General features: G+C 53.6%; 226 protein-coding genes, 3 tRNA genes and 1 pseudogene (1 of these 230 cut by a window edge). 84 read left to right on the forward strand and 146 right to left on the reverse strand.

What is annotated here, in order from left to right; genetic code table 11:
• The 19 genes from tssF to PUP35_RS12825 all read right to left on the reverse strand — a co-directional run.
• Nucleotides 1–834, reverse strand: the 5' end (the start) of a protein-coding gene (gene tssF, locus PUP35_RS12735) for a type VI secretion system baseplate subunit TssF (RefSeq protein ID WP_274239926.1). The gene continues 1,038 nt to the left of window position 1, outside the view; 834 of the gene's 1,872 nt are visible here — the first part of the coding sequence; the start codon lies at nt 832–834; the stop codon falls past the left edge of the window.
• A gap of 2 nt (nt 835–836) precedes the next feature.
• Nucleotides 837–1,400 carry a type VI secretion system baseplate subunit TssE gene (tssE, locus tag PUP35_RS12740; protein ID WP_274239929.1) on the reverse strand — a complete coding sequence of 188 codons (564 nt, stop codon included), beginning with the start codon at nt 1,398–1,400 and terminating at the stop codon, nt 837–839.
• Complete coding sequence (locus PUP35_RS12745) at nt 1,393–2,205, reverse strand: type VI secretion system accessory protein TagJ (RefSeq protein WP_111964761.1); 813 nt, start codon at nt 2,203–2,205, stop codon at nt 1,393–1,395. Before PUP35_RS12745 ends, tssE begins: the two co-directional genes overlap by 8 nt.
• A 9-nt stretch (nt 2,206–2,214) precedes the next feature.
• Entirely contained in the window at nt 2,215–3,213 is a 999-nt protein-coding gene (locus tag PUP35_RS12750) for a hypothetical protein (RefSeq protein WP_274239933.1), read from the reverse strand.
• Between the two features lie 16 nt (nt 3,214–3,229).
• Complete coding sequence (locus PUP35_RS12755; protein WP_014884226.1) at nt 3,230–4,027, reverse strand: PP2C family protein-serine/threonine phosphatase; 798 nt, start codon at nt 4,025–4,027, stop codon at nt 3,230–3,232.
• The gene (gene tagH / locus PUP35_RS12760; RefSeq protein ID WP_274239937.1) at nt 4,024–5,787 is read right to left on the reverse strand and encodes a type VI secretion system-associated FHA domain protein TagH; all 1,764 of its coding nucleotides are present in this window, start codon (nt 5,785–5,787) and stop codon (nt 4,024–4,026) included. The genes PUP35_RS12755 and tagH overlap by 4 nt, the downstream gene beginning before the upstream one ends.
• A gap of 86 nt (nt 5,788–5,873) precedes the next feature.
• Nucleotides 5,874–6,227: a T6SS amidase immunity protein Tai4 family protein gene (locus PUP35_RS12765; protein ID WP_045908268.1), complete on the reverse strand. Its 354-nt coding sequence runs from the start codon at nt 6,225–6,227 to the stop codon at nt 5,874–5,876.
• Complete coding sequence (locus PUP35_RS12770) at nt 6,224–6,715, reverse strand: type VI secretion system amidase effector protein Tae4 (RefSeq protein WP_274239961.1); 492 nt, start codon at nt 6,713–6,715, stop codon at nt 6,224–6,226. The genes PUP35_RS12765 and PUP35_RS12770 overlap by 4 nt, the downstream gene beginning before the upstream one ends.
• Before the next feature lie 80 nt (nt 6,716–6,795).
• Nucleotides 6,796–7,203: a putative T6SS immunity periplasmic lipoprotein gene (locus tag PUP35_RS12775; RefSeq protein ID WP_115875523.1), complete on the reverse strand. Its 408-nt coding sequence runs from the start codon at nt 7,201–7,203 to the stop codon at nt 6,796–6,798.
• 67 nt (nt 7,204–7,270) lie between these two features.
• Nucleotides 7,271–7,753, reverse strand: a complete 483-nt coding sequence (locus PUP35_RS12780) for an Hcp family type VI secretion system effector (RefSeq protein ID WP_008502640.1) — start codon at nt 7,751–7,753, stop codon at nt 7,271–7,273.
• Between the two features lie 360 nt (nt 7,754–8,113).
• On the reverse strand, nt 8,114–9,613 hold the full coding sequence (gene tssC / locus PUP35_RS12785) for a type VI secretion system contractile sheath large subunit (RefSeq protein ID WP_014884232.1): 1,500 nt from the start codon (nt 9,611–9,613) through the stop codon (nt 8,114–8,116).
• A 3-nt stretch (nt 9,614–9,616) separates the two neighbouring features.
• On the reverse strand, nt 9,617–10,141 hold the full coding sequence (tssB, locus tag PUP35_RS12790; RefSeq protein WP_008502644.1) for a type VI secretion system contractile sheath small subunit: 525 nt from the start codon (nt 10,139–10,141) through the stop codon (nt 9,617–9,619).
• A gap of 75 nt (nt 10,142–10,216) precedes the next feature.
• Nucleotides 10,217–11,233, reverse strand: a complete 1,017-nt coding sequence (tssA, locus tag PUP35_RS12795) for a type VI secretion system protein TssA (RefSeq protein WP_274239963.1) — start codon at nt 11,231–11,233, stop codon at nt 10,217–10,219.
• 11 nt (nt 11,234–11,244) lie between these two features.
• Nucleotides 11,245–11,961 carry a type VI secretion system-associated protein TagF gene (gene tagF, locus PUP35_RS12800; RefSeq protein ID WP_047173194.1) on the reverse strand — a complete coding sequence of 239 codons (717 nt, stop codon included), beginning with the start codon at nt 11,959–11,961 and terminating at the stop codon, nt 11,245–11,247.
• Nucleotides 11,962–11,977: 16 nt separating this feature from the next.
• Nucleotides 11,978–15,598: a type VI secretion system membrane subunit TssM gene (tssM, locus tag PUP35_RS12805; RefSeq protein WP_274239966.1), complete on the reverse strand. Its 3,621-nt coding sequence runs from the start codon at nt 15,596–15,598 to the stop codon at nt 11,978–11,980.
• Nucleotides 15,599–15,601: 3 nt separating this feature from the next.
• Nucleotides 15,602–16,840 carry a DotU family type VI secretion system protein gene (locus tag PUP35_RS12810; protein ID WP_045404313.1) on the reverse strand — a complete coding sequence of 413 codons (1,239 nt, stop codon included), beginning with the start codon at nt 16,838–16,840 and terminating at the stop codon, nt 15,602–15,604.
• A gap of 17 nt (nt 16,841–16,857) precedes the next feature.
• A complete protein-coding gene (gene tssK / locus PUP35_RS12815; RefSeq protein ID WP_133294655.1) occupies nt 16,858–18,201 on the reverse strand; it encodes a type VI secretion system baseplate subunit TssK in 1,344 nt (447 codons plus the stop codon).
• A 28-nt stretch (nt 18,202–18,229) separates the two neighbouring features.
• Complete coding sequence (gene tssJ / locus PUP35_RS12820) at nt 18,230–18,733, reverse strand: type VI secretion system lipoprotein TssJ (protein WP_047652274.1); 504 nt, start codon at nt 18,731–18,733, stop codon at nt 18,230–18,232.
• A gap of 23 nt (nt 18,734–18,756) precedes the next feature.
• Entirely contained in the window at nt 18,757–19,251 is a 495-nt protein-coding gene (locus PUP35_RS12825) for an SH3 domain-containing protein (RefSeq protein ID WP_111964770.1), read from the reverse strand.
• A 1,000-nt stretch (nt 19,252–20,251) separates the two neighbouring features.
• Between PUP35_RS12825 and PUP35_RS12830 the strand changes: the two genes are divergently transcribed.
• The gene (locus PUP35_RS12830) at nt 20,252–22,540 is read left to right on the forward strand and encodes an FdhF/YdeP family oxidoreductase (RefSeq protein WP_274239977.1); all 2,289 of its coding nucleotides are present in this window, start codon (nt 20,252–20,254) and stop codon (nt 22,538–22,540) included.
• A gap of 21 nt (nt 22,541–22,561) precedes the next feature.
• On the forward strand, nt 22,562–23,458 hold the full coding sequence (locus PUP35_RS12835; protein WP_143345245.1) for a LysR family transcriptional regulator: 897 nt from the start codon (nt 22,562–22,564) through the stop codon (nt 23,456–23,458).
• Here PUP35_RS12835 and PUP35_RS12840 read toward each other — a convergent pair.
• Entirely contained in the window at nt 23,437–24,195 is a 759-nt protein-coding gene (locus PUP35_RS12840) for a phosphate/phosphite/phosphonate ABC transporter substrate-binding protein (RefSeq protein ID WP_274239980.1), read from the reverse strand. The genes PUP35_RS12835 and PUP35_RS12840 overlap by 22 nt on opposite strands.
• The gene (locus tag PUP35_RS12845; RefSeq protein WP_115876079.1) at nt 24,188–25,159 is read right to left on the reverse strand and encodes a fatty acid desaturase; all 972 of its coding nucleotides are present in this window, start codon (nt 25,157–25,159) and stop codon (nt 24,188–24,190) included. Before PUP35_RS12845 ends, PUP35_RS12840 begins: the two co-directional genes overlap by 8 nt.
• Nucleotides 25,160–25,308: 149 nt before the next feature.
• Here PUP35_RS12845 and PUP35_RS12850 point away from each other — a divergent pair, with 149 nt between their 5' ends.
• Both PUP35_RS12850 and gap read left to right on the forward strand, forming a co-directional pair.
• Nucleotides 25,309–26,289, forward strand: a complete 981-nt coding sequence (locus tag PUP35_RS12850; protein WP_274239983.1) for a GlxA family transcriptional regulator — start codon at nt 25,309–25,311, stop codon at nt 26,287–26,289.
• Between the two features lie 78 nt (nt 26,290–26,367).
• Complete coding sequence (gap, locus tag PUP35_RS12855; protein ID WP_274239985.1) at nt 26,368–27,378, forward strand: type I glyceraldehyde-3-phosphate dehydrogenase; 1,011 nt, start codon at nt 26,368–26,370, stop codon at nt 27,376–27,378.
• Nucleotides 27,379–27,419: 41 nt separating this feature from the next.
• Here the strand turns inward: gap and PUP35_RS12860 are convergent, their stop codons facing one another.
• Nucleotides 27,420–28,607 carry an MFS transporter gene (locus PUP35_RS12860; protein ID WP_274239988.1) on the reverse strand — a complete coding sequence of 396 codons (1,188 nt, stop codon included), beginning with the start codon at nt 28,605–28,607 and terminating at the stop codon, nt 27,420–27,422.
• A 115-nt stretch (nt 28,608–28,722) separates the two neighbouring features.
• On the opposite strand from PUP35_RS12860, the gene PUP35_RS12865 reads away from it, so the two are divergent.
• Entirely contained in the window at nt 28,723–29,679 is a 957-nt protein-coding gene (locus PUP35_RS12865) for an AraC family transcriptional regulator (RefSeq protein WP_111964777.1), read from the forward strand.
• Between the two features lie 102 nt (nt 29,680–29,781).
• Nucleotides 29,782–31,467 (forward strand): alpha,alpha-trehalase, encoded by a 1,686-nt coding sequence (locus tag PUP35_RS12870; RefSeq protein ID WP_274239990.1) that lies wholly within the window; start codon nt 29,782–29,784, stop codon nt 31,465–31,467.
• Between the two features lie 63 nt (nt 31,468–31,530).
• Here PUP35_RS12870 and PUP35_RS12875 read toward each other — a convergent pair whose 3' ends face one another.
• Entirely contained in the window at nt 31,531–33,633 is a 2,103-nt protein-coding gene (locus tag PUP35_RS12875; protein ID WP_274239992.1) for a TonB-dependent siderophore receptor, read from the reverse strand.
• Between the two features lie 112 nt (nt 33,634–33,745).
• Nucleotides 33,746–34,000, reverse strand: a complete 255-nt coding sequence (locus PUP35_RS12880) for a GlsB/YeaQ/YmgE family stress response membrane protein (RefSeq protein ID WP_008502662.1) — start codon at nt 33,998–34,000, stop codon at nt 33,746–33,748.
• 208 nt (nt 34,001–34,208) lie between these two features.
• Between PUP35_RS12880 and ycgR the strand changes: the two genes are divergently transcribed.
• A complete protein-coding gene (ycgR, locus tag PUP35_RS12885; protein ID WP_023312174.1) occupies nt 34,209–34,940 on the forward strand; it encodes a flagellar brake protein YcgR in 732 nt (243 codons plus the stop codon).
• A 37-nt stretch (nt 34,941–34,977) separates the two neighbouring features.
• Here the strand turns inward: ycgR and emtA are convergent, their stop codons facing one another.
• Nucleotides 34,978–35,589: a membrane-bound lytic murein transglycosylase EmtA gene (gene emtA / locus PUP35_RS12890; protein WP_024909815.1), complete on the reverse strand. Its 612-nt coding sequence runs from the start codon at nt 35,587–35,589 to the stop codon at nt 34,978–34,980.
• Between the two features lie 106 nt (nt 35,590–35,695).
• On the opposite strand from emtA, the gene ldcA reads away from it, so the two are divergent.
• Together ldcA and PUP35_RS12900 are read left to right on the forward strand one after the other, a co-directional pair.
• Complete coding sequence (ldcA, locus tag PUP35_RS12895; RefSeq protein WP_274239997.1) at nt 35,696–36,610, forward strand: muramoyltetrapeptide carboxypeptidase; 915 nt, start codon at nt 35,696–35,698, stop codon at nt 36,608–36,610.
• Between the two features lie 97 nt (nt 36,611–36,707).
• The gene (locus tag PUP35_RS12900; protein ID WP_111964781.1) at nt 36,708–38,441 is read left to right on the forward strand and encodes a potassium/proton antiporter; all 1,734 of its coding nucleotides are present in this window, start codon (nt 36,708–36,710) and stop codon (nt 38,439–38,441) included.
• Between the two features lie 47 nt (nt 38,442–38,488).
• On the opposite strand, the gene dadX is transcribed toward PUP35_RS12900, so the two are convergent.
• Nucleotides 38,489–39,559 carry a catabolic alanine racemase DadX gene (gene dadX, locus PUP35_RS12905; protein WP_127731402.1) on the reverse strand — a complete coding sequence of 357 codons (1,071 nt, stop codon included), beginning with the start codon at nt 39,557–39,559 and terminating at the stop codon, nt 38,489–38,491.
• A 9-nt stretch (nt 39,560–39,568) separates the two neighbouring features.
• A complete protein-coding gene (locus tag PUP35_RS12910; RefSeq protein WP_023312179.1) occupies nt 39,569–40,867 on the reverse strand; it encodes a D-amino acid dehydrogenase in 1,299 nt (432 codons plus the stop codon).
• A 321-nt stretch (nt 40,868–41,188) separates the two neighbouring features.
• Between PUP35_RS12910 and PUP35_RS12915 the strand changes: the two genes are divergently transcribed.
• Nucleotides 41,189–42,721, forward strand: a complete 1,533-nt coding sequence (locus PUP35_RS12915) for a SpoVR family protein (protein WP_023293929.1) — start codon at nt 41,189–41,191, stop codon at nt 42,719–42,721.
• Nucleotides 42,722–42,765: 44 nt separating this feature from the next.
• Here the strand turns inward: PUP35_RS12915 and fadR are convergent, their stop codons facing one another.
• Nucleotides 42,766–43,485 carry a fatty acid metabolism transcriptional regulator FadR gene (gene fadR, locus PUP35_RS12920; protein WP_023336056.1) on the reverse strand — a complete coding sequence of 240 codons (720 nt, stop codon included), beginning with the start codon at nt 43,483–43,485 and terminating at the stop codon, nt 42,766–42,768.
• 200 nt (nt 43,486–43,685) lie between these two features.
• Between fadR and nhaB the strand changes: the two genes are divergently transcribed.
• Complete coding sequence (gene nhaB, locus PUP35_RS12925) at nt 43,686–45,224, forward strand: Na(+)/H(+) antiporter NhaB (RefSeq protein ID WP_111964783.1); 1,539 nt, start codon at nt 43,686–43,688, stop codon at nt 45,222–45,224.
• A gap of 143 nt (nt 45,225–45,367) precedes the next feature.
• On the forward strand, nt 45,368–45,898 hold the full coding sequence (gene dsbB, locus PUP35_RS12930; protein ID WP_063408593.1) for a disulfide bond formation protein DsbB: 531 nt from the start codon (nt 45,368–45,370) through the stop codon (nt 45,896–45,898).
• A 115-nt stretch (nt 45,899–46,013) separates the two neighbouring features.
• Here dsbB and PUP35_RS12935 read toward each other — a convergent pair whose 3' ends face one another.
• The 3 genes from PUP35_RS12935 to PUP35_RS12945 form a co-directional block, all read right to left on the reverse strand.
• Nucleotides 46,014–46,454: a YcgN family cysteine cluster protein gene (locus PUP35_RS12935; RefSeq protein WP_024909872.1), complete on the reverse strand. Its 441-nt coding sequence runs from the start codon at nt 46,452–46,454 to the stop codon at nt 46,014–46,016.
• 93 nt (nt 46,455–46,547) lie between these two features.
• Complete coding sequence (locus tag PUP35_RS12940) at nt 46,548–47,207, reverse strand: fumarylacetoacetate hydrolase family protein (RefSeq protein ID WP_024909871.1); 660 nt, start codon at nt 47,205–47,207, stop codon at nt 46,548–46,550.
• Nucleotides 47,208–47,254: 47 nt separating this feature from the next.
• Complete coding sequence (locus PUP35_RS12945) at nt 47,255–47,530, reverse strand: YcgL domain-containing protein (RefSeq protein ID WP_029742143.1); 276 nt, start codon at nt 47,528–47,530, stop codon at nt 47,255–47,257.
• Nucleotides 47,531–47,653: 123 nt separating this feature from the next.
• On the opposite strand from PUP35_RS12945, the gene minC reads away from it, so the two are divergent.
• The 3 genes from minC to minE are packed head-to-tail and all read left to right on the forward strand — an operon-like array spanning nt 47,654 to nt 49,470.
• Nucleotides 47,654–48,361, forward strand: coding sequence for a septum site-determining protein MinC (gene minC, locus PUP35_RS12950; RefSeq protein ID WP_248174908.1), 708 nt, complete (start codon nt 47,654–47,656; stop codon nt 48,359–48,361).
• Nucleotides 48,362–48,384: 23 nt separating this feature from the next.
• Nucleotides 48,385–49,197: a septum site-determining protein MinD gene (gene minD, locus PUP35_RS12955; RefSeq protein WP_023312187.1), complete on the forward strand. Its 813-nt coding sequence runs from the start codon at nt 48,385–48,387 to the stop codon at nt 49,195–49,197.
• 3 nt (nt 49,198–49,200) lie between these two features.
• Nucleotides 49,201–49,470, forward strand: coding sequence for a cell division topological specificity factor MinE (gene minE, locus PUP35_RS12960; RefSeq protein WP_008500504.1), 270 nt, complete (start codon nt 49,201–49,203; stop codon nt 49,468–49,470).
• A 74-nt stretch (nt 49,471–49,544) separates the two neighbouring features.
• Here the strand turns inward: minE and rnd are convergent, their stop codons facing one another.
• The 5 genes from rnd to PUP35_RS12985 form a co-directional block, all read right to left on the reverse strand.
• On the reverse strand, nt 49,545–50,672 hold the full coding sequence (gene rnd / locus PUP35_RS12965) for a ribonuclease D (protein WP_274243273.1): 1,128 nt from the start codon (nt 50,670–50,672) through the stop codon (nt 49,545–49,547).
• A gap of 71 nt (nt 50,673–50,743) precedes the next feature.
• Nucleotides 50,744–52,429, reverse strand: coding sequence for a long-chain-fatty-acid--CoA ligase FadD (gene fadD, locus PUP35_RS12970; protein ID WP_072253790.1), 1,686 nt, complete (start codon nt 52,427–52,429; stop codon nt 50,744–50,746).
• A gap of 203 nt (nt 52,430–52,632) precedes the next feature.
• Nucleotides 52,633–53,214: a Slp family lipoprotein gene (locus PUP35_RS12975; protein WP_111964786.1), complete on the reverse strand. Its 582-nt coding sequence runs from the start codon at nt 53,212–53,214 to the stop codon at nt 52,633–52,635.
• Nucleotides 53,215–53,251: 37 nt separating this feature from the next.
• Nucleotides 53,252–53,947: a tRNA (adenosine(37)-N6)-threonylcarbamoyltransferase complex dimerization subunit type 1 TsaB gene (gene tsaB / locus PUP35_RS12980; RefSeq protein WP_271369286.1), complete on the reverse strand. Its 696-nt coding sequence runs from the start codon at nt 53,945–53,947 to the stop codon at nt 53,252–53,254.
• A gap of 66 nt (nt 53,948–54,013) precedes the next feature.
• Nucleotides 54,014–55,924: an ATP-dependent DNA helicase gene (locus PUP35_RS12985; protein ID WP_023293935.1), complete on the reverse strand. Its 1,911-nt coding sequence runs from the start codon at nt 55,922–55,924 to the stop codon at nt 54,014–54,016.
• A 133-nt stretch (nt 55,925–56,057) separates the two neighbouring features.
• On the opposite strand from PUP35_RS12985, the gene PUP35_RS12990 reads away from it, so the two are divergent.
• Nucleotides 56,058–56,402 (forward strand): RidA family protein, encoded by a 345-nt coding sequence (locus tag PUP35_RS12990; RefSeq protein ID WP_008500498.1) that lies wholly within the window; start codon nt 56,058–56,060, stop codon nt 56,400–56,402.
• A 6-nt stretch (nt 56,403–56,408) separates the two neighbouring features.
• Here the strand turns inward: PUP35_RS12990 and PUP35_RS12995 are convergent, their stop codons facing one another.
• Complete coding sequence (locus PUP35_RS12995) at nt 56,409–56,591, reverse strand: YoaH family protein (RefSeq protein WP_008500497.1); 183 nt, start codon at nt 56,589–56,591, stop codon at nt 56,409–56,411.
• A 61-nt stretch (nt 56,592–56,652) separates the two neighbouring features.
• Between PUP35_RS12995 and pabB the strand changes: the two genes are divergently transcribed.
• The 4 genes from pabB (at nt 56,653) to PUP35_RS13015 (ending at nt 61,841) form a co-directional block, all read left to right on the forward strand.
• The gene (gene pabB / locus PUP35_RS13000; RefSeq protein ID WP_274243275.1) at nt 56,653–57,978 is read left to right on the forward strand and encodes an aminodeoxychorismate synthase component 1; all 1,326 of its coding nucleotides are present in this window, start codon (nt 56,653–56,655) and stop codon (nt 57,976–57,978) included.
• 6 nt (nt 57,979–57,984) lie between these two features.
• Nucleotides 57,985–58,563 (forward strand): CoA pyrophosphatase, encoded by a 579-nt coding sequence (locus tag PUP35_RS13005; RefSeq protein ID WP_111964789.1) that lies wholly within the window; start codon nt 57,985–57,987, stop codon nt 58,561–58,563.
• Nucleotides 58,564–58,747: 184 nt separating this feature from the next.
• Nucleotides 58,748–60,112: an L-serine ammonia-lyase gene (sdaA, locus tag PUP35_RS13010; protein WP_023312197.1), complete on the forward strand. Its 1,365-nt coding sequence runs from the start codon at nt 58,748–58,750 to the stop codon at nt 60,110–60,112.
• Between the two features lie 130 nt (nt 60,113–60,242).
• Nucleotides 60,243–61,841, forward strand: a complete 1,599-nt coding sequence (locus tag PUP35_RS13015; RefSeq protein WP_248174486.1) for an EAL domain-containing protein — start codon at nt 60,243–60,245, stop codon at nt 61,839–61,841.
• Nucleotides 61,842–61,847: 6 nt separating this feature from the next.
• On the opposite strand, the gene yoaE is transcribed toward PUP35_RS13015, so the two are convergent.
• Both yoaE and PUP35_RS22015 read right to left on the reverse strand, forming a co-directional pair.
• Complete coding sequence (gene yoaE, locus PUP35_RS13020) at nt 61,848–63,407, reverse strand: CNNM family cation transport protein YoaE (RefSeq protein WP_111964792.1); 1,560 nt, start codon at nt 63,405–63,407, stop codon at nt 61,848–61,850.
• Nucleotides 63,395–63,604 (reverse strand): protein YoaL, encoded by a 210-nt coding sequence (locus tag PUP35_RS22015; RefSeq protein ID WP_072015543.1) that lies wholly within the window; start codon nt 63,602–63,604, stop codon nt 63,395–63,397. The genes yoaE and PUP35_RS22015 overlap by 13 nt, the downstream gene beginning before the upstream one ends.
• A 266-nt stretch (nt 63,605–63,870) precedes the next feature.
• Here PUP35_RS22015 and manX point away from each other — a divergent pair, with 266 nt between their 5' ends.
• The 5 genes from manX to mntP all read left to right on the forward strand — a co-directional run bounded on the left by manX (nt 63,871) and on the right by mntP (nt 68,027).
• Entirely contained in the window at nt 63,871–64,836 is a 966-nt protein-coding gene (gene manX, locus PUP35_RS13025) for a PTS mannose transporter subunit IIAB (RefSeq protein ID WP_271369288.1), read from the forward strand.
• Between the two features lie 47 nt (nt 64,837–64,883).
• On the forward strand, nt 64,884–65,684 hold the full coding sequence (gene manY, locus PUP35_RS13030) for a PTS mannose transporter subunit IIC (RefSeq protein ID WP_008500490.1): 801 nt from the start codon (nt 64,884–64,886) through the stop codon (nt 65,682–65,684).
• 12 nt (nt 65,685–65,696) lie between these two features.
• Complete coding sequence (locus PUP35_RS13035; protein ID WP_028018668.1) at nt 65,697–66,548, forward strand: PTS mannose transporter subunit IID; 852 nt, start codon at nt 65,697–65,699, stop codon at nt 66,546–66,548.
• A gap of 55 nt (nt 66,549–66,603) precedes the next feature.
• Entirely contained in the window at nt 66,604–67,062 is a 459-nt protein-coding gene (locus tag PUP35_RS13040) for a DUF986 family protein (protein ID WP_274240031.1), read from the forward strand.
• A gap of 398 nt (nt 67,063–67,460) precedes the next feature.
• Nucleotides 67,461–68,027, forward strand: coding sequence for a manganese efflux pump MntP (gene mntP, locus PUP35_RS13045; protein ID WP_127731419.1), 567 nt, complete (start codon nt 67,461–67,463; stop codon nt 68,025–68,027).
• On the opposite strand, the gene rlmA is transcribed toward mntP, so the two are convergent.
• From rlmA to mgrB, 7 genes and pseudogenes are all read right to left on the reverse strand, one after another.
• Nucleotides 68,024–68,839 (reverse strand): 23S rRNA (guanine(745)-N(1))-methyltransferase, encoded by an 816-nt coding sequence (gene rlmA / locus PUP35_RS13050; protein WP_127731421.1) that lies wholly within the window; start codon nt 68,837–68,839, stop codon nt 68,024–68,026. The genes mntP and rlmA overlap by 4 nt on opposite strands.
• A 65-nt stretch (nt 68,840–68,904) precedes the next feature.
• Nucleotides 68,905–70,611 carry a peptidoglycan glycosyltransferase FtsI gene (gene ftsI / locus PUP35_RS13055; RefSeq protein WP_115875570.1) on the reverse strand — a complete coding sequence of 569 codons (1,707 nt, stop codon included), beginning with the start codon at nt 70,609–70,611 and terminating at the stop codon, nt 68,905–68,907.
• Between the two features lie 231 nt (nt 70,612–70,842).
• Nucleotides 70,843–71,052 (reverse strand): transcription antiterminator/RNA stability regulator CspE, encoded by a 210-nt coding sequence (gene cspE, locus PUP35_RS13060; RefSeq protein ID WP_001062678.1) that lies wholly within the window; start codon nt 71,050–71,052, stop codon nt 70,843–70,845.
• Nucleotides 71,053–71,065: 13 nt separating this feature from the next.
• Nucleotides 71,066–71,210: pseudogene (locus PUP35_RS13065) on the reverse strand (DUF2627 domain-containing protein).
• 525 nt (nt 71,211–71,735) lie between these two features.
• Entirely contained in the window at nt 71,736–72,725 is a 990-nt protein-coding gene (locus tag PUP35_RS13070) for an MBL fold metallo-hydrolase (protein WP_274240036.1), read from the reverse strand.
• A 23-nt stretch (nt 72,726–72,748) separates the two neighbouring features.
• Nucleotides 72,749–73,039, reverse strand: a complete 291-nt coding sequence (locus PUP35_RS13075; protein ID WP_111964798.1) for a YebO family protein — start codon at nt 73,037–73,039, stop codon at nt 72,749–72,751.
• A 74-nt stretch (nt 73,040–73,113) separates the two neighbouring features.
• A complete protein-coding gene (gene mgrB / locus PUP35_RS13080) occupies nt 73,114–73,257 on the reverse strand; it encodes a PhoP/PhoQ regulator MgrB (RefSeq protein WP_013096124.1) in 144 nt (47 codons plus the stop codon).
• A 161-nt stretch (nt 73,258–73,418) separates the two neighbouring features.
• Here mgrB and PUP35_RS13085 point away from each other — a divergent pair, with 161 nt between their 5' ends.
• Nucleotides 73,419–73,658 carry a YobH family protein gene (locus tag PUP35_RS13085; protein ID WP_111964799.1) on the forward strand — a complete coding sequence of 80 codons (240 nt, stop codon included), beginning with the start codon at nt 73,419–73,421 and terminating at the stop codon, nt 73,656–73,658.
• Nucleotides 73,659–73,719: 61 nt separating this feature from the next.
• On the opposite strand, the gene kdgR is transcribed toward PUP35_RS13085, so the two are convergent.
• Nucleotides 73,720–74,511, reverse strand: a complete 792-nt coding sequence (kdgR, locus tag PUP35_RS13090) for a DNA-binding transcriptional regulator KdgR (RefSeq protein WP_115875575.1) — start codon at nt 74,509–74,511, stop codon at nt 73,720–73,722.
• 179 nt (nt 74,512–74,690) lie between these two features.
• Here kdgR and PUP35_RS13095 point away from each other — a divergent pair, with 179 nt between their 5' ends.
• The gene (locus PUP35_RS13095; protein WP_274240040.1) at nt 74,691–76,064 is read left to right on the forward strand and encodes an MFS transporter; all 1,374 of its coding nucleotides are present in this window, start codon (nt 74,691–74,693) and stop codon (nt 76,062–76,064) included.
• Between the two features lie 50 nt (nt 76,065–76,114).
• On the opposite strand, the gene htpX is transcribed toward PUP35_RS13095, so the two are convergent.
• From htpX to PUP35_RS13115, 4 genes are all read right to left on the reverse strand, one after another.
• On the reverse strand, nt 76,115–76,996 hold the full coding sequence (htpX, locus tag PUP35_RS13100; protein ID WP_014884290.1) for a protease HtpX: 882 nt from the start codon (nt 76,994–76,996) through the stop codon (nt 76,115–76,117).
• 193 nt (nt 76,997–77,189) lie between these two features.
• Complete coding sequence (gene prc / locus PUP35_RS13105; RefSeq protein ID WP_025910096.1) at nt 77,190–79,238, reverse strand: carboxy terminal-processing peptidase; 2,049 nt, start codon at nt 79,236–79,238, stop codon at nt 77,190–77,192.
• 19 nt (nt 79,239–79,257) lie between these two features.
• Complete coding sequence (proQ, locus tag PUP35_RS13110; protein WP_028018656.1) at nt 79,258–79,944, reverse strand: RNA chaperone ProQ; 687 nt, start codon at nt 79,942–79,944, stop codon at nt 79,258–79,260.
• A 96-nt stretch (nt 79,945–80,040) separates the two neighbouring features.
• A complete protein-coding gene (locus PUP35_RS13115; RefSeq protein ID WP_008500476.1) occupies nt 80,041–80,538 on the reverse strand; it encodes a GAF domain-containing protein in 498 nt (165 codons plus the stop codon).
• A gap of 132 nt (nt 80,539–80,670) precedes the next feature.
• On the opposite strand from PUP35_RS13115, the gene yebS reads away from it, so the two are divergent.
• The 4 genes from yebS to PUP35_RS13135 all read left to right on the forward strand — a co-directional run bounded on the left by yebS (nt 80,671) and on the right by PUP35_RS13135 (nt 86,423).
• Nucleotides 80,671–81,954 carry a membrane integrity lipid transport subunit YebS gene (yebS, locus tag PUP35_RS13120; protein ID WP_045908227.1) on the forward strand — a complete coding sequence of 428 codons (1,284 nt, stop codon included), beginning with the start codon at nt 80,671–80,673 and terminating at the stop codon, nt 81,952–81,954.
• Entirely contained in the window at nt 81,923–84,556 is a 2,634-nt protein-coding gene (locus PUP35_RS13125) for a PqiB family protein (protein ID WP_164850633.1), read from the forward strand. Before yebS ends, PUP35_RS13125 begins: the two co-directional genes overlap by 32 nt.
• 122 nt (nt 84,557–84,678) lie before the next feature.
• A complete protein-coding gene (gene rsmF, locus PUP35_RS13130; RefSeq protein WP_443112695.1) occupies nt 84,679–86,076 on the forward strand; it encodes a 16S rRNA (cytosine(1407)-C(5))-methyltransferase RsmF in 1,398 nt (465 codons plus the stop codon).
• A 107-nt stretch (nt 86,077–86,183) separates the two neighbouring features.
• Nucleotides 86,184–86,423: a YebV family protein gene (locus PUP35_RS13135; protein WP_008500472.1), complete on the forward strand. Its 240-nt coding sequence runs from the start codon at nt 86,184–86,186 to the stop codon at nt 86,421–86,423.
• 34 nt (nt 86,424–86,457) lie between these two features.
• Here the strand turns inward: PUP35_RS13135 and pphA are convergent, their stop codons facing one another.
• The gene (gene pphA / locus PUP35_RS13140; RefSeq protein WP_115875581.1) at nt 86,458–87,102 is read right to left on the reverse strand and encodes a protein-serine/threonine phosphatase; all 645 of its coding nucleotides are present in this window, start codon (nt 87,100–87,102) and stop codon (nt 86,458–86,460) included.
• Between the two features lie 167 nt (nt 87,103–87,269).
• Here pphA and PUP35_RS13145 point away from each other — a divergent pair, with 167 nt between their 5' ends.
• The gene (locus PUP35_RS13145; RefSeq protein WP_274240059.1) at nt 87,270–88,211 is read left to right on the forward strand and encodes a VirK/YbjX family protein; all 942 of its coding nucleotides are present in this window, start codon (nt 87,270–87,272) and stop codon (nt 88,209–88,211) included.
• 173 nt (nt 88,212–88,384) lie between these two features.
• On the forward strand, nt 88,385–89,281 hold the full coding sequence (locus PUP35_RS13150) for a benzoate transporter (RefSeq protein WP_274240061.1): 897 nt from the start codon (nt 88,385–88,387) through the stop codon (nt 89,279–89,281).
• 558 nt (nt 89,282–89,839) lie between these two features.
• On the opposite strand, the gene PUP35_RS13155 is transcribed toward PUP35_RS13150, so the two are convergent.
• The 5 genes from PUP35_RS13155 to PUP35_RS13175 form a co-directional block, all read right to left on the reverse strand.
• Nucleotides 89,840–91,075: a hypothetical protein gene (locus PUP35_RS13155; protein ID WP_274240062.1), complete on the reverse strand. Its 1,236-nt coding sequence runs from the start codon at nt 91,073–91,075 to the stop codon at nt 89,840–89,842.
• A gap of 63 nt (nt 91,076–91,138) precedes the next feature.
• A complete protein-coding gene (locus PUP35_RS13160) occupies nt 91,139–93,610 on the reverse strand; it encodes a CS1-pili formation C-terminal domain-containing protein (RefSeq protein WP_274240064.1) in 2,472 nt (823 codons plus the stop codon).
• Between the two features lie 71 nt (nt 93,611–93,681).
• Nucleotides 93,682–94,188 (reverse strand): CS1 type fimbrial major subunit, encoded by a 507-nt coding sequence (locus tag PUP35_RS13165; protein ID WP_274240066.1) that lies wholly within the window; start codon nt 94,186–94,188, stop codon nt 93,682–93,684.
• 40 nt (nt 94,189–94,228) lie between these two features.
• Nucleotides 94,229–94,969, reverse strand: a complete 741-nt coding sequence (locus tag PUP35_RS13170; RefSeq protein ID WP_274240068.1) for a hypothetical protein — start codon at nt 94,967–94,969, stop codon at nt 94,229–94,231.
• Between the two features lie 110 nt (nt 94,970–95,079).
• Nucleotides 95,080–95,781 (reverse strand): response regulator transcription factor, encoded by a 702-nt coding sequence (locus PUP35_RS13175; RefSeq protein WP_274240070.1) that lies wholly within the window; start codon nt 95,779–95,781, stop codon nt 95,080–95,082.
• A gap of 317 nt (nt 95,782–96,098) precedes the next feature.
• Between PUP35_RS13175 and PUP35_RS13180 the strand changes: the two genes are divergently transcribed.
• From PUP35_RS13180 to PUP35_RS13190, 3 genes are all read left to right on the forward strand, one after another.
• Nucleotides 96,099–96,914 carry a winged helix-turn-helix domain-containing protein gene (locus PUP35_RS13180; RefSeq protein WP_274240072.1) on the forward strand — a complete coding sequence of 272 codons (816 nt, stop codon included), beginning with the start codon at nt 96,099–96,101 and terminating at the stop codon, nt 96,912–96,914.
• Entirely contained in the window at nt 96,911–97,378 is a 468-nt protein-coding gene (locus PUP35_RS13185; protein WP_274240074.1) for a hypothetical protein, read from the forward strand. Before PUP35_RS13180 ends, PUP35_RS13185 begins: the two co-directional genes overlap by 4 nt.
• A gap of 735 nt (nt 97,379–98,113) precedes the next feature.
• Nucleotides 98,114–98,416, forward strand: coding sequence for a hypothetical protein (locus PUP35_RS13190; protein WP_274240076.1), 303 nt, complete (start codon nt 98,114–98,116; stop codon nt 98,414–98,416).
• Nucleotides 98,417–98,731: 315 nt separating this feature from the next.
• On the opposite strand, the gene PUP35_RS13195 is transcribed toward PUP35_RS13190, so the two are convergent.
• The 6 genes from PUP35_RS13195 to PUP35_RS13220 form a co-directional block, all read right to left on the reverse strand.
• Nucleotides 98,732–100,051 carry a tail fiber domain-containing protein gene (locus tag PUP35_RS13195; RefSeq protein WP_274240078.1) on the reverse strand — a complete coding sequence of 440 codons (1,320 nt, stop codon included), beginning with the start codon at nt 100,049–100,051 and terminating at the stop codon, nt 98,732–98,734.
• A gap of 100 nt (nt 100,052–100,151) precedes the next feature.
• Nucleotides 100,152–103,685 (reverse strand): host specificity protein J, encoded by a 3,534-nt coding sequence (locus PUP35_RS13200; RefSeq protein ID WP_274240080.1) that lies wholly within the window; start codon nt 103,683–103,685, stop codon nt 100,152–100,154.
• A gap of 51 nt (nt 103,686–103,736) precedes the next feature.
• Nucleotides 103,737–104,360: a tail assembly protein gene (locus PUP35_RS13205; RefSeq protein ID WP_274240082.1), complete on the reverse strand. Its 624-nt coding sequence runs from the start codon at nt 104,358–104,360 to the stop codon at nt 103,737–103,739.
• Nucleotides 104,338–105,072 (reverse strand): C40 family peptidase, encoded by a 735-nt coding sequence (locus tag PUP35_RS13210; RefSeq protein ID WP_274240084.1) that lies wholly within the window; start codon nt 105,070–105,072, stop codon nt 104,338–104,340. Before PUP35_RS13210 ends, PUP35_RS13205 begins: the two co-directional genes overlap by 23 nt.
• A gap of 1 nt (nt 105,073) precedes the next feature.
• Nucleotides 105,074–105,811: a phage minor tail protein L gene (locus PUP35_RS13215; RefSeq protein ID WP_274240086.1), complete on the reverse strand. Its 738-nt coding sequence runs from the start codon at nt 105,809–105,811 to the stop codon at nt 105,074–105,076.
• Between the two features lie 53 nt (nt 105,812–105,864).
• Entirely contained in the window at nt 105,865–106,221 is a 357-nt protein-coding gene (locus tag PUP35_RS13220; protein WP_274240088.1) for a phage tail protein, read from the reverse strand.
• 171 nt (nt 106,222–106,392) lie between these two features.
• Here PUP35_RS13220 and PUP35_RS13225 point away from each other — a divergent pair, with 171 nt between their 5' ends.
• A complete protein-coding gene (locus PUP35_RS13225) occupies nt 106,393–107,517 on the forward strand; it encodes an HNH endonuclease (RefSeq protein WP_274240089.1) in 1,125 nt (374 codons plus the stop codon).
• A 17-nt stretch (nt 107,518–107,534) separates the two neighbouring features.
• Here the strand turns inward: PUP35_RS13225 and PUP35_RS13230 are convergent, their stop codons facing one another.
• The 15 genes from PUP35_RS13230 to PUP35_RS13295 form a co-directional block, all read right to left on the reverse strand.
• On the reverse strand, nt 107,535–110,318 hold the full coding sequence (locus PUP35_RS13230; protein WP_274240092.1) for a phage tail tape measure protein: 2,784 nt from the start codon (nt 110,316–110,318) through the stop codon (nt 107,535–107,537).
• Nucleotides 110,318–110,581: a DUF1799 domain-containing protein gene (locus PUP35_RS13235; protein WP_048994953.1), complete on the reverse strand. Its 264-nt coding sequence runs from the start codon at nt 110,579–110,581 to the stop codon at nt 110,318–110,320. Before PUP35_RS13235 ends, PUP35_RS13230 begins: the two co-directional genes overlap by 1 nt.
• 47 nt (nt 110,582–110,628) lie before the next feature.
• Nucleotides 110,629–110,940 (reverse strand): phage tail assembly chaperone, encoded by a 312-nt coding sequence (locus PUP35_RS13240; RefSeq protein ID WP_274240096.1) that lies wholly within the window; start codon nt 110,938–110,940, stop codon nt 110,629–110,631.
• Between the two features lie 58 nt (nt 110,941–110,998).
• Nucleotides 110,999–111,931 (reverse strand): phage tail tube protein, encoded by a 933-nt coding sequence (locus tag PUP35_RS13245; RefSeq protein ID WP_274240098.1) that lies wholly within the window; start codon nt 111,929–111,931, stop codon nt 110,999–111,001.
• 43 nt (nt 111,932–111,974) lie between these two features.
• The gene (locus PUP35_RS13250) at nt 111,975–112,391 is read right to left on the reverse strand and encodes a phage tail terminator-like protein (RefSeq protein ID WP_274240101.1); all 417 of its coding nucleotides are present in this window, start codon (nt 112,389–112,391) and stop codon (nt 111,975–111,977) included.
• Complete coding sequence (locus tag PUP35_RS13255) at nt 112,391–112,972, reverse strand: hypothetical protein (RefSeq protein WP_274240102.1); 582 nt, start codon at nt 112,970–112,972, stop codon at nt 112,391–112,393. The genes PUP35_RS13250 and PUP35_RS13255 overlap by 1 nt, the downstream gene beginning before the upstream one ends.
• A 1-nt stretch (nt 112,973) precedes the next feature.
• Nucleotides 112,974–113,324: a hypothetical protein gene (locus PUP35_RS13260; protein ID WP_274240105.1), complete on the reverse strand. Its 351-nt coding sequence runs from the start codon at nt 113,322–113,324 to the stop codon at nt 112,974–112,976.
• Nucleotides 113,324–113,806 carry a DnaT-like ssDNA-binding protein gene (locus PUP35_RS13265; RefSeq protein WP_274240106.1) on the reverse strand — a complete coding sequence of 161 codons (483 nt, stop codon included), beginning with the start codon at nt 113,804–113,806 and terminating at the stop codon, nt 113,324–113,326. The genes PUP35_RS13260 and PUP35_RS13265 overlap by 1 nt, the downstream gene beginning before the upstream one ends.
• Before the next feature lie 39 nt (nt 113,807–113,845).
• Nucleotides 113,846–114,214, reverse strand: coding sequence for an Ig-like domain-containing protein (locus PUP35_RS22020; RefSeq protein ID WP_368077508.1), 369 nt, complete (start codon nt 114,212–114,214; stop codon nt 113,846–113,848).
• Nucleotides 114,124–115,095 carry a major capsid protein gene (locus PUP35_RS13270; RefSeq protein WP_274240108.1) on the reverse strand — a complete coding sequence of 324 codons (972 nt, stop codon included), beginning with the start codon at nt 115,093–115,095 and terminating at the stop codon, nt 114,124–114,126. Before PUP35_RS13270 ends, PUP35_RS22020 begins: the two co-directional genes overlap by 91 nt.
• 12 nt (nt 115,096–115,107) lie before the next feature.
• The gene (locus PUP35_RS13275) at nt 115,108–115,887 is read right to left on the reverse strand and encodes a hypothetical protein (RefSeq protein ID WP_274240110.1); all 780 of its coding nucleotides are present in this window, start codon (nt 115,885–115,887) and stop codon (nt 115,108–115,110) included.
• Between the two features lie 65 nt (nt 115,888–115,952).
• Nucleotides 115,953–117,065 carry a hypothetical protein gene (locus PUP35_RS13280; protein ID WP_274240112.1) on the reverse strand — a complete coding sequence of 371 codons (1,113 nt, stop codon included), beginning with the start codon at nt 117,063–117,065 and terminating at the stop codon, nt 115,953–115,955.
• Between the two features lies 1 nt (nt 117,066).
• A complete protein-coding gene (locus PUP35_RS13285) occupies nt 117,067–118,455 on the reverse strand; it encodes a DUF4055 domain-containing protein (protein ID WP_063417858.1) in 1,389 nt (462 codons plus the stop codon).
• The gene (locus PUP35_RS13290; RefSeq protein ID WP_274240116.1) at nt 118,455–119,780 is read right to left on the reverse strand and encodes a phage terminase large subunit family protein; all 1,326 of its coding nucleotides are present in this window, start codon (nt 119,778–119,780) and stop codon (nt 118,455–118,457) included. Before PUP35_RS13290 ends, PUP35_RS13285 begins: the two co-directional genes overlap by 1 nt.
• The gene (locus PUP35_RS13295) at nt 119,749–120,795 is read right to left on the reverse strand and encodes a terminase small subunit (RefSeq protein ID WP_274240117.1); all 1,047 of its coding nucleotides are present in this window, start codon (nt 120,793–120,795) and stop codon (nt 119,749–119,751) included. Before PUP35_RS13295 ends, PUP35_RS13290 begins: the two co-directional genes overlap by 32 nt.
• Before the next feature lie 116 nt (nt 120,796–120,911).
• Between PUP35_RS13295 and PUP35_RS13300 the strand changes: the two genes are divergently transcribed.
• Together PUP35_RS13300 and PUP35_RS13305 are read left to right on the forward strand one after the other, a co-directional pair.
• Nucleotides 120,912–121,040 carry a hypothetical protein gene (locus PUP35_RS13300; protein ID WP_274240119.1) on the forward strand — a complete coding sequence of 43 codons (129 nt, stop codon included), beginning with the start codon at nt 120,912–120,914 and terminating at the stop codon, nt 121,038–121,040.
• 391 nt (nt 121,041–121,431) lie between these two features.
• Complete coding sequence (locus PUP35_RS13305) at nt 121,432–122,499, forward strand: beta family protein (protein WP_274240122.1); 1,068 nt, start codon at nt 121,432–121,434, stop codon at nt 122,497–122,499.
• Here the strand turns inward: PUP35_RS13305 and PUP35_RS13310 are convergent.
• From PUP35_RS13310 to PUP35_RS13345, 8 genes are all read right to left on the reverse strand, one after another.
• On the reverse strand, nt 122,489–123,061 hold the full coding sequence (locus tag PUP35_RS13310; protein WP_262810727.1) for a sce7726 family protein: 573 nt from the start codon (nt 123,059–123,061) through the stop codon (nt 122,489–122,491). The genes PUP35_RS13305 and PUP35_RS13310 overlap by 11 nt on opposite strands.
• A 153-nt stretch (nt 123,062–123,214) precedes the next feature.
• Nucleotides 123,215–123,592 carry a M15 family metallopeptidase gene (locus PUP35_RS13315; protein ID WP_274240125.1) on the reverse strand — a complete coding sequence of 126 codons (378 nt, stop codon included), beginning with the start codon at nt 123,590–123,592 and terminating at the stop codon, nt 123,215–123,217.
• Nucleotides 123,576–123,923: a phage holin family protein gene (locus PUP35_RS13320; protein ID WP_274240126.1), complete on the reverse strand. Its 348-nt coding sequence runs from the start codon at nt 123,921–123,923 to the stop codon at nt 123,576–123,578. Before PUP35_RS13320 ends, PUP35_RS13315 begins: the two co-directional genes overlap by 17 nt.
• A 63-nt stretch (nt 123,924–123,986) precedes the next feature.
• Nucleotides 123,987–124,574: a hypothetical protein gene (locus PUP35_RS13325; RefSeq protein ID WP_274240128.1), complete on the reverse strand. Its 588-nt coding sequence runs from the start codon at nt 124,572–124,574 to the stop codon at nt 123,987–123,989.
• A gap of 410 nt (nt 124,575–124,984) precedes the next feature.
• A complete protein-coding gene (locus PUP35_RS13330) occupies nt 124,985–125,530 on the reverse strand; it encodes a hypothetical protein (RefSeq protein ID WP_274240129.1) in 546 nt (181 codons plus the stop codon).
• A 105-nt stretch (nt 125,531–125,635) separates the two neighbouring features.
• On the reverse strand, nt 125,636–126,325 hold the full coding sequence (locus tag PUP35_RS13335; protein WP_274240131.1) for a bacteriophage antitermination protein Q: 690 nt from the start codon (nt 126,323–126,325) through the stop codon (nt 125,636–125,638).
• Complete coding sequence (locus tag PUP35_RS13340; protein WP_274240133.1) at nt 126,322–126,621, reverse strand: DUF1364 domain-containing protein; 300 nt, start codon at nt 126,619–126,621, stop codon at nt 126,322–126,324. Before PUP35_RS13340 ends, PUP35_RS13335 begins: the two co-directional genes overlap by 4 nt.
• Nucleotides 126,618–127,214: a DUF1367 family protein gene (locus PUP35_RS13345; protein ID WP_274240135.1), complete on the reverse strand. Its 597-nt coding sequence runs from the start codon at nt 127,212–127,214 to the stop codon at nt 126,618–126,620. Before PUP35_RS13345 ends, PUP35_RS13340 begins: the two co-directional genes overlap by 4 nt.
• 809 nt (nt 127,215–128,023) lie before the next feature.
• Here PUP35_RS13345 and PUP35_RS13350 point away from each other — a divergent pair.
• Nucleotides 128,024–128,833 carry a DUF6602 domain-containing protein gene (locus tag PUP35_RS13350; protein ID WP_274240137.1) on the forward strand — a complete coding sequence of 270 codons (810 nt, stop codon included), beginning with the start codon at nt 128,024–128,026 and terminating at the stop codon, nt 128,831–128,833.
• A 97-nt stretch (nt 128,834–128,930) separates the two neighbouring features.
• On the opposite strand, the gene PUP35_RS13355 is transcribed toward PUP35_RS13350, so the two are convergent.
• The 4 genes from PUP35_RS13355 to PUP35_RS13370 are packed head-to-tail and all read right to left on the reverse strand — an operon-like array spanning nt 128,931 to nt 131,178.
• Nucleotides 128,931–129,668 carry an ATP-binding protein gene (locus PUP35_RS13355; protein ID WP_274240139.1) on the reverse strand — a complete coding sequence of 246 codons (738 nt, stop codon included), beginning with the start codon at nt 129,666–129,668 and terminating at the stop codon, nt 128,931–128,933.
• A 2-nt stretch (nt 129,669–129,670) separates the two neighbouring features.
• Nucleotides 129,671–130,480 carry a helix-turn-helix domain-containing protein gene (locus PUP35_RS13360; RefSeq protein WP_274240141.1) on the reverse strand — a complete coding sequence of 270 codons (810 nt, stop codon included), beginning with the start codon at nt 130,478–130,480 and terminating at the stop codon, nt 129,671–129,673.
• A gap of 40 nt (nt 130,481–130,520) precedes the next feature.
• On the reverse strand, nt 130,521–130,967 hold the full coding sequence (locus PUP35_RS13365; protein ID WP_274240143.1) for a hypothetical protein: 447 nt from the start codon (nt 130,965–130,967) through the stop codon (nt 130,521–130,523).
• Nucleotides 130,945–131,178, reverse strand: coding sequence for a Cro/CI family transcriptional regulator (locus tag PUP35_RS13370; RefSeq protein WP_274240145.1), 234 nt, complete (start codon nt 131,176–131,178; stop codon nt 130,945–130,947). Before PUP35_RS13370 ends, PUP35_RS13365 begins: the two co-directional genes overlap by 23 nt.
• Nucleotides 131,179–131,266: 88 nt before the next feature.
• Between PUP35_RS13370 and PUP35_RS13375 the strand changes: the two genes are divergently transcribed.
• From PUP35_RS13375 to PUP35_RS13435, 13 genes are all read left to right on the forward strand, one after another.
• The gene (locus tag PUP35_RS13375; protein ID WP_269836123.1) at nt 131,267–131,668 is read left to right on the forward strand and encodes a helix-turn-helix domain-containing protein; all 402 of its coding nucleotides are present in this window, start codon (nt 131,267–131,269) and stop codon (nt 131,666–131,668) included.
• 173 nt (nt 131,669–131,841) lie between these two features.
• Nucleotides 131,842–132,885, forward strand: a complete 1,044-nt coding sequence (locus tag PUP35_RS13380) for a hypothetical protein (protein WP_274240148.1) — start codon at nt 131,842–131,844, stop codon at nt 132,883–132,885.
• Nucleotides 132,886–132,888: 3 nt separating this feature from the next.
• Nucleotides 132,889–133,035, forward strand: a complete 147-nt coding sequence (locus PUP35_RS13385; protein WP_262810745.1) for a ubiquitin-associated-like domain-containing protein — start codon at nt 132,889–132,891, stop codon at nt 133,033–133,035.
• 408 nt (nt 133,036–133,443) lie between these two features.
• Entirely contained in the window at nt 133,444–133,791 is a 348-nt protein-coding gene (locus tag PUP35_RS13390) for a hypothetical protein (protein WP_274240151.1), read from the forward strand.
• Nucleotides 133,792–133,871: 80 nt separating this feature from the next.
• The gene (locus PUP35_RS13395; RefSeq protein WP_267589599.1) at nt 133,872–134,135 is read left to right on the forward strand and encodes a hypothetical protein; all 264 of its coding nucleotides are present in this window, start codon (nt 133,872–133,874) and stop codon (nt 134,133–134,135) included.
• Nucleotides 134,128–136,518 (forward strand): exodeoxyribonuclease VIII, encoded by a 2,391-nt coding sequence (locus tag PUP35_RS13400; RefSeq protein ID WP_274240156.1) that lies wholly within the window; start codon nt 134,128–134,130, stop codon nt 136,516–136,518. Before PUP35_RS13395 ends, PUP35_RS13400 begins: the two co-directional genes overlap by 8 nt.
• The gene (locus PUP35_RS13405; protein ID WP_274240159.1) at nt 136,515–137,075 is read left to right on the forward strand and encodes a siphovirus Gp157 family protein; all 561 of its coding nucleotides are present in this window, start codon (nt 136,515–136,517) and stop codon (nt 137,073–137,075) included. The genes PUP35_RS13400 and PUP35_RS13405 overlap by 4 nt, the downstream gene beginning before the upstream one ends.
• 316 nt (nt 137,076–137,391) lie before the next feature.
• Complete coding sequence (locus PUP35_RS13410; protein ID WP_274240160.1) at nt 137,392–137,664, forward strand: hypothetical protein; 273 nt, start codon at nt 137,392–137,394, stop codon at nt 137,662–137,664.
• A gap of 1 nt (nt 137,665) precedes the next feature.
• Complete coding sequence (locus PUP35_RS13415) at nt 137,666–138,493, forward strand: ParB/RepB/Spo0J family partition protein (RefSeq protein WP_274240162.1); 828 nt, start codon at nt 137,666–137,668, stop codon at nt 138,491–138,493.
• Nucleotides 138,490–138,777, forward strand: coding sequence for a hypothetical protein (locus PUP35_RS13420; RefSeq protein WP_274240163.1), 288 nt, complete (start codon nt 138,490–138,492; stop codon nt 138,775–138,777). Before PUP35_RS13415 ends, PUP35_RS13420 begins: the two co-directional genes overlap by 4 nt.
• The gene (locus tag PUP35_RS13425) at nt 138,740–139,132 is read left to right on the forward strand and encodes a DUF551 domain-containing protein (RefSeq protein WP_274240164.1); all 393 of its coding nucleotides are present in this window, start codon (nt 138,740–138,742) and stop codon (nt 139,130–139,132) included. The genes PUP35_RS13420 and PUP35_RS13425 overlap by 38 nt, the downstream gene beginning before the upstream one ends.
• 63 nt (nt 139,133–139,195) lie before the next feature.
• The gene (locus PUP35_RS13430) at nt 139,196–139,483 is read left to right on the forward strand and encodes an excisionase (protein WP_274240165.1); all 288 of its coding nucleotides are present in this window, start codon (nt 139,196–139,198) and stop codon (nt 139,481–139,483) included.
• Nucleotides 139,437–140,504: a tyrosine-type recombinase/integrase gene (locus tag PUP35_RS13435; RefSeq protein WP_274240166.1), complete on the forward strand. Its 1,068-nt coding sequence runs from the start codon at nt 139,437–139,439 to the stop codon at nt 140,502–140,504. The genes PUP35_RS13430 and PUP35_RS13435 overlap by 47 nt, the downstream gene beginning before the upstream one ends.
• 34 nt (nt 140,505–140,538) lie before the next feature.
• Here PUP35_RS13435 and PUP35_RS13440 read toward each other — a convergent pair whose 3' ends face one another.
• From PUP35_RS13440 to yobA, 6 genes are all read right to left on the reverse strand, one after another.
• The gene (locus tag PUP35_RS13440) at nt 140,539–141,426 is read right to left on the reverse strand and encodes a hypothetical protein (RefSeq protein WP_274240167.1); all 888 of its coding nucleotides are present in this window, start codon (nt 141,424–141,426) and stop codon (nt 140,539–140,541) included.
• A complete protein-coding gene (locus PUP35_RS13445) occupies nt 141,426–141,848 on the reverse strand; it encodes a hypothetical protein (RefSeq protein WP_274240168.1) in 423 nt (140 codons plus the stop codon). Before PUP35_RS13445 ends, PUP35_RS13440 begins: the two co-directional genes overlap by 1 nt.
• A 1-nt stretch (nt 141,849) precedes the next feature.
• A complete protein-coding gene (locus tag PUP35_RS13450; RefSeq protein WP_274240170.1) occupies nt 141,850–142,929 on the reverse strand; it encodes a hypothetical protein in 1,080 nt (359 codons plus the stop codon).
• A 499-nt stretch (nt 142,930–143,428) separates the two neighbouring features.
• Nucleotides 143,429–143,767, reverse strand: coding sequence for a YebY family protein (locus PUP35_RS13455; protein ID WP_111964807.1), 339 nt, complete (start codon nt 143,765–143,767; stop codon nt 143,429–143,431).
• 16 nt (nt 143,768–143,783) lie between these two features.
• Nucleotides 143,784–144,653 (reverse strand): copper homeostasis membrane protein CopD, encoded by an 870-nt coding sequence (copD, locus tag PUP35_RS13460; protein WP_274240172.1) that lies wholly within the window; start codon nt 144,651–144,653, stop codon nt 143,784–143,786.
• A 1-nt stretch (nt 144,654) separates the two neighbouring features.
• Nucleotides 144,655–145,026 (reverse strand): CopC domain-containing protein YobA, encoded by a 372-nt coding sequence (yobA, locus tag PUP35_RS13465; RefSeq protein ID WP_274240174.1) that lies wholly within the window; start codon nt 145,024–145,026, stop codon nt 144,655–144,657.
• 137 nt (nt 145,027–145,163) lie between these two features.
• Here yobA and PUP35_RS13470 point away from each other — a divergent pair, with 137 nt between their 5' ends.
• The 3 genes from PUP35_RS13470 (at nt 145,164) to exoX (ending at nt 146,842) form a co-directional block, all read left to right on the forward strand.
• Entirely contained in the window at nt 145,164–145,394 is a 231-nt protein-coding gene (locus PUP35_RS13470) for a DNA polymerase III subunit theta (protein WP_008500465.1), read from the forward strand.
• A gap of 110 nt (nt 145,395–145,504) precedes the next feature.
• Entirely contained in the window at nt 145,505–146,155 is a 651-nt protein-coding gene (locus PUP35_RS13475; protein WP_274240177.1) for a carbon-nitrogen hydrolase family protein, read from the forward strand.
• A gap of 24 nt (nt 146,156–146,179) precedes the next feature.
• The gene (gene exoX, locus PUP35_RS13480) at nt 146,180–146,842 is read left to right on the forward strand and encodes an exodeoxyribonuclease X (RefSeq protein ID WP_115875682.1); all 663 of its coding nucleotides are present in this window, start codon (nt 146,180–146,182) and stop codon (nt 146,840–146,842) included.
• On the opposite strand, the gene ptrB is transcribed toward exoX, so the two are convergent.
• A complete protein-coding gene (gene ptrB, locus PUP35_RS13485) occupies nt 146,839–148,899 on the reverse strand; it encodes an oligopeptidase B (RefSeq protein WP_274240179.1) in 2,061 nt (686 codons plus the stop codon). The two genes, exoX and ptrB, sit on opposite strands and share 4 nt — an antisense overlap.
• An 85-nt stretch (nt 148,900–148,984) precedes the next feature.
• A complete protein-coding gene (locus tag PUP35_RS13490) occupies nt 148,985–149,632 on the reverse strand; it encodes a tellurite resistance TerB family protein (protein WP_274240182.1) in 648 nt (215 codons plus the stop codon).
• Between the two features lie 171 nt (nt 149,633–149,803).
• Here PUP35_RS13490 and purT point away from each other — a divergent pair, with 171 nt between their 5' ends.
• A complete protein-coding gene (purT, locus tag PUP35_RS13495) occupies nt 149,804–150,982 on the forward strand; it encodes a formate-dependent phosphoribosylglycinamide formyltransferase (protein WP_274240183.1) in 1,179 nt (392 codons plus the stop codon).
• A 41-nt stretch (nt 150,983–151,023) separates the two neighbouring features.
• Here purT and kdgA read toward each other — a convergent pair whose 3' ends face one another.
• From kdgA to zwf, 3 genes are all read right to left on the reverse strand, one after another.
• The gene (kdgA, locus tag PUP35_RS13500) at nt 151,024–151,665 is read right to left on the reverse strand and encodes a bifunctional 4-hydroxy-2-oxoglutarate aldolase/2-dehydro-3-deoxy-phosphogluconate aldolase (protein ID WP_063409039.1); all 642 of its coding nucleotides are present in this window, start codon (nt 151,663–151,665) and stop codon (nt 151,024–151,026) included.
• Between the two features lie 39 nt (nt 151,666–151,704).
• Nucleotides 151,705–153,516, reverse strand: a complete 1,812-nt coding sequence (gene edd, locus PUP35_RS13505) for a phosphogluconate dehydratase (protein ID WP_115875686.1) — start codon at nt 153,514–153,516, stop codon at nt 151,705–151,707.
• A gap of 233 nt (nt 153,517–153,749) precedes the next feature.
• Complete coding sequence (zwf, locus tag PUP35_RS13510) at nt 153,750–155,225, reverse strand: glucose-6-phosphate dehydrogenase (RefSeq protein ID WP_008500457.1); 1,476 nt, start codon at nt 155,223–155,225, stop codon at nt 153,750–153,752.
• Nucleotides 155,226–155,581: 356 nt separating this feature from the next.
• On the opposite strand from zwf, the gene PUP35_RS13515 reads away from it, so the two are divergent.
• Both PUP35_RS13515 and pyk read left to right on the forward strand, forming a co-directional pair.
• Nucleotides 155,582–156,451: a MurR/RpiR family transcriptional regulator gene (locus PUP35_RS13515; protein ID WP_115875687.1), complete on the forward strand. Its 870-nt coding sequence runs from the start codon at nt 155,582–155,584 to the stop codon at nt 156,449–156,451.
• 140 nt (nt 156,452–156,591) lie between these two features.
• A complete protein-coding gene (gene pyk / locus PUP35_RS13520) occupies nt 156,592–158,034 on the forward strand; it encodes a pyruvate kinase (protein WP_008500455.1) in 1,443 nt (480 codons plus the stop codon).
• Between the two features lie 45 nt (nt 158,035–158,079).
• Here the strand turns inward: pyk and lpxM are convergent, their stop codons facing one another.
• From lpxM to znuA, 3 genes are all read right to left on the reverse strand, one after another.
• Complete coding sequence (gene lpxM / locus PUP35_RS13525; RefSeq protein WP_274240192.1) at nt 158,080–159,051, reverse strand: lauroyl-Kdo(2)-lipid IV(A) myristoyltransferase; 972 nt, start codon at nt 159,049–159,051, stop codon at nt 158,080–158,082.
• A 121-nt stretch (nt 159,052–159,172) separates the two neighbouring features.
• Entirely contained in the window at nt 159,173–160,492 is a 1,320-nt protein-coding gene (gene mepM / locus PUP35_RS13530; protein WP_045326742.1) for a murein DD-endopeptidase MepM, read from the reverse strand.
• Between the two features lie 15 nt (nt 160,493–160,507).
• Nucleotides 160,508–161,452 (reverse strand): zinc ABC transporter substrate-binding protein ZnuA, encoded by a 945-nt coding sequence (znuA, locus tag PUP35_RS13535; protein WP_127732807.1) that lies wholly within the window; start codon nt 161,450–161,452, stop codon nt 160,508–160,510.
• A gap of 77 nt (nt 161,453–161,529) precedes the next feature.
• On the opposite strand from znuA, the gene znuC reads away from it, so the two are divergent.
• Both znuC and znuB read left to right on the forward strand, forming a co-directional pair.
• Nucleotides 161,530–162,285, forward strand: coding sequence for a zinc ABC transporter ATP-binding protein ZnuC (znuC, locus tag PUP35_RS13540; RefSeq protein WP_023312233.1), 756 nt, complete (start codon nt 161,530–161,532; stop codon nt 162,283–162,285).
• Entirely contained in the window at nt 162,282–163,067 is a 786-nt protein-coding gene (gene znuB / locus PUP35_RS13545; RefSeq protein WP_249576225.1) for a zinc ABC transporter permease subunit ZnuB, read from the forward strand. The genes znuC and znuB overlap by 4 nt, the downstream gene beginning before the upstream one ends.
• A gap of 59 nt (nt 163,068–163,126) precedes the next feature.
• Here the strand turns inward: znuB and ruvB are convergent, their stop codons facing one another.
• The 6 genes from ruvB to aspS form a co-directional block, all read right to left on the reverse strand.
• Nucleotides 163,127–164,137: a Holliday junction branch migration DNA helicase RuvB gene (gene ruvB, locus PUP35_RS13550; protein WP_008500449.1), complete on the reverse strand. Its 1,011-nt coding sequence runs from the start codon at nt 164,135–164,137 to the stop codon at nt 163,127–163,129.
• Between the two features lie 8 nt (nt 164,138–164,145).
• Entirely contained in the window at nt 164,146–164,760 is a 615-nt protein-coding gene (gene ruvA / locus PUP35_RS13555; RefSeq protein ID WP_274240202.1) for a Holliday junction branch migration protein RuvA, read from the reverse strand.
• An 80-nt stretch (nt 164,761–164,840) separates the two neighbouring features.
• Nucleotides 164,841–165,362, reverse strand: coding sequence for a crossover junction endodeoxyribonuclease RuvC (gene ruvC / locus PUP35_RS13560; RefSeq protein ID WP_003859749.1), 522 nt, complete (start codon nt 165,360–165,362; stop codon nt 164,841–164,843).
• Nucleotides 165,363–165,396: 34 nt separating this feature from the next.
• On the reverse strand, nt 165,397–166,137 hold the full coding sequence (locus PUP35_RS13565; RefSeq protein WP_008500447.1) for a YebC/PmpR family DNA-binding transcriptional regulator: 741 nt from the start codon (nt 166,135–166,137) through the stop codon (nt 165,397–165,399).
• A gap of 27 nt (nt 166,138–166,164) precedes the next feature.
• Nucleotides 166,165–166,608: a dihydroneopterin triphosphate diphosphatase gene (gene nudB / locus PUP35_RS13570; RefSeq protein ID WP_008500446.1), complete on the reverse strand. Its 444-nt coding sequence runs from the start codon at nt 166,606–166,608 to the stop codon at nt 166,165–166,167.
• 1 nt (nt 166,609) lies between these two features.
• On the reverse strand, nt 166,610–168,382 hold the full coding sequence (aspS, locus tag PUP35_RS13575; protein ID WP_274240211.1) for an aspartate--tRNA ligase: 1,773 nt from the start codon (nt 168,380–168,382) through the stop codon (nt 166,610–166,612).
• 263 nt (nt 168,383–168,645) lie between these two features.
• On the opposite strand from aspS, the gene PUP35_RS13580 reads away from it, so the two are divergent.
• From PUP35_RS13580 to cmoB, 5 genes are read left to right on the forward strand one after another with little or no spacing between them, the layout of a single operon-like run.
• Nucleotides 168,646–169,212: a hydrolase gene (locus tag PUP35_RS13580; protein WP_271369328.1), complete on the forward strand. Its 567-nt coding sequence runs from the start codon at nt 168,646–168,648 to the stop codon at nt 169,210–169,212.
• Nucleotides 169,209–170,027: a DUF72 domain-containing protein gene (locus PUP35_RS13585; RefSeq protein WP_274240216.1), complete on the forward strand. Its 819-nt coding sequence runs from the start codon at nt 169,209–169,211 to the stop codon at nt 170,025–170,027. Before PUP35_RS13580 ends, PUP35_RS13585 begins: the two co-directional genes overlap by 4 nt.
• Nucleotides 170,028–170,078: 51 nt before the next feature.
• Nucleotides 170,079–170,474: an MAPEG family protein gene (locus tag PUP35_RS13590; RefSeq protein WP_021240443.1), complete on the forward strand. Its 396-nt coding sequence runs from the start codon at nt 170,079–170,081 to the stop codon at nt 170,472–170,474.
• Nucleotides 170,475–170,514: 40 nt separating this feature from the next.
• On the forward strand, nt 170,515–171,258 hold the full coding sequence (gene cmoA / locus PUP35_RS13595) for a carboxy-S-adenosyl-L-methionine synthase CmoA (RefSeq protein ID WP_111964821.1): 744 nt from the start codon (nt 170,515–170,517) through the stop codon (nt 171,256–171,258).
• On the forward strand, nt 171,255–172,226 hold the full coding sequence (gene cmoB / locus PUP35_RS13600; RefSeq protein ID WP_111964822.1) for a tRNA 5-methoxyuridine(34)/uridine 5-oxyacetic acid(34) synthase CmoB: 972 nt from the start codon (nt 171,255–171,257) through the stop codon (nt 172,224–172,226). Before cmoA ends, cmoB begins: the two co-directional genes overlap by 4 nt.
• A 205-nt stretch (nt 172,227–172,431) precedes the next feature.
• Here cmoB and cutC read toward each other — a convergent pair whose 3' ends face one another.
• Together cutC and PUP35_RS13610 are read right to left on the reverse strand one after the other, a co-directional pair.
• Complete coding sequence (gene cutC / locus PUP35_RS13605; RefSeq protein WP_133294693.1) at nt 172,432–173,175, reverse strand: copper homeostasis protein CutC; 744 nt, start codon at nt 173,173–173,175, stop codon at nt 172,432–172,434.
• Between the two features lie 78 nt (nt 173,176–173,253).
• On the reverse strand, nt 173,254–173,814 hold the full coding sequence (locus PUP35_RS13610; protein ID WP_127731458.1) for a VOC family protein: 561 nt from the start codon (nt 173,812–173,814) through the stop codon (nt 173,254–173,256).
• Nucleotides 173,815–174,053: 239 nt separating this feature from the next.
• Between PUP35_RS13610 and argS the strand changes: the two genes are divergently transcribed.
• Nucleotides 174,054–175,787: an arginine--tRNA ligase gene (argS, locus tag PUP35_RS13615; RefSeq protein WP_136195782.1), complete on the forward strand. Its 1,734-nt coding sequence runs from the start codon at nt 174,054–174,056 to the stop codon at nt 175,785–175,787.
• A 56-nt stretch (nt 175,788–175,843) separates the two neighbouring features.
• On the opposite strand, the gene flhE is transcribed toward argS, so the two are convergent.
• Genes flhE through flhB form a run of 3 tightly spaced genes read right to left on the reverse strand, consistent with a single transcriptional unit; the run spans nt 175,844 to nt 179,455 of the window.
• Nucleotides 175,844–176,236 (reverse strand): flagellar protein FlhE, encoded by a 393-nt coding sequence (gene flhE, locus PUP35_RS13620; RefSeq protein ID WP_111964826.1) that lies wholly within the window; start codon nt 176,234–176,236, stop codon nt 175,844–175,846.
• Nucleotides 176,236–178,314, reverse strand: a complete 2,079-nt coding sequence (flhA, locus tag PUP35_RS13625) for a flagellar biosynthesis protein FlhA (protein WP_111964827.1) — start codon at nt 178,312–178,314, stop codon at nt 176,236–176,238. The genes flhE and flhA overlap by 1 nt, the downstream gene beginning before the upstream one ends.
• Nucleotides 178,307–179,455 carry a flagellar biosynthesis protein FlhB gene (gene flhB, locus PUP35_RS13630; protein WP_048992249.1) on the reverse strand — a complete coding sequence of 383 codons (1,149 nt, stop codon included), beginning with the start codon at nt 179,453–179,455 and terminating at the stop codon, nt 178,307–178,309. Before flhB ends, flhA begins: the two co-directional genes overlap by 8 nt.
• Before the next feature lie 506 nt (nt 179,456–179,961).
• Here flhB and PUP35_RS13635 point away from each other — a divergent pair.
• The 4 genes from PUP35_RS13635 (at nt 179,962) to PUP35_RS13650 (ending at nt 185,086) form a co-directional block, all read left to right on the forward strand.
• Nucleotides 179,962–180,537, forward strand: a complete 576-nt coding sequence (locus tag PUP35_RS13635; RefSeq protein ID WP_274240230.1) for a fimbrial protein — start codon at nt 179,962–179,964, stop codon at nt 180,535–180,537.
• 135 nt (nt 180,538–180,672) lie between these two features.
• Nucleotides 180,673–181,365: a fimbrial biogenesis chaperone gene (locus tag PUP35_RS13640; protein WP_271369343.1), complete on the forward strand. Its 693-nt coding sequence runs from the start codon at nt 180,673–180,675 to the stop codon at nt 181,363–181,365.
• Between the two features lie 9 nt (nt 181,366–181,374).
• The gene (locus PUP35_RS13645; RefSeq protein WP_274240234.1) at nt 181,375–183,915 is read left to right on the forward strand and encodes a fimbria/pilus outer membrane usher protein; all 2,541 of its coding nucleotides are present in this window, start codon (nt 181,375–181,377) and stop codon (nt 183,913–183,915) included.
• A 91-nt stretch (nt 183,916–184,006) separates the two neighbouring features.
• Entirely contained in the window at nt 184,007–185,086 is a 1,080-nt protein-coding gene (locus PUP35_RS13650; RefSeq protein ID WP_274240237.1) for a fimbrial protein, read from the forward strand.
• 48 nt (nt 185,087–185,134) lie between these two features.
• Here the strand turns inward: PUP35_RS13650 and cheZ are convergent, their stop codons facing one another.
• From cheZ to PUP35_RS13705, 11 genes are all read right to left on the reverse strand, one after another.
• Nucleotides 185,135–185,779, reverse strand: a complete 645-nt coding sequence (cheZ, locus tag PUP35_RS13655; RefSeq protein WP_111964828.1) for a protein phosphatase CheZ — start codon at nt 185,777–185,779, stop codon at nt 185,135–185,137.
• Between the two features lie 10 nt (nt 185,780–185,789).
• A complete protein-coding gene (gene cheY, locus PUP35_RS13660; RefSeq protein ID WP_008500431.1) occupies nt 185,790–186,179 on the reverse strand; it encodes a chemotaxis response regulator CheY in 390 nt (129 codons plus the stop codon).
• A gap of 17 nt (nt 186,180–186,196) precedes the next feature.
• Nucleotides 186,197–187,246, reverse strand: coding sequence for a protein-glutamate methylesterase/protein-glutamine glutaminase (locus PUP35_RS13665; RefSeq protein WP_008500430.1), 1,050 nt, complete (start codon nt 187,244–187,246; stop codon nt 186,197–186,199).
• The gene (cheR, locus tag PUP35_RS13670; protein ID WP_008500429.1) at nt 187,243–188,109 is read right to left on the reverse strand and encodes a protein-glutamate O-methyltransferase CheR; all 867 of its coding nucleotides are present in this window, start codon (nt 188,107–188,109) and stop codon (nt 187,243–187,245) included. Before cheR ends, PUP35_RS13665 begins: the two co-directional genes overlap by 4 nt.
• A gap of 19 nt (nt 188,110–188,128) precedes the next feature.
• A complete protein-coding gene (tap, locus tag PUP35_RS13675) occupies nt 188,129–189,730 on the reverse strand; it encodes a methyl-accepting chemotaxis protein IV (protein WP_033145869.1) in 1,602 nt (533 codons plus the stop codon).
• 44 nt (nt 189,731–189,774) lie between these two features.
• A complete protein-coding gene (gene tar, locus PUP35_RS13680) occupies nt 189,775–191,442 on the reverse strand; it encodes a methyl-accepting chemotaxis protein II (protein ID WP_274240242.1) in 1,668 nt (555 codons plus the stop codon).
• Nucleotides 191,443–191,526: 84 nt separating this feature from the next.
• A complete protein-coding gene (locus PUP35_RS13685) occupies nt 191,527–192,489 on the reverse strand; it encodes a Csu type fimbrial protein (protein ID WP_274240243.1) in 963 nt (320 codons plus the stop codon).
• Nucleotides 192,486–194,870, reverse strand: a complete 2,385-nt coding sequence (locus PUP35_RS13690; protein ID WP_274240244.1) for a fimbria/pilus outer membrane usher protein — start codon at nt 194,868–194,870, stop codon at nt 192,486–192,488. The genes PUP35_RS13685 and PUP35_RS13690 overlap by 4 nt, the downstream gene beginning before the upstream one ends.
• On the reverse strand, nt 194,846–195,601 hold the full coding sequence (locus PUP35_RS13695) for a fimbrial biogenesis chaperone (RefSeq protein ID WP_111964833.1): 756 nt from the start codon (nt 195,599–195,601) through the stop codon (nt 194,846–194,848). Before PUP35_RS13695 ends, PUP35_RS13690 begins: the two co-directional genes overlap by 25 nt.
• 16 nt (nt 195,602–195,617) lie before the next feature.
• Complete coding sequence (locus PUP35_RS13700; protein ID WP_111964834.1) at nt 195,618–196,166, reverse strand: Csu type fimbrial protein; 549 nt, start codon at nt 196,164–196,166, stop codon at nt 195,618–195,620.
• Nucleotides 196,167–196,178: 12 nt separating this feature from the next.
• Nucleotides 196,179–196,751 carry a Csu type fimbrial protein gene (locus tag PUP35_RS13705; RefSeq protein ID WP_111964835.1) on the reverse strand — a complete coding sequence of 191 codons (573 nt, stop codon included), beginning with the start codon at nt 196,749–196,751 and terminating at the stop codon, nt 196,179–196,181.
• A 430-nt stretch (nt 196,752–197,181) separates the two neighbouring features.
• Between PUP35_RS13705 and PUP35_RS13710 the strand changes: the two genes are divergently transcribed.
• Entirely contained in the window at nt 197,182–198,447 is a 1,266-nt protein-coding gene (locus PUP35_RS13710) for a dicarboxylate/amino acid:cation symporter (RefSeq protein WP_111964836.1), read from the forward strand.
• 92 nt (nt 198,448–198,539) lie between these two features.
• Here PUP35_RS13710 and cheW read toward each other — a convergent pair whose 3' ends face one another.
• The 6 genes from cheW to flhD all read right to left on the reverse strand — a co-directional run bounded on the left by cheW (nt 198,540) and on the right by flhD (nt 203,975).
• Nucleotides 198,540–199,043, reverse strand: a complete 504-nt coding sequence (gene cheW, locus PUP35_RS13715; protein ID WP_023312262.1) for a chemotaxis protein CheW — start codon at nt 199,041–199,043, stop codon at nt 198,540–198,542.
• Between the two features lie 19 nt (nt 199,044–199,062).
• Nucleotides 199,063–201,102 carry a chemotaxis protein CheA gene (gene cheA / locus PUP35_RS13720; RefSeq protein WP_271369366.1) on the reverse strand — a complete coding sequence of 680 codons (2,040 nt, stop codon included), beginning with the start codon at nt 201,100–201,102 and terminating at the stop codon, nt 199,063–199,065.
• A gap of 4 nt (nt 201,103–201,106) precedes the next feature.
• Nucleotides 201,107–202,036 (reverse strand): flagellar motor protein MotB, encoded by a 930-nt coding sequence (gene motB / locus PUP35_RS13725; RefSeq protein ID WP_109845187.1) that lies wholly within the window; start codon nt 202,034–202,036, stop codon nt 201,107–201,109.
• Entirely contained in the window at nt 202,033–202,920 is an 888-nt protein-coding gene (gene motA, locus PUP35_RS13730) for a flagellar motor stator protein MotA (RefSeq protein ID WP_008500417.1), read from the reverse strand. The genes motB and motA overlap by 4 nt, the downstream gene beginning before the upstream one ends.
• A gap of 123 nt (nt 202,921–203,043) precedes the next feature.
• Nucleotides 203,044–203,622 carry a flagellar transcriptional regulator FlhC gene (gene flhC, locus PUP35_RS13735; RefSeq protein WP_013096051.1) on the reverse strand — a complete coding sequence of 193 codons (579 nt, stop codon included), beginning with the start codon at nt 203,620–203,622 and terminating at the stop codon, nt 203,044–203,046.
• A gap of 2 nt (nt 203,623–203,624) precedes the next feature.
• Entirely contained in the window at nt 203,625–203,975 is a 351-nt protein-coding gene (flhD, locus tag PUP35_RS13740; protein ID WP_008500415.1) for a flagellar transcriptional regulator FlhD, read from the reverse strand.
• Nucleotides 203,976–204,769: 794 nt separating this feature from the next.
• Here flhD and uspC point away from each other — a divergent pair.
• Entirely contained in the window at nt 204,770–205,198 is a 429-nt protein-coding gene (uspC, locus tag PUP35_RS13745) for a universal stress protein UspC (RefSeq protein WP_274240245.1), read from the forward strand.
• A gap of 15 nt (nt 205,199–205,213) precedes the next feature.
• Here uspC and otsA read toward each other — a convergent pair whose 3' ends face one another.
• The 5 genes from otsA to araF all read right to left on the reverse strand — a co-directional run bounded on the left by otsA (nt 205,214) and on the right by araF (nt 211,169).
• Entirely contained in the window at nt 205,214–206,638 is a 1,425-nt protein-coding gene (otsA, locus tag PUP35_RS13750; protein ID WP_274240246.1) for an alpha,alpha-trehalose-phosphate synthase, read from the reverse strand.
• A complete protein-coding gene (otsB, locus tag PUP35_RS13755) occupies nt 206,613–207,416 on the reverse strand; it encodes a trehalose-phosphatase (protein WP_274240247.1) in 804 nt (267 codons plus the stop codon). Before otsB ends, otsA begins: the two co-directional genes overlap by 26 nt.
• Before the next feature lie 176 nt (nt 207,417–207,592).
• The gene (gene araH / locus PUP35_RS13760) at nt 207,593–208,579 is read right to left on the reverse strand and encodes an L-arabinose ABC transporter permease AraH (protein WP_023312268.1); all 987 of its coding nucleotides are present in this window, start codon (nt 208,577–208,579) and stop codon (nt 207,593–207,595) included.
• A gap of 14 nt (nt 208,580–208,593) precedes the next feature.
• Nucleotides 208,594–210,108, reverse strand: coding sequence for an L-arabinose ABC transporter ATP-binding protein AraG (araG, locus tag PUP35_RS13765; RefSeq protein WP_274240248.1), 1,515 nt, complete (start codon nt 210,106–210,108; stop codon nt 208,594–208,596).
• 71 nt (nt 210,109–210,179) lie between these two features.
• Nucleotides 210,180–211,169 carry an arabinose ABC transporter substrate-binding protein AraF gene (araF, locus tag PUP35_RS13770; protein WP_003859687.1) on the reverse strand — a complete coding sequence of 330 codons (990 nt, stop codon included), beginning with the start codon at nt 211,167–211,169 and terminating at the stop codon, nt 210,180–210,182.
• Nucleotides 211,170–211,957: 788 nt separating this feature from the next.
• On the opposite strand from araF, the gene PUP35_RS13775 reads away from it, so the two are divergent.
• Both PUP35_RS13775 and PUP35_RS13780 read left to right on the forward strand, forming a co-directional pair.
• Nucleotides 211,958–212,461, forward strand: coding sequence for a non-heme ferritin-like protein (locus PUP35_RS13775; protein WP_111964842.1), 504 nt, complete (start codon nt 211,958–211,960; stop codon nt 212,459–212,461).
• Between the two features lie 157 nt (nt 212,462–212,618).
• Nucleotides 212,619–213,962: an anaerobic C4-dicarboxylate transporter gene (locus tag PUP35_RS13780; protein ID WP_274240249.1), complete on the forward strand. Its 1,344-nt coding sequence runs from the start codon at nt 212,619–212,621 to the stop codon at nt 213,960–213,962.
• A 42-nt stretch (nt 213,963–214,004) separates the two neighbouring features.
• Here PUP35_RS13780 and PUP35_RS13785 read toward each other — a convergent pair whose 3' ends face one another.
• Together PUP35_RS13785 and azuC are read right to left on the reverse strand one after the other, a co-directional pair.
• On the reverse strand, nt 214,005–214,256 hold the full coding sequence (locus PUP35_RS13785; protein ID WP_008500405.1) for a DUF2766 family protein: 252 nt from the start codon (nt 214,254–214,256) through the stop codon (nt 214,005–214,007).
• A gap of 108 nt (nt 214,257–214,364) precedes the next feature.
• Nucleotides 214,365–214,448: a stress response protein AzuC gene (azuC, locus tag PUP35_RS13790; RefSeq protein ID WP_014884364.1), complete on the reverse strand. Its 84-nt coding sequence runs from the start codon at nt 214,446–214,448 to the stop codon at nt 214,365–214,367.
• 234 nt (nt 214,449–214,682) lie between these two features.
• Between azuC and yecR the strand changes: the two genes are divergently transcribed.
• Both yecR and ftnA read left to right on the forward strand, forming a co-directional pair.
• Nucleotides 214,683–215,021, forward strand: a complete 339-nt coding sequence (gene yecR, locus PUP35_RS13795) for a YecR family lipoprotein (RefSeq protein WP_271369388.1) — start codon at nt 214,683–214,685, stop codon at nt 215,019–215,021.
• Nucleotides 215,022–215,225: 204 nt separating this feature from the next.
• Nucleotides 215,226–215,723, forward strand: coding sequence for a non-heme ferritin (gene ftnA / locus PUP35_RS13800; RefSeq protein ID WP_014884366.1), 498 nt, complete (start codon nt 215,226–215,228; stop codon nt 215,721–215,723).
• A 36-nt stretch (nt 215,724–215,759) separates the two neighbouring features.
• Here the strand turns inward: ftnA and PUP35_RS13805 are convergent, their stop codons facing one another.
• The gene (locus PUP35_RS13805; protein ID WP_127731490.1) at nt 215,760–216,101 is read right to left on the reverse strand and encodes a hypothetical protein; all 342 of its coding nucleotides are present in this window, start codon (nt 216,099–216,101) and stop codon (nt 215,760–215,762) included.
• A gap of 229 nt (nt 216,102–216,330) precedes the next feature.
• On the opposite strand from PUP35_RS13805, the gene tyrP reads away from it, so the two are divergent.
• Nucleotides 216,331–217,542 carry a tyrosine transporter TyrP gene (gene tyrP, locus PUP35_RS13810; RefSeq protein WP_032658623.1) on the forward strand — a complete coding sequence of 404 codons (1,212 nt, stop codon included), beginning with the start codon at nt 216,331–216,333 and terminating at the stop codon, nt 217,540–217,542.
• A 614-nt stretch (nt 217,543–218,156) separates the two neighbouring features.
• Here the strand turns inward: tyrP and PUP35_RS13815 are convergent.
• The gene (locus PUP35_RS13815) at nt 218,157–218,825 is read right to left on the reverse strand and encodes a YecA/YgfB family protein (RefSeq protein WP_274240257.1); all 669 of its coding nucleotides are present in this window, start codon (nt 218,823–218,825) and stop codon (nt 218,157–218,159) included.
• Nucleotides 218,826–219,250: 425 nt separating this feature from the next.
• Between PUP35_RS13815 and PUP35_RS13820 the strand changes: the two genes are divergently transcribed.
• From PUP35_RS13820 to PUP35_RS13840, 5 genes are all read left to right on the forward strand, one after another.
• A complete protein-coding gene (locus PUP35_RS13820; RefSeq protein ID WP_023312277.1) occupies nt 219,251–220,372 on the forward strand; it encodes a branched-chain amino acid ABC transporter substrate-binding protein in 1,122 nt (373 codons plus the stop codon).
• 99 nt (nt 220,373–220,471) lie between these two features.
• Nucleotides 220,472–221,386: an ABC transporter permease subunit gene (locus tag PUP35_RS13825; RefSeq protein ID WP_115875715.1), complete on the forward strand. Its 915-nt coding sequence runs from the start codon at nt 220,472–220,474 to the stop codon at nt 221,384–221,386.
• A gap of 11 nt (nt 221,387–221,397) precedes the next feature.
• A complete protein-coding gene (gene livM, locus PUP35_RS13830) occupies nt 221,398–222,672 on the forward strand; it encodes a high-affinity branched-chain amino acid ABC transporter permease LivM (RefSeq protein WP_133295441.1) in 1,275 nt (424 codons plus the stop codon).
• Nucleotides 222,669–223,544, forward strand: coding sequence for an ATP-binding cassette domain-containing protein (locus PUP35_RS13835; protein ID WP_133294714.1), 876 nt, complete (start codon nt 222,669–222,671; stop codon nt 223,542–223,544). The genes livM and PUP35_RS13835 overlap by 4 nt, the downstream gene beginning before the upstream one ends.
• A complete protein-coding gene (locus PUP35_RS13840; RefSeq protein ID WP_111964853.1) occupies nt 223,541–224,257 on the forward strand; it encodes an ABC transporter ATP-binding protein in 717 nt (238 codons plus the stop codon). Before PUP35_RS13835 ends, PUP35_RS13840 begins: the two co-directional genes overlap by 4 nt.
• A gap of 280 nt (nt 224,258–224,537) precedes the next feature.
• On the opposite strand, the gene PUP35_RS13845 is transcribed toward PUP35_RS13840, so the two are convergent.
• Nucleotides 224,538–225,215 carry a DUF2076 domain-containing protein gene (locus PUP35_RS13845; RefSeq protein ID WP_274240262.1) on the reverse strand — a complete coding sequence of 226 codons (678 nt, stop codon included), beginning with the start codon at nt 225,213–225,215 and terminating at the stop codon, nt 224,538–224,540.
• 669 nt (nt 225,216–225,884) lie between these two features.
• Here PUP35_RS13845 and PUP35_RS13850 point away from each other — a divergent pair.
• Nucleotides 225,885–226,526 carry a hypothetical protein gene (locus PUP35_RS13850; protein ID WP_271369404.1) on the forward strand — a complete coding sequence of 214 codons (642 nt, stop codon included), beginning with the start codon at nt 225,885–225,887 and terminating at the stop codon, nt 226,524–226,526.
• 493 nt (nt 226,527–227,019) lie between these two features.
• Here PUP35_RS13850 and PUP35_RS13855 read toward each other — a convergent pair.
• From PUP35_RS13855 to pgsA, 4 genes are all read right to left on the reverse strand, one after another.
• Nucleotides 227,020–227,106 (reverse strand) — tRNA-Leu (locus tag PUP35_RS13855).
• 11 nt (nt 227,107–227,117) lie between these two features.
• Nucleotides 227,118–227,191, reverse strand: a tRNA-Cys gene (locus PUP35_RS13860).
• Nucleotides 227,192–227,237: 46 nt separating this feature from the next.
• Nucleotides 227,238–227,313, reverse strand: a tRNA-Gly gene (locus PUP35_RS13865).
• Nucleotides 227,314–227,465: 152 nt separating this feature from the next.
• Nucleotides 227,466–228,014 (reverse strand): CDP-diacylglycerol--glycerol-3-phosphate 3-phosphatidyltransferase, encoded by a 549-nt coding sequence (gene pgsA / locus PUP35_RS13870; protein ID WP_008500348.1) that lies wholly within the window; start codon nt 228,012–228,014, stop codon nt 227,466–227,468.
• Nucleotides 228,015–228,044 lie beyond the last annotated feature (30 nt).

Genomic DNA, 228,044 nt, shown 5'->3' on the forward strand with positions numbered 1-228,044 from the left:
CAGACCGCTCAGGCTGATGAAGCGGAAGCGGGCCGGAAACGCAAAGTACTCCTGAAGCAGGCGATAGCCGTCAAAGTTGCGCAGATCGTCCGGCAGCAGCGCCTGTTCAGGCTCAAAGCCCTCCTGGCGCAGCGCATCTGACGCCAGCAGCTGCCGCTGCGGCTGCGGGCTGACCGTCTGACAGACGATCCCGGCGTGGTGCTCCATCACCAGCTCCAGCAGCTTCAGCGCTTCAATATCCGGACCGCCGAGGAAAAATTCCAGGCGGTCGAAATCCAGGTGCCCGAGGTTTTGCGGGCCGTCGCAGGCAATGCGGATCCGCAGGGCGCTGCCGATCCCCCGCTGGCTCAGTCCCAGCTGCGCCAGCGGCAGATCGGCGGGGACGCCGCCCAGTTCGACCTTGTCGATTTTCAGCGGCAGCAGATTGACCTCGTGCGCCGTGGTATAGCTGCAGGTCACGCCGGTTTTTTTCAGCGCCAGGCTGTCCATCATGGTGCCACGCGGGACAATAAAGCCTTTGCTCAGGTCGCCCCGGCTGCTGTCGGGCTCAATCTCCGCAATCGCCATCGACGGCGTGGGCGCGAGATAGTTAGGCGCGATCATCTCCAGCAGACGCTGGGAGAAGCGCGGAAACTCCGCGTCCATTTTCATCTGCACGCGGGAAGTCAGGAAGGCGAAGCCCTCCATCAGACGTTCGGTATACGGGTCCGCCACTTCGATGCCGCGCATGCCCAGCCGTCCGGCGACTTTTGGGTAGCGTTCGGCAAACTCGGCCCCCATTTCGCGCAGATAGGCCAGCTCGCGGTTGTAATATTCGAGCAGTTTACTTTCCATGATTACCCCGCATCCTTCAGTTCAAAATGGCCGTTTTCCAGATCGACATCGGTACGAAACAGAAACTCCAGCGGGTACGGCACGCACCATAAACGCCCTTTGATCTCGATGGAGAGCACGTTGTGCAGATCCAGCGAGGAGGTATCCGACACGCAGCGGACCTGCAGCCCCTGCGGCAAAATGCGTGGTTCAAAATTAATGATGGCCTCGGTGAGCTTGCGCTGAATGTCGTGCCATTCGATGTCCGACATTCTTTTCCCGGCCAGCGGCGCGACGCCGAAGTTAACCACCGAGCGGCTCACGTGCGGTAACGCGCTCAAATCGCCGGAGGCATCGTGGTTGATGGTATTAAACAGCCACTGCAGATCCCGCAGCACATTGCGACGCAGGGCGGCGTGGGTGATCAGATTGCTGTTGGCCGACTCGCGCTTTTTTTCCGGGTCGTCATCGGTGAGGCGATCGAGCAGCGAGGGCTGCATTTTGTCGCGCGCCCCCACCTTCTCCTGCTTGCTGCGGGCTTGCCAGCCGCTGCGCAGCAGATCGCCTTCGCCAGCGGGATTACTCATCGGCTCCATCCGTCGCAAACGTCACGAGGCTCAAGGACAGCAGCGGGCTTTCGCTTTGCTCGCTCAGCCAGGCTTTCTGGCCCCTGCCTTCGTAAAGGGTACCGTCTTCGTCGAGCGCCTGCCATTCGGTGGTGCGGCCTAATTTGACCGCATCAGCGGCATCGGCAGCAAAAGGATAACGCGCCGGGATCTGACACACCTGCTCCGTACCGTCGGTCAAGCGCACAAGCGCGTGACGCCAGACCAGATCGGTGACGCTGGCAGGCGCCTGGAAACGGATCTCCGCGATAGCGTTAAACGGCAGCCAGAAATAGCGGCCGTTCACTATGGTTTCGCAGACCGGGCCGAGACGGGCATCGCCGTCCATCAGCCAGTCAAAAGCCTGCGTCTCCTCGTTTTCGAGGGTGATGTGACCCGCAGTGGCCTGCGCCTGTTCGAGGGCTTCAAGACGCAGCGCATGCGCGCGCTCGCCGTCCTCGCTCAGCGCCGCGGCAAGGGTAGTCAGCCACGGCCACTGGGTTTCAGGCATGGCCGGTCGCGCCTGTCCCGCCATTACCTGCGCGCGCTGCAGCTCGCCCTGAATGGACTGCTCCAGCAGCGTGACGGTAGGTTTCGCCTGAGGCTTCAGCGCCAGCCAGCTTTTCAGCTGGGTAAGAGCCCGCGTCCAGTTGCCGCTGAGGGTTAAAAACTGCACAAACGCAGCGCGAAGGTCGGCATCCGCCGGACGAGCTTTGATTTCAGCTTCCAGACGCGCCAGCGCATCGTTGAGCGACTCGCCCGCCAGGTGTTGATAAAGCGTATTCATAGCCATTCCTTAATTCGCCGCGCGCCATGCGCCGACGGCCGGATCGCGCAGCTGAGGACGCAGGGTGTCAATCAGAACGATATTCAGCGGAGTACCCGGCGCGACCCAGGCGCTCCACGTTTTTTTCACCGCCGCGATGCGCGCCTGCAGTTTTGCGTCATCGCTGGCGATTTCACGGGAAATCTCCACCGCTACGGTGCCGTTGCTCTTCCAGCTGTTCAGGCTGTTATCGTAAGGCAGGATCATCCAGCTCTGGTCGCTGTTTCGGGTGCTGAATACCATGCGCTCTTTGTTGACGGAGGTGATCAGCGCGTTTTCCGGGTCGGCGCTTTGATTTAGTCCGGTCACCGGGAAACCGTGGATGTACGTCACCGCCATCTCTTTCTGTCCGCCGTTGCGGGACTGCGAAACTACGGTGTGTCCGCTCAGCCAGCTGCCGTTGCCGCAGCGGGTGGTGTCAGAATCCGGAATAAAGAGCGCCGGAGCAGAGGCGCCCCCTTCCCAGAAGGTGCGCAGGTGGCAGCCGTCCTGAAGCGTAAACTCCTGCCACGGCGTACGGTCGGCGGCAACGGTGCGGGAAGCCACATTTTGATCTGGCGGCATTAACGTGCCGCTGGCTGTGGCAGCTGTGACGGTTGCGGCAGGCGTGGCCTGCTCCTGTTTCACCACCAGCGCCCAGTCCTGCGCTTTGCCTGCGGTACCCTGCGCCAGCGTGGTACCCGCCGGATCGTTGAGCGTCCAGCTGAGTTTATTCACTTTGCTGCACTGGTGCTCCAGCAGTGAGCCAAGACGCGGCACAAAGTTCTCCAGCACGGAGACGTCTTTCTTGCCGTTCGCCACAATGCGCAGCGCCACCTCAGGCTTACACCAGCTTTGCGGCGTGTTGTCTTTAATGTTGTCGATCCAGATATCCAGCTTCTGTGCAGGAGACTGCACGATGCGGAAATTCTCAGCCTGCGCGGTGGAGGTGACCGCCAGAAGTGCCAAACCCGATAGCCAAAGTTTCATATCGTTCCTTGTGTGTCTAATCAGTTCCGCAGGGAAGAAATTGTGCTGCGTCAGAGAGGGTGTGCAGCAAAGTGGTGTCCTGAGGGTTGCCCATCCATACCGCCAGGGCAGTATAGTTATCCTGAGCATTCCCTTCCTGTTCACCATTCTTTTGAATGATTTGGTTCATTAAGGTCAGCCACTCCTGCGGCGTATTGACCATATGCAGCGACTGCTTCATTTGCTCTTCGCTGACGCCGTGCCAGAACCCGTCGGTGCAGAGTAAGAATGCATCGCCGTCTTCAACCTGCACCACGTCGCTGTAGCTCGCTTCCGGCCCGCCGTTTTCAATCCCGAGCGCCAGATAGAGCAGGTTGCTGTTCAGGTTGTCGGTCTGGTGTCCGGCATCTTTCATCTGCTGCACCAGGCTGTGGTCGGTGGTCACATGCCACAGCCATCCCCGGCGGAACAGGTACAGGCGGCTGTCTCCGGCATGCGCCCAGTAGGCCAGGCCGTAATCACGGTCAATGAACAGACTGACCAGCGTCGTGCCCATCCGGCGATAGTCCTGAACGGCCTGCTGCTCGCTGAGGATGGTGCGGTTCGCCGTCTGCACGTAGTCGCGGATGTGCTGCGCATTAAGATGTTTGTCGCCATCGAAGCGTGAGATAATGCTGTTGCGTGCCAGCTCTGCAGCTACCTCACCGCCCGGCAGGCCCGCGATGCCGTCGCAGACGACAAAGCAGGCTGAACGTTCCCCTATGGTTTCTCCCGTCTGATCCTGGTTGCTGGCGCGCGTCCCCTGGCGGGAGAGAGAAGCCGTTGCGATATTCATTTGTCTTCCGATCCGCTCTGTGAGTCTTTGTACTGATTCACCTCCATGTCGTACGCATGAAGGAAGGCCTCGCCGAACAGGGTGTGGAAGTCATCCTCAATCTCGCCCGCCGTCTCGCCATAGCTGCGAACAAAATAGTCCCACAGGGCGGCTTTGCGGCTGCCCGGCAGCGCCAGACGTGAGGTCATGCCGTTCTGCTTCGCCTGCTCTTCCAGCTGCTCCGGGTTAAAGGACTGCAGCATCGCGGCAATGATGGCGCGGATGCCGGAGATCATACCCAGCTGGTGCGCCTGCAGATCGATCAGCGCGTCGCGCACGGATTTGGTCGGCGGCATAAAGCCCGGCATCGGGGTGCCGAACATCTGGATCAGCACGGTTTTGCCGGTCGGCAACAGCTTGAACGGGTTGTTGGCATCGTCCAGCACCATGGTCATATCGGCTTTTACGCCGCGCTTGAGGATAGAGCGCGAGGAGAGCAGCGCCACGGTCCCCTGAGAGAACATACCGAGGATCTGTCCCAGCTGACGCATATTTTCACGGTCAAACTGCGGAACGGGCTGCATTTCGCTCAGCCCCATGCCTTCCAGCAGCGCCTCCAGAAGCTCGCCCTGCAGCACTTCGCCCTTCTCACCGCTGTTTGCCGTGGCGGCTGGCGAGGCGGCGTTATTGACCGGGTCGATGCGCAGACGGCCCTTAGGGGCCTGGGCACTGCTGCGCGCAACGGCCTGCGGCGTAGGCATGGTGAAGCCTGCGTAATCCGGTCGCGCGGGCTCTTCTTCAGCGCGCGGTTCTTCCTGCGGCTCAGGGGCGAACAGCGGAGAATCGGCCAGCACGTCCTCTTCCTGCTCAGGCTCCGGCACTGGCGCAGGCTTTTCGTCGACTATGTCATCCGGATGGGTTAACGGCGCGCCGCCCATCAGCCCGAGCGGGTCGTCATTACGCGCGGCTGGCGCGCTGGCCTTGCCGCCAAACAGGGCCAGCGGATCGAGCTCATCCGTCGCCTCGTCTTCTGGCTTAGCGGGGCTCGTCTCTCCCGGCGGCACCAGCGTTGACGGGGTGACGTCGTCAAAAATACTCTCTTTCTTGAACAACGCTTCGTCGCTGAACAGCGTGTCCGGGTCAACGTTCTTACGCTCAAGTTTTGGATCGCTGTCGTTGAACATCGCCAGCGGATCTTCGGCGTTACGCTCCGGGGCTGCAGGCTGGGAGAACGGATCGTGCGATGCAGCAGGCTGCAGTTTTGTACGGTTGCTGGAGATGCTGTCGGAGATGGAAAACTCCTGCATCAGGCTATCCCAGATCTCCGTTGGCACGGCGGTCGGCTCGGCCTTCCCGCGCGGTGCGGTGCTCGCCGGCTTCGGTTGCGGAGCGGGCGCGGACGCGGCTGCCGGACGCGCCTGCTGATGCATGCTGGCGGCCATACGGCTCACGGGCTGCGTATCGTGGATCAGTTCGGTGACTTCGATACGGTAGTCATCAATACCGAGAATGTCGCCATCCTGCAGCTCAACCTGACGCCCTCGCTCCAGCGGAATGTCATTTAATACCACGCGGGTGACGCTGCCACGGTTGGTCACGCGGCATTCGCCCTGGGCGTCAACGTGAACAATGGCCTGCAGACGAGAGATGGTGCGGTCATTGTCCGGCAACACCAGATTGTTATCCGTACCGCGCCCAATGGTGCCGCCCGGGGCGTAAAAATCACAGCTGCTTTGCGGCGGCTGATGACCGGGTTTTGTAGAAATAATCGTGAATCGCATGGCGTATTCCTGCTGGTATGATTAGCGCTCAAACGCTGCCGCTCTCGGGGCGAGAACGGCGGCGTTTGGGGGCGATTCCATTGCTTCTATTTTGCGGTTTTGAGCGGACGAATCGCGTCGCTGTTGGCGATTAAGCTGCACTTTAAAACCTGATATTGACCCGGTTCGGTACCGCCTACTTTCTCTTTCAGTAAAGAAACAATCACCTTGTCAGCTTTTTCAAAATTCTCAGCAGGGAGATTGCTTGCTTCCAGCCATGCGGCTGCACTGGCCTCTGCATCATCTTTGAGACTTTTACTGTCCGCAATCTTACTGATGCATCGATTTTGCACCCAGTTTTCAAAGATTTGTTGCTGAGAAAAAGCGCTAACATCAGGCAGGGTTTGGGCATAAACAGCAGGGGCATTTATAGCCAGGATCAACAGTAATAAACGTTTCATTTCAGGCTCCAGAATGTTGCGTTGGTCGGAATAAATGAACCATTACCCGGTGAGCCCAGAAAATGGCAATCATCAGAGCAAATATTTCCATTCCAGAGTGTGACATGCCCGGTAGCGTCGCTCCAGCCGTGCCCGGTGAAGATGATAATGCCCTGTTTGCCTGCAAATTGCGCAGGAGTGGGAGAAGAGACAGACATATCGGCATTGCCCAGTACCGTGGGTAGAAATGCAATCATATCTTTAACGCGGAACATATAGCGCTTTTTGTCGTTTCCGGTCACTGTCCCATATTTACTGTTAGAAGGAATCGGAATGCCACAGTAATTTAAAACGTAGCTCATACGAATTGGGCAGGCATTTTTAAAAATACCGGCGTCGATATTATGCTGAACTTTTCCACCCAACAATTTGCCAACCTGTTCTACGCTTATGTTCACTTCTCTGAATCTGTTCCAGGCGGCACCAAAAGCAGGACGCATTTGAGACATCTTGTTTCTCCTTGATAAGAAGCTCAGGATGGGGCTGTCGCTCTCGGGGCGAGAACGGCGACGTTTGGGGTTAAAACATTCTATTCAGTCTGCGTAAGCTTAAACTGGCCTGAAGGACCTTCTTGTAAGGTGAAACGGGCCGCATAGCGAATAGAATCGTTTTTTTCTGACACTTTCAAGGCAACATCATATTCTCCGGCTTGCCACGCAATCCCCTTCCACTGGTGACACTGCTGGGTCGTTAACGTCACCTCGGGGCTAAACGTTGACGGCGGCGATATCGCTTTCCATTCATTTCCCGCGCGTATCATTATGGTGGGCGAATGGCTGGTGATAGGCGCGTCTAACCCGGAATTAGCAGGGATAGCAAAGCAGGGTTCATTATTTTTCAGCGTAACCGAAAGCGACTGATATTGTCCTGGATGAGACAAACAGGCGTTGACCATCAACGTGACTGCAAACACACCGAATAACTTTTGCATAATCATGCCCGCCAATCCTGAGGGCTCTTGAGGTTGATAATGACCGGGGAAAACTCCCCGGCCACATACGCAATTACGCTTCTTTGTTTTCTTTGATGTTCCAGCCAGCGCTGCTTTCAGCACCCTTACCACCAGACGTGGTCTGCTCCCAGTACTGCTGTTTCACTTTCGCAGCCTGGAACGCATAGGTCACACCAACGGTATCGCCGTTGTCTGCACCGGTGTACTGAACAGAGGTGACCAGCACATCTTCCAGCGTGATGCGGGAGTATTCCACCTGCTGGCCGCCGGCTTTACAGACGGACAGCTCAACTTTGGTCAGGTGTTTACCGCTGGCGCAGTGTTTCAGGATAGCGGTGGTGGATTTGTCGATCAGCGCGTTAACGTGCAGGTCGTTAAAGTTAACTTTACCGGCACCGCCGCCACCGCCAACGCTCATATTACCTGGCTGGGAAGCACCCCAGGAGAAGGAGGTAATATCAGTCCAGCCGGTGTGGTTAGAATCTTTAGATTCGCCCGTAACACCCTCGACCTTCAGAAACATATCAATAGCCATAATATCTACTCTTCGTGGATGAACAATATTGCTTTCGAAAAAGCACTTATATGGCAAACAGGAAAGCATGGGGCTGAATAAAACCGTCCATATTTTACCTCTGCCTCATATCAAATGACCCGTGTCATTTGACAGTCTTACATTCCCCCGCAATAACGGAACGAATGTGAAGTCATTATTACCGTGCGTTATTCTGGAACTTGTTAAGGACGGCATTAACAACTTAGCCGTCTTTCTTGCCGGGTGGCGCTGTGCTTACCCGGCCTACATTGAGAAAAAATATCAATGGGTTGCACGTTTCATCGTAGGCCCGTGCAAGCGTGGCGCCGCCGGGCGAAACTCACAAAACGCATGTTGCTCTTACGCGTCTTTCGTCTTCAGCGACGGCAGTTTAGATACCAGACGCAGAGAAACGGTCAGACCTTCCAGCTGGTAGTGTGGGCGCAGGAAGAACTTCGCGGCGTAGTATCCCGGGTTGTCCTCAATCTCCTGCACCTGCACTTCCGCAGCCGCCAGCGGTTTACGGGACTTGGTCTCCTGGGAGGAGTTAGCCGGGTCACCGTCGACGTAGTTCATCACCCAGTCGTTCAGCCAGCGCTCCATCTCTTCGCGCTCGCGGAAGGAGCCGATTTTGTCGCGGACAATGCACTTCAGGTAGTGGGCAAAGCGGCAGCAGGCGAACAGGTACGGCAGACGAGAGGCCAGGCGCGCGTTGGCGGTGGCATCCGGGTCGTGGTACTCCGCCGGTTTCTGCAGGGACTGCGCGCCGATGAAGGCGGCAAAGTCGGAGTTTTTGCGGTGAACCAGCGGCATAAAGCCGTTTTTCGCAAGCTCAGCTTCACGACGATCGCTGATGGCGATCTCGGTCGGGCATTTCATGTCCACGCCGCCGTCATCGCTCGGGAAGGTGTGGCACGGCAGATTTTCCACCGCCCCGCCGGACTCCACGCCGCGAATCGAGGTGCACCAGCCGTACTCTTTGAAGGAACGGTTGATGTTGGCGGCCATCGCGTACGCGGCGTTCGCCCAGGAGTAGCTGTTGTGGTTCGCGCCGTCGGTCTGCTCTTCAAAGTCAAAGCTGTCCACCGGGTTGGTGCGAATGCCGTACGGCAGACGCGACAGGAAGCGCGGCATCACCAGCCCCAGATAGCGGGCATCTTCGGATTCACGCAGCGAACGCCAGGCGGCGTATTCAGTGTTCTGGAAGATCTTGGTCAGGTCGCGCGGGTTGGCCAGCTCCTGCCAGGACTCCATCTGCATCACGCCCGGTGCGGTGCCGGTGATAAACGGACAGTGCGCCGCAGAGCCGATGCGCGCCATTTCCCCCAGCAGCTCAACGTCCTGCGGGCTGTGGTCGAAGTAGTAGTCGCCGACGATGCAGCCAAACGGCTCGCCGCCGAACTGACCGTACTCCTGCTCGTAGATTTTTTTGAAGATCGGGCTCTGGTCCCAGCCCACGCCCTTGAAGCGCTTCAGGGTACGGCCCAGCTCCTGCTTGGAGATGCTCATAAAGCGGATCTTCAGCATCTCGTCAGTTTCAGTGTTGTTCACCAGATAGCTCAGACCGCGCCAGGCGCTCTCCAGCTTCTGAAACTCTTCGTGGTGAATGATCTGGTTTACCTGCTGCGACAGCTGCTCGTCGATACCGGCGATCAGGTTCTGAATGGTACGGTAGGTGTCGTTCGAGAAGGTGACGGTATTTTCCAGCGCCTGCTGCGCCAGGGTTTTGACCGCGCTTTCTACGGCGGAACGCGCCTGGTCGGTTTTCGGGCGGAACTCTTTGTTCAGCAGCGCGCTGAATTCATCCTGGCTGAACGCCTGACCCGCCTGCTGCTCGTGTTGTTGAGTCTGGTTGCTCATCGATTATTCCTCGCTACCTTTCGCGCTTTCGTCATTTTTCGGCAACTGGCTCAGGGATTTGAGCAGCGTCGGATCCTGCAGAATTTTAGCGATCAGCTCTTCCGCACCGTTTTTGCCGTCCATATAGGTCAGCAGGTTGGAAAGCTGGGTACGCGCTTCCAGCAGCTTGTTCAGCGGCTCAACCTTGCGGGCCACCGCATCCGGCAGGAAGTCGTCCATGCTGTCGAAGGTCAGATCTACGTTGAGCTTACCTTCGCCGGTCAGGGTGTTATCCACCTGGAACGCCACGCGCGGCTTAAGCGCCTTCATGCGTTCGTCAAAGTTATCGATGTCGATTTCGAGGAATTTACGCTCGTCGACGGCCGGCAGGTTTTCAACCGGTTTACCGACCAGATCGGCCATGACGCCCATCACAAACGGCAGCTGAATCTTACGTTCTGCACCGTAGATCTCTACGTCGTACTCGATCTGCACGCGGGGGGCACGGTTACGTGCGATGAATTTCTGCCCACTGTTACTCATTGCCATGATGTTCTCCATCAAAGATGCGCGGTGAAGGTGAAACGGCAGGCTCCATGCCTGTCGTCATAATGCCTGGACGCGTTATTCGCGGCGCCCAAAGATGTTTTCAAGTTGGTTAACGCCGTCTGGCGCCAGGTCGCGAATAATGTCCATAAAGTTGAGTTCTGACAGCCGCTGCACCCGTTCAATCATCAGCGGTGCGGGGTGGCTCGGTTCGTACTGCGCAAAATACTGTTTTGCTTTTTCCAGCATCAGCTGCGCGTCGGCGCGGCTGGTGACCTGCACGCTGCGCCAGTCGGTGACCGGCTGAGCGGGCTGCGCTGCCGACGACGGCTGCTCTGCCTGTGGTTCTGCATGCGCCTCACGGTTCGGCAGCAGCTTGCTGATGTCGGTTACCTGACACGCGCTTGCTACCAGTCCGACGGTTTTAAGCAGCTGCTCCATCTCGGGCACGCCGCTTTCACCGAGATGCCCGGTGAGCAGCTCGCGAATGGCCAGCAGCCGTTCGTTGACGACGATAACCGCTGCGGTCCCCGGCTGGTCGCCGCGGGCCAGCTCGTCAATCAGCCGTGGACGCCCGCCGGGATAGTCCGGGCATTCGGTTTTACTGCCGTCCAGCAGGGCCTGAGCATCCCGGAGCGAAATTTCATCGCCGTTTGAACGCAGCAGCGAGGCGTTACGCACGGCGATGGTGAGGTCGGACTTATCGCTCAGCCCTGCCAGGGCGTTAATGCGGTAGAACGGGTCGGTTTCGCCATACTCTTCCAGCAGCGGATAGAGCGGCTCCCAGTAGCGGGCGATCGCCTCCTGCACCAGCAGCAATCCGTCCGCGTAGCCCGCCAGCCCGCGACGGCGGGTCCAGGCATGGGTTAACGCCAGCAGGACGCGAAGATCTTTGGTGCGGGTCAGCAGGCTGATGGCGTATTTTTCCACCGTGTTCCAGTCAGCTGGTTCTGCCGGAATAATGGTGTCGCCAAACTGCTGTTCCGCTTTCCCAAGACTTGCCTGATTCATGCTCTGGAATTCGGCGTCGTACTCCAGGTTTTCGCCACAGGGTTTTTCGGGACTTATTGGCGCGAGAAATTCTTCGATATTCATGAGATCCCTGCTTATTCAAACATAGGCGGATAGAGACCGTGACGGCCCGGACGAGCGCCCCCTGCCGGGTCGAACAGCAGGGTGAAAAGCTGCCCGGTAAAGTTACCGCTGTGCACGTGGGTGTACAGCGGGTAGCCGTCGCAGCGGTTGGTCCACCAGTAGCTGGTCTGACGCAGAGGATCAAAACATTCAGCCGCCTGAGGCCAGCCCAGCGTGCTCTGCCCGTCCTCGTCATAGCCAATCACATCAAGTATGTCGGAACGCTTTTGCGGCTCGACGGGCTGCGGGGCCGGAATGGACATCAGCATCTCATCAAGCTGCGAGGCGGAAAAACTGTTGCGCACCGCGTGCAGCCCCAGGCGCCCAATCTGCTGATACCAGCTTTCGGCCTGGCTGAGCAGGCTGGTCGACCATTCGGACGGCGCGAAGCTCAGCTGAAGGCAAACAGGATACTGTCGGCCAACGCTGTCGCGGCCGGGCAGCAGACAGCCCATCTGGATCATCTGGCTGCCCAGCATGGGCGGTACCACAAAATTCCAGACTGGCGCTTTTTGAAACTGGCGCTCGCCGCTGCGCTGCTCTTCCTGCTGCCAGGCCAGCAGACCGACCTGGAACCAGTGTGACCACTGGCGCTGTAAAGTGTCAGGAAAGCGACGCTGCAAAAAATCTCCGGCGCTGGGTAACTTGCCATACCAGCTGTAGCGGTTCATCGCAGGGGTATTCGTCATACGGCTGTCCTTGCGGTTATGGGCATGAGAAACGGGGAAGCTGGAACGGGTTACGAATGCTGTTTGGCGCAAACTCCAGCGTGACCTGATGTCCGTCGACGTTGAAGGTGGCCTGACGGCTGAGGCTACCCGCCCCCGGGCTGGTGCTCGCTTTATCAAAGAAGCGGTTCAGCGCCCAGGAACCGTTGGTCACCAGCGTCGCCGTGCTGCCGTTAGCCAGACCCAGCTGCATGCGCACCTGGTTGGTGCCGCCCGGCCCCGGCCAGTTCATGATCTGCACGGCCTGCGGGCCGTGGCTGTAGCGCAGCAGCTGGCCGTCAACGTCCAGCGTCAGGTTCAGAATGGAGTTATCCATTCGCACGGTGCGAACCGTCACCTTAAAGGACGGCGTGGTTGCGCCGTTAGCAAAGAAGGCGTCGCGAATCGACTGGGCCTGCTGGAACGGTCTCAGCAACCCTTCACTGCCCGGCAGCGTCTTACCGTCGATGCCCGGCATAAAGCGCCAGTTTGCCTGGGTGGTGTCCACTTTGCTGGTCAGGTTATCGCGAAAGAAGGTATCCATCAGCCCGGTCCCCGGCGCAAACATGCGCGCGAGATCGTCAGGGGTGACCTCGGTGCTGGCGCTGCGCACCAGCGGGTAGCGACCGGCAATTGCCTGGCGGCAAAAACCGCCCACTTCAACGTTAATCCGCTTCCGTACGTTTTCCAGGTCACGACGCTGGGTATCGCTGCTGGCGCCCACAGCCATGTTGCTGAACATGGTTTGCAGCCCGCCCGGCAGACGACCGGCGCTGGCCTGCAGGCGGCTGATCGCCTCCCCGCCCGGCGCCGGCATGCCGCTGTTGGCCGCATCCTGAACGGCGGTCAGGTAGCGATACAGCTCATCCACCTGCTTGAGAAAATCGTCAAACACGATGGTCTTCCCGCCCTTCTCCAGCGGCTGGGCCAGCTCAATCATCGGCGCGTAGTGGTCGGTCACCAGCTGTTCCGGCGCCTGGGTAACCGCGGCGGCCTGCGTCGGCGCATTGTCATTATTACTGAACAGCGCTTCCAGCGTGCGGGTGGCGCGGTTGCTTTGCGCCTGTGCTTTACCTGCATCTTCCGGCGCTGGCGTATCGCGGGAGAGCGTCAGGACCTGGCTCAGGTTCTGCACCAGACGGCGCAGCGGCGAGTTGGCTCCGGAGAGCAGGCGCGCGGTGTTGATGCGCTGGGAAAGATCGGCGCTGTTATTGAGCTGAATGTCGGCGAGGAAGCGATCCCAGTTTGCGATAAAGTCGCGCATGTAGAGCTGGCGCACGGCGTTGTCGATCTGCTGTTTATCCTCCTGCGCCGTCGCGGCCCCCAGCACCCAGGCGTCGTCCTCGTGCAGAGCGGTGGTTACGCTGTCAATCTGGCCGTTAAAGCTTTTCCAGTAGCCGTCCGGCGTATAGAGCCCCGGTACGCCTTCGCTGACCGGCTTGCCGCTTTTACGGGAAAATACCAGCTCGCTCTGCGGCCCGCCCAGGTCGGAAAGGGAGACCGGCTTCAGGTTTTCATCATGCTCCAGCAGGCGCTTGAGGCGACCGTACACCCGCGTGGAGAGCGGCTGCTGGCCGATCATCGCCCTTTCGCGGGCAACCAGCGATTCGTCCTGCGCGTACGGCGAGGCCTGAATTTTCGGCTCCAGCAGCTGCGTCAGGTGCCATTCAAGCTGCTGCAGCTGCGCCTTCGTGACGTTCTGCGGCAGATTCCGCTGCAGGTTGAGCATTACCCACGAATGCAGGAATTTGCCGTCGTAGTGCTTCGGCTGATAGAGCATCTGATAGGCTTTCAGCGCCTCGTAGCTGTATTCCACATCGCTGCCATTGTCGTTACGAAGCCAGGTGGTGATGTGCATGGCAACGGCAGGCAGCAGCATCTGATCCAGCGCTTTCTGGTACAGCGACTGCGAGGCGTCGCTGACGTCATCCCCGCGATAGAGTCCCATACGGCGGGATACGGGCGGATCGTTGACATCAAACGCGTCGCTTTTCGGCAGATCCACCAGGCTATTCAGCAGCGGCAGCAGATCGAACAGGTCACGCTGGGTCTGGTTCTGCAATACTTTGCTCTGCTGGTCCAGCAGCGGCACCTTCGCATCCACCTCTTCCAGATAGGCCTTGTTTTTGGCATAGCTGGTCAGCCACAGACCGCCCAGGATCACCAGCAGGGCCAGCAGCGCCGCGTAGCCGGACCAGATCACCGCCCGGTTGCGCAGCTCCCACCAGCGGTTTTCCCCGGCGATCCCGGCTTCCTGGAAGATGACGTTTTGCAGCAGGTTCTTGATGAAGAAACTCTGGCCTTTTGCGCCCGGGATTGGCGCTTCTTTGCTGACCGAATCCCAGTTATCCGCCTCTCCCCCTTCCGGCAGCGACAGCGCGCGGTTCAGTTCGCCCATCACGCGGTCGAACGGCATGCCTTCCTGCGTCCCGCTGGCGAAGTAGATCCCGCGCGGAGAGAACTCGATTTCAAAGTTGGAGCGGGCGAATACCGTGCTCAGGTAGTCCGCCAGCAGCGGACGCAGCGCGGCGAACTCCTGCGGGAAGAGATACGCTTCCGCGCGGGTCTTCGCGTCATGCTCTTTCAGCATGGTTTCCGGCAGCCCGGCATCGAGGCGCTGCTGGAGCAGAGAAAACTCCTGCTGGAAGTTGCCCATCAGGTCGTAATCGGCGTGTTTGGTTTGCTCCCACGGCAGCGTAAAGCCCCAGATCTGGTCGCGCTGCGCTTTATCGTAGTCGGCAAACCAGGCGCGAAAGCCTTTAAGCAGGTCGGCCTTGGTCACCATCACGTAGACCGGGAAGCGGATACCCAGCTGTTCATGCAGCTCGGACAGGCGCTGGCGCAGGTTCACCGCCTGCTGGCGGGACGCCTCGGCAGACTGGGTCAGCAGGTCCGAAATGCTGATCGTGACGATGACGCCGTTAATCGGCTGGCGGCGGCGGTACTTGCGCAGTAACCCCATGAACTGCAGCCACTCACCGGCATCCTGCGCCTGCTCGCTCTCCTGGGTGGTATAACGACCCGCGGTGTCCAGCAGCACGGCCTCGTTGGTGAACCACCAGTCGCAGTTACGCGTGCCGCCAATACCCCGCAGCGCGGTCTTACCGAAGCGGTCGGCCAGCGGGAACTGCAGCCCGGAGTTGACCAGCGCCGTGGTTTTACCGGATCCCGGCGCGCCGATAATGACGTACCACGGCAGCTGATAGAGATATTGCGTGCTGAAGCGCTGCGTCCACTGGGCGCCCTGGCCCGCTTTGCTGAAGTGCGCTTTTTTAAGCATCTGCGCGGCTTCATCAAAACGGCTGGCGAGGATCTGCTCCTCGCTGTTCAGCCGCTTCTGCGGATCCGCGGCTTCCGGGCTGGCGGTATTCTCCTTGAGCTTGTCCATCAGCTTGCGGTTCAGCCAGGCATTGTACAGGCGCGGCAGAATGTGGCCCTGTGCCCAGAGTAGATAGACCACGGCAATGCTGATAATACGGTTCTGTTCTGATTCAAGCGGTCGGGTGTCCACGATGGACAACAGAGGACCAATCATCCAGATCACCGCCGCAAGCGCCGTTACGCCGAGGAAGCTCCACAGAATGCGGTTGGTCAAAATGGAAAGAAGTGTAGTCAGCATTCCTTAGTTTCCTTGCGGCAATCCGTTCAGCTCGGCCTGAGTGTTTTCAGGCGACACCAGCAGAGTAATTTCCACACGGCGGTTACGGGCGCGGTTTTCAGGCGTCGTGTTCGGCGCTACCGGGTTAATCTCGCCCCGCCCTTCCGCTTTCACGCGGCCAGGCTGAGAGAGGCTTCCCTGCAGCATTTTTTGTACCGAGCGGGCGCGTTCCAGAGAGAGTTCATAGTTGGAGGCAAAGCGCGCGCTGCGGATCGGCACGTTGTCGCTGTAGCCCACCACCAGAATTTTGCCGCTGACGTTATTCATCGCCTGCGCAATGCGGTTGATGACCGGTTCATAGCGGTCGCGCACGACGGTCGAGGCAGAGGCAAACAGCCCGTCGCCTTTCAGGATAACGACGCTGCGATCCGCTTCGTCTTTCACCGCCACCAGGCCAGCCTCGATTTCAGGCTTCAGGAAACCGCGAAGGTTAAGCACCGCCGGTAGCTGACGGGCCGGTTGCTGAATAGTGGTTTCCGGCAGCTGGGACTGGTAAATCTTCGCCAGCACCGGGTTGGTGCTGTCGCCAAGACGCCAGTTAAGCACGATATAGAAGAGACAGGCGATAAACCCGGCCAGCGCCACGCAGGCCCACAGGGGAACCATCGGCCGCCAGAGCTTACGCAGCACGGGACGATCTTCCGGATGGGGAGAAAGCGGCGGCGGATAGCTGCCGCGCACGCCGCGGATCATCTGCCACAGCCGCTGCTTGATGGTCTCAAGCTGGGTGCGGCCGTTATCCAGAACCCGATAGCGTCCCTCGAAGCCCAGCAGCAGGCAGTAGTTGATCATCTCCAGCAGCAGAATGTGCTCGCGCGGGTTCTGCGACAGGCGCGCCAGCAGCTGGAAGAACTTCTCGCCGCCCCAGGTTTCGTTATGGAACGTCACCAGCAGACCGTTGCTGGACCAGACGCCGCTGCTGCCCCAGGGGGTGAGCGCGGCGGCCTCGTCGAGCGCCGTACACAGGCAGTAACGTGCCCCGACGATCACTTCGTAGGGCAGCCCTGCCTGCTGGCAGCGGACTTCAAAACGGCGAATTTCATCGATCAGGCGCTGGCGTAACGCCACCTGATCGTCATGGGAGACCGAATGACGGATCTGCGGAATCGCATTGAGCAGCGGATTGGCGGCCGCCACCAGCTGATTGTTGCTACTGGCCCCGGTAAACGCGGCATCACTGCCGGTGTCCTGTCGTTCCTGCATATTAAGCGCTCGCTTTATTATTCTGTCGGGCTACGGATGGCCCAAAACTCCATATCCAGCCCCGGGAACTCCCCTGCAAGGTGCAGGGCGAATGCGCCGGACTTATCCATCTCGTGCCACAGCTCGCTGCCCTTCTCGAGCTCGAAGTAGCTGTAGCCGGCATGCCACGGGATTTGCGGCGGCGCGACCGGCATGGCCCGCAGCATAATGCCCGGCAGCTGAAGCTGAACCAGATCGCGGATTTTCGACACCGGTGCGACCTTCATCTGCGCCGGGAAATGGGTTTGCAGGTGTTCGCCCGGCACGTTGGCTTTTACCGCCAGCACGAAGCCGAACTCACGCACCATGCTGGTTTCAGGCACCGTGGCGATGTTGAGGCCGTGAGAGCGCTCGTTAAGCGGGATCTGAATCGCGTGGTCTTCCATCACCAGCGACAGCCCCTGACGCAGCATCAGCATCAGCTTGCTGAAGCAGTTTGCCAGATCGTCATGATCGTAAATCGGCAGCACGCTTTCGGCGGTCCGCTGCGACGTCCAGGTGGCAAGTTCGGTCGCAAACGGCAGCCAGCTGCGCCAGAGCGTTTCCGGATGCAGCAGCGGGAGGGTTTTTAAATGAGACACCTCGCCCAGATGACGGTTAACCAGCGACAGCAGCGTGAACTCAATCAGTTCAGAGGTATTAAAGCGACCGGGCTGGCGCAAACGACCGCCAATTTGCTGGCTGCGCTGTACCAGCAAGCCGTGCAGATCGTTGATCATGCTGTAGATCTGCGGGCTGTTGTTGGCATTGAGCATCGGCGGGATGTAGCTGTTGTCGAGCCGCACGTGGTTGTCGTTTCGTTTCTCCGTCACAAACGCCACGCCGATGGCGGTCCATTCTGCCGTGAGGTCTTTTTCCAGCATCAGGGTCAGACGCAGGCGGCCAAACTGAACGGTGGCATCTCCCACCGACATGGCGTTGTCGTCTTCCACCTCTTGCTCGAAAGCGATAAAGCGCGCCAGCGAGGCAGGCTCTTCGCTGAAAATCACCTCTTCTCTTTCGCCACGACGAACCGGCAGCGCGAGCACCACCTTTTCGTTAGTGAGATTGTCAGGAATTTTCAGCGGTACAGGGCCGTTGCGCCCGTTACGGACCTGGAAAAAGGTGCCGTCCGGCAGCAACCCACTGCAGTAGCTCAGGGCTATGCATCCCTGACGAAGCATCGCTTCATCCAGTTCAACGTCAAGAAAGCCCCAGAGATACGATCGCTGCAGCGCGCCCCATTCACGAACATGGTTGAGCAGATAGCTTTCAGTCCGCTGAAAATGGTGTGGACGCAGGAACATGCCTTCGGTCCAGACGACCTTTTCTGCTTTCGTCATGATGATGTATTTCCTGTTTTGAAGCGCGTTACTGGCTGATGACCCGAATGCCGTTCACGTCGAGAAAAACGTTGGCCTGGAGTTCATCTGCGGACCATTTCCAGAACTGGTAGATATGATTTTCGCCAGGCACGGGCAGAGGAAGTGAAACGCGCCATTTTTTGCCATCCAGCACCTGATACTCCGCCATCACGCCGATGTAGCGGGCCTCCGGAGAGCTTTGCCCGCTGAGGGTTTTGGACAGCTGTCCCGGCATCAGGAAAAACACGTCGCTGTTCAGCAGATTCGCGCCAAGCGTGGCTGACGCGTTGTTCTGCAGGGAGTAAAAGTCGCTGGACATGAAATCCGCATCGGATTTCAGCAACAGCACCCGGACCTTAAGCGGAGCAGATTCATTGATTTGTGGATGAGCCTGAAACTGCAGATTGTAGCGGGAGGGGTCGCTGTGTGAAGACGACGTACAACCACTGACCAGGGCGAAAATCACCGCGTAAAAGAATAACCACAGCTTATGAAAATTTTTATTATTCATAAAAATGCGCTCATGAAAGCCGTTTAGTTCAGGATCCAGGTACCGTTAGCGCTGTCTTTGCAGGCTTTGCTGTTACCATCGACATCGACACAGGTCGCTTTTTTACGCGTCTTCGGACGAATAGCCTGTTTACGCACGGCGGCGTCGTACAGGTCGGCCTTGATCACGGCGCGCATCGGGACGTAACCAATCAGCTGCTCGTTACCTTCATCGGCAAGCGCCATCCAGTAGTGTTCAACCTGACCCAGCACCACGTACGTTTTTCCGGTATCAAGAGTGCGGATAACTTTACCGCCGAAGTCAGGGCGGCTCATCAGAGAGGCCGGATACATAGCACGATACGGCTCGTTGACCGGCGTGAACTCCGCCGGCGGGGTAACAGCGTGACGGTGGGTTAAGGTGACGCCGTTGACCTGACTGGTCTCGATAGTATCGTCGTTGATCACAGGTTTCTGCGGCGCTTTACAGCCCGCCACCGCCATTACAAACAGAAGTGAAAACAGTACGCGCATTTTCATATGCTTTTCCGTAGCGATATTTCGATGATGAAGATAAGGGGGTGAAGTTTGACTTAAGTGCTATTGTTAAAATAGCCAGGATATTTTCGGGGCGTTACTATTTTAAGGGCATAGCTACCGCACGAGCCCTTCAGAATAAGGCCCAGCGTCTTCCTGACATATTTTGACAAACGGTAAGCAAGTTTACATGAGCTTTGCCTCAATTCAATATTTACCGTTGCGTAACTGTTGCTAAATGAAGCAGTCGGAAAATTATAGGATTAATCCTATGAAAAAACCCGACATAGCCAAAACTCTCTTATTTCTCTACCAAAATACACTGCAACTTAATGTTTTATATAGCAAAAACACAAAAGAGAAATACTTTCATTAACGCAATACTGCTATTATCGCCACTACCATAATTAGTAGAATTTGCGTATTGATGAGGTCAGCAGAATATATCAACGATGAATTATTTGTTGCACTAACAGAGTATCTTTAATATCGATCGGACTCTAAGAGTCGAATGTAACTATTTCACTTATGTTGCAGGGCGTTAATTTCACGCCTAAAAATAACTTTATATTTCTCGTTATGGCAATTATCCCGTCAGGCCTAAATTTTATCTTTTAATCATTAAGCCTGAGTTAACCTTCCTGACCTTATCGCAGCCGAAAATGCTCGCGATAGCCCGCCAGCTGTGAATGTTTTTTATTGTCACCGCTCAAAGACTTCATTCGAAACTTTATTGGTGCTACATCTTCTCCTGCTTGCCCCATCTATCTTGCTTACCGTGCGATAGATAAGATTTATTATTAAAATGATAAAAAATCGTTATAATTTCTTTAAATGTTTCAACATCAGACCCTATAAACAACTGTAATAAAAAGAATTTAAGTTAAAGCATCTTTCGTACCGCATGCGCGTCGCCATCCGGTCGTCATTGCTTTCGCTTATCGTTCTTTGCAGCGCTTTTAGGGGTTCAGACGTTGTGTGGCCGAACAAATCTGGAGTGGGTATGAACAAGAAAAGACGCTCGGTGCCGGGTATCAGACACTATGACGGTCCTGCCGGCGGCTGGGGCGCATTGAAAGCGACGGCCATTGCGGTACGAACCCAAATGGATACCCTTGATGCCCCCGCGACGCTGCTGCGCACCAACCAGCCTGACGGCTTTGACTGCCCGGGCTGCGCGTGGCCGGATAAAGAACACAAATCGACCTTCCAGTTCTGCGAGAACGGCGCCAAAGCGGTGACCTGGGAAGCCACCAGCAAACGCGTTACCCCCGCGTTTCTGGCCGAAAACAGCGTCTCCTCGCTGCTGGCAAAATCGGACTTTGAGCTGGAAGGTTACGGTCGACTCACGCATCCCCTGCGCTATGACCGGGCAAGCGATACCTTCCGGCCCGTCGCCTGGGACGAGGCGTTTGAACGCATCGGCGAAGTGCTGCGCGGGCTTGAACCGGACCAGGTTGAGTTCTATACCTCCGGGCGGGCCTCTAATGAAGCGGCGTATCTGTTTCAGCTGTTCGCTCGCGAATACGGCACCAATAACTTCCCCGACTGCTCTAATATGTGTCACGAGGCCACCAGCGTCGGTTTGCCGCGTTCGATTGGCATCGGGAAAGGCACCGTCTCGCTGGATGATTTCGACAAGACCGAGTTGGTTATCTCCATCGGTCACAACCCCGGCACGAACCATCCGCGAATGATGGGCACCCTCCACGAGCTGGCCCGCCGCAACGTGCCGATTATCGTCTTTAACCCGCTGCGCGAGCGCGCCCTCGAACGTTTCGCCGATCCGCAAAGCGTGATTGAAATGGCAACTTACGGCTCTACGGATATTGCCTCAACCTATTTCCAGGTGAAGGCCGGAGGCGATGCCGCCGCGCTGAAAGGCATTGCCAAACACCTTCTCGAAATGGAGGCCGAGCGCGGTGGCATGCTGGATCATGCATTTATTGCCGAACACACCCAGGGCATTGAGGACTTCGCCGCCGATATCGCACAGACCCGCTGGGACGAGATCGAACGCGAGTCAGGTCTCAGTCAGGCGGCCCTCAAAACGGTAGCCGACGCCTATGCGAAATCAAATGCCACCATCATTACCTACGGGATGGGCATTACCCAGCACAATAAAGGCACGGCGAACGTCCGCCTGATCGCCGACCTGCTGCTGCTGCGCGGGAATATTGGCAAGCCCGGTGCGGGAATATGCCCCCTGCGCGGTCATTCAAACGTTCAGGGGAACCGTACCGTCGGGATTAGCGAGAGACCCACGCCGGCCTTCCTGAACCGTCTGAAGGACGTGTTCGGCTTTGAGCCGCCGTCTCACCATGGACACGATGCGGTGCAGGCCACGCAGGCGATGATCGACGGCCGCGCGAAGGCGCTCATCTGCCTCGGGGGTAATTTTGCGGTGGCGATGCCCGATCACGAACGTGGTTTTCCAGCGATGGGTAACCTGGATTTGAGCGTGCACGTCGGCACCAAGCTGAACCGCACCCATCTGCTGGTGGGCAAAGAGACCTTTATTTTCCCGTGTCTTGGCCGTACCGAGCTGGATGTTCAGGCTACCGGTCGTCAGTCCATTACCGTCGAAGACTCGATGTCGATGGTCCATGCCTCATCCGGCAAGCTGAAACCCGCCTCACCGTTACTCCGTTCGGAACCGGCTATCGTCGCCGGCATGGCGAAAGCCACACTGCCGGAAACCCGCGTGGACTGGCTGATGCTGGTTGAGGATTACGACCGCATCCGCGATCTGATCGAGCAGACCATCCCGGGCTTTGAGAACTACAATGCGCGGATCCGCGTTCCCGGCGGCTTCCGCATGCCGCTGCCGCCCACGCAACGCATCTGGCCAACGGCGACGGGAAAAGCGATGTTCTCGGTGTTCGACGGCGTTCACGAGAACGCCAGCGGCGAAGGTGAGCACGTTCTGCGCCTGATCACGCTGCGCAGCCACGACCAGTACAACACCACCATTTACGCTCTGGACGACCGCTACCGCGGCGTGTTTGGCCGCCGCGACGTGTTGTTCATGAACGAGGACGACATGGCGCTGTCAGGCCTGGAACACGGCGACCGCGTGGATATCGAAACCGCCCTCCCCGGCAGCGTTCAGCGTCTGAAAGATATTACCGTGGTGGCGTACAACATCGCGCCGGGCACCGTCGGCGCCTATTATCCGGAGGCCAACGTGCTGGTACCGCTGGATTATCTGGATAAGGACAGCGGTACGCCGTCGTATAAATCCGTTCCGGTTCGCATCACCCTGCGCTCTAAAGAGATCCGCATGCTGTAAGCCGATCGCGCAGAGAAAAAGATGGATATTAAACAGTTAAAATATTTAATCGCGCTCGACGAGACCCGCCATTTTGGCAAGGCGGCCTCGCAGTGCAACATCACCCAGCCGACCCTCTCCATGCGCATCCGCAGCCTGGAAGAGGAGCTGGGGCTGGTGCTGATTGTTCGAGGACAGCGCTTTGAAGGGTTGACGCCGGAGGGTGAACGCATCCTCGCGTGGGCCCGAGCGCTGCTGGCCGCGCACGACGGGCTGCAGGCGGAAGCGGCGCTGTGCAAAGGCCAGGTGGTGGGCGAATTACGTCTCGGGATGGTGCCGCTGGCGAGCGTGGATCCGATGATCTTTATTCGCCTGCTGACCCAAAAATATCCGGAGCTGACCTACAGCCTCTATTCCATGTCCTCCGCGCAGATTGCCGACGGCGTCAGCCGCAATCAGCTTGAGCTGGGAATTTGCTACCTCAACAGCATCGACACCAGCCTGTTCGATATTATCCAGCTACCCAAAACCAAGATGGGCCTGCTGCACGACGTCCGCCATTTCCAGCTCGGCCAGGAGACGTTGACCTGGCGCGATCTGACAGATTTTCCGCTGGGGTTTCTGACTAAAGGGATGCATTACCGGGCGCATATGGAGGCCAGCTTTAAGTCTGCAGGCATCGAACCGGCGTCCGTTTTCGAGAGCGACTCCACGTTTCAGATCATCCAGGCGGTGCAAAGCGGCGTATGCTGCGCCGTGATGCCGCTGAATAACGGTCTGGAAGATCTGAACAGTAATTTCAGGATTGTCCCCATCGCCGACGCGAATATTGAGGCCCCTGTCGGCCTGATTATGCGCAGGCAGAAGCCCGTCTCCTCGCTGGCGCTGCGCTGTTTTACCGACGCGCAGGAGATTTATCACGCCAACAATGAGGCGTAGGCCTGGCGCGTCACCACGCTAAAACCGTCAATCAGCACCGCGCCGCGCACGGCCCGATATTCCGGCAAACTCACCAGCGCGCGGAGCGCATCGCGAAGGGCGTTCAGGGTCTCAGGCGAGGCGTGGGGCGAGGTAATGAGCGGCAGCCCCGGCGTCAGAGGGGTATGGTCAATCACCGCCAGCCCCGTCAGTCTTTCCGGCTCGTGACGCTGCAGTAACGCCCATGTCACGCAGTCGATGGCCGCGATATCCCCTGCCCCGCGTTTGACATCGATCAGCGACTGGCGATGGCTGCCGCTGAAGGACGTTTGCGCGAAAAATGGACTGTTGCTCACCAGGGGAGCGACTATTTTTCGCAGCGCATTGTAGCCGGACTGCGAATCCGGAGAATTACAGACCGCACGACGTCCGCGAAAATCCGCCAGCGTGAGGTGGCGATCCTCCTCGCGCACCACCAGAAAGCTGCGGTACTGGATCCCTTCGCAGCCAGGTGCCACGTAGTGAAAACAGCCGACCACCTGCACGTCCGGAAGCTGGGTAACCAGCGGATAACCGCAGGTCTGGCTGAGGACAAGCGCAGGCTGTCGCCAGTGGGTCAGCAGATCGGACTCCGGCCAGCCGGGATCGCGATCAACGGACACACCGCGCGCAGCCAGCAGCCCTTTTACCGCCAGCCAGATCGCAAGGGTGTCGGCGCGATCCACAGCATACATGGGAAACGCCAGCAGGTTACTCATACCCTTCCCCCTGTTGTTTTCCTGGGTGAACGGTGACGTCAACGGGCCTGCCCCAGAACTGACGCAGCCATTCACCATAGCCCCTGACGAGAAAACCGTGGTTTCGCTGCCGGTACGCCTCCCGGTTTTGCTGGTAGATCGCCTTCAGCCCGTACCAGGGCACGCCCGGCAGATCGTGATGTACTGAATGGTAGTTGAGATTCAAAAACAGTACCCGCCAGAACAGCCCGGCCTCGTTAATGACGGAGCGCGCCAGCGGATCGTCCGCCGCGCGATGCTCGAAAAACGATCGGACCTTGGTCAGCGCCAGCGCCGGATAGCTGACCGCCAGCACGAACCAGAAGGGAGAAAAACCGACGTGCGTCATCCAGGCGAAGAGTGCCACCAGCAGCAAAAGGTGAACCAGCCACATCGTCATTGCGCGCAGGTGAAGGTGACGAAATGCCGCCGCGGCGCTGCCCAGCGTCTGAAGGATATCCAGCAGCGGTGCCAGCATCAGCCGTCCGGCAAAGGTATTCCGGGCCCTGATAAGCCGTTTCTGCCAGGGAGAAAAGCGCGCCCAGCTCTCGTCGGTAAAATAGTACGACTCCGGGTCATCCACCGGATGGGTCAGGCTATGGTGCCGATGATGGGCGAGATGGGAGTCCCGGTACAGGCCGTACGGATACCAGACCGCCAGCGGGAGCGTGCCAAACAGCTGGTTCAGCCAGGCAAAACGGGTGGGATGCCCGTGGATCAGCTCATGCTGCAGCGACATGTACCAGGCGGTAAACCCGATGAGCAGCAGCGTGGCGGGCAGCAGGCCCAGCGTTTGCCAGAACGCCAGCGTGGTAAACCAGCCTGCATAAATAGTGATAATCAGCAGCCACGTGGGCAGCTCGCTTCGCCATAAAAAACCCGATGCGTGGTGGCGGATTTGTTCGCGTTGTTGCGGATGTAAATAGAGGGAGCTTCGTTGACTCATTCCTTCAGACGCCGTTTCGCCAGAGATAATTCTCTGACGATCGGGGAAAACGCCTGAAATAACAAAGAACATTAATCGCTTTACTTTGCCAGAAACGTGGGGGTCATGCGCTCCTTGACTTATTCTGCAATAAAGGTACTTTTCAGGACATGAAAAAGATCCTGATTATTGTTCCCGACGGCGGCATGCTGTTTGAAGCCGCCGGTATCGCCGACATTCTGATGCAGGCCAACCGGCTGCATCCGGAAGGGCTTGCGCAGCCCCGCTACCGGATTATCATCGCCACCACGCAGCCTCACCAGGTGATCCACGGCCAGTCCGGCCTGAATTTGCTGGCGGACTATCGCCTGCCGGAACTGGATCCACGTGAACCGCTGGATACCATTATCATCACCGGACGCGGCATGAACGAGCAGGAGAGCACGGCGGTGGTTGACTGGCTGCACCTCGCTGCGCCGCACGCCCGGCGGGTAGCCTCTATCTGCGGCGGCGCGATGCTGCTGGCCCAGACCGGCCTGCTGGACGGTCGCCGCGCGACCACCCACTGGCGGCTGCTGGAGACAATGCAGACACAGTACCCGTCAATCCGGGTCGAAGGCGGCCCGCTGTACATTCAGGACGGCCCCATCTGGACCTCCGGCGGCGTGAGTTCCGGGTTCGATCTGACCCTGGCGCTTGTCGAGGACGATTACGGATTTACCCTCGCCCGCGACGTCGCGCAGGATATGGTGATGTACCTGCGCCGTCCCGGCGGGCAGCTGCAGTTCAGCCGCTACAGCCTTCAGCAGCCCGGCACATCCGGTCCGATAAGCGAACTGCAAACCTGGATCCTGCAGAACCTCACCGCCGATCTGTGCGTGGAGAACCTGGCCGAGAAAGCGGCGATGAGCCCGCGTAACTTCACCCGCGTGTTTACCCGCGAGGCCGGGGTCTCTCCTGCCCGCTACGTGACCGAAGCGCGTCTGGCCGCCGCCCGGCAGCTGCTTGAACAAACCCGCGATCCCCTTGAGCACATTGCCGAGCAAAGCGGCTTTGGTACCAGCATTAACTTGCGCCGCATCTTTGAGAAACAGCTTCACCTCACGCCCGGCGAATACCGCCAGCGATTCCACTGCCGCAAGATGGCGTAATCTGATCCTTTTTTGTCGTTTACGCCAACCTGCCCGACGCCTACAGTGACTCCAGACAACAGAGATAAGGAGTGCACCATGGTTAAGGTCGGTATTAACGGTTTCGGCCGTATCGGACGTAATTTCCTGCGCGCGGCGCTGGGCAACCCGGATCTGCAGATTGTAGCCATTAACGATCTGACGGACAGCAAAACCCTCGCCCACCTGCTGAAACATGATTCCCTTCTGGGCACGCTGCCCGCGCCCGTTGAAGCAGCTGACGGCGCGCTGCAGGTAGACGGCCAGCGGATCGCCGTATTTAGCGAACGCGATCCGGCGAATATCCCGTGGCGTGAAGCTGGGGTAGACGTGGTGATTGAGGCCACCGGCTTCTTCACTGAACGGGAGAAAGCGGCGGTGCATATCACCCACGGCGGCGCTAAGCGCGTCATCATTTCCGCTCCCGCGAAAAACGATGATCTGACGATTGTGATGGGCGTCAACCATGAGCAGTACGATCCCGCCAAACACGCGGTGGTAAGCAACGGGAGTTGCACCACGAACGGTCTGGCGCCGGCCGCTCAGGTGCTGCACCAGCAGTTCGGGATTGAGCATGGCCTGATGAACACGACGCACGCCTACACCAACAGCCAGGCGCTGCACGATCAGCCGGAAAAAGATCTGCGCGGCGCTCGCGCGGCGGCGCTGTCGATTGTGCCTTATTCAAGCGGTGCGGCGAAAGCGCTGGGGAAAGTGATCCCTTCCCTTGACGGCAAACTGACCGGGTACTCCCTGCGCGTGCCGGTGCCGGTGGTGTCGATTGTGGATTTAACGGTAACGCTGAGCCGTAACGTAACCGCCGAAGAGGTGAATGACGCGTTCCGTATCGCGGCCGCCAGCGGGCCTCTTAAAGGCATTCTGGGCTATAGCGATGAACCGCTAGTTTCCAGCGACTACCAGGGCGACCCACGTTCCTCAATTATCGACGGGCTTTCCACGCTGGTGATTGGCGGGAACATGGTGAAGATCCTGGCGTGGTATGACAACGAGTGGGGCTTCTCTAACCGCCTGGTGGATCTGGCGGTGCTGATGGATAAGAAAGGGCTGTAAGCCTGATGCCGGGTGGCGCATGCGCCCACCCGGCAAATAATTCAATCCGCTTTCACTTTCACGCCCATAAACACAATCACCATCGCCGTTACTAACAGGAAACCGCTTCCCGCGAACACGCCGCTGGCACCGTTGAGGTCAAAGACCGCCCCGCCCCCGGCCGCACCGGCACTGATTGCCAGTTGAATTGAGGCCACCAGCAGCCCTCCTGCACTTTCGGCTTCATCCGGAACGGTAGTGGCAAGCCAGGTTGACCAGCCCACCGGAACCAGACCAAATGCAAAGCCCCACAGCGCGACCAGCAGCCCGTCCAGCATCGCCAGATGACCAAAGGCGACCATCATGAGCGCGAGAATTCCCATCGCAAACGGTACCAGCGCCAGCGTCAGGCGCAGATTGCGTGCCAGCAGATGCCCTGCAACAGAAGTGCCCACAAAGTTGGCGATACCAAAGCCCAGCAGGATCAGCGAAATGGTCTCCACGCTCGCCTGCCCCACCGTCTCCAGGAACGGACGCAGGTAGGTAAAGAAGGCGAAATGGCCGCTGAAGATCAGAATGGTCGCCAGCATGCCGCCGATCATTCCCGGACGACGCAGCACGCGGAACAGCGTACTCAGGCTGCCGCTGCTCTCCGGCTTCATGGACGGCAGCACCCAGAGCTGCCACAGCAGCGCCAGCATGCTCGGCAGAATGCAGAGTATAAAGACGTTGCGCCAGCCGATCAGGCTGCCCAGATAGCTGCCGAGCGGCGCCGCGACCACCGTGGCAATTGATACGCTGGAGAAGATCACCGCCAGCGCTTTCGGCACTTTATCTGCCGGAACCAGACGCATCGTGGTCGCCGTCGACATCGCCCAGAATCCCCCGATGGCTACCCCCAGCAGCAGACGCCCCATCAGCAGGACGTGCAGGTTGGGCGCAAAGGCCACCAGCAGGCTGGAGATAATTTGCAGCACCGAGAAAAACATCAGCACCCAGCGGCGGTCGATACTTTTGGTGGCTGGCGTAATCAGCAGCCCGGTGACCAGCGCCACCAGCGCGGTGGCGGTGATGGCCTGTCCGGCCATTCCCTCGGTTACGCCCAGGCTCGCGGCCATGGGCGTTAACAAACTCGCCGGCAGAAATTCTGCCGTAATCAAACCAAATACCCCCAGCCCCAGTGAATAGACGGCCCGCCAGGCGGGTTTTGCAGGCGCTACCGCCTCGCTCGCCGTGACACATGAACTCATCTGTTGATCTCCCGTTATAAAAATGTGACTAGTGTCGCAAAAGAATAGAAGGTTCACCCTGGACGATCTATGACATATAATCTCCACTTATTGATTATTCGTCCGGAGTTGTGCCATGACCGTACAGTCACCCGATCTGATCAGCGAACTTTTACGCGGCATGCGTCTTTCAGGCGTGAAATACCGGCGGATCCAGGCCAGCGCGCCGTTTGGCGTCGCGTTTCATCAGGCGCCCGGCCGGGCACAGTTCCATTTTGTGAGCCACGGTAGCGCCCTGCTGCGCATGGAGAGCGGTGCAACGTTCGAACTGAGCGGTGGCGACGCCCTCTTTATTCCCGGTGGGAATTCCCATGCCCTGCTCTCTGACGAGCAGGCCACCATTACGCCCATCAACGCCTTCCCGAGCGAGCCTATCTGCAGCTCGGTGTGTGCTATCACCTGCGAGCCCTGCCCGGAAAGCGAGAACACCCTCATCTTCAGCGGGTGCATGGATTTTGAACTGGGTGGGATGCAGCCGCTGATCAAAGCGATGCCGGAAGTGATGATGGTCAGCCGGCTGATGTCCACCTGGCCGGAAATTCATCCGCTGCTGGCGGCGATGGAGCGGGAATCCGCGGCGCGTCAGGCCGGGTATGCCGGGATCCTTGCGCGCCTTGCCGACGTGGTGGCGGCATTAATCGTGCGCGGCTGGGTTGAAGGCGGCTGCGGTAAAGCCACCGGCTGGGTGCAGGTTCTGCGCGACCCGCGCCTGAGCCGGGCCATTTACGCCATGCACCAGCAGCCAGGCCTGAACTGGAGCGTCGCGGATCTGGCAAAAGAAGCGGGCACGTCCCGCTCCGTGTTCGCCGAACGGTTTCTGGCCGCGACGGGAACCACTCCGGCAAAATATCTCAGCGAGCTGAGAATGCGGCTGGCGATTCAGTACATTCGGCATGAAAATCAACCCATTGAAACCGTCGCGCTGCGGCTGGGATACGGCTCTCTGGCAGCCTTCAGCCGGGCATTCAAGCGCATTATTGGACATGCGCCGGGCACGCTGCGGGAAGCCAGCCAGACCGCGGAAGAGGTCTGAAAGACCGGCAATATTTAACGCGAAGCGGGCAATATTCGTCTAAGGTTTTCAGGTGATTGACAACAGCGGTCACGCTGTTTAGTGAAGACAGGAGACGAACTGATGATAAGACCTCGTACACTACGCCCCGCGTTTTTGCCCCTTGCGTTAGGCGGCGCGCTGCTCGGCGTAACGACACTGGGATATGCCGACGATAGCCCCGCAGCCCAGACAACCTCACCCGATATTTTGCTGGGCCCTCTGTTTAACGATGTGCAAAGCGCCAAACTGTTTCCCGATCAGAAAACCTTTGCTGATGCCGTCCCCAAAAGCGACCCGCTGATGATTCTGGCGGACTACCGGATGCAGCACACGCAGTCCAGCTTTGACTTACGCCACTTTGTCGAGATGAACTTTACGCTCCCTGCGGAAGGGGAAAAATATGTTCCGCCTGCTGGACAAAGTTTACGTGAGCACATTGACGATCTCTGGCCCGTGCTGACGCGCACCACCGATAAAGCCAGCAACAAATGGGATTCCCTTCTGCCGTTACCGAAACCTTACGTTGTGCCTGGCGGACGTTTCCGCGAGGTCTACTACTGGGACAGCTATTTCACCATGCTGGGCCTGGCAGAAAGCGATCACTGGGACAAAATCAGCGACATGGTGGATAACTTTGCCTATGAGATTGACACCTTCGGCCACATTCCCAACGGCAACCGCAGCTATTACCTGAGCCGCTCCCAGCCGCCGTTTTTCTCAATGATGGTTGAACTGCTGGCGACCCACGACAGCGATGCGCTGAAGAAGTATCGTCCGCAGATGGAAAAAGAGTATGCCTACTGGATGGACGGCGTTAATGCCCTTCAGCCGGGCCAGGCCAACAAGCGCGTGGTGAAGCTGGACGACGGCGCTACCCTCAACCGCTACTGGGATGACCGCGACACTCCGCGCCCGGAGTCCTGGCTTGACGATGTAAATACCGCCAAAAGTAACCCTAACCGACCCGCGACCGAGATCTATCGTGATTTACGTTCCGCCGCGGCCTCGGGCTGGGACTTTAGCTCCCGCTGGATGGACGACCCGCAAAAGCTCGGCACCATCCGGACCACCAGCATTGTTCCCGTGGATCTGAACGCCCTGATGTTTAAGATGGAGAAACTGCTGGCGCGGGCTAGCCAGGAGAGCGGCGACGCCGCCAGCGCAAGTAAATACGAAGCGCTGGCTACGGCGCGTCAGAAAGCCATCGAGAGCCACCTGTGGAATGATAAAGAGGGCTGGTACGCGGATTACGATCTGAAGAGCAAGAAGGTACGCAATCAGCTCACCGCCGCAGCCCTGTTCCCGCTTTACGTGAAGGCGGCGGCGCAGGATCGTGCCGATAAAGTCGCCGCGGCAACCTCGTCGCGCCTGTTGAAACCGGGCGGGATAGCGACAACCACCGTAAACAGCGGCCAGCAGTGGGATGCGCCAAACGGCTGGGCTCCCCTGCAATGGGTGGCTGCGGAAGGGCTGCAGAATTACGGGCAAGAGAAGGTCTCGATGGACGTGACCTGGCGCTTTCTGAAGAACGTTCAGCATACTTACGACCGGGAAAAGAAACTGGTTGAAAAGTATGACGTGTCGACCACCGGTACGGGCGGCGGCGGCGGCGAGTATCCGCTGCAGGACGGCTTCGGCTGGAGCAACGGCGTGACGCTGAAAATGCTGGATCGGGTCTGCCCGAAAGAGAAACCTTGCGACAGCGTGCCGGAGAATCGGCCTGCGGCGAATGATGAAGCTGCGCCGGTGAAAGCGACGGCGCAGTAAGAGAGTAATGCCGGGTGCGGCTACGCCTTACCCGGCCTATATTTTGAACTCACAGGCAGTTACCTAGAAGCTGTAACTCGCCCCTAGCTGATACGTCCTGTCACGCCCAATCCAGCAGTTGGTCGCATCGTAGCAGGTCAGCGTCTCTTTGTTGGTGATGTTCTGCGCGCTGGCCTTAAGCGTCAGCCCTGCCAGCGAAGGCAGGATCTCGCCCATCCGATATGAAGCCGCCAGATCGTACTGGGTGGAGCCGCCCAGCTTACCCGCGTCGTTTGCCGGAGAGATTTCCATCGGCCCGGTGTAGCGGGCGCCTGCGCCCAGCATCAGCCCTTTCAGCGCGGTGCTCTCAAAGGTGTAATCCCCCCAGAGGTTAAAGGCATTCTCCGGCACCTGCGTCGGACGTTTACCTTTGTACTTGTCATCTTCCCTGTTGATCGCGTGGGTGTACGCGTAGTTGGCAATCAGCGTCAGGTTGTCCGTCGGACGGCTAATGGCGGAGAGCTCTGCCCCTTTAGATTCCACTTCCCCGGTCTGACGATAGTTCAGGAAGCCCGGATCGGAGGTGACGACATTTTTCTGACGGATGTTAAACACCGAGGCGGTAAAGGTGGTGGCGTAGTCGGCCAGCAGATATTTCACCCCACCCTCCACCTGCCTGCTGGTGGTCGGCTTAACGTCTTTCGCCACGAGCGTGCCCTGCGGCGACACCGGCGCAAAACCTTCGGAATAGCTGATAAACGGCGAAATTCCGCTATCGAAGGCGTAAAGCGCGCCCAGGCGCTTGGTGACGCGATCCTGCGACACCCAGGCTTTATCACCATTTTGCAGGTAGTTGGTGGTGACGGAGCGGTAATCGTCGTAGCGCAGGCTGCCCAGCAGGTTGAGACCGCCAAACTCCACCTGATCCTGCAGGTAATAGCCGTTCTGCTGATAGCTCAGACGGTTTTTCTGGGCGGTATAAAGCCCCAGCGCGCTATCGTCGATCTGCGAATAGTCCGGATTACGCATATCAATGCCCGGCGTGGCAGATGCGTAACGGTAGTGGAAGTGGGAGTTCAGCTTCTGGTAGTCAAACCCGGCCAGCAGGTGGTGTTTCCACTCGCCCAGAGCAACGGTTTTGGTCACCTGGTTGTCAATGTTGAAGCTCTGCAGATCTTCATCCGTGGTGTAGGCAAAGCGGTTGAGCTGATAGACCTCGCTTCCCGTCCCCGTTGCATAGACGCTGCGCTGATGGGTATCGACATCAAAATAGCGAGCCTTCTGATTAAAGCCCCAGCCGCTGTCAAATTCATGTTCAAAGCTGTAGCCCAGCATCCACTGACGCTGCTTAAAACCGCTCCACTCATCACCGGCGTAGTCGCGCTTGCCCGCGTATTTCGAGCGCAGGTAGGCGAGCGGCAGCGGGTTAGACGGCGTCAGGCTCGGGGTGTTTTGCGCCAGCGCGTCCAGGGTGAGGCGGGTTTTGCTGTCCGGTTGCCAGGTGACGGACGGCGCAACCAGGTAGTTTTCATACCGGGTGGTGTGCGGCTGATCGTCGTTTTCCGTGGCTTTGCCCAGCAGACGGTAGTTCCAGTTGCTGTCGGCAACCTGCCCGGTTGAATCGAGATAGCCCTCTTTCAGATTACGGTTTCCGGTGTTAACGCCGATTTCGGTTCGGGCTTCACGCTGCGGTTTTTTGCTTTGAATATTCACCAGCCCGCCCGGTGAACCGCCGCCGTAAAGTACCGATGAGGGGCCTTTCAGGATATCAACGCTGTCAATCAACAGCGGATCGATTCGCGCTTTGGTATTGCCGGTAACGTTATAGGGCAGCTGCAGCCCGTTGTAGAACTCCTGGTCGACGGTAAAGCCACGAATTTTGTATTCGCTCATGTATGACGTATTCCCCCGCACCTCGGTTGAGACGCCCGGAGCATAGCGCAGGATTTCATTCACGGAATTCGCATGACGCTTTTCTATTTCCGGCGCAGAGACGGTCGTGATGACCTGCGGCGTTTTACTTTCGGCAACGGCCGATTTCGTGGCGCTGTTCGTCCAGGCCGGCAGCGCGCTGCCCTGCTCTGAGCCGGTGACGACGATAGTGGATTCTTCGGCGAATGCCGGAACATGCAGTGCGAGCGTGACGGCGCCTGCCAGGGCGCATAGCGTAAAACGTGAGGTATTCATAATGTCGTCTTGTTGTTAGATGCAATACGGAACGACAATTATTATCATTTAGATTAACAAATCAATACGCAGGCAAAAAAACGGCCCTCCTCAGAGAGCCGTTTATGTGAATTTATGCTCGTCGCAGTAACCTGAATATGCCCAGCACCACAATGGCACCCACGACAGCGACCAGAAAACTGTGCAGGTCGAAACCACTTATGTTGCCTCCAAAACCAAACATCGTCGCCAGCCAGCCGCCCACAACCGCACCAACGACCCCGAGTACACAGGTCAAAATAAAACCGCCGCCATCGTTTCCCGGCATGATCAGTTTAGCGATAGCGCCAGCAATAAGACCAAAGATAATCCAGGCGATGATACCCATAGCGATGCCCTCTTGCAGGTTTAACGCGTGCGCAGAAAACCTTCTGCACAGCTAACTTAAGTATAGGTCATCGCCGGAAAACCATTTTCATCTCACCGACTTATCTTTGGTTAAACAGGCAAAAAAAACTCACCGGTTTGTATTAAGTTTCATTGCAGATTGCCGATAACGCTAAGACAGTCTGTCATCAATCAAGGAGCCATCCGGCGTGAGTCATTACAGTGAGCAGTTCCTCAAGCAAAATCCGCTGGCTGTATTAGGGGTATTACGCGACCTGCAAAAAGGTGAAGTGCCGCTGCGCATCAGCTGGTCGAATAATCAGTTCATCAGCAAGATCCTTGACGCCTCGCAGGATCGGCTGGTGATTGATTTAGGCAGTCAGGAGTACGAAAACCGCGCGGCGCTGAAAGCGGAGAACATCGCGGTGATGGCCGAAACGCAGGGGGCCAAAGTGGAGTTTGTCCTGTCGCGACTGGAACTAAGCGAATACCAGGGACTTCCGGCTTTTGTGACCCCCCTTCCGACCAATCTCTGGTTTGTTCAGCGTCGTGAATATTTCCGCATCAGCGCCCCGCTCCATCCCGCCTATTTTTGTAAGGCCAAAATGCCGGACAAAAAAGAGATCCGCTTTCGCCTCTTCGATCTGTCGCTTGGCGGCATGGGCGCACTGATGGATACGCCGAAACCCGACGGGCTGGTAGAGGGCATGCGGTTTACGCAAATTGAACTGGATATGGGTGGCTGGGGTCGCTTCTATTTCGATGCGCAGCTGATTGCCATCAGCGACCGCACCGTCGTGGACAGCAAAAACGAAACCATCACCACGCCGCGTCTGAGCTTCCGCTTCCTGAACGTCGGGCCAGGCGCAGAGCGTGAGCTTCAGCGTATTATCTATTCCCTGGAGCGGGAGGCGCGGGAACGCGCAAATAAAGTCCTGTGAAGAAATCGGGCAGCGTGACCGCCGCCCGTCTGCGGCATTACATGGCATCCATCGCTTTCTGTACCTTCCAGATATAACGAGGCGCCTGTGGTGCCGGATGATTTTTCGCCACATGTTCAAAGAATTCGTCTTTGTCCATGCCGTTAATCTCTTCAATCGCCTCTTTTCGGTCAGAAGAGAAGGTTCTGAGCAACGCGCCGGCACCGTTAACGTAAGACACCACCAGCGCGTACTGCATCACCTCCGGATCCTTAATGCCCTTCAGCACGCCATGCTCCATGATGCTCAGATAGGCCGTGCCCATTGAAATGTTGCGTTCCGGGTTCTTCAGCTCGCTGGTCGACGGCTGGCCGCTCCAGCCCATATAGCGGTAAACTTCTTTCCCCGCCGTTGACGCTTTAAGCTGCATCAGGCCCACCGCGTTGGATTTGCTGACGAGCGTGGGATTACCGCCTGACTCCACCGCAATGATCGCCGTGATGAGACGCGGACTGACGCCCCAGGCCTTCCCGGCTTGCTCACTGATCGGCATCCACTGCATGGCCCGCTTCACCGGCACTTCCGGGTTCCAGGGCGGGTTTTGATAATCATGTTTTGAACTACAGCCAGCGAGCAACACAATCAAAAAAGCAAACCATCTCAGTTTCACGTCATCTATCCTTATAGCCGGTCATTGCGGTGCGCCGCTCTTGAAGCAGGCGGCGAATAAGCGGCATGATATAGACAATTAGTTTCTCATTCAGCAAGGATTTGCCATGTCTCAGTTTCATCTCATCGCGCCGTCGGGCTACTGCATTAACCAGGATGCGGCGCAGCGGGGCGTTCAGCGTTTACTGGAGTCGGGCCACCAGGTAGAAAATCAGACAATTATCCCCCGCCGCCAGCAGCGTTTTGCCGGTACCGAAGCGCAGCGGCTGAATGATATCAATAGTCTGGTGAGCCTGACGGGCGAAAACCGGATTGTGCTGGCGGTGCGCGGCGGATATGGTGCGAGCCGGTTACTGGAGAGCATTGACTGGCAGGGGCTGGCACAGCGTCAGCAGCAGGATCCGCTGCTGATCTGCGGCCACAGCGATTTCACCGTCATCCAGCTTGGGCTGCTGGCGCTGTATGACATTATCACCTTCAGCGGCCCAATGCTGGCCGGTAACTTCGGCGCACCGGAGCTGGATGCGTTTACCGTGGAACACTTCTGGCGTGCGCTGCGCAATTCCACCTACAGCGTGGAGTGGCAAGGCAATGGACCGCACTGGGAATGTGAAGGTCAGCTCTGGGGCGGTAACCTGGCCATGCTGGTCTCGCTTATCGGCACGCCGTGGATGCCGCAAATCGAGGACGGCATTCTGGTGCTGGAAGATATCAACGAACATCCGTTCCGCGTCGAGCGCATGCTGTTGCAGCTCTATCATGCCGGTATTCTTGAGCGCCAGTCCGCAATTGTGCTGGGCAGCTTCAGCGGCTCAGCCCCGAATGACTATGACGCGGGTTACTCCCTGGAAACCATGGTTGAGTTCATTCGCTCGCGGCTGGATGTTCCGGTCATCACCGGTCTGGATTTTGGTCATGAGCAGCAAACCGTGACCCTGGCGCTGGGGGCGCATGCCTCCCTGATCCACAATGATTCAGGCAGTCGGCTGACCATCAGCGGCCATCCTGTCATAAAGGCATAAAAAAGCCGTTATACCCCCTTAATAAAACGCTGTTGCCGTCGTTAATATGTTAGGGTTTTAGTAACAGCGTTAACATTGAGGTGGGAGTAAGAGAACATTGGATGCCGCAGCGATAATCAGCCTTTTCATTCTGGGTTCGGTCCTTGTAACCAGCAGTATTTTATTAAGTTCATTTTCATCGCGTCTCGGCATACCTATTCTTGTCATTTTCCTCGCCATCGGCATGCTGGCCGGCATTGATGGTATTGGCGGTATCCCATTCGATAACTACCCTTTCGCCTACATGGTGAGTAACCTTGCGCTGGCGGTGATCCTGCTGGACGGCGGGATGCGCACCCAGGCAAGCTCCTTCCGCGTGGCCTTAGGGCCCGCGCTGTCGCTCGCGACGGTTGGCGTGTTGATAACCTCCGGCCTCACCGGAATGATGGCCGCATGGCTTTTCCATCTCAACATCATGGAAGGTTTGCTGATTGGCGCGATTGTTGGCTCAACCGATGCGGCAGCGGTGTTTTCCCTGCTCGGCGGAAAAGGGCTTAACGAACGCGTTGGCTCCACGCTTGAAATTGAATCCGGCAGTAACGATCCGATGGCGGTGTTTCTCACCATCACGCTGATTGAGATGATCCAGCAGCACGAGACGGGCCTGAGCTGGATGTTCGTCTGGCATATCCTGCAGCAGTTCGGGCTGGGGATTGTTATTGGCCTGGCGGGGGGATACCTCTTACAGCAGATGATCAACCGCATCTCCCTGCCCGCGGGGCTTTACCCCCTGCTGGCGCTGAGCGGCGGCATTCTTATTTTTGCCGTTACCACCGCGCTGGACGGCAGCGGCATTCTCGCCGTCTATCTCTGCGGTTTCCTGATGGGCAACCGACCGATCCGTAACCGTCATGCCATTTTGCAGAACTTCGACGGCCTGGCCTGGCTGGCACAAATTGGCATGTTCCTGGTGCTGGGCCTGCTGGTTACGCCTTCGGACCTGCTGCCGATCGCCGTTCCGGCGCTGCTGCTGTCCGCGTGGATGATCTTCTTCGCCCGTCCGCTGTCGGTATTTGCAGGCCTGCTGCCGTTTCGCGGCTTCAACCTGCGCGAGCGGGTCTTTATCAGCTGGGTGGGCCTGCGCGGCGCGGTACCGATTATTCTTGCGGTCTTCCCGATGATGGCCGGTCTGGATAACGCCCGGCTGTTCTTTAACGTGGCCTTCTTCGTGGTGCTGATTTCGCTGCTGTTCCAGGGAACCTCCCTCGGGTGGGCGGCGAAGAAAGCCAAAGTTGTGGTGCCTCCCGTGGGTTGGCCGGTCTCTCGCGTGGGGCTCGATATTCACCCAGAGAATCCTTGGGAACAGTTTGTCTATCAGCTGAGCGCTGACAAATGGTGCGTGGGGGCCTCGCTGCGCGATTTGCACATGCCGACTGAAACGCGCATTGCCGCCCTGTTCCGCGATAATGTCCTGCTGCACCCTACAGGCAGCACCCGCCTGCGCGAAGGGGATATTCTCTGCGTGATTGGCCGCGAGCGCGACCTGCCCGCGCTGGGCAAACTGTTCAGCCAGTCGCCTCCGGTGGCGCTGGATCAGCGTTTCTTCGGCGATTTTATTCTGGAAGCCAGCGCTAAATTTGCCGATGTGGCGCTGATTTACGGCCTGGATGAAGGGCTGGAGTACCGCGACAAGCAGCAAACGCTGGGGGAAATCATTCAGCAACTGCTGGGGGCGGCCCCTGTTGTCGGCGACCAGGTGGAGTTCGCCGGGATGATCTGGACGGTTGCGGAGAAAGAAGATAACGCGGTCAGGAAAGTCGGCGTCAGGCCGATGGAAGATGAAGCGGAGTAGCGGTTTTTTTGCCGGGTGGCGCTAGCGCCACCCGACACTAATACTCGTTACACCGTCACAACCGGCACTCTCGGTGCCAGCGCGCACATCAATTCGTACCCCACCGTGCCCGCAGCGGCAGCAACGTCATCAATCTTAATTTCGTTACCCCACAGCTCGACCGGTGAACCGATGCCCGCCTGCGGGCATGGCGTCAGGTCAACGGCCAGCATATCCATTGATATGGTGCCCACCGTTCCCGTGCGAACCCCATCGACCCAGACAGGCGTGCCGGTCGGCGCGATGCGCGGGTAGCCGTCGGCATAGCCGCCCGCCACGATGCCAATCCGCTGTTCGCCCTTTGCCCGGTAGCGGCTGCCGTAGCCCACCGTGTCGCCGGCCTTCAGGGTTTGCACGCCAATGATTTCGCTGCGCAGGGTCATCACCGGCTTCAGGCCGCTGTTGGCGATGTCCTGCCACTGGCCCGAGGGTGACGCACCGTAAAGAACGATCCCCGGACGCACCCAGTTGTAGTGCGCCTCAGGATGCCAGAGCGTGGCCGCCGAATTTGACAGCGAGCGCGGACAGTCCAGCCCTTCTGCCGCCTGCTCAATGCGGACCATAGCATCGGCAATGCCGTCCGGTTTTTCCGCGTCGGCAAAATGGGCCATCAGCGTCATTTCGCCCACGTTTTTCATGGCGCGCAGCTGCTGCCAGACCGTATGCACGCGCTCAGGCTGGAAGCCCAGACGATTCATACCGCTGTTCACCTTGAGGTAAATATCCAGCGGCGCGTGGAGTTTCGCATCCTGAATCGCCTTAATCTGCCAGTTGCTGTGAACGCTGGTGGTCAGCCGATACTTATCCAGCAGCGGCAGATCGTCCGCGTGGAAGAAGCCCTCCAGAAGCAGTATCGGCCCTTTCCAGCCGCGCTCGCGCAGCAGAATGGCCTCTTCCAGGTTCAGGAGCGCAAAGCCGTCGGTGGCGCTCAGGGCGCTCCAGATACGGTCAATACCGTGGCCGTAAGCATTCGCTTTCACCACAGACCAGACGCGCGAACCAGGCGCCGCCCGGCGAACAATTTGCAGATTATCCTTCAGGGCCTGCAGGTTCAGCTGGGCCAGAACAGGACGGGACATGACAACTCCTTAGCTATGCGCGCCGTGCAGGTGCTGTGGACGCGACGGCGTAAACCCCGATTGATAGCGCGCGGCGCTTAAATCGTCAAACGGAATTGCCGGCGTGCGCCCGGAAATCAGGTCGCTCAGCAGCTGGCCCGATCCGCAGGCCATCGTCCAGCCAAGCGTGCCGTGTCCGGTATTGGTCCACAGGTTTTTAAACGGCGTGCGGCCCACGATCGGCGTGCCGTCCGGGGTCATCGGACGCAGGCCGGTCCAGAACGTCGCCTGCTCAACAAAACCTCCTCGCGGGAAGAGATCGCCCACGACCATCTCCAGCGTTTCACGACGCGGCTTCAGCAGCTCGGTGTTGAAGCCGACGATCTCCGCCATGCCGCCTACGCGGATGCGGTTATCGAAGCGGGTAATGGCGATTTTGTAGGTTTCATCCAGAATGGTCGACACCGGAGCGCCGCTCTCTTCTTTTACCGGAATGGTCAGCGAGTAGCCCTTCAGCGGGTAGACCGGAATATCGAGAATACCTTTCAGCATGGCGGTGGAGTACGAACCAAACGCCATCACGTAGGCATCGGCTTTGATCACCTCGTCGCCGCACTTCACGCCGTAAATTTTTTCCCCTTCCGACAGCAGCTTGTCGACAGAGGTGTTAAAGCGGAATTTCACCCCCGCCTGTTCGCACATTTGCGCCAGACGCTGCGTAAAGAGCTGGCAGTCGCCGGTTTCGTCATTCGGCAGGCGCAGGCCGCCCGTCAGCTTATGCGCAACTTCCGCCAGCGCCGGTTCAACCTGGCCTAGCTGGCTGGCTTCCAGCAGCTGGTAAGGTACACCGGCATCTTCCAGCACGGCGATATCGCGGGTGGCATTTTCGTACTGCTGCTCGGTGCGGAACAGCTGCAGCGTCCCGCCCTGGCGGCCTTCATACTCAATACCCGTCGACGCGCGCAGCGCTTTCAGGCAGTCGCGGCTGTATTCCGCCAGGCGCACCATGCGCCCTTTGTTCTCCATGTAGTGGCGGGTGTCACAGTTGCGCAGCATCTGCCACATCCACTTGAGCTGGAACTGCGTGCCGTCAAGGCTGATGGCCAGCGGCGCGTGGCGCTGGAACATCCATTTAATCGCCTTCAGCGGAACGCCCGGCGCTGCCCACGGTGCCGCATAGCCGGGAGAGATTTGCCCGGCGTTCGCCGCGCTGGTTTCCAGCGCAGGGCCTGACTCACGATCGATAACGGTGACGTCATGTCCCGCCTGACTTAAATACCAGGCGCTGGTTACCCCAACGACACCACTTCCCAGTATGACAACACGCATAGCCACTCCATTATGTGCAAAAGAACAATCTTCTAATTACAGATTGATAACCTAGTTGAAAATATTATTCAACATACGACTTTTTTATGGTGACTTACCTCACACATCCCCCAGCATCAGGGGATAGTGCTAATTTGGGATCTCCTGCTGCGCGTTATTTTTAACCAGCATAAAATGCTGATGGACACCGTTTTTTTGCCGTATCAAAAACGCGAAATCGCAAAGAAAAAATTTCTGCCCCAGCACGCTTTTTAACACGTTGATCTATGCTTGAAAGGAGGCTCTCCAGACAGAGAGAGCACCCACAACGAGGGCGCGCTAATGGCTACTATTGATTCCCTGAACAAGGACAACACACGTCTGAGCGATGGACCCGACTGGACCTTCGAGCTGCTGGATGTTTACCTCGCCGAGATCGACCGGGTCGCAAAACTGTACCGCCTGGATACCTATCCCCATCAGATTGAAGTCATTACGTCCGAACAGATGATGGACGCCTACTCCAGCGTCGGGATGCCGATTAACTATCCGCACTGGTCTTTTGGTAAGAAATTCATTGAAACGGAGCGGCTGTATAAGCACGGGCAGCAGGGTCTGGCATATGAGATCGTCATCAACTCCAATCCGTGTATCGCCTATTTAATGGAAGAGAACACCATTACCATGCAGGCGCTGGTGATGGCGCACGCCTGCTACGGGCACAACTCCTTTTTCAAGAATAACTATCTGTTCCGCAGCTGGACGGATGCCAGCTCCATCGTCGATTACCTGATCTTCGCCCGTAAATACATTACCGACTGCGAAGAGCGCTACGGCGTGGACGAAGTGGAAAAACTGCTCGACTCCTGCCACGCGCTGATGAACTACGGCGTGGACCGCTACAAACGTCCGCAGAAAATCTCCCTGCAGGAGGAGAAAGCCCGGCAGAAAAGCCGCGAAGAGTATCTGCAAAGCCAGGTGAACATGCTGTGGCGCACCCTGCCGAAGCGTGAGGAGGAAAAAACGATCGCCGAAGCGCGTCGTTATCCGTCCGAGCCGCAGGAAAACCTGCTCTATTTTATGGAGAAGAACGCCCCGCTGCTGGAGCCGTGGCAGCGTGAGATCCTGCGTATCGTGCGCAAGGTCAGCCAGTATTTCTATCCGCAAAAGCAGACGCAGGTGATGAACGAAGGCTGGGCGACCTTCTGGCACTACACTATCCTCAACCATCTGTACGACGAGGGGAAAGTCACCGAGCGGTTCATGATGGAGTTCCTCCACAGCCATACTAACGTGGTGTTCCAGCCGCCCTACAACAGCCCGTGGTACAGCGGGATTAACCCGTATGCCCTTGGCTTTGCCATGTTCCAGGACATTAAGCGTATCTGCCAGTCGCCGACGGAAGAAGACAAGTACTGGTTCCCGGATATCGCCGGGTCAGACTGGCTGGAAACGCTGCACTTTGCGATGCGCGACTTTAAGGATGAGAGCTTCATCAGCCAGTTTATGTCGCCGAAGATCATGCGTGACTTCCGCTTCTTCACCGTGCTGGACGACGATCGCAACAACTATCTGGAGATTTCAGCAATCCATAACGAAGAGGGATACCGTGAGATCCGCTCTCGCCTTTCCTCCCAGTACAACCTGAGCAACCTTGAACCGAATATTCAGGTATGGAACGTCGATTTGCGCGGTGACCGCTCCCTGACGTTGCGCTATATCCCGCACAATCGCGCGCCGCTGGATAAAGGGCGTAAAGAGGTGCTGAAGCATGTGCATCGCCTGTGGGGCTTTGACGTGCAGCTGGAGCAGCAGAATGAAGACGGCAGCGTCGAGCTGCTGGAACGCTGCCCGGCGCGGTTGAATACGCTGTAGCGCCACCCGACGAAAAAAAACCTCTCATACGAGAGGTTTTTCTTTTAGCGGGTCTGAATCGCTAAATCACCCGGCAGCGTTTTCTGCATACGGTGCCAGATTTCACCGGAATCGTGACCGTAGCGGCGCACCGTCTCATAAACCTGATCGTGCAGACCTTCAGTACAGAGCTTGCTCAGCTTATGGTAGAAGCCCAGCGCCAGGCTACGCGCTTCCGGATTGGCAAAGTAGTGGCGGCCAATGCGGGTATAAAGCCCTTTCATACCGTTGAGGATCAGGCCGTAAACAGGGTTGCCGGAGGCAAACGCCAGGCCGCGAAACACGTTGTAATCGAGGGTGGCAAAGGCATCAGCATGATCTTCCACCTCGTTCGCGCTGGCCAGCACCGCAAGGGCGTCTTCCGGATGCTGACGGAAAGCTGTACGAATAAAGATCGTCGCGATGTTGGTGCGAACGGAGAGCAGATTATCAATGAGCTGCGGCACGCTTTCATGGTCGAGACGCGCCAGCGTTTCAAGAATGTTTAACCCGGATGTTTCCCAGAAGTTGTTTACTTTCGTAGGCTTACCATGCTGGATCGTCAACCAGCCATCGCGCGCCAGCCGCTGAAGCACTTCACGCAGCGTGGTGCGAGTGACGCCAATCAGTTCAGAGAGTTCGCGTTCAGCCGGAAGAATGGACCCCGCAGGGAAACGATTATTCCAGATGCTTTCAATGATGTACTCTTCCGCGAAACCCGCCGGGCTCTGCGCCTTAATGACCATAGTGAGATTTCCATTACACAGCTTTAGCAAATTGGACTCATCATACCAGAGGCAGCCAGTGGCAGGTAGCGCGGCAAAGAGAGAAAAGAGGGATCGCCGTTTCATTTTTGTGAAATTTACAATGCCGCCTTATCCGCCTCCAGGCCGCATTTTTTGCGTATACTGATGCTTTGTCTTACTTGACGGGAAGGACGTCTGTTGTGGAAATTTCTTTTGGGCGCGCGCTATGGCGCAATTTTTTAGGTCAGTCTCCTGACTGGTATAAGCTGATACTGCTGGTTTTCCTGGTCGTTAATCCCATCATTTTTAGTGTGAATCCCTTTATCGCCGGCTGGCTGCTGGTGGCAGAGTTTATCTTCACCCTGGCCATGGCGCTAAAATGTTATCCCCTGCTGCCGGGCGGATTGCTGGCGTTTGAAGCCGTCGTCATCGGCATGACCAGCGCCGAGCATGTCAAAGCAGAGCTGGCGTCAAATCTCGAAGTGCTTCTGCTGCTGATGTTTATGGTGGCGGGCATCTACTTCATGAAACAGCTGCTACTGTTTATCTTCACGCGCCTGCTGCTCAGCATTCCGTCAAAAATGTTCCTCTCGCTGGCGTTTTGCCTTGCCGCCGCCTTCCTGTCGGCCTTCCTGGACGCGCTGACAGTGGTCGCGGTAGTGATAAGCGTAGCGGTGGGGTTTTACGGGATTTATCACCGCGTGGCCTCCTCTCGTCCGGGTGAAGATTTGCAGGATGACAGCCACGTCGATGCGCATAACCGTGACGTGCTGGAACAGTTCCGCGCGTTTCTGCGCAGCCTGATGATGCACGCTGGGGTCGGTACCGCGCTGGGCGGCGTGATGACCATGGTGGGCGAGCCGCAAAACCTGATCATTGCCAAAGCGGCGGGCTGGCACTTCGGTGATTTCTTCCTGAGAATGGCCCCGGTCAGCGTACCGGTGCTGATCTGCGGGCTGGCGACCTGTCTGCTGGTGGAAAAATTTCGCCTCTTTGGCTACGGGGCCCAACTCCCGGAGCCGGTACGTCAGGAACTGCATAAATTCGATCTGCAAAGCCGACGCCAGCGGACCCGCCAGGAGACGCTGCGCCTGATTGCTCAGGGGATCATCGGCGTCTGGCTTATCGCCGCGCTGGCGCTTCATCTTGCCGAAGTGGGGCTGATAGGCCTGTCAGTCATTATTCTCGCCACCACCTTTACCGGCGTGACGGACGAACATGCCATCGGTAAAGCGTTTACCGAAGCCCTGCCGTTTACCGCCCTGCTGGCGGTGTTCTTTGCGGTCGTGGCGGTGATTATCGACCAGCATCTCTTCGCGCCGATTATTGCCTTTGTATTACAGGCGTCACCGGATGCTCAGCTTTCGCTGTTTTACCTGTTTAACGGCCTGCTCTCGTCAATCTCAGATAACGTCTTTGTCGGGACGGTCTACATCAACGAGGCCAAAGCCGCTATGGAGCAAGGCGTTATCAGCGCCGGACAGTTTGAGCTGCTGGCAGTGGCGATCAATACCGGCACCAACCTTCCGTCGGTGGCGACGCCAAACGGCCAGGCCGCCTTCCTGTTCCTGCTGACCTCCGCTCTCGCGCCGCTCATACGTCTTTCTTATGGCCGGATGGTGTGGATGGCGCTGCCCTACACGCTGGTGCTCACGATCGTGGGATTGCTTTGCGTCAAAATTACCCTCATTCCCTGTACGCAATGGTTGATACAAGCGGGTATACTTGCGGCGCAGTAAACTATGCATCTCGGGCAGTTCGCTGCCCGTTTGCCTTTTCGCACGATAAACATCCAATTACGTTTTATTTCGCCAGGTACAGGTGGCGCGATAAACGAATTCGTTTACACTGCGCTTTCTAAGCATGTTCCAGGGAAATGATTATGTTGAGATTTTTAAACCAGTGCTCCCGCGGTCGCGGAGCGTGGTTGTTAATGGCCCTGACCGCCTTTGCGCTGGAAATGGTCGCGCTGTGGTTCCAGCACGTAATGGGACTGAAACCTTGCGTGCTTTGTATTTATGAACGCTGCGCGCTGTTCGGCATTATGGGGGCGGGCCTGGTGGGCGCAATTGCGCCGAAGTCGCCGCTTCGCTATGCCGCTATCGCGATCTGGCTGTACAGCGCCTGGAAAGGCATTGAACTCTCCTGGCAGCACACCATGATGCAGCTGCATCCGTCGCCGTTTATGACCTGCGATTTTGCCGCCCGCTTCCCGAGCTGGCTGCCGCTGGATAAATGGCTGCCGCAGGTGTTCGTTGCATCCGGTGACTGCTCCGTTCGCCAGTGGGAATTCCTGACGCTGGAGATGCCGCAGTGGCTGGTGGGCATTTTTGCCGCCTACTTCATCGTGGCGCTGCTGGTGCTGATTGCCCAGCCGTTCAAACCGAAGAAACGCGATCTATTTGGGCGCTAAGTTGCCCGGCGGCGCTTCGCTTGCGCGGGCCTACGGTTTTGTAGGTCGGGTAAGCGCAGCGCCACCCGACACAACCGCGCATAATAAAAAACCCGCTTCGGCGGTTTTTTTAATCTCAACGGGTCGGGTGGTTCATGATGTGATCTTCCCAGTCACGCACCTCGGACTCTTTCACCGCAATGTGGCGCACAGAGATACGCTCGCCGTGCATCGCCGCTTTTGAACCGGTTAACAACGGATGCCAGTCAGGCAGGCCTTTCCCTTCCGCCAGCAGGCGATACGCGCAGGTATGCGGCAGCCATTCAAACGTCGGCAGATTATCCCGGGTTAACTTTATGCAGTCCGGCTCAAATTCAAACCGGCGCTCATAGTTGCGGCACTGGCAGGTTTTAATGTTTAGCTGCTTGCAGGCAACGTTGGTGAAGTAGATTTCATCCGTATCTTCATCCATCAGCTTGTGCAGGCAGCACTGCCCGCAGCCGTCGCACAATGATTCCCATTCCGCGTCAGTCATGTCGTCGAGAGTTTTGCTTTGCCAGAAAGGGATGTCGTTCATCAGGATGTCCACACGTCAAAAGAAAGCGCACCTTATAACGAGTCTGGCACGTTGTTGCAAGTTTTGCCGCCCTCTTCAGGCGGCAAGAGGAGATTACAGCACGCGGGTTTTCAGCGACAGACCGTTAAAACCGACCTCCAGCTCGTCACCGCTCACGAGCGGACCAACGCCTTCCGGCGTGCCGGTCAGGATCACATCACCCGGTTTCAGGGTAAAGAAGCGGCTCATGTAGGCGATCAGCGGCACAATCTTATGGATCATGTCTGCCGTGGTGCCCTGCTGGCGGATCTCGCCGTTAACCTTCAGGCTGAGCGGCGTATCCTGCGGATCGCCGGTAAATTCGCTCACCGGCACAAACGCCGAGATCGGGCAGGAATTATCAAACCCTTTGGCTTTTTCCCACGGCTGCCCTGCTTTCTTCATTTTGCCCTGCACGTCACGCAGGGTCAGATCCAGCGCCACGCCGTATCCGGCAATCGCTTTCTGAACATGTTCTTCTGAGGCCTGGCGAAGCGTTGCACCAATCAGCACGGCAAGTTCCACTTCGTGATGCACCGAGCCGAGCCCCTGCGGCAGCGCCAGCGGCTGGCGGATATCGCAAAGCGCCGTTTCAGGCTTAATAAACAGAACCGGCTCTTCTGGCGTCGCGCTGCCCATCTCCTGAATATGTTTTGCATAGTTGCTGCCTACGCAAACCACTTTGCTGACGGGATAATCCAGTAATGCGCCTTGCCAGTTATGATGTTGATACATGGTCGACCCCTAAACGGTTGATGTGTTGTGCGCAAAAACAGTTGAGGCTATTTTTTACCGTTCGCCTCAAGATGCTGTTTTAATAAATTCTCGGGTGGCGGTGGAAGCTGTAAATAATAGCCCTGCTCGGCTAAGGCCGTTTTCACTTTATCCAGATCGGCATTAATCAGTTTCTTACGACCATCAAGCGGCAGCAGCATAGCCAGCTGTGGTCGGCCAAAGTTCTTCATTAATTCTTCAGGCACGCGTGAAAAATCGTCTTTCTTTTCGACATAAAGATAGGTCTGGTCACGGCTTGTACTTCTGTAGATCACACAAAACATGTTTTTACTCTGAATTAATGGGTGGTTGCTTGCCTCAATATACTCCTGACTATAACATGCCTGATACTCTTCGGAATATCGCAGCGAGTGGTTGCGGTTAATAGCAAATTGAGTAAGGCCAGGATGTCAAACACGCCCATCGAGCTTAAAGGCAGTAGCTTCACCTTATCAGTGGTACATTTGCATGATGCAAAACCCGAGGTTATTCGTCAGGCGTTAGAAGACAAAATCGCCCAGGCTCCCGCCTTTCTGAAGCACGCCCCTGTTGTTATCAACGTCAGCGATCTTGAGGCGCCGGTTAACTGGAAACTTCTCCAGCAGGCCGTCTCCTCCACCGGACTGCGTATCGTGGGCATCAGCGGCTGCAAAGATTCTGAGCTGAAAGCGGAAATTGAGCGTGCGGGGCTGCCCCTTCTGAATGAGGGCAAAGAAAAAGCCTCGCGTGCGGCCCCCGTTGCCGTCGAAACGCCCCCTCCTGCGGTGCAAAACGTTACTACCGTCACAAAAACGCGAATGATTGATGTGCCGGTTCGTTCCGGTCAGCGCATTTATGCACCAAACTGTGATCTGATTGTTACAAGCCACGTCAGTGCTGGCGCTGAGCTGATTGCAGATGGCAATATTCACGTATACGGTATGATGCGTGGACGTGCGCTCGCAGGTGCAAGTGGCGATCGAGATGCGCAAATATTTTGTACTCACCTGACGGCGGAACTGGTGTCCATCGCAGGTGAATATTGGCTGAGCGACAAGATCCCAGCCGAATTTTATGGCAAAGCGGCTCGCCTGCTTCTGGCAGACGACGCGTTGACCGTTCAACCGTTGAATTGATCCCTTTTTAACAAGGAATTTCTATGGCACGCATTATTGTTGTTACTTCGGGTAAAGGAGGCGTTGGCAAGACCACCTCCAGCGCGGCCATCGCTACTGGTTTGGCCCAGAAGGGAAAGAAAACCATCGTTATCGACTTCGATATCGGTCTGCGTAACCTCGACCTCATCATGGGATGTGAGCGTCGCGTCGTGTATGACTTCGTGAACGTCATTCAGGGCGATGCCACGCTGAACCAGGCGATGATTAAAGACAAGCGCACCGAGAACCTCTACATTCTCCCGGCATCTCAGACGCGTGACAAAGACGCCCTGACCCGTGAAGGGGTGGAAAAGGTGCTCGACGATCTGAAAAAAATGGATTTCGACTTCATCGTCTGCGACTCCCCTGCCGGCATCGAAACAGGTGCCCTGATGGCGCTGTACTTCGCTGATGAAGCGATCATCACCACCAACCCTGAAGTTTCATCCGTGCGTGACTCAGACCGCATTCTGGGGATCCTCGCCTCTAAATCCCGTCGTGCGGAAAATGGCGAAGACCCGATTAAAGAACACCTGCTGCTCACCCGCTACAATCCGGGCCGCGTGAACAAAGGTGACATGCTGAGCATGGAAGACGTGCTTGAGATCCTGCGCATTAAGCTGGTCGGCGTTATCCCGGAAGATCAGTCCGTGTTACGCGCCTCTAACCAGGGCGAGCCAGTGATCCTTGATACAATGGCAGATGCAGGTAAAGCTTACGCCGATACCGTTGACCGTCTGCTGGGAGAAGAACGTCCTTTCCGCTTCATTGAAGAAGAGAAGAAAGGTTTCCTCAAACGCCTGTTCGGAGGATAAGTTATGGCATTACTGGACTTTTTTCTCTCGCGGAAAAAGAACACCGCCAACATCGCAAAAGAACGTCTGCAAATTATCGTTGCGGAGCGTCGTCGTAGCGACGCCGAGCCTCACTACCTGCCGCAGCTGCGCAAGGACATCCTGGAAGTGATCTGTAAGTACGTGCAGATTGACCCGGAGATGGTGACGGTGCAGCTGGAACAAAAAGACGGGGATATTTCGATTCTGGAGCTGAACGTGACGCTCCCGGAAGCGGAAGAGTCGCGTCCGTAGGTTTGTGATTTCATAGCCCCGGTAAGCGCAGCGCCACCGGGGGAATATGCCGGGTTTATCACCCGGCATATTTTTTATCGCGGATAGCCTTCCAGCAGCGTATTCAGGCGATCGGCCATCAATTCCCCGCGCCATCCTGCCATCATTTCCGGCACACCATTCTGCGGCTTCAGCTTCCAGTGCCAGTTCAGCAGCTGGTTAATCTGTCGACGTGAGGCGAGCAGTTCCGCGCTCAGTTTGCTTTCGGTTGCAACTGCCTGCACCAGCGCTTTGATGTCCTTGAAAGCCTTGCGATAGCCCGGCATGTCCATCAGGTTCAGCAGCGGTTCCGGCAGCGCATCTTCCGGCAGCTCTTGCGCTTTTGCGACCAGCGCCAGCAGGGTTTTACCGTGGAAACGGATCTCGCTGCCCGAAAGCCCAATGCTGTCAAGCTCGCCGAGGCTGCCCGGCATATAGCGCGCCACCGCCCAGAGATGCTCTTCGCGAACCACAAAGTTAACGGCCAGGTCGCGCTCCCGCGCTTTACGCAAGCGCCAGTCTGCCAGCAGCTGCAGGCATGCCAGCTGACGCGTGCGCAGCTGCCAGGCGTTGCTGATGTCGCGCCATGCCTCTTTCGGATCCACCACTTCCTGACGGCGCTGCTGGGTCATTCGGCACTCGTCCAGCGCAGCAGCGAGCCATCCGGAGGCTTCCGCCTCTTTCATCAGCTGTCCGGCGATCGGCAGCAGGTAAAACACGTCTGCCGCCGCATATTCCAGCTGGCGTGCGGTTAGCGGACGCGCCAGCCAGTCGGTGCGGGATTCACTCTTATCCAGCGTCAGGCCCGTATACTCCTCCACCATGGAGGCAAAACCCCACGACAGCGGACGACCGCTGAATGCCGCGAGGATCTGCGTATCAATCAGCGGCTGAGGCATAATACCAAAGGTGTTCAGAAAGACTTCCAGATCTTCACTGCCCGCGTGCAGGTATTTCGTCACGGCGGTATCGAGCAGCAGGTCACGCATCGGCGTCCAGTCGGTAATGCCGAGAGGGTCGATCAGCGACACGTGTTTACCGTCGTACATCTGAATCAAACCCAGCTGCGGATAATAGGTTCGGGTACGGACAAACTCGGTATCCAGGGCAATGGCAGGAAAGTCGCGCGTCACTTCGCACAGCGAAGCCAGCTCGTCGTTGGTCGTGATCATCTGGTAATTCAAATCGGATTCTCTTTTGTTTGCGCCCATAAAAAACGCCGGCTTAACCGGCGTCTGGACGATTAACGTGAAGCTCAGGCCTTATTGTCTACTTTGGCACGGGCTTCGTCACGTAATTCTCGTCGTAATATCTTCCCGACGTTGGATTTCGGCAGCTCGTCGCGGAATTCCACCAGCTTCGGCACTTTATAGCCCGTCAGCTGACGACGACAAAACGTTATCAGCGCTTCCTCGGTGAGAGAAGGATCTTTCTTGACCACAAATATCTTCACCGCTTCACCGCTGCTGCCGGAAGGCACCCCTACTGCTGCCACTTCGAGTACGCCGCTGTGCTGCATAACCACGTCTTCGATCTCATTCGGATAGACGTTGAAGCCGGAGACCAGAATCATATCTTTCTTGCGATCGACAATACGCAGGAAGCCTTCCTCATCCATCACCGCGATGTCACCGGTATGCAGCCAGCCGTCTTTGATGATTTCGTCGGTCGCGTCGGGACGCTGCCAGTAGCCCAGCATCACCTGCGGACCTTTAACGCACAGCTCACCCGGCTCACCCGGCGCAACTTCATTATCGTTATCATCGACCAGTTTCGCTTCAGTGGAAGGAACGGGCAGACCAATGCTACCGCTGTGATAGTCGATATCATGCGGGTTAACGCTGACCAGCGGCGCGCATTCCGTCAGGCCATAGCCCTCCAGCAGATACTGACCGGTGAGCTTCACCCAGCGCTCGGCAACCGCCTGCTGGACCGGCATGCCGCCGCCCGCAGAGAGGTGCAGCGTGGAAAAATCCAGCTGCTGGAACTCTTTGTTATTAAGCAGCGCGTTGAACAGAGTATTTACCCCGGTCATGGCGGTGAACGGGTATTTCGCCAGCTCTTTCACCAGCCCTGGAATATCGCGCGGGTTGGTGATCAGCACGTTTTGACCGCCGAGCTCAATAAACAGCAGGCAGTTCATGGTCAGTGCAAAAATGTGGTACAGCGGCAGCGCCGTAATGACCAGCTCTTTGCCGGGATGCAGCAACGGCCCGTAGGTTGCGTTGACCTGCTCCAGGTTCGCCAGCATGTTGCGGTGGGTCAGCATTGCGCCTTTCGCCACGCCGGTGGTACCACCGGTATACTGCAGGAACGCGAGATCTTCTGAGACCACTTCCGGCTTGACGTACTGCATCCGATAGCCCGCATGCAGCGCCCTGCGGAAGGAGATAGCGTCCGGCAGGTGATATTTTGGCACCAGACGTTTGACGTATTTGACGACAAAGTTAACCAGCGTGCCTTTGGCGGTAGAGAGCTGGTCCCCCATGCGCGTCAGGATGACGTGTTTCACCTGGGTTTTGTCGACCACTTTTTCCAGCGTATGGGCAAAGTTGGACACAATGACAATCGCGACCGCGCCGCTGTCGTTAAGCTGATGCTCCAGCTCGCGCGGGGTGTACAGCGGGTTGACGTTGACGACAATCATCCCGGCACGCAGGATACCGAACAGCGCCACCGGGTATTGCAGCAGGTTTGGCATCATCAGCGCGACGCGGTCCCCTTTTTGCAGCCCCAGCCCTTCCTGAAGATACGCCGCAAACGCCCGGCTGCGCTCCTCCAGCTTACGGAACGTCATCACCTCGCCCATATTCACGAATGCGGGCTGGTCCGCGTAGCGCCTTACCGAGTGTTCAAATAATTCCACCAGGGATTGATAACGGTCAGGATTGATCTCAGCAGGAACATCTGCGGGATAACGGTTAAGCCAAACCTTCTTCAATGCATCACCTCTGAAATGAGTGTTCGTCGTCATCACAACCCCGATAATAAACAGTTTATTAACATTATATTAACTCAGCGTACCAGTTTATTAATTGTTCAGATTTAAGGTTGCGAAGCGCGTCACTCTTTTTTTTCGTTTTATCCGTAAAAAAACAGAGACAGCGGCTGAGCCGCTGTCTCTTTTCTAACAATAACAGTAAGTTACTCAGTAACGATCGTCTGTACCTGTGCAGGTCCCGGGTTATACCAGCCCCAGCCCGGGTAGCCGTAACGATAAGGATGCGGACCCCACATCCACGGATCGATCGGCTGAGGCGGCATGATCACCTGCTGTGCTAACCGCCAGCGCTTATATCCGTTGACCTGCATGGTCATAAATTTATACGGCGTGCTGCCGATTTTGCCCTGTACGGCGCCGGTAATCGGCCCGACAACGGTCACCAGCTGTCCGCGAAAATCGACCGGATCGAGGAAACCACTCACGTCCGCGTAGATACGCCCGCGAGAGGCCTCGCCCAGTACAGGCCGCGCGCCGCTGTCCAGCGGAACGGTTGCGATCTCCAGGCGGGTTTTCCCCTGCTGGTTTTGTACGTCTATCACCTTACCGCCAAAGCGCGCTTCCTGGCCGACGTACAGCTCAGGGGCATTCATCACCCGAACCAGATCCTGCTGTGGCGTCGGGCTGGTGCCCTTAATCGCATCAGGAACGGAAACGCATCCGCTCAGTGCTATGGCAACTGCGCCTGCCATAATAAGGCGTACTACTTTAGTCTGGACCGCCATGATGCGACTCCTTTTTCTCAGTTCCTGTTACTGAGATTCACTCGCGGCCCGGAAGTTTCTTCCACGCAACGGTGTTTCGCAAATAAACCGGCTCCGCGTGTTCAACGGCCACGGTTTTGCCTGCTGCGAGCAGCTGGCTGGCAATCGGAAGCATATCTTCCGCAGCCGGCAGAAGCATGTTGCCGTCCACCAGCGTCAACCCGGTGTCGTTCGCCATCTCAGGCCACGCTGGCCAGCCGGTGCCGACGGTTGCCCACTCGCCTGACAGCTGCTTCAGTCGTTCAGTGATCGCTTCCGGCTTAAGCACGGCTTCCGTCTCTTCACCGTGCCACACGCCCTGCTCGTCGCGGGTGTATTCGGCCCAGTAAACTTCGCCCATGCGGGCATCAATCGCGGCCAGCACGCGCGTTGCCCCGGTCATGCGCCATGCTCCCTGCGCCATGGTGGCGAGGGTAGAGACGCCGATCATCGGCAGTTCGGCGCCCAGCGCCAGCCCCTGCGCAATGCCAATCCCGATACGTACGCCCGTAAAGCTTCCGGGGCCACGGCCAAAGGCCAGCGCGTCGAGGTCGGTTAAGGAGGTGTTGCCCTGGGTTAAAATGGCTTTTACCAGGGGCAGAATGCGTTGGGTGTGTTCCCGGGGGCACTCTTCGAAATGGGCAGAAACAGCACCGTCGTTCAACAGAGCGACAGAGCAAGCCTCTGTCGCGGTATCAATAGCCAGAATTCGCATCAGTCGTCGCGCTCTCGCAAGGGTCAGTCACAAAATGGCGCGCATCTTAGCATACTCCGGGGTAAATTACTCCGCCGTTGGATTTGCCAGGAAACGCACCGCGCGTTTTATGTCCCGCGTCCGCGGCGCGGGCGGCAGGCTTGCAAGGAAGGTTGCCCCGTAAGGACGCATCACCAGCCGGTTATCGCAGATGACCAGCACGCCCCGATCGGTGACGTCACGGATTAGGCGCCCTACCCCTTGCTTAAGGGTAATGACCGCATCCGGGAGCTGAACCTCGTCAAACGGATCGCCGCCGCGCAGGCGGCAGTCTTCCATCCTCGCCTTGAGCAGCGGATCGTCCGGGGAGGTAAACGGAAGCTTATCAATGATCACCAGCGAGAGCGTATCGCCGCGCACGTCCACCCCTTCCCAGAAGCTGCTGGTGGCTACCAGCAGGGCATTTCCGGCGCTGACAAACTGCTGGAGCAGCTGGCCTTTGCTGGTTTCGCCCTGCAGCAGCACCGGCAGCGTCATGGTGGCTCGGAACTGCTCGGCGAGGTCGCGCATCATAGCGTGAGAGGTGCAGAGCATAAAACAGCGGCCGTTGTTGGCCTCGATCATCGGTTTTAACATCGCGGCCAGATGGCGCGCCGCACCCGGCTGGTTCGGCAGCGGCAGATTACGGGGAACACAGAGCAGCGCCTGCTTTTCGTAATCGAACGGGCTGGGCAGGAGCAAGGATTCCGCCTGCTCAATGCCGAGACGCTCGGTGAAGTGATGCAGATCGTCATTCACCGACAGGGTTGCCGAGGTGAAGATCCAGCTTCCCGGCTTTTGCGCCATCACCTCTTTAAATTTATCCGCCACCGTCAGCGGCGTGAGCGCCAGCGTGAAATGCCGCGAAGTGCATTCATACCAGTAGCTGTACCCCGGCTGATTGATCTCTTTAAGCCGTTTGAGCCGCCCGCGATACAGCGTGGCGCGCTCGAAGGCCGCGTCCAGCAGGGCGGAACGTCCAAGCGACAGTTTCGCCACGTCGTAGCAGAGTTCAAGGGCATCATCGAGCAGCAGCAGCGCGCGCTGGATGTTTTTGTCCGCCAGCAGCTCGCGCAGGTTGCCGCGATAGCCCGGCTCGCCGAGCTGTAAACGGAAATCCTGCGCGCTCTGCGCCAGGCGGTCGGCGCACTTCTGCAGCTGCTGGGTATCTTTGAGTTCGGTCCGGTAGGCAATGGTGAAATCTTTCGCCAGATCCTGCAGCTGGCGGCTGGAAAGCGACTGACCAAAGTACTGGCTGGCGATGTCCGGAAGCTGGTGGGCCTCGTCGAAGATCATCACGTCCGCCTCCGGAATCAGCTCGCCGAAACCGCTATCCTTGACGACCATATCCGCGAGGAACAGATGGTGGTTCACTACCACCACATCCGCATCCATCGCCGTTTTGCGCGCTTTCACCACGAAGCAGTCTTTATACAGCGGACAGTCGCTGCCGAGACAGTTGTCGTTAGTGCTGGTCACCAGCGGCCAGGCCGGGGAATCTTCCGGCACGCTCGCGCAGGTGCTGATATCGCCCTCTTCCGTCTGGTTCGCCCAGGCGCGAAGAATAATGACGTCGCTCAGGGTTTGCACCGGCAGGTCGCCGCCCGCCAGCGCCTGCTGCTCAAGACGTTCCAGGCAGAGATAATTAGAGCGTCCCTTCAGCAGGGCCAGACGGCCTTTGTATTTCAGCGCCTTGGCCACCGTGGGCAAATCGCGGCTGTAGAGCTGATCCTGCAGCGCCTTCGATCCGGTGGAAATGATCACCTTCTTTTTCGCCCGCAGCGCCGGAGCAAGGTAAGCATACGTTTTACCCGTGCCGGTTCCGGCTTCGACCACCAGCGGCTGAGCCTTATCGATGGCGCGTGCAACGGCATGCGCCATCTGGCGCTGGGGTTCACGGGGTTTGAAGCCGGGAATAGCCTGCGCTAATTGACCTTCAGGGGAAAAATCGTCTGCCACGGTGCTCTCTCACTGTATTTTTGCACAGGGATTATGTCAGCCCATCCTCTCCTGTGCCACCCCAAATAGTGACGACACGAGAACAATATGGCAGTCTTGCCGCCTGACGACGAAAAATAACGAGGAAACGTTTATGACAATTGTGCGCATTGATGCCGAAGCCCGCTGGTCTGATGTGGTTATCCATAACCAGACGCTCTACTACACCGGCGTACCGGCTAACCTGGATGCGGATGCGTTCGAGCAAACGGCTAACACTCTGGCGCAGATTGATGCCGTGCTGGAAAAACAGGGCAGCGACAAATCCCGCATTCTGGATGCGACGATTTTCCTGGCAAACAAAGATGATTTCGCGGCAATGAATAAAGCCTGGGATGCGTGGGTTGTGGCGGGTCACGCGCCTGTACGCTGCACCGTACAGGCCACGCTGATGAAGCCGGAATACAAGGTAGAGATTAAGATTATCGCGGCGGTTTAAGCCCGATTACTCTTCATCTTCATCCTCGAAACGCGCCACGATCCGCTCGCCGGTATGCGTGGCGCGCAGTTCTTCCGCCACCTGGGAAATCGCCTGTCCGCTGCTCATCCCCTGGGACATCAGTTCCTGAATTCGCTCAACCGCTTTCTGCTGCTGTTCATGGCTCAGAGAAGGTAAACCTGCAAACATCGTCAACTCCTGCTAAATTATTCGCGCTAATTATTTCACGCTGCCCGGTAGTATGCCACACATGAACATGCGCTTCCCCACTGTTATTACTCTGCCCTGGCGAACAGACGCCGCTGAATACTGGTTTGCCCGCCTGAGCCATCTTCCGTTTGCGATGCTGCTGCACTCCGGTCATGCGGACCACCCCTACAGCCGCTTCGACATTCTGGTGGCCGATCCGCTAAAGACGCTGACCACCGATGACCTGTACTTAACTGGCGATCCGCTGGCGCAGCTTCAGCAAGCCATTAACGCGCTGGGCCTATCCGCTACGCCAAACCAGGACCTTCCCTTTCAGGGGGGCGCGCTGGGCCTGTTTGGCTACGATCTGGGTCGCCGTTTCGAAGCGCTGCCCGAGCATACGCAGGCTGATATTCCCCTGCCCGACATGGCCGTGGGGCTGTACGACTGGGCGTTAATTGTCGATCACCAGAAAAAAACGGTTTCCCTGCTGAGCCATCGTGACGTGCAGGCGCGTCTGGCGTGGCTTGAATCGCAGCAGCCTGCACCGGCACAGACGTTCACATTGACCTCCGGCTGGCGCTCAAATATGAGTGCAGCGGAGTATGCCGAAAAATTCGCTCGCGTTCAGGCGTACCTGCATAGCGGCGACTGCTATCAGGTTAACCTCGCCCAGCGTTTCCAGGCGACGTATCAGGGGGACGAGTGGCAGGCGTTTTCCCGTCTTAACGCCAGCAATAAGGCGCCGTTTAGCGCGTTTGTGCGTCTGGAACAGGGTGCAATACTCAGTCTTTCACCCGAGCGATTTATTCATCTGGCCGAGGGCACGATTCAAACCCGTCCTATTAAAGGCACCTTGCCACGTCTTGCCGATCCCGACGCCGATCGCCAGCAGGCGGAAAAACTTGCCGCCTCGCCGAAAGACCGCGCCGAGAACCTGATGATTGTGGATCTGATGCGTAACGACATCGGCCGCGTCGCCGAACCGGGCAGCGTGCGCGTGCCGGAACTGTTTGTCGTCGAGCCTTTCCCGGCAGTGCATCATCTGGTCAGCACCATAACCGCGCGTCTTCCCGCCTCTCGCACCGCCTGCGATCTGCTCCGCGCCGCGTTTCCGGGTGGCTCCATCACCGGCGCGCCCAAAATTCGCGCCATGGAAATCATCGACGAACTGGAACCGCACCGCCGCAACGCCTGGTGCGGCAGCATCGGCTATATCAGCCTGTGCGGCGCCATGGATACCAGCATCACCATTCGCACGCTAACCGCCTGCAGCGGAAATCTCTACTGTTCGGCCGGGGGCGGTATTGTTGCCGACAGCCAGGTCGACGCGGAATATCAGGAAACCTTTGATAAAGTTAACCGTATCCTGAAACAACTGGAGTAATCACGGGTGGAAAAAGAGAACCTGACGCTGGATGATTTTTTATCTCGCTTTCAGCTACTAAGACCGCAGGTCAACCGCGAGGCGCTGAATCAGCGTCAGGCGGCCGTGCTGATCCCGGTCGTGCGTCGCGCGCAGCCGGGCCTGCTGCTCACCCAGCGTTCTCCCCATTTACGCAAGCACGCGGGTCAGGTCGCCTTTCCTGGCGGCGCAGTAGACAGCTCCGACGCCTCGCTGATTGCCGCCGCGCTGCGTGAAGCGCAGGAAGAAGTTGCCATTCCGCCTGAGACGGTGGAGGTCATTGGCGTGCTGCCACCCGTAGATAGCGTCACCGGTTTTCAGGTCACGCCGGTGGTAGGTATTATCCCGCCGGACCTGCAGTATCACGCCAGCGTCGATGAAGTCTCTGCAGTGTTTGAAATGCCGCTTGAAGAGGCGCTCCGGCTAAGCCGTTATCATCCGCTGGATATTCATCGACGAGGGCATGACCATCGGGTCTGGTTGTCCTGGTATCAGCATTATTTTGTCTGGGGCATGACGGCGGGCATTATTCGTGAACTGGCGTTGCAAATCGGCCTGAAGCCTTGACTATACTTTACATTCCATCCTTTTTCGCAGGTTTGCGATCCGCGTCGCGCTATTAGCAAAACCCATCGTCAACCATTAGTTTAATTCATGTGAATAGTTAAGCCGAGGTCGGTGTTCCCTCTTACACTATGCGCAGTTATAACATCGTTACTGGAACCCCGGTAACCCTGTCAGGAGTGTGAAAGTGATTAGTATATTCGACATGTTCAAAGTGGGAATTGGCCCTTCGTCTTCCCATACTGTTGGCCCGATGAAGGCCGGTAAACAGTTCGTCGATGATCTGGTCGAAAAAGGATTACTGGAAAGCGTTACCCGTGTCGCCGTGGATGTTTACGGCTCGCTGTCATTAACGGGTAAAGGCCACCACACCGATATCGCCATTATTATGGGTCTGGCAGGCAATATGCCGGATACCGTTGATATTGATGCCATCCCGGCATTCATCCGCGACGTGGAAACACGCGGCCGCCTGCTGCTGGCAAACGGCCAGCAGGAAGTCGATTTCCCGCAGGATGACGGCATGCGTTTCCGTAGCGACAACCTGCCGCTGCATGAAAACGGCATGACCATTCACGCTTACAGCGGTGAAAAAGAGATTTACAGCAAAACGTACTACTCCATCGGCGGTGGCTTCATCGTGGATGAAGAGCATTTTGGCAAAGATAGCGTCGGCGACGTCAGCGTACCGTACCCGTTCAAATCGGCTACCGAGATGCTGGGCTACTGCAAAGAGACCGGTCTTTCACTGTCCGGCATGGTGATGCAGAACGAACTGGCCCTGCACAGCAAGAAAGAGATTGAAGACTATTTTGCCAACGTCTGGCAAACCATGCGCGCCTGTATCGACCGCGGGATGAACACCGAAGGCGTTCTGCCGGGTCCACTACGCGTGCCGCGTCGTGCCTCCGCCCTGCGCCGTATGCTGGTGACCACGGACAAGTTTTCCAACGACCCGATGAACGTGGTCGACTGGGTAAACATGTTTGCCTTGGCGGTTAACGAAGAAAACGCCGCCGGTGGACGCGTCGTGACGGCGCCAACTAACGGCGCGTGCGGTATCGTTCCGGCAGTGCTGGCGTATTACGATCACTTTATTGAGCCCGTGACGCCTGATATCTACATTCGCTATTTCCTGGCGGCAGGTGCCATCGGTGCGCTGTACAAAATGAATGCCTCCATCTCCGGCGCTGAAGTAGGCTGTCAGGGTGAAGTCGGCGTGGCCTGCTCCATGGCGGCGGCGGGTCTGGCAGAGCTGCTGGGCGCAAGCCCTGAGCAGGTCTGCGTGGCGGCTGAAATCGGTATGGAGCATAACCTCGGTCTGACCTGCGATCCGGTCGCGGGCCAGGTGCAGGTACCGTGCATCGAGCGTAACGCAATTGCTTCCGTGAAAGCCATCAACGCCTCACGTATGGCGATGCGCCGTACCAGCGAACCTCGCGTATCGCTGGATAAGGTGATTGAAACCATGTACGAAACCGGTAAAGACATGAACGCGAAATACCGCGAGACGTCCCGTGGTGGCCTGGCCATTAAGGTGCAGTGCGACTAATACTGCTTTTCGCCCATCTGCAACGGATGGGCGAATTTCCCTCTTCTTTCTCGTCTCCTTCTGCTTTCCCCACTACACTTTCACTGTTGCGTCCGGCTTTTGTGGCTGGTGGCTTATCAGGCGACCGTTCATGCAAACTGCACAAACGATCATTAAAAACTATCGCCGAAAACGCGTTATCGTCTGTGTCACGGTTGCGCTCCTCACGCTCATCCTGACGTTAGGCATTCGCTTTATTTCGCAGCGCAATGTTAACCAACAGCGGATCCTCGATTTTACCAGCCACACCGTTCGCGCCCTTGATAACGTCCTGCTTTCTTTAGAGAACCGCCGCAGCGTGCTGCAGCCCCTGGTGGGGCAGCCCTGCCCGCAGGCGCACCTCGCGCTGCGAAAGCAGGCAGCCATTTTGCAGACGGTACGCTCCATCGCCCTGATTAAAGACGGTATTCTGTACTGCTCGAGTATTTTCGGCAGCCGCAATGTGCCCGTTCGCGACTTCCTGAAAGAATTACCCGCCAGCACAGCGAAGCTGATTTTATCGAGCGACCAGTGGCTGCTTAAGGGTAGCCCGATATTGATCCAGTGGTATCCTGTTTCTCAGGACGGTGAAGCAGGCGTCATCGAGATCATTAATATCGATCTGATCGCCAAAATGATTCTGGAGCCCCAGCGCCCGCTCATCAATGACGTGGCGCTGACCGTCGGCGATCGCTTTCTGCGCTATGGACAACGCGTCAGCGACAGCCTGACGTTTGATAAGGAAGGCTCGCTTTTCCAGCAATCATCAACCCGAAATCCTTTCACCATTACGGTCAGCGGGCCAGGCCCTGGAGAGTTAGCCTTAAAAAGCCTGCCAGCCCAGCTGCCTCTCGGGCTTATGCTGAGCCTGCTGCTGGGCTATCTCGCCTGGCTGGCAACGGCAAACCGGATGAGCTTCACGTGGGAGATCGATATGGGGATTGCGGGCCGGGAATTTGAGCTTTTCTGCCAGCCGCTGGTGAATGCCCGTACCCAGGCGTGCACTGGCGTGGAGATCCTGCTGCGCTGGAATAATCCGCGTCAGGGATGGATCTCTCCGGAAGTGTTTATTCCTCTGGCAGAAGAACATAACCTGATTGTCCCCCTGACCCGCTATGTGATCGCCGAAACGGTGCGCCAGATAGGCTACTTTCCCGCCAGCGCCGGTTTTCACATCGGCATTAACGTCGCTGCCAGCCATTTCCGTAACGCGGTGTTGATACAGGACCTGAACCGTCTATGGTTCAGCGCCAGTCCGCGCCAGCAGCTGGTGATTGAGCTAACGGAACGGGATGCGCTGCTGGATGCGGATTATCGCATCGTGCGCGAACTGCATCGCAAAGGGGTGAAGCTCGCTATCGACGATTTTGGCACCGGTAACAGCTCTCTCTCCTGGCTTGAGAAGCTGCACCCGGACGTGCTGAAAATCGACCAGTCCTTCATCACCGCCATTGGTACAGACGCCGTGAATTCAACGGTGACGGATATGATTATTGCGCTGGGCCAGCGGCTGAATATTGAACTGGTTGCTGAAGGGGTCGAGACAGAGGAGCAGGCGCGCTATTTGCGCCGCCATGGCGTGCCTGTTCTGCAGGGCTTTTTCTATGCGCGGCCGATGCCGCTACGGGATTTTCCTAAGTGGCTGGCGGGAAGCGCGTCCCCGCCAGCGCATCATAACGGGCACATCGTGCCCTTAATGCCGCTGCGCTAAGCCGGCTTACTCATCTTCGTCGTGGGCAGATTGTTCTTTAACAATACGCACCATATCAACGCGATAGTCGTTGGCTTCAACGATCGTAATGTGCAGCGGCGAAAGCTCGATCACATCTCCAACGCGCGGGATTTGCCCGTTAACCGCGATAACCAGACCGGCAACGGTCGCGATGTCTTCTTCATCGTTGATGACGTTTTCCAGCCCCAGCGTATGCGAGAGCGCGTGCAGGTCGGTGGTACCTTTAACCAGCCAGCCTTCACCGTCAGCAACGATCTCTGGCGTTTCGTCTTCATCCGGGAATTCACCGGCAATCGCTTCCAGCACGTCCAGCGGCGTGACCAGCCCCTGCACCACGCCAAACTCGTTGGTGACGATAACAAAGCTACCGCGAGCGCGGCGCAGCACCCCGAGAAGGTTGATCGGATCCAGCGTTTCCGGTACGACAATCGCAGGCGATGCGGCAGCAACGGCTTCCACGTTGACGCCCTCTTCCAGGGCCACCAGCATCTCTTTCGCCCGCACGACGCCGATGATCTCATCCAGCTCGCCGCGACAAACCGGGAACAGGCTGTGCGGTGAAGAGAGCAGCTGCTGGCGAATTTCATCCACGCTCAGGTTAGCATCGACCCAGCTGATTTCACCGCGCGGCGTCATGATGCCGCGCAGCGAACGGGAGGCCAGAGAGAGCACGCCGTTAATCATGTAGCGTTCCTGTTCCACAAACGCCCCTTCAGGCACCGGAACCGGGTTGTGGTTTTCGGAATCAGACTGAACGTTCACCTGACGGCGACCGCCCATCAGGCGCAGAATGGCATCTGCGGTACGGGCGCGCAGCGGCTGATTCGACTGCTGCTTAATAAAGTTACGACGCGCAATCTGGTTGAACAGCTCGATCAGGATCGAGAAGCCAATCGCGGCGTAAAGGTAGCCTTTTGGAATATGGAAGCCAAAACCTTCCGCCACCAGGCTCAGACCGATCATCAGCAGGAAGCTCAGACACAGCACGACCACCGTCGGATGCTGGTTGACGAAGCGCGTCAGAGGCTTTGAGGCCAGCAGCATGACCGCCATTGCAATAACGACAGCCGCCATCATTACCGGCAGATGGTTCACCATGCCGACCGCCGTGATCACCGCATCCAGCGAGAAGACGGCATCAAGCACCACAATCTGCAGCACCACCACCCAGAAGCTGGCATAGCCTTTACCGTGCCCATCATCGTGCTGACGGTTTTCCAGCCGCTCGTGTAGCTCCGTCGTCGCTTTGAAAAGCAGGAATATCCCCCCGATCAGCATGATTAAATCACGCCCTGAGAAGGTGTAATCCATGACGGAGAACAGCGGTTTGGTCAACGTGACCATCCAGGAGATGACGGAGAGCAGCCCCAGTCGCATGACCAGCGCCAGCGAGAGACCAATCAGACGCGCTTTATCACGCTGTTTTGGCGGCAGTTTGTCCGCAAGGATGGCGATAAACACCAGGTTATCAATGCCGAGAACAATCTCGAGCACTACCAGCGTGAGCAATCCCACCCAGATTGACGGGTCCATTAAGAATTCCATGACAAGCTCCTGCTAAAGGAATGACGAAACGGTGCCCCACTCAACGTGGGCAAAACAGAGGTAGACAGAGTCGATACGTGGCGAGGATCGCCGGTGAATAAGGCGCGAAATGGCCTGGCAGATGACTGACGTCGGTGACGGTCCATATAGTGGGCTGTAGCCCTATACTCCTGAACAATTAAACGGAGGCTAAACATATCAGAGACAATGTGTTTTTAGCAAAGATTTACGTTCCTTTGCAAAGTTCTGTAACACAGCGGCTTTACTCTACGGATAAATCTCTAACGCGAGGCTAAATTACGGATCTTCATCACATAAATTATTTTTTCACTATCTAAAATAATTCGCGGAAGTCTTAGTTTTTTTGAACTCTAACCCTTATCTGAATCGATTCGGTTCGCCAATACGATTCTCAGTACGGCTGCCTGGCAGACGTATTAATGATAATAAAAGGAGGTAGCAAGTGACCATTGCTATTGTCATAGGCACACATGGTTGGGCTGCTGAGCAGCTACTCAAAACGGCAGAGATGCTGTTGGGCGAGCAGGAAAACGTCGGCTGGATCGATTTCGTTCCCGGTGAAAACGCCGAGACGCTGATAGAGAAATACAACGCTCAACTCGCGAAGCTGGATACAAGCAAAGGCGTGCTGTTTCTCGTTGATACATGGGGCGGCAGCCCGTTCAATGCCGCCAGCCGCATTGTCGTCGATAAAGAGCACTATGAAGTTGTCGCCGGGGTCAATATTCCCATGCTGGTGGAAACCCTAATGGCGCGAGACGACAATCCGTCCTTCGATGAGCTGGTTGCGCTGGCCGTTGAAACCGGTCGCGAAGGGGTAAAAGCCCTGAAAGCACAGCCGGTTGAAAAACCTGCCCCTGCGCCTGCTGCGACACCAAAAGCAGCTGCACCGGCAAAACCAATGGGCCCGAACGATTACATGGTGATCGGCCTTGCGCGTATTGATGACCGCTTAATCCACGGTCAGGTTGCCACGCGCTGGACCAAAGAGACCAATGTTCGACGCATCATCGTGGTCAGCGACGAAGTGGCCGCTGATACCGTACGTAAAACCCTTCTGACTCAGGTTGCTCCTCCTGGCGTTACCGCGCACGTCGTGGATGTCGCCAAGATGATTCGCGTTTACAACAACCCGAAATACGCGGGCGAACGCGTGATGCTCCTGTTCACTAACCCGACAGACGTTGAGCGCATTGTTGAAGGCGGCGTGAAAATCACCTCCGTTAACATTGGTGGTATGGCATTCCGTCAGGGCAAAACGCAGGTCAACAACGCCATTTCAGTCGATGCGAAAGATATCGAAGCATTCAACAAGCTGAATGCGCGCGGTATTGAGCTGGAAGCCCGTAAGGTTTCCACGGACCAGAAACTGAAAATGATGGATTTGATCGGCAAAGTTGGGAAATAAGCCCGCGCCGGTTTTTCACATAATGCTTATGTAATAGGAGAAGTACAATGGAGATTACCACTCTTCAGATTGTGCTGGTGTTCGTGGTCGCATGTATTGCGGGTATGGAATCCGTACTTGATGAATTTCAGTTTCACCGTCCTCTGGTGGCCTGTACGCTGATTGGGGCCGTTCTGGGTGACATGAAAACCGGTATCATCATCGGTGGTACCCTGGAAATGATCGCCCTGGGCTGGATGAACATCGGTGCGGCTGTTGCGCCCGATGCCGCGCTGGCCTCTATCATTTCTACCGTTCTGGTTATTGCCGGTCACCAGAGTATTGGTGCAGGTATCGCCCTGGCGATCCCGCTGGCAGCCGCAGGCCAGGTGCTGACTATCATCGTTCGTACTATCACCGTTGCCTTCCAGCACGCGGCGGATAAGGCGGCCGAAAACGGCAACCTCACGGCACTGTCGTGGATCCACGTTTCATCCCTGTTCCTGCAGGCGATGCGTATCGCGATCCCGGCGGTTATCGTGGCGATCTCTGTCGGTACCAGCGAAGTGCAGAGCATGCTGAACGCCATTCCTGAAGTGGTCACCGGCGGTCTGAATATCGCGGGCGGTATGATCGTGGTCGTCGGTTATGCGATGGTCATCAACATGATGCGCGCAGGCTACCTGATGCCGTTCTTCTACCTCGGCTTCGTGACAGCTGCCTTCACCAACTTCAACCTGGTTGCACTCGGTGTTATTGGTGCGGTAATGGCAATTCTCTACATCCAGCTCAGCCCGAAATATAACCGCGTCGCGGGTGCCCCAGCGCAGGCTGCTGGTAACAACGATCTCGATAACGAACTGGACTAACAGGTGAGCGAAATGGTTGATATGACAAAAACTACCACCGAGAAAAAACTCACTCCGGGTGATATTCGTGGCGTGTTCATCCGTTCTAACCTGTTTCAGGGTTCATGGAACTTCGAACGTATGCAGGCGCTCGGCTTCTGCTTCTCCATGGTTCCGGCGATCAAACGCCTGTATCCGGAAAACAACGAAGCGCGCCGTCAGGCGATCAAGCGTCACCTGGAATTCTTTAACACTCATCCTTACGTTGCGGCTCCGGTTCTGGGCGTAACGCTGGCGATGGAAGAACAGCGTGCAAACGGCGCAGAGATCGACGATGGTGCCATCAACGGTATTAAAGTCGGCCTGATGGGTCCGCTGGCCGGTGTCGGTGACCCTATCTTCTGGGGTACCGTGCGTCCGGTCTTCGCAGCGCTGGGGGCAGGTATCGCGATGAGCGGCAGCCTGCTTGGCCCACTGCTGTTCTTCATCCTGTTTAACGCCGTGCGTCTGCTGACCCGTTACTACGGTGTGGCCTACGGCTACCGTAAAGGGGTGGACATCGTTAAGGACATGGGCGGCGGCTTCCTGCAGAAACTGACTGAGGGGGCGTCAATCCTGGGCCTGTTTGTCATGGGAGCACTGGTTAACAAGTGGACGCACGTGAACATCCCGCTGGTGGTATCGACCATCACCGGTCAGGATGGTCAGACCCGCGTCACCACCGTGCAGACGATTCTGGATCAGCTGATGCCGGGCCTGGTGCCGCTGCTGTTAACCTTCGCCTGCATGTGGCTGCTGCGTAAGAAAGTGAACCCGCTGTGGATTATCGTTGGCTTCTTCATCATCGGTATCGCGGGCTACGCTGTCGGCCTGCTGGGTCTCTAAGTTTCAACGCTATTGGCCGGGGGCTTGCCCCCGGTTTTTTTTATCTGGAGGATGAATGACTGTCACGGACATCGTACTGGTTCTATTTATTGCTGCCCTTCTGGCTTACGCGATCTATGACGAGTTCATCATGCCGTGCCGTCACGGCGAGACGCTGCTCTCCCTTCCCCTTCTGCGACGCGGGCGCGTGGATGCGTTTATCTTCGCGGGTCTCATCGTTATTCTTATTTACAATAACGTCACCAGCCATGGTGCAATATTAACCACATGGTTATTATGTGCGCTGGCATTAATGGCTGTTTATCTGTTCTGGATCCGTACGCCGAAAATCATTTTTAAATCACGCGGATTTTTCTTCGCCAATGTATGGATAGAATATAACCGTATTAAAGAGATGAATTTGTCGGAAGACGGCGTGCTGGTGATGCAATTAGAACAACGCCGCCTGCTTATTCGGGTGAAGAATATTGACGACCTGGAAAAGATATACAATTTACTCCTGAAAACTCAATAGCTTAGATATATAGCAACGGCTATATTCTGCGTTTGTCTTGCGCAAGAAATATAGCCGTTGCTATATCCCATTCGTTAATTTGATCTCTATTTGTTAACGATATCTTCACGCTTAAAGACAAATGAAAATCGTTATCAACAAACGTTTTAAATAATGCCTCCTCATTGTTGTTTTATATTCTCAAAATATGTTAAGGTTGCGCCCGTCGTTGGGGAGTAGCCGATTTCCTGTTTACAGGAAATGTACGTGTCAACATACTCGTTGAAAAACGTGGCGCGTACGGATCGCTTACTGCACATCTTATGTGCATTGGGATCAGGCGAGACCATAGATACATCAACTGCTGTTTACTGGGGGCAGTGATGTGTCATATGGATATCCCCGGTCTGGACGCTGTTATGAATATCTCCGCTACGATCCTCCTCGCTTTTGGCATGTCCATGGACGCATTTGCTGCATCCATCGGAAAAGGCGCCACGCTTCACAAACCTAAATTCTCAGAAGCCCTCCGTACCGGCCTGATTTTTGGTGCGATCGAAACGCTGACCCCGCTTATCGGCTGGGGACTTGGCATGCTCGCCAGCCAGTTCGTGCTGGAGTGGAACCACTGGATTGCCTTCGTCCTGCTGGTGTTCCTCGGAGGCCGAATGGTCATTGAAGGTTTTCGCGGCGGTGATGAAGATGACGAGGAGCCGCAGCAGCGCCACGGATTCTGGCTACTGGTCACCACGGCAATTGCCACCAGCCTTGATGCGATGGCCGTCGGTGTCGGTCTGGCATTCCTGCAGGTCAATATTATCGCCACCGCGCTGGCCATTGGCTGTGCAACCCTGATTATGTCCACGCTGGGCATGATGGTCGGACGGTTTATCGGCCCGTTGTTGGGTAAACGCGCAGAGATCCTGGGCGGGATTGTGCTCATTGGCATTGGTGCCCAGATCCTCTGGGCACACTTCGCCGGTTAATCTTCGCGCTGCCAGACGTGGATGCTGAAATCCGTCTGGCAGTGAAATATTGTGTGTGCAGCTAACGTTCCCCATACTTCCGGTTTTGCCCGCCATGCGAACGGCGTCATCTGCAGCAACGCGGTGGCCTCTTCCCCTGTGAGCGACATATCATACGCCACGGTTTGCTCCTGCTTCAGGCTAAAACCGGCCAGCTGTTCAGAATGAGGGGCATGCAGACGTACTTCGTCGTAGATCAGACCTTTCAGCTCCATCAGATGGCGCGGGCCCGGCGTCACGGTGATAACCCATCCGCCCGGTTTCACCACGCGAGCCAGTTCTTCCGCTTTGCAGGGCGCGTAAATGCGGATAACAGCATCCATGCTGGCATCATCAAACGGCAGTCGGTGGCTGGATGCCACGCAGAACATCACGTCCGCGTAACGCTTTGCCGCCGCACGAATGGCCACTTTCGACACGTCCAGACCGAATGTGTTTAGACCCTTATCACGGGCAACCTCTGCAAATCGTGCGGTGTAGTACCCTTCCCCACAGCCGATATCCAGCACGGCGGTGGCTGAAGCAGGCAGTATGTCATTCACCATATGCGCGACGGCCTCCCGCAGCGGCAGATAGTGCCCGGCATCAAGAAACGCGCGACGCGCCTGCATCATCTCTGCACTGTCGCCTGGATCGCGGGAACGCTTATGCTGCACCGGCAAAAGATTCACATAGCCTTCTTTTGCCATATCAAACTGATGCCCCTGCGGACAGGTATAACTTTTATCTGAGTGCGTCAGGGGCGCGTGGCAAAGAGGACAGCTGAAGGACATGGTGACTCCGGAGCATAATCAAAGGGCGAAGTGTACCGCTATTCGCCCTGGTTATAAACGCCCGGTTAACGCATAACGATTAGGTGATCGGAACCCGCCGGTAGCCCGTCAGGTTTCACATTTTCCAGACGCAGCACGTTACCCATAATTTCACTGAAGACAGGCGCGGAGACGGCCCCGCCGTAGTAGGCGCCATTTTGCGGATCGTTAATGACCACCACCAGGGCAAATCGCGGATCGCTGGCAGGCGCAACGCCGGCAGTATAGGCGACGTATTTATCGACGTACTTCCCGCTATCGTCAATTTTCTTCGCCGTACCGGTTTTCACCGCCACCCGGTAATCACGAACGGCCGCCTTCACGCCCCCGCCGCCGGGCAGCGCGACGCTCTCCATCATGTGCTCCACCTCGTGCGCAATCTCTTCCGGCATGACGCGGTGCCCGATAACGGGTGGATCGATACGCGTAATCGAAAGAGGTCGCTCGAGCCCGAAGCCGCCAATCGTGGCGTAGACGTGAGCCAGCTGGAGCGGCGTTACCATCAACCCGTAGCCGAAGGCAAAGGTCGCCCGGTCGAGCTGGCTCCAGTATTTACGCTGGGGCAGCAGCCCCGCGCTCTCCCCCGTTAAGCCAAGCCCCGTATTCGTACCAAAACCAAAGTTTCGATAGGTATCAATAAGGTGCTGGACAGGCATCGCCAGCGAAAGTCGGGACACGCCGGTGTCGCTCGATTTTTGCAGGATCCCGGTCATCGTCAGTTCAGGATAATAGCCCACATCGCGGATACGATGCCCGTCCAGGGTATACGGATGAGTGTCAATCACGCTGTCGGGCTGAACCAGACCCTGCTGCAGGGCCGTCATCAGCACCAGCGGCTTGACGGTCGAACCGGGCTCGAACGTATCGCTGATCGCGCGGTTGCGAAAATCATTTATCGTCGCACCTTCCCGATTATTGGGATTGAAATCCGGATAGCTCGCCATCGCGAGTATTTCCCCGGTTGGGATATTAATGAGCACCGAAGCACCCGACTCGGCCTTATTCCAGGCCACGGCATTATCAAGCGCATCTTCAGTAATGGTCTGCAGCCGCTCGTCAATACTCAACTGAATGTTATGCGCTGGCGAGGGTGCCACTTCCGTCAGGTTTTCAACCACGCGACCGTAGCGATCTTCCCTTACCTGCCGAACTCCGGCCTTGCCGGTCAGCTGCGCGTTAAAGCTTTTTTCCACGCCTTCAATGCCCTGCCCGTCAATATTGGTGAAGCCAATCAGGTTCGCTGCCACATGGCCTGCAGGATAAAAACGGCGGGATTCATCGCGTAAATTGATGCCGGGCAGATTCAGCTTATCGATCCACTTTGCCTGTGCGGGATCGACCTGGCGGGCAAGATAAATAAAACGCCCCTGCGGGTTGGCGTTAATTCGCGCCGAGAGTGTGCCCAGGGAGAGATGCAGCGCATTTGCCAACGCCTGCCAGCGTTCATCAACGCCAACGCCTCCTTTTGCCAGCACCGTTTTAGGATCGGCCCAAACGGCCTGGACAGGCACGCTCACCGCCAGGGGTCGACCTGCGCGATCCATTATCATGCCGCGCGGCGCATCAATCGTCAGCTGGCGGAGGGATCGCATATCTTCCTGCTTTACCAGATTGTCAGGCTTGATGATTTGCAGCCAGGCAACACGGCCCAGCAAAAAAGCCAGACTACAAAAAATCGCTAAGCAGAGCAGTGCAAAACGCGCCGGAGTGAAATTGCCAGCGGTCGTAATCATTTTCTTCTTCACCTGAACCCCAGGACTGTAAAACAACGCCCTGATTTAACGGGAAAAGATGCGTTATGGGTGGCAAAACAGTGCTACTAACCTCGCAGCTTTGCAACAAGTTACTAACAAGACCGCGAATGGTAATATTTTGAAAGATAAGGGACATAAAAAAGCCCCGCGGTATGCGAGGCTTTATGTCTGAGAGTGAAGTGCTAAGCGCTTCAGTCAGCAGCGGTTCGATCAGATAGCAGTTACGTTAACTGCAGCTGGGCCTTTCTGGCCGTCCTGAATTTCGAACTCAACGTTCTGGCCTTCAGCCAGAGTTTTGAAGCCGTTACCCTGGATTGCAGAGAAGTGTACGAACACGTCTTTGCTGCCGTCAGCAGGAGTAATGAAACCAAAACCTTTAGACTCGTTGAACCACTTAACTTGACCTTTAATCTTTGCCATTTTGCAAAATTCCTTAGAGTGTTTTCTTAGCCCGCAGGCATTAACTGAGATAAAACTGAGACATTACTGCATGAGGCACTAATATAAGGTTCGGCAGAGAAGCGGTATTCAACGACAACGTGTTTACTCAGGACTTCTTTACTGAAAATGCCACACATAAACAGAACTGTACCTCGTTTGACCCAAAACGTGTTATCACACACTATGTTTAATATGGCAAGCCATTTTTAAACATGTCTCGATCCGCCGCACAAATTCGAACAGTGCCTGTCAGGTTTTGCACAATTATGCGCATCATGTACAGACAGCCCTGCTGCGTAACAAAGACCCAGCATTGCTTGCACAACCGCTGTAATCTAAGACTTTTTTAACATAGCTCAATCATTACGAACCGTCCAGCAACCGGGAAAAGAAATCTTACGTCTTGATTGAGTTAGAACAATTTGTGAAAACTTATGCTTAAATCATTGTAACGCGACCAAATTGTTTCAGAGAAAAAACACTGTTAAAAAACCACTTCCGTCTGTATTAAAATGCACCAGTTAATAAACAGCGTTATGCACCAAAATAATGAAATTTTTATGACTCTGCATCAAAAGAAGGCAAGCAAAACGTTTCGATAAAAATAAAACATTCCTGCGAGCGTTTACATCAGGAATATATGCAACAATTTAACGCTTCGTTTATAAGGATAAATATTCACCAATTTTCAGTATCCTGAAAGAATGATTAACTGGTGCTAAATTATCGAGCGCGTTAGTTAACTCCTGCACAGGTTCATCTAGCGCTTCATCTGCCAGTTCAAATACGCCCCAGTGGATGGGAAACGTCAGTGGACAGCCCAGCTGCTGCCACAATGCCACCGCAGATTGCGGATCCATATGATGGACAGCCATGAACCATCGTGGGGCATAGGCACCAATCGGTAAGGCGGCAGCATCTATCTGGCCCAGGCGTTCAGGAATCAACAGCAGCTCAGGTGAATAGCCGGTATCACCGCTGAACCAGAAACGGTGATGCCGTCCTTCCATCACCCAGCCGCACCACAAGGAACGATTGCGGTTCCATGGCGTGCGCATGCTCCAGTGCTGTGCCGGTACGGCGGTCAGCGTCATCCCCTGCCAGGTGAAACTCTGCCACCAGTCAAGCTCAACTACGCGTTTTGCTCCCCGACGACGAAACCAGTCGGCCAGACCCAGGGGAACAAAAACACTAACGTCGGGAAAGCGCTTGAGAATTCGGCGAATGGTCGTGTCATCAAGATGATCGTAATGATTATGGGAGATGACGACCGCATCAAGCTGATGAAGTTGCTCGACAGACAGTACGGGAGGCGTTTTGCGCTGTGGTCCCAGGAAAGGGAGCGGAGAAGCGCGCCGTGAAAACACCGGATCGGTAAGGATGATATTACCGTCCAGCTGCAGCAACACGCTCGCGTGTCCGAGCCACCACACCCCATCTCCATGAGGTTGCGTGAGCTCTACAGGTTGCCACCAATGTTGGATAAAATCTTCATAACCCAGCGCAGGTGGTTTCGGTAAACCGGCCTCTTTACGCGCTTTACGCCAACGGTCAATGTCGCCGGGTTGATGTCCGACAGGGAGGGTATTACGAAAACCGTTCGGGGTATGATGTTTCAGGGAGGGGTCATACCAGGGGTTTTTCCAGACCACAGCCACCTCCCAGGACAAAAAGATTAACGCTCAGCCACCAGGCGGATAAAGTCATCTTCGTCTTTGTTTTCTTCGACGACCGCGTCTTTCGGCGCGTCTTTCTCTTCCGGTTCGTTAGCCTCACACAAACGACGGAGCAGCGCATTCTGACGTTTTTGCTGATCGAGCAGCGCTTCAAGCAGTTCGATCTGCTCGTTAGTCCGGGAGCTGGCTCGGTTCACGAAAAACCAAATGACCAGACCCACGAGCAGAACAACCAAAGAAATCATCAGGGATGCTATATTCAGCAGCCCTGAATTCAGTAACTCACCCATTTCACCACCTCAATAAAAACGTCTATTTTACCACTGGCGCGAAGGAAGGAAATCACGTTGAGAAAAAATGTCTCTTACCACGGAATAAACTTGTTGATTGCGCAAACGCCGCTAAAAAACTGTACATCCTGATCGCACATCACATTGATCGTCTGCGTCCATAACACCACGCACGCTATCAGCACGATAACCAGAATCACCCAGCGTATTTTTTTCACTCCACACTCCGTCTTAAAACCTGATGTAGCGAGGTTATCACGCTTATCTTAAACAAGGACTAACTGTGCCTCTATCACGCTTTTTTTCAGAATCATGCACTTGTTTCATCACGTAAACACATTACGCTAGCATTACGATAACAACGATAAAAGAGGTAATGATGCGCTTTATTGTTCGAACAATTATTGTACTCGCCCTTGTCTGGATTGGCCTTCTGTTATCGGGCTATGGCGTGCTCGTGGGGAGCACCGAAAACGCAGCCGGGTTAGGCATTCAGTGTAAATATTTAACAGCACAAGGAATGAGCACAGCCCAGTATCTGCATACTGACAGCGGGATCGTTGGCTTAACCCACTGCCCTGTACTGCGTAAAACATCCGTCGTGATTGATAATGGCTAATCAGTCTGATTATGACGCAAAAAAACGCCGCATCAGATGCGGCGTTTTTTACGAAGAGGGATTAAAACGGGTATTCGTGATATCCCATCTGTGCAGAAATTTTACGTGCGGCAGTGTGCAGAATAGCCACATACTCATGCAAACGCTCTTCAGAGAAGCGTAAGGTTGGGAAGGAGATACTTAAGCCCGCAATCACCACGCCAAAGCGGTCAAACACCGGAACGCCTATGCAGCGCAGCCCCTCTTCCTGCTCTTCATTATCTTCGCCATACCCCTGCTGGCGTACGTGATCCAGCACCGTTAACAGTGCGTCTGTGCTGGTAATGGTTCGTGAGGTACTTTGCTTGTATTCAACGCCTTCGAGGATCTGCTTCACTTCCTTACGATCGCGCCACGCCAGCAGAACCTTACCAATCGCGGTACTGTAGAGCGGGTTGCGACGACCAATGCGCGAATACATGCGCAGATTGTACATGGAGTCGATTTTATGGATGTAAACAATGCTGTCTTCATCCAGCGCACCGAGATGGATGGTCTCTTTAGTCAGACGAGAGATTTCGCGCATCTGAATATCAGCGCTGCGGATCAGGTCAACATTTTGTAGCGCGCGGGCACCCAGTTCAAAGAGCTTCAGCGTCAGAGAATATTTTTCAGATTCGCCTTCCTGGGCGACATAGCCCAGCGACTTCATGGTTTGCAAAAAGCGATATACGGTGCTTTTAGACATCATCACGCGCTGCGACAACTCTGTAATACCTATTTCACGCTCTTCTCCCAGCGCCTGTAAGATGCCAAACACCTTCAGCACGGAAGAAACAGAATCTGGCTGTTTATCCAAATCCGCAATAGCCATTTACCACCTCATAGAGAGTGTTTTATAAAAATCAGAACCGGTTTTTATTATAAGTTCCCGTCATGTCACCTGCAATCAATCCGCGTTTACTTCGTTACAAATCTGCGACATATCGCGGCTGTAACAATGCTAAAATAGTTATCCTGAGAATAATTTCACGCTGAGCTTTTTTAATCTTAATGGAAAAGACCCTTTCCGATGGCCTGCCTTTACCCCAGCGGTATGGCGCGATAGCCACCATCATTATCGGTATCTCAATGGCCGTCCTTGACGGCGCAATCGCAAACGTCGCCCTGCCAACCATCGCCAGCGACCTGCACGCCTCTCCCGCCAGTTCGATATGGATCGTTAACGCCTATCAGATTGCGATTGTGGTTTCCCTGCTCTCGTTCTCTTTCCTGGGCGATATGTTCGGTTACCGTCGGGTGTATCAGTGCGGTCTGGTGGTTTTCACCTTCACGTCGTTGTTATGCGCCCTTTCAGATTCACTGCATACCCTGACGCTTGCCCGCATTGCGCAAGGTTTTGGCGGCGCGGCGCTCATGAGCGTAAACACGGCGTTGATCCGCTTAATTTATCCGCAACGCCATCTGGGGCGCGGCATGGGGATAAACTCGTTTATTGTCGCCGTCTCTTCCGCCGCCGGACCAACCATTGCGGCGGCGATCCTTTCCGTTGCGTCATGGCAATGGCTGTTCGCCATTAACGTGCCGCTGGGTATTGTCGCCATCTTCTTTGCCCTGCGCTTTCTACCCGCTAACGGTCCCAAAAGCACCATGCCGCGCTTCGACGTGGCGAGTGCGGTGATGAATGCCCTGACCTTTGGCCTGCTGATTACGGCGCTGAGCGGCTTTGCGCAGGGACAGTCCCTGATGCTTACCGGTGTGGAGCTTATCGCCCTGCTGGCGATCGGCTTCTTCTTTGTTCGCCGCCAGCTCACTCTCCCTGTGCCTTTACTGCCCGTTGACTTGCTGCGTATCCCCCTGTTTTCCCTCTCCATTTGCACGTCCGTCTGCTCGTTCTGCGCCCAAATGCTGGCCCTGGTTTCTCTGCCCTTCTTTCTGCAGAGCGTGGTCGGCCGTTCAGAAGTGGAGACCGGCCTGCTGTTAACCCCCTGGCCGCTGGCGACCATGGTGATGGCTCCGCTGGCAGGTTACTTAATTGAACGCGTCCATGCCGGTTTACTGGGAGCATTGGGGCTTGCGGTGATGGCGACAGGCCTTTTCGCGCTGGCTCTGCTACCGTCATCGCCAACCGATCTGGACATCATCTGGCGCATGATCCTGTGCGGCGCAGGGTTTGGCCTGTTCCAGTCCCCTAACAATCACACCATCATCACCTCCGCGCCGCGCCATCGCAGCGGAGGTGCCAGCGGCATGCTGGGAACCGCGCGCCTTCTGGGACAAAGCAGCGGAGCGGCGCTGGTCGCCCTGATGTTTAACCTCGCCGGGCAAAACGGCAACCATGTTGCGCTTCTCACCGCGGGAGCCCTTGCCTCGCTCGCGGCGGTCGTCAGCGGCCTGCGTGTGACCCAGCCCAGAGTTCAGGCATAAAAAAAGCCGGGCGGAGTGTTCTCCTGCCCGGCTTATTAAGGGTCTTAGCGTTACTTCAGGTATTCCCCACTGCGCAGCGCTTCGATACGTTTATCCAGCGGCGGGTGAGACATAAACAGCTCGCTCAGCGATTTGGACTTACCGTTAATGCAGAAGGCCATCATGCTGTTCGCTTCCTGCGGCTCATAGCTGGTTTTCAGGCGCTGCAGCGCGGCAATCATCTTCTCACGACCAACCAGCTTCGCCGAGCCGGCATCCGCGTGGAATTCACGGTGACGGGAGAACCACATGGTGATGATGCTGGCCAGAATACCAAAGACCAGTTCCAGAACCATTGAAACAGCGAAGTAGATCAGCGGGTTGCCGTTGCTCTCTTCACCTTCGTCACGGTTTCCGCCCATAAAGCCTGCCGCGATCTGCGCTAGAATACGGGAGATGAAGATTACGAAGGTGTTTACCACGCCCTGAATCAGGGTCATGGTCACCATGTCACCGTTGGCGATATGGCTGATTTCGTGGGCGATAACCGCTTCGGCTTCATCACGGCTCATGTTCTGCAGCAAGCCGGTGCTGACGGCCACCAGCGACGCATCGCGACGGGCGCCCGTGGCAAAAGCGTTGATGTCCGGGGCATGGTAAATCGCCACCTGCGGCATGGCGATCCCGGCCTGACGGGATTGCTGAGCCACCGTATTCATCAACCACTGTTCCATATCGTTACGCGGCTGTTCAATAACCTCACCACCCACCGATTTCAATGCCATCCACTTCGACATCAGCAGGGAGATGAACGAGCCACCAAAACCAAACAGCAGCGCCATAATCAACAGACCCTGAACGCTGCTCGACTGAATTCCTGTCAGGCTTAGCACGAGCCCGAAAACCACCATAACCGCCAGGTTGGTGAGCAGGAAGAGCGCGATTCGCATCATAATTTTCTTTTTACCTCAGTTTAACAAAACGCACTATGCGATTACCCACATCGTATGGGTATTGCGGCTATTTTCAAGCATCAGACGGGCGTAAGTCACCAGAAAGACACAACTTTACACAATTGGAAATCTGACTGACGGAAGGATGCAGAACAAAAAGAAACAGGCACAATTTCTTGTGCCTGTCAGGAGGTTATTTTGCCGGAGCGGGCTGTACGGCAGGTTTCTCTTTTTCCTGATTCGCCAGGTCGAGAGCGATATGCACCGTCTCGTCCAGATACGGATCCGGCTCCTGGTAATCTTTTGGCAGATCGTCCAGTTTCTTGAGCAGAGGCTTACCTTCGCGCTTGAAGCGATCGTTGATACGCGCCAGGCGAGTTGCATCGTCTTCGTTGTTCTCTTTCTCACGCTGTGCGTAATTCAGAGAAACAATATTCCGCTTATCTTTCAGGGCATTGAATCGTGCAATATCCTTCATGATGTACTGGAATTCCGGATCCTTCGCGATGCGGTCGTTATGCGCTTTCAGCAGTTCAGGGCCAAACTGGGTCATATCACCCGCCTTCACGTAAGTCGCGGCATTGATGCTGTCCCACGGCAACGCGTTATCTTCAAACTTCTCGCCGGTTTCCGTCTCCTGGGTGCCAGTCGGCATGATGATGTCCGGCGTGACGCCCTTACGCTGCGTACTGCCGCCGTTCACGCGGTAGAATTTCTGAATGGTGTACTGAACCGAGCCCAGCGCAGGCCATTCCGGACGCAGCATCTGATCGTAAATACGATTCAGAGAGCGGTACTGCTGAACGGTGCCTTTCCCGAAGGTTGGCTCACCGACGATCAGCGCGCGGCCATAGTCCTGCATTGCAGCGGCAAAGATCTCAGACGCGGAGGCACTGAAGCGGTCAACCAGGACCACCAGCGGGCCTTTGTAGTAGACCACACCGTCGTTGTCGGCATCTTCACGCACTTTACCGTTGTTATCGCGCACCTGAACCACCGGGCCAGATGGGATGAACAGGCCAGAGAGTGAAACCGCTTCCGTCAGCGCACCGCCGCCGTTACTACGCAAGTCGATGATGATGCTGCTAACGTTCTGCTTTTCAAGCTTCTGCAGCTGAACTTTCACATCGTCAGTCAGCCCCACGTAGAAGCCAGGAATATCCAGGACACCAACCTTCTCTTTACCCACGGTTTTCACCGACATTTTCACCGCGCGGTCTTCCAGACGGATACGCTCGCGGGTCAGGGTAACGATACGGGTTTTGGTGCCTTTACCGGCAGGCAGAATTTCCAGACGTACCTTGCTGCCTTTCGGACCTTTGATCAGCGCAACCACGTCATCGAGACGCCAGCCGATCACATCGACCATGTTCTGGCCGGTTTGTCCAACCCCCACAATGCGATCGCCTACGCTAATCGCTTTGCTTTTGGATGCCGGGCCACCCGCGACCATTGAATTGATCACCGTGTAATCATCGTCCATCTGCAGAACCGCGCCGATACCTTCCAGAGACAGGCTCATTTCGGTATTGAACTGCTCAGTGTTGCGCGGAGAGAGGTAGTTGGTGTGCGGATCGATTTCGTGCGCAAAGGCGGTCATCGCGAGTGAGAAAACATCCTCGCTGTTGGTCTGCGCCAGACGACGAATAGCAAATTTATAACGACGCGTCAGCGTGTCACGGATCTCTTTTTCGTCTTTGCCGGTCAGCTTAAGGCTCAGTTCGTCGTATTTAACTTTGCCGTCCCAAAGCGCATTCAACTCGGCTTCATCTTTTGGCCAGGGCGCTTTGCTGCGATCCAGATTAAAGGTGTCGTTGCCGGTGAAGTCCATTGGACGTTCCAGCACTTTCAGCGCGTACTGATAGCGTTCAAAACGACGCTTTTGCGACAGGTTGTAGAGATCGTAGAACAGATCCAGCTTGCCTGAACGCAACTCGTCACCCACCTCGGATTTGCGCTTAGCGAACTGCTCGACATCGCTGGCGAGCAAAACGTTATGGCTGTAATCCAGCAAGTTCAGATAGCGGTCAAAGATTTTGGCCGAAAAGGCCTGATCGAGATCGAACTGACGATAGTGCGAGCGGGTAAAACGTGAGGTCACGCGCTCGCTCACCGTCGCGTGCTGCGTCTCTTCCTTGAGTACCGGAATTTGATCAACACGCGTGATATCGTCCACTGCAAAAGCGTGACCTGTTATAGCAAACAGACCCGCCAGCGCGGTGAGCTTAAAAAAAGTGTTCATGCCAGGCTTGGCCTCCGTTTCAGAACAACAAGTGTTCTGCGCGTACAATCATTGACATACCAGAAGTCAGCTGTACACGAACGCCATCTTTGGTGATTTCCAGTACGGTGGCGTCCATAGCATTGTTACCCGCTTTTACCTTCAGCGCCTGACCCACGCTCAGGGCGTTAATGTCAGAAACCGGCGTATGGCGCGGCTCTTCACGAGGGGCACGCGGGGCTTTTGCTGCTGGTTTGTCTGCACGCGGTTTGCGATCGTTATTATCGTTACGGCGCGGCGCAGGGCGCGGTTTACGCTCACGACGAGGCGCTTCTTCCTGGCCGTTTGCCGCGGCGGCTTCGCGTTTTTTCGCCTGCTGTTCTGCACGTTGTGCCTGAACGCGTGCTTTGGCTTCTTCAAGCTGCTTGCGCGCGTGCTCAACGTGCTGCTCGTCCAGCTCACCGCAAGGGTTGCCGTCGAGGTCCACGCGGGTAGCGCCTGGTTTGATACCGTACAGGTAACGCCAGCTTGAAGTATAAAGACGTAAGGCGGAACGCAGCTGAGTTTTGCTGAGGTTCATTTCCCCTTCAACACGCGCCACCAGATCCTGAAAAATACCGACTTTCAGGGGACGAGCTTCACCTTCCGCGCTGAAGCACTGCGGGAAACGCTCGGCCAGAAATGCGATAACTTCTTTACTGCTATTCAACTTAGGTTGATTTTCCATGAAATTTCCTGATTACAACGGACGTTGCCAACAAGCGCAGGCATGAACAGGCGTCATTATAATGACGCTATCAGTAAATGCTACGTTATCCGTTGATTATCCTGCGACGCTCGCAAAGAATTTTTGATAATCGGTTGCAGCGAGTACGTTTTCCAGATTCGCCACCAGCTCGCGCAGCCCCTGTTCGTCCTCGGTTGTAAAGCGACTGAAGACCGTACTGTCGATATCCAGAACGCCAATAATCTGATTTTTGACCACCAGCGGCAAAACGATTTCAGAATTACTGGCAGCATCACAGGCAATGTGTCCGTCAAACGCATGGACATCTTCCACACGCTGGACCTGATTCTCTGCCACCGCCGTGCCGCATACGCCACGCCCTACCGGAATACGCACGCAGGCCAGTTTGCCCTGGAAAGGACCGAGCACCAGCGTTTCACCTTCCAGAAGGTAAAAGCCGGCCCAGTTTACGTCAGAGAGACGTTCAAACAGCAATGCGCTAGTATTTGCCAGAGTGGCTAAGAAGCTGGTCTCACCCGCCATCAATGCCTTAAAATCGCGGTTCAGATCCGCGTAGAATTCTGTTTTGTTCATTATTCAATCACTTAGTTGTCTTACAAATTTACCGCATAGCCTATTAAAATAAGCATTAAATGCGCTCATGCTCAAGATGAATCCGTTCATGAGTTATTATAACTTTCAACAATACTTATTTGTCTGCAGCTGATGGCCTTAAAAACAACCAAAATTACGCCGACGAGAAAGATAACTGTCCATACGGTAAGCGAAGCTTTGCCTCGTGCACATTATCAGCGTTGCCCCCAGTGCGATACGCTTTTTATGTTGCCGAAGATGAAATCGCACCAAAGTGCCTTTTGTCCTCGCTGCGACGCTAAAATTCGCGATGGTCGCGACTGGTCGTTGACCCGCCTCGCCGCCATGGCCGTCACCATGCTGCTGCTGATGCCCTTCGCCTGGAGCGAACCGCTGCTGAAACTCTACCTGCTTGGCGTGCGCATTGACGCCAACGTGCTGCAGGGTATCTGGCAGATGACCCGTCAGGGCGATCCCATCACCGCCGCCATGGTGCTGTTCTGCACCGTTGGCGCGCCGCTGGTGCTGGTCGCCGCCATTGCCTATCTTTGGTTTGGCAATATTCTCGGCATGAACCTTCGCCCGGTGCTGCTGATGCTGGATAAACTCAAAGAGTGGGTGATGCTGGATATTTATCTGGTCGGCGTGGGCGTTGCGTCAATAAAGGTACAGGACTATGCCTTTTTGCAGCCCGGCATCGGACTCTTTGCCTTCATCTGTCTGGTATTGCTGAGCATCCTGACGCTGATACACCTGAACGTTGAGCAGCTCTGGGAGCGATTTTACCCGCAGCGCCCCGCCACCCGTCCCGATGAAAATCTGCGCGTCTGTCTGGGTTGCCACTATACCGGGTTACCCGACCCGCGCGGACGCTGCCCGCGGTGCCACATTCCATTAAGGCTGCGTCGAAATAACAGCCTGCAAAAATGCTGGGCGGCGCTGATCGCCTCCCTGGTGTTTCTGATCCCCGCCAATATGCTGCCTATTTCCATCATTTACGTGAATGGCGGACGACAGGAGGATACTATCCTCTCCGGGATAATCTCCCTTGCGCACAGCAATGTCGGGGTGGCGGCGATCGTTTTTATTGCCAGTATTCTGGTTCCCTTTACCAAAGTGGTGGTGATGATTACCCTGCTCATCAGCATTCACTTAAAGTGTGAACAAGGCTTACGAACCCGCATTCTGCTTCTGCGATTCGTCACCTGGATTGGCCGCTGGTCAATGTTAGATTTGTTCGTAATTTCGCTGATGATGTCTCTCATCAATCGCGACCAGTTACTTGCTTTTACAATGGGACCCGCGGCTTTTTATTTCGGCTCTGCGGTGATATTGACTATTCTTGCTGTGGAATGGCTGGATAGCCGCTTACTTTGGGATGCACATGAGTCAGGAAACCCCCGCTTCGCCGACTGAAGCGAGAATTAAAACAAAACGCCGCATTTCGCCATTCTGGTTGCTGCCCGTCATCGCCCTGATGATTGCAGGCTGGCTTATCTGGACGAGCTATGAAGATCGCGGTAGCACCGTCACCATTGATTTCCAGACCGCCGACGGCATCGTCGCCGGGCGAACCCCCGTTCGCTTCCAGGGGGTTGAAGTGGGTACGGTTCAGGACATCTCTCTTGGAAAAGGGCTGAACAAGATTCAGGTGCGGGTCAGTATTAAATCTGACATGCAGGATGCCCTGCGCAGCGAAACGCAGTTCTGGCTGGTGACGCCAAAAGCCTCGCTGGCCGGTGTGTCCGGTCTGGATGCGCTCGTCGGCGGTAACTATATCGGCATGATGCCCGGCAAAGGTGAGCCGCAGGATCACTTTGTTGCTCTGGATACGCAGCCCAAATACCGCCTCAATAACGGCGATTTGATGATTCATCTCCAGGCGCCGGATCTCGGTTCCCTGAACAGCGGCTCCCTGGTCTATTTCCGTAAGATCCCGGTTGGCCGCGTGTATGACTACGCGATTAACCCGAATAAACAGGGCGTCACCATTGACGTGCTGATCGAGCGTCGCTTCACCAATCTGGTGAAAAAAGGCAGCCGCTTCTGGAACGTGTCCGGCGTGGACGCGGATCTCAGCCTGAGCGGTGCGAAAGTGAAGCTGGAGAGTCTGGCCGCACTGGTTAATGGTGCCATTGCCTTTGACTCGCCGGAAAACTCAAGCCCTGCCACCGCTGATGATTCATTTGGATTGTACGCTGACCTGGCGCACAGCCAGCGCGGCGTGATCGTCAAACTCGCCCTGCCCGATGCTAAAGGGCTAAAAGCGGGTTCAACACCGCTGATGTATCAGGGATTGCAGGTTGGTCAGCTCACCAAAATGACCCTCAACCCGGGCGGCTCGGTCACCGGCGAAATGACGGTCGACCCGAGCGTGGTCGATCTCCTGCGCGAGAAAACGCGTATCGAAATGCGCAGTCCAAAGCTCTCTCTGAACGATGCCAGCCTCAGCACGCTGTTGACCGGCAATACGTTTGAGCTCATCCCCGGCGAAGGTGAACCCAGCAATAGCTTCGTGATTGCCCCGGCTGATAAAGCCCTGCTGCAAAAGCCGGGCGTAGTGACGGTCACGCTGAATGCGCCAGAAAGTTACGGTATCGAAGCCGGACAGCCGTTAATTTTACACGGCGTGCAGGTTGGTCAGGTGCTGGAGCGTAAGCTCTCCGCGAATGGCGTGACTTTCTCGGTCGCCATCGATCCGCAATACAGCGACCTGGTGCATGGCGACAGCAAATTCGTGGTGAACAGTCGCGTCGACGTGAAGGTGGGTCTGGACGGCGTGGAGTTCCTCGGCGCCAGCGCCAGCGAATGGGTTAACGGCGGTATCCGCATTTTGCCGGGGAATAAAGGCCCCGTGCGCGACAGCTATCCGCTGTATGCCAACCTGGAGAAAGCGGTTGAAAACAGCCTGAGCGATCTTCCTACTACCACGCTGACCTTAAGCGCCGAGACGCTGCCGGACGTACAGGCGGGTTCCGTGGTGCTGTATCGCAAGTTTGAAGTCGGGGAAGTGATCACCGTTCGCCCGCGTGCGGACGCGTTCGATATCGAACTGCATATCAAGCCGGAGTACCGCAAGCTGCTGACGCCAAACAGCGTCTTCTGGGCCGAAGGCGGCGCGAAAGTTCAGCTTAACGGTAACGGGCTAACCGTACAGGCCTCTCCGCTGTCACGCGCGCTGCGGGGGGCGATTAGCTTCGATAACCTCAGCGGTGCGGGCGCGAATCTGCGTAAAGGCGATAAGCGTATTCTCTTCCCGTCCGAGACCGCCGCCCGCGCGGTGGGTGGGCAGATTACCCTGCACGCCTTTGATGCCGGCAAGCTGGCGGAAGGCATGCCAATCCGCTATCTGGGCATTGATATCGGGCAGATCCAGAAGCTGACGCTGATCACCTCGCGCAACGAGGTGCAGGCCACTGCCGTGCTCTACCCGGAATATGTGCAGACCTTCGCCCGCACCGGCTCTCGCTTCTCGGTGGTCACGCCGCAGATCTCGGCCGCTGGCGTTGAGCACCTCGACACCATTTTGCAGCCGTACATCAACGTTGAGCCAGGCCAGGGCAATGCCCGCCGTGATTTCGAGCTGCAGGAAGCCACGATCACCGACTCGCGCTACCTTGGCGGCCTGAGCATCGTGGTGGAAGTGCCGGAAGCGGGTTCGCTGAACATCGGCACTCCTGTACTATTCCGCGGTATTGAAGTGGGTACGGTCACGGGCCTGACGCTCGGTACGCTCTCCGACCGAGTCATGGTGGCATTACGTATTAGCGAACGTTACCAGCACCTGGTTCGAAATAACTCGGTATTCTGGCTGGCATCCGGCTATTCGCTGGACTTTGGCCTGACGGGAGGCGTGGTAAAAACCGGCACCTTCAACCAGTTCATTCGCGGCGGTATCGCGTTTGCCACGCCGCCGGGAACGCCGCTGGCGCCAAAAGCGCAGCCGGGTAAACACTTCCTGCTGCTCGAGAGCGAACCGAAAGAGTGGCGCGAATGGGGAACCGCCCTGCCGCGTTAATCTGACAGGCTCCGGTGTCAACGCACCGGAGCCTTTATGCTACACTGCGCACCTGAATTTTTCCCTGTGGTGTGCCCGTGGCTCAAAACTCCGTATTTCTTCCTGAACAATTCCTGGCGCAAATGCGCGAGGCGCTTCCTTCTCACCTGTCGTTAGACGATTTTATCGCCGCCTGCCAGCGTCCGTTACGCCGGAGTATTCGCGTCAACACGCTGAAAATCAGCGTCGATGATTTTCTGGCGCTGGTCGCTCCGTACGGCTGGCAGCTTACGCCGGTACCGTGGTGCGCTGAGGGGTTCTGGATAGAACGCGATGACGAAGCTTCACTGCCGCTGGGCAGTACCGCTGAACATCTGAGCGGTCTGTTCTATATTCAGGAAGCCAGCTCGATGCTGCCGGTTGCCGCCCTGTTTGCCGATGGCAATTCGCCAGAGCGCGTAATGGATGTTGCCGCCGCGCCCGGCTCAAAAACCACCCAAATTGCCGCCCGTATGGGTAATCAAGGGGCGATCCTCGCCAACGAGTTTTCCGCCAGCCGCGTGAAGGTGTTGCATGCCAACATCAGCCGCTGCGGTATTCATAATGTTGCCCTGACGCACTTCGACGGACGCGTGTTTGGCGCCGCCCTGCCGGAAGCCTTCGACGCCATTCTGCTGGACGCCCCCTGCTCAGGCGAAGGGGTGGTGCGTAAAGATCCCGATGCGTTAAAAAACTGGTCAGTTGAGAGCAACCTTGAGATCGCGGCCACGCAGCGAGAGCTGATCGACAGCGCATTCCATGCCCTGCGCCCCGGCGGCACGCTGGTTTATTCGACGTGCACCTTAAACCGCGATGAGAACGAAGATGTCTGCCTGTGGCTGCAAGCGCAATATCCGGATGCGGTCGAGTTTCTGCCGCTCGACGATCTGTTCGCCTCAGCACAGGAGGCTGTCACCCCGGAGGGGTTCCTCCATGTTTTCCCGCAGATTTACGACTGCGAAGGGTTCTTTGTGGCGCGTCTGCGTAAAACGCAGGCGGTGGCTCCCCTGCCCGCACCTAAATTCAAGGTCGGTAACTTCCCGTTTTCCCCCCTTAAAGGTCGAGAAACCGCACAGCTTGAAGCCGCCGCTAAAAAAGCGGGACTGGTCTGGGATGAGAGCCTGCGCCCCTGGATGCGTGATAAAGAGATATGGCTGTTCCCGGCACAGATCGAGCCGCTCATCGGAAAGGTCCGTTTTTCCCGAATCGGGATCCGCCTGGCGGAAGTGCATAATAAAGGGTATCGCTGGCAGCATGAGGCCGTAATCGCCCTTGCCGGACGCGAGAATACCTTTGCCCTGACGCATCAGGAAGCCGAAGAGTGGTACCGTGGTCGCGATGTCTATCCGGAGAGCACGCCATCAGGCGATGAAGTGATTGTGACGTATCAGGGATACCCGCTGGGCCTGGCAAAAAAGGTCGGCTCAAGGCTGAAAAACAGCTATCCACGCGAGCTGGTTCGGGACGGTCGGCTGTTTACCGGTAACGATCGCACGGATTGATAAAAAGCGCATTTTTTTACTGGCGATTTTGCTCTCTTTGTCTACGATCAAAAATGGGTGGCCACACTGGTCATACCAGATTTTTGACAACCGACCCGGAGAGCACTATGACGAAAACCAGCGTGCGTATTGGCGCTTTTGAGATCGACGACGCAGAGCTGCGCGGCGAAGCACAAGGCGATCGAACGTTAAGTATTCCCTGCAAATCCGACCCGGATTTGTGCATGCAGCTTGATGCATGGGATGCAGACACCAGCGTCCCGGCAATACTTGATGGCGAACATTCAGTCCTTTACCGTGAGCATTACGATAGTAAAACCGATGCCTGGGTCATGCGTCTTGCCTGACCTAAAGAGAACCCGCCCGAAGGCGGGTTATTTATTACTGCAGCTGCGCCAGCGTAAAGTAACCGTCAAATACGGCACCCGTATCAATGTAGTGGAGATTGTCAAAATCATACCTTCTGTCGACGGGCGTATGTCCGAACCAGAAATGATCCGCGCCGCTGATGCCCTCTCCTTTACCCACCATAAACCCCATCAACCGATCGCGGTTCCATAAGACGCGCTGGTCACTGACCGGTTTTTGCCAGCGGTATTCCGCGGCCGGATAATCAGCATGGGCAATCACATTAAGACCGTTCGCACAGGTTATCTCGATGACATGCGGTAAGTCGCGACAGGCGTCGAGCAACGACAGCGCAAGCTGTTGCCGATCGCGTTCAAGATGCGAAAACCACATTCCGCCATTCATCATCCAGAGAGAAAAATCGTTATTATCCAGACCGTCGAGCGCCATTTGCTCATGGTTTCCCCGCACGGCACGAAACCATTTTTCATTAATTAACTGCAGGCATTTAACGCTATCAGGGCCACGATCGATCATATCCCCGACAGAAATAAGTAAATCCTCATACGGATTAAAATGACGGCGTTTAAGTTCATCCATAAGCCACTGGTAGCAACCGTGTATATCGCTGACAACCCAGACGTGACGCCACATTCCACCTTCAATTCGCTGATACATAGCACCTCCTTTAAACAGTATAGCTGCCGCAGAAAAGTCGACGGACAGGCGTGGTCATCACGAAATCAAACAAACGGTAAACCAAACAGAAATAAAGATCCTCGCGCTATTAATCCCCTTTTCCTGGCTCTTTAGAATAAGGGCAGAAAAAAAAGAGGGGTCTTCACGTGTCTAATACGCACCTGCATAACGATGTTTTCTATCCGCATCGCACAAATATTATTTCCGAGCTGGTGAACGGCAAACGCATTCCGGGGCCGATCTGGCGCAAACGCGAATATCGCCTGAAGTTCCTGTTACGTTCGCTGGTGTTCTGGTCTTCTACACATCGCATGCTGGAAACCCTTTCGGGTCGCGACGATTTTGACAGGCTGCTGGCCTCTCAAATTACATTGCCGAGCAAGACCCACCGGCAGTACCTGATGCGCGGCCTGACGGCTAACGATCGCGCCGACGCTATCGTTAACCATTATTACTGGATTGACCGCCTGAAAGAGAGCGGTCTCGCCCAGGCCCTGACCAGCCCGCAGGAACAAGCCGTTGCGCAGTTCCATGCAAAAGACGGTGTAACCTATACGGTCAATGCGTCCTCTGCTGGGAAAGCCGAGCGTGAAGGCGAAAGCACGCTGTGGCTACGCGACAACGAGGACACGCTGCTGGCCAGCCTGACCTTTAGCGTCGCGCGCAGCAACGGTCAGCAAGTCATGGTGATTGGCGGGCTTCAGGGACCCCGCCGCTGCGTATCGCGAGACGTCATTAAACAGGCCACCCGCGCCTGTCATGGTCTTTTCCCCAAACGGGTGTTGATGGAAGTCCTCTTCCAGCTGGCTGCGCAGTCATCCGTCCGGGCGATTTTTGCCGTCAGCGATGAGGGTCACGTTTTCCGCGCGTTGCGGTATCGCCTGAGCAAAGGTCGCCATTTCCATGCCAGCTACGATGAATTTTGGGCATCGCTGGACGGTAAAAAGCTCTCGGCCTTCTGCTGGCAGCTGCCGCTACAGATGGAGCGTAAATCGCTTGAAGAGATCGCCAGTAAAAAACGTGCCGAATACCGCCGTCGCTTTGAGCTGCTCGATGAAATAGAGGTATCCGTTAAGTCCCACTTTTAGCCTGGCTGGCGTCTTCGCTCACTGCGTAGTGGATGCAATCTATTTATAGGATGAATAATAAAGCAGTGTACTATTGCGCAGGGCGAGTGCGCTCAGTTAGCATTGCGCGAAATGATACCGGCGAATGCGTTGGGAAAAGCGCAATGTGGGCGCAAAAATGAGGGACTTCGGTAATGATCTATGACTGCTTCTTATATTACGATGAAGATATGCTTCTCGAAATCAGGCTGAACACGCTAGCGGACGTTGTCGATCGCTTCGTTATCGTTGAGTCAACGCATACCTTTACCGGTAAAAAGAGGCAGCTGCATTTTGACATTAATAAATACCGTCAGTTTAAAGATAAAATTATCTACGTTGTGCATGATAAAGAACCGATTACGAAAGCCGCTGAAGAATCACATCCGGCCCGAGAGGTGATCCCGGGTTTGCCAGAGGGAATGGTAGTGGATGCGTGGGCAAATGAAGCCGCGCAGAGGAATGCCATCATGCAGGGTTTGTCCCATGCCAGCGATGATGATTTGATTTTAGTTTCCGATGTGGACGAGATATTTTCACCTCAGGTAGTAGCATCGATAAACCCCAAAAAGCTCTGCACTACTATTTATCAGAATTTTTATAATTATCAGTTTAACCTGCAGGTTTTTAATACAGATAACACGCCAAGAAAATGTAAATTACCGAGAGCCACCCAGTATAAAAATCTCGTTAACTTCTTTGGCGGTGAACCTGAATCATTCAGGAATCTTAAACGCACCCGAAGTGTTAAAAACTGGTCCTGGCTAAAGTGGAACTGGTTCAAGATTAACAACCGCATCATTGAAAATGGTGGGTGGCATTTCTCATGGGTGATGACACCCGAGCGCATCTCAGAAAAAATGTCGACCATTTCCCATACTGAATACGATCTCCCTGAGTTTAACAACCCGGAACACATCATGAAGGTCATTAAAAACGCGGAAGATATCTGGGGGCGGGACAGGACGTTAATCAGGCAAGAGCTAACGGTTGAAAACTTCCCTGAGCACATTGTCCAACACAAAGACAAATTCAGCGCGTTCATTATTTAACTTAAGGGTTGCCCTTTCGCACGTCAGAAGGCGTTTGCTCAGCGGTCGCTCGGCCACAAAATTTTAACAAAGATCCCAAAAAAACCCTGGACGCACGCGGTCCTGAGTATGTTATGGTTTAGACAGGATATGGAAAGTTCGAGAAAGTTTCGGATGATGTCGAGTCAGCACCGAACAATGCTTTAAAAAACATACAGATAAAAAGAGACCGAATACGATTCCTGTTTCTGCCAGATCCAGTCTATTTTTGTTAAATATCAAGTAGTTAAGAACAAGAGCGAGCAAAAACCGGCCTGAAATAGCTGCAAATATATGCACTAAGTTTCAAATACTTATCACTTTTTTCGTGTGCGTTCGTGGTTTTATCGTGGATGCGCACACAGAATCCTTGTGTTATCAGTCCATCAAATTAGCATGCTGCCGTCTGCATGGTATGAACAACATGAGACACCGTAACTGCCCTTTGGACCGTTACGGTTCTTCAAATGAATAAAACATGTTTAAAAAATATTTGATAAAATATGGTATGTAATCCCCAAGTATATTGTTTTATTGCTTTTACTCTATCTCAGTATCGAATATCAAAGTTACCATTCCCCGCCAGGTTGACCCGGGTTCTTTTATCATCGTTTCTACACCCTTTTTTTTCACCTGAAAATCCAAGGTAGATCTACGATCAAATATAGCCTCTTTTGGTGGAGGGATAATATGTCCGCGACTGATGTTCGTCAGAGGAGTTTTTGATATCACACCACCTTCACCGATAAACCCAGGAAGACTCATTAGTAGTTCAAGCGGAACTACTTCATTTGTCTGTATATTCTTCAAACCACAATTTTGTCCTTGATTATGTTCACAAAGCATATTTATTTTGAAGCCAGTAGATGAAGTTAAGATAAATGGTACTTCTTTATGAAGTAAATCGGGAACATGACCACCATTAATCCACTGACTCCATCCTCTTTTAGGAGCAAGTTTAACCTGTTCACTCCCTGCAGGAAAGTCAACTTTAAAAGCATGTTCAACCTTTGCCTTAATAATAATACGAATTTCATCATTACCATCATAATCCTCAGCCCCTAACCCGATATAACCAGGTGTATTAACAACATCACCTACACGATACACCACTACACCTTCATATTGACCCGACCTTACTGAAAGAGGGGCTGGTGTTTTAAGGGTATAGCCAATACTTAAATCATCTATTAATACAGTTCCGCGATAAGGATATTCCTTATTAAGCATTCTATAGCAACTTAAAACCCTCTCAGGCACTCCCCATCCATGACTATACCAATACGGATAACCACCTCCCGTTCTAGGTGAACATCCACCTGATGGGGCCAGACCAGTGTGAGTCATAGCATCAATTAAACTCCCATCACTTTCATTTATTCTGTTATGACGAACACCGAAAAAAGCCCATCTGAACTCGGCAGTAATTTTTTTTTGCGGGTTATTGACATCCGTAAGTATTATTGATTTTGAAGTTCCATCAAGAGTTATATACGTATGTTTATTGATATCTTGCGAGTCAGTGTCGAAATTTTTGTAAGCTTTAAAACCTGGAACCACCACGCTAAACTCTCCTGGTAGACAGCTACTGGGGAAGAATTTACAAAACCCCGAAGTTGGTGTGGTATTTATAAATTCGTTGTTATTTGGTTTTGTGCTATCGGCCTTAAATTCTGTGGTAAGTATCACGTCAACAGCGAATGCAGTCTCAGCCATTGAGAGAATTACAAAAAATAATATAGCCCCAACTGCATCTTTCAGATTTATTTTCTTCATAAGTTATATTCCTAAGAATAACGTCCCCAATTACTAGATCATTTTTAGACTATACTATGCATCCTATGTCACTGGAGATCCACGTGCTATATTAGCTGATGCTATATCGTTACAATGTAAATTGCCCGCAAATATCATTTCGCTATGATTTTGTTTTTCAGGGTTAAGTCGAATCTCACATTTTTTCCCTGAAGTTTTTTCCACTGTGATCACAGGATTGTTTTGATGTAATTCGAGTGTGAAAAGCCCGTCTGACTCTGACAGTGTTCTTCCTGCATGGTTTACTATCTGAGCACCGCCTATCGGCTCGCCGTTCATATCGACCAGCCTACCTATGACGGTTACAGTTTTCATCACCCTTACCTCATGAGTACTTACACCACCACGTATATGATGAAAGTCGAGGTATTCAGGCTCTATTTTCAATGCAGGTGCATCGGTACCAGGGAAATCGAGCTGTACTACGCCAGGCTTCCAGGCATCCACAGGTATAAAGTTCCTGCCTGGTTTCAGTTTTGCACTTCCTGACCGATGCAGAGCAACAAGCTCAGCGCTATCGTCGTCGGATATTACATCGACAATCATGCCTCCGCCCTGATGATGTGCAGCCTCCTGAGTCATTACAGCTTTGCCTTTTCCGAAAGCCATCGTAGTGCCCGTGTTGAGACCGCCGGAAAGCTGACCATCAATGCTGGAGCGCTGTCCCCAGAAACTTCCTTCAACAAAAGGTGTTTTGAAACGGTTATACGTACTTAAACCCACGCCGTAGCGATCTGCCGTAAGCGTTCCGCTGGTCTCCCGAATTACGCTTTTTTCACCCCACTGCTGGCTCAGCGATGCTGAAGTATAAAGGTCTCGCGCACCGGAAGTATCCGTTCGGCTTCCCACACTGATGCTACCACTCCGCTTTTCACCACCGAGCGGAAAACTAAGGCTGAGACTCACCCCACGGTTACGCAACGAACTGCTTTCCTGATATGGACGGTCAAAACCCGATAATCTCCAGTTTACTGAGGTGCCTGAAATTGTTGCGCGTGAGCTATAGCCCACATCGACCCCTGGTCCGTGCCCGCTACTATGATGAGATATTCGTGCATTGACGTTGTTCGTACTGTCTAACCGCAGCGTGGCGGACAAAGTGCTGTTATGCTCCCTCTGAACCGAGACATGATGATTTGCCTGTCTAGTACCTGTCTGTCGATTCCAGCTCCGGCTATGCCCCAAGGCAATATTACCTTTGCTATGGGTAAACACAGTTTGCAGGTCTAATCCATGGCCCGTTTCTGAGCTATTCCAGACGTTTCCATAAAACTGAATAGTGTCAGATACCTGAAAATCAAGTGATGACCCGGCCTGAGCTTCTTTGCCCGTTTTCTGCAAAGCCAGCCCTACAGTTACTCGCGGATGCATTAAATAGTTCAGATTGACACCAGCTGCTGCTTCACCGGTCGCTACGGTATCATCATTATTTAATAACGTTCGTTGTTGTCCGGCAAACAAGTTATATCTCAAACGTTGTTCAGTGTTACGCCAACGCGCAGGTTTATTAATGGTTTCTGTTACGCGACTTGTTTCCCGGCCGTCTTCAAGAACACGAATTTCTACCTCGTATATTCCCGCAGGCAGTACCGTGGTGTTCAAAACCTGCATACCAGGCACAACAGGCTGGGCATTGATGAGTGAACCGTCGCGATAAATTTCCGCTACGCCTTCGCGATTGGCCGTCACATAAACCGGATAAAAGCTGGCAAACGATGTTTCTTTCAACAATGTATCACTACTACCAGCCATTACGCCCACCATAGTACTCACGCCTCCACCTCGCGTATTAGGCTGGTGCAAAAGTCCCTGGCTATCCGGTGTGAAGAGTCCACCGCGAACAAAATGTTGCTTGAACTCGCGTTGGGAATACAGGGAGGTCACTGCATATCTAGTTTCACTATTAACTCCACTGCTACGATCCAACTGATACTGACCCACCGTAGACCAGCTACCTGTCGCAGCTTCTGCGCCACCATTTATACCAAGCGCTGATTGATGGCGACTTCCATTTACACTCAATTGATTATTCAAAATAAAACCAGTGCTGCCATTTTCTGGCAAATTGAACCAGCGATCATTTTTCCCTGTCTGAGTTGCAGACGTAATGAGCACAAGTTTCGCATCACTAAGGTTGTAATCCACAGCCAATAATCCCTTAGGACAATGACTTTTGCACTGACCAAGAGCAACTGGAGTAGTAAAGGCTTTAAGCCATCGCTGTCTCTCAGACTCTGAAAAGGGGCTATCCCCTGGATCGGTAAAATGCACAATTTTTACCTGCTCAGTTTCCGTCAGCACTATCATTGCGTCACCAAGTAATTTTCCATCCAATACTACTCGGGCGGATACTGGTGCATTAAAAAAGTGCTCACGGAATTCCGCTGGCATATCTGCCGCCTGGTCGGATAGCGTGTGTTTAGCTTTTGCCTGAACTGAATGGCTAACAGAAATAGCTAATGCAAAACCGGTTACAAGCTGGAGAAATGGCGTCATTTAGTCATTGCTCAATAAATATAATAAAAAGGAGAGGAGACCCTCTCCAGAGAGATAATATTAAAACTTCCTTATGGGGTTGAAGGTACCGTATCGAAAATCATGGTTACAGGTCCCATATAAGTTCCTGCTTCAGGTCGCTGGCTGAGCGTACCGCTCTGACTAATCGCCATTGTGGCCGTTTGTTCGGTTGCGGCTAAAGTTTCGTTATAGAGTTCAATAGCAGTAGCTGAGCCTACAGGCAGGGTTCTGCCAGCCAGAGATACCTGAAGTGGTATTGCTGAATTACTTCCTGCTGAAGTAAGGACTGGAGCACTTGCCAGATATGCCTTAATACCGCCAGCAGTATTTTTCATTCGCAACTGTTTACCCGGGTCAGATTCAATTACAGACATGCTCGGTTCATCCCAGCGCATCATCTGTGGCCGTGCATCCCATCCATTGACAGGTGTTACGTAGAAGGTGTTATCAGGAATTACAGCTTCTACAGTAAAATCTACCTGCGGTGTTGAAGCATTTGCTGCAAAAGCAGTTGTCAAAATTGCGGCTGTCAGGCTGATTTTTTTTAAGTTCATCATTAAATATTTCTCCAAGTTAGGTAACGTTTCGTAAAACAGCTTATTTACCGCTGTTCAGGTTTTTTTTCTGATCTCCTTCGATCAGGGTGTACTGCCAGACTCTGTCTAGCGAACTACTACGCTTCAGGGTTTTGCCAGGTCTTAACTGGACAATCACACCGTTGTCGCAGCGCTTATAATCTCTGTCACAAGATTTCAGCCCTTCAATAATCACAGAAGCATTGCCATGGTTAGTAATAGAAAGTTGGTTTCCACTATTGGTAATGCGAGTATCAAAGCGCACTCTGTCTGGATGTACGGTTACGATGGTTCCGAAACCAGACATCACCGTAACGCCGGCATTAATTTCATCCTGATATTTTTTGGCATCAGTACTGCTGATACCGAATTCTTTGGTACTTTCAGGTACTACTGGTATATATCGCACTCTATAATAACGCTCTTTTTCACGTGAACCGGTAAACACCAGTCGATTAGTCTGCATTCCACCAGCAGGAATAATGAGTCTCGGCGGAGTTGAAATTAAGCCTGTACCTTGACCATTGATCATTGCTGATGCATCAAGATTTTTTTCATCAGCCTTACCTTGTGCATTGAAAACAATTTCATGAATGCTGATACGAACATAGGCAGTTGAGTCACCTGTATTATAAATACGCTTAGCCAGCGTATTTTTACCACTTTGCATATATTCATTAAGAGACCCCACATTTAGAACCGGGCCGGAAATTGCTGGCAGAGAATATGCCATAGCAATTAGAATAAGTATCTTTTTAAACATAATTCAATCCTGATTAGAGAATTATTCTTCGTCTCAGCATACTTACTTTAAAAAGACCCATGCGTAAAACGCAATATCTTTTTGAATGCAGCATACATTACAATCAATTGCTAGTTATGGCGTAAGTGACCATATCGTGACAAAAGCTCCATCTGGTTGTTGACCCCCAATTTTCTCATTGCTGTCTGTTTTTGAGTGCTAATCGTTTTAACACTACGATTTTTTTTCAATGCTATTTCTGAAACAGTCTTTCCGTTCATATAATCCTTAATAACAAGCTGTTCAGAGTTACTTAAGATCATAAAAACCTTTTCAGCTGTAGTCTTAAGACTATTACTTTCTAATGTTGTTGCCTTCCGATAAAACTCTTTAACATTTTCTTCAATCCAAGGTTCACCTCGCAATAGGTTATTAAGTGCCATTTCAAAGTGTTTTAATGGTGTTCCTTTCCACATGAATGATTTTGCACCCGCCTGTAAAAACTCTGTAGCATCGACTGGATTACTTCCCGAGGCAACCACCATCACAGAGACATCTTTATATTGTGAAATTCGTGCAATTGATAAACTTCCCATTTTTCTGGATGTAAAAGAATCATCATTAATGATTACAACACCTATACGTTCATTCTGCACTAAAATCTCATCAATGACACCTTCGGTTTTAAATAAATATATTTTGTTAAATTTATTCATTTTCTGAATAATTGTATAAAACCCAGCACTCATAATTTCGCACGCAGATACAACAGCAATGCCTGATTTTCCCTTCTTATCGCGATTAACAAATCGAGCTATAAAAGGCACATTCATGACACTATCCTTTCATCTTAATCATTATTGCAACTAAGTTATTAAGACTATTTCCTAATGTTGTCTTGTCTTTCGATAGGTGCATTTGAACATCGAATTAGCCTGACCTCAACCCCAGAGTTTCAGATGAAACAAAAATGTAACCGTTATATAATTAATGCATATAGATCAATGAGTTACAACCGTTACGCAAGCGTTATTTATTTATCTCATGCGTTTTATACTATGATTGCTACTATAAAATAATCGTATCTGAGGGATGCATCCGATGTATATGATGGATTACAATGGCGTCATTCGCATGATAAGGAAAAAAAATGACTATCATTTATTATTACAAGGCAGGTGTGCTTCGAAGTAGTACGGGTACGCTAGAGCTAAGCAAGCAGAACCAGCTTGGGCTGGAGCTTTTTTGTCAAAAAGCAGGAATGCTCGTCACAAAAGATGAATTCATGCAGGTTTGCTGGGGTAACAAAGGTGTTATAGTTTCTGATAATACAGTGCGACAATCCTTGTTCAGGCTTAGAACATCCCTGGCTGAAGTAGGCGCTCCTGAAGATACACTGATTACCCAAGGCAGAAATGGTTATATTCTTAAACCAGGAATTATAAAGCTTTCAGACTCCGAAAACATCTATGATATTATCGCTAACGATTCCAGCGATGAAGAGACGCTTTCAGAAAATAATCATCCGACAATAACTGCGGATCTGTTTAAGCAAGACAAGAATCTGAATGAGGAAGCAACTGATGCCATAAAACAGCCGGCCGTTAAAAATAAGATCATGCGTTATACCTTATCAGGCATAGCTATATTTCTTTCCTTTGCAGCAGGCTTATATTTGAGATTTATTTTTTTAACGCCCAACATTTCATTTGCACACTATAAAAATGAGTCGGGAAGAGATTTTTTCTTTTCCGATACGATTCGTAAAGATAAGAGCAAAGAAAATGCCGTCAAAAGAATTTCGTATTGGCTTGACATCAACAATATCTCTCCTGCAGAAAGACCACTTATATACGTGAGTGCTGATTGGCGCGATACGCTGTCATTCTTCTCATGTAAAAATAAACTTTCGCTGCAGTCCAGCGATTGCTTGAGTATAAATGTCATCGGGGATAATAAAAAATGAAATGGCTGATTCCCATAACTCTTTCAGCTATTGGTGCTGGTTGGCTTGCATTTCCAATTGTTGCTCAGTTTTATGTTGGAGAATGTAATACTAAATCATTACTCATTTATGATGAGCCTTATCAAACAGTTATTAGTGAAGCTGAATGGACGACTCTCCGTGGAGCGAGACAGCATTATTACAACAGTAAAATTACGCTGTTTCCAGATAACGGTCCTGCAGAGAAGTTCTATGTTGAGAGAACTGTAAAGACTAGTTTGAACTATCACATTGACTCTGCCGAAGTAACAAGCGTCAGCGCTTTCCGTATCGCGGGCCCTGATACGTCTGATCCTCATGTAGGTCGTTATATTGACCCTCTTTCTGAGAAAGGCTTCACCGCACGTATCTACTTCTTTCGTATTGGTGAACGCATTCTGTCGGGCTTTCGGGATCGCCCCTTAGTGTCCTGTCAAAAAAGGTGAAGCCGTTGGACGTCTGAAATCAAATATCCAACATTTTCACTACTTTTGGGGTGTTTATAGGACTTTCAACTCAATTAAACTATTCAGTAAGGATTAACATGCGCTCCCCCTTCTTAAGAAGAAATATCTTTGAAGGTTGTTATGTAGCAGTCGATCCAGTTGTGAGCCTGCAAGAGTGACCAGTTCCATTTAAACGCCTCAAACTTTTCACAAATTCCACTTTGGCGGTGGTGCGATGCCCAGTTTGCTCGATACTTACAGCGGCGCGGAAGCGCCCTCTATTTCATATTATTCCGGCATGGTCTACTTTCCTGAAATGCTGATTCTACATACAGTGTGATTTACGGATTTTTCAAACAAAGAGAGATTTTTGAAGGTGGGTGTGGTCAATCATAAACGAGGGATCTTTTATTGGCGGGTTAGACAAAAATCCGGGTGCCTGCCGACATCAGCCAGGCCCCGTGTAAATTGAGGAAAAGCCTTGAAAACATGCACCATTTCCGTGGTGGGTATTTTTTTTATTGATTGAGAACAGGTGATTGTTACGGATATATTTGTGATTCATTTCTCAATACTTTAAGGCAAATCACACCGTTAAGTTTCGCTTAAATAAGTTTATCTTCCCGCTTAATGTATATGACTTTTCCTGGCCTGCCAGCCCATTAACCTTTCATTTAGAATGGTTGTGTTTCCATGTAATTTCACTTAGGCACGGATAGCCCTAGGAGTGAAACTATGGAAGCCGATATGACGATGTGCGCTGCAGTGCTTAAGATGCTATGTGATGGCTTTGGAAAGGATGACCCGATATCCAGACGTGCAGCCTGCCTTACGCTATGTGAAACACCGGAAAGCTATAACAGAGTGCTCGAAAGACTGGCTGCCCAGTTTTTGCTTGATATTGTTTACTTCCCTAATCTAACTACCGGCAAAGAGATGCTTTTTCCTGTACTCCATTACGGAACGCTTAAACTTGTTAGGGCATCAAGCCCTGAAAGAGTCCTTCAGTCCAATATTTCGCCGCTGCGCCGCCAGTGAGGCAAATATTATTTCTGATTCATTGTGGCTACAACGTTGCGCAGGCTTTTTACTTCCTCCTGCAAGGATTCGACCTGCTTTATCAGGTAGTGAAGCCCAATAGCGGGATCAAGTAAGAGAACATTGTTATCCAGCGCTAGTGTATCATCGCCGTCTATCCTGTTACCTTCACCAAGCGTGATTAAAACTATATCAGCCCAGCTAGTAGGAACAGTAGTAAAGTGCCAATCCCTGCCGTAGATTGGCAACCACCACTGCAATAACAGTCCCAACGGCAAAACTGAACAAATCCGGCATCTTTGGGCGGTGTTTCCCTCAGCTTCTAGACTGAAGCTCTTCCACTTTTAGGGTTAACTCTTCAACTTTTTCCATTAATGCGAGAATGGCCTCGTGATGAAGGGCAGCAGCCACTCCGATCGTATCAACAGATTTTACATCCTCAATTTCTGAGCCATCTCGTAAGGTTGTTTTTCCATATGATTTAACTGCGTCAGGAAAAACCTTCTCAACTTCTTGTGCTATGAAGCCATACCCGTGCGCAGGAGTATCTAGGCGGTCCCATTCGACGCCTCTAAGTTGCTGCATTTTCATAAGCGGATCAGCGATTACCGTTATATTTTCTTTTATGCGCTTATCAGAAGAAGTTACCCAATTGCCTATCGCAGCACCATTGGAATGAAATACCCATGCGACCTGTCCTTCCTGTTCAGACCCTTTCAGGCCCAATGTCACGTTATCAAAATTAGCCCCACCGCCACGAGCACCACCGAATGTCCATTCCCCTGCATACCAGGTTCCTCTGATGATGTTGACATAATTCCCTGAATTTGGGTTATACCCGCTGGCAACGATCATGCTGATTCCGTTATTCATCAATGCACCGCCACCATTCTCTCCTGAACTGATGGCAAATCCGGGATTACCGCCTACGCCAGGCTGGACTGTAATTGGGCTCGTGATTTTCCCACCCGCTTTCTGATCGACGGAATTTAATCGTGAATCGTTACCAGCGGCCACTGTTCCCGCTGCTGTTCCAACATCCCTGGTAGAGCTGTTTCCTAAACCGAGGTTTGTGCGAGCGCCTGATACCGTTGTCGAACCGGTACCGCCCTGTTCTACAGATAGCGCTGTCGTAAGTCCGCTGAGAGAGGTGATGTCATTGTTTGCACCTTTTGCCGCTTTGCCATCAATCGTTGTAGAAAAGTCATCAATCGTTTTAGAAAAGCCATCAACCGTTGTAGAAACACTCTTCCATGAAGGGCCGGTAAATGACGAGCCATCTGGTAATTTTACTGTTGCGGTAACATCGCTACTAAATATTTGCTGCCAGTTCTGTTTGTCGTAATTAAGGCCGCGTAATGCCTCCGCACTTTGAGCCACCAGCGCGGCCGTAACCATATTTAGCGCTACACGGGGAACGGCTGACCATGCCGCACCGGCTTGTGTAGGGCCGGTGAAGTTACTGACTAGCGTTAGCTGAACATCGCTATCTATCGTCATAATCGGTAGCGTATAAGGCACGCCACCAACTGTAGTGACAATAAAATCACCGGGGGCAAGCTCAGTCGAAAATGTGGTATCTACTCCGCCAACAATAGCGGAGCCGTTAGTAATAGTAATTGTTCCCGCTGACATAAGGACTCCTGAATCTAGATAGAAAAATGCCACCAGTTTTTAACCTGGAATTCTTGATTGATGCGTTGTTTGGCGAGGAAATTTGGAATAGCTTATTCAATTAACTTAACGCCGTCCCCTGTGGAGTAACAATAGCAATTATCGGACTGGTCAATATTCTACCGCTACCAGAAGCACTAAGGGTTATCGTTCTTCTTTCACCAACAGCAAGATCATAAGAGTAGCCATAAGATTTCCCAGTATCGCGGTCTATTTGCTCAACCCCATCGACAAAGAAACGACACCCAGCCGTGTACTCATTTATCGTAAAGAATATTGACAACCTGACAGGCAATCTGTCATTACCGGCGTAATTAATATCCATGCTACGGCTTGATGATGCGGGCTTGTTAAACGCAGCGTACATTTTAGACTCGGAGATATACCCGACAATTTTATTTGCATAAACAGTTCCCTGAAAATCGCCATCAGTCGCGTAAACAGTCCCTCTGAACTCTCCATTAGTTGCATACACCGTGCCTCTGACAGTGACGTTATTGAATTCGGCGTACCCATTTTTCCCGATATGCCAGCCCAGCATGCCCATGACATAGTCATAAGATTGAATGTATTCTCCGATTTTTGCGTTAGTAATACTTCCATTCTGAATAAACCCATCTGAAATAAACACCTGCCCGTCTACAACAGCAAATGGCGAATACTGATTCTCGCCACTGCCACTTAGAAGCACGAACTGATTAGCATTGAATCCAATACGGGTTATGACGGGTTTACCGCTTTCTGCCAGCACGGCAATGCTCATACCTGCGCTGTGGAATACCCCATCAATTCGAACGCCTGCCTTGAGGGTATGAATAGCCGATGCGCCATTAGCATCTACTACGGCCGTTAATTTATCTTCGAGACTTGCAGTGACATCCTCTATTTGAGCCTGTACCTGCGTGGACATTTCTGCCATTGCATAATCAACCTCGGCAATGGTGGTTTTGACAACAAGGATATCAGCCCTAACCTCACCTAACTGTGCGAACTGATGCTCTACAGTGCCGTGATTGGCAAGAGCGTTCTGCATAATCCCTTCGAGGTTGGTATTTATTTCGCTGGTAAGGCGATCTCCATCCTCAGCGCTCAGGAAGCCGTCTGTGATATCACTCAGCAAGTCAGAGGCATCAATACTGCTCATCCCTCTGACCCATTCGGTCCACTCACCCACATTCCCTATGCGGTCAACCAGGCGCGCACGGTACCACTGATTGACACCGGCTTTCATGGGCCCGTGCTGATAGGTTGATGTCGGATAGGTCAACAGAGTCAGTTTTTGCGGATTCAGGAAATCTGAAGTGGTGGCCCGCTCAATTTCCGTATAGGCGGTATCGCCTGAACCTTCTGGAAATCCCCATGTCAGATCGATGTTCCACACGACATTATCGCTGGCCCGGAAATTTGTTGGCGTGCCGGGTTTACCCTGCTTACCAGACAGGAAGGTAGTATCGGCATAACCCCACGGAGATGATGATTCCTGAGCATTAAGCGCCCTCACCCTCACGTCATATGAGCCTGAATAAATCCCCTCAACAGAGAATCCCTGAGCACTGGTAACCGGAACGTTTACCCAGTCGCCGTTATCCTTACGCCACTGAGCAACATAACGGATTGCGCCCTCTACTCTCTTCCATGAAACGTACAAAGTGGCAACCGTCAGCCCCTGAGCGACATAATCCGTTTCATCAATCACTATGTCTTCGGGGGCATCGAGAACGTTAACTGGCGTGACCGTGATTGGCGGGCTCTCAATACGCACACCGTCATCAATGTAGCGATATTTCCCCGGATCGTGCTGAATAGCCGAAATGGTGAAACCGCCAGTCTCATCGTCGTTTGCGGCAACAGACATCACACGAAAATACTGGATAGCCACCTTGTCGCTGTCGATGGCCCATACAGCGCCGTAAACGGGGGTCTGGCTGAATCCAGTGGTGAGGGTCACCGTATTCTCTTCGTTGTTTACAGCCTCAATGGTGCGAGACTGACTGGAGCCGTCAGGCATGTTCATAACCAGGCGAGCACCGGCCTCATAATCAATGGCGCGATCAAGAGTCACTACCCGCCCCTTAATCGACTTCATGCGCCCGCCGTTCTGAATACCCGCACGGAACGGATCGGCAACCCCTATCACCTGCGACGGCAACGGTATGTAGCCATCAAGCCCCACACCAAATGTCACCGAGCCGTCCTTGACGCTCGACAACAGCGCCCAGCGGCCGCGTCTGTGCGCCTCACTCTGTTTCGTGCAACCTATGGCCGTAAGCGTGAGCTGGTTAATCTGGTAGCGCTCAACCAGGGCTGAGTCATAGACCCCCTCAACCGTGTCGCTGTAATGGTTGACAGGGTCCGACCATGACACCAGACAGGAGGAATATCGTTTTTTATAGCTACCACCTGCATAGTTGAACTCACCGTTGATCACGTTGGACGCAGTATAAACCCAGTCAACATCATCCTGCGGCACGTCAGCTTTAACAAAAAGCTGCTCATTACCCCAGAATGTGATCCCCCTGAATACTGCAGCGAGATCGTTAAGCACCGTGTAAGCGTCCTGCTGGCTCTGAATAAACACATTGCAGGTGAAACGTGGCTCTGTGCCGCCAGCCCCATCAGAAACCGATTCATCGCAATAGCGTGCAATCTCGTAAAGCTCCCACTTATCAACCATGCTGGCATCAATGCGCGAACCCATGCCATAAATTTCATCCAGCAGAAGATCGTAAAAAATCCACGCCGGATTATTGCTGTACGCCCATTTAAATCCGCCCGACCAGCTACCGTAGTACGTGCGATAAACGGGATCATAGTTATCAGGTACGCGAATGATTTTGCCCTTCGGCTTGCAGGTTATCTTCGGCGCAGAGCCATTAAACTGGCTGGCATTAACCTCAATGTACAGCAACGCAGTATTGGGATATCGAAGCTTGCTGTCGATTACCTCAGCGAAAGAAAAAACGCTGAAGGCGTTAACCAGTTTTGAATCCGTCGAATCGGGAGTAAGGCGACGAACCCGAACAGACCAGCCGGTAGAAGACTTAGGAAAATTTATCCGGTGATCCCGCTGATACTCTGACGTGGTTTTTCCGTCAAATTTTCCCCTGACCACTTCCTGCCAGTTTCCGCCATCGGTTGAAAGGTCAATGGCGTACTCGGTTACGGTCCCCACCATGTCGCCGTTATCTTTATAGCGGTACTGAACGGGCAGACTTAATTTAATCCGGACGGCATCGAGTACCAGGTTAGAAAACTGACGCGTCCATGACACCGACTCGGTAACAACCACCCCGACAGACATCTCATTATCCACTTCAGGCAAACCTGAAATGTATTCCTGATCCTGTGTCCCGGTGCGAAATTCCCAGGTAACGCCCTCAAAGTTATAACTTCCGTTCGCGTTCGCCAGCGGGGTGTCGTTGAGGTAAATTTCCTGTGCGGTCAAATCGCCCTGAATTTCCCCCTCCGAAAGGGCCACCAGCATTTTTAAACGGGCTTCAGACAGCAAATCGTCGGGTTGCTCAACAGGCGTGTGCGAGCTTCCACCACCGCCCTTTCTTCCTGAATACGGAGTTTCCGTGAATGAGTAGTTCATATTGCACCCATAAAAAAGGCCACCAGAAGGTGGCCTGTCAGAAATTGATGGTTACTGCTGATCGCTGGAGAATATCCCCGCGCTGATAATGGCGCCGCCGATTTCCCGCTCACCGTAAAGCACAGGAACGGGATAGCCCATTGATACGGTATTCACCGGAGCACCGAAGGCATAGTTTGGCTTGTTGTCAGAACTGGAGGATGCACCGACATTAAAATCTGGCTGGGGCGTGAGCATTTGCACAACACCTCCAAGAACCATGCTCAGGCCGATTGAGGTTAGCGCAGTGACCGCGACACCCGTGGCTGTTGTAGCACCTATAGCGGCCCCCCAAAGCGCCAGCGAACCACCAGCCGTGAAGAATGCTGCTGCGAGTGCCGCCGCACCGATAACGACCTGAAGAAAGCCCCCCCGTTTGGCGCCTTCGAAAACAGGCTCTATTGTGAAAACCTCCCCTCCGGCCGTCATATCAAACTCGTCAATCCCGATATTGTTGCGACCGCTGAAAAATGCGAAGCGAATACCGTTCATATGCGCCTCATTCATGTACTTCCTGAACCCCGAAACCTGCGAACACATAGCCCTGAGCATTTCGCGCAGGTCTGCCACATGAAACTGGTGAGTTTTACCAAATTTTTTCGCCATGCGGCCTTTAAGAATCAGCGTTTTTTTCAAGGTTTACTCCTTTGTGTCTTACCACGCGTACAGTCCGATCACGGTAATATTTGCCATACGGCACGCGCGTTGATAGCTGTCCGAACATGTGATGAAGCATCTGGTTGTCGCCCAGATAAATCGCGGCGTGATTGGTTACAGGGGCGCTTACCTGCATCATGATCATGTCGCCAGGCTGTATCTGGCTGGATGACACTTCATAGAACCCTTCGCGCTCCCAGTTATCGTCGTAGCGGTTTTCTTTCGCATCCACCCACCACTCGTAATCGACAGAGTAATCCCCTAAAACCACGCCGTGTTCACGCTGGTAATACTCACGGATCAGTGACCAGCAATCAGCGTATCCAAGCAGCCACTGGCGCCCGACATAATCGCGTTCATCACGCGGTGAAATCGTGCAAAAATCACCGTCAGGCCATGACATGATCCCCCACTCAATCCCTGACCAGTCGCACTGGATACGGTCGAACTCAGAGGGTACCAGTCGGGTGACATCCGGGTGAGAGTGGATAACCATGATAATCTCACCCTGTTTTTCAGCCGCACGTCGGTCATCGGGTGACATCGTGAAAGTTTCAGTAGGGTCACTGGCCACGTTGCGACAGGCAACGTATTTCTGCCCCATACTCGATTCAACGATCACGCCGCAGGCCTCTTTCGGGTACTCAGCCGCGACGTGTTTACGTATTGCGTCCATCAAGCGTTTACGCATGCTATTTCCCCTGTAAATTTGCCGCAGGAAAGCCACCGAAAGGAAGTGGGTTGTCCTGTCCAAAGCGATCCCTGCAATCCTGCATACGACCTCCGCACACATCCAGAGCCGGGTTATTTGTTGGCGTGCCGTCTTTCTGAAAATACTTCGTGCCGTTGTAGTCGCAGCCGTTACCTGTGCGGTACCAGCCCCGCAAACACCAGGTACATACGGGAAGAATTTGCCTTGCCGGCAGCTGGAGGTTCTGAATATCGAAGGGTGAACACAGTTCAAAATCGACCTGTACGCGCGATTCTGCGGTTCTGGCATTGATATAGAAAAGCTGCACCCGTTCTTCATTAGGATTGGCGTTAGGGTTGCCATGCACCCAGTTAGCGGCATCCAGATATTTAGCGAACGTGGTATGAATACGAACTTTAGCCTTAACCATGTCGTCATACTGCAAACAGAGTGCCGTCACATAGTTAGAAATATTTCCCACTGAAAGAGTCGGCGTCGGCTGTGGGCCCGAACCCGATAATTCCAGCCCCGTCACCTCGTAGGGATGCGGATCGTATTCGTTACCCTGCCAGATGATTGATGGGAGATTGTCAGCAGCAAACGATGCCCAGCCTTCAGAGTGGATATTGTACGCGTGGAAGCGAAGCACTTTATCCATCCCGAAGGAGGTTCCATCAACCTCGATTAGCTGGATTTTTTCGCCAGGCTCCAGCGCCTGGAAATCAGCATTTAGCCCCATAAAATTTTTCCATAAAAAAAGCCGCATACGCGGCTGGTGGAGAGATTTAAAGATTAAGGCGCAAAAGCCTGTTTAAAGGAAAAGCCAAGAGTGACAACTTTCCCTGAAATAAAGGTCGGTTTTATTGAGTCAGGTTTCACACGGTAGAGTTTTTTCTCACCCCACGGATTCGACCACCAAAAGGATTGATGAGCATGGAAATGAAGAAAAGCCCGGATAGCCGCCACGTCATTCTTCTTGCCAGTCCAGGTTAGATCCCACTCTTCCGCCACGTTGTTGATACCATTAACCGCCACCTGTTCGTACCCATCACCAAACTGAGCAGTATGTAGATTAATGAATTCGTTAGATACTGGTGAAACCTGCGTAGCCCAATTAAACGTTTCAATAACATTAATCAAATCAAGCATTTTGAGTTACTCCTGAGGCCATAAAATAAAGAGCAACCTTTCACTCCTAGAAAGTATATGTATAAAAAAAGCAAGAAAAAAGCTATCCAATCAATAAAACTCCTGATATAAGATGTTACGCCATCATGCATAATAAGAAACAGACAAATCCATTAATAACTGGAGGTGAAAATGAACTCATGTGCAATTTGCAATAACGAAATAAATAACAGCAATGATACAAATGAACACATAATTCCTAATAGCATTGGTGGCAGACGTAAAGTTCGCGGTTTCATTTGCCTGGATTGCAACAACAATGCAGGACAAACTTGGGACTCTGAAATAAGCAAGCAACTCAATCACTTTAATATTTTATTCATAACAAAAAGAGAAAGAGGAACCCCTCCTTCTGAGAGAGTTAAAACAATATCAGGTGCAGAATACATAATTCATCATGAAGGAGGAATGTCTCCGTCAAAGCCTAACATCAAAACCATTCATCAAGACGGTCAAGATAAAATAAGCATAATGGCACGCGACATAAACGAAGCCAGAAAAATGGTTAATGGCCTTAAAAGAAAATATAAATCTCTTGATGAGGAGTTGGTATTAAATCAACTAGAACAAAAGCAAGAATATCTTACTGAGCCGTTACAAGTAACCATGAGTTTCGGCGGCCCTAAAGCAGGTCGTTCGATCGTAAAAACCGCATTAGCTCTTGCTTATGAAGCTGGCATTACTCCTTCTGCATGTACAAATGCACTTGAATATCTCCAAAACGATTCTAAAGAAGCTTGCTTTGGTTTTTATTACTCTGAAGATTTAATTTTGAACCGCCCCATAAAAACGCCATTGCATTGTGTTTCTATTTACGGAAATCCTACATCAGGTCTTCTGATTGCTTATGTTGAGTATTTTGGCATACAACGATTAATTTGCTGCTTATCAGACAACTACTCTGGCGAGGAACTATCTAGAACTTACGCACTCAATCCAATAACTGGGAAAGAAATGGATTTAGTTGTAAATATGAAGTTTATAGACAAAGATGAAATAAATAAGATTTATAACCTCGAACGGTATGATGAAAATAAAATGAAAGAGGCTGTAGGTTTAGTTATGCCTTTAGCAATTGAAATATCACAAGAAAGAGAAGAAACAAGAATCATCTCAGAAGCATATAATAACGCCATAGAAAAACTAGGCATTGATGAATCAGAACACCCTTCACCTGAACAATTAAGAAAACTTTCTCAATTAATTGTGGAGGGAGTCTGGCCATACATTTCCCACAAATTAAAAAATAACCGATAACTTAACGGAAAAGTTATTCAGCTTTTGTAAAGTACGCCGCCTTCAGAAAGCTCTTTTCTGAGCCGTGTTGTTAACTCTTGCTGAATAACTAATTTTACCAAGTTACCGATGTTATTAGCTACCTTATGACTTGATTTGTTTATCGCATTACTGGCTTCCTGAGTAACAGAGACCGGCGCATCAACATTCACCGTAAGCCCACCACCGGAAAGCCCATACTTTGGTGCTCGGCCAACGACTCCGCCCTCTGCATAACCCTGCGCGTTATGCATAAGTGCGTAAAGATTATCAACGCCAAGAGCGCTGGTGGCCTCTTTGGTAAATACGAACTCGCCACCGTGAACGATCCCTTTAGGTTCAAACTTTCCACCCGCTCCGGTATAGCCTCCTGAGTCAAACTGAGGAACGGCACCGCCGCCAGCGAAGCCGAATATACCTGCGGCGCTTTTAGCAGAATTAACCAGGGCAATCTGAGTCAACATCTTGGTAATGCCTTTCAGGAACGTGGCCAGATAGTCTTTAAAATTGGCTTTACCGGTAGTGAAGAAATCAGCGAGGCTATTCGACATGCTGGTGAGTGCTCCCTGGCTAACACTCGCAACATTATCGTAAACGTTGGTGGCTGCATCCTCATACTCAGCCCAGCCTTTTTTAGCCCCTGCAAGCCAGTCGCCGCGCAGTTCATCCTCCTTCGCATAGCGCTCTTCAAGCTTGTTACTTGCTGATGATTTATCCTCTTCAGAGGCTTTCATCAGTTTGAGCTGCTCACGCTCTTTTTGACGCTGCGCCTGTCGGTTGCTCAGCCCTGCCGTGCTGTCCATCGCTGAGATGAGAGCGCTTTGTTGCTGAATGAATCTCAGGGAAGTTTTATGGCCCTTCGCGATTTCCTTGATATTTTGAATCCGCTTAGCCTCTGCACTTTCAGCCTCAAGTGCTGCACGGATCTCACTGCTTCTGGCGACCAGGCTTTTTTGGTCGGCCGTTAAAATCCTTTTTTGCTTGAGGTCGGCAATTTGCTGGTTGAATTCCAGCAGACGCTTTTCTTCTGACGTCAGGCTATTGGTTGTTTCATCCTGCGCTTTCAGTACAGCCAGGCGTTTCGATGATTCCTGAAGCATCTTTGTTGCAGAATCATCAGTGTTAGTTTTTTCCTTCTTCTGCCCCTTTTGCTGGCTTCTGGCATAACTTTCATTCTCACGGCGAATTGCTTCATCCTTCGCTGCTTGAGAAGCATAAGAATTGCGAATTTCAGCCAGGCGCCGCTGGTGCTGTTCTTCCTTGTTTTCGTACTGTAATTTCCACTTCTGATCGTCGTTGAAACTGAGCTTCCTGCGCTCTTCTTCATTTCTCTCAGCCTTTTCACGAGCCGCAGCAATATCGGCAAGATATTTTTCTTCCCTTAGCTCATCCAGAGACTTCTCGGCACCATAGTTGTTCATCCCTGACGGCGTGGGGATTTTTCTGCTGGCGCGTTTCTGAAGGTTTTCAATCTGGTCTTCGATAGTTTCCGTACGACCTATCCCCAGCATCGCATCCCAGGCTTCCGCGGCTTTTTGCTTGATGGCCAGCCAGCCCCATTCAAGAAAACCCAGGTTATTCGTGATATCAGTGGTACGGTTTTGAATAGCGTCGGCATACGCATCCATAGCGATTTTAGCCGCACCGGTAGTATCACCAACCTGTGAAAGAGAGGTAATCTGCTCAAGCTGGCTGGCGGTCAGGAAGTGAAGCTGCTCATCCAGTTCTTTTGCAGCGCTAAGAGGCTCCTTTTGCAGCCGTGCAAAATGCCCGACAGTCGCATCGACTGACTGGCCCGTAACCTGCTCAAGTTTGACCGCAGAACGGGTAATCATCTCAAGCTGGTTGCTTCCGAAACTTCCTGTGCCGACAACTTTCGCCAGCGCCGCCGCTGCATCCCCGCGCGTTATCCCGCTGCCTGAGATAGCTTTCGCCAGATTATTCAGTTGTCCTGTTGTACGGCCAGCATAATTTCCCGTCAGCGCGAGCTGTTTATTAAACTCGCTGCTTTCCTGCTGGCCTTTATAATAAGCGACGCCTAAAGTGATAAGCGCCCCTGTAAGCCCTGTCGCACGTAGAGAAAGCGCCCCCATATTTCCCAGTAACGACGTCCCCGTACCGGCCAAGCTCCCCAAATTGCTACGGGCGAGTGATGACGCAAGGGTTCGCAGGTTTTTACCTGCTGCAGCGGTACGGATATTAAAGCGTGCAGTACCCTCTTCGGCCTTCTTCAGTTTCTGGATATAAATCTCAGCCGCCGAACCTGCCCCAAGCTGTTCGGCCCTGTAGCGAAGAAGCTCTTCACGGGAAAGGCGCGTGGTTGCTACCTGATCTTTCAGTTTTTTGAGAAAAACTTCCCGTGCCGCTGCTGCGCTTTCTTCCGCGCGTCGGCCTTCGATTTGTTTGGCGGTAATTGCTGACAACAACGCCAGATAGTCTTCCTGGATCAGATTCCCTGATTTCTGCGCCGCATGAAGGCGGGAGCGTATCGCCGCGATATTATCCGTTTCTTTTGCGGCATTCTTGATGCTGTCAATTTGCTTATAAAACGCCGACGCCAGCTCATCCTGAGCAGAGGCATTTTTCCTGGTTGCAGCCTCACTATTCGCCAGGCGCTTACGCAGTTCTTCCACCCTGCGGTGAGTTTCATCAACGCTCTGGCTCAGTTCGTCAGCAGAGCCAGCCCCGCCTTTTGCCGCGTGCCGGAATTTATCAAGCTCCTGCGTGCCTTTTTCCAGCCCGCTGGTGTTAACACGCAGTGAGATCGTGGCGATATCACTCATCAGGCCACCTCTTTTTTGTGCATGGTTTTCAGAGCTGTTCGCTCCATGATACGGATGTCATTTAGGGCGGTTGCCTCATCCTCGATGCCGTGAACGCGCATCAGCCAGGGCAGCACGTTGTAATCAAGTCCTGTCGCGCCACCGAAGCCGGTGCGCCATTGCGTAGACAGCGACTGGAACAGGCAAAAGGCGGGCCAAACATCAGGCAGAACGTGAACGATCACATCGTCATAATCGTCATCCGTCAGCCCGAATGTGGCCATGTCCTCCGCTGCCACTTCAGGCGTATAGAATGCAGAGGCAACCGCTATCAGTTTTTTTCCCGGCGCCCCATCAGTTCGGCGTAATATTTTTCGGTGATAGCACCTGCTGCGCTCAGGTAGTTATCCAGCAACACCGTCAGGTTTTCGCGGGTGTATGGTTCTGGCAGCGCCCAGCCCTCAATAATTTCAGACAGGAAATCAACGGCCGTTGCCCCTTCCCGCTTTTCCATCTCTTTAATCTGATCCGCTGATTTATGACGGAACGTAAAGGTCAGTACGCCAGGCTCTTCCCCTGCACGCGGGATCTCTACGTTGGATTTAAACGTCGGTTTCGGTTGCAGCTCAAATTTTGTTGCCATTTTTTTCTTCCTCAGAAACTAATAAGCCCCCGAAGGGGCAAAGATTATTTAAACCGGATTATTCTTCGGTAACGGTGACTTCACCCGTGGCGGTTTTCTTGCCGTCAACGGTGGTGCAGGTGATCGTCGCCGTCCCTTCAGCGACCGCAGTCACTTCACCGCTGGCGCTTACGGTTGCCACTTCCGGATCCGAACTGGCCCATGTCACCGCTTTATTGGTGGCATCTGCCGGCGCAACGGTCGGAGTAAATTGACCAGTTTCCCCGACAGTCAGATCAAGCGAGGTTTTGTCCAGGGTTACACCTGTCACCTGCACTGCTGGCGTGGTGACGTTGGCGATTTTGTAGAACGTCATAGCCGGAGACTGAAGGTTGAGAACCGCGCTGACGGTTTCGACTGAGTTAACGGCGGTCTGCGGGATATCGTTGAAAGAGGCTGTCGCCGCCCAGTAGCGGTTTTCTTTCGCCTTAGGCACGTACATGTACGACGCTACCGTTTCTTCGTCTTCATCAAGCTGGCGCAGCAGTGAGTAGACAGGAAGCGATGAATCATGCGCAATGGTGTAGGTCTGCGAACTGGCCGATTTGTAAGTGTTAAGATTGCGCTGGCGGTCATCAGACAAAAACTGGATCTGCGTGGTGTTCTGCTCACCTCCCGCGTTCGCCACCTCGGTGATCTGAGGGATTTCTGTCCATTCGGTGACCTTGCGGAGCGTGCCGCTTCCGCCGCCAGCAGGATATTTCCCGGTGTTGGTCGTGTTGATGTTGCGAAGGGTAATCGCAGAACCAGCGACGACATCAACCAACGCCACGACGTTATCTATTCCGGTCCAGTCACAATTGACGTGTACCACGTCGCCAGACGCAAAGCCGCCCCCCGATTCGACCGTGACAACGGTGTGTTCTGCGTTAGTGGCCCCTGTAAATGGAACCGCAGGATCATAGCCCGACGCCAGATAGACGTGCGAGCCGTTAGGCAATGCAAAGCCCATAGAGATATCTCCACTGGAAAAAAGTTAGGGTGTGCAGCAGAAATCAGACTGTGGTTTCTGCGCGGTAAGTGATGCTGACCGGAACAGTCCAGTTCACGCCGTTATTGATGCCACGATGAATGGCTGGAAGTGATAAAACCCAGCAGGTAAAACCTTCGCCGACAAGGACAAGGTTTTGATGAAAAAGCGCGGTGATTTTTTTGGCCGTCTGCGCGGCAAGCGTTCGTCCCGTTGCTGTTCTGGCAATTACATTGACCTGGTACACACCAGGATAAACCTGACAGCGTCCCGCCAGGTCAATACTGTATGGCGTGGCCGGCAGGTCATGTGACTGGAGATAAATGCCTGTTTCAGGCGGTGTGAATTCCACGTTATCCCAGGAAACCGGAATACCTTCCTTATCAGCCCATTCACCCAGATGTTTATCCAGCAACGCAGCAATGTCAGGCTGAATATTCATTAGCTGACCTCCTTAGCCGCTTCCTCAAAGAATCGCGCCGCTTCTGCGGCAGTGATGCGTACCATCCCGCCAGGAGCCTGTGAAGAATGCCCCATTTCAAGCGGATAAGCATAGGGGACGTTATTGCAAAAAAAGACCTCCTTCATACCCACGCGAAACTGTGAAAGAACAAGATTTCCGGCCCGCAGTGTTTCACCACCGCTTTTGTCGATGCGTCCTGTCTCTTCCGTTGTCCGTGCATCGAAAGAAACCTGCCAGTTACCCCGAAACCTCCCGCCCGTATAACCCGCAGGGGATCTGATCGCCATGCTGTCATGAATCTTACGGCCTCGTTTCAGGCGACCGTTTCGGGTCAGGTTGTCAGGGTCATTACGCAGCTGATCGTTGTACTCGGTAACGGCGTTGTTGTACTGCACCGCCGTCTGGTTAACTTCCCACAGCTCGGGGTTACCAACCGGAGACATTTCGACGAGGCGCGCAAGGATGCGTATACAGCCAGCCCTGACAACTTGCTCCTGATTTGACTTTGCTTTTGCCACGAATGCATCGATGGAGGCCATGAAATCATCGTTTTCAGCCATGCTATGCCCTCAGCTGTGACTTATAGCAAATCACCAGTGAAGCGGGCTTAACCGGATTAGGTTTGATAACCCTGTGTTGTTTGCCGTCAACGTTAACCAGATCGCCAATTTCGATAATTTTTTCTGACGTGAAAACGATTTTCACATCACCGCGCTGGATGTTGTTTCCGTCAATCTCGTCAGGGGCATATTCGGTTCTTACGCCCCAGGCGGTAAACGTCACATCTTCAGTCTGATGTTCAACGCCACCAATGACCGAAACCGTGCCTTTACGCGTTACCTGATATTCCGCGCCGTTCTGACGCAGCAGCCTGTCAGAGCGTTGCTGTATACGCTGATAATTAATAGGCATTACCCACGCTCCGAGAAAGTGTTAATGGCATACCCGCGACCGCCCATAAACGCCGCCAGAAGCGCGTCAACGGCTGGATAAGACGGAACGAAGGCCTCACCATCAGCCACGGCGTAAGTCATCGTCACAGCTCCTTCCACGCGCTCAGTTTTCACCGCAGCCTCACGTGAAGAACCTAGAAGCTCACCGTCAACCGCTTCAACCGCCAGCATGCACTGGGCGGTAATAACCTGACGGGGGATCTGATCTGACGGAAACGGATGACCGTCAAATTCGATATCGAGACGGGGCCAGCACAGAGGCTGTGACGGGCTGGCACGGATGCCGTACCAGCTCAGGCCTTCCAGATAATCCATAGCCTTAAGAAGAATCGCGTGAACATTTTCCGGCAGCGTCAGATCACGCGCGGTCGCATATTTCTGTAAGTCGGCTTCGCTGGCGTAGCTGTTGAAATCAGGAGAGGTGATATTGGTATCAATCATGTCTCACCATAAAATTTAGGGGGACAAGCCCCCTGCTGATTACGCACCTGTTGGTGCAAAGGCGATTTTTTCTGACGTGACGCCCACGCCATCAACCGTGGCGGTCACGGTAAATTCTCCGGCCTCTTCCGAGGTCAGTTTTACCGTTGAGCCTCCAGCAGAACCCGTCGAAGTTGATTCCGAACTGAGCACCCCGCCAGACGACGCCCACAAGATAGTCGCACCCGAAACGGGCGCATCATCTTTGGTGACTTTAACGGAGAAGGTTACGGAATCATTACCGTCAGCGGTGACGGAGGTTTTATCCGCTGACAGGCTTACTTTACGGGCTGTTCTACAGTTTCGGTGCCAGTGAGTTTGATCAGCACGCCCGCAGTGGATTTGTTGGAGGTGAAATGTTTTTTCCAGTTACCTTCCGTGCCGATTTTTTCCAGGCTCGGGTTTTTATCGCCTTTCGATTCATCCCAGCTGTAGCCGAGAAGCTCAACATTCACCGTACCTTCTGCGCGGAAGCCTACTGCAAGGTTTTCCTGATCGTTGATGTCGTAGGAGCGGAACCCCGGAGCCTGTGACTCGGTGACATACACCGCGCCCTGAACCAGCCCCAGAATGGCATCAACATCCATAGAGTCAGTGACAAGAACCGGCTTACCCAGCGTGCCTGGCTGACCACCGTATACTACCACACCCGCCTCTTCGTGGATTTTGTTGGCGATAGCCTCATCCACGATGTCGAAATAGGTAGCGGAGTGCATGACAAACAGTGCGACGCGGTTAAATTTGTCGCCGTACTTACGCAGCCCACGAGTAAGGGTACGCTTACCGTCAGTTTCAATATCGGCGGTAACCACCATGTCAGCATTACCGCCGATTGCAGCGATCAGCGCCTTGAGGCCATATTTCACGTAGCCTTCAAGCGCAGCGTCTGCCACGTCAACGCCAACCACTTCAGAGAACTCGTCAACCGAGCGGCCGCGGCGTTTAAACGCTTCTTCAGTGGTGTGGTACGGGCCATATTTCCACGGCGCTTTTACCGATACTGCTTCGCCAGCACCGATTTTTTTGCCTTCTACCGTTTCGGTTGAGTTAACGTTGCGGGTTTCGATGCTGCCGCCGACTTTGTAGAACGCACGTTTACGGAAATCACCTTCGATCAGTTCGTTATCCAGAACAATGGCACCGTTTGAGGCTTCGTTGAAAACCTGCAAATTATCCTGGCGACGCTCAAGGAAAGCGGTCTGCGCCAGGTCGTTATAAATAATCAGGTCAGAGTTTACAGTTATGGTCATGGAGAGAATCCTTTATTTCGGGAGTTTGAGAAAAGCCTGCTGGCCATGCTTGCGGATATAGTCAGTTTTTTCCTGAGACGTCATTTCTGAGCGCTTCAGACTTCCACCACCTCCACCCTGTTTATGTCCACCGCCCCCCGTACCTTCAGCGGCCGGGAAGAGATGCGGCGCGGTATCTTTGAGTGACTCAGCCCATTCAATCGGGCTCAGCGGCGTTTTGCCGTCCTTGCCGAGAATGGCATTGCCATCAGAATCAACGGCGACAGCGTCACCCTCGTCATTCACCTTAAACGTGCCACGAGCGCGGAGGATCAAATCATCTGACGCGGTAGGCAGCGCCCCGGCCTTCAGCCCCGCTTCGCGGATTGCATCAGCCAGAACGCGGTCGCGGAACTTGTTGGCAAAGCCTTCTGCTTTTTCCGCACGCTCTACCGCCGCTTTGATTTGTTTATCGCTATCGGCGCGAAAACGCTCAGTGCGTTTTTCCAGAACCTGGTCAATTTTCCCTTCGGCGATCAGCTTCGCTTCTTCGTCGTCAGAAAAACGCTGGAGGATGGTTTTCACCGCATCCGGGTCAATACCGTCAAAGCGGGCCAGGCTATCTTTTTGTTCCCGGATTGTGCCGAGAAGCTCGTGATTTTTGTTTTTTAATCCTGCTGTTTCCTGAGCAATACGCTCGTCAATCAGTTGCTGAATTTCAGGCGTGATCTCGACGTTGTTACCACCGCCACCATTGCCGCTACCGCCATTCTCAGGAGCGTAATATTTCAGAAGCATATTTCGGATTAACATAAATTCCCCTCGGGATTATTCAGAGCTTCGCCCAATAAAAAAGGCCGCATAAGCGACCTGATGATTTACAGCCCCGCGGCCTCGAAAGCCTTGCTGTCGTATTCGCGGAGCTGTTCAAGCGTGAGCCATTCCCCTTTATCGGTGTAGAACTCATCTGGGCGCATACCGCCGTCACGAATGAGCCTTGCGCGGGTTTCACCCAGCACTTGAACCTGTCGGGTAAATGACTGACTGAGTAACCAGTCGTTATAGGTAATGCCGGCCGGTACTTGTCCGTCCATACTGGCGCGGGTTCCTGCGTCCATTTCATCAACATCAATACCAAGCTGGCGCCATGATTTCACCACCAGCGTTTCGGTTGAGCGGCAACAAAAATGAATTCGGCCTGGCCCCTGCAAATAAGGCACCTTGTGCCCTATCGGTTTATTTTCCAGCGTGTATTTTCTGCGGTCGCGGATCATGCAAAGGGGCGTGGTTTTATTATCGAGCGTTGAAAGCCACTGCTTACACTCGATAACGTCACTGTTCGCTTTTGCGAAGCTGTGTCGCGCCGTTGCTGCGAGATGGTTGACCGCTGATTTTACGATACTGGTGGCGTTTGCCCTGCTCATCTGCAGCGCACCGTCTTTATAGCCTTTGTTAGCGTGGCCTCTCACCCTTCGGGCGATGGCCTCAGTCGTTTCCCCCTGTAGATAACCATGACGAACAGCATTGACGATGCGGGTCATCCTGTCGGTTTCCAGACCCTCGGCCCACTCCGACAGTAAACGCCCCTGAAAAGGCTGTGACATGGTGGCGGCGTAAACCATATCCGCCGTGATGCCCTGCAACGGGTAACGCTTCAGAACGATATCCGGCAGGAGAGAATCGAACAGGCTGATTTGATAGCCCGCCTCATACCCTGCCAGCGCACGCAGCTCACCCGACATTGCAGAAAACATGGAGTCAACCGCCTGGCGGTTTAGCGAACGAACATCCCCAAGAAGTGATTCAAGCCGCCTCACGGTGAAACTTTCAGGGGAAAGGGTTTCCAACGCCACAATCAGTTTTGCACTGATATCAGCGTCACTGGCGTTGAGGATTTTCAGCATCCTGTTTGCTATTCCGGTGCCGAAGCGATTTATACCGATTGCGTGTGAAATGACCTCATCACGTAGCTGCTCGTTTACGGTGGCCATATCACTTATCCAGCAATGTAGGGTTCGCGTTGCGCAGCGCGTCGATCACCTCGTCCACGCTGTCAGCCGGATCAATGATGTCCAGCTTTTGGAGCACGCGCACCAGGTCACTGTCACGGATAGCGCCTGACTGCCAGGCACTGACCAGAACGGCCACCATCCCGGAATCTGCCACCCTAGCGATAAACTCCTGGTTGATGGTGTAATCCGCTTTTTCATCTGTCACGCCGAGATATTTCGCGCACCAAGCCAACGCCTTACTGAAAGCCTCTGACACGTTCGATACGCAAATACTCAGGACTGATGTTGCAGCAGACTGTTCACCACTAGCCTGTGTTGCTGTCTTTGTGGCGCTGTTTTGCTCGATGAGTCTTGCTCCAAGCTGGACCATGTAATCACGCTTACTGTCCATAGCCTCTTTTGCAAGCATATTTGGTTGAGCCTGTGCATAACCAAAAACGCCGTTTTCGGGGAGCAAAAGAGGATTACGTGAACCGACCTTAACGCCTGACTTCTGTAAAAAGTCTCGCCAGTCTTTATCAAGACCAGACATATATGGCTGAACCTGACCGCAGAACCAGACACTGTCTTCGTAATCTGCACTGTTCCGGTAGTGGCCCAGATTAATTTCTGCCAGTGTGGCCAGCGGGGGATCGTCGATAGTCTCATCATTGTTTTGTGCACCGACAAACGTGAAAGGAATTTCATCCCAGAAATCCTTCCCTTTAGGCTTCGGGTTATACTCAGCATCAACCGTAAACACCCCGCCGCCATTCTCTGCTTTTGACCGCCAGACGCGACAAACAAATCGGCCATTGATTAGAGCCAACTCCCGATACTGTGTAAGCTCCCTGAATCCGTAGCCGTCCTTCTCTTCTATCACCTCACGCAGCACCACCAGCACCAACTGGTTGCGCCCGTTAATGCGCTCAGTTCTCCAGTTGATAATGTTTTCCGGCGTGTATCGCAGAATGATGGCCTGATCGCTTTCTTTGGCGTAATCCACATAGAGACCGTGGCGGGCCGTTTCAAGAATGTCCTCCAGTACCAGTTGCGACAGCTGATAGATACTTACTCCGCCACCGTCCGAATTGGTTTTCAGGTATTCCAGTTTTGCCGGAGCGGTCATCGTGGGATCTTTTCGGTAGGCCATACCCAGCAGACCGATTTTTGTATTGCCGGTAATGGGGTAAAAAACGGCCCTGTCACGGTAATCTTGATTTCGCTGTTTGGCTTTCGCTGAACGGTCGCCGGGATCAAGAAGGGGAAGATATTCCCCCCCTTTGCTTTTTATCGCTTCCGCCCCTTTGCAGACATCGCGGATTTTTGTCCAAAGCGCACAGGCCGCTTTCTGCTCAGGCCTGACAAAAGTAATGTCGTTGTTTGCCATCAGAATGTGGTTTCCAGTTCAATTTCGTAAACTTTCTCTTTGATTGGGAACAGGTACGCGATTGGATAGCCGCCCCCGTCATTGGCGTGGTCAAATCCACCTTTTTTATCCGGTTCGCCCTGGTCGTTATAAATCTGACGCTCAAGGCACTGCGTAAACTTAGGACAGGTGCGCGTGTTGACCAGTAATCGGCGTTCGCCATAGGTATTACAGAGCATCGCATTTACAGCGTTGATACGGTCCTTCACCGCAGGGTTAGCGTTATTCACGCATACCTCAAAACCCGCCTTCTCAAGCAAAGCGATATCTGAGTTACTCGCATCAGAGGATTTTCGATTTTTCCCCGAGGCATCCGGATAAATTTTTATTTGATGATTTTCGCTGGAGTATTTTTTCTGAATCGCCTCGATCATCGCTGGCGTGTCGAAAACATCCATGAACTCATCAACAGCACGCGGCAGACCATCACGCATGACGTAAACCACCGCGGCCATTTTCCCAACGTTGAAGTCCATCCCGATATGAAGAACGTCGCCACGCTGCGCTGTTTCATCGGTGTGGTTTTCGCGCCTGTCAAAGCAGTAATAAATAACGCCCTGATAGTTTTCAAAGGAGGCCAGGTATTCCTGCCGGAAAGTGCGCGGGTCCATTTTCCGCCTGGCAGCTTCCAATTCTTCAGGCGGGACGTTTCCACCATCAACAGAAGTATAAAGCCAGCTCTTATGGTCCGGCTCCCTTCCCTCCTGACCCGCAAACCAGGTGTCGTAACAGTGGTTAAATCCTTTTGGCGTACCAATACGAAGCGCGTGACCTCCGATGTATGTCACCCAGTCGATGGTGTAACGACAGGTTGAGAGCATCGGGCGAAGAACTTCTTCCCATGCCTCATACGGACAGTCAGCCCATTCATCAATCAGAACGAAGAAAAGACCAGAACCGCGCAGGTCATCATAGTTATTCAGGCCCACGCACCGGAGGATATGACCGCTAACCAGCGTGATTGATAGTTCAGTCTCGTTTGGCTTGGCCGCCCTCCAGTGTGGTGGGATGGATTGTTTAAGTCGCCGCCAGAAAACACGCTTTGCCTGTTTCTGCGTGGGTGCGCAGTACCAGATTTCATCCTCAATACTGACGTTCCACTTCATCGCGAGCCTTGCAGCTCTGCGCATCTCAGCTTTACCCAGGAACGTTTTACCGAAGCGACGGCCACACACAGCGTCACGAAAACGCGCTGAACGTTGCCAGCCCCAGGCGAAGATATTTGCTTGTTTCGGTGTAAGTGTGACGGCCTGACTAAAGGATTGGATTGTCAGGTGTTGGCTCATCAGTATTTAACGGTTGAAGCTGGTAATCCTCTTCAGGAACTACCGGCACGGCGGGTTTGTTCGCCTCCTTAATTTCAAGGATTCGAATCAGGGCGGCGCGAGCGGCTTGCTTACTTTCGGTGAGTACCTCCAGACCATTTTTGGTCTGCTTCACGCCGAGGTAATACATCAGCTCATCGCCTTCAAGGTCGCGGGTATCGTTGATAATCATCTGCCCCTTGCCTTCACCCTGACAGCGAGGGCAATCAGGATTCGGGTCGGCGTTATCAATGAAATCAGTACCGCCATCCTCAGGCGGTGGCTTTCCGTTTTCGGACGCCTTTATAGCTGCAACTTCATACTCGTTTTCGTCACGCCACTGATATTTATTTTCTTCCCCCCAGCAGAAACGACAGTTAACACGTCTGTACTGAGAAACAAGATTCGGATCAGCGCGGGTTATCGCCACCAGCTGATCCACGATTTCATCAAGGTCAGCGGTGTAACGCTGGCGCATCCGTTTAGCCAGAGCGTTGATGGCACGAGAAACCTTAACATTTCTATACATCCGGCTGGCGGCTGCATAGGCAGTATCACCTGTGCATTTGTAACCAGCTTTTTTGTATGCCTCGACTCTGTTTTTTGTTTTTACATACCAGAAGACAAAAAGAGCCTGTTGTTCGGATAACCCGAAATCTCTGGGTTCAAAACCGAGATCATCCACATCTTCGGACCCATTATCCGCTTCCGCATCTGATACCCGTTCATCACTTAAACGCTGTGACTTTCCAGTTTCCAGCTTCGGTGTTTCCACTTTTTTTGGTTCCATTTTTTTAGTGGAAACTTTTTTTGTGGAAACTTTTTTTGTGGAAGATTTTTGGCCTGTGGGTTTCCTGGCAGGTTTTTGCCACCCCTCAGCTTTTGACTTCTGGTTAATCGCTGTATGACTGATACCGTGTTTCACAGCTAACTTTCGGGCTGATACTCCATCAGTTTCATACTCGCGTCGGATGGCCTCCCAGTCCGGTTTAGACATGAAAATACCTTTACATCGACGTCGGAATAAGAACCCCAACCAAAAAGTTGGTCTTTTTATACGGAATTTTTCAAAACTGTAAATGCGTACTCCTTGGTAATTCCGCTAAGGAATTCATGTACGGAGTACAAGATGAAAATTTTTATCGCGATTACAATGATTTTTTTGATGCTCGGTTTGCTGGTTACGCCAGAGAGCAAACTTCTTATCATCAGTCAGATTTTAGAGCAGCTAGTAATGCTTAGTGCTCTGTTCATACATAAATAACCTATCATGATGGCGGTGAGTGATACTTCATAACTCATCGCCCATCAAATGCATAGGGTCACGTACTTCTCTTTCTCCAGCCTGAACAATTCATAGTAAGAATGTTCTTCACTACGTTCGTTTTCTTGTGAGACATGACTCAAATAAGTACTTTTTTTCCTCGGCACGCTAACCCCTGCAGTAAGGAAAACTCTTACTCCTTAAGAAACTTTACTTAAAAATACATAAATGGAACACTATTTCAACCCCATCGAGAGCAACTATGAAAACTTTGATTTAGCTCACTTTTTTCCTTGCGTGTCAGGATGTATAAAAATCTTGCAAGGCACTCTTAAATTTAAATTTTTAAAAAGACATTAAGGAACTTTAATGAGTCTTCATCATTACTATCCACAGCTAAAATGGAAACCTGCTGAGTATGAATCTCTGATGCAGTTAGATCAGACTACCATCTCTGGCATTACTCCCATCATTACCATTCTCGATATTGACTGGGACTACGAAAACGACTGTTATAAAAAAACTTTAACCGGTTATTTATCCGACTTCGGCGCTAATCTAGCGACAGCATGGACCCCTAACCGTCCGGTATTGTTAGACCTGAAGTATTTAGATCAGCATGGTTCGAGTCGTCATCATCCTTTGGATATGTGCGTAAGCGATGCCAGAGCTAACGGAAAGGAAATCGTACCGGTTGTGTCTCCAGCTTCCACTGCAAACTACATACATGCTGTTCAACGAAACATATCTAATGGCATCGCGATATCAATCAGTCCTCAAACCTGGCATTTGTTTGCACAACTGCTTAACCATTTGAACCTTCCGCCTCACATGATTGACATCATTGTTGACTATGGAGACATACAGAATGCTAACGATAGTTTAAAACAACAGGCCTTAGGGATTATCAATGGTCTAGCGGGACAAGCGCCATGGAGATCATTAATCCTATCTTCAACTTCCTATCCTAGTTCGCAAACGGGCATTCCTCAGCATGTGATTCACCATATTCCACGGCATGAGTACGAGCTTTGGTTATATGTTGCTCAGAACGCATCTGAGGGCAGAATCCCATGTTTCAGTGATTACCCAACAGCAAGTGCTACCATAACGAGTGTTGACCCTCGGTTTATGTCACAGTATGTTGCAGTCAGATACTCCAATGACATTTCATGGATTTTTGTTAAAGGTACAGCCGTTAAGGGAAATGGTTGGAGCCAAACTAAAGCTCTGTGTACGACACTTGTCAATTCGGCTGATTATCAAGTGTTTGGTCCAGGTTTTAGCTGGGGAGACCAATACATCTTTGACAGGGCTGCAGGAACTAATAGATCAGGTGGCTCCAAGGAATGGCGGAAGGTAGCCCATACGCACCACCTTACTTTAGTAGTTAGGCAGTTAAATATCTTGGCACAGTCGTTACCGGCTAGACCCTAACCTTCCAATCGACTCGCTTCTTTAAAGCTGTTCTGACTTCAAATCGGAGATCTGAAGCGGAAAGAGTATCCGCGACAACATTCCACAACTCATAACGGGGCTTGCTCTTAAAACCTTTTGAGCAGCCCCAACGCTCCAGAACGTCAATACACTCATCCTTCCACAACAACTGAGCGAGCATTAATGAGTCAAAGTTTCGATTGAGCCTTTCGCCACGTTTGTGCTTGATGAGGATTGCTCCTTTGGGCCCCACTGATACGGTTTTAACTCCCCACCAGTCAGGAATTAATTTAAGAGCTCCGTCCAAATGCTTCTCAGCTACTACAAGAGTAACCTTGTCCATAACAGCAGAATAGTGTTTGATTTGTAACGGCAATCTCTCCAAAGAATCAAATTCGCTTTTGAGTTCGTATCCATGAAGTACGCCGTTAACTACTGCTATATCTGCCCTGCTGGCACCAAGTGATATAGAAAACTCATCGATCACAAGACATTCAGGATCTAAGTGAGATTCTTTAAGAAGTTTATGGTGCACAGCAGCTCTAACGTCTTGATCTCTCATAACTTCCCCCACAACAGCCGTCGCTGAATTATAGCGCACAGCATTTTACTTCATTTAGGGAATTTGACCACCTGTATCACAAAAAAGTATATCCTCTGGCTGAGAGCAATGACCTAGTAGTATGTGTATCCAATGCCTTCTGATCATCGCGCTTCATCGCTTAAGCTGAAAATGCGGACCGTCCACAAGCGTTTTCCAATCGCCGCCCCATTCCACTGGTGTGTTTAGCTCCTGCGCGGCCTGTTTGAAGGCTTCAGAAATTTTCCGGTAAAGCGGGAAATCCCACGAAACAGTTCCGCCTACGTAAGCCACAACATCAACGGCTTCTCCGGTGAGATGTCGGCTGTTCATGGTCTGACTTTTACCCTCAGCGTAGAGCTGTTTCTGGCGTTCCTGATTGCGAAGACCTTCAGTGATACCGAAATCCACAGAGGACAATTCAAGAGCACGGCGAACCACGGCTACCAGCTGTGGCTTCACCCCTTTGAGATTGTTTTCGCTGCGCTGGGAAAACTTAAAGTTGTTTGTCATCGTTAATACCCTTCTTGCTTGCAAATAACGTCACAGCCGCATTAATTAGAGAACGGCAGCGGTCTACACCAGCACCACCGACAGCGGCACCGATAACGAAAGACCAGTCCATGTCTGATACGCCCAACTGTTCAAAAAAGCTCACCACTGCAAGTGCGACGAATCCGCAGATAAACCCAGCAGTGAATGAGCGGCGCCAGGCTACCCCGTCCCACAATGAAAAAAGCAAGGCTATAAAGAACGCAGTCAAAGCGCCCTGCAATGCCAGCCTGTTCTCATGTAAAAAATGAAGTACTGGACCCCAGCCCCCTGGCGGGGTGAAGTTCTGCATGATTCCTCCCAAATTGCAGGCATAAAAAAACCGCCGTTAGGCGGTTTTGAGTGGTTGTTTGAACTATTCACGGAAAGTATTTATGTACTCATGAAAATGAAAAATAAAATCGTCAATTTTTTCTTTCAAAAGTAACGCTTCTTGACCTGTCAAATTTTCAAAGGTGAAAAAAGGTTTTAGCGATTGCTGAAGAGAGGGCAAATAAGACAATAACTTCATCCCTGCCTCGTCTGGCCTGATCAAAAAATGAAGATTCCTCATTGACCTTTGAGCATCGTTTAATGCTTCTTGGTAATAATCAGGAAATTTGCCTTTTGCAAGCGAATCAATACTTATGCCCGGGGTGTTGATTAGTCTATGACTTAGCTGTGCAATTTTATCAACAGAAGAAACAAAATCTAAAGCTGCAAGCCTAAGTTTGTCAGCCATATCCTTCTGTTCAGTCATTCGCATTTGAAACCTAGCTATTTCAAAATTTTTGCTTAGGGCTTTCCAGGCAATAAGTGCCGGTATGGCGCCAGCTATGAATGAGCTGATAATAGTTTCCCAAGCAAATGGGGTGTTAAGAGCAATTTCAGGCAGTTTATCGATGACGATCGCTTCAGCTCCATTAACGAAGTGAAACGGAAATGGTACACCCATCCAAGCCATAACGTCCTCCCTTAGGAAAGGAGGTATTTTACCAGAATATCTGGGGGGCATACCACCTAACGGCACGCCTCAACAAGAGGAACAATCAGGCAAAAAAAATAGCCCGTTCGGACGAACAGGCCTCCACCAGGAGCAAAGGGAAGCATCGAGCGTGATGTCGGGTGCCTCCCGATGGAAACATGGTCAGCCACCAGTTCCCGCGTTTATATCGCTTTCAGACTTGCTGTTTTCGCCCCGCCGCTAGGGGGATTCATCACAACTAATAAGGCATTCCATCCAGAGGTTGCCATTTAAAGTTAGCTGACAAATTATTTAGCGCAACGGGTGTTTAGGATTTTTTTTCAGGGGAGCACACTACCCAACAAACCACCCCAGGTTAGTTGGACGGCGTAATGTGCTTTCCTGATGAATCACTCTATCAAGTTCCAAAGGGTGCCTTTTGTGGCACGCAAAATCGAGTAGATTAGATCTGAGGCTTGGTGAAGATTATCTACCTGGTCATTAATGTTGTGATTCCACTTTGGCCCATGGAACAAATTGTTCCGGAGTCGGAAGCAGAAAAAGAGACATACCATCAATTGTTGTTCAGTCTGTGGTTCCGTTAGTTTTAGAATAGAAGTTATTGTTGTTTGAAGTCCGGCCGAAGTTGCAGGCCTTTGCCTCCATCGCTCACAACCGCATAGTGATAAGAAATCATCTGTCACTTCGTTCTCGTGGAGGTAACGATTAAAGCAATAGCTATAAACACGCTCAATGCATTCAAAATCATCAAATCCATGAGCCAATAATTTTAGTGCATACTCTTCAGAGAGCTTCTGCTTTCCTTCAAAATTGCAAATCTTTGCCTCAAAAAATGAAAACAATGTGGTAAAACGAAGTATGGCCACATGAGTGTGGTGTTCAACATAGTTCCCACCTTCAAACAGCGCATTAAGTTCAGCTTCAAATTGCTCCATAAAAACACCGATTCTTCGATATAAAAAAACCCGCACTTTGGCGGGTGATTACAACTCTGGCAGTATATAAATATTAGACGAAATTAGGCCTTTTTTGTCAACCTTTCAATCTTGTATGTCCTCAGGCATAAGCGAACTGTAATTTTCCCAGACAGCTTTTATTGCAGCTTCATCAAGACGCTCCGAAACCAGTTTTAAGGTTTCCCACTTTTTAGCTCTAGACTTGCTCCATGTTTGCCTTGAAACATTAATCATACTTGCCAGCGCACTACCCGCGTACTCCTTGTAAGTCTCGTTTTTTCTCTTGGCCGCCACATCCTGCACAGAGATCCAGACCAGCTTGATCATGTCTTTAATGATACGTGACTGGAGAGGTCTTTTGACATGGTAATCCTGAAAGCTATTCCAGACATATTCGCAGATAGTTACCTGAAGGGAATATTTCAAATCAAATCCGTAACAGTACCGGATCCACGCCTGTTGTTGTTTAGGTAGTAACAGAACGGCTCTACGCCATTCGCACGAAGAGAAAGCCCCATCTTTCATCGGAGGCATCGGGCGGCGACGACTGCGCGTCTCCAGGACGTAAAGAGCGCTATTTTCAGCTTTAACGCGACGTACACCGCCGCGCCCGTTATCAAGTTCCACAACGTGTAGTTGCTGGCGCGGGTTTCTGTTCTTATCAGCTGGTGGATGCTCTGCGAATGCCTCCAGTTGCCCTTTGGTGCCGCCTGAGTCATCGACCAGCGCAGCGCGTAGTTGAATGCGTACATATTCCAATTGCTGCGCGTTCATCGTACCCCCTCATCTCGCCAGATTTTTTGTGTGCGAAGAATGCCTTCAGCGTGCATAAGCCGAAGGTCTTCATAGGTGTATTCTTTGGTTTTAACGCGACCGTCGATCACGTCATGACAGGCGTTGCAGGAAATAGCGCCTTGTTCATCATCAGGTTTGCATCCTGTGCCACACGTTCCCGCGAGCCGGTAATGTGCCAGGCATGAGGTTTCTGGATCGTGGTTGCAGATGCCAGGAATGCGAACTGTGCACTCCCTTCCCTTGGCCGCTTTTCGCAAGTTCGGTTTTCTCTTCATGCTGCGAACTCCAGCAGCTGCATGGCTACGTTGTCGGCTTCCAGATAGTTTCGGAATTTTTTAAAAAGAATGGTGTTCCACAGGACGTTAAAAACTGCTTTGTAGACCTGGAAAAATTCGGCCTCCGTCATGTTGGAAAACGAGATCGATTTTGCCTCTCGGCGAATAGTGTTATCAGGGAGGATGAAGGTATCGAAGAAACCAGCCTCAACAACGGCCCACTTTCTGAAGGCTTCGAACGATTTGGTGATTGCAGCTTCTTTCGTTCGCCACTGCCCGTGGGTTTCGTTGTAAACCTTCTCAGTTTCTAAAAGGAGATCGTCATTGCCGGCCATCGAGATCAGGTAACGCACGTAACCGTGAAGGTATTCTTTTTCTGCGGGAGTAATCGCCCCGCCTGTGGGTGTCCAGTATTCGAACCCAAGATTGAGCAGCGCGAAGAAGCGCTTATGGAAGAGGTAATTTCGGGCTTGCTTAACGTCGCAGTTAAGCCACACGCCGATTTTGATGCGTTGCAAAAAGTCGCTGGCCTCGGGCGTAGCCGTGGTCAGTGTGGTGGGTGAAGATTTAAAGAGTTGTATAACCTGTGCCATCGTTCTCTCCGGTGGCACAGTGTTTCAGCAGGGTTGTTCAGACCCGATAACTATTATAAATCATAAACGTATCAGTCGTCATCTCCTTGACGCTCATCAGGCGCAACAAGTTTGCGCGCCTCATCGATCAGAGTCAGGCTAGTTACAAACTCGTCAGGACGCATTACAAACCCATCTTTAAAGGAACCATCACGATTTCTGCGAATAACCAGTGGCCTGGTGCTGTCGTGTATACCCAATATTAAATGATCTGGAATGTACACTCGCTTATCTCCTGTTATCTCTGAGGTTATCCCTTAATCTTCCTTGCATGTCCTGACTTGTAATTGTCTAAAAGCACAAACAAAAAGCTGGTTTCGTAAACTTCCGTTAAACTCACAAGACAATATTACTGTATACCCATACAGTATATAATTCCAGATTTTGAAGTTCTTTATTGACCAAAGTTAAACAATCTCATTGAAAGCCTAACCTATGAACTATTTAGCCATAACCATCTGTATTATAAAGATATTTTATTCCCTGCTGCGAATCTGAGAGGATTATACACCTACTTTATTTAGTAGGTTATTTTTTAAAATTTACTAAAAAAAATGATGCAATGTTCCCTTCATGCCGCTGAAGTTTTTTATGTTATCTTGCAAGGTTCATTTATAAAATGTTTATGATGCACGTGCTCGCATTCTTCGCTTTACTTATACTACAATTTTTGAAATATTTATCATGCAAAGAACCTGGCATTCTATGTTTACTTAGATTTTACAATTACATAATCTTTTTCAAGATATTTGCTTCTAAAGGAGAATCTCATGGACAAAAACATAATAAAAAAAATACTTAAACACAAAGCAAGTAGATTCAAATCAGTTTTTGCTGAAGATTCGATCGATCTATATTTCAACAGCGAAAACAAAACCTTTCACGCCGCTGAATTTGGTCGATTCAGGGAAAATGTAACTGCTGACTTCTTAAGAGCATTCATACCTGGATATATTGGAATTTCAAATGGATTTATTGTATCACCTACGAACAGTATAAGTACACAGTGTGATATTATTTTATATGATAAAGAACTTACCCCCTTACTTCAGGACGATAATCACAACCAATTTTTTCCGACCGATTGTATTAAAGGTATAGGAGAAGTCAAATCAAACCTGACTAAAGGAGCTTTATTCGAAGCACTGACAAAGCTTTCCAAAATCAAACAGATAAGCTATGAAATAAGCAAAGAATCTACGGGGCAAAATCACACAACCTATGACAGGGAACATTACAGTAATCACGCTTATACATTTCTAATTTGTAATAAGATCACAGGTGACACATCAAACTTAGCAAATGAAATAGATAATCATTACAATACTAATGGTATTGACCATCGATTTAGACATAGTTTTATTCTTTCTTTAGATGGAAAAGCATGTTTCTATATCGACCCTATAATCAACAAGTGCAGTTTTCCTCAAACCATTGTTGATGAAAAGCCAAATATAAACAAACCTTTTTCTCTTGCTGATGACTTTGATGAAGCGATCAAAGCTTTCGCGCAAATCACTTACACGACACTTTCATTACAAGGACGAATGATTATGAACCTTATGGAATATATAAAATAGAGTAAATATTCCTACCAATAATCCTGAGATTTATCACTCTCAGGATTAACCAGCAAAGAAAATCTTTCAAAGCCGTTTTAATAGTAACATTCTTAGTTTATTTATGACTATAAGTTGTGCTGCTGGCTCGAAAGCTTCTCCAGTCAAAATTAACCCACAAACCACCCCCCATCCTAAGGCGATCAAGTGCCCTCTCACCTATGGCCTGAGTCAATGCCGCTTCCTTCAGGTTGGTCAGAATCCCAACCGGTTTTAGCATCGCCGTACGTCGATCAATAACCTGATGCAATATGACCTTTTCGTATTGTGAGTACATCTGAACGCCAACTTCATCGAGAACAAGCAAATCGACGCGCGACATCTGCTCCATTAGTTGGGCCTCTGTTTTACCACCACTAAACCCTGCTTTGAACTCGGTCATAAGATCAGCAACGGTAATGATCAGAACGCTTTTGTGCTGAGCCAGGAGTGCATTTCCTATCGCTGCAGCAAGATGGTTTTTACCCGTTCCAGGGCTGCCACTGAAAACAAAACAAGCGCAACCGGATCCGAAATTGTTCAGCCAGGACTTTGCAAATGACAACGCTTTGCGCTGGCCATTATTCTCTACCGAATAATTTTTGAACGTGCAGTTTTGATAACGTTCACGAATGCCCGAGCGCCCGAATGTCTTTTCTAACCTGGTACGGCTGTTCTCCTGGTTCAGCTTTTCTGAGTGCTTTCGCGCCTCTTCCTGTTGCCATGCCATAAGCTCCTCAGCACTGGAGAACTTCGGCTGTACTCCGGCAGGGACAATTTTCTGAAGCCGTTTTAACACGTCAGCCATATCGCGCATGTTCACCCCATAAAGCCGTCAGGAATTGAGCTATCTGGTTTTGAAACGCTGGTAATGTCAGGTCGGCTCGTCTGAGCCATGTTGAAATTGTTTGGCGGGTATAACCCCTGATACTCCCGAGCGATGCTGTGACGAATGACCACTTCAGGCGGAATGCCCTGGCTTCGATATCTCTCCAGCTCCCTGATCGAGCCTTTAGCACCCTGAGGAGTTTTTATCGGCTTACGCAATGCCTTGCGATACTCCACCCACTCAACCCATAACGCGCAGGAGAGCCAATCAGGAAGTTCAACCGCGAGAGGATCAAATTTAGTTTTCGCCAAATTCCCCTTGGGGGGATTAAGGGGGGTTTTAGGTTCTTTGACTGGATCTAATAACTGACTGATTCTGGGTGAATCTCCTGCACCCTCCCCCCCTGCACCATTTGCACCAGGGGGTGCAGCTCCTTCACCCTCCCACCCTGCACCATTTTCACCATAGGGTGCAGCTCCTGCACCCTGCTTTTGAGCCTGTTTCTGATAGGGTGCAGGATTTTCACCCTCATTGTTAAAGGTCAGGTGATAGATATTGGATCGATTAACGCCGCTTGAATCTCTTCGCTCTTCAACACGAACAAATCCATCCTTCACGAGTTGCCGGATATGTGTCTGAACTGAGCGAGAAGATATCTCGCATTCATACGCTATCGTTGCCACTGCCGGCCAACATTCCCCCGTATCACTGGCGTTATCTGCGAGCTTAATCAGCACCAGCTTACGGAGAGGATTTCCCACCCTTGCTTTCATGGCCTGAACCATCAAGGACATACTCATACTGCTACTCCTGCGAAATCATTACGGGTGATCCCGCCACTCAAACTGACATCAGTAATTCTGCTATTGGAATCAACGCCTGAAGCTCGTCGATAAGCCTGTTCAGCTTCACTATTGCTGTGGGGCATCTGACCGCAACAGCCGACATAGCCGCACCGAACGACTCCATGACTTTCGCTTTAGCCAGTTCAGGCGAATGAGGTTCTTCCAGCTCTATGCGCTTGCGTGTTGGCATGGCTCGCAAAGCGACGTCTGATAGCTCTGCTGCCATCTTGACGTAACGAGGCCCACCTAAGCTGAAGATGCGCTTTACGCGTTGTTTAGCGTTGCGTATGCCCTGCTCGTCCGTAGCTGGTGGTATTAGTTTTCCGCCCCCCCTGCGTTGATATTCATCAGCGAAGCGAACGCCTACTGTTTTCCAGCCAGCCTCCTGCGCCCATGACTCAACGCCAGCGGATATTTGTTCAACCGTTGGAGTGATTTTCATGCTTCAGTTTTCCGTTTCGCTTTGCTTTAGCATGAGCATCATAAATAGCTGGGTCATACTGTAATTCCCCGCCCGATGCCGTTTGTAATCGCGTTGCTCGTCCTTCTGGAACCAGATCCCCCCATTTGTACAGAGAGGAAATTCTTACTCCAGCAGCACGAGCCAGATTTGTTTTTGTTCCAAAAAAATGGAGCGCATCTTTCGTATACATTAATCATTCCCAAATGTTAGCCATAGCTAACAAGATAGAAGTTAACAAAAACGTAGTCAATAAGATTTAGCATTAGCTAACTATGGATATGACAAACCTTACGATTGGCGAGCGGATCAGAGCGCGTCGCAAAGAACTAAAATTTACTCAGCGCACTCTAGCTAAAGCGTTGAAAATTTCGCATGTCTCCGTTTCACAATGGGAAAGAGATGATAGCGAACCGACAGGTAAAAACCTCTTTGCACTAACTAAGGTTCTTCAATGCACACCCACATGGATTCTCTTCGGCGATGACAGCCGGACTCCTGAGCCTCCAGTTCTCACCGATGCCCCTCTCGATGAACGTCAAACTGAGTTATTAGATCTCTTCAATGCCCTGCCTGAGTCTGAGCAAGAAGCTCTTTTGGGTGAAATGAGAGGTAGGGTTGAGAACTTCAATAAACTCTTCGAAGAAATGCTTATAGCCCGACGCCGCACTCAAAAAAAATAAAGCTCTAAAAAACAAAGAGATACCTTCTCACGCCTAAAATGTTAGCTATAGCGAACAATTTTCTCTTGATATAATTGTTAGCTATGGCTAACCTTTCCACATCGAAACACGCACAGTGTTATCAGCAAAACGTTCAGCCAGCCTGGCTTAAGGGCAACCAAAGGAGAATGGGAATGAGCAAGCAAAAAGTTGTTGACCTGGCAAACACCGCGCGCGAATGCGCATCACTGGCTAACAGCGTGTCCGGCACTATCAAGTTTATCGTTCAGCGCTGGAACCAGGCTTGTCAGGCGGCAAAGATGGAAGGCTTCACCACTGAACCACGCTACACCCGTCGCGCTCAGCTCGCCGCCGATATGCTGCGTATGGCTGCACAGCTGGATAACATTGCAGAAGGTAAAGACCCGCTGACAGGCGAGCCAGTAGCTCCGGCAAAGAAAGTAAAAATCATCAAGGCTTGTGACCTGAAAGTGGGCGATATCTTCGTAAATCAGTCCTACGGCGGCGAGCTGAAAGTATCTGGCGTTATGGGTTCACTGACAGGCAGCAAAGAAACCCATATCAGCTTTGAAATCGGCGGGGGTACTTCTTACCCTGACAACTGCAATATCACCATCCTGGATATGGACTCCATTCACGCCGAAGCGCTCGAAATGAACGCAGAGACAGATCGCCGTCGTCATTGTTCAGTAATGGCTAGCCTTCAAAACACCATCATGGAACGCGATGATCTGCCTGAACTTGTTGAAGCTTGTCACGCCGAAGCGCTGCAATGGAACGCCTTTATTGATCACTGCTGGCCTCTGGATGTTGAAGACGTCTTGGTAGGTATCGAGATTTCCGCTCATGAAGACAACCGCCGCTTTGACTGGCTGACCAATCGCTGGAGTCTGTTTTGGGCTGGTTGTGACTACTTCACCCGCCGCACGATGATCGAAGAGGCTCACGCTGAAGCCCTGCGAATTGATGCGGAACAATATGCAGCTCCAGTGACCTGCTCCATCTTCCAGCGTAATGACGGCGTACAGCTTGCTCTGGATAACTCATGCGATGTTCGGTTTATCCGTACCAGCAAAAACGGGGAATGGTTTAAGGCAGGTTTCCGCAATACCGATATGGAAGGTTACCAGCCTGTCGAGAGCGATGTTTTGTTTACCTCCATGCCTTCACGCACTCTTTCATATTCAGACGGTGTGATGGTTGTCTCCGAGGCCTGAGCCTTGAGCAATAACGAATTAACCGATTTATTTATTGCCCTGACAGGCCAAGACAGGGCAACAGCGAAAAAATATCTCGAAGAGAATTACTGGTCTTTATCAACCGCAATCACTTTTTTTCAGGTTGATAGAAATGAAGGAAAAATTTAATGACTGGACAACACTACGGCACCCAAGAAGTAATTCGTTCATGTATTCGCCCTGGAATGTTAATCAGGCATGAAGGGCTAACCTGGAAAGCAGGAGCAAACACCCGCGGCAAACTCGTTATTTCAACTTTACGCGGGAGTAAGTGTTTAAAAGATTGCTTCGTAGATGTTCTGTTGGATGCCAGGGGCGAACCTCTAGGCAATTACCCAAAGGATATTCAGTGGACTGGCAAATCATAAAATTGTTTTTAAAGGCTTATGCGCCCTTAGCTGTCGTCTTTTATCTAATTGTTATTTTTGGCTACAGGTTATTCACAGAAGATAAAGACGACGACATTTAGTTAAACAAAATCAGTACGTATGCCATTAATTATGGCAGGGATTCCCACACACTTTTCTGGAGTTAAATATGAACCACGAATTTACCGTAGCATTCAATACTAAGCTGTTAGTTTCTACCGATAATTGTAAAGTGCTGTCTTTAACCTGCGGCGATGAACAGCTGGGTTATATCGCTTTCAATACCATCGACCGCGATTCTGATAAGCGCACCTTCGTTACTCCTTTCACGGCTGAAGGCGAACTGAAGGAAGCGTGCTGTGCGAGCTGCGCGGCGAAAGCTCTTTTCAATAACCGTACCGGCTTCAAGCTCAAACTGATATCTATCGCTGAAACTGAAAATGTTCAACCTTCTATTACTCAGCTTCTGCCTCTGTTACTGCTGGCGGATATCGCCAAGCGAGCTAAATCACTCTGATTTATTCAGCCCCGTTAAGGCGGGGCATTTATCCGAGTGACCATTAGTTAGTGGTCAGCCTGATAAATAGAGGTATGCAGATGGATATTACTCTGGTGTTTAAGAAATTAGCCCTCGTTAACGGCGAGGAAGCAGTTATCAGCATTGCCCCCAGCGCAATGAAAAAGATGGTCATGGATTTAGTGGCGAATGGTTATTTATCCACTGAGGATTTAATCATTTTTGCAATCGGTCAGGTGAAACTCTGCGACCGCAAAAACCTTGAGCATGTTTTGCCCGACAACGTTTTAAAGAAATTAACCGAAACTTTTGAATCCGTAAAAGAAGGAGATAACAATGACTGACCAGAGAATTTTCATCGCAGGATATTTCCCCGATGAAGAATCAGAAAAGGCAGGTATTAAGCGTGTCGCTACCGCCTTCAATGCTAAGGATATTGAACGCGCTAAAGCTAAAGCGAACTTTATCTTCCTGGAAGAGTATGAACATGCTCAGGATGCAGCATTTAAAATCCTTGTGTGTGAAGACACTCCAGATGTTCCTGGTCGTCCTTCTCGCGGAACATGGAATGAAGAATTCCTTTACGAATACGACTGGCCTGAAGACGTCGGCCACCCTGTGAAACGACAGGCTGAAAAGGTCAATTTCGACAAGCTCTCCACCGTTACCAAAATTGCCGTTCTGGTGAAGTACGACTCTACCGAGATCACTAAAGCGGATCTCCCTGCCGCGCTGGAACTTACCCAGGACGAGGCGAACACTTTCGAAGGTCATGTTGTTGAGGCTATCAGCAAGATGCCTGAAATCGCCAATATGTACCCCGAGCGCATTCAGCACGTCATCGGCTGGGTCGGTGCCAAGTGCGATCACTCTGCGAAATGGCCTGAGATCCAGAAAGAAATTGCAGCCTGGCAAAAAAGGCAGGATGGAGAGCGCAAACAAACCGGTTCGTCAAAATCGGTGGTGGATATCGCTCGCGAGAAAGCCGCGGCTGAAAAAATCCGTGTGCAAAATCCGGCTCCTATTCACCTTCAGGATGAAGAATCTTTAAAGCGCAATATTGCCCTAGGCCTGGTTTCTAAGGCGATGGATTTCGACATCCTCAATCCTCCGGCGAGCATTGTTAATCGTGCCCGCGACATCATCAAGCTGAAAGAGAAACCCTTCCCTGCATGGTTTGCAGCAATGAGCGCGACGATTGGCATTTACGAATACTCAACCGTCCAGATTATCTACAGCGTGAAAATCTCGCCTGAAGATATCGACAAAACTGCCGGCTCTATTCAGGCACATATCAACCGCACGTTTACCGAAACTGACCACGCCAACCCGTCCGCTGAAATGCTGGCCATCGCCTGTGGCACATCGAAAACCGAAGAGGGAAAAAGCAATGAGACCGAACAGAACAAAACGGGCACAACTGGCCCACTGGACGATGCAGCGTCAAAGGCTGGCGCAGTGGCACCGGAACACAATGCAGACGGGTCAGCAGCGGGGCCGCTGGAAACTGCGCCACAGGTAGAGCGTACGGGTCCGTTCTATTACCTCTTTGCAGATGGTGTGAAAGTAGGACGCGCTAACAAGCTTCCAGGGCTCGAAAAAGCGCTGGCTGATGGTGGAAAGGAAATTAGCCAGGACGAATATTTAGCGCGTAAAAACGGCACATACGAAGCCCCTGCGGCCCCTGCTGATAACTCAGGCGCAGGTAATGAGCCTGAAATTACCAATCACGGCGCGGGTCGATTCTCCATTGATGGGCTCATGTCTGAACAGCAGCCTTCAGGAACCTCTCAGGAAAATCTCCCAGAGACTCCTGTATCAGATACAGCTGGATCTACAGCACCAGCAGCACCAGCAGCACCAGCGGTAAAGAGTGAAGAACCAACATTCACTCTCCGTGCTGACGAGCTGGAGAAAGAGCTGGGCGACAGCGAAAACCTTTCCATGTGGAAAGACGTGATGCGCACTAATCCGCGTTACACGAAAGATATGAGTGATATCGGGTTTGGTGGAACCGCTATCAACTCGCAATACATGATCATGCGAGCCACCGAAAAATTCGGTCCCGTTGGTATTGGCTGGGGCTGGGAAATCGTTGAAGACAAGATGATCGAAGGCGCACCGCTTACAGAGAAAATCTTCGAAGGTACAAAATTTGTCGGAAAGCGCATCCTGCGCGATGCAGATGGTTCGTTATTGTTCGAGCTGAACCACTACATCAAAATCCATCTTTGGTACATCAAAGACGGCAAGAAAGGGATCGTTGAGAACTTCGGCTCTACCCCTTATCGACAGTCAACTAAGCACGGTATTCAGTGCGATACCGAAGTTCATAAAAAATCGCTGACCGACGCGATCAAAAAATGTCTTTCCGGCCTGGGCTTCTGCGCCGATGTTTGGCTGGGTCTGTATGACGATGCTGTATACAGGGCCGAAAGCGTTATTGAACATGGTCTGAAGGATGCCACTGACAGAGCTGATGATTCAACGCGCATCCGTGAAGAACTTGACGAGCGGTTTAAACAGAACGTTGAAACCATGCGTAAAGCTGTCTCTCAAAATGAAGTCTCAAAAATTGCGAGCAGCCTGACGCGAGCCGTGAGCATTCACTTAAAAGCCGCCAAAGATATTAACGATAAAGAATACGTCAAATATCTGGAGGGCCGTTTACGCCGCCTGGAAGATATTAAAGGCGAGTGTCTTTCTAAGCTGGAGGAAAAAGCATGAGCAACCGCACTATTGATTTAGCAAACGAAATTAGCAAAGTTCTTGCTCTCGGCGATAGCGGCGATATTGATGCGCAAACCCTTGCTGATACCCTTGAAGGTATCGAAGGCATGATTGAAGACAAATTTGATGCCACGATGTCAGTTATTAAAGATTTCGAAGCTAAACAGGAAGCCTGTAAGAAAGAAGCAGCCCGTTTGACCGAAAGAGCAAAACACTGGCAACGTCAGGCCGGAAGTCTTCGCACATATTTACTTGAGTGTTTGCAAGCCTCTGGCCGTAAGCAGTTTAAATCAACCCTTCATACCTATTCAGTTAAAAAAGGGTCGATATCTTTAAAGATTGTCGACGAAGATTTAATTCCTGATGAATTTGTGGAGTCCAGAACAGATGTTATTCACGACATACAGAAGGATAAAATTAAACAGATCCTGACTGATGCGTTAAAAGCCATTGAAGATTTACGCGAAAAAGGTGAACAGGTGCCAGAGGAGCTTTTAAACAAAGTGCCTGGCGCTCAGGTAGAGCGTGGGCCTGAATCTCTTTCTGTTCGATGAAACACAGGGCCGCTAAGCGGCCTGTTTCGGGAGCTTATATGTTCGTATTCAGAAACGAAATCATCGAAGAAACAAATGACGATTTACGATATCCGCGCAAGCAGTCTTTGAATTCTGCACCTGACTATACAAAGAAAATAGTCGCTGAGTTATCTAATCGTCGGAATCTGAGAAAGAAAAATGTTCAACCTAAAACGCGGTAAGTCTGTGTTCAAAGTTCGCCCTCTCCTGTTTAGCAACAGCTTCAAGTGGGCAAGCGTAAAAGTATTTGATACGCAGCAGGGAAAATATTACGGGCGAGAGGCCAAGAAAAGTTATGGGTGATATGGGTGATTATTTTCGTGACATCGCCCCCTTTCTAAAAGAGGGGAGAAAAAAGGCCCGTGATGGAGCACATCAAAGAATTAAAGGTTTCTTCATGCGTAATGGCGTTGTTTTTGAAGAAGGCAATAACACCCTCCTCTTCAGAACTCCCGAAGGAACAGTGTGCTACTACACGCCGAGCCAGAAGATGCAGCATAAAAACCAGTGGACTCAGTGCAGCCCTACCAGATGCATGAAGTATGTGAAAAAGCTAAGGGGGAATTAAGATGGCTAACTCTTTCAGACAAATGACACGCGGCGGCGTTATCTCCCGCACTGATAATGGTATGTTTATCCATCTGGATGATATTCACGTCAAACCAGGCTTTAACAAGCGCCTCGATGATGAACGTACACGCCAGGCCGATGACGATCTTTTCCAGTTCCTGATGAATGGCGGCAGCGTTCCACCGCTTGAAGTGATTTCCCGTGATGAAGGCGGTGTGTGGATTGTTGAGGGTCACCGCCGACACCGTTGCTATGAGCGCTGCCGAGAAGCAGGAAAGCCGGTAAACAAAATCCACATCGTCCAGTTCGTTGGCGATGACAAAGAACGCCTTGCGCGAATCCTGACCTCCAACAACCAGTTAAGCCTTTCAGAACTGGAACAGGCCGCGGTGGTAAAAGAGCTGGCATCGGCTTTCAATCAGTCGGTCGCAGAAATAGCCGCGCTGGTGAACAAGTCAGAACCGACGGTTCGGAACCTGCTTACCCTGGCTGGCGCGAATCATGACGTGAAGCAGAAAGTTCAGGCTGGTGAAGTAACGGCTGGTGCAGCTATTGAGCGTGTAAAAGAGTTCGGTGAAAAAGCGGGCGAAGTGCTTGAGCAGGATAAGGCCGTAGCCGCTGCCGCTGGAAAGAAGAAAGTCACCCGCAGCGTAATAGCTCCTGAAATCAGCGTGAAGAAGGCCCGCCGTCTGGTTGAGCTGATCACGCTTGCCGGAATCAATGAGAGCGGCGCTATTACCCTTTCTGGCGAGCTTTTAAATGAGGTAGTGGAAATCATCAACGAACAGCGTGATATCGAAGCACAGCGCAGCAGGACCGCAGTATGAACAAGGTAGAGAAAGAACGTTTAGTTAATTATCGCCGCTGGCTCTATAAGGCAGAACTGAACGAGACAAAGCTGATCGCTTATAACTGCCCTAAATGCCTTGAGAAGTTACAAACCACTGAAGCGCCGGAAGGTGAAACGTGGGACACGTTTTCCATCTGCCCTTTTTGTGGATCGTTACTTTTTAAGGTCACACAAGGGGCCACAGTGAAAATTGATTTAATTCTTAATATTGGGGTCAAGCCGGATGGTAAACACAAAGCAGCAAAACCTTACGCTGAATGAATTATATAAACTTCGCGATGCATATCGGCATTTCAATTCCATGCATGATTTTGTTCGCGCAATCAATGAACTGATAAAAGTTCGCGAAAATGAACAAAATGTTTTAGCAAACGATCTGAATGAATGGGTATCTGTTAAAGACGCACTTCCAGAACCATGCATTCCAGTAGATTTTTTTGTTGAATCATCTGTGAGCAATGATATTCCTGAAGGGGTATACAGCGGCTATTTCGGTCACGGCAAGTGTTGGCACCAAGACGCTATGATAACTTCTCTTGCAAGCTATCCAACCTTGAAAGATGGCGCAGAGGTTACTCACTGGAGAAAGCAAGCGCCTTTTCCATGCACTAAGTGATTTTCGTAATTCAGTTTTTATAGCCGACCAGCGTTAACTTGCTGGTCGGTCATGGGGTAAAACATGCTTTTGACACTCAAAGAGTGGGCGAGCGATGTCTATCAAGATCCGCCGCCTATTGGAACTTTGCAACGCTGGGCGAGGAACGGGAATATTTACCCACCTCCAGAAAAACACGGGCGCGAATATAAAGTTCAACATGATGCTTTTTATATCAAGCCAAGTAAAGCATGTAGCAAAATCCAACATCAAAACCCAAATGGCCGAACTGGTAAAAAAAGCAGCTTACTGGAGAGGATTGAGCATGAGCAGGAAATACAATCGCGATCTACCGCGAAATCTAACTTATAGGAAAAAATATAAAAAGTATTATTGGCGTAATCCTGTTAGTGGAAAAGAATTTCCTCTCGATGGACTTTCAAAAAGTCAGGCGATAGCTCAGGCTATTGAAGCTAATAATTATATTACCAATAATTTTACGCCAAGTGGTTTACTGCAACGAATCACGGACGAGAAACAGTTAACCATGAGTGATTGGCTTGAGCGTTATAGCGTCATACTGCAGCGCAGAGAGCTGGCGGCCAACACCTATAAAGTGCGTGCGGGGCAGATTGCCACCATCAATGAAAAAATGGGTGAGCTGATACTGAACAAGGTAAACACTCGCCATATAGCTGACTTCCTCGATACATGGATCGCAGAAGGAAAAAAGACCATGGCCGCAACTATGCGCTCTGTGCTGATCGATATTTTTCGGGAGGCGATTGCCGAAGGCGCACTGACGCTTAATCCGGTTGAACCGACGAGAACGCCAAAGATCGTCGTATTCCGTCAACGTCTAAGCCTGGAAATGTACGGACCGATCAGAGCCGCAGCTGATACTTTGTCGCCCTGGTTACCACTGGCGATGGATCTTGCGTTGGTAACCGCGCAGCGCCGCGAGGATATAGCGAACATGCGGTTCACTGATGTTTATGATGACCGCTTACACGTAACTCAGATAAAAACAGGGGCAATGATTGCCATACCGTTATCCCTGTCACTGAATGGAATACGCTTGAGCGCAATCATTGATCGCTGTCGTTTACTGAGCACAACCGATTTTCTGATAAGCGCCGGCAAGCGGAAAAACAGTCCTGACGGAGCTATTCATCTGGACAGTTTGACGAAAGGTTTTGTGAAGGCGAGGAAATTGTCGGGGCTGGAGTTTTCTGAACACCCCCCCTCTTTCCATGAGATCAGAAGCTTGTCTGGTCGCACGTATGAAGCGAGTCGGGGAAAGGGCTTTGTCCAAAAATTGTTTGGCCATCGTTCAGAGAAAATGACGGACCAATACTTGGAAGCAAGAGAAAAAAAATTCATTTTATTATAAATTACAGCCAACAAATTTTGAGCCAAGTTACTTTTTACTTGGCTTTTTTTACCGCCTTAGGTGTTTTTTTTCCAGGCGTTTTCGCCTTTCTTCCTTTAGATTTATCTTGACCTCCAGAATTATTAGATGACTTATCAAAATCAAAATAATTATTTAATTCCTGATATATTTTAGCCTCATCCAAAGGAACTCCAGATTGTCGAGTTTGATATATATGCTCAAAATATATTTTCGCTTGATTCTTTCTTAATTGAACACCATCTCGGCCACTGCTATCAAATGGATGAAAATGGATATTTGCACCTACGTGATAGATATTAACAGTATCACCAGATGTTGTTTTGATATTTGAAAGAAAACTATAGCCGAAGCAATAAGAATCTTTAGTTACCTTTGTGGAATCGAACGCACGCGTACATTTATCAAGTATATTGTTGTTTGTCGCATATGTTACCCATTCCTTTTTCTGCAAAAAATCTTGCCAATTTTGGAACGTTGCCTTGATATCAGCCTGACGGAAATATAAAAGCAAACATGCTGAACTTTGGTCTGTTAAGTACCTAGAAGCAAGCTGGAGCAATCCCTCAAATATTTTTTGATTATCATAACCAATCTTTGCTTCAATTAACCAACTAAAATGGTTTTTTTCAACATATATATCAATATGACCTCTATTAGAGGGTTCATTTTTAGTGTTATATCCTGAACGTTCTAACAATAAAGAAATTGTCGTGCTAAGTTGCTCTTCAGTTAAGTTGTAATACTTATCTGCATTTTTTTCAATCGATTGCACTGCACTTCTAAGCGATAAAATAACTCCCTGACTAAATTCTTCAAAATTCATTGGATCAACATTTGCGAGAAACTCAGCAAGTTTACCTGAATGAACTAAGCGAGAAAGTACACCATCAGTTCCAATCATTATTCAACATCCCATTCATCAGAATCCGTTTCAACATTTCCGGCAATTGCGAAATACAATGAAAGTCTTTCTCTGATAACTGGACAAACCTCTACACCTTCTTTATTTAAACAAACTTCACGATGAATAAGATAATATTGGAACTCACTTCTGGTTAGTTCTATCTCATGATTATCCTCTAGGATATAAGAATATTTTGGCTCTAGAATTTTAAATTTATCGCCACTAAAAAAGGATGCTATTTGTAGACTTGTATCGTCTTCAACAGTTTTTGTTACTGTCTTTATCTTAGAAAGTGGATAATATTTTACATCTGGATGTTTTTTTATATATTCGACCAAGCGAAGCATTTCCTCCTTTAGTTCTGTTTCCAGAACAGGATTATGGCTTATAAAATCTTTTACTTGGTCCAATTTGCTCATTTCATAAAGCCTTTTCAATATCGGAAATTAAAGATATCGCGTGAGCATAACCTCTCGGGTTAATGATTTCGAATCTCTTACTAACAGTATAATTAAACTGAGCTAAAGATTCCAGCCTCAAGTCCGTTTTAACTTTTAAGTTTACATTTTCTACAGTCTTTTCAAAACGGACACAAACTGCAATGCATTTTACTTTTTCTTTTTTAGCGCCTTCAAGATGATAAGGCTGATCTCTGAGACACACATCTACCTCTTTTCGGCACTCACGAGGAATTGCAATACCATTATCTTCACTCCAAAAAACGGTATCAATCACCCTTCCGTATGTATTATCATCATAGATGTTTTCAATTGCAGAATTAATGTTTATAGCGTTGGCATCAGCTAGTTTGACATTATTTTTAGCCAATATAGAAACAAAAACATCCTGAAGATTTTCCATTTCCTTTGTAATGTCTCTTCTTCCGACTTTACTATTTATACGAAATTCAGCTCTATTACAGTTATTAGGTATAAACACACTGTCAATGTGCTGCTCCTTAACTTCAACAGGGTAAGAAACCGCTCTTAAAACTCCATCCACTACTTCTTGTGTATGAATTCTTTTAGTTATTTTCCGCGGGGTTGAGAAGTAAAACACCACACCACTATTTTGCTTCTCGATAGCTGTTAATATCGGCATGAAAGCAGTGGTTAGCAAACTTTGGGGTACAAATGCCGGGAATGAAAGAGAATAAGGTTTACCATCAAAAATAAAATTTGTTGCATTTGTCAAGAGATGTTTATGTTCTTTTTCACTTAATCTGAAAATTTCACAATGATGCTTTCCAAGCACCATCAACGCTTTTGTAATTCTCTCTAAACTAGCAAAAGTAGCTTTAGCTGGTGCTACACGCTTACCTGATAGTTGATCCAATATGTTTGCTTTTGTAATTTCCCAACTGTTAGATGTTTCAAAGCCAGATTTCTTTAAATATATCCTACTGTAATTTGTTTCCGAAACCGACTCAATGACTTCCAAAAGCTGTTCAGGCGTAACTCCTGCACTACCTGCGCTGACATGGGTATTAACTTGGCTCATTGTACTCTCCTGATTTTTTTGTAATTAAATTATCAGCTTACTTAAAAGTCAATGAATTCTTATGCATAGATTGATCAGTTCCACTGTTTACCCTTTTTAGAGTAAAAATCAGGCACTCAAGTTCGTAAAGATCTTGGCTAGGGGCGAAAAACTGTTTACATTGGTGCAACAGGAACTAAACACCGGATATGTGATTTCGTGCATTTTTCGTGTAATTTAGTGTCGTGCCTTGTAACCACATGATTTATAAGGCAGATAAAAAGAGACCGAATACGATTCCTGTATTCGGTCCAGGGAAATGGCTCTTGGGAGAGAGCCGTGCGCTAAAAGTTGGCATTAATGCAGGCTAAGTCGCCTTGCCTTTTAAGAATAGATGACGACGCCAGGTTTTCCAGTCCACAGCTAAAGCGGTCGGAAAAAAAGCGCCAGAGCATCATTAAATGTGAAAAACCGCAGTGCTTTCGCAAGCATCTGCGGTTTTTTATTGGAAACCCGAACGTTAGCAGAGCTTGTCGGCGCGCTCGATAAACGGTGCCAGACTCATTTTTTGTCCCGGATGCGACGGGTCATCGATCTGAATAATGCTAATCGGCTGTCCGCTGCTCTTTCCGCTGGCTACCTGCTGCTCTGCGATATCATTCAGCGGATATTGCACCAACGTGCTCGGGTTGATCGCATACAGCGCATGGCCCGGACGGCAGGTCAGCATCACCTCTTCGCGATTGAAAGCCCATTTGTCCTTACCCACTTCAAAACGGCTGACGGTGATAACCTGCGGTGCGGCAAGCGCGCTCCCCGTACAGGCCAGCAAGATGAGAGAAAGTACTGTCTTTTTCATATGATATTTAACCTTATCAGAAGGGTTCCCAGGTGGCGAACAGACTGACCGTTGCCAGCACCAGCGCTCCCAGCACCACTTCTGCCTGCGTCATCCTGATAAAAATCTGTTGTGCTCGCCCGCTCTTCGGACGAAACCGTGGCACCAGAAAATACCGATTTGCCAGCGCAATTACCACCATCAACGCCACCAGCGCACATTTGAACAACAAAAACTGTACGTAACCGGCCTGCCAGGGAATATGGACACCCAGTATCATGAGCGCATTGATCGCTCCGCTGAGCAGCACGCCCGCGACGGCGTAATGGCCCACGCGCGAAAAGCGCATCATGGTATAAATGGCGGCATTCTGCCAGCGTCCTTTGGCCAGACGCATGCAGAACAGCAGAGGCAGTAATCCGCCAAGCCAGGTTGCGGCGCAGATCATGTGAAAAGCATAATTAAGACGCTGCAACGCCCCCATCGGACCGTCGTTCATTGCCGCGTGCCCTACCCCAGCCAGCAGGATAAGCTGGCCCATCGTAAGCAGCAGCAGCCGCGAACCTTTCAGCGGTGCGAGCCATGCTGCGCCGACCGTGATCGCAGCGAGTATGATTTGCCACAGCCAGACGCCGCCAAACTGCGTCCTCATTACGCCGTACCAGACCTGCGGGGCAAACACATCTCCCCAGCCGTTACCCATCAGTCCGCCCTGAAGCATAAACATCAGGAGCGCTGCCGCCAGGCTCATTAAGGCCGCCACTTTCTGCTGCAGCTGAAATCGCCGGGACATCAGGCGGTGGAGAGAGGAAGGCGCAAACCAGACGCTGTAAAGCGCGTTGCCAAAAACAAGCATCAGCGCCCCGAAATGGATAAAGCGCAACCCGATATAACACAGCGCCAGCATGCTATTTCACGCTAAAGTGATAGCTGCCTTTGGTTTTATGGCCGTCTACGGAGACGACATGCCAGTCTACCTGGTACGTTCCTGACGTCAGCGTTTGTTCCAGCGGAACGGTGAGTTGCGCCTTGTTCTTTTCGTCGCGCGTGACGGTTCCCGTTTTGATGACCTGCTTTTGCGCATCCGTTACCACCACACCGCTAAACCCCGGTTCGATGCCTTCTGAAAAATTCAGCGTAAGTGCCTGCGGAGCGCTCACCACGCTGTCCGCTGCCGGGCTCTGCTGTTTAAGATGTGCATGTGCCAGCGCGGAGGGCGCCATCATTGTCGAGGCCACAAAAACCAGTGCGCATACCGCGCGGGAGGCGGAGAAACCCATCGCAATCATTCCTTTTTGTTATGTCTGTATGCTAAAGAATAACGCTGTATAATAAACGAGTCGAGGATCATCCTGCCTCCGCTTGTCATCGTCGTGCAATCGCGGTAACGTTGCCGCCGCAGAAAAAGGAGAAGGTAATGAAGATCAATCTGGCCGCCCTTCCGCAGGACGAGATGGATAAAGTGAATGTCGATCTCGCTGCCGCTGGCGTCGCGTTCAAAGAGCGTTACAACATGCCTGTCGTGGCTGAAGTCGTTGAACGGGAACAACCCGCCCATCTGCGCGACTGGTTTCGCGAAAGATTAATCGCCCACCGTCTCGCCTCGGTTAACCTCTCCCGTTTACCGTACGAACCTAAAGTTAAATAAGCTTAACGAGTCGTTACACTTCCTTACACGGAATCTGGCAGGATAAGAAAACCCTGATAAATTTAGGTGTATTCTTAAATCCCTGCGACTCAGTGTATAAGGAAGTCACGATGTCACATTGGAACATAGCGGCAGCACAGTATGGCGGGCTGCATCAGAGTGTGAATGACCATGTTACGCACCACCTGCGCTTCATCGCCGAAGCCGCACGGCAGGGGTGCGATCTGCTGGTCTTCCCTGAACTCTCCTTAACGGGTTCTGGCGCGCCGACGCTACCTCCCCCACCCGATGACGCGCAGCTGGAGCCGCTGCTTAACGCGGCACATTTTTACCAGATTACCGTTATTGCAGGACTCCCCCTGGAACAGGATGGGCAGAGACAGAAAGGTCTTGTGCTGTTTTCGCCTGCTTGCCATCGCATTTTGCGCTATCCGCAAGGGCGCGGAGCCAGCCTGGTGCCGGGGAACAAGCACCTTAGCATCATTGATGCACATCCCGATTCTCCCAATCTCGATCCCAGAGCAACGCTTGTTACCAGCTGCCAGTCGGTGGGGGATAATCGCTGGCGGCAATCCATCAGTAACCTGCAGCGCTTCGCGCATAAATATGCTATTGCGGTGCTAATGGCGAATGCCTGCGGCGGCAGCGCGCTATGGGATGAAAAAGGCCAGCTGATCGTCCGCGCGGATAAGGGCGAGCTTCTGGTGACCGGCACGCTCGGCGGAGAGGGTTGGCAAGGCGATATCATTCCTTTAGGCTAGGCGTTTTAAGCCCAGGAGTTTTCAATGCTGCGCGTCATCGATACCGAAACTTGCGATCTTCAGGGCGGAATTGTGGAAGTGGCCTCTGTCGACGTGGTTGATGGTAAAATCGTCAACCCAATGAGCCATCTGGTGCGTCCCGATCGCCCCATCAGCCCCCAGGCGATGGCTATCCATCGCATTACAGAATCGATGGTGGCGGATAAGCCCTGGATTGAAGAGATCATTCCGCACTACTACGGTAGTCCGTGGTACGTCGCGCATAACGCCAGCTTTGACCGCCGGGTGCTACCTGAAATGCCGGGCGAATGGATTTGCACAATGAAGCTGGCGCGTCGTCTCTGGCCGGGCATTAAATACAGCAATATGGCGCTGTACAAGTCCCGCAAGCTCAGCGTTCGTACCCCTGAGGGGCTTCACCATCACCGCGCCCTTTATGACTGCTATATCACCGCCGCGTTGCTGATTGATATTATGAATATCTCAGGCTGGACACCGGATGATATGGCGACGATCACTGGACGCCCCGCGTTACTGACCACATTTACCTTTGGTAAATATCGCGGGAAGCCGGTGTCTGAGATAGCGGATAAAGACCCGGGCTATTTGCGCTGGCTGTATAACAACCTCGACAGAATGAGCCCGGAACTGCGCTTAACGCTGAAACATTATCTGGGCGACGCTTAACCCTCCGCACGGCCTGGCAGCGTGTCCTGCGCCAGGCCAATCAGGAAGGCATATTCCAGGGCAACCCCTTCGTACGATTTAAATCGTCCCGATTTCCCGCCGTGTCCGGAGTCCATATCGGTACACAGCAGCAGCAGATTGTCATCGGTTTTCAGCTCCCGCAGCTTTGCCACCCATTTTGCCGGCTCCCAGTACTGCACCTGAGAATCATGCAAACCGGTGGTGACCAGCATGTGCGGGTAGGCTTTCGCCTCCACGTTGTCGTACGGGCTGTACTCTTTCATATAGCGGTAGTAAATCTCATCCTGCGGGTTTCCCCACTCTTCAAACTCTCCGGTGGTAAGAGGAATGGATTCATCGAGCATGGTCGTCACCACATCGACAAACGGTACCTGCGCGACAATCCCCTTAAAGCGGTCGGGACGCTGGTTGATAACCGCCCCCATCAGCATGCCGCCCGCGCTGCCGCCCATGCCAAAGCAGAGTTGCGGATCGCCATAGCCCTGCTCAATCAGCGCGTCGCAGACGTCGAGATAATCATTGAAGGTGTTTTTCTTTTTCAGGAATTTCCCGTCTTCATACCAGTGCTGGCCCAGCTCACCGCCGCCGCGAATATGGGCTATGGCGAAAACAAAGCCGCGATCGAGCAGGCTTAACCGGCTGCTGCTGAAATCGGCGTCCATGCTTGAGCCATACGACCCGTAGCCGTAAACCAGGATCGGGTTTTTGCCTTTCTGGAAATGGGCTTGGTGATAGACGAGCGAGACGGGGACCTCAACGCCATCCCGGGCGGTGACCCACAGGTGCTCGCTGCGGTAGTTTTCAGACTCAAACCCTTTGACCTCGGTCTGTTTAATCACCTGGCGCTGTCCGGTATCCATGTCCAGCTCAAACAGGGTGTCCGGTGTGGTCATGGATGAGTAGCCGTAGCGCAGCCGCGATGATTCGGGTTCGGGATTGAATCCAATCCACGTCACATAGGCCGGGTCGTCGAACGCAATCCCCACCACTTCACGCGTTTTGCGGTTGATTTGCCGGATACTGGTCAGCCCTCGCTGGCGCTCCTCCACCACCAGCCAGTCGGTAAACAGGGTGAACCCTTCCAGCATCACCTGATCCCGCGCGGGGATAAGCACCTCCCACTTGCGCTCATCGCGCACTTTGGTTTTATAGAGACCAAAGTTTTTGCCCTCACGATTGGAGCGCAAATAAAAGCTGTGCTGGAAATGATCCAGGCTGTACTCGTGATCCTTGCGGCGCGGCAGGAAACAGAGCGGCTGGGCGTCAGGCAGTTCGGCATCCAGCAGCAGAACTTCCGACGTCGTCGCGCTGGCAAGGAAGATAATCACATAGTGGCGCGAGGAGGTTTTATGCAGGCTGACATAGAACGTTTCGTCTTTCTCTTCATAAACCAGCTCGTCGTCTGCGGAGTCCGTTCCCACGGTGTGCCGCCATACCTGATAAGGCAGTAGCGTCGAGGCGTGCTTTTTGACGTAGTAAACCGTCTCGGAATCATTCGCCCAGACAAAATCCGGGGAGACGTTTTCCAGCATTTCCGGATACCAGTTGCCGCTCTCCAGATTGCGAAACCGCAGGCCGTACTGGCGGCGGGAGAGATAATCCTCCGCCAGCGCCATCACCGCATTGTCAGGCGAAATGGACATGCCGCCCAGGGTATAAAACTCGCTGTGTGCAGCGCGCTGGTTGGCATCCAGCAGAATATCCCACTCGTCCCATTCGGCGCTTAATACCGACTGACGCTGATAAATGGGATACTCATTGCCGGGCTCGTAAATATGGCGATAGCGATAGCCGTTTTTGGTCCAGGGCGCGGAGATATCGCGCTGAGGAATACGCTGCACCATTTCATTCAGCAGCTGGTCCTGAAGCGTCTGCTGGCTGGACATGACCTTGCGGCCATAGTCGTTTTCCTCGTGCAGGTAGTCGAGCACCTCTGGCCGGGAGCGCGAATCGTCCCGTAGCCAGTAATAGTTGTCTATACGCGTATCGCCATGCGTGGTGATCGCATAAGGTATACGTCGGGCTTTCGGTGGCATGTCATCTTTCTTTTTTGTTTTACACCCTATAAGGTTGGCAAAACCCACGCATGATGCAAGCGAAACAGGGTCGCAACGGCGAGAACTATCCCTGTAACGCCTGTTTTTGTTCCCGGATATCCCGCTCAATGCCTTCGCGCACGTCTTGTGGGATCTTTAACGCATCACCCAGGGCGTTAAGGTAGCTCCGCTCCATAAAGTGATCGATATCGATGGCGGCACAGCTGAGGAAATAGAGTTCAAGCGCCTCTTCCTCATTTTTCACGCTTTGCGCCAGACGCTGCGGCTCCAGAGGCTGTTCGATGGCCTGCGCCACCAGCGTTCTGCCCTTCTCTTCAACGCCGGCTTCACGCAGTTGCTGCTCGATCGCCAGTCGTTCCCTATCGTCGATATGTCCGTCACTTTTCGCGGCAAAGACCAGCGCCAGGATCAGCCGTTCGGTACGCAGATCCAGCGGCGAGGTGTGCTCGCCGTAATGCGGTTCATCGCTGTGCGCGGTCCTAACCCTGTCCTTGTATTTGTTCCACAGGACGGTACCCGCAATGGCGCCCCCACCGGCCAGCAGTGCGCCTGTCCCGTACTTTGCCAGCAGCTTGCGCGAGGATTTATTCGCGACCAGCAGGCCTGCCAGCCCGCCGAGCGCCCCGGGTACCAGCAGTTTGCTCAGGTCCCGCTCGCCAGACGATGTTTTCTGCCCTAACAGGGATTGCAATTGATTTAGCCAGCCAGACATAGTTTTCCTCACTTAACGGTGAATATGTTCCACAGCGTAAGCGAGCAGGCGTCAGGAAATGTCTGGACGGGCTAAAGAAGCGCAAATTTCTTCTCCCCCTCACCTGGCGTGTACAAGACAGACGCAAACGTTTTCGTTTATACTGCCCGCAACTTTTTCAGGGGGATTGTTATGATTCGTTTAGGAACTGCGCTGCGACCTGCGGCGACGCGAGTGATGCTGTTGGGATCGGGCGAGCTGGGGAAAGAGGTCGCCATTGAGTGCCAGCGTTTAGGCGTGGAAGTCATTGCCGTGGACCGTTATGCCGACGCCCCAGCCATGCACGTCGCCCATCGTTCTTATGTGATTAACATGCTGGATGGCGATGCCCTTAGCGAGCTGATTACGCGCGAGAAACCTGATTTTGTCGTGCCGGAAATTGAAGCCATTGCCACCGATACGCTGATCGCGCTTGAGCAGGAAGGCCAGCGCGTGGTGCCCTGCGCGAAAGCCGCAAAGCTGACCATGAATCGCGAAGGCATTCGTCGCCTGGCGGCGGAAGAGCTGGAATTGCCCACCTCGAGCTATCGTTTTGCTGGCGATAAGGCGGCATTCCTGCAGGCTGTAGACGAGATTGGCTACCCGTGCATCGTTAAGCCGGTGATGAGCTCCTCCGGTAAAGGACAGAGCTTTATTCGCGACAGCAGCACGCTGGAAAAGGCGTGGGAGTACGCCCAGCAGGGCGGCCGCGCCGGTGCCGGTCGCGTCATCGTCGAAGGCGTCGTGAAGTTTGATTTCGAGATCACCCTGCTGACCGTCAGCGCCGTTGACGGCGTCCATTTCTGCGACCCGATAGGCCACCGTCAGGAAGATGGCGATTATCGCGAATCCTGGCAGCCGCAGCAGCTGAGCGCCCTGGCGCTGGAACGTGCTCAGGAGATCGCCCGTAAAACCGTCCTGGCGCTGGGCGGCTATGGCCTGTTTGGCGTGGAGCTGTTTGTGTGCGGCGACGAGGTGGTTTTCAGCGAAGTTTCCCCTCGCCCGCATGACACCGGCATGGTGACGCTGATTTCGCAGGATCTCTCCGAATTCGCCCTGCACGTGCGTGCCTTCCTCGGCCTGCCCGTCGGCGGTATCCGTCAGTACGGCCCGGCCGCCTCGGCGGTGATCCTGCCGCAGTTAACCAGCCAGAACGTCACGTTTGATAATGTCGACGGGGCGGTGGGTGCCGGGTTGCAGGTACGTTTGTTCGGCAAGCCTGAGATTGATGGAACCCGGCGTCTTGGCGTGGCGTTAGCCACCGGGGATAACGTTGACGACGCCGTGGCGAGAGCCAAAGCGGCCGCAGCAAGCGTTAAGGTAACGGGATAAAAAAACGGGCCGAAAGGCCCGTTTTTCATGCGACGAGAGACTTACTGCTTCGCGCCTTCTACCGCTTCGCGAGCCAGTTTGGTGATGCGATCCCAGTCGCCCGCTTCCAGCGCATCCGCCGGAACCAGCCATGAGCCACCGATGCACAGGACGCTTTTCAGTGCCAGGTAGTCACGGTAGTTGGCAGGAGAGATGCCGCCCGTCGGGCAGAAGCGTACCTGAGAGAATGGACCCGCAATCGCCTGCAGCGCTTTGGTGCCGCCGTTCGCTTCAGCCGGGAAAAATTTAAACTCTTTCAGACCGTAGTCCATGCCCAGCATCAGTTCGGAGACGGTGCTGATACCCGGGATCAGTGGAATAGTGCCTTCGGTCGCGGCTTTCAGCAGCGACTCGGTCAGCCCCGGGCTAATGGCAAACTGTGCGCCCGCTTCGGTCACTTCAGCCAGCTGTTTTGCGTTCGTCACGGTACCCGCACCGATGATGGCGTCCGGCACTTCTTTGGCAATCGCGCGAATGGCATCCATCGCGCAGGCGGTGCGCAGGGTCACTTCCAGAACGCGAACGCCACCCGCAACCAGCGCTTTCGCCATCGGTACAGCGTGCTCCAGCTTGTTTACCACGATAACCGGCACGACAGGGCCAGTGGTCAGGATTGATTCTGCACTTGTTTTCCAGTTTTTCATCAGAGTTTTCTCTCGCCAGATCGTTAAAATCAAGTCGTCTTAAAACGTAATACAGGTAGCGCCCTGCTCCGCACCGGAGAGTTTCTCACGCAGCGCGCTGAACATTTCGCGTCCGGTCCCCACGCGCGATGCGCTCAGGTCAGGAATATGGGGCTGACGTGCCGCCAGCTCGGCGTCATCGACCAGCAGGGTTAACTCACCTGTCTGACCGTTCACGCGGATCGTGTCACCGTCACGCACTTTCGCCAGTAAACCGCCGTCGTAAGCTTCAGGCGTCACGTGGATGGCTGAAGGCACTTTACCGGATGCCCCAGAGAGGCGTCCATCGGTTACTAACGCAATTTTGAAACGGCGGTCCAATAATACACCAAGTGGTGGCATAAGTTTATGTAATTCTGGCATCCCGTTAGCTTTAGGCCCCTGGTGACGCACCACCACCACGCAGTCTTTATCAAGCAGGCCGGCGTCAAAGGCAGGTAATACATCGTGCTGGCTTTCAAATACCACCGCCGGCGCTTCGATAATCTGGTTCTCTTCCGGTACGGCAGAGGTCTTCATCACCGCGCGACCGAGGTTACCGCTGAGCACTTTGGTGCCACCGTGAGGAGAGAAAGGTTTGTCGATAGTGGCAATCACCTGCGCATCAAGAGACGCGCTCGCCCCATCACGCCAGTCCAGCTCGCCGTTGTTCAGCCACGGCTCCTGGGTGTAGCGCTGCAGGCCAAAGCCAGCCACGGTATTCACGTCTTCATGCAGCAGACCGCCCTTCAGCAGCTCGCGCATCAGCAGCGGTACGCCGCCAGCGGCCTGGAAGTGGTTGATGTCCGCCGGGCCATTCGGGTACAGGCGTGCCATCAGCGGCACCACGGAAGAGATCTCGGAGAAGTCATCCCAGTTAATCAGAATGCCCGCCGCACGCGCCATAGCCACCAGGTGCATGGTGTGGTTGGTTGACCCCCCGGTTGCCAGCAGCGCGACAATCCCGTTGACGATGACTTTTTCATCGACCATTTTACCCATCGGCATCCATTCGTTGCCGTTTCCGGTCAGACGCGTGACCTGACGGGCCGCGGCCTCGGTCAGCGCCTTGCGCAGCGGCGCATCCGGCTGGATAAAGGACGAGCCCGGAAGCTGCATCCCCATAAACTCCACCACCATCTGGTTAGTGTTAGCCGTACCGTAGAACGTACAGGTCCCCGGCGCATGATAGGACGCGGCTTCCGCCTCCAGCAGCGCCTGACGGTCTGCTTTCCCTTCCGCGTACAGCTGGCGGATACGCACTTTTTCTTTGTTCGGCAGGCCGCTTGCCATTGGACCGGACGGCACGAAGATAGCAGGCAGATGCCCAAACGACAGCGCCGCCATCACCAGACCCGGGACAATCTTGTCGCACACGCCGAGATAGAGCGCGCCATCAAACATGTTGTGTGAAAGACCCACCGCCGCGGACATGGCAATCACTTCGCGGCTCAGCAGGGAGAGCTCCATACCGTCCTGACCCTGCGTTACGCCGTCGCACATGGCGGGTACCCCACCCGCGACCTGGCCCACCGCATTCACGCTGTGCAGCGCTTTACGGATGATATCCGGGTAAACCTCATAGGGCTGGTGCGCGGAGAGCATATCGTTATAGGCGGTAATGATGGCGATATTGTTACGCAACATGCTTTTCAGCGACGCTTTATCGTCAGGCTGGCAGGCGGCGAAGCCGTGCGCCAGGTTACCGCAGGCCAGCTGAGATCGGTGGACGGTGTTGCTCTTTGCCTGCTCAATCCGGGCGAGGTAGGCCGAACGGGTCTCTTTCGAGCGCTCAATAATGCGCTGTGTTACGCGTAACAATGTCGGATTCATAAAAGCTCCTCTCATTTATCTGTCCGGGCTCGGGAGTTTACAAAGTCGCTGGCAGTTGTTAACAACGCTGAAACGCTTGCTGTCCGGAGCTCAGGGGCAAAATCACTTCCGGCAGTGTAATAAAAAAAGCTCCGCGGGTGAATCCACGCGGAGCTTAAAAGTTGAAAATTGTGCCACTAGCTGTGTTAGATCATGTTACCGGTAAAATAACACTTTCGGGCTAGCGGATTATCTTACTCAAACTCGTTCCAGGAGCGGCCATCGCGGGTGATCATCGCCACCGACGCGACAGGTCCCCAGGTGCCCGCCTGATACGGTTTTGGCGCATCCTGATCGGCAGCCCAGGCTTCGGTGATGGAGTCGACCCATTTCCATGCTTCTTCCACTTCATCGCGGCGTACGAACAGCGCCTGAATACCGCGCATGGTTTCCAGCAACAGACGCTCGTAAGCATCGGCCAGGTGCGTCTGGTTGAAAGTTTCGGAATAGCTCAGATCCAGCTTGGTGGTCTGCAGGTTGTGTTTATGATCCAGGCCCGGCACTTTGTTCAGGATCTGGATATCCACGCCCTCGTCCGGCTGCAGACGAATAGTCAGTTTATTCTGCGGCAGTTCCTGCCAGGACTCTTTGAACAGGTTCAATTCCGGGTTCTTAAAGTAGACAACCACTTCGGAGCATTTGGCCGGCAGACGCTTACCGGTGCGCAGGTAGAACGGAACACCCGCCCAACGCCAGTCGTCGATATCCACGCGGATCGCCACGAACGTCTCGGTGTTGCTGGACTTGTTCGCGCCCTCTTCTTCCAGGTAGCCTGGCACTTTTTTGCCTTGCGCAAACCCGGCGGTGTACTGGCCGCGAACGGTCTTCTCGCGCACGTTGGAGCGGTCGATGCGGCGCAGCGACTTCAGCACTTTCACTTTGGCGTCGCGGATGCTGTCAGCCGTCAGGTCAGACGGAGGAGACATGGCAATCATGCACAGAATCTGCAGCAGGTGGTTCTGGATCATGTCGCGCATCTGACCGGCCTGGTCAAAGTAACCCCAGCGGCCTTCAATCCCCACCTCTTCCGCCACGGTGATTTCCACGTGATCGATAGTGCGGTTGTCCCAGTTATTCACAAACAGGGAGTTAGCGAAACGCAGCGCCAGCAGGTTCAGAACCGTCTCTTTACCGAGGTAGTGGTCGATACGGTAGACCTGGCATTCTTCAAAGAACTCGCCCACCTGGTCGTTGATTTCGCGCGAGGTTGCCAGCGACGTACCCAACGGCTTCTCCATCACGACGCGCGCCGGTTTGGCGTTCAGTTTGGCTTCGCCCAGACCTTTGCAAATGGCGCCGAAGGTGCTTGGCGGCATGGCGAAATAGTTAATGGTGACACGGTTTTTCTGATCCAGCATCGCGCCCAGGCGGGCGAATGCGCTGACGTCATTCACGTCCAGGTTGCAGAAATCGAGGCGTCCACTCAGGGTATCCCACAAACTTTCATCAATTTTTTCTTTCATGAAAGTTTCGAGCGCCTCGCGGACGACTTTGGTATAAGCGTCCTTGTCCCAGTCGGCGCGCCCTACACCCAGGATACGGGTATCCGGATGAATTTGGCCCGCTTTCTCCAGTTGATACAGGGAAGGCAGCAATTTTCGGCGTGCAAGATCGCCTTTCGCGCCGAAAATGACCAGGTCACATGCCTGGGCTGTTTGCGTTACCGCCATGTCATTCTCCTCAGTTGGATCACCTGGTACTTCTGCCAGGTATCGTTGTAATTTTATTACAATGCACTGTACTGCTTTTACGTCATTCCCGAAACCATTAGCGCTTATCGTCGCGTGCGATACCGCGATTTTTCACCCTTCGGATGATTTCGACGGCTTAATGACGCAACAACCGCCGTTTCTTTGCGCAACAGGGTCATAGCAAAACCCGACACCGATCAAGTAATGAAAAAAAACAACAACATTATCTTGTCGATTGTTACCCTTAATGGAAGCCACAAGGGTAATATCGGCTAAATCGAATCTCGATTTCATCAATTAATGAAATCGTTTACACCCATGAGCGTCCTGTTAACATGAACATGCTGGAAAAAATCCAGTTTCAACTGGAACACCTTAGCAAATCCGAGCGGAAAGTGGCCGAGGTCATTATGGCCTCCCCCGCTCAGGCGATTCATTCAAGCATCGCCGCTCTGGCACAGGAAGCGGGTGTTAGCGAACCCACGGTCAATCGCTTTTGCCGCAGTCTGGAAACGCGCGGCTTTCCTGATTTTAAACTGCATCTGGCACAAAGTCTGGCTAACGGCACCCCTTATGTTAATCGTAATGTGGATGAAGACGACAGCGTTGATGCCTATACCACGAAAATTTTTGAGTCGGCCATGGCTTCGCTTGACCACGTCCGTCAGTCTCTGGACATGAGCTCCGTGAATCGCGCGGTGGATTTACTCACCCAGGCCAAGCGAATTGCGTTCTTTGGGCTCGGGTCGTCGGCGGCCGTCGCGCATGACGCCATGAATAAATTTTTCCGCTTTAACGTTCCGGTTATTTATTCCGATGACATTGTGCTGCAACGCATGAGCTGTATGAATTGCAGTGAAGATGACGTCGTGGTACTGATTTCGCATACCGGCCGCACCAAAAGTCAGGTAGAGCTGGCGCAGCTGGCCCGTGAAAACGATGCCATGGTGATTGCCCTCACTACAGCCGGCACGCCGCTGGCGCGTGAGGCAACGCTGGCAATCACCCTCGACGTGCCGGAAGACACAGACATTTATATGCCGATGGTCTCCCGACTGGCCCAGCTCACCGTGATTGACGTGCTTGCGACCGGTTTTACCCTACGTCGCGGGGCAAAATTCCGGGATAACTTGAAGCGGGTCAAGGAAGCGCTGAAGGAATCGCGTTTTGATAAAGAATTGCTTATAAAGAGCGATGTTCCCTGATAGTTGATAACGAATACGTCACGAATAATGACGATGTAACGATTTACGGCATTCGGTCCCCTCGCCGCTGCCTTGCAGCAGATGAAGGCCGATTCAATGTTCACGCAACACCAAAGTTGTTTCAGTCAACGGAGTATTACATGTCCAGAAGGCTTCGCAGAACCAAGATCGTAACCACCTTAGGCCCGGCCACCGATCGCGATAATAATCTCGAAAAAATTATCGCCGCCGGTGCCAACGTGGTGCGTATGAACTTCTCTCACGGTACGCCAGAAGACCATAAATTACGTGCCGATAAAGTGCGTGAAATTGCAGCAAAACTGGGCCGCCACGTTGCTATCCTCGGCGATTTGCAGGGTCCAAAAATCCGTGTATCGACCTTTAAAGAGGGTAAAGTTTTCCTCAATATCGGCGACAAATTCCTGCTTGATGCCAACCTGGGCAAAGGCGAAGGCGATAAAGAGAAAGTTGGTATCGACTATAAAGGCCTGCCGGCTGACGTGGTGCCTGGCGATATCCTGCTGCTCGACGACGGTCGCGTACAGCTGAAGGTGCTGGAAGTTCAGGGCATGAAAGTGTTCACCGAAGTCACCGTTGGCGGCCCGCTCTCCAACAATAAAGGCATCAACAAACTGGGTGGCGGCCTCTCAGCAGAAGCGCTTACCGATAAAGACAAAGCGGACATCGTAACTGCCGCGCTGATCGGCGTTGACTACCTGGCCGTCTCCTTCCCGCGCTGCGGCGAAGATCTTAACTATGCGCGTCGCCTGGCACGTGATGCAGGCTGCGATGCTAAAATCGTCGCTAAAGTTGAACGCGCGGAGGCCGTTTGCGATCAGGATGCCATGGACGATGTGATCCTCGCCTCTGACGTTGTCATGGTTGCGCGTGGTGACCTGGGCGTGGAAATCGGCGACCCTGAGCTGGTCGGTATCCAGAAAGCGCTGATTCGTCGCGCACGTCAGCTGAACCGCGCGGTGATCACCGCCACTCAGATGATGGAATCGATGATCACCAACCCAATGCCAACCCGTGCGGAGGTCATGGACGTGGCCAACGCCGTGCTGGACGGTACGGATGCGGTGATGCTCTCTGCGGAAACCGCTGCGGGCCAGTATCCGGCAGAAACCGTGGCCGCCATGGCGCGCGTCTGCCTGGGCGCTGAAAAGATCCCAAGCATCAACGTCTCTAAACATCGTCTGGACGTGCAGTTCGACAACGTGGAAGAAGCGATTGCGATGTCTGCGATGTACGCGGCAAACCACCTGAAGGGCGTTACCGCGATCATCACCATGACCGAATCTGGCCGCACCGCGCTGATGACCTCTCGTATCAGCTCTGGCCTGCCAATTTTCGCCATGTCCCGTCACGAACGTACCCTGAACCTGACGGCGCTGTACCGCGGCGTGACGCCGGTTCACTTCGACAGCACCAATGACGGCGTAGCTGCAGCGCACGATGCCGTAAACCTGCTGCGCGACAAAGGCTATCTGGTGTCCGGTGATATCGTCATCGTGACCCAGGGCGATGTGATGAGCACCATCGGCTCAACCAACACCACGCGCGTTATGACCGTCGAGTAATAACGTTTGTGTTAAAAAGCCCTCTCCGTCTGGAGAGGGCTTTTTTTATTTCCTCGGATAAAGCTCTTTGCGTTTGTAGGGCTCTGTTTCACCCGGTTTACGCGTTTTAAGCAGCTTCAAAATCCACGTGTACTGTTCGGCATGCGGCCCCACCAGGATCTCCACCTCTTCGTTCATTCGACGCGCGATGGTGTGGTCGTCCGCGGTGAGCAGATCGTCCATCGGCGGACGGACCTCAATACTCAGGCGATGCGTTTTGCCGTCATAGACCGGGAATAGCGGGATCACGCGGGCACGACAGACTTTCATCAGTCGACCAATCGCGGGAAGCGTCGCTTTATAGGTCGCAAAGAAATCGACAAACTCGCTGTGCTCTGGGCCGTGGTCCTGATCCGGGAGATAGTAGCCCCAGTACCCCTGACGTACCGACTGAATGAAGGGCTTAATGCCATCGTTACGCGCATGCAAACGTCCGCCAAAACGACGACGCACCGTGTTCCAGACAAAATCGTAGATTTTATTTCCCTGGTTATGGAACATCGCCGCCATTTTCTGGCCCTGAGACGCCATGAGCATCGCCGGAATATCAACGCCCCAGCCGTGGGGGACAAGGAAAATGACTTTCTCATCATTGCGGCGCATCTCCTCGATGATGTCCAGCCCTTTCCAGTCAACGCGACCGACGATTTTATCCGGCCCTTTCAGCGCCAGTTCCGCCATCATCGCCATTGCCTGCGGGGCAGTGGTATACATCTCATCAATAATTGCCTCACGTTCGGCGTCGCTTTTCTCAGGAAAACAGTATAAGAGGTTAATCTGCGCGCGGCGGCGAGCGCTCTTGCCTAAACGCCCGGCCAGACGGCCAATTTTCCCCAGAACTGGGTCTCGGACGGAAGCCGGCAGCAACGCCATCCCCGCAAAGGCGTAAACACCAAGCCAGGCGCCCCAGTTGCGCGGATGGCGGAAGGATTTTTCAAACTCAGGAATGTATTCAATATTGTTTTTTTTGGTTTCCATGCTGGATCCAGGGTCTGATGACGCAAAATTTTATTCAGATAGTGTAGCGAGGCAGTCGTCCCCGCACAAAAGAAAAAGCCGGCGTCAGTGTGCGCCGGCTTTTTTAACAAAAACAGAGGGCTTAGTTTAAGCTCAGCTGCGGTATCACCTCTTTCACCTGCGCCAGATAATCAGTACGATCTTTACCTGTCAGGCCTTCGGTGCGCGGCAGTTTCGCCGTCAGCGGGTTCACTGCCTGTTGGTTGATCCACACTTCATAGTGCAGATGCGGGCCGGTGGAGCGTCCGGTATTGCCGGAAATCGCGATACGGTCACCACGCTTCACCTTCTGGCCCGGTTTGACCAGCAGCTTGCGCAGGTGCATGTAGCGGGTCGTATAAGTACGACCATGACGTACCGCGACATAATATCCGGCGGCACCGCTACGCTTGGCCACCACCACTTCGCCATCCCCTACCGCCAGTACCGGCGTACCCTGCGGCATGGCAAAGTCAACGCCACGGTGCGGCGCGACGCGCCCGGTTACCGGGTTCAGACGACGCGGGTTAAAGTTAGAGGAGACGCGGAACTGTTTTGCCGTCGGGAAGCGCAGGAAGCCTTTCGCAAGGCCCGTACCGCTGCGATCGTAGAACTTACCGTCTTCGGCACGAATCGCGTAATAATCTTTACCCTCAGAGCGCAGTCGGACGCCCAGCAGCTGGCTTTGCTCGCGCTTGCCGTCCAGCATCTCGCGTGACATCAGGACGGAGAACTCATCGCCCTTCTTCAGCTTGCGGAAATCCATCTGCCACTGCATGGCTTTGATCACCGAACTGATTTCAGCGCTGGTCAAACCTGCATCGCGCGCGCTGGAGACAAAGCTCGCGCCCACGGTGCCTTTCAGAACGCTGTTAACCCAGTCACCCTTCTGCATTTCGCTGGTCATCTTGAAACCGTTTGCAGTGCGATCGTAGGTGCGGGTTTCGCGGCGGGACATTTCCCAGGTCAGACGCTGGAGATCGCCATCCGCCGTTAATGTCCAGGAGAGCTGCTGTCCGATTTTCAGATTACGAAGATCTTTATCCGCAGCCGCCAGCTGGCTGATATTGCCCATGTCGATGCCGTACTGGTTCAGCACGCTGCTCAGCGTGTCACCGGTAGACACTACATATTCGTGGATACCCGCTTCGTTCTCGGTTTTATCGTCCAGTTCATCCTGCGGGATAGCTTCATCTTCCTGAGCCGCCTGGTCGATAGGCTCACTGGCTTCAGGCAGCAAAGAACGGATTTCGCTCTTTTCAAGCTCAATGGTTTTGATGATAGGGGCAGAACTCGGGTGGTACACATAGGGCCGCCAGACGGCGACCGCTAAGGTGAGTACTGTAAGCGACCCCAGCATAACGCGGTGGGGTCGAGGCAGATTGTTAAATGCCAGGGCGACAGAGCGGGCTATCTGTTGCACGTATTCACTTCCTCGTTATTCTCCTTTCAGGCAGCTCGCATACTGGTTCGCCAGTTGGCTGAGGAACTGCGAATAGCTCGCTTTGCTCAACTGGATATTCGTACCTAGCGGGTCAAGGGTTCCCATGCGCACGGATGTTCCCCTGGCCACGGCTTCTACGACCGCTGGCCTGAACTGTGGCTCAGCAAAAACGCACGTCGCTTTCTGCTCAACCAGCTGTGTTCTGATTTCATGTAAACGCTGCGCACCAGGCTGAATTTCAGGGTTGACGGTGAAGTGGCCCAGCGGGGTCAAACCGTAGTGTTTTTCGTAATAGCCGTAGGCGTCATGAAAAACGAAATACCCTTTTCCTTTCAACGGTGCGAGCTCATTACCCACCTGCTTATCGGTTGCGGCTAATTGTGCCTCAAAATCCTTCAGGTTGGCGTCTAGTTTGGCTCGACTTTGCGGCATAAGTTCCACTAATTTGTCATGGATTGCAACCGCTGAAAGCCGCGCTATCTCTGGGGATAACCAAAGATGCATGTTGTACTCGCCGTGATGGTGATCTCCATCACCTTTTTCACCGTCTGCAGCATGGTGGTCATGTTCGTCGCCGTCGTCATCCGCCCCTTTCATGAGCAACGGTTTCACGCCGGGGAGGTCGGCAATCGCGACCTGTTTTTCACCCGCCACCTGTTTTGCTGACTTCTGCATGAACGCTTCCATTTCAGGACCAATCCAGACGACTAAGTCCGCGTTTTGCAAGCGTTTTACATCTGACGGGCGCAGGGAATAGTCATGCTCAGATGCACCATCAGGGAGCAGAACCTGGGTCTCCGTTACGCCGTCTGCAATGGCAGACGCGATGAATCCAAGTGGCTTAAGCGAAGCGACAACCGCAGCGTTAACATCTTGTGCGGTTGTCCCCCAAAGGGCAGCAGATAATGCTGCGAAAAGAAGCGTATTTTTATGTAACATAATGCGACTAATCATCGTAGTGAATGCGTGGAGTGTGATATTATAACATTCGTTGACTTCTTCAAGCTTAAAATGACATGACGACATTGGTTTCTCTTGAAAATATTTCGGTCTCATTTGGCCAGCGCCGCGTCCTCTCTGACGTGTCGCTCGATCTGAAACCCGGCAAAATTCTGACGCTTCTCGGCCCCAATGGCGCAGGTAAATCCACCCTGGTACGCGTGGTGCTGGGTTTGGTCGCACCCGATGAAGGCGTGATTAAGCGTGAGGAAAAATTGCGTATTGGCTATGTGCCGCAAAAACTTCATCTCGACGCCACGCTGCCGCTGACGGTCAGCCGTTTCCTGCGTCTGCGCCCCGGCACGCGTAAAGCCGATATTCTCCCGGCACTGAAACGCGTGCAGGCGGGCCATCTTGTCGATGCGCCGCTGCAAAAACTGTCCGGCGGTGAAACTCAGCGTGTTTTACTTGCCCGCGCGCTGCTGAGCAGCCCGCAGCTTCTGGTACTGGATGAGCCGACTCAGGGTGTGGATGTGAATGGTCAGGTTGCGCTTTATGATTTGATCGACCAGCTACGTCGAGAGCTCGATTGCGCAGTGCTGATGGTCTCCCATGATCTCCATCTGGTAATGGCAAAAACCGACGAAGTGCTGTGCCTCAACCACCATATCTGCTGCTCCGGTACGCCTGAAGTCGTCTCCATGCATCCGGAGTTTATCTCCATGTTCGGCCCTCGCGGCGCCGAGCAGCTTGGCATTTATCGTCATCATCATAATCATCGCCATGATTTACAGGGACGAATCGTACTGCGTCGGGGAAATGGACACTCATGATTGAACTGTTACTGCCCGGCTGGCTGGCCGGGATTATGCTTGCCTGCGCCGCGGGCCCGCTCGGCTCATTTGTGGTATGGCGCAGAATGTCTTACTTCGGTGATACCCTGGCGCATGCGTCCCTGCTGGGCGTGGCTTTTGGTCTGCTGCTGAACGTCAACCCGTTCTACGCGGTGATTGTGGTCACGCTGCTGCTGGCGGCCGGTCTGGTCTGGCTGGAGAAGCGTCCTCACCTCGCCATTGATACGCTGCTTGGCATTATGGCGCACAGCGCCCTGTCTCTGGGCCTGGTGGTGGTCAGCCTGATGTCGAACATCCGCGTGGATCTGATGGCCTACCTCTTCGGTGACCTGCTGGCCGTGACGCCGGAGGATCTCATCGCTATAGCCATTGGCGTGCTGGTGGTGCTCGCTATTCTGCTCTGGCAGTGGCGGAATTTACTGGCTATGACCGTCAGCCCGGACCTGGCATTTGTCGACGGCGTGAAGCTGCAGCGCGTTAAGCTGCTGCTGATGCTGGTGACGGCGTTAACCATTGGCGTAGCGATGAAGTTTGTCGGCGCGCTGATTATTACGTCCCTGCTGATCATCCCTGCCGCTACGGCGCGTCGTTTTGCCCGTACGCCTGAGCAGATGGCCGGTGTGGCCGTAATCGTCGGGATGATTGCGGTAACGGGTGGACTCACCTTCTCGGCGTTCTATGACACGCCTGCGGGGCCGTCCGTGGTGCTGAGTGCGGCGGTGTTATTTATTTTCAGTATGATGAAAAAGACCGCAAATTAATATGGAGGGCACTGATGCCCTCACCCTGCCCCTCTCCCACCGGGAGAGGGAATTAAGGATTACGGCATCGCCGGTGGCGTAATGCCGAAATGATTCCACGCCCGCACCGTTGCCATACGTCCACGCGGGGTGCGCTGCAGGAAACCCTGCTGAATCAGATACGGCTCCAGCACATCTTCAATCGTCTCACGCTCTTCCCCGATTGCCGCCGCCAGATTATCCAGCCCGACCGGGCCACCGAAGAACTTGTCCAGCACCGCCAGCAGCAGCTTGCGGTCCATGTAGTCAAAACCTTCGGCATCGACGTTCAGCATGTCCAGCGCCTGGGCGGCAATCTCGGCGGAAATCGAACCGTTGTGCTTCACCTCAGCAAAGTCACGCACGCGGCGCAGCAGGCGGTTGGCGATACGCGGCGTACCGCGGGAACGCTTCGCCACTTCAAACGCGCCCTCTTCGCTCATTTCCAGCCCCATATAGCGGGCGCTGCGGCCAACGATGTGCTGGAGATCGGCCACCTGATAAAATTCCAGACGCTGCACGATCCCGAAACGGTCGCGCAGTGGGGAGGTCAACGACCCGGCTCGCGTCGTTGCGCCAATCAGGGTAAACGGCGGCAGATCGATTTTGATGGAGCGCGCGGCCGGACCTTCGCCGATCATGATATCCAGCTGGTAATCTTCCATCGCCGGATAGAGCACCTCTTCTACCACCGGTGAGAGACGGTGGATCTCATCGATAAACAGCACGTCATGCGGTTCGAGGTTGGTCAGCATCGCAGCGAGATCGCCCGCCTTCTCCAGCACCGGGCCGGAGGTGGTGCGCAGGTTAACGCCCATCTCATTGGCGACGATATTCGCCAGCGTGGTTTTGCCTAAACCGGGAGGGCCAAAAATCAGCAGGTGATCGAGCGCATCGCCGCGCAGCTTTGCCGCCTGGATGAAAATCTCCATCTGGGAACGAACCTGCGGCTGGCCAATGTACTCATCAAGCAGTTTTGGGCGAATCGCGCGATCCACCACATCCTCTGCCTGAACAGTGCCTGCCGAAACCAGGCGGTCTGCTTCAATCATCCTTTACCTCACAATGCAGCGCGCAGCGCTTCACGAATCAGGGTTTCACTCCTGGCGTCCGGTTTGGCAATTTTGCTCACCATACGGCTGGCCTCCTGAGGTTTATAGCCCAGCGCCACCAGCGCGGCAACCGCTTCCTGCTCGGCATCATCATCCGTCGCAGGCGCACCTGGAGAGGTCAGTACCAGATCGGCCGCCGGCGTGAAGAGATCGCCATGCAGGCCTTTAAAGCGGTCTTTCATCTCGACAATCAGACGCTCTGCCGTTTTCTTACCGATGCCCGGAAGCTTAATCAGCGCCGCAGGATCTTCGCGCTCAACGGCATTCACAAACTGTGGTGCAGACATGCCGGATAAGATCGCCAGCGCCAGCTTCGGCCCGACGCCGTTGGTTTTAATCAGCTCGCGGAACAGCGTGCGTTCCTGCTTGTTGTTGAAGCCATACAGCAGCTGGGCATCTTCACGCACCACAAACTGAGTAAAGACAATCGCCTCTTTGCCCGCGTCCGGCAGCTCGTAGAAGCAGGTCATCGGCATATGGACTTCATAGCCCACGCCACCCACTTCCAGCAGCACTAACGGGGGTTGTTTTTCAATGATGATGCCTCTGAGTCTGCCTATCACGTGACGCTCCTGCGTTCTGGAAGAAATTAACTGCCGACATAATAAAAAAAGGCTGGATAAACATCCAGCCTGATTTGTCATTATCGTAACCTGCCTCGCGCCAGATTGAGCCGCGACTCGCTCATTTGCATCGCGTTCTGGCTCACGTGACAGTGGGTAATCGCAATCGCCAGCGCATCCGCGGCATCGGCCTGCGGGTTCGCAGGGAGCTTCAGCAGGGTACGCACCATGTGCTGCACCTGACTTTTCTCCGCGCTACCAATACCCACCACCGTCTGCTTAACCTGACGCGCCGCGTATTCAAATACCGGCAAATCCTGGTTCACGGCAGCGACAATGGCAACGCCACGCGCCTGGCCGAGCTTCAGCGCCGAATCGGCGTTTTTCGCCATGAAGACCTGCTCGATGGCGAAATAGTCCGGCTGAAACTGGGTGATGATCTCAGATACGCCCGCATAAATGAGCTTCAGGCGCGACGGCAGATCGTCAACTTTGGTGCGGATACAGCCGCTGCCCAGGTAGGTTAACTGGCGTCCCACCTGACGGATAACGCCATAACCGGTGACGCGTGAGCCTGGGTCAATCCCGAGAATAATCGACATCACGCGTCTCCTGTAACGGATTCATACGCTCTCATCAGAGAGTCGCTGCAACCTCATCAGAGATTTCACCGTTGTGGTACACTTCCTGCACGTCGTCACAGTCTTCGAGCATGTCGATCAGACGCAGCAGTTTTGGTGCGGTTTCCGCATCCATGTCCGCTTTGGTGGACGGGATCATGGAGACTTCAGCGTTGTCCGCTTTCAGGCCTGCCGCTTCCAGCGCGTCGCGCACGGCACCCATCTCTTCCCATGCGGTATAAACGTCGATAGCACCGTCGTCGAAGGTCACTACGTCTTCCGCACCGGCTTCCAGCGCCGCTTCCATGATCGCATCTTCGTCGCCTTTCTCGAAAGAGATGACGCCTTTTTTGCTGAACAGGTACGCAACGGAACCGTCAGTGCCCAGGTTGCCACCGGTTTTGGTGAACGCGTGGCGCACTTCCGCAACGGTACGGTTACGGTTGTCGGACAGGCACTCAACCATCACCGCCGTACCGCCAGGACCGTAACCTTCATAAATGATGGTTTCCATGTTCGCGTCTTCGTCACCGCCCACGCCACGTGCGATTGCACGGTTCAGGGTGTCACGCGTCATGTTGTTGGACAGCGCTTTATCAACCGCCGCGCGCAGACGCGGGTTAGACGCCGGGTCGCCGCCGCCCAGACGCGCTGCCGTCACCAGCTCGCGAATGATTTTGGTAAAGATCTTACCGCGCTTGGCATCCTGTGCCGCTTTGCGGTGTTTGGTGTTGGCCCACTTACTATGACCTGCCATAAAAATATCCTCAAAGAGCGCGCCTTTTCAGGCAGCGTTAATTACAAATTCTTCAATCGCCTGCCGGTTGCTCCACGACTTGGTCAGCGCGGCGGCATCCGCCGCATTCACCCAGCGGTAGGTCAGGTGTTCGGTAAACACGATCTCCCGTTCATGGGGGAGCGCGAGACAGAACCACGATTCCGTATTGCGCTCGGTACCCGGCGCGTAGCGATGACGTAAATGGCTAAAAATTTCGAACTCCACCGTGCGCTGACAGTCCTTCAGGGTCAGTTGCTCGCGGGCAACGTCAATGGCGACCTCTTCCTTTACTTCACGCGCGGCGGCCTGCGGCGCGGTCTCCCCCTCTTCCAGACTGCCGGTAACCGACTGCCAGAATTCAGGGTCATCACGCCGCTGCAACATCAGCACCCGCTTCGTGTCTTCTGCATAAATGACCACCAGGACCGAAACGGGGAGCTTATATGTCATATCAGTTTTTCTCTTCCTTCTTCACCACCTCAATGCCCAGCTCAGCCAGTGCGGCCGGGTTGGCAAAGCTTGGCGCTTCGGTCATCAGACACGCTGCGGCAGTGGTTTTCGGGAAGGCGATAACATCACGGATGTTATCGGTGCCGGTCAGCAGCATGGTCAGACGGTCAAGACCAAAGGCCAGGCCCGCGTGCGGAGGCGTACCGTATTTCAGCGCGCCCAGCAGGAAGCCGAATTTCTCGCGCTGCTCCTGCTCGTTGATACCCAGGATGCCGAACACGGTCTGCTGCATTTCACCGCTGTGAATACGCACGGAACCGCCGCCCACTTCGTAGCCGTTAATGACCATATCGTAGGCGTTGGCGACGGCCTCTTCCGGTGCCGCTTTCAGCTCTGCCGCCGTCATCTCTTTTGGCGAGGTGAACGGGTGGTGCATCGCGGTCAGGCCGCCTTCACCGTCGTCTTCAAACATTGGGAAGTCGATAACCCACAGCGGCGCCCATTTGCTCTCGTCGGTCAGGTTCAGGTCTTTGCCGAGCTTCAGACGCAGCGCGCCCATCGCATCCGCAACAACTTTCTTGTTATCTGCGCCGAAGAAGATCATGTCGCCGTCCTGCGCGCCGGTGCGCTCAAGGATCGCTTCCACGATGTCAGCGTTCAGGAATTTCGCGACCGGGCTGGTGATACCTTCCAGACCTTTCGCACGCTCGGTCACTTTAATATAGGCCAGACCTTTAGCGCCGTAGATCTTGATGAAGTTGCCGTAATCGTCGATCTGCTTACGGCTCAGTGCTGCACCACCCGGTACGCGCAGGGCCGCCACACGGCCTTTAGGATCGTTAGCCGGGCCGGAGAAGACGGCAAACTCAACGGCTTTCACCAGGTCTGCAACGTCCACCAGCTCCATCGGGTTACGCAGGTCTGGTTTGTCAGAGCCATAACGACGCTCGGCTTCCGCGAAGGTCATGATCGGGAAATCGCCCAGCTCAACGCCTTTAACGTCGTTCCACAGGCTACGCACCAGGGCTTCCATCACTTCACGCACCTGCTCAGCGGTCATGAAGGAGGTTTCCACATCGATCTGGGTAAATTCAGGCTGGCGGTCAGCACGCAGGTCTTCGTCGCGGAAGCATTTCACGATCTGATAGTAGCGATCGAAGCCGGACATCATCAGCAGCTGTTTGAACAGCTGTGGAGACTGCGGCAGCGCGTAGAATTTGCCTTTATGGACGCGGGATGGCACCAGGTAATCGCGCGCGCCTTCCGGCGTGGCTTTGGTCAGCATCGGGGTTTCGATATCGAGGAAACCGTGGTCATCCATAAAGCGACGCACCAGGCTGGTGATTTTCGCACGGGTTTTCAGGCGCTGAGCCATCTCCGGACGACGCAGATCCAGATAGCGGTATTTCAGACGCGCTTCTTCAGTGTTGACGTGGTTGGAGTCCAGCGGCAGCGCTTCAGCACGGTTAATGATCGTCAGATCGGACGCCAGCACTTCAATGGCACCCGTCGCCATGTCGGCGTTAACGTTTTTCTCGTCACGCGCACGCACGGTGCCGGTGACCTGAATGCAGAACTCATTACGCAGCTCAGAGGCCAGCTTCAACGCATCAGCGCGATCCGGGTCGAAGAACACCTGAACGATACCTTCGCGGTCGCGCATATCGATGAAGATAAGGCTACCAAGATCACGACGACGATTGACCCAACCACACAGGGTTACCTGCTGTCCGACGTGGGACTGACGCAGCTGCCCGCAATATTCTGTACGCATGAGATATCCCTTAATTAGCCGCAGGCTAAATGTCGCCTGGTATGCAGGCTACTATGTCGCAGCTTTCTGTATGTCACAACTGGATGAAAAAAGGCGGCTATTATACTGGAAATTCCGCCGGACGATAAGAGCGAACCACGGCCTGGCGGTCGTTTGCTGCACTCTTATTGCGCATTCTCACAAAAATTAACAAAATTATCCGCCCAGGAACAGGCCATCACGTCGTATGGTGTCCGGAAGTGATTCATTTAACGGGAGTAACGATGTTAACACTTGATGCCAGTAAAACCGCGCTTGTCGTGATTGATTTACAGGAAGGCATTTTGCCCTTCGCCGGTGGCCCGCATACCGCGGAAGATGTAGTTAGCCGCGCCGCCCGCCTGGCGGAAAAATGCCGCGCCAGCGGTGCCCCGGTTGTCATGGTGCGCGTCGGCTGGTCTGCTGATTACGCCGAAGCGTTAAAACAGCCCGTTGATGCCCAGGCTCCTGCACGCGCCCTGCCGGAAAACTGGTGGACGTATCCGGCCTCACTGGGTAAACGCGACAGCGATATTGAAGTGACCAAACGTCAGTGGGGCGCATTCTACGGCACCGATCTTGAACTGCAGCTCCGCCGTCGCGGCATTGACACCATTATCCTGTGCGGTATTTCCACCAACATCGGCGTGGAGTCGACTGCCCGCAACGCGTGGGAACTCGGCTTTAATCTGGTGATTGCCGAAGATGCCTGCAGCGCGGCCTCCGCAGAACAGCATCAGGGCAGCATGACCCACATCTTCCCGCGCATCGGCCGCGTGCGCAGCACGGATGAGATTGTCAGCGCGCTATGATGTATGTCGGTTTACCCCAGTGGTCGCACCCGAAATGGGTGCGCCTTGGCATCACCAGCCTTGAGGAATATGCCCGGCACTTCAACTGTGTCGAGGGTAACACCACCCTGTATGCGCTTCCGAAAGCCGAGATTGTTGCGCGCTGGCGGGAACAAACGACCGATGACTTCCGCTTCTGCTTTAAGTTTCCGGCGACCATTTCTCACCAGGCCGCACTGCGAAACTGCGGTGAGTTGACCGATGAATTCTTTGCCCGGATGACGCCTCTGGCAAACCGCATCGGCCAGTACTGGCTGCAGCTTCCGGCCGTCTTTGGCCCGCGCGACCTGCCCTCGCTGTGGACGTTTCTGGACGCCCTGCCCCGGGAGTTTACCTACGGCGTTGAAGTCAGGCATCCTGAGTTTTTTGCTAAGGGCGAAGCGGAAAAAGCGCTCAATCGCGGCCTGCTTGAGCGTTCCGTTAACCGGGTGATCCTCGACAGCCGTCCGGTGCACAGCGCTATCCCACATAGCGAAGCCATCGTTGAAGCTCAGCGTAAAAAACCGAAAGTGCCGGTCCACGCCATCGTGACCGCACAGAACCCAATGGTCAGGTTTATCGGCAGCGATAACATGCCGCAAAACCAGGCGCTGTTCACCGTCTGGCTGGAAAAACTGGCAGCGTGGGAACACACCACTACGCCGTATCTCTTTTTGCACACGCCGGATATTGCCCAGGCCCCCGAACTGGTCGATGCTCTATGGCAGGCCTTGCAGGCTGCGGTGCCGTCCGTGGGAAGCGCCCCTTCCATCCCACAACAATCTTCTCTTTTCTGATATCACCCCCTATCATAGTGAAGTGCCATCTGCCAAAAACAGGGAGTTTGTATGGTCAGCGCGCTGTATGCGGTGTTAGGTGCATTACTGCTGATTAAGTTTTCATTTGATGTTGTGCGCCTCAGAACGCTCTACCGCGTCTCCTACGGTGACGGCGGGTTTTCAGAGCTACAAAGCGCTATCCGCATTCATGGCAACGCGGTCGAATACATCCCTGCAGCCTTAATCCTGCTGCTGTTTATGGAGATGAATGGCGCAGAAACCTGGATGGTGCACATCTGTGGCCTGCTGCTTATCGCTGGCCGCCTGATGCATTATTACGGCTTTCACCATCGCTTAATCCGCTGGCGTCGTTCCGGCATGAGTGCAACCTGGTGTTCACTTTTGCTGATGGTGCTGGCTAACCTGTGGTATATGCCGTGGGAGTTGGTTTTCTCCCTCCATTAGCGCACAATACGCCACTTTATTTTTCCCGGATTTTTACGTTATGTCAGATCGCGACACGCTTTTTTCCGCGCCTATCGCCAGCCTGGGCGACTGGACCTTCGATGAACGGGTAGCCGAAGTCTTCCCGGATATGATCCAGCGCTCTGTTCCCGGTTATTCCAATATTATCTCTATGATCGGCATGCTGGCTGAGCGCTTCGTTCAACCCGGCACGCAGGTCTATGACCTGGGCTGCTCGCTCGGCGCGGCAACGCTGTCGGTTCGTCGTAACGTTCACCACGAAGGCTGCCGCATTATTGCCGTCGATAACTCCCCGGCCATGGTTGAGCGCTGCCGTCGCCATATTGACGCGTACAAAGCTCCTGTTCCGGTAGACGTGGTGGAAGGTGATATCCGCGAGATTGAGATTAATAACGCGTCGATGGTGGTGCTGAATTTCACGCTTCAGTTCCTGGTACCGGAAGACCGCCAGCTGCTGCTGGACAAAATTTATCAGGGGCTGAATCCTGGCGGCGCGCTGGTGCTCTCGGAGAAATTCAGCTTCGAAGATGCCGAGGTTGGCGAGCTGCTGTTCAATATGCACCACGATTTCAAACGGGCGAACGGCTACAGCGAGCTGGAGATAAGCCAGAAGCGCAGCATGCTCGAAAACGTGATGCTGACGGATTCCGTAGAAACCCATAAAGCGCGTCTGAGCAAAGCCGGTTTTGAGCACAGCGAACTGTGGTTCCAGTGCTTTAACTTTGGTTCGCTGGTAGCGCTGAAAGCGGGGAAACCGGCATGATCGAGTTCAGTAACTTCTATCAGCTGATTGCCAAAAACCAGCTCTCCCACTGGCTGGAAACCTTGCCCGCGCAGATTGCCGCCTGGCAGCGGGACCAGCAGCACGGCCTGTTAAAGCAGTGGTCAAATGCAGTGGAGTTTCTGCCCGAACTGACCCCGCATCGTCTGGACCTTCTGCACAGCGTCACCGCAGAGAGTGAAGAACCGCTTCCGCCAGGGCAGATCAACCGCATCGAAACGCTGATGCGTAACCTGATGCCGTGGCGCAAAGGGCCGTTTTCACTTTACGGCGTGAACATCAATACCGAATGGCGCTCTGACTGGAAATGGGATCGCGTTCTGCCCCACCTTTCCGACCTGACCGGGCGCACCATTCTGGACGTGGGCTGCGGCAGCGGTTACCACATGTGGCGCATGATTGGCGCGGGCGCGCATCTGGCGGTAGGTATTGACCCGATGCAGCTGTTCCTGTGCCAGTTTGAAGCGGTACGTAAGCTGCTGGGTAACGATCAGCGCGCGCACCTGCTGCCGCTGGGCATTGAGCAGCTGCCAGCTCTGAAAGCGTTTGATACCGTGTTCTCCATGGGCGTACTTTATCACCGCCGCTCCCCGCTTGAACACCTGTGGCAATTGAAAGATCAGCTGGTCAGCGGCGGCGAGCTGGTGCTCGAAACGCTGGTGATTGAAGGCGATGAACACGCCGTTCTGGTGCCGGGCGATCGTTACGCGCAGATGCGCAACGTTTACTTCATCCCTTCCGCGCTGGCGCTAAAGAACTGGCTGGAGAAATGCGGGTTTGTGGATGTGCGGATTGCCGATGTCAGCGTGACCTCAATCGAAGAGCAGCGCCGCACCGACTGGATGATCACCGAATCGCTGGAGCAATTCCTCGACCCAACCGATCACAGCAAGACCATCGAAGGCTATCCGGCCCCGATGCGTGCGGTGTTAATAGCGACTAAGCCGTAGTCTTTTAGTCGGGTGGCGGCTGCGCCTTACCCGGCCTACTCGTAGCACGTTTTCTCCGAAATAGTTCAAGTTGCAGCGAGGCAGCCAACGCAGCTGCGGCTTGAAATATGAAGGAGAAAAAAAGGCCCCTGTGTAATTGGCAGGGGCCTGGTACAAGCAAGCATCATATTGGGCGACATGATGCGCGGTAAAAATCGGTACGTTGCTACACGTGATGGCGCTCAATCAGCGACTTCATTTCCGCAACCGACTCTCCCTCTACGCCATAGCGTGAATACTCATCCGCTTCAGCATCCGTCGACATTGACAATCCTGTATTGCGATAACGCATGGGCGAAGGTATCCATTTCCCCGCGGAGCTGTGCAGCTCTTCTACCCCGGCGTTTAAAAACCGTTCCAGATTGCTGGCGCGGACTCCCGCACCCGCCATTATTATTGGAACACCAGAATGTGCTTTTAGTTCCGTAATTAATTGCAGTCCTTTTTCAGCTGACGCCTGCTGACCCGATGTCAGGATGCGCGCCACGCCAAGTTCTCCAAGCATTTCAAAGGCCTGAAGCGGATCTTTACACATATCAAATGCGCGATGAAAAGTGACGGACATCCCCTGCGCGGCGCTCATAATCTGACGCATACGCGGTATATCGATATTGCCGTCTTCATCCAGCAGCCCGGTCACCAGCCCTGAAAACCCCAGGTCCCGAACGAGGGCGATATCATCAAGCATGGCACTGAACTCGCCCGCCGTGTAACAAAAATCACCGCCGCGCGGACGAATAATTGGGTGAACGGGAATAGTGACGGCCTGACGGGCTGACTTCAACACGCCGTAAGACGGCGTCAACCCGCCCTCCTTGGGCGCCGCGCACAGTTCAATGCGGTCAGCCCCGTGCTTTTGCGCGGTCACTGCACACTCCACGCTGTAACAACAAATCTCCAGCAGCGCCATTTAATCCTCCTGAAATTCCACTAAGCGAAACATCATGACACACCGTTCGTTTTCGGTCCCGGCGTGAACTCACATCTCTTATGCTTCACTGGCAACGATCTGCTCAATGGTCCACGGATGAAACTTCACCGTAACCTGTCCGTCAGTAACGGCCAGCGTCGGGTTAGGTAACCGCTCGCGCTCGCCTTTGGGAGAACTGGTCTTCACAAAAATTCCCGGCTGGCTTAAGCCTTCGTCCGCTAACAGGGCCAGCGCGCGCGCGTTTAACGTCTCCGGCTCACCCGGCAGGACAATCTCGATATGTTCCCAGCCTTCGTGCGGATAGCGTTTCTCGCCCGGCCACGGCAGTTCAACCACGCTGAACTGCCAGTGCGCCACGTTCACCGGCTCATGCAGTTTGAACAGGCAAATGGGGCGGCCATTAATGATATTCTCGGACAGTAACTCGCCGCACTGTTCGAACCCGCGACGCCAGCGCTCGGCGGTGGCATTCTGATGACAGCGCAAAGAGATATGATCGGCCTCAAGCGGCGCAATATCCAAACCCAGACGGGTGGCAAGTTCTGTGAACGCCTGGGTGAAGCGCGGTAAATCTGCGGAAATATCATGCAGTTCGTCAATGGATTGCCAGTTCGCCATAAGTCATTCTCTTTTCATGTCGCAAAGCCGCTAATTTACTCTGTTGCCCTGTTTTGACCAACCTCAGAAACCGGCTTTTTGCGACTGCATGATTATGCACACCTTCACTGCCTGGATTCTGAGCAATCTTCAGGCCCCGCACTGCTGACGTCAGAAGGCATTTGCAGTATACTCCCGCCCTAAATTCTTTAACTGGCGCGGGCGGTTGTAAGCCCGCATCAAAAACGTAAGGTATCCAGGTGAATATTCAGGCTCTTCTCTCCGAAAAAGTCAGTCAGGCACTGATTGCCGCAGGTGCCCCTGCGGATTGCGAACCGCAGGTTCGTCAGTCAGCAAAAGTACAGTTTGGCGACTATCAGGCTAATGGCGTGATGGCAGTGGCTAAAAAACTGGGCATGCCGCCGCGACAGCTCGCTGAGCAGGTACTGACGCATCTGGATCTTTCCGGCATTGCCAGCAAAACCGAAATCGCCGGTCCGGGCTTTATCAACATCTTCCTTGAGCCTGCATTCCTGGCAAGCCACGTTGACGCGGCGCTGAAATCCGATCGTCTGGGAGTGTCCCAGCCGGAAGCGCAGACCGTCGTGATCGACTATTCTGCGCCGAACGTGGCGAAAGAGATGCACGTTGGCCACCTGCGCTCCACCATCATCGGTGATGCCGCAGTGCGCACGCTCGAGTTCCTCGGTCACAAGGTGATCCGCGCGAACCACGTGGGCGACTGGGGCACCCAGTTCGGCATGCTGATTGCTTACCTGGAAAAACAGCAGCAGGAAAACGCGGGTGAAATGGCGCTGGCGGACCTGGAAGGGTTCTATCGCGAAGCCAAAAAACACTACGACGAAGACGAAGCTTTTGCCGAACGTGCGCGTAGTTACGTGGTTAAACTGCAGGGCGGCGATCAATACTTCCTCGAAATGTGGCGCAAGCTGGTTGACATCACCATGTCCCAGAACCAGCTGACTTATAACCGTCTGAACGTCACCCTGACCCGCGATGACGTAATGGGTGAAAGCCTGTACAACCCGATGCTGCCCGGCATTGTGGCTGACCTGAAAGCGAAAAACCTGGCGGTGGAGAGCGAAGGCGCAACGGTTGTGTTCCTTGATGAGTACAAAAACAAGGAAGGTGAACCGATGGGCGTGATCATCCAGAAAAAGGATGGCGGCTATCTCTACACTACGACCGACATTGCCTGCGCGAAATACCGTTACGAAACGCTGCATGCCGACCGCGTGCTGTACTACATCGACTCCCGTCAGCACCAGCACCTGATGCAGGCGTGGACGATCGTGCGTAAAGCCGGTTACGTGCCGGACAGCGTTCCGCTGGAACACCACATGTTCGGCATGATGCTGGGTAAAGACGGCAAGCCGTTCAAAACCCGCGCGGGCGGAACCGTGAAACTGTCTGACCTGCTGGACGAAGCGCTGGAACGCGCCCGTCGTCTGGTGGCCGAGAAGAACCCGGACATGCCGGCCGACGAGCTGGAAAAACTGGCCAACGCCGTGGGTATCGGTGCGGTGAAATACGCGGATCTCTCCAAGAACCGTACCACCGACTATATCTTCGACTGGGATAACATGCTGGCGTTTGAAGGTAACACGGCGCCATACATGCAGTACGCCTACACCCGCGTGCTCTCGGTATTCCGTAAAGCCAGTATCGACGAAAGCGTGCTGGCGACTGCCACCGTGACCATCACTGAAGATCGTGAAGCACAGCTGGCGGCGCGTCTGCTGCAGTTCGAAGAGACGCTGACGGTTGTCGCGCGTGACGGCACGCCGCACGTAATGTGTGCTTACCTGTACGACCTGGCGGGTCTGTTCTCCGGCTTCTACGAGCACTGCCCTATTCTGTCTGCGGAAAACGAATCGGTTCGCAACAGCCGCCTGAAGCTGGCGCAGCTAACGGCGAAGACCCTGAAGCTGGGTCTGGATACCCTGGGTATCGAAACCGTAGAACGCATGTAATACAAAAAACCCGGCAATCGCCGGGTTTTGTTTTTGCAGTCCTGGTAATCCAACCGTCAGCGATAGTTCACGATGACGGAATTGCTTTGCACCTTCAGCGCCGGAATCAAACGCCCCCCACCCGGCACTTCCCAGATGAAACGCAAAGGTTCAATAGCCGGTACGCCGTTGAACGCCTGCGTTGTCCCATTTTCGCCGTCGATTTCGGTACAGCGCGTCTGAGAGCAGAGGCGCACCCGCAAGCCCGCTGGCGTAGGGCCAATCAGCCGGTAATTCCAGACCACAAGGCCCATCTGACCGGAGACCTCTTCTGAAGGCGCCAGCGGGTTAGACGACATAGCAACACCGCGATTGCTGAGGGTCACCCCCATGCTGCTCGCCTGCCAGGTGCCCCCCCCGGCAGCCTGCGCCGCCAGCGGGAAGAGCAACATCCAAAGCCATTTACGCATTATTTTCCTCCAATCGTCGCGGTCATGCGGATATGACGGTTATCCGACAGCTCCAGATTCGACAGCACGACCAGCTGGTTCAGGCTACGACGCAGGAAGCGGGACAGCAGCGGACGCAGCGCGTGGTTCACCAGCAGCACCGGCGGCGCGCCGAGCATCTCCTGACGCGCCAGCGCCTCCTGCGTTTGCGCCAGCAGACGGTCCGCCAGGCCCGGCTCCAGACCGCCTCCGCCCTGCAGAGCCTGCAGCAGCAGACGCTCAAGCGGCGTATCGAGGCCGATCACCTGCACTTCCCCGGTTCCCGGGAACCACTGCTGGGTAATGGCGCGTCCCAGCGCCACGCGCACCACCGCCGTCAGCTCGTGCGGATCGCTTTGTATCGGCGCGTGTTCGGCAAGGGTTTCCAGAATGGTGCGCATATCGCGGATCGGCACCTTCTCGTCGAGCAGGTTTTGCAGCACCTTGTGCAGCGTGGTTAAGGTCAGCACGCCCGGGACCAGATCTTCCGTCAGCTTCGGCATCTCCTGCGTGACGCGGTCCAGCAGCTGCTGCGCTTCCTGACGGCCAAACAGCTCCGCCGAGAATTGCCCAATCAGGTGATTAAGATGGGTCGCCACCACGGTACTGGCTTCAACAACCGTATACCCCTGGATCTGCGCCTGCTCTTTCAGGGCGCTTTCAATCCAGATAGCGGCCAGGCCAAAGGCCGGATCGATAGTTTGCTCGCCCGGCAGCGTGCCTGCGGCGGTGCCGGGGTTAATCGCCAGCCAGCGGCCCGGATAGGCATCACCGCTGCCAATTTCGACACCTTTCATCAGGATGCGATAGCGCGCGGGCGGCAGGTCCATATTGTCGCGGATGTGTACCACCGGCGGCAGGAAGCCCATATCCTGCGCGAATTTTTTACGGATACTGCGGATACGGCCGAGCAGCTCGCCGTCCTGCTGGAAATCGACCATCGGGATCAGGCGATACCCGACTTCCATTCCCAGGGAATCTTCCAGCTGAACGTCGTTCCAGGTCGCTTCGACGGCCTGGGTATTCTCCGGCATTTTGACCTGAACAGGTTCCGCTGCCGGTTTGGTTTCACGGCCACGCATCCACCACGCAAGCCCCAGCAGCCCCGCCGTAAACAGCAGGAAGACGAGGTTTGGCATCCCCGGCACCAGGCCGAGCAACCCGAGAACCGCAGCGGCCAGCAGCATCACGCGCGGGTTGCTGAACAGCTGGCCCACCATCTGCTCGCCAACGTCCTGATCGGTGCTCACGCGGGTCACAATCACACCCGCCGCAGTGGAGATAACCAGCGCCGGGATCTGCGCGACCAGACCGTCACCGATGGTCAGCAGCGTATAGCTTTCCGCCGCGTGGCCCATGTCCATGCCATGCTGCAGCACGCCCACCAGCAGGCCGCCGACCACGTTAATCACCATGATCAGAATGCCCGCGATGGCGTCACCGCGCACAAACTTACTCGCACCGTCCATGGAGCCGTAGAAGTCCGCCTCCTGCGTCACCTCCGCACGGCGTTTTTTGGCTTCATCTTCGGCGATAAGACCGGCATTCAGGTCGGCGTCGATCGCCATCTGCTTGCCCGGCATCCCGTCGAGCACAAAGCGCGCGCCCACTTCCGCAATACGCCCTGCACCTTTGGTGATGACCATAAAGTTGATGATCACGAGGATGACGAACACCACGATACCGATAGCGAAATTGCCGCCCACCAGGAAGTGGCCGAACGCCTCCACCACTTTACCTGCCGCTGCCGCCCCGGTGTGACCTTCCATCAGAATGATACGCGTGGATGCCACGTTCAGCGCCAGCCGCAGCAGGGTGGTAAACAGCAGAATGGTCGGGAACGCGGCGAACTCCAGGGTACGCTGGGTGAACATCGCCACCAGCAGCACCATAATGGACAGCGCAATATTGAAAGTGAAAAGCAGATCGAGGATGAACGCCGGGAGCGGCAGTACCATCATCGACAGAATTAGCAGGATCAGAATCGGCCCGGCAAGGATTTGCCATTGGGTCGATTTCAGGTTGCCGGGCAGGCGCAACATTGCCACCAGATTAGCCATCAGTGTCCTTCTCGTTCATAAAATCCAGCGCGGCAGGCACCGGAAGGTTCTCAGGTTTCACAGGCCGTTGACCGCCGGCCAGACGCCAGCGCTTCAACTGCCATACCCAGGCCAGCACTTCCGCCACGGCGGCGTAGAGTTGTCCTGGGATCTGTTGTCCAATATCCGCATGGCGGTACAGGGCACGCGCCAGCGGAGGGGCTTCCAGGATCGGCACGCGGTGTTCCGTGCCAATTTCCCGGATGCGCAGCGCGATCAGCCCTGCCCCTTTCGCCACCACTTTCGGCGCGCTCATTTTGTTTTCGTCATAGCGCAGCGCAACGGAATAGTGCGTCGGGTTGGTGACGATGACGTCGGCCTTCGGCACATCTTCCATCATGCGGCGACGGGCGGCGGCACGCTGCATCTGGCGGATACGCCCCTTAACGTGCGGGTCACCTTCCATCTGCTTATATTCGTCACGGATGTCCTGGCGTGACATGCGCAGCTTTTTGAAGTGGGTATAAAGCTGGAAGATCACGTCAAAACCCACCATCGGGATAATGCTGAGCACCACCAGCAGTGCGCACAGCCCGACCAGATTCAGCGCGTTGCTCATCGCGGTGAGAGGCGATTCGCTGATGAGACGCATCATTTCCGGCCAGTGGTACCAGAGGTAAAACCCCGCGGAACTGCCCATCAGCACCGATTTGAGAATGGCTTTGAGCAGCTCGGCCCCGGTCTGAGCAGAGAACATTTTCGCAATGCCCGGCAGCGGGTTCAGTTTGGAAAATTTCGGCTGCAGCGATTTGGCACTAAAAACCAGACCGCCGAGCATCACCGGCGAGACCAGCGCGACCAGCACCACCCCGGTAATCAGGGGCAACAGCGCGACCATGGCCCCTTTAATAAGCTGAATAATCTGGCTGAGGATCAGATTCGGATCGTTGACCATGCTGTGGTCAAAACGTAAGCCGGTTGACAGCATTCCCGCCAGCTTGCGGGCGAGCGACTCCCCCCCCCACCAGATAATGCACACGCCTACGATAAGGATCAGCAGGGAGGTCAATTCTCGGGATCGGGGGATTTGCCCTTCCTCACGCGCCTTTTCTAGTCGGTGGGGTGTGGGGGCTTCCGTTTTGTCGTCGTTCTCTTCTGCCACAGTGCATGCTCAGCCCATTATGTCACGGGTATCATGCCAGCACCGCCTTTCATCAATGGCCTGAAAAACCCCTATAACCGGGTCTTTTTATCCAGTTTAAGACCGCCCTACGCGCCTTGAGTGAGCGAAGAGAGGGCAAGTCATGACTGAACAAATAGAGAGCAGCTTTTATGATGCGTTTCATATCACAAAAGGAATTAAGCTCAGATTTAAAGAACGTTTACTCAAAAAAATATTCAGAAAGAAAATTAACATAGCAGTCGATTTTATCCACCAGGTATTGCAGGATTGATGCAGCTATGTAAATCCAATAATCCAGAGCAATTAAAAGTATATAAGCCATTACTACAGACAATCCAAAAATGGATTAATCTCTCTAACATTAGCTTTGTGACTCCCTTACCAGAAGAAATTTAAATGTTATAATTTCATGCGACATAATTTACCTTTCACCAGAAAGCAAAATGTATGCCAGATATTTCTTTTTAATTAAAGGGACATTTAAGATGGATTTCAAAAAGAATATTTTTGCGGGCTTAACCCTTGCAACACTGTCGATGAATGGTTTCGCCGCAGAAATGAATGCCGGCGCTATTCACTTCACGGGTGAAATTATCGAATCAAGCTGCACGATTGAGGGTGACAATGACACGGACAGTACAGTCCCATTGGGTACCTATCCTGTATCACTATTTACTGATATTGGGACGGAAACCTCACTCGTGCCGTTTTCCGTAACGCTTGCAAACTGCCCGTTAAAAAGCGATGGGCTGCCAGCTGTACAGTTGACCTTTAACGGCCCAACAAACCTGACCGGGGCCAAAACATTACTCGACGTCAGTACAATTACCACTAAGGGCGATACCGCGGCCACCGGCATCGGCGTTGCCGTCAGCCTGGCGGGTAAAGATGATAAACTCATTACGATGGACGGCGCTGAAGGGCAGGTCTACATCGAACTGGCGTCAAAATCCTCAGATACCATTAAGGCTGATTTTAATGCCCGCTATAAATCATTTGCAGCTGCGGTTACCGCCGGTCCAGCAGATGCTGATATGACAGTAAATATTCTTTACCGTTAACAGACGCATTACTAATATTCACAATATATATATTTAGCCGTCATGACATTTAAGGAGTCATGAACTGATAATAGTCCGAATCCGGATTCGGACTATTATCAATTCCTCTCAACCTCCTTTATTAAAGGTTTCACCATGCGCATATCACTCCAGGTCTTATTATGTATTCCTGTTATTGCGAGCACCGTTTGTAACGCATCTGGTGTTCAGATAGGCCGCACACGCATAATCTACGATGCCACAAAAAAGGAAGTTGCCCTGCCCTTACAAAATAATGATAAAGAGCTTCCATGGTTAATACAGTCATGGACAGATACGGGTGATGGCAAAACGCACGGACCGTTTATCGTGACACCACCGCTCTTTCGACTCGATCCGCAAAAAGAGCAAAGCCTGCGCATTAGCTGGAACGGAACAACCTTACCCGGGGATAAAGAGTCTCTGTTCTATATGAACGTGCGAACCGTTCCTGCCACGGCATCGGATGAGGATGACAAAAACGTCCTACGGTTAATTTATAAAACGCGTCTGAAACTGTTCTGGCGCCCTGCCGGACTCAGCGGTACCCCCTCTGAATCCTGCAAAAACCTGCGCTTTGCTCGTCATGGTCAGCAGCTCACTGTTATCAATGCGGGGACGTTCTACAGCGTCTTTGATTCACTTGCTTTGGGCACGCACAAAGTGGAGAAGGCCGACATGGTTGCCCCTAAATCCCGCGTTGAGATTCCTCTCCCTGCCAATGCACAGAGTACTAGCGTCACCTGGCGCTGTATAACCGATTACGGGAACGCTTCCGAAAAACACACCTCCACCCTGGCGCAGGATTAAAAGACGGCGATGATGACAGGACGTAATGATTTGTCATACGTGCGGCTCTTCAGAACGAATCCGCTTCTTCGCTGCCTTGGCGGTATTTTGCTCTTCGCAAGCGTCTCGACGCTGGCCCGTGAGTATCGTTTTTCTCCCTCATCGCTTGAAGGGAATATGCTGGCCCGGCAGGATATCGACCTTTCACTCTTTTCAAAGTCGAATGCTCAGCTACCCGGCACCTATTCTTCACGAGTGCAGGTGAACGAGCGCCGCCTGAGCAACACCAATATCGCTTACGTCAGCTCCTCGGAAGGGGCACTGATACCGCAGCTCACCCCGGATATGCTGCGGACATGGGGGATTGCTATTGACCGTTATCCCGCCTTGCTTACATTACCCGCCAATAAGGCTTTGCCTAAAGATATAGGCAACTATATCCCCCAGGCCTCTGCGCGGCTTGATTTTTCCACCATGACATTAGCGTTGAGTATTCCTCAGGCCGCGCTAAGTGGTACCGGTCGCGATTACATCGATCCCTCGCGCTGGGACGATGGTGTCCCTGTGTTGTTCAGTGACTATGCTTTTTCAGGATCAATAAATAAGGACAGCGGCGACGGTAGCGCCACCAATCAGTATCTGAATTTGCGCACCGGCGCCAACCTGGGTGGCTGGAGAGCGCGCAACTATTCAACGTGGAGCAATTCGGATAATGAAAACCTGTGGGAAAACATCAATACCTTCCTGCAGCATGACGTTGACGCCCTCAAGGCGCAGTTCACAGCCGGAGAAAGCAACACGCGGGGCGATGTATTTGATAGCTTACAGTACCGAGGCGTCAACCTTGCGTCGGATGAAGAGATGCTTCCCTATAGCCAACGCGGCTATGCCCCTGTCATACGCGGCAACGCCAGTTCAAATGCGGAAGTCTCGGTGCGCCAGAATGGCTATCTCATCTATCAGCAAAATGTCGCGCCGGGAGCGTTCGAGATCAACGATCTCTACTCCACTACCAACAGCGGCGATCTGGACGTTACGGTGAAAGAGGCTGACGGCACCGAGCATCACTTTACGCAGCCCTATTCCAGTATCGCGGTTATGCTGCGGCCTGGGCGTATGAAGTACGAAATTACGGCAGGCCGTTATCGTGCTGAAAGCGGGAGCGACCAAAAGGAGCCCGACTTCTTCCAGGGAAGTATGATTTACGGCTTAAATAATCTTCTCACCTGGTTTGGGGGGCTGACGCTCTCGAAAGACTATAACGCAGCCAATACAGGTACCGGTCTGGCACTCGGACCGCTGGGCTCACTGTCGGCTGACGTTACCATGGCCGACACCCGGCTAGACGATAAGAGCCAGCATGCCGGCCAGTCATGGCGTTTGCTTTATACCGGTAAACTGGATTCGACCGATACCAACTTCAGCCTCGGCAGCTACCGATACAGCAGCCGCGGATATTACAGCTTCGCTGACGCCAACCAAAAGCGTGAAGGCCACGAAGACGATCTGCTGTTTCGTTACAATAAACGCAACCGCATTCAGGGCAGCGTCAGCCAAAGCGTTGCTGGGGCGAGTCTGTATCTTAACGGTTATCAGCAGGATTATTGGGGCACATCTAAAAAAGAGCGCAGCCTGTCGGTTGGATTTAATACCGTCGTTGCCGGCACGAGTTATCACATGGCCTATACGTACAGCAAAACCAACGACGAAGAGCCTGACAGGATGGTCTCTTTGGGATTTAGCATTCCTCTCGCCAGATGGCTACCACGCGCCTGGAGTAGCTATAACATCAGCAATACTAAAAATGGCTATACGCGGCAAAACGTGGGCCTCAGCGGCACGCTGCTCGACGACGAGCGTTTGAGCTACTCGTTACAGCAGAGCCATTCCAACCACGACGGGGATGATATCAGCAGCGTCTATGGCAGCTACCACTCGCAATACGCGAACCTGACCGCAGGCTATTACACCTCCACCGATGACACTCAGCAGCTTAACTATGGCATTAGCGGCGGTATTGTTGCCCATCCACAGGGCGTCACGCTGACTCAACCTTTAGGCAGCCAGTTTGCTATCGTGAACGCCAACAACGCGCCCGACGTCCGTTTCCTGAACCAGCGTGGTATTAAGACCGACTGGCAGGGTAACGCAGTCATTCCATCGCTCACTCCGTATCAGGAGAACAATATTCGTATTGATACCTCGAGCCTGCCGGAAAATGTGGACAGCAGTGATACCGCCATCACCGTGATTCCCTCGCGCAACGCGGCGGTGCTGGCCAGATTTGACGCACACACAGGCTACAGGATGCTGGTCACCCTGAAGCGTCCAAACGGCCTCCCCGTTCCGTTCGGCGCTATCGCGACCAGTAGCGCCCCGGTGATGAGCGGCATCGTCGATGATACCGGCACCGTCTATCTGGCAGGCCTTGGAGAGACCGCACAGCTCACCGTGAAATGGGGCAACGGCACAGGGCAACAGTGCCGCGCCAGCATTACGCAACAGTCAACTAACCAAACCGAAAGCCCTAACGGTATTCGCTCGGTTAGCGAGCTTTGTCAGCAGGAATAAGGACATGAGAACTATATTCAAAAAACAGGCCGTCTGGGCTTCCCTGGCCACGGCATTGAGCCTAACCACAGCCAGCCCGTGCAGGGGTGCCGTGACTATACTTCATAACTGCTTCGGTGCACCGCAAACCTACACCACTTCGTTCGATCATGAGTTTTCGTCCAGCGAAAATATTGCCAATCATGACTATGATGTGCCAAATCATCTGGTCGGCAATGGCCCGGTGATAGTTGCCAACTGCGACTGTCCCGGAAATATGTTTTCTTCGAGCATGGTCTATGAAAAAACGTTTGCCGGGAGCCCTCTGAGTCCGGGTACAAACGGTTACGGCTATTTGACCGAAAAGATCGATGCCGATATCACCGCCTACGCTGACGCAATCAACTCTCCGGACGGCAATTCTTTGACCCCGTTAGCTATCAATGAATACCCGACGACCCGAGGTAATATGCGTAGCACTACCGAGAGTGCACTCGCCAAAACGGAAGGAGATGCCAACGTTTGCAGTAGTAGCACCCAGCCCAGCAACGCCGCTGCAATAAAGCGTAATTTCCGCTGGAACGTCGTTGCTATTATGCTTCACATTAAAAAACCCATCCTGGGTCAGGAGGTGATCCCTTCGATGATTGTCGCGCAAAACTATGCCTGTCTTTATTTCGGCACGGGGGGAAGCTGCGATCCCGGGCTGGCAGACCAGGTTTCTGATATCTGGTTTAGCGGCACGCTTTCTGCGCCGCTAAGCTGCACCATCAACGCAGGCAGCACCATTGAGGTTGAGTTCGGCGGCATTGTCAGCAAGCAATTCGTCAGCAAGGGGCAACCGCCAAAACGATATGCCCTCAAAAACGTCGATATTGCCTATCATTGTGATGATAACGCAGTGGGAAACACGGATCGGATAAAACTTACGCTCACAGCAGATCAGGGCGTGGCGGATAGCAGTACGCCGTATATTGCAAAACTTCTGGAAAGGGACGATCTCGGGGTCCGTGTATATGATGAAAACAGTCAAAACGTCGCGCTGGATGGTACCTATGAGTTTCCGGTGACAATGGACGAGCAGGGAAACGGAGTGGTCAAAATTCAGGCCGCGCCGGTTGGCACGACTAATGTCCCCCCTGCCCCGGGCCATTTTGAAGGTAACGTGACAGTGAAGATGGATCTTCGCTAATCGAAATACCCTCAGGTTGACGCCGCAGCCTGAGGGTAATCAGAACAATCAGAAGCCGAGGCTGTCCAGCAGGTCGTCTACCTGATCCTGGCTTGCCACAACGCCTGCCTTGGTGGCGTCGAGCTGTGGACCATTGAGCAGGCTTTCGTTCTCACGTTTTGGACGGGCTGCAGGTTCCGGAATGTTCTCCAGCAGAACCATCAGCAGCTGACGCTCAATCTCCTGGATAACATCCATCATGCGCTTGATGACCTGACCGGTCAGGTCCTGGAAATCCTGCGCCATCATGATGTCCAGCAGCTGGGCGTTGGTGAAGCTGGTGTGGCCCGGCACATCGCCCAGGTACTGACGAGTATCCGTCACCAGCTCGCGGGCATCAGCCAGCTCGATAGGATTTTCAAACCACTCGTCCCAGCGTTTGCTCAGGGCTTTCGCCCCCTTTTCCATCGCATCCTGGTGCGGCTGTGATGCTTCAACGCTGTTCAGCGCACGTTCCGCGGCCTGAGCGGTCATCTGCACGACATAGTCCAGACGATCGCGGGCATCAGGAATCGCTTCCGCCGCTTCGGCAATTGCCTGATCCAGACCCAGCTCGCGCAGGCTGTCACGCAGCATGCGCGTCAGGCTGCCGATGCGGACGATGATATCGCTCGGCGAGTGTTCTTCAACGGGTTTCATAGCAGGTTGCAACATTTCCATCACCTCACATGCCGAGTTTCTCGAAGATCTTACCGAGCTTCTCTTCCAGGGTTGCCGCGGTGAATGGCTTCACCACATAGCCGCTTGCGCCCGCCTGTGCAGCGGCAATGATGTTCTCTTTTTTCGCTTCTGCAGTGACCATCAGAACCGGCATAGAGGCCATTCCCGCATCGGCACGAATGGTTTTCAGCAGTTCCAGACCGTCCATGTTTGGCATGTTCCAGTCGGAGATAACAAACCCAAACCCGCCAGCCTGCAGTTTGTTCAGCGCATCAACGCCATCTTCTGCTTCTTCAACGTTGTTGAAGCCCAGCTCTTTCAGCAGGTTGCGTACGATGCGACGCATGGTGGAAAAGTCATCCACAACCAAAAACTTAAGCTCTTTATCCGCCATAAAATAATACTCCTGAGTCAAATACGTATTGCCTGTCCGGCACTGATTTTCGCCAGCATCTGCTGGCTTACCTGGCTAAGATCGACCACTTCGCTCACGCCACCCATATTGATGGCCTCGCGCGGCATGCCGAACACCACACAACTTGCTTCATTCTGCGCAATCGTCCAGGCGCCAGCCTGGTGCATTGCAAGCATTCCGGCGGCACCGTCGTTGCCCATCCCCGTCAGGATCACCCCAACGGCGTTGCGCCCCGCATGTTTCGCCACCGAATGAAACAGCACATCCACCGACGGACGGTGCCGGTTGACCGGCGGTCCGTCATGAATTTTGATTTGATAGTTAGCGCCGCTGCGCGCCAGCTCCATATGCTTGTCGCCCGGCGCTATATAGGCATGCCCCGGGAGCACGCGCTCGCCGTCTTCCGCCTCTTTCACGCTGATCTGGCACAGCTTGTTCAGGCGTTCGGCGAACGAACGGGTAAACCCAGGCGGCATATGCTGAGTGATCAGAATACCCGGACTTGAAAGCGGCAATGGCTGGAGTACATGACGAATTGCCTCTGTTCCTCCGGTTGACGCCCCAATGACCAGCAGTTTTTCCGAGCTGAGTAATGGACCGGCCTTCAGGGTCGCCGGCGCGGCCATCGGCGTGTGGGCGGCAAGCTTCGCACGCGACGCGGTGCGGATCTTCTCGGCGATCATCTCGCTGTAGGCCAGCATCCCTTCGCGAATGCCGAGCTGCGGCTTGGTGACAAAATCCACCGCCCCCAGCTCCAGCGCGCGCAGGGTGATTTCCGATCCTTTCCCGGTCAGGGAGGAGACCATCACCACCGGCATAGGCCGCAGCCGCATTAATTTTTCGAGGAAATCGATGCCATCCATGCGCGGCATCTCGACATCCAGCGTTAGCACATCGGGGTTATATTTTTTAATTAAATCCCGCGCTACTAGCGGATCGGGCGCGGTTGCCACCATCTCCATGTCGCTGTGGCTATTGATAATTTCAGTCATGATCTGACGCATCAGCGCTGAATCATCGACAGACAACACCCTGATTTTACTCATGCTTTTTCCTTACTCAGCGCATATACCGTTTGCCCACGCAGGCTAAACTCACGCACGAGGTTGCTGAAGTTTTCCGAGTGCCCGGCAAACAGTAAACCGTCAGGCTTGAGCAACGGAACAAACCGACGCAGAATGTCCTGTTGCGTCGTTTTATCAAAATAGATCATGACGTTACGGCAAAAAATGGCGTCGAACGGCCCCGGCACGTTGTACTGCTTATCCAGCAGGTTAACGGGCGCGAATTCGACGCAGTTCGCCAGCTCCTGGCGTACGCGCACCAGGCCTTCATGCGGGCCCGTCCCGCGCATGAAATAACGCTGCAGCTGCTGCGGCGACAGCGTTTTCAGTTCATCCTGGCGATAAACGCCGTTACGCGCCTTCTCCAGCACTTCAGTATCGATATCGCTGGCGTAGACCTTCCAGCGTCCCGGCGCCATTCCCAGCGTATCGGCAAGGGTGATCGCCAGCGAGTACGGCTCTTCACCCGTCGAGGCGGCCGCACTCCAGACGCGATACTCCCCGGTGCGACGGCGCGCATGCTCGGCCAGAACCGGGAAGTGGTGAGCTTCACGGAAAAACGCCGTCAGGTTGGTGGTTAACGAGTTAATAAAAGCCTGCCACTCGGCGCTGTTCTGGTTCGCCTCGAGCATGCTCAGATAGCGGCCAAAATCATCCAGCCCCAGCGTACGCAAGCGCCGCACCAGACGGTTGTAGACCATGTCCCGCTTATGATCCGCAAGCACGATCCCCGCACGCTGGTAGATTAATTGACATATCCGACGAAAATGCGCGTCGGACAGCGCGAGGCGCTGTGTCATCTGCAACAATAATGACGTTTGCCCAGGGGGCATTGGTGATGTCATAGCGCCTTCTTAATTACATTCAGGATACAACTGGCACGGCCTGCGACCGCCCGACTTCTGTTACTGCTTCAACGTGCTCTTTCACATTAAATACCGCGACCAGTCCGGTCAGACGATCCGCCTGGCTGGCCAGCTGATCGGTTGCCGCTGCCGCTTCCTCAACTAACGAGGCGTTCTGTTGCGTCACCTGATCCATCTGGCTGACCGCCTGGGCTACCTGCTCAATGCCGCGACGCTGTTCATCCGACGCCGAGGCAATTTCGCCCATAATGTCGTTAACCCGCGTCACGGAGGTGACGATCTCGTGCATGGTTTTCGCCGCCGTATCCACAAGCGTTGAGCCCTGCTGAACGCGCGAGACCGACTCTTCGATCAGGACCTTGATTTCTTTCGCCGCGTTGGCGCTGCGGCTCGCCAGGTTACGCACTTCACCCGCCACCACCGCAAACCCGCGCCCCTGCTCCCCGGCACGCGCCGCTTCCACAGCGGCATTCAGCGCCAGAATGTTGGTCTGGAATGCAATACCGTCAATCACGCTGATGATGTCACCAATTTTCTGTGAACTGGTGGCGATCTCCTGCATGGTGCTGGCGACATGGGACGCCTGGTCACCGCCTTTCTTCGCCGTCATCGCCGCCTGTTTTGACAGGTCAGACGCCTGACGCGCGTTATCGGCGTTCTGGCTTACCGTCGCCGTCAGCTGCTCCATGCTGGCCGCCGTCTGCGCCAGCGAGGCCGCCTGCTGCTCTGTGCGGGATGAGAGATCGTTGTTACCTGCCGCAATCTCTGAGATCCCGGTGTGCATGGCATAGCTGCCCTGCCGCACGTCGCTCACCGTTTCCCGCAGCGATCCCTGCATCGCCTTCAGGCTGGCAAAGATCGCCGAAATTTCGTTTTTACCGAACACCGCCACAGGACGCGCCAGGTCGCCTTTTGCAATACTGTCGAAGTGGCTGCTGATAATCGCCAGCGGCTGCACAATCATTCTGCGCGACCAGAGCAGCGCCCCGCCGGTCAGCAACCCTGCCAGAATCACCACCACGGCGAAGATGACGCCCGACATGTGATAGCTTTGACGGCTCTGGTCACCGGCACGCTGTACAGACTGGTTAATATCCTGCTGCCAGGCGTTAAAGCTGCCGTCAAACGCTGCCTGAGACGCCTGGACCGGTGCGGTCATAAAGTCCGACAGCTGGTTGTTCTCAAGCCACGTCGCCTGGTGGTCCAGATCGCTGTACCACTGCTCAAAGTTCGTCTTCATGGCGGCCTTCAGCGCTTTCTCTTTCTCGCTGTCGGCGGCCTGCGCCGTAAAGGCTTTAAACTGTGCGTCAGCCTGTTTCAGGCTGTCGCGCGCGGTGGCCATCAGCGCTTTAATGTCATCCGGCGGATAGCTCAGCGCGGTTAAGGTTCCCGCCTTGTTCAGCGCAGTGCTTGCCTGCAACAGCACGGCACGCGTTTGTGCCAGTGCGGAGCGCTGCTGATTACTCGCCTCAACTTCCTGCAAATTCTGATAGCCATCGCGAAACGCCCAAAAAGACAACCCGTTACTGCCAACCTGCAACACACCGCAAAGGATCAGAATCAAAAACAGTGTGGTCGAGATACGAATACGATTTAACATCCACGCTCCCATCAAGCGGCAAGCAGCCGCGGTTTAATTGTCAGTCAAAATGTTTCCCAGTTTTCATCTTGTCCGGTCGTCGCGGTACGCGTACGGAGTGCAGCCTGTTCAGCGACTGGCGCGCGGTACGTCGCCTGCGGGGTGACCGTGTTTCCAGCGAGTGAAGCGAGACGAAACGCCGAGACGGCCATCTTCAGACGGCTCGCCTGGTCTTCCAGGGCAGCGGCCGCCGCAGCGGACTCCTGCACCAGCGCGGCGTTTTGCTGTGTCACGCGATCCATTTCCGATACCGCCAGGGCAACCTGGTCGATACCACGGCTCTGCTCATCAGACGCAGAGGCGATTTCCCCCATGATGTCCGTCACGCGGGTAACGGCATTCACGATGTCATTCATGGTCTCCCCGGCGCTTTCCACCAGCACGGAGCCGGTATCCACGCGGGAGACAGAGTCTTCAATCAGCGACTTGATCTCTTTTGCCGCGTTGGCGCTGCGGCTGGCCAGGTTGCGCACTTCCCCGGCCACCACGGCAAACCCGCGCCCCTGTTCGCCCGCTCGCGCCGCTTCCACGGCGGCGTTCAGCGCCAGAATGTTGGTCTGGAAGGCAATGCCGTCGATAACGCTGATGATGTCGGCGATTTTCTTCGAGCTATCGGCGATTTCGTGCATGGTTTTCACCACGCCATCCACCACGCGTCCGCCGCGCTGCGCCGTCTCGGAGGCGCTTTCTGCCAGCTGAGACGCCTGGCGAGCGTTATCGGCGTTCTGCTTCACGGTCGCGGTGAGCTGCTCCATGCTGGCGGCCGTCTCTTCCAGGGCGGAAGCCTGCTGTTCGGTACGGGATGAGAGATCGTTATTCCCCATCGCAATTTCGCTGGTGCCGGTGTAGATAGCCTCCGACCCGTTACGCACGTTGGCGACGGTTTCGATTAACGAACGCTGCATATGGTCAACGCTGTTTGCCAGCTCGGTGATCTCATTGCGCCCGGAAACGGTCAGCGTTTTAGTCAGATCGCCTCCGGCAATTTCACGAATGTGGGCAATGACGCGCCCAAGAGGATTCAGCAGAATATGGCGAATGCCGTACCAGACCGCGACCAGCACGATGACCAGCGCCAGCGCCATTACGGCCATCTGCCATTTCGCAAAGCGGTAGTCATTCTGACTTGCCGTAAAGGCCGAGTGATAGAGATCGCCACTGGCCTTCGCGTATTCCCCCAGCGCCGCGCCGAGTGCGTTTTGCATCCCCTGCGTCGGCTGCGCGAAATAGGCGTCCATATTTCCGCTCTCCAGGAACTGAATGAGCTCTGTCAGACCGGTATGGTAGGCATTGTATTTTTCATCGATATTCTGGCTCACCTGCTCCATAGCAGGCTGCGGGGCGATCTTTTTGAAGGCGTCGTAATGTTTCGCGGCGTCAGCAAGGGTGGCACGGGCATTTTTCAACAGATCGGTTTTCGCGCTGCTCTGCTGATTGTTAGGGTCCATCATCATGCGCGCGGACGAGCGGCTCAGGTTGATACGCGTTTGCAGCATCAGATCCCACGTCGACGTGAGTTCACTCTGCTGCAGGCGGAGATCGTTCGAGGCCGCGAAGCTGTCCTGGTTCTGTTTTAATGACGAGAAAAAAAGCCCGCCGGAGATGAGCTGAAGAAGTGCGAAAATGACCAGCACCATCATGAGCATTGTGACAACGCGGATACGGTTCAACATACAACACCTTCTCATAGATTTATTAACGGTGTTATCGGCACAGCTCACAGGAACTTTACATTTGCGAAAGGGAAAAGCGCGGGGTTAAAACGCCACGTCGACAATCAGCGTGTCGGTGTAGGTTCCGGCAGGAGGCGTGGCCTGACTGGTCAGGACTTTCGCGGTGTAGTTGTAGGTGCGCAGTAAACCGTCGGCACTTACCTGCGACGACGTCGCGCTGGACCAGCGCTCGCTGCCGCTGCCGCCCCAGCGGTTACCGGTGGCTTCCTTATAGATGTCGTAGCTCATGGCGTTACTGCCGCTCACCATGCGCCGCACGTTGTTCAGCGCGTTGGCACCGTTATTAATGCCGATGGTATACGTACTGCCTTTGGTACAGGTGACGGCAATCGCCTGCGAGACGGTAGGGAAACTTTGCACCAGCGGCGCGCTGTTGAAGTTCACATCTGGCGTGGTCATGGCGCTGCAGTCGTTGGTGACGGTCATATCTAACAGGATGGTGGTTGTCGCGGTACCCGTCTGATTGATTGAGCAAAGGCCGAGCGCGCCCACGGAGCAGACGCTGTAGTTAACGCTGAAGGATAACTGCACCTGATATGGCCCGGCAGTCACGTTTTGCCCGGCGACGGTGCGGAAATAAAGTGGAATGTTGTACTGCTTTGACCCCAGCAACCCCAGAAGGGTATTCCCGCTCCAGGTATATGATTTACTTATCTGTACCTCGCTGCTGCTCGCGCACCCCGATAGCCCGCACAGCCGGGTGGGGATCACGTCGGTGATGGCCGCATTATCCGTGCGTTTCATGGTGGCCCGACTGTTGCCCGAAACCGATGCCGCGGTGTAGGTCAGCGTTACCGAGTCGCTGGTCAGCAGATTCAACACGGCATCGCAGGCCACCACCAGCGTGCCGGTGGTTTGAACTTCCCCGGTTCCGCTGAGCGAGAACGAAGTGACGCTGCCAAACGACGCATTAACCGTACTGACGGTACACGCCGCCCAGCCGCCGCCGGAGAAAAGCAGCAGGATCAACAGCAGCAGGCGCGTCATGGCTCCTCCCGACAAATCAGCGGCCCGTAGGTTTTTAGCTTGTGCTCCGGATTGGCCCCCACGGTTAGGGTGGCCTTGCAGCGTTTTCCGTCAGGTGCGATCACCTCGAGCGGGTTCACATCGCTGAGGTTTTCCAGCCATGCGATGCCGTCATACCCCACCACCGCATTGCTGCGCGAGACGCGTCGGACCAGGCTTCCCACCGGCAGCGCCTGGCCGCGCGCATCATGCAAAATGACGCTTGCCACCCGCTCCTGCTCCATCGGGAAATCGACCAGATAGCCGCTGTGGCGGCGGATCGCTATCCGCCGTTCGGTCTCTTTCAGACGGGTATCCGCCGGCAGATTCAGGGTATCAATCCGGTAGCTTGCCGGATAATACGCCGACACCCCGCTGATCAGCAGGTAGCCATTATTATTGGTTTTACCGACGGGCTGGTTCTCATAGCTGACGGGCACATCCGGGTGGCCGTCGGTACTGATAACCACAAATGCATCGTTGATCTTATTCGCTGCAAACAGCTCGCCGTCCATCAGCACAATTGCGCCCATCGCCTCGCCCCACCAGGTCATGGTGTCCCTTTCGCCATAGCCGCCGCCCTGCAGCTCTATGTTGTTATTGCGCCAGCCCAGCGTAGCCTGTTGATAATCGCTGGATCTTGACTGGTTGGCCCAGGCCATGTTCCAGCTGAAACCGCCGTCAGAAGGCATAGAGTGGTTGTAGTTAATGCGCTGGGTACTGCCGGCATCCGGGGTATTTTCAACGGTGACGGCAGCGCTGTCGCGTGCCCCCAGCGGCACCTGCAGCGACAGCGCGACCGTCCAGTCTCCCCGCTGCTGGTCCCGGCTGCCGGCCAGGTAAATGCTGCTCGCCCCCCACAGGTTGCGGCTCCAGGAGAGATTGAGCAGCTCGGTTTTCTGACTGTCAAAACTCTCCACGCCGATCCAGGCCGCGCCGATGTTGCCGTACTGTCCCAGGTTGAAGGTCAGAGAATACTGGTCCGTATTGCGGCTGAAGCTGGCGATGGGTTTATTGTTCTCGTCATACACCGTCGGCTGGTCGTAGAGGGCCAGATTGCCAAAGCCGCGGTCACGGCGCGTGTGTTGAGTGGCGACGCTAAATTCGCTGGTACTGTACTGGTAACCCCAGTTGATTTGCCCGCCCGCATCCCCGCGCATGCGGCTCTGCGAGTAAGAGGTATTTACCACGCCAAACTGGCCGAGTTTTATTACCGTTCCCGCGCCACCCAGCGCCAGCTCCTGCGCCCCTTCTGCATGCCCTTCCAGCGTTAGCCAGTCCGTCACCCCGTAGCGATACGAGCCGCTGCCTGCCGCCGAGCCGTAGTCAAAATTCTTGATACCGTAATTACGCCGCAGGCTGCCGAACGTCACGGCGCCGTCGCTCAGCCCTTTTTTAAGCAAGTCGCTGGTGACGTAAAACGGGAGCGTGGTGCTGACCTGGCGTCCCAGCGCATCCGTTGTGACCAGAACCGCATCCCCGGCGCCGTTGATATAGGGTAAATTAGTCAGGGTGAAGGGGCCGGGCTGAAGCTGGGTCGAACCGGAGCGATAGCCGTTGATAAAAAGATCGACCGAGGTAGGTACCGCGGCTTCCCCTGCGAACTCGGGCAGCGGCCACGTCACCAGGTCAGGTCGCAGGGAGAAATCCCGCCCTACGCTTACGCCCCCCATCCGCACGCTGGAGCTCCAGCTCAGGGCATCGCTGATCACGTCCCCGACGCTCCAGCTCATCGCGTCATCTTCGTGAGTGAACAGCAGGGTCGTATCATAGCGGACATACCCTTCCTGCTGGCCGTCATTACCGGTGAAATTTTCCCGCGCGTAACCGGTGGAGGAAAACGAGCCGTTCTCGTTGAAGTAGCGGAACTCATGCCAGAGCGACGCCTGACCGCCGATATGCTCCGCGTGGTTAGTGTAGAGATCGTAATTCAGCAGCGCCCCGCGGCCAAAGTGCGGTTTGGCCTGCGCCGTTTGCCCGCTAAAAGACGTCACGCGGGCCGTCACCCAGTCACGGGGCACGGTCAGCAGCAGGCGCTGCGCGGCGCTGTCATACTCGACCCGAACCTGAGCAAGCGAGGAGAGATTCACCTCTCCGGTAGGAACATGCGCCGGGGGCAGCCCCGCGCGCAGCAAATCGGCGCTTGAGATAAAGAAAGCGCCTTTACGCTGCGTTACGGGCACGACCAGACCGGTATCGTAGTGGTTCAGCACGAGGGCAAGCTGGAAAACCGCTTCATCATTTATCGTCTGCGCCTGCGGAGGCGGCGGCAAACTGTCGTCGCCGGGCTCGGCCAGGGTCGCGGAACTGACGCAAAGCAGTATCATCATCGCCGGCTTCAGTTGACGGGCGTCGACTGCCATTGTGCGTCCCTGGCATTAATCTGTGCGCTCATCCGCTCTGGCTGACGAACGCCAGCGGGTATGGGCCAGCTGCGGGTGCTGCCCGGGAGGACGTAACCCAGTAGTCCTTCCGCTACCGTGCGTTTCTGCCCTCCCTGCTCCAGCGTCACCTGGCTCAGCCTGACATGGACATCCCCCCGATTTCTGACCTCCAGCACAGGCTGCCCCTCCGCGCGCGTCACACGCCAGCTCAGGTTTTGGGGTTCCGCCAGCGCGTGATGCGCGCCCTCTTTCATGGTTCGGATCCCCTGTCCATACACGAACAGAGGGATGGAGTAACGCATCTGCAATTTGAGGCCGATGGCGGGTTCGGCTTTTGCATCAGGCTGGGGGATTTCATCCACGATAATGCGGTAAGCCTGTTCGACGCCCGCGGGAACCGCAGCCTGTTTGATAAGGCGAATAAGCTGCTTGCTGCCTGTGCCAATCGTGACGATGGGCGGGCTGGCGACCACGTCCTGCTGCGAGGTATATCGCTCGTGTCCGTCCTCCTGCTTCCAGCGCACGATGCGGACCTGCATCGTCGTGGCGCTGTTTCCCTGGTTCTGGATCCACAGTTCAGTGGCGTTGGCGTCCGCTGCAAGCCACGGGTCGATAGGCCAGAGCAGAATGGTGGCTGCCGCCTGCGCCTGGCCGGCAACCGCCATTCCCAACGCGCCCGCCAGACAAACGGGTCTGAAAAATGGCTTCATCAACACTCTCCCTTTATTACCATGACAAGGTCACGGTGAGCTGATCGGAATAGGTTCCCGCCGGGCTAAACCCGGTCAGTAGCGCTACGCCAAAAAGCGGTAGCGCGATGTTATTGCTGTTGGTATAGGTCACCGGTATCGCCTGGTTGACGCCAATTTCACTGTTTGCGGCCAGCGAGCTGCTGCTGTAGAGCCGGTATGGCACCAGCTCTGTTCCACCGGACCGCTTCATGCGGCGAACGGATGAATAATTCTGCCCGCCATTAATGCTCATGCTCAGCGACACGCCCGGCGTACAGGCGATAGACAACGCCCCGTTTGGCACAAAGCTGGTGCTGACCGGCGCGCTCTCGACGCCGTTATGGCTGCCAAAATCCAGCGTACCGAGAAGCCCTCCGCTACCGGTGGCCACCGCGCACCCTGGAACAATCGTCGCGCTGACCTTAAAGGACTGGGATGTCACCGCATCCGCTGCGGGCATCATGAGCAATCCGGCGATCAGCGCGAAAAAAGGCTGCACGATTCCCTCTGCGCGATTGCGCAGACCAGTAAGAGTTGCCTTCATGGCGGTGCAGGACTAATAGGTTACGCTGACGTTTATCGTGTCGGTGTAGGTGCCCGGGACGACCGTCACGCTGTTACCGCCGCCGGTAATCCGTCCGTAGAGGGTGTAACTGTCCACCCCTCCGGCCGTTGAGGCGATCGGCAGCGCGGCATTATTGGCAATCACGCTGTTAAACCCGCTGTCGCTGTACAGGCTGTATGCCACACCCTGAGCCGCGTTGGCGGTGTTAACCAGATAGCGCGCAGGTGTTCCCGGGGTGCCGACAACGGTGCCGGGGGCGGTAGAGTTGGTGTTGCCGGTGATCGCCACCGTATAGCTGGCGGTTGTACATTGAATGGTGAAGGTGTTTCCGCCGCTGGCGCCGGTTAGCTGCGTGGTCAGAGTGGAAAACGTTGCGGGATGGGTGCCGAAATCCAGTGTCCCGAAGTTAATGCCGTTTTGCGTGGGCGATCCGTTTATCAGACAACCATTCGTGAGCGTCAGCGTCGCCCCGATGGTGCCGCTGCTGGTGACGGCCAGCGCCTGATGGACCGTTGTCGCAGTCAGTAAGGTGCCTGCGCAGATCAAAAGGAGTTTTCTTTTCATTTACCACCCTCCAGAAGACGTCTCCGTTCCCTTGCCACGTTTTATTTTTGTCGTTCAAGATGTTAGCCCCGCTTAATGTTCCTCTGAGGGGGGTTATTGAGAATTTAGTTTACGGATATCGCTTCGACCACCTGCCATACAGCGCATAAGCCATATGTCTTATTGACTAATTTTCCCTATAAATAACAGATAGTTAAATTTAAACAGGCAGCGATTTTATTATATCTGAGGAGAATATATCCATTAAAGTGTGACGACGATCACAATATATCGTCTGCACATTAACAACAAAATTAATAAAACTTAAAAAGGAGTTGTATCCCCCTACACTTTGCGTCAATTTATGTGCCGAATAATTTCCTGCGTCGTAATAAAAAATTTATATGTATCGACGCGGGCTACATCTGAAGCGCATAGAGGGTCTTTTTTCGTGGCAAGTGCAAACAAACTCACACTCTTCATCGTGATATTCATGCTGGCGGGTATTCTTTCAGGGGCAGCAATTCATGAGTATGCATCTGCGGATGCCATCAAAGCCTGGTCGGATAATATTACCCTTCTGACCGATATTTTCCTCCGTCTGATCAAAATGGTCATTGCACCGTTGGTCTTTAGTACGCTCACCGTTGGCATTATGAAGCTGGGCGAAACTTCCACCATTGGCCGCGTCGGCGGTAAAGCGATGGTGTGGTTTATCAGCTCATCCGTGCTCTCTATTCTGGTCGGACTGTTTATCGTCACGCTGGAGCATCCGGGGAGCGGTCTGAACCTGACGATCCCTACCGAGGCGGTAGATACCGGTCTGGCCGTTGGAGGCATGACGCTGAAAGCGTTCCTGTCGCACACCATTCCAACCAGTATCGCAGGGGCGATGTCAAACAATGAGATCCTGCAGATTGTGGTGTTCTCGATGTTCTTCGGCATTGGCGGCGCGTCGCTGGGACAGAAATTCAACGCCCCGCTGGTGGCCGCGCTGGATGTGGTTTCCCATATCATGCTGAAGGTCACGGGTTATGTGATGTACGTTGCGCCGCTGGCCATTTTCGCGGCGATTTCCTCCGTCATTGCCACGCAGGGTCTGGGCATTCTGCTGAACTACGCCTCGTTTATTGGTGGCTACTATGTTGCCATTCTTCTTACCTGCATGGTGCTGCTGGCCGTGGGTTACATGGTGCTGAAAAAAGAGGTGTTTCGCCTGGTCAGCATGCTGAAAGACCCTGTTCTGGTGGCGTTTACCACCAGCAGCTCTGAAGCCGCCTATCCTAAAACGCTGGAACAGCTGGAGCGCTTTGGCTGCTCGCGCAACATCGCCTCTTTCGTTCTGCCGATTGGCTACTCCTTCAACCTGGTAGGTTCGATGGTGTACTGCTCATTCGCCTCGATGTTTATCGCGCAGGCATACAACATTCACCTGAGCTTCTCTGAAGTGACGGTGCTGATGCTGACTCTGATGCTGGCGTCGAAAGGGATTGCAGGCGTACCGCGTTCTTCCCTGGTGGTGCTGGCAGCAACCATTCCGAGCTTTAATATTCCGGTGGCGGGTATTCTGCTCCTCATGGGGATCGACCACTTCCTGGATATGGGCCGTTCCGCAATTAACGTTCTGGGGAATGGTATTGCGACCGCGATGCTGTCGCAGAATGAAGGTGCGCGGGAAGCGGACGCTGAAGCTGAACTGGTAAAGCAGGAAGCGTAAGGTGAAAAAAAGGGTGAGGCCTGATGCCCTCACCCACAGGATGAGGGAGCAAATACAAAAAACGGCAACCTCGGTTGCCGTTTTGCATTTACTTACGCGACGTGACTCGCGGCGATGTCCAGCAGCGCCATCTCATCGCTGTTCAGCAGCTTCTCAATATTCACCAGAATCAGCATACGCTCGCCGAGCGCGCCCAGTCCGGTCAGATATTCGGTCGACAGCGTGACCGCAAACTCCGGTGCAGGACGAATTTGGTCAGAGGTCAGGGAAAGCACATCAGAGACGCCATCCACCACGATACCTACCACGCGCTGCCCCAGATTCAGAACGATCACCACGGTGTTGTCGTCGTAGTCAACGTCGCCCTGGCTGAACTTCACGCGCAGGTCCACGATTGGCACAATGACGCCACGCAGGTTAGTGACACCTTTAATAAACGCAGGCGTGTTAGCGATGCGGGTAACCTGGTCGTAACCACGGATTTCCTGCACTTTCAGGATATCGATGCCGTACTCCTCATCGCCTAAAGTGAATACCAGGAATTCCTGCCCTGATGGCTCGCCCGCCAGTTTCGTTACATTACTCATACCGGTCATGTTATTACCTTCTACTTAATCAGGCGGCTGTGTACGCCACACGTTGTTCACGATTTAATCCCTGAAGCGCCGACACGTCGACGATCAGCGCCACGCTACCATCACCCAGAATGGTGGCGGCAGAAATACCCGGCACTTTGCGGTAGTTGCTTTCGAGGTTCTTCACCACCACCTGGTGCTGACCAATCAGCTGATCGACCAGCAGCGCGTAGCGTCGCCCCGCGCTTTGCAGGATCACAACGATGCCCTGCGTGGCCTCGGTCTTCGCCCCGTCCACTTCGAACACTTTCCACAGTTCCACCAGCGGCAGGTACTCACCGCGCACTTCGAGGACGCGCTCGCCGCCCGCCAGCGGATGCAGATCTTCTTCACGCGGCTGCAGGGATTCCATCACGGCGTTCAGCGGCAGGATAAAGACTTCGTCCGCCACTTTGACCGACATGCCGTCGAGGATCGCCAGCGTCAGCGGCAGCAGGATGCGAATGGTGGTGCCGGAACCCTGTTTAGACTGGATCTCAACGTGGCCGCCCATCTCCTGGATGTTACGTTTCACCACGTCCATGCCAACGCCGCGTCCGGAGACGTCGGTCACCTGCTCCGCGGTAGAGAAGCCCGGCGCGAAGATCAGCATGCCCACTTCTTCGTCGGTCATGTTTTCATTGACCGCCATCCCCTGCGAAATCGCTTTTGCCAGGATGCGCTCGCGGTTAAGACCCGCGCCGTCGTCGGTCACTTCGATGCAGATGTTTCCGCCCTGGTGTTCCGCAGAGAGGATCAGGTTGCCGACCGGGGATTTACCGGCGGCAATGCGGTTTTCCGGCAGTTCGATCCCGTGGTCGAGGCTGTTACGCACCAGGTGCGTTAACGGGTCAATAATGCGCTCGATCAGGCTCTTATCCAGTTCGGTTGAGCTGCCCATCAGGGTCAGTTCAATTTGTTTGTTCAGCTTGCTGGCAAGGTCGCGGACCAGACGCGGGAAGCGGCTGAAGACATATTCCATCGGCATCATACGGATGGACATGACCGATTCCTGCAGGTCGCGGGCGTTACGCTGCAGCTGACCCATGCTGGTAATCAGGTCGCCGTGCGTGACCGGATCCAGTTCGTTAGAACGTTGCGCCAGCATCGACTGGGTGATCACCAGTTCGCCAACCAGGTTAATCAGCTGGTCAACCTTCTCAACGGCAACGCGGATACTGGTTGACTCGCTGGAGCGAGCGGCAGGTTTCTCACCACGTCCACCGGGTGCCGCAGCCTCTTTTGGCACGGCCTTCAGCGCCGGGGCCGCAGATGCCACAGCCGGTGCGGCGGCCTGAGCCACAACAGCCACCTCTTCCGCAGCGGCAGGGGCGTCAACCGCAGCAGTTTCGGTTTCGAAAGCAATCTGGTCAGCTTCAATCACAAAGCACAACACCGCTACGATATCGTCCTGGCCAATACCGTCATCAAGCGTCGCGGCCAGGCTGTCTTTGCCTTTTACCACGTTGCTTAACTTCGCCAGGTTGCCCAGCTCTTCTTCCAGCAGGTTAACTTCATTCTCTTTGAGGCGTGACAGCACAACGCGCAGTTTTCCCGCCTGTGCAGCGGCTGGCGCGGCCTCATCGACAGCAACAGCATCGACAACGCTCAGTTTCGCCGCAGGGACAACGGCTGCAGCGACCTCACCTTTTGCTTCCAGGGCGAGCTGGCGCAGCGCATTGCAGATGTATTCAAAGCTGGCGGCATCAGGCTCTGCCGAACTTTTATAGGCGTCGAGCTGTTCCTGCATAATATCTTTGGTTTCCAAAAACAGGTTGATAATGTCGGTATTGAGCTGCATCTCACCGCGTCGCGCTTCATCAAGCAGGTTTTCCATTAAATGGGTCGTTTCCTGCAGGATGGTAAATCCAAACGTTCCGGCTCCGCCTTTAATAGAGTGCGCCGCACGGAAGATGGCATTGAGCTGCTCGGAGTCCGGTGCTTCGGGCACCAAATCGAGCAAGTGTTGCTCCATATCGGCCAACAATTCGTCGGCTTCATCAAAGAATGTCTGGTAAAAATCGCTAATATCCATGCTCACGCTATCACCTCGGATTGGCTGGTGGCGATGTTGGAACGGCAGCCGAAGGAACGGCCCCAGGCTGTTTTAAATCGTCCAGTGACTCATTCTGACTTTCGGCGTTTTCATGCAGGATGGCCTGCTCCGCCTGCTGGTTCAGCACTAAAAGACTGATACGACGGTTGATGGCATCATCCGGCCCGCGGTCGGAAACGCGCATGGTTGCGGCCATGCCGACTACGCGCAGTACCTTGCCATCATCAAGCCCACCTACCACCAGCTCGCGACGCGAGGCGTTGGCACGATCGGCAGAAAGCTCCCAGTTGCTGTATCCCTTCTCCCCACTGGCGTACGGGAAATCATCCGTGTGTCCTGACAGGCTGATTCGGTTAGGAATGCCGTTCAGCACCGGTGCAATGGCACGCAGAATGTCGCGCATATACGGTTCGACTTCCGCACTCCCGGTTTTAAACATTGGGCGGTTCTGGCTGTCGATAATCTGAATACGCAGTCCTTCCTGCACCAGGTCGATCTTCAGATGCGGGCGCAGCGCGCGCAGTTTCGGATCTGCTTCAATCAGCTGATCGAGATCGCCACGCAGTTTCTTCAGGCGCGCCTGCTCCATCTTTCTTTTCAGCTCGTCGATGTTCGGCTCTTTTTTCACCTCACCCTTCTGCTGGGTGTAATCATCGCCGCCGCCCGGGATCGGGCTGTCGCTGTTAGAGATACGCGGCCCGCCGGCTACCGCCGTTGCCAGCGGCGTGCGGAAATATTCGGCAATCTGGATCAGTTCTTTTGGGCTGGAGATGGAGATCAGCCACATCACCAGAAAGAACGCCATCATTGCCGTCATAAAGTCGGCGTACGCAATTTTCCACGAGCCGTGTGCGCCATGCCCGCCGCCCTTGTGCTTGCGTTTTTTTACGATGACGATCGGATGGGACTGGTTTTTCATGCGTCCTCAGTTGTCGTCTGTTGGTTTGGGTTTTTCACCGCACGCACGTGTTCTTCAAGCTCGATAAACGACGGACGCTCGCTGGAGTAAAGCGTTTTACGGCCAAACTCAACCGCGATCGGTGGCGCGTAACCGTTGAGGTTAGAGAGCAGCGTAATCTTCACGCACTGCATCATTTTGGTGGTTTCGGCGCTCTTCTGGCGCAGAACGCTTGCCAGCGGAGAGATGAAGCCGTACGCCAGCAAAATACCGAGGAAGGTTCCCACCATCGCGTGGGCAATCAGCGCACCGAGCTCGGCTGCCGGACGGTCTGCCGAGGCCAGGGCGTGAACCACCCCCATCACCGCTGCAACGATACCGAATGCCGGAAGCGAGTCGCCGACCAGCGCCAGGCTATTGGCCGGCACTTCTGATTCGCTTTCGTGGGTTTCGATCTCTTCGTCCATCAGCGCTTCGATTTCGAAGGTATTCATGTTGCCGCTGATGATCAGTCGCAGATAGTCGACGATGAAATCCAGCATCATGGCGTCAGCAAGAATGCGCGGATAGCTGGCAAAAATTTCGCTCTCTTTCGGGTTTTCGATATCCCGTTCAAGCGAGAACATGCCCTGCTGACGCGACTTCGCCATCAGGCGATAGAGCAGTGCCAGCAGATCCATATACATGCTTTTCGTGTATTTCGAGCGACGGAACAGCAACGGAATTGCTTTCAGCGTGCCCTTGATCGATTTACCGTTGTTACCAACGATAAAAGCCCCTACCCCTGCGCCGCCGATGATAATAAGTTCAGCCGGTTGATAGAGTGCTCCAAGGTGCCCGCCGGTCATCATGTAACCGCCGAAAACTGTACCGAGAACTACCAGGTAACCTAATAAGATAAGCACGACATCATCCTTCCGCTAGTGACTATGGCAAGGATGTCCAGCTCGCAGCGTTGACCGATTGCGGGGTAAAAAAAAGCAGCGGTAATTGCTTACCGCTGCTGGAATCTTTCCCACACGTTCGGGTTAAACAGCCTGTTCGATCTGTTCATCCAGCAGTTGTGGAATAATATCGGCAGCATCCCGGGAAAGTTTACGTCTTTTTACTGCGCGGGATGGAGGCTGACATAAACTACAGGCGAAGCTGCCTGCAGGTTGATGAGCATGGGTAATAAAATTGCCATCGCAGCAGTTGCAGCGCGACAGTTCAAGCATTCCGCTCTCAACAAAACGCACCAGCGTCCATGCGCGGGTCAGCGCCAGCAGAGGGCCTTCTTCCTGCTGTGGGCATTGTTCAAGGTAAAGTTTGTATGCTTTGATCACGGCGTCAACGCCGCTACACAAACCGGTTTTGAGAAGATACTGCCAGGCATTACAGAACATGGAAGCGTGAATATTCTGCTCCCACGTCATAAACCAGTCGGTAGAAAACGGCAGCATGCCTTTCGGCGGGGGACTACCACGTAACTCTTTGTACAGTTTGATGAGACGACCACGGCTCAACTGAGTCTCGCTTTCCAGCATTTGTAAACGAGCACCCAGTGTAATCAGCTCCATGGCCAACTGTATGTCACGCGCTTCCTGAACAATGCTTTTCTCGCTCATTGCTAGGCCCTTTTCTTACGGGCTACGTCATCAGGCTGGCTGATTTCGTTAAGCAAGCGAGTGGAAAGAAGAATACCGGTATGGATCTGTTGAAGATCGTCTACACGGGACTCCTGCGTCAGACGCGTTATTGTCTGTGAATCATCGAAACGGAACTGGCAAACCAGTTGATTCGTTTCAGCCAGTTTAACCATCTGCGGGAGGGTTAAGCCGCCCAGCATGGTTGCCATTTCTTCGTTAATACCCAGACGAAACATCGCGGACGCCTTGTCCTGACTAATCAAACGCTGCGCGAGCAGTAAATACGACAAATTGATGTCATAGATATGTTTTAGCAACTCGGATGTATGCATTGTTCCCATCCCGAATAACCAACTATTATTTTTATGCGGAAAGACCGCACCCCGTGATGTCGCCGGGAAATCACCCGGTATAAAAAAGAAAAGGCTAAATGCATAGTTGAATTTAGGTTTGTATTCACTGAAACCGTAAGAGAGAAACCGCGGATGCGTCTCTTACGTGTTTTATCATTTCTTACAAATAACTAAGATTTTTCCTAATTCGACGCAAACTCTACTCGTCAGTTTTGCCACATACAATCCAGCCACCCTCAAATTTAAAAAAAATGTGACGCACATCACATAATTTAAGCGAATATGACCCATAAATCCATCAGTATGACTTGTAATTTGCTCACTTATTAGCCAATTGGAACTGTTTTGTATTCTTAAATGACGAATACTCATGCAGATGGCTTAAAGGAACTGGCACGTTACATGCTTGCTCTGTCATGAACCTCTGTCTGAAACATTCACGCCAGTTGACTCTGCGTAATACATTTTTCTTACCGTGAAAAAACAGAGAGTTATGAGGACAGCCTCAAAACACTGTTTCACACTGAAATTATTAGAAATGACTTTGTAACGCTTAAGAAGGATTAAACATTGAAAACATGCATTTGTGTGATGTTCGTTAAGTTGTTAATTTTTTTCATTTAGGCGCATTTTTCAGTTATTCTTCTTATAAGAATAATTAATGAATAATTATGATAAGCTTCACACTAATGTCGCATTCAGCTCTTGCAGAAGTGGAGATTTCGCGGTAAAGGTGGTTAAACGCTGTCTTTCAGACATCTAAGGAGTGCGCCATGAGTTACTCCCATCTTCTTGTTTCTGTAGCAGTTTCTCCCGAAAGCCATCAGCTCGTCACCAGAGCCGTTTCCATTGCCAGGCCCCACAATGCCCGCATCAGCCTCATCACACTCGCCGCAGAGCCTGAGATGTATAATCAGCTGGCTGCCCCCATGCTGGAGGATATTCGTGAGGTTCTGCAGGAAGAAACGCAGCAATTTCTGCGTGAATTAGTGGAAAAGGCACAATATCCGGTTTATGAGACAATTATTGCGACCGGGGAGCTTAACGCCCATATTCTCGACATGTGTCGCAAACAAAATATTGATTTAGTGATTTGCGGGAATCATAACCACAGCTTTTTTTCGCGCGCAGCCTGCGCGGCGAAATCTATTGTCGCATCAAGCCAGGTCGATGTTCTGTTAGTACCGCTTGGGGGGAATTAACCCCCCAGCGGAAAATCAGGCAAGTTTAGGGAAGGTCGCGATCTTTTTTTGCAGATTGCCTTCATGGCTTTGCGGAGCGATATCCCGGAGATCCTGAATAAAACGCGCCTGCCAGTGGTTAATGTCGTTCTTCCGGATCGTCTCCATCATGTCGGCATGGCGTGAAATACGTTCCGTGAGCGGCATTGTCAGGGCGCGATTCAGCGCGTTAGCTACGTCATCCCTGTCGTAAGGGTTAACAATAAGCGCAGACGTGAGCTCATTTGCAGCCCCGGCAAACTGGGAAAGCACCAGAACCCCCGGGTCGGCAGGATCCTGGGCCGCCACATACTCTTTCGCCACCAGGTTCATCCCGTCGCGCAGCGGCGTGACCAGCCCAACGTCCGCATAGCGGAAAACCTTCATCAGGATCTTACGGTCAAAGTGCTGATTCAGGTAAAAGAGCGGCGTCCAGCCCAGCTGGCCGTAGCGGCCATTTATGCGCCCTGCCTCTGTTTCCAGCTGGTGGCGAATATCCTGATAGGCCTGAACCTCACCGCGCGACGTCGGCGCGATCTGGGTATAGCGGATTTTACCGTGGTGCTGCGGATATTTATCCAGCAGCGTTTCATACGCCAGGAAGCGTTCCGGCAGCCCTTTGGAATAGTCAAGACGCTCAACCGAGAAGATATTTTTCACGTGCTTAAGTTCATTCTTAAGCTGCGCAAGCTTCGGCGGCAGCGGACCTGAGGCCTGCTCCGCGATCTCGTCTGGTTCAATTCCTATTGGATACACCTCAGTGTGGAAGGTTTTCCCCCAGGCCGTGTGAGTTTTCCCGCCTTTTGTCACCAGACGCGCTTTCCCTGATACGGAGTCAAGGAATGCCAGGCGGTCATTTTCCGTCTGGAAGCCAAGCAAATCGTAGTCACACAGCGCCTCCAGCAGCTCTTCATGCGGCGGCAGCGCGGTAAAAATTTCCGGCGTCGGAAAAGGAATGTGCAGGAAGAAGCCAATCCGGTTATTCACCCCCCTCTTTCGCAGCTCTCTCGCGAAGGGTAGCAGGTGATAATCGTGGATCCATAAAATATCGTCTTCTTCTATTAATGGCAGCAGTTTATCCGCCAGCAGCGCATTCACGCGCGAGTAGCCTTCGAAGGATTCACGCTGAAATTTGACCAGGTCAAGACGATAGTGAAACGCGGGCCACAGGACGGCATTCGAGAACTGCGAGTAATACTCGTCATAGTCTTTCTCTTTTAATGCAAATGAAGCCCACGTAATGTTTCCGCGCGTCACCTTTTTAAGCGGCTTCTCTTCTTCACTGATTTCCCCACTCCAGCCAAACCACAGCCCGCCAGCGGCTTTCAAGGCACCTAACACCCCTACCGCCAGGCCACCTGCACTGGCTTTTTTGTCATCAGGCGGTGCGATTCGGTTAGAGACGACGACTAAGCGACCCATAATGGTTTCCCCCTTTGCTTTGCGCTATTTGTTGTTGTTGCTGGTTAGCGATGTCAGATATCCACTGCCAGACGCTCGCGACATCCGCCAGTCGCCATTGGGCAACGGTGTCACCAGGCCCCACCTTGACGGCGATACCTCCGGCCTGATTCACCACGCGAAACCCGGCCTCATCGGTCAGGTCATCCCCTAAGAAAACAGGCGTCCGGCCCTTAAATGGTGCCTCCGCCATAAATGCGGCGATGGCTGCACCTTTATTAATCCCCTTCGGTTTTAACTCGACTACGCATTTGCCCGGCTGCAGCGCCAGCTGTGGATGTGCATCCGCAACCGTATGAGCAAGCGCGAGCACGGCATCTTCGTGCTGCGGCGCCTGACGATAATGCAGGGCAAAGGCCATGCCTTTGGCTTCCAGCTCGGTGCCAGGCAGTACGGCCAGCGCCGCAGAGAGCTGCTTATGCAGCGTTTGCGTGAGTGCGTCGGGGAGTGAAACGATATGCGTGTGATCATGGATGTCGCGGCGCTCCGCTCCGTGTACACCGGCCAGCGGAAAGTGGTAAGGACTGGCGAGCATATCCAGCTCGGCCATTGAGCGCCCTGATATCAATGCCAGTGCTCCCTCGTTCATGAGCGAGAGCTGATGCAAATCCTGTAACACCGCCTCCGGAATAGACACCTGATCGGGGTGCGGTTTTATCCCGGCGAGCGTGCCGTCGAGATCAAAAAAGAAAGCATAATGTCCGGGCAGTACAGGCGGTGCGGTTAACATGTCAGCCACCCTTTTCCTCCTTACGGTTTACGAGAGGTAAACGCCTTTACCTCTTTCATAGCCATGTAAGTATAGACAGTGTGACGTGGCTCGCCATTTGACAACCGCCCCGCCAGTTTTACTGGCGGGGCGGTTCAGGGGTCAACTATGGTTATAAGTTGAGCAATAAAAGACGGAAAAAAGGGTTACACGGTACGCTTCGCTTTTTGCTTGTAACGGTCGAAAATCACCGCTGCCAGCAGGATCAGGCCACGGACCACGTACTGAGAGAACGGCGAAATATTCAGCAGGTTCATGGCGTTCTCCACCGTGCCTAAAATCAGGATACCGGCCACAACATATGAGATTTTTCCGATGCCTCCCTTGAGGGAAACGCCCCCTAAAACGCAGGCCGAAATGACGATCAGCTCATAACCGATAGAGGTCATCGGCTGGCCGCTGGTCATACGCGAAGCCAGAATAATCCCCGCGGCGGCAGAAACCAGCCCTGAGAGCACAAAGATAATAATCTTGGTTCGCACCACCGGTACCCCTGCCAGGCGTGCCGCCTCTTCGTTACCGCCAATCGCCAGCGTATTACGGCCAAAGGTGGTCCGGTTAAGCAGGAAGCCGAACAGGATCAGGCAGGCCACGGTCAGCCAGATAGGCGCGGGCAGACCCAGCCAGTTGGCGTAACCCAGGGTAAAGAAGCGCTCGTCTTCAATCCCCACGGCTTTACCGTCGGAGATGATGTAGGCCAGCCCGCGGACAATTTGCATTGTCGCAAGCGTGGTTATCAGGGCGTTAATCTTCAGGCGAGCGATAACAAAACCGTTCACCAGACCGCTGATGACGCCGAGCAGCAGTCCGGCCAGGACGCCAATCCACAGGCTCTCCGTCATGTTGATTACCACGGCCGTCGTGACGCCCGCACAGGCAATCACCGACGCCACCGACAGGTCAAAATCGCCGGAGGCCAGACAGAACAGCATACCGCAGGCCACCATCCCGGACATGGAAATAGCTAGCCCCAGCCCCTTCATATTAATGAAGGTGGCAAAATTAGGGACGAAAATAGCACAGGCGAGGAACAGCGCGGCAAAGACGACCAGCATGCCGTACTGATCCCAGATACGCCCAAAACTCAGCGCCGATTTCGATTTCGGCGCCCCGGATGTAGTAACAGAGGACATCATTAACTCCTTACTCAGGCGACAGCCTGGCTGACTTTAGGCATGGCGAGATTCAACGCCTGTTGTTCATTCGCCTGTTCATGAAGTAATTCACCGGCAATTTCGCCTTCACGCATCACCACAATGCGGTCGGCCACGCCAAGCACCTCCGGCAGATCGCTGGAGGCGAAGAGCACCGCCACGCCGCGTTTTGCCAGTTCATAGATCACGTTATAGATCTCGTGTTTTGCCCCCACATCGATACCCCGCGTCGGCTCGTCCAGCAAAATCACCTTCATATCCTCTGACAGCCAGCGGCCTAAAATGGCTTTCTGCTGATTTCCGCCGGAAAGATTCATGATCAGCTGTTCCGGACCCGGCGTTTTGATATTCAGCGAGCGAATATGGTGGTCGGCATTGCTCGACTCCCAGCTATCGTTTATCAGGCAGCCTGCGCGAATAAACTTGCGGCGAGCGGAAATATTGATGTTGTCGCGTACCGAATGCACCGGAATGATCCCCTCTGCTTTACGGTCTTCCGGGCAGAGCATCATGCCCGCCCCGATCGCGTGGGCCGGTTTCTGAATATCTATCCGCTCGCCGTCAATGGAGACCTGGCCATCGGTAATACGAGTGCCGCCGAACAAGCCTTTCATTAATTCACTACGCCCCGCGCCCACCAGACCAAACAGGCCGACGATTTCGCCGCTGCGAACCGATAACGAAATCGGCGTTCTGACGCCCGGTGCTTTTACGCTATCCAGGCGCAGGCGTTCCGGACCGTACTGGCGCGGCTGCCAGTGATAGATGTCACCCAGCTCGCGTCCGACCATTGCCTGAACCAGCTGGTCATGGTTCACCTGCGCCATGTCGGTAAAGGTGCGCACATAGCATCCATCTTTAAACACGGTGATGGCATCGCTCAGGGCAAAAATCTCTTCCATTCGGTGCGAAACGTACAGGATCGTACGGCCTTCCTGACGCAATTCGCGGATCACGCGGAACAGATTTTCGATTTCACGCTTAGAGAGCGAACTGGTGGGTTCATCAAAGGCAATAATTCTGGCGTTACGCGCCAGCGCCTTGGCAATTTCAACCATCTGCCACTGGCCGATGGAGAGATATTTCAGCGGCGTCTGGGGATCGACGTCCAGACCCAGGTGTTTAAGCTGCAGCCCCGCTTCATAATTAAGTAGCGAACGATTCACCACGCCGCCTTTATGCGGGAGCTGTCCTAGATAGATATTTTCCGCCACGGTCATCTCAGGGATGAGGTGCAGCTCCTGATAGATAATGGCAACCCCTGCATTGAGCGCCGCCGTGGTATCGGCAAACGCCACCTCTTCGCCGCGAATGGCCAGCGTGCCGGTCGTGGGCGCGTAGTTGCCGCTGAGGATCTTCAACAGCGTGGATTTACCCGCGCCGTTTTCCCCCATCAGGGCGTGAACCTGGCCGGCATAGCAGTCGAAGCTGATATCGGTCAGCGCGTTAACACCGGGGAAGGTTTTCCCGATGCCGCGAAAAGAGAGATACGGATCAGACTGTCGCATAACGTCTCCGTGATTCCTGTAGTGTGTACGTCTGGCCCCTCACGATGTATGAGGGGCGCAATCACAGCGTATTACTTACCGCCCAGTCCTTTTTTCGCCAACTCCTCTTTGAAGTTGTCGCGGGTGATCAGCACCACGTCGGTCACTTCGGTAAATTTCGGCGGTTCGGCCCCTTTGGTGACCCAGTTGTAGAGCATCTCACTGGATTTGTAGCCGTGAACGTCCGGGCTTGGCAGCAGAGAACCGTAGAAACCGGTAGCCTGCGCTTTGGACAGCTCGCTGACGGCGTCAACGCCGTTGATGCCAATCCCGATCACGTCAGGCGCTTTGAAGCCCTGGCCTTCCGTCGCGCGTACCCCGCCCAGCACGGTGTTGTCGTTCATGCCGACCACCAGCCAGTGTTTGACCTCCGGATGCTGGACGAGCATAGAGTTCGCGGCGTCGAAAGCGCCTGGGATATCGTTGGATTTGGTTGGGACCTTATAGATCTGTTTTTCCGGGAAGCCGGCCGCTTTCAGCGCATCCATTGAACCGGTAGTACGACGACGTGCGGTGTCCAGCTCGTCAGCCGTGATAGCCATCACCGCGGTCTCTTTGACATCCCAGCCGCGCTTTTGCATCTCTTTATAGAGCTCCTGACCCTGGCGTTCGCCGATTTTTGTCGCCGCCATCATGACCAGCGGGACGGTATCCATCGGCTTGCCTTTAGCGTTAACGAACTGATCGTCAACCGCGATGACCTTCATGTCGTAACCGCGCGCCTTCGCCGCAATCGCCGATCCCAGCTTTGGATCAGGGGTACAGATAACGAAACCTTTTGCACCGCTGGCCGCAAGGCTGTCGATGGCGTTCAGTGTTTTTTCGCCGTCAGGCACGGCGATTTTAATGACTTCAAAACCTAAATCTTTCCCGGCTTTATCAGCGAATTTCCACTCAGTCTGGAACCAGGGCTCTTCGGGCTGTTTTACCAAAAAACCGAGTTTTAAATTCTCAGCGATAGCGGATTGTGACATAACGGCAGCCAGACCGATGGCCGCCAGCGCTTTAGTAAATTTGTGCATGGTAAACTCCAGCTTTAGCATTCTTTTCTGTAGGGAAGATGTGCGTGCTTCTAATTTAATCGGACTTAAAACAAGGCATTAGCGCTTACCTCGTCATAAGCGTTATTGCTGGTGATAGTTTTAGCGGGAAATTAATCATCCATAAGAGAGCCCCATCACACCGCAGAATTACAGTAATTGCGTACATAAATTCAGCGAAAAATGACATAAAAAAGGCAGTATTTGTCAGACAAATAGAAGGGGGTTAAGCAGAATTATCCATAAGATTAGCTAAGATATCCCTGATGCTCCTCAGCGGGCAAAACGGCGCCTGGCGTTAAACGGGTTCACATGCTGTTTTATCAAGAATGTATAACGCACCCGGAAAAACGTTATTCCGCAGAATTTGATTTAGCGCAATTTTATTGGCACATCATATATTCGAAACGATTAAGCCGTATTTCTCTTTTTCACGGAGCATTATTCCAACTTAATATTTTCGAAAGAGTAACAGTGTGCCACCTCAGTAAAAAACCTTAATATTTAGACACTTAAAAAGCACTCACTTCATGGCGAGCTAATTGCTTTTCTGTACTATATTAAGCTTTGTAATGTATGGTAAACACAGCCTAATTAAGAGTTTTCTTAGACCACAGACAAGGGTATGCTTATTTATATCGAACACAGGAAGTGTATTTCGGTCGACTTCGGTCACGGCAGAATGTGTATTTCTGCTCTTTTCTTCATATTTGCCTGGCGCTCAGGTTAAGCAACGGACATCACGTCCCACAGTCAATAAGGATATGAGTATGGCTACCCAAACGATGATGCAAAAACTTAACGCGCAGATGAACCTTGAGTTCTACGCCTCGAATCTGCACCTTCACTTAAGTGCATGGTGTGCCGAGAATAGCCTCACGGGATCTGCCACATTCTTTCGCTCTCAGGCGCAAAGTAACGTCACTCATATGATGCGTGTCTTTAACTTCCTGAAAGCCGCAGGGGCAAATCCTGTCGTTAAAGCTCTTGATGGGATCAACGAGAACTACTCTTGCCTGGAAGAACTGTTTCAGAAAACGCTTGAAGAGTATGAACAACGCTGCAGCACCCTCAGCAAACTGGCCGATGAAGCCAAAGCGCAGCAGGACATTACGACGCTCAGATTCTTACGCGATATGGATAAAGAGCAGCAGCAGGATGGCCTTCTGCTGAAGACGCTGGCGGATGAGATCCATAATGCGCAGCAGGCGGGTTTATGTCCTGAGCAAACCGACCGTCATCTGCTCGACATCGTGGCGGTGCAGCACCACTGAGTTTTTTGGCCTGCTCCTATCCGGAGGAGCAGGCTCCCTTCACGTCTCCAACCTTCTGCTTTTGCTGAAATTTAACAAATCAGATCTGGCTCCCAATGATTAACCACACAACGTGTGATGATTTATTTAGTTACATAATCATTGACGAGGGAGCATCATGATCACCATTGAGTTTGTTGTCATTCTCCTCTGCCTGCTGACGGGTACGCGTTTCGGCGGAATGGGGCTTGGGTTAATCAGCGGTATTGGTCTTTTTATTTTATGTTTTGTCTTTGGTCTGCAGCCGGGTAAACCGCCGGTTGACGTTATGCTGACCATCCTTGCGGTGATTGGCTGTGCCGCTACCCTGCAAACGGCGGGCGGTCTCAACGTCATGATGCAGTTTGCTGAACGTCTTCTGCGCAAACACCCGCAGCACATCACCCTGCTCGCCCCTTTCACCACCTGGATGCTAACCTTTCTGTGCGGCACCGGGCATGTGGTCTACACCATGTTCCCCATCATTGCGGATATCGCCCTGAAAAAAGGGATCCGCCCGGAGCGCCCTATGGCCGTGGCATCGGTCGCATCGCAGATGGCGATCACGGCCTCCCCCGTTTCCGTTGCCGTCGTGTCGCTGGTCTCCATCCTGGCGGCCCAGCATGGGCTCGGCCACGCGTGGGGGATCCTGGAAATACTTGCCGTCTCGGTTCCCGCTTCACTTTTTGGCGTGGCCATAGCGGCCCTGTGGAGCTTACGCCGTGGGAAAGATCTGGCCGATGACATGGAGTTTCAGGAAAAGCTGAAAGATCCCAAGCAGCGCGAATTTATCTACGGCGGAACGGAGACGTTAATGAATCAACGTTTTCCTAAACAGGCCTACTGGTCCACGTGGATTTTCTTTGCCGGTATTGCCCTGGTCGTTTTGCTGGGGGCATTCCCTGAACTGCGCCCTGCCTTTGAAGTGAAAGGTAAAATGACGGCGCTGTCGATGAACCTTGTCATTCAGATGATGATGTTAATTGCGGGCGCGGTGATGCTGATGGCCTGCAAGGTCAATGCGTCGGCCATTTCCAACGGCGCGGTGTTCAAAGCCGGTATGGTCGCGATCTTCTCGGTGTTCGGCGTGGCGTGGATGAGCGATACCTTTTTTCAGGCACATCTCGAGGAGTTAAAGCTGGCGCTGGAAGGCGTGGTGAAAAGCCACCCGTGGACGTATGCCATTGTACTGTTTCTGGTGTCAAAACTGGTGAACAGCCAGGCGGCGGCGCTGACGGCCGTTGCGCCTATGGGCCTCATGCTGGGCATCGACCCGAAAATGCTGATCGCCTTTTTCCCGGCATCATACGGCTATTTTGTGCTGCCAACCTATCCAAGTGATTTGGCCTGCATCGGCTTTGACCGGTCAGGCACGACCCGCATCGGGAAATTTATCATCAACCACAGCTTCATTTTGCCAGGGCTGATTGGCGTGAGCTGCGCGTGCGCGGCGAGCTACCTGCTGGTCCAGACGTTCTTCTGACAGCATCAAAGGGCGACACGTACCGTCGCCCATTTCCCTGCTTTAGTGGGATTCACCCTGCGGCGTGAATCGCAGTTCGATCAGCGCGATGGCTTTCTGGATCGCACGAAGCGTTACCGGATCTGCGGCAGCAGGATGGCTGGCGAAATCGATGTTTTTGAGCTGGGTAGACATCTTCTCGCGCACTTCGACCGGCGCAATCACGTCCAGAACATCAAGGATTTGTTTGATAACCAGCTGACAGGCGACAACGTCAGAGACAAGTTCCTGATCGGCGCTCAGGTTTTGTGACATGGGGGCTTTCTCCTTATTTAAAGGCCGCCATAGTACCAAAACACGCCCCCTGACATCTCCCCTTCAACGCCTGCAGGTATAAAAAAACCTGCCGAAGCAGGTTTTTTATCAGAACATGGCGCCCGGCGGCACGTCTTTGAACGTGCGGCAGTAATTGGCCCACATGCTTTTGAGGATTTTGCGCAGTTTCACGATGAGGCTCCATTAACTTGTTATACAACTTTATTGTCAACGTGCCTATAATATGACCATTGTCACAAAAATCAATATTTTTGTGACATGTATCACAATTTTATCCGCATGTGGCCTGACAGCGTTCATCCCGGACCCGTTGCAAAGAGTGAGGGCAGATTGTCTGGCTATTCCAGGCATTGCAGCGGGCATCTGCGGGTACGATAACGTATTTCCATCCACTCAGAGCGAACCATGAAAAGAGTCATTGTAGCCGGCACAATCCTGCTGCTCGCGGGGTGTAGTATTAACCGCCAGGCTGAAGTCAGCAGCCTCGATGCCCCAAACGGCATCGTCCGCCTCGACTACGGCCAGGCAGCGCTGCAAAATGCATATTCCGATGAGTATGTGAATAACGGCACGGCGGTAAAAGCGTGTCAGAGCATGGGGTATGCTACCGCCTCAGCCTATGGTCAGCCCATTAAAACCTGTACCCTGACAAGCGGTTCTCTGTGCCTGAACGAGAGCGTGACTATCCAGTACAAATGTATGGGTTACGCCGTTAATCCTAAGTCAAATAATCCGTGGTATTAATCGAAGCTGCCAGCGTGTGCTGGCAGTTTATTTCATTACGAACAAAAATAATTCTCATTAATACATTATAAAAATCGCCAATGCGTTTTATTCCCATTCGTATTTTGAATAAATAAAATAATAATTTTACGTTTTGCAAATAATTAAATAACAAATTATAGTGTCGCTCATTGTGGACCAGAAATAATAATCCGGAGCGTCAACATGCTGAAAACTGAAATGATCGACAAGCTCAACGCACAAATGAATCTTGAGCTTTTTTCATCCCTGCTCTACCAGCAGATGAGCGCCTGGTGCAGCTACCACAGCTTCGAAGGTGCGGCCGCGTTTCTGCGTCGTCACGCTCAGGAAGAGATGACCCACATGCAGCGTCTGTTTGATTATCTTACGGATACGGGCAGCCTGCCGCGCATTGAAACCGTGGCCTCACCGTTTGCTGAGTATAATTCCCTCGATGAACTGTTCCGCGCCACCTACGAGCACGAGCAGCTGATCACCCAGAAAATTAACGAACTGGTTCATGCTGCGATGACCAGCCAGGATTATCCAACCTTTAATTTCCTGCAGTGGTACGTCGCTGAACAACACGAAGAAGAGAAGCTGTTTAAATCCGTGCTGGATAAATTATCGCTGGTGGGGAAATCCGGCGAAGGTCTTTACTTTATTGATAAAGAACTTTCCACGCTTGATACGCAGAATTAATATCAGCGCGGTGCGGGTTCCCTGCACCGCGTTAATTTACATACACCCGGCACAGCTGGTGCAGCGCCAGTCGTGGGGATTCACGGCCTGGTAAAAATAGCGGTAACTGGCCGTCTCCAGCGGAATCCCCCTCTCGTAGAACATATCCGTCAACCAGTCGACATTCTCGATTATCCACTCATCTTCCTGTAAGCCTTGCGCAAAAGTTTCATCTTCAGGATCAATAACCGAATAGATTGCCCAGGTGCCCATATCCTTTTCGCGCCGGGATTCGGGAAGGTTCAGGGGCTGGTTTTGCCAGCTGATTATCCAGTGGCCATGGCACAACAGGTTACCTCCCCGACTCCACGCCGCGGTAAAAGGATTCTCACCTGCCATAAAACCCTCACTTAATTTGATAATTTATACTTAGTGTTTACGTTACGCCGGAACGTCGCGCAGCAACATTGCCCTTATGAAGTAGGGAGAGGCCTATAAAGGATCAGAGGGTCATCATTTCGTAAACCATTCATTACACTAGTTGTAACGGTGATTTGACGAACTACGGCTTTTCCCTTACTCTGCGCCGCAGATTTTGTCGCGGTTAAGCATCGTTGTAGAGGAAAGCGTGAAAAACAGAACCCTGGGAAGTATTTTTATCGTCGCCGGAACGACGATTGGCGCAGGAATGCTGGCAATGCCACTGGCAGCCGCGGGCGTGGGATTTGGCATGACCCTGCTGCTGCTGGGAACGCTCTGGGCGCTGATGTGTTACACCGCCCTGCTGCTGCTTGAGGTTTACCAGCACGTGCCCGCCGACACCGGTCTGGGTTCGCTTGCGGCGCGCTATCTGGGACGCTACGGCCAGTGGATAACCGGCTTTAGCATGATGTTCCTGATGTACGCCCTGACCGCCGCTTACATTAGCGGCGCCGGGGAATTGATCGCCTCCAGCGTCAACGACTGGTTTGGCTCTGACATTACCCCTGCAACGGGCGCCATCTTCTTTGCACTCATCGGTGGCGGCGTGGTCTGCGTGGGAACGTCGCTGGTCGATCTGTTTAACCGCTTTCTGTTCAGCGCCAAAATTCTCTTCCTCATTATCATGCTGGTGCTGCTGGCCCCGCACGTGCACAAGGTCAACCTGCTTACGCTGCCGCTGGAAAAAGGTCTGGCTCTCTCCGCTATCCCGGTCATTTTCACCTCGTTTGGCTTCCACGGCAGCGTGCCGAGCATCGTCAGCTATATGAACGGCGATATCCGCAAGCTGCGCCGCGTTTTTGTTATCGGCAGCGCGATCCCGCTGATCGCCTATATTTTCTGGCAGCTGGTGACGCTGGGCAGCATTGACTCTTCAACCTTTATTGGGCTTATGGCGCAACACGCTGGCCTGAACGGTTTTCTGCTCGCCCTGCGCGAGGTCGTCACCTCCCCGCACGTTGAGCTGGCGGTACACCTGTTTGCCGACCTGGCGCTGGCAACCTCGTTCCTGGGCGTGGCGCTCGGCCTGTTTGATTACCTGGCCGACCTGTTCCAGCGTCGCAATACCGCCGCGGGACGCTTACAGACGGGCGCAATCACCTTCCTGCCACCGCTGGCGTTCGCGCTGTTTTACCCGCGCGGGTTTGTGATGGCGCTGGGGTACGCAGGGGTAGCGCTCTCGATCCTTGCCCTCCTCCTCCCTTCCCTTCTGGCATGGAAAAGCCGTCAGCAGCACCCTCAGCAGGGGTACCGCGTGGCGGGCGGAAAACCGCTGCTGTGCGTTGTGTTTGGCTGCGGGGTGGTGATTATTCTGGTGCAGGTGTTGATTGCAGCAGGGATGCTGCCGGAAGTGGGTTGAATTTATATCTCAATGGCAAGTCCATTTTCTATGTAATAGCGGGGGATAATTCCGTTCACTAATACTCTTCTGCTACCTGTTTTGCCCGCTGCGGTGAACGTGTTAAGGGGGCTATCGCCGCCCCCTTAACAATCCCGGCTCCCGGCAAGAAAATCGCCGCTTCGCGGTGCCCTCATCTTATTCCTTACGGCTTTTCGGGGACGGGCGGATGCAACGTCCCTGTAAAGCCGCCCTCGCCGCGCATCCGTGCGCGTCGCCCCGGCCTCCAGGAAACGATTCGGCGATTTTAGCCGGACTCCCGCTCCCTCCACCTTCTTCATCGTCTGCATGGGGCACGGGTGTTGCATCCCCGCTAAAATCGGCGAACCGGAGACCGGGGGACAAGGGCTGGACGCCATGGATGGCGGCCAGAGGCGAAGCGAGACAGGATGTCGAGTTGAGCCGACCGCTGGCAGACGGTCGTGAGGTGAGCGCAGTGCGAAGCACCGATTTTCCGCGGGGATCGATAAGGGGGCCGCGGTGGCCCCCTTATCTCGTTCACAGGTAAAGATCGTATTATTTTCTACTGACTGGAGGTGAACGAAACAAATCCACCTAAGTTAATAAAAAATTGATCAGTGCAAACAGCAGCTCTTAAACTTCTTCCCGCTGCCGCAAGGACACGGATCGTTACGCCCGACTTTCGTGCCGTTCACAATCGGCTTCTTCGCTTCCGGCTGCTGCGGGTTGTTTACCCAGTAATTATACAGGCGCAGCGCCGCAGGCTGGATGCTCTCGATGCTGGCGATATATTCTTCATCGGACAGTTCATCCAGCTTTTCGCTGTTCTCTTCCGCCCCGTGCAGCGCAATCACATTAAGATCGGCCTTCAGGGCTTCCGGCAAGGCAGACCAGTCCGTCAGCGCCACGCCGCGCATGTAGCCATAGCACCACTCTTCCACTACGGTATAGCTCTCGCCGTCCACGTCGTTATAGCCAAACATCGGTTCGAACTGATCCGGGTATTCGCTCAGACGCTCGGCAATATCGTTCATGTGCTTAAAGCAGAGATCGATAAAACGGTTCATCTCACGATCGTTTTTCCAGCGCGGAATGTACTTCTCGCCACCCCAAACCGCCACCAGCCAGGCATCTGGCTCAACGACAACAGGACCGGAAAGCACTGCGGTAAGCATGCCGTCCAGTTCGGACACGTCAATCACGGACGCGTCATCATGACCGTAAGACATTAACGTCTCTTCAAGCCACGCCATTTCGCTTTCATTCAATGGGCCTTCAGTCATCGCTGATACTCCTGCAAAAAAGGAAACGATCCTAACACATATCTCACCCCTCTCCGGGCTGAAGTTTAGGTCTTTATTGCTGCAAAAACGTGCAAACCGTGACCTTTGCACAACTTATGGGCTTTATTGTTAACGATATGTGATCTCCGCTGTAATTTCTTCTCCTCCCCTAAGGCGGCATAACGCGGCGCTCTATACTCAAACATGTCACATGCCCGTCAATGGGTTAACCATTCTGGCAACGTTTTTGCTTAACGTTCTTCGCGCGTCTCTGCGCAGGGAAATCTCGCCGTAATATGCAGGATGCCGTCTGTATCTTGTTCGTTTAGTGCATTTTGTTCTTGCTCGTGTTTCGGATTGGCTGCGCCGTCGGGCGTTCGGGTTTACGCCGTGGTGCAAAAACCTCTTTGCTAAGGAACATAATAATGTCGCTGAAATTTATCAGAACTCCTCTTTCTCTTGTGTTGGCCGGTTGCCTGGTGACGGCGTTTTCCGCCCGGGCAGATATTGTGATTGGCGTGGCCGGGCCGTTCACGGGTCCGAATGCCACCTATGGCGATCAGTACTGGCACGGCGCAACGCAGGCCGCTGAAGACATTAATGCCGCAGGCGGCATTAATGGCGAGAAGATCAAACTGGTTCAGGGGGATGATGCCTGCGAGCCCAAGCAGGCCGTGGCCGTCGCTAACCGTTTAGTTGACCAGGATAAAGTCAACGCCGTGGTCGGCCATTTCTGCTCCTCTTCCACCATGCCCGCCTCCGAGGTGTATAGCGACGCAGGTATTATTGCGATTACCCCCGGCTCCACTAACCCGCTGATTACCGAACGCGGTATGAGCGACATGTTCCGCATGTGCGGCCGCGACGACCAGCAGGGCCAGGTTGCCAGCGACTTCATCATCGACAAGCTGAAAGCCAAGCGCGTGGTGATTATTCACGACAAAGACACCTATGGTCAGGGTCTGGCTGACGCCACCAAAGCGGCGCTGGCGAAACGCGGGGTTCAGGATGTGATGTACGAAGGGTTATCCCGCGGTGAAAAAGACTTTAACGCGCTGGTCACCAAGATCGGCGCGCAAAAACCGGACGTCGTATTCTTCGGTGGCTGTCACCCGGAAGCCGGTCCGCTGGTTCGCCAGATGCGTGAACAGGGCGTGCAGGCGAAATTCTTCTCCGGTGACTGTATCGTCAACGAGGAGATGGTGACCGCGGCGGGCGGCCCACAGTACACCAACGGCATTTACATGACCTTCGGTAAAGACCCGCGCCTGATCCCGGACGGCAAAGCGGTTATAGAGAAATTCCGCGCCGGTAAATTCGAGCCGGAAGGTTACACCCTTTACTCCTATGCCTCCGTACAGGCCATTGCCGCGGCCTTCAAGGCCACCGGCGGCAAGGACTCTGCCAAAGCCAGCGAGTGGCTAAAGGCCAATTCCGTCGACACGGTGATGGGCAAAAAAGCCTGGGACAGCAAAGGCGACCTGAAGGTCTCTGACTACGTGGTTTACCAGTGGGACGACAAAGGAAAATATAAGGAAGTGCAGTAACGGGACGGAGTCACGCTCAACGTCGGCGGGCCTGCCCGTCGGCGCGTAATAAACATCAGGCTGCGCGTCTCGCGCGGCCTATAAAACGAGCGCGCTAAGATGAGTACATTCTTCCTGCAACAGTTAATCAATGGCTTAACGCTGGGTTCCGTCTACGGCCTGATCGCCATCGGCTATACCATGGTGTACGGCATTATCGGCATGATTAATTTCGCCCACGGCGAAGTGTATATGATTTCCGCCTATCTCTGCGCCATTGGCCTGGCGCTGCTCTCGTTCTTCGGACTGCAGTCCTTCCCGCTGCTGATCCTCGGGACGCTGGTGTTCACAATTGTGGTCACCGGGGTGTACGGCTGGACCATCGAGCGTATCGCCTACAAGCCGCTGCGTAACTCCACGCGCCTGGCGCCGCTGATCTCCGCCATCGGGATGTCGCTTATCCTGCAAAACTACGCGCAGCTGAGCCAGGGCCCGCGCCAGCAAGGGGTGCCGACCATGCTGGACGGCGTGATTCGCCTGCATCTGGGCGACGGGTTCGTGCAGATAACCTACACCAAAGTGTTTATTCTGTTGGCCTCGTTTGCCGGCATGCTGGTGCTCACCTGGATAATCAATCGTACCCGGCTGGGGCGAATGTGCCGCGCGGTCCAGCAGGATCGTAAGATGGCCTCCATTCTGGGGATTAACACCGACCGGATTATTTCGCTTGTCTTTGTTATCGGCGCGGCGATGGCGGGCCTGGCGGGGGTACTGATCACCATGAACTACGGCACCTTTGATTTCTACGTCGGGTTCGTGATCGGCATTAAAGCCTTTACGGCGGCGGTACTCGGCGGCATCGGCTCCCTCCCTGGCGCCATGCTCGGTGGCCTTATCCTGGGCGTGGCGGAAGCCCAGTTCTCGGGCATGGTGAACTCGGACTATAAAGACGTCTTCTCGTTCGGCCTGCTGGTCATGATCCTTATTTTCCGTCCCCAGGGACTGCTCGGGCGCCCGGTTGTGGCCAAGGTGTGAAGGAGAGAATGATGACATCACACGGCTTTTCACTTAAACGCTGCATGCTGGACGCGATTTTTTCCGGGCTGATTGCGCTGATTATCTTCGGTCCCATTGCGGGCGTGGTGCTGGACGGGTACAGCTTTACCTTCGCCGGGCAGCGCCTGGCCTGGATGGTTGGCACCGTAATGCTCGGACGTTTTCTGTTGAGCGCCTTTTTAGGTACCGCCGCGGGCGCCCGTTTCCAGGCACGCTTCGAAGCCGATAGCGCAGGCGTATATGTCCGTCCACCGGAATACAAAAGCCGCATGCGCTGGATTATTCCTCTGGTGATTGCTCTTGCGATTTGCTTTCCGTTTGTTGCCACTAAATATGTGCTGACCGTCGCCATTCTCGGGCTGATCTACGTGCTTCTCGGTCTGGGGCTGAACATCGTCGTGGGTCTGGCCGGTCTGCTGGATCTGGGATATGTCGCGTTCTACGCGATTGGGGCGTACGGTCTGGCGCTGGGGTACCAGTATCTCGGCTTAGGCTTCTGGAGCATGCTGCCGCTGGCGGCGATCATGGCCGCCGCCGCAGGCGCCCTGCTCGGTTTCCCGGTACTGCGCATGCACGGTGACTATCTGGCCATCGTCACCCTCGGGTTTGGGGAGATTATTCGCCTGATACTGAACAACTGGCTGACCTTCACCGGCGGACCCAACGGCGTGTCGGCCCCTCCCCCCACTTTTTTCGGCCTGGAATTTGGACGACGCGCGAAAGAAGGCGGCGTGCCCTTCCACGAATTTTTCCACCTGACCTACAACCCGAACATGAAGTTTATTTTTATCTACGCGGTGCTGTTCCTGGTGGTGATGCTGGTGCTCTACATTAAGCACCGCCTGACGCGAATGCCGATTGGTCGGGCGTGGGAAGCGCTGCGTGAAGACGAAATTGCCTGCCGCTCAATGGGGCTGAATCATGTTCTGGTTAAGCTTTCCGCCTTTACGCTGGGCGCGTCGACCGCGGGCATTGCCGGGGTGTTCTTCGCCACCTATCAGGGGTTCGTGAATCCTACCTCGTTTACCTTCTTTGAATCGGCACTGATCCTCGCCATTGTGGTGCTGGGCGGTATGGGCTCTACGCTTGGCGTGGTGCTGGCCGCCTTTGTGCTCACGGTAACGCCGGAACTGCTGCGCAGTTTTGCCGAGTACCGCGTCCTGCTGTTTGGCATGCTGATGGTGGTGATGATGATCTGGCGTCCACGCGGTTTGATCCGCATCAACCGCAGCGGGTTTGCCGTGCGTAAGGGCGTCGCACCATGAACGGAACGATACTACGCGTTGAACATCTGATGATGCACTTCGGCGGGATTAAAGCGCTAAACGACGTCAACCTGGACGTGCAGCGTGGCTCCATTACCGCCCTGATTGGGCCAAACGGGGCGGGAAAAACCACCGTGTTTAACTGCCTGACGGGCTTCTACAGAGCCTCCGGCGGCAACATTTTATTTAATACCCGCCATAAAACGACCAACGTCATTCAGGTCCTCGGGCAAAAATTCCAGCCCGGCGACTGGATTAACCCCGCGCAGCTCGGGCAGCGTCTTTTCTACAAAATGTTCGGCGGAACCCACCTGGTCAACCGTGCCGGGCTGGCGCGCACGTTTCAAAATATCCGTCTTTTTCGCGAGATGTCGGTCGTGGAAAACCTGCTGGTGGCGCAGCATATGCGCGTTAACCGCAATCTGCTTGCCGGGATCCTGAATACGCCGTCCTACCGGCGGGCAGAAAGCGACGCCCTGGACAGAGCCTTCTACTGGCTGGAAGTGGTAGATCTGGTGGAGTACGCCAATCGCCTGGCGGGAGAGATGTCCTACGGCCAGCAGCGGCGACTGGAAATCGCGCGGGCAATGTGTACCGGGCCGGAAATGATCTGTCTGGATGAACCCGCAGCCGGACTGAACCCGGTTGAAACGCATAAGCTGAGCAGCATTATTCGCTTTCTGCGGGATCATCATGACATCACGGTATTGCTGATTGAGCATGATATGGGGATGGTGATGGAGATTTCGGACGACATTATCGTGCTCGACCACGGCGATGTGATTGCCAGAGGAAAACCTGAACAGATCCAGCATGATGAAAAGGTCATTGCCGCCTATCTGGGCACGGACGAAAGCGAGGTCTCCCTATGAGCGAACCGCTGCTGGCATTTCGCGAGGTGGATGTGTTTTACGGCGTCATTCAGGCGCTGAAGCAGGTCTCCCTTGAGGTGAATAAGGGGGAAACCGTGGCGCTGATTGGCGCAAACGGCGCGGGAAAATCGACATTGCTGATGTCCATCTTTGGCCAGCCGCGTATTCGCAGCGGGCAGATCCTTTTCGGCGGTGAAGATATCAGCCATAAATCCACCCACTACGTCGCGTCCGGCGGCATTGCGCAGGCGCCGGAAGGCAGACGAATTTTTCCGGATATGACCGTTGAAGAGAATCTGCTGATGGGGACCATCCCCATCGGCAGCCAGTTTGCGGCTGAAGATATGCAAACCATGTTTGACCTTTTCCCCCGCCTGAAAGAGCGGCGCAAGCAGCGCGCGATGACCATGTCCGGTGGCGAACAGCAGATGCTGGCGATCGCCCGGGCGCTGATGAGCCGTCCGAAGCTGCTGCTGCTGGATGAACCGAGCCTCGGTCTGGCGCCGATTGTGGTGAAACAGATCTTCCAGACTCTGCGCGAGCTGGCCCGTAACGGCATGACTATCTTTCTGGTGGAGCAGAATGCGCATCACGCGTTGAAGCTCTCTGACCGCGGGTATGTGATGGTAAACGGACAGATCAGGTTGACCGGCAGCGGCGAGGAGCTGCTGGGGAATCAGGAGGTGAGGAAGGCGTATTTGGGCGGGGTGTGATTTGATACCTGCCGAATGCGCTTATACAGTGATGGACCATTTCGGCACATAAGGAATAGAAGAACTGGAGGATACCTTAGTCGATATCGCCTCTTTATTTAGATTGCTTCCGGCAATTCTTACAGGTTTGCTAGTAAGGAAAGTAGTAAAACGAATCTAATTTATGAGCCTTCAGGGGTAGCGTCGAAGGATTCTTTTGACCCGGAAACGCAAAACCCCTAATCGTTGGATGTCCAACTTTCGGGGTTCACTTCATTTCGGTGGTTTCACGATAACGTCGTTAAATAAAACTGTCGTCGTCATTGCTGTAGTCGTCATCAGCATCGTCGTTCTGCCAGGCGTCGTTATTATTGCCGAGCGGATCGTTCTGGTTGAGGAAACGGGTGTCAGAGACGTTATTGAAGTCGCCGTATTGATTACCGACAAACGGTTCACCACCGACGGGTATTGTCGGTTCTTCGATGATGTTCACTATCTCTTCCGGCCGCGACTGATGGAACATGCTGGTAAGCATCTCAGCAAGCGCGATGCCACCGGCCACGCCAGCGGCTGTCTGAAGCGCGCCAGCCATAAAACCGCCGCCGCGAGTAGCCGGCGCTGGCGCCCGAGAGTAATCCTGCGCCGGCGGCTGTTGCGGCTGGGCATTCCAGCTGTTTTCAGGCTGCGGGTTACTTTTCCCGCCACCAAACAGGCCGCCGAGGAAACTGCCGCCCGTCGAGGGTTTGCTTTTTTGCGCGGCTAATTCGCTTTCCAGCTCCTGAACCCTGGACTGCAGGCGTTTCAACGCCGCTTCCTGAATCAAAATCGATTGCGCCATATAGTAGGGGGCCGCAGGCTGCTGTCTGACGAATTCAGCGATCTGACGCTCCGCATCTGCATCCCGTTGGCTATTTTGTTGTCCGGCCTGTTTAAGACGCTCGAAAAGGCCGTTGATAAGCTGCTGTTCTTCATATTGCATGACAATAACCTTCCGCTCTCCGGGGTGGATACCAACCAGTTTATCAGCGGCGGCAACCTGTGTCTGACGAGTGAAATGTTTGTTTAAGATTGGTTGCAGGTTATCTGAAAATCGCCCTGCTTTCCGGGCTTGATATTAGAAAGTTAGGCTTACCGTTCTGGTATGGCAGCAAATTCTCGGGCACAGCAGGATCGGGATGATGATGAGATATGATCACTTCGCGCTAAGCCAGTGGCACAAAAAACCACCTTTCGGTGGTTTCACGACACTGCTTATTGCTTTGATTATTCTTTGTTTCCCATGGTAACCGGAGTGGGACTTGAACCCACACAGCGCGAACGCCGAGGGGTTTTAAAAACTATAAGAGAGTCATACGTATCATAAGTTTATGATACGTATGACTCTCTTATAGGGTAATCACTGGTGATGGTTGCACTTCTGCTACCACTATTTTTGGAGAACTAAATTAAGTTTTTCTTACAATCAAGCGGAAGGTGAAGCGTTTGAATGGCTGCTTCAAAAGCAGCGTCTACGTGGTGTCGACGCTTCGACAAAAGTGTAACACTACAATCCCCCTCAACTTCGGTGGGGCTTTGATTTTTCTTTTTCGTAGTATCCTCATTATCATTCTGTATGTTACACAAACAAAAACCATAAGGAAGGTTAGGAATGGACAGCGCGAAATCCCTGGCAAAAAGGATGCTGAAGAGCCTTGATGCTGGCGATTCCGGCTTCCTGGTTTCTGTAGCGCAGGGAATGCTCTCTTTTCCGGTTAGCATGTATTACCTCGGTTATGACTTTATAGACACAGCTCATCGCCACGCTAATTTTGATGATCGTGTGAGGATGGCGAACATGCTCAAACGAGGAATATCGGTTAATCAGGAAGCTCAAAAAATAGTTAACGCCGTTATCAGAGAGTTCATGTCAAAAGTGAACATTGATAATATTCAGGGCATTGCACAAAATTTTACTGGCGTAATGGCTGGTAAATTCATATTCGCTGAGTTAACCGGAGTAAAACTAGGCGCTGCCGTATCGTCACGCATTATGACCTCGTTCGCCGCTGGCGTGGTCATCGGAAGCGCTCTCACGATTGGTGCAGAAACATCGAGAGCTATCTATACGGCTAGAAAGCTTGAAAACCAGAACCCTGTACTCTACTACCGACTTAAGAGTATGGGTGATTTAGATCTTCTGTATTTTCTTGTTGAAGAAAAATTGAAACCTTTTCTTGACGCATGCAGCGTAGCAGATGTAAACAAGCATGAATTTAACGAAGTATGTAAATACTTTTTTGGTGGATTATGAACACTCAGGACATTATCAAATTAATAGCATCCAGAATTCTGCGCGGGTTGGGGATGGGAATTGCTTCTGCGGGCCTATTGTCCTGTATTTATTTCTTTTCATTTTCAAAAGACGAATCCCGTTTTATCTGGGGTGCAGCGTCTGGTGCTCTCATTGTCCTTGGTTACTTTATATACCGAATCGCGATACTCAAGGTTTTTGACGAACGTTGAAGACCTCAATTGCTCATACTCCATCAAAAACCCACCGATTGGTGGGCTTGATGTTAAAGACTTAGGCTTAACGTCTTCCTGTCATAATAGAATGACGGAAAGGCATCAAATAGGATGAAATCAACCGCAACTTTTCGCGTGGTCCACATTTAAGTGGTGGTCGCTGGGCAGTAGTGCCCTCTTGTTGTGGCGAAGTTGAATGGCGAAAGATAGGCACAAAAAAACCACCTTTCGGTGGTTTCACGACACTGCTTATTGCTTTGATTATTCTTTGTTTCCCATGGTAGCCGGAGTGGGACTTGAACCCACACAGCGCGAACGCCGAGGGATTTTAAATCCCTTGTGTCTACCGATTCCACCATCCGGCCAGGGAAGAAAGTGGAGGCGCGTTCCGGAGTCGAACCGGACTAGACGGATTTGCAATCCGCTACATAACCGCTTTGCTAACGCGCCGTAAAACTTTTCAAACTGACACCCGCTACTGCGCATGTCTTTAATCTGGAGCGGGAAACGAGACTCGAACTCGCGACCCCGACCTTGGCAAGGTCGTGCTCTACCAACTGAGCTATTCCCGCATGTCATCAAGTAAATGTCTAACCACTTGATTTCATTATCGTCCGGCTGACTGTGCCGCCGTTCGATGCGTTGCATTCTACTGATATGACGTTATGAGTCAACGTTATTTTTTGCATCCCCGGATCGTTTGCTGAAAATTACGGCGAAACGATCACTGATCAAGCAAATCCCCTCGGGCAGCGTTCAAATATTGCAGCATTGACCACAGCGTCAGCACTGCCGCTACCCACAGCAGGCCAATTCCCGCCCACTCAACCCAGGCGTTCGGACGCCAGAGCATCCAGACCAGCGCCGCCATCTGCGCCGTCGTTTTCACTTTACCAATCCACGAGACCGCCACGCTGCTGCGTTTTCCCAGCTCCGCCATCCACTCGCGAAGCGCAGAGATAATAATCTCACGGCCAATCATGGTTGCCGCAGGCAGCGTCACCCACCAGGTATGATAGTGCTCGGCCACCAGCACCATGGCAATCGCGACCATCACTTTATCCGCCACCGGATCGAGGAAGGCGCCGAAACGGGTGCTTTGATTCCAGCGGCGCGCCAGATAGCCATCAAACCAGTCTGTTACCGCTGCGATAAGGAAGATCAATGCGCACGCAAAGGGTGCCCAGACAACCGGCAGGTAAAACGCCAGCACAAAGAACGGGATGAGTACAACACGAAAAAGAGTGAGCAACGTAGGGATATTATATTGCATAGTGACGGTAACTATTTGTTGTCAGTAAAA

Source organism: Enterobacter sp. S-33, from assembly GCF_028735835.1.
GTDB classification, from domain to species: Bacteria; Pseudomonadota; Gammaproteobacteria; order Enterobacterales; family Enterobacteriaceae; genus Enterobacter; species Enterobacter vonholyi.

What these genes read in the sequence shown, in the direction of transcription:
- tssE (WP_274239929.1), bottom strand. Translation starts at nt 1,400, where the DNA reads ATGAGTAATCCCGCTGGCGAAGGCGATCTGCTGCGCAGCGGCTGGCAA.
- PUP35_RS12745 (WP_111964761.1), bottom strand. Translation starts at nt 2,205, where the DNA reads ATGAATACGCTTTATCAACACCTGGCGGGCGAGTCGCTCAACGATGCG.
- PUP35_RS12750 (WP_274239933.1), bottom strand. Translation starts at nt 3,213, where the DNA reads ATGAAACTTTGGCTATCGGGTTTGGCACTTCTGGCGGTCACCTCCACC.
- PUP35_RS12755 (WP_014884226.1), bottom strand. Translation starts at nt 4,027, where the DNA reads ATGAATATCGCAACGGCTTCTCTCTCCCGCCAGGGGACGCGCGCCAGC.
- tagH (WP_274239937.1), bottom strand. Translation starts at nt 5,787, where the DNA reads ATGCGATTCACGATTATTTCTACAAAACCCGGTCATCAGCCGCCGCAA.
- PUP35_RS12765 (WP_045908268.1), bottom strand. Translation starts at nt 6,227, where the DNA reads ATGAAACGTTTATTACTGTTGATCCTGGCTATAAATGCCCCTGCTGTT.
- PUP35_RS12770 (WP_274239961.1), bottom strand. Translation starts at nt 6,715, where the DNA reads ATGTCTCAAATGCGTCCTGCTTTTGGTGCCGCCTGGAACAGATTCAGA.
- PUP35_RS12775 (WP_115875523.1), bottom strand. Translation starts at nt 7,203, where the DNA reads ATGATTATGCAAAAGTTATTCGGTGTGTTTGCAGTCACGTTGATGGTC.
- PUP35_RS12780 (WP_008502640.1), bottom strand. Translation starts at nt 7,753, where the DNA reads ATGGCTATTGATATGTTTCTGAAGGTCGAGGGTGTTACGGGCGAATCT.
- tssC (WP_014884232.1), bottom strand. Translation starts at nt 9,613, where the DNA reads ATGAGCAACCAGACTCAACAACACGAGCAGCAGGCGGGTCAGGCGTTC.
- tssB (WP_008502644.1), bottom strand. Translation starts at nt 10,141, where the DNA reads ATGGCAATGAGTAACAGTGGGCAGAAATTCATCGCACGTAACCGTGCC.
- tssA (WP_274239963.1), bottom strand. Translation starts at nt 11,233, where the DNA reads ATGAATATCGAAGAATTTCTCGCGCCAATAAGTCCCGAAAAACCCTGT.
- tagF (WP_047173194.1), bottom strand. Translation starts at nt 11,961, where the DNA reads ATGACGAATACCCCTGCGATGAACCGCTACAGCTGGTATGGCAAGTTA.
- tssM (WP_274239966.1), bottom strand. Translation starts at nt 15,598, where the DNA reads ATGCTGACTACACTTCTTTCCATTTTGACCAACCGCATTCTGTGGAGC.
- PUP35_RS12810 (WP_045404313.1), bottom strand. Translation starts at nt 16,840, where the DNA reads ATGCAGGAACGACAGGACACCGGCAGTGATGCCGCGTTTACCGGGGCC.
- tssK (WP_133294655.1), bottom strand. Translation starts at nt 18,201, where the DNA reads ATGACGAAAGCAGAAAAGGTCGTCTGGACCGAAGGCATGTTCCTGCGT.
- tssJ (WP_047652274.1), bottom strand. Translation starts at nt 18,733, where the DNA reads ATGAATAATAAAAATTTTCATAAGCTGTGGTTATTCTTTTACGCGGTG.
- PUP35_RS12825 (WP_111964770.1), bottom strand. Translation starts at nt 19,251, where the DNA reads ATGAAAATGCGCGTACTGTTTTCACTTCTGTTTGTAATGGCGGTGGCG.
- PUP35_RS12830 (WP_274239977.1), top strand. Translation starts at nt 20,252, where the DNA reads ATGAACAAGAAAAGACGCTCGGTGCCGGGTATCAGACACTATGACGGT.
- PUP35_RS12835 (WP_143345245.1), top strand. Translation starts at nt 22,562, where the DNA reads ATGGATATTAAACAGTTAAAATATTTAATCGCGCTCGACGAGACCCGC.
- PUP35_RS12840 (WP_274239980.1), bottom strand. Translation starts at nt 24,195, where the DNA reads ATGAGTAACCTGCTGGCGTTTCCCATGTATGCTGTGGATCGCGCCGAC.
- PUP35_RS12845 (WP_115876079.1), bottom strand. Translation starts at nt 25,159, where the DNA reads ATGAGTCAACGAAGCTCCCTCTATTTACATCCGCAACAACGCGAACAA.
- PUP35_RS12850 (WP_274239983.1), top strand. Translation starts at nt 25,309, where the DNA reads ATGAAAAAGATCCTGATTATTGTTCCCGACGGCGGCATGCTGTTTGAA.
- gap (WP_274239985.1), top strand. Translation starts at nt 26,368, where the DNA reads ATGGTTAAGGTCGGTATTAACGGTTTCGGCCGTATCGGACGTAATTTC.
- PUP35_RS12860 (WP_274239988.1), bottom strand. Translation starts at nt 28,607, where the DNA reads ATGAGTTCATGTGTCACGGCGAGCGAGGCGGTAGCGCCTGCAAAACCC.
- PUP35_RS12865 (WP_111964777.1), top strand. Translation starts at nt 28,723, where the DNA reads ATGACCGTACAGTCACCCGATCTGATCAGCGAACTTTTACGCGGCATG.
- PUP35_RS12870 (WP_274239990.1), top strand. Translation starts at nt 29,782, where the DNA reads ATGATAAGACCTCGTACACTACGCCCCGCGTTTTTGCCCCTTGCGTTA.
- PUP35_RS12875 (WP_274239992.1), bottom strand. Translation starts at nt 33,633, where the DNA reads ATGAATACCTCACGTTTTACGCTATGCGCCCTGGCAGGCGCCGTCACG.
- PUP35_RS12880 (WP_008502662.1), bottom strand. Translation starts at nt 34,000, where the DNA reads ATGGGTATCATCGCCTGGATTATCTTTGGTCTTATTGCTGGCGCTATC.
- ldcA (WP_274239997.1), top strand. Translation starts at nt 35,696, where the DNA reads ATGTCTCAGTTTCATCTCATCGCGCCGTCGGGCTACTGCATTAACCAG.
- dadX (WP_127731402.1), bottom strand. Translation starts at nt 39,559, where the DNA reads ATGTCCCGTCCTGTTCTGGCCCAGCTGAACCTGCAGGCCCTGAAGGAT.
- PUP35_RS12910 (WP_023312179.1), bottom strand. Translation starts at nt 40,867, where the DNA reads ATGCGTGTTGTCATACTGGGAAGTGGTGTCGTTGGGGTAACCAGCGCC.
- PUP35_RS12915 (WP_023293929.1), top strand. Translation starts at nt 41,189, where the DNA reads ATGGCTACTATTGATTCCCTGAACAAGGACAACACACGTCTGAGCGAT.
- fadR (WP_023336056.1), bottom strand. Translation starts at nt 43,485, where the DNA reads ATGGTCATTAAGGCGCAGAGCCCGGCGGGTTTCGCGGAAGAGTACATC.
- dsbB (WP_063408593.1), top strand. Translation starts at nt 45,368, where the DNA reads ATGTTGAGATTTTTAAACCAGTGCTCCCGCGGTCGCGGAGCGTGGTTG.
- PUP35_RS12935 (WP_024909872.1), bottom strand. Translation starts at nt 46,454, where the DNA reads ATGAACGACATCCCTTTCTGGCAAAGCAAAACTCTCGACGACATGACT.
- PUP35_RS12940 (WP_024909871.1), bottom strand. Translation starts at nt 47,207, where the DNA reads ATGTATCAACATCATAACTGGCAAGGCGCATTACTGGATTATCCCGTC.
- PUP35_RS12945 (WP_029742143.1), bottom strand. Translation starts at nt 47,530, where the DNA reads ATGTTTTGTGTGATCTACAGAAGTACAAGCCGTGACCAGACCTATCTT.
- minC (WP_248174908.1), top strand. Translation starts at nt 47,654, where the DNA reads ATGTCAAACACGCCCATCGAGCTTAAAGGCAGTAGCTTCACCTTATCA.
- minD (WP_023312187.1), top strand. Translation starts at nt 48,385, where the DNA reads ATGGCACGCATTATTGTTGTTACTTCGGGTAAAGGAGGCGTTGGCAAG.
- minE (WP_008500504.1), top strand. Translation starts at nt 49,201, where the DNA reads ATGGCATTACTGGACTTTTTTCTCTCGCGGAAAAAGAACACCGCCAAC.
- PUP35_RS12975 (WP_111964786.1), bottom strand. Translation starts at nt 53,214, where the DNA reads ATGGCGGTCCAGACTAAAGTAGTACGCCTTATTATGGCAGGCGCAGTT.
- tsaB (WP_271369286.1), bottom strand. Translation starts at nt 53,947, where the DNA reads ATGCGAATTCTGGCTATTGATACCGCGACAGAGGCTTGCTCTGTCGCT.
- PUP35_RS12990 (WP_008500498.1), top strand. Translation starts at nt 56,058, where the DNA reads ATGACAATTGTGCGCATTGATGCCGAAGCCCGCTGGTCTGATGTGGTT.
- PUP35_RS12995 (WP_008500497.1), bottom strand. Translation starts at nt 56,591, where the DNA reads ATGTTTGCAGGTTTACCTTCTCTGAGCCATGAACAGCAGCAGAAAGCG.
- pabB (WP_274243275.1), top strand. Translation starts at nt 56,653, where the DNA reads ATGAACATGCGCTTCCCCACTGTTATTACTCTGCCCTGGCGAACAGAC.
- PUP35_RS13015 (WP_248174486.1), top strand. Translation starts at nt 60,243, where the DNA reads ATGCAAACTGCACAAACGATCATTAAAAACTATCGCCGAAAACGCGTT.
- yoaE (WP_111964792.1), bottom strand. Translation starts at nt 63,407, where the DNA reads ATGGAATTCTTAATGGACCCGTCAATCTGGGTGGGATTGCTCACGCTG.
- PUP35_RS22015 (WP_072015543.1), bottom strand. Translation starts at nt 63,604, where the DNA reads ATGTTTAGCCTCCGTTTAATTGTTCAGGAGTATAGGGCTACAGCCCAC.
- manY (WP_008500490.1), top strand. Translation starts at nt 64,884, where the DNA reads ATGGAGATTACCACTCTTCAGATTGTGCTGGTGTTCGTGGTCGCATGT.
- PUP35_RS13035 (WP_028018668.1), top strand. Translation starts at nt 65,697, where the DNA reads ATGGTTGATATGACAAAAACTACCACCGAGAAAAAACTCACTCCGGGT.
- PUP35_RS13040 (WP_274240031.1), top strand. Translation starts at nt 66,604, where the DNA reads ATGACTGTCACGGACATCGTACTGGTTCTATTTATTGCTGCCCTTCTG.
- mntP (WP_127731419.1), top strand. Translation starts at nt 67,461, where the DNA reads ATGAATATCTCCGCTACGATCCTCCTCGCTTTTGGCATGTCCATGGAC.
- rlmA (WP_127731421.1), bottom strand. Translation starts at nt 68,839, where the DNA reads ATGTCCTTCAGCTGTCCTCTTTGCCACGCGCCCCTGACGCACTCAGAT.
- ftsI (WP_115875570.1), bottom strand. Translation starts at nt 70,611, where the DNA reads ATGATTACGACCGCTGGCAATTTCACTCCGGCGCGTTTTGCACTGCTC.
- cspE (WP_001062678.1), bottom strand. Translation starts at nt 71,052, where the DNA reads ATGGCAAAGATTAAAGGTCAAGTTAAGTGGTTCAACGAGTCTAAAGGT.
- PUP35_RS13075 (WP_111964798.1), bottom strand. Translation starts at nt 73,039, where the DNA reads ATGGGTGAGTTACTGAATTCAGGGCTGCTGAATATAGCATCCCTGATG.
- PUP35_RS13085 (WP_111964799.1), top strand. Translation starts at nt 73,419, where the DNA reads ATGCGCTTTATTGTTCGAACAATTATTGTACTCGCCCTTGTCTGGATT.
- kdgR (WP_115875575.1), bottom strand. Translation starts at nt 74,511, where the DNA reads ATGGCTATTGCGGATTTGGATAAACAGCCAGATTCTGTTTCTTCCGTG.
- PUP35_RS13095 (WP_274240040.1), top strand. Translation starts at nt 74,691, where the DNA reads ATGGAAAAGACCCTTTCCGATGGCCTGCCTTTACCCCAGCGGTATGGC.
- htpX (WP_014884290.1), bottom strand. Translation starts at nt 76,996, where the DNA reads ATGATGCGAATCGCGCTCTTCCTGCTCACCAACCTGGCGGTTATGGTG.
- prc (WP_025910096.1), bottom strand. Translation starts at nt 79,238, where the DNA reads ATGAACACTTTTTTTAAGCTCACCGCGCTGGCGGGTCTGTTTGCTATA.
- proQ (WP_028018656.1), bottom strand. Translation starts at nt 79,944, where the DNA reads ATGGAAAATCAACCTAAGTTGAATAGCAGTAAAGAAGTTATCGCATTT.
- PUP35_RS13115 (WP_008500476.1), bottom strand. Translation starts at nt 80,538, where the DNA reads ATGAACAAAACAGAATTCTACGCGGATCTGAACCGCGATTTTAAGGCA.
- yebS (WP_045908227.1), top strand. Translation starts at nt 80,671, where the DNA reads ATGGCCTTAAAAACAACCAAAATTACGCCGACGAGAAAGATAACTGTC.
- PUP35_RS13125 (WP_164850633.1), top strand. Translation starts at nt 81,923, where the DNA reads ATGAGTCAGGAAACCCCCGCTTCGCCGACTGAAGCGAGAATTAAAACA.
- rsmF (WP_443112695.1), top strand. Translation starts at nt 84,679, where the DNA reads ATGCGCGAGGCGCTTCCTTCTCACCTGTCGTTAGACGATTTTATCGCC.
- PUP35_RS13135 (WP_008500472.1), top strand. Translation starts at nt 86,184, where the DNA reads ATGACGAAAACCAGCGTGCGTATTGGCGCTTTTGAGATCGACGACGCA.
- pphA (WP_115875581.1), bottom strand. Translation starts at nt 87,102, where the DNA reads ATGTATCAGCGAATTGAAGGTGGAATGTGGCGTCACGTCTGGGTTGTC.
- PUP35_RS13150 (WP_274240061.1), top strand. Translation starts at nt 88,385, where the DNA reads ATGATCTATGACTGCTTCTTATATTACGATGAAGATATGCTTCTCGAA.
- PUP35_RS13155 (WP_274240062.1), bottom strand. Translation starts at nt 91,075, where the DNA reads ATGAAGAAAATAAATCTGAAAGATGCAGTTGGGGCTATATTATTTTTT.
- PUP35_RS13160 (WP_274240064.1), bottom strand. Translation starts at nt 93,610, where the DNA reads ATGACGCCATTTCTCCAGCTTGTAACCGGTTTTGCATTAGCTATTTCT.
- PUP35_RS13165 (WP_274240066.1), bottom strand. Translation starts at nt 94,188, where the DNA reads ATGATGAACTTAAAAAAAATCAGCCTGACAGCCGCAATTTTGACAACT.
- PUP35_RS13170 (WP_274240068.1), bottom strand. Translation starts at nt 94,969, where the DNA reads ATGTTTAAAAAGATACTTATTCTAATTGCTATGGCATATTCTCTGCCA.
- PUP35_RS13175 (WP_274240070.1), bottom strand. Translation starts at nt 95,781, where the DNA reads ATGAATGTGCCTTTTATAGCTCGATTTGTTAATCGCGATAAGAAGGGA.
- PUP35_RS13180 (WP_274240072.1), top strand. Translation starts at nt 96,099, where the DNA reads ATGACTATCATTTATTATTACAAGGCAGGTGTGCTTCGAAGTAGTACG.
- PUP35_RS13185 (WP_274240074.1), top strand. Translation starts at nt 96,911, where the DNA reads ATGAAATGGCTGATTCCCATAACTCTTTCAGCTATTGGTGCTGGTTGG.
- PUP35_RS13190 (WP_274240076.1), top strand. Translation starts at nt 98,114, where the DNA reads ATGGAAGCCGATATGACGATGTGCGCTGCAGTGCTTAAGATGCTATGT.
- PUP35_RS13195 (WP_274240078.1), bottom strand. Translation starts at nt 100,051, where the DNA reads ATGTCAGCGGGAACAATTACTATTACTAACGGCTCCGCTATTGTTGGC.
- PUP35_RS13200 (WP_274240080.1), bottom strand. Translation starts at nt 103,685, where the DNA reads ATGAACTACTCATTCACGGAAACTCCGTATTCAGGAAGAAAGGGCGGT.
- PUP35_RS13210 (WP_274240084.1), bottom strand. Translation starts at nt 105,072, where the DNA reads ATGCGTAAACGCTTGATGGACGCAATACGTAAACACGTCGCGGCTGAG.
- PUP35_RS13215 (WP_274240086.1), bottom strand. Translation starts at nt 105,811, where the DNA reads ATGGGGCTAAATGCTGATTTCCAGGCGCTGGAGCCTGGCGAAAAAATC.
- PUP35_RS13220 (WP_274240088.1), bottom strand. Translation starts at nt 106,221, where the DNA reads ATGCTTGATTTGATTAATGTTATTGAAACGTTTAATTGGGCTACGCAG.
- PUP35_RS13225 (WP_274240089.1), top strand. Translation starts at nt 106,393, where the DNA reads ATGAACTCATGTGCAATTTGCAATAACGAAATAAATAACAGCAATGAT.
- PUP35_RS13230 (WP_274240092.1), bottom strand. Translation starts at nt 110,318, where the DNA reads ATGAGTGATATCGCCACGATCTCACTGCGTGTTAACACCAGCGGGCTG.
- PUP35_RS13235 (WP_048994953.1), bottom strand. Translation starts at nt 110,581, where the DNA reads ATGGCCACATTCGGGCTGACGGATGACGATTATGACGATGTGATCGTT.
- PUP35_RS13240 (WP_274240096.1), bottom strand. Translation starts at nt 110,940, where the DNA reads ATGGCAACAAAATTTGAGCTGCAACCGAAACCGACGTTTAAATCCAAC.
- PUP35_RS13245 (WP_274240098.1), bottom strand. Translation starts at nt 111,931, where the DNA reads ATGGGCTTTGCATTGCCTAACGGCTCGCACGTCTATCTGGCGTCGGGC.
- PUP35_RS13250 (WP_274240101.1), bottom strand. Translation starts at nt 112,391, where the DNA reads ATGAATATTCAGCCTGACATTGCTGCGTTGCTGGATAAACATCTGGGT.
- PUP35_RS13255 (WP_274240102.1), bottom strand. Translation starts at nt 112,972, where the DNA reads ATGGCTGAAAACGATGATTTCATGGCCTCCATCGATGCATTCGTGGCA.
- PUP35_RS13260 (WP_274240105.1), bottom strand. Translation starts at nt 113,324, where the DNA reads ATGCCTATTAATTATCAGCGTATACAGCAACGCTCTGACAGGCTGCTG.
- PUP35_RS13265 (WP_274240106.1), bottom strand. Translation starts at nt 113,806, where the DNA reads ATGATTGATACCAATATCACCTCTCCTGATTTCAACAGCTACGCCAGC.
- PUP35_RS13270 (WP_274240108.1), bottom strand. Translation starts at nt 115,095, where the DNA reads ATGACCATAACTGTAAACTCTGACCTGATTATTTATAACGACCTGGCG.
- PUP35_RS13275 (WP_274240110.1), bottom strand. Translation starts at nt 115,887, where the DNA reads ATGTTAATCCGAAATATGCTTCTGAAATATTACGCTCCTGAGAATGGC.
- PUP35_RS13280 (WP_274240112.1), bottom strand. Translation starts at nt 117,065, where the DNA reads ATGGCCACCGTAAACGAGCAGCTACGTGATGAGGTCATTTCACACGCA.
- PUP35_RS13285 (WP_063417858.1), bottom strand. Translation starts at nt 118,455, where the DNA reads ATGGCAAACAACGACATTACTTTTGTCAGGCCTGAGCAGAAAGCGGCC.
- PUP35_RS13290 (WP_274240116.1), bottom strand. Translation starts at nt 119,780, where the DNA reads ATGAGCCAACACCTGACAATCCAATCCTTTAGTCAGGCCGTCACACTT.
- PUP35_RS13295 (WP_274240117.1), bottom strand. Translation starts at nt 120,795, where the DNA reads ATGTCTAAACCGGACTGGGAGGCCATCCGACGCGAGTATGAAACTGAT.
- PUP35_RS13300 (WP_274240119.1), top strand. Translation starts at nt 120,912, where the DNA reads ATGTACGGAGTACAAGATGAAAATTTTTATCGCGATTACAATGATTTT.
- PUP35_RS13305 (WP_274240122.1), top strand. Translation starts at nt 121,432, where the DNA reads ATGAGTCTTCATCATTACTATCCACAGCTAAAATGGAAACCTGCTGAG.
- PUP35_RS13310 (WP_262810727.1), bottom strand. Translation starts at nt 123,061, where the DNA reads ATGAGAGATCAAGACGTTAGAGCTGCTGTGCACCATAAACTTCTTAAA.
- PUP35_RS13315 (WP_274240125.1), bottom strand. Translation starts at nt 123,592, where the DNA reads ATGACAAACAACTTTAAGTTTTCCCAGCGCAGCGAAAACAATCTCAAA.
- PUP35_RS13320 (WP_274240126.1), bottom strand. Translation starts at nt 123,923, where the DNA reads ATGCAGAACTTCACCCCGCCAGGGGGCTGGGGTCCAGTACTTCATTTT.
- PUP35_RS13325 (WP_274240128.1), bottom strand. Translation starts at nt 124,574, where the DNA reads ATGGCTTGGATGGGTGTACCATTTCCGTTTCACTTCGTTAATGGAGCT.
- PUP35_RS13330 (WP_274240129.1), bottom strand. Translation starts at nt 125,530, where the DNA reads ATGGAGCAATTTGAAGCTGAACTTAATGCGCTGTTTGAAGGTGGGAAC.
- PUP35_RS13335 (WP_274240131.1), bottom strand. Translation starts at nt 126,325, where the DNA reads ATGAACGCGCAGCAATTGGAATATGTACGCATTCAACTACGCGCTGCG.
- PUP35_RS13340 (WP_274240133.1), bottom strand. Translation starts at nt 126,621, where the DNA reads ATGAAGAGAAAACCGAACTTGCGAAAAGCGGCCAAGGGAAGGGAGTGC.
- PUP35_RS13345 (WP_274240135.1), bottom strand. Translation starts at nt 127,214, where the DNA reads ATGGCACAGGTTATACAACTCTTTAAATCTTCACCCACCACACTGACC.
- PUP35_RS13350 (WP_274240137.1), top strand. Translation starts at nt 128,024, where the DNA reads ATGGACAAAAACATAATAAAAAAAATACTTAAACACAAAGCAAGTAGA.
- PUP35_RS13355 (WP_274240139.1), bottom strand. Translation starts at nt 129,668, where the DNA reads ATGCGCGATATGGCTGACGTGTTAAAACGGCTTCAGAAAATTGTCCCT.
- PUP35_RS13360 (WP_274240141.1), bottom strand. Translation starts at nt 130,480, where the DNA reads ATGAGTATGTCCTTGATGGTTCAGGCCATGAAAGCAAGGGTGGGAAAT.
- PUP35_RS13365 (WP_274240143.1), bottom strand. Translation starts at nt 130,967, where the DNA reads ATGAAAATCACTCCAACGGTTGAACAAATATCCGCTGGCGTTGAGTCA.
- PUP35_RS13370 (WP_274240145.1), bottom strand. Translation starts at nt 131,178, where the DNA reads ATGTATACGAAAGATGCGCTCCATTTTTTTGGAACAAAAACAAATCTG.
- PUP35_RS13375 (WP_269836123.1), top strand. Translation starts at nt 131,267, where the DNA reads ATGACAAACCTTACGATTGGCGAGCGGATCAGAGCGCGTCGCAAAGAA.
- PUP35_RS13380 (WP_274240148.1), top strand. Translation starts at nt 131,842, where the DNA reads ATGAGCAAGCAAAAAGTTGTTGACCTGGCAAACACCGCGCGCGAATGC.
- PUP35_RS13390 (WP_274240151.1), top strand. Translation starts at nt 133,444, where the DNA reads ATGAACCACGAATTTACCGTAGCATTCAATACTAAGCTGTTAGTTTCT.
- PUP35_RS13395 (WP_267589599.1), top strand. Translation starts at nt 133,872, where the DNA reads ATGGATATTACTCTGGTGTTTAAGAAATTAGCCCTCGTTAACGGCGAG.
- PUP35_RS13400 (WP_274240156.1), top strand. Translation starts at nt 134,128, where the DNA reads ATGACTGACCAGAGAATTTTCATCGCAGGATATTTCCCCGATGAAGAA.
- PUP35_RS13405 (WP_274240159.1), top strand. Translation starts at nt 136,515, where the DNA reads ATGAGCAACCGCACTATTGATTTAGCAAACGAAATTAGCAAAGTTCTT.
- PUP35_RS13410 (WP_274240160.1), top strand. Translation starts at nt 137,392, where the DNA reads ATGGGTGATATGGGTGATTATTTTCGTGACATCGCCCCCTTTCTAAAA.
- PUP35_RS13415 (WP_274240162.1), top strand. Translation starts at nt 137,666, where the DNA reads ATGGCTAACTCTTTCAGACAAATGACACGCGGCGGCGTTATCTCCCGC.
- PUP35_RS13420 (WP_274240163.1), top strand. Translation starts at nt 138,490, where the DNA reads ATGAACAAGGTAGAGAAAGAACGTTTAGTTAATTATCGCCGCTGGCTC.
- PUP35_RS13425 (WP_274240164.1), top strand. Translation starts at nt 138,740, where the DNA reads ATGGTAAACACAAAGCAGCAAAACCTTACGCTGAATGAATTATATAAA.
- PUP35_RS13430 (WP_274240165.1), top strand. Translation starts at nt 139,196, where the DNA reads ATGCTTTTGACACTCAAAGAGTGGGCGAGCGATGTCTATCAAGATCCG.
- PUP35_RS13435 (WP_274240166.1), top strand. Translation starts at nt 139,437, where the DNA reads ATGAGCAGGAAATACAATCGCGATCTACCGCGAAATCTAACTTATAGG.
- PUP35_RS13440 (WP_274240167.1), bottom strand. Translation starts at nt 141,426, where the DNA reads ATGATTGGAACTGATGGTGTACTTTCTCGCTTAGTTCATTCAGGTAAA.
- PUP35_RS13445 (WP_274240168.1), bottom strand. Translation starts at nt 141,848, where the DNA reads ATGAGCAAATTGGACCAAGTAAAAGATTTTATAAGCCATAATCCTGTT.
- PUP35_RS13450 (WP_274240170.1), bottom strand. Translation starts at nt 142,929, where the DNA reads ATGAGCCAAGTTAATACCCATGTCAGCGCAGGTAGTGCAGGAGTTACG.
- PUP35_RS13455 (WP_111964807.1), bottom strand. Translation starts at nt 143,767, where the DNA reads ATGAAAAAGACAGTACTTTCTCTCATCTTGCTGGCCTGTACGGGGAGC.
- copD (WP_274240172.1), bottom strand. Translation starts at nt 144,653, where the DNA reads ATGCTGGCGCTGTGTTATATCGGGTTGCGCTTTATCCATTTCGGGGCG.
- yobA (WP_274240174.1), bottom strand. Translation starts at nt 145,026, where the DNA reads ATGGGTTTCTCCGCCTCCCGCGCGGTATGCGCACTGGTTTTTGTGGCC.
- PUP35_RS13470 (WP_008500465.1), top strand. Translation starts at nt 145,164, where the DNA reads ATGAAGATCAATCTGGCCGCCCTTCCGCAGGACGAGATGGATAAAGTG.
- PUP35_RS13475 (WP_274240177.1), top strand. Translation starts at nt 145,505, where the DNA reads ATGTCACATTGGAACATAGCGGCAGCACAGTATGGCGGGCTGCATCAG.
- exoX (WP_115875682.1), top strand. Translation starts at nt 146,180, where the DNA reads ATGCTGCGCGTCATCGATACCGAAACTTGCGATCTTCAGGGCGGAATT.
- ptrB (WP_274240179.1), bottom strand. Translation starts at nt 148,899, where the DNA reads ATGCCACCGAAAGCCCGACGTATACCTTATGCGATCACCACGCATGGC.
- PUP35_RS13490 (WP_274240182.1), bottom strand. Translation starts at nt 149,632, where the DNA reads ATGTCTGGCTGGCTAAATCAATTGCAATCCCTGTTAGGGCAGAAAACA.
- purT (WP_274240183.1), top strand. Translation starts at nt 149,804, where the DNA reads ATGATTCGTTTAGGAACTGCGCTGCGACCTGCGGCGACGCGAGTGATG.
- kdgA (WP_063409039.1), bottom strand. Translation starts at nt 151,665, where the DNA reads ATGAAAAACTGGAAAACAAGTGCAGAATCAATCCTGACCACTGGCCCT.
- edd (WP_115875686.1), bottom strand. Translation starts at nt 153,516, where the DNA reads ATGAATCCGACATTGTTACGCGTAACACAGCGCATTATTGAGCGCTCG.
- zwf (WP_008500457.1), bottom strand. Translation starts at nt 155,225, where the DNA reads ATGGCGGTAACGCAAACAGCCCAGGCATGTGACCTGGTCATTTTCGGC.
- PUP35_RS13515 (WP_115875687.1), top strand. Translation starts at nt 155,582, where the DNA reads ATGAACATGCTGGAAAAAATCCAGTTTCAACTGGAACACCTTAGCAAA.
- pyk (WP_008500455.1), top strand. Translation starts at nt 156,592, where the DNA reads ATGTCCAGAAGGCTTCGCAGAACCAAGATCGTAACCACCTTAGGCCCG.
- lpxM (WP_274240192.1), bottom strand. Translation starts at nt 159,051, where the DNA reads ATGGAAACCAAAAAAAACAATATTGAATACATTCCTGAGTTTGAAAAA.
- znuA (WP_127732807.1), bottom strand. Translation starts at nt 161,452, where the DNA reads ATGTTACATAAAAATACGCTTCTTTTCGCAGCATTATCTGCTGCCCTT.
- znuC (WP_023312233.1), top strand. Translation starts at nt 161,530, where the DNA reads ATGACGACATTGGTTTCTCTTGAAAATATTTCGGTCTCATTTGGCCAG.
- znuB (WP_249576225.1), top strand. Translation starts at nt 162,282, where the DNA reads ATGATTGAACTGTTACTGCCCGGCTGGCTGGCCGGGATTATGCTTGCC.
- ruvB (WP_008500449.1), bottom strand. Translation starts at nt 164,137, where the DNA reads ATGATTGAAGCAGACCGCCTGGTTTCGGCAGGCACTGTTCAGGCAGAG.
- ruvC (WP_003859749.1), bottom strand. Translation starts at nt 165,362, where the DNA reads ATGTCGATTATTCTCGGGATTGACCCAGGCTCACGCGTCACCGGTTAT.
- PUP35_RS13565 (WP_008500447.1), bottom strand. Translation starts at nt 166,137, where the DNA reads ATGGCAGGTCATAGTAAGTGGGCCAACACCAAACACCGCAAAGCGGCA.
- nudB (WP_008500446.1), bottom strand. Translation starts at nt 166,608, where the DNA reads ATGACATATAAGCTCCCCGTTTCGGTCCTGGTGGTCATTTATGCAGAA.
- aspS (WP_274240211.1), bottom strand. Translation starts at nt 168,382, where the DNA reads ATGCGTACAGAATATTGCGGGCAGCTGCGTCAGTCCCACGTCGGACAG.
- PUP35_RS13580 (WP_271369328.1), top strand. Translation starts at nt 168,646, where the DNA reads ATGTTAACACTTGATGCCAGTAAAACCGCGCTTGTCGTGATTGATTTA.
- PUP35_RS13585 (WP_274240216.1), top strand. Translation starts at nt 169,209, where the DNA reads ATGATGTATGTCGGTTTACCCCAGTGGTCGCACCCGAAATGGGTGCGC.
- PUP35_RS13590 (WP_021240443.1), top strand. Translation starts at nt 170,079, where the DNA reads ATGGTCAGCGCGCTGTATGCGGTGTTAGGTGCATTACTGCTGATTAAG.
- cmoA (WP_111964821.1), top strand. Translation starts at nt 170,515, where the DNA reads ATGTCAGATCGCGACACGCTTTTTTCCGCGCCTATCGCCAGCCTGGGC.
- cmoB (WP_111964822.1), top strand. Translation starts at nt 171,255, where the DNA reads ATGATCGAGTTCAGTAACTTCTATCAGCTGATTGCCAAAAACCAGCTC.
- cutC (WP_133294693.1), bottom strand. Translation starts at nt 173,175, where the DNA reads ATGGCGCTGCTGGAGATTTGTTGTTACAGCGTGGAGTGTGCAGTGACC.
- PUP35_RS13610 (WP_127731458.1), bottom strand. Translation starts at nt 173,814, where the DNA reads ATGGCGAACTGGCAATCCATTGACGAACTGCATGATATTTCCGCAGAT.
- flhE (WP_111964826.1), bottom strand. Translation starts at nt 176,236, where the DNA reads ATGCGTAAATGGCTTTGGATGTTGCTCTTCCCGCTGGCGGCGCAGGCT.
- flhA (WP_111964827.1), bottom strand. Translation starts at nt 178,314, where the DNA reads ATGGCTAATCTGGTGGCAATGTTGCGCCTGCCCGGCAACCTGAAATCG.
- PUP35_RS13635 (WP_274240230.1), top strand. Translation starts at nt 179,962, where the DNA reads ATGGATTTCAAAAAGAATATTTTTGCGGGCTTAACCCTTGCAACACTG.
- PUP35_RS13640 (WP_271369343.1), top strand. Translation starts at nt 180,673, where the DNA reads ATGCGCATATCACTCCAGGTCTTATTATGTATTCCTGTTATTGCGAGC.
- PUP35_RS13645 (WP_274240234.1), top strand. Translation starts at nt 181,375, where the DNA reads ATGATGACAGGACGTAATGATTTGTCATACGTGCGGCTCTTCAGAACG.
- cheZ (WP_111964828.1), bottom strand. Translation starts at nt 185,779, where the DNA reads ATGTTGCAACCTGCTATGAAACCCGTTGAAGAACACTCGCCGAGCGAT.
- cheY (WP_008500431.1), bottom strand. Translation starts at nt 186,179, where the DNA reads ATGGCGGATAAAGAGCTTAAGTTTTTGGTTGTGGATGACTTTTCCACC.
- PUP35_RS13665 (WP_008500430.1), bottom strand. Translation starts at nt 187,246, where the DNA reads ATGAGTAAAATCAGGGTGTTGTCTGTCGATGATTCAGCGCTGATGCGT.
- cheR (WP_008500429.1), bottom strand. Translation starts at nt 188,109, where the DNA reads ATGACATCACCAATGCCCCCTGGGCAAACGTCATTATTGTTGCAGATG.
- tap (WP_033145869.1), bottom strand. Translation starts at nt 189,730, where the DNA reads ATGTTAAATCGTATTCGTATCTCGACCACACTGTTTTTGATTCTGATC.
- tar (WP_274240242.1), bottom strand. Translation starts at nt 191,442, where the DNA reads ATGTTGAACCGTATCCGCGTTGTCACAATGCTCATGATGGTGCTGGTC.
- PUP35_RS13685 (WP_274240243.1), bottom strand. Translation starts at nt 192,489, where the DNA reads ATGACGCGCCTGCTGCTGTTGATCCTGCTGCTTTTCTCCGGCGGCGGC.
- PUP35_RS13690 (WP_274240244.1), bottom strand. Translation starts at nt 194,870, where the DNA reads ATGGCAGTCGACGCCCGTCAACTGAAGCCGGCGATGATGATACTGCTT.
- PUP35_RS13695 (WP_111964833.1), bottom strand. Translation starts at nt 195,601, where the DNA reads ATGAAGCCATTTTTCAGACCCGTTTGTCTGGCGGGCGCGTTGGGAATG.
- PUP35_RS13700 (WP_111964834.1), bottom strand. Translation starts at nt 196,166, where the DNA reads ATGAAGGCAACTCTTACTGGTCTGCGCAATCGCGCAGAGGGAATCGTG.
- PUP35_RS13705 (WP_111964835.1), bottom strand. Translation starts at nt 196,751, where the DNA reads ATGAAAAGAAAACTCCTTTTGATCTGCGCAGGCACCTTACTGACTGCG.
- cheW (WP_023312262.1), bottom strand. Translation starts at nt 199,043, where the DNA reads ATGACCGGTATGAGTAATGTAACGAAACTGGCGGGCGAGCCATCAGGG.
- motB (WP_109845187.1), bottom strand. Translation starts at nt 202,036, where the DNA reads ATGAAAAACCAGTCCCATCCGATCGTCATCGTAAAAAAACGCAAGCAC.
- flhC (WP_013096051.1), bottom strand. Translation starts at nt 203,622, where the DNA reads ATGAGCGAGAAAAGCATTGTTCAGGAAGCGCGTGACATACAGTTGGCC.
- flhD (WP_008500415.1), bottom strand. Translation starts at nt 203,975, where the DNA reads ATGCATACATCCGAGTTGCTAAAACATATCTATGACATCAATTTGTCG.
- uspC (WP_274240245.1), top strand. Translation starts at nt 204,770, where the DNA reads ATGAGTTACTCCCATCTTCTTGTTTCTGTAGCAGTTTCTCCCGAAAGC.
- otsA (WP_274240246.1), bottom strand. Translation starts at nt 206,638, where the DNA reads ATGGGTCGCTTAGTCGTCGTCTCTAACCGAATCGCACCGCCTGATGAC.
- araH (WP_023312268.1), bottom strand. Translation starts at nt 208,579, where the DNA reads ATGTCCTCTGTTACTACATCCGGGGCGCCGAAATCGAAATCGGCGCTG.
- araG (WP_274240248.1), bottom strand. Translation starts at nt 210,108, where the DNA reads ATGCGACAGTCTGATCCGTATCTCTCTTTTCGCGGCATCGGGAAAACC.
- araF (WP_003859687.1), bottom strand. Translation starts at nt 211,169, where the DNA reads ATGCACAAATTTACTAAAGCGCTGGCGGCCATCGGTCTGGCTGCCGTT.
- PUP35_RS13775 (WP_111964842.1), top strand. Translation starts at nt 211,958, where the DNA reads ATGGCTACCCAAACGATGATGCAAAAACTTAACGCGCAGATGAACCTT.
- PUP35_RS13780 (WP_274240249.1), top strand. Translation starts at nt 212,619, where the DNA reads ATGATCACCATTGAGTTTGTTGTCATTCTCCTCTGCCTGCTGACGGGT.
- PUP35_RS13785 (WP_008500405.1), bottom strand. Translation starts at nt 214,256, where the DNA reads ATGTCACAAAACCTGAGCGCCGATCAGGAACTTGTCTCTGACGTTGTC.
- yecR (WP_271369388.1), top strand. Translation starts at nt 214,683, where the DNA reads ATGAAAAGAGTCATTGTAGCCGGCACAATCCTGCTGCTCGCGGGGTGT.
- ftnA (WP_014884366.1), top strand. Translation starts at nt 215,226, where the DNA reads ATGCTGAAAACTGAAATGATCGACAAGCTCAACGCACAAATGAATCTT.
- PUP35_RS13805 (WP_127731490.1), bottom strand. Translation starts at nt 216,101, where the DNA reads ATGGCAGGTGAGAATCCTTTTACCGCGGCGTGGAGTCGGGGAGGTAAC.
- PUP35_RS13815 (WP_274240257.1), bottom strand. Translation starts at nt 218,825, where the DNA reads ATGACTGAAGGCCCATTGAATGAAAGCGAAATGGCGTGGCTTGAAGAG.
- PUP35_RS13820 (WP_023312277.1), top strand. Translation starts at nt 219,251, where the DNA reads ATGTCGCTGAAATTTATCAGAACTCCTCTTTCTCTTGTGTTGGCCGGT.
- PUP35_RS13825 (WP_115875715.1), top strand. Translation starts at nt 220,472, where the DNA reads ATGAGTACATTCTTCCTGCAACAGTTAATCAATGGCTTAACGCTGGGT.
- livM (WP_133295441.1), top strand. Translation starts at nt 221,398, where the DNA reads ATGACATCACACGGCTTTTCACTTAAACGCTGCATGCTGGACGCGATT.
- PUP35_RS13835 (WP_133294714.1), top strand. Translation starts at nt 222,669, where the DNA reads ATGAACGGAACGATACTACGCGTTGAACATCTGATGATGCACTTCGGC.
- PUP35_RS13840 (WP_111964853.1), top strand. Translation starts at nt 223,541, where the DNA reads ATGAGCGAACCGCTGCTGGCATTTCGCGAGGTGGATGTGTTTTACGGC.
- PUP35_RS13845 (WP_274240262.1), bottom strand. Translation starts at nt 225,215, where the DNA reads ATGCAATATGAAGAACAGCAGCTTATCAACGGCCTTTTCGAGCGTCTT.
- PUP35_RS13850 (WP_271369404.1), top strand. Translation starts at nt 225,885, where the DNA reads ATGGACAGCGCGAAATCCCTGGCAAAAAGGATGCTGAAGAGCCTTGAT.
- pgsA (WP_008500348.1), bottom strand. Translation starts at nt 228,014, where the DNA reads ATGCAATATAATATCCCTACGTTGCTCACTCTTTTTCGTGTTGTACTC.